Raw genomic sequence first — 223993 nt, 5'->3', positions numbered from 1 at the left:
CGGTCGGTCAGCGTGAGGAAGCCGTCGGGGCTGATCTTGCCCACGTCGCCGGTGCGCAGCCAGCCGTCGTGGAACTTCTCCGGGTCGACCTCGGCGCCGCCGTGGTAGGCGGCCGCGATCCACGGGCCCTGGACCTCCAGCTCGCCGACCGCCTCGTTGTCCCAGGGCAGTACCTCGCCGTCGTCCCCGATCAGCCGCGCGCTGACCGAGGCGGGGAACCGGCCCTGCGTGTAGCGGTAGGCCCAGTGCTCCTCGCCGGTCGCCGACGCGGGCGGGCGCGCGACGCTGCCCAGCGGCGACGTCTCGGTCATGCCCCACGCGTGCAGGATCGGCACGTTGTAGCGGTCCTCGAAGGCGTGCATCAACGAGGGCGGCGCCGCCGACCCGCCGACGACGACCTCGCGCAGGTGGGAGATGTCCTGCGGGTTCGCGTCGAGATGGGCGAGCAGGCCCTGCCAGATCGTCGGCACCGCGCCCGCGAACGTCGGCTTCTCGGCGGCGAGCAGCGCGGCGAGCGGGGCGGGCTGGAGGAAGCGGTCCGGCATGAGCAGCGAGGCACCGACCATCAGCGCGGCGTAGGGCATGCCCCAGGCCATCGCGTGGAACATCGGCACGATCGTGAGGGCCTTGTCGTGCTGGGCCAGCCGCATGCTGTCGCTCATGCAGACCTGCATCGAGTGCAGCCAGATCGAGCGGTGCGAGTACACGACGCCCTTGGGGTCACCGGTCGTGCCCGAGGTGTAACACATCGCGGCGGCCGACCGCTCGTCCACCAGCGGCCAGTCGAACTCGTCGGGCTGGGCGGCCAGCAGTGCGTCGTAGGAGTGCACCTGGACGCCCGCCGGCGCTTCCAGTGCGGAGGCGTCGCCGTTCGCGACGATCACGTGCTTGACCGTCTCGAAGCCGGGTAGCTGCTTGGCCAGCAGCGGGACCAGCGTGCCGTCGACGATGACGACGTGGTCCTCGGCGTGGTTGGCCACGAAGGTCAGCTGCTCGGGGAACAGGCGGATGTTCAGCGTGTGGAGCACGGCGCCCATCGCGGGGACGGCCAGGTAGGCGGCCAGATGCTCGGCGTTGTTCCACATGAATGTGCCGACGCGCTGGTCGCCGGTCACCCCGAGGCTCCGGAGCGCGTTCGCGAGCCGGGCGGCGTGCCTGCCGAGGTCCGCGTAGCTCTCGCGACGGGCTTCTGAACCGGTCCAGGTGGTGACTTCGCTCGCCGCGTGCACCGAGGTGCCGTGGCGCAGCAGCGTGGCCAGCGACAGTGGCCCGTCCTGCATCGTGCTCAACATGGGGGACTCCCGTGGACTCGTACGCCGGTGGACTGGGTGCCGACTCTAATGCGGAACGGGCGTTCCGGGCATGGTCAACTCAGGCAACTCTTCGGTTACGGCGTCGCGCTAACGGGTGGCCGCGCAATCCCGTACAAGATCATCAAATTTCAACATTTTCCTTATGTGGGGCCGAAAATACTCACCCATGCCGAGTGAAATATACGTCACTTTCGAGTGAGCCGACGGTGGCTCGACGGGGGTCGCGCGGACGTTTCCGCAGGCCGGAGGGGCGGGGCGACGGCTTGCCCACCGGGTGGTCGAGGGGTAATAAGTGCGTGTCGGTTGTACGTCCGTGAACGTCGTGGCGTTTACTGGGGCGGTGGTAAGAGACGGCTGGCCAGCGCTTGCACCTGCAAGCACGTGGATAAGGCCGTCGGCCGCGAAAGCGGAGACCTGATGAGGAAAGGACTACTACGTTGGCTCTGCCCACGTTGACTCCGGAGCAGCGCGCCGAGGCCCTCGCGAAGGCGGCCGAAGCTCGTAAGGCGCGTTCCGAGCTGCTTGCGTCGATCAAGTCCGGCAAGGAGAGCATCGAGAAGGTGCTCAAGCAGGCCAAGGAGAACAAGACCATCGGGAAGACGAAGGTCACCCAGCTGCTGAAGGCCGTCCCCGGCCTGGGCGCGGTCAAGGTCGCCGCCCTGCTGGAGCAGGCGGGCATCGACCCCGACCGGCGTGCGGCCGGCCTCGGCGAGCGCCAGCGAGAGGCGCTCATCGACGCGCTCAAGTAGCCGTCGGGGAGGTCGTCGCGGGGAAGGTGTGCGCCGGGCGGTCCTGCCTGCGGCAGGGCACCGGAAACGGTGTTGCCCCGGCAACACTTTCCCCGCGGACCTCCCGGATCCTGGGACGCTGGAGGCGTGACGACCAGTACCGCGCCGGCGACCCCGGTCGATCTCACCGCCCGCTACCAGCGGGGTGACTTCCTGCTCGCGACGGCCCGTCGCGCCCTGCTCGCACAGGGCGTCCAGGGGGTCGTCACCGATACCGACCCCGGTCGGCTCGCCGCCGAGGTGACCCGCCGGCTGGCCGCGTCCCGCGCGCCGCTCGCCGTCGGTGTCCTGCCCTTCGACACCGGCTCCGGCACGCGTGTTCCCGGGCATCTCGTCCTGCCGCGCACGGTGCTTCGCGCCGATGCCGATAACGCCTCGGCCGCGAGTGTCCTGCCGCGCGAGGTGCTCCCGCGGCCTTCGGACGTCCGCGCCGTTCCCTCACCCGAGGCGCACGAGGCGAACGTGGCCGCCACGGTCGCCGCGCTGGCCGAACGGGGCCTCGGCAAGGCGGTACTGGCCCGCGCGCTCGACCTCGAGTTCCCCGAACCGCTGCGTGTCGAGCACGTCGTGCGCAACCTGGCCAAGGGAAATCCGCGCCACTTCACCTACGCCGCCGAACTGCCGAGCGGCCGGACCCTCGTCGGCGCCACGCCGGAGCTGCTGCTTTCCCGCGCCGGACGGTCCGTTTTCACCCTCCCGCACGCCGGGTCGATGCCGCGTTCGGCCGATCCGGAGATCGACCGGGCCAACGGCGAAGAGCTGCGTACCTCGCGCAAGAACCAGATCGAGCACGCGGTCGTCGTGGACTACGTCGTCGAGACCCTGCGGCCGTTCTGCCGTTCGCTGGACGTGCCCGAGGGCCCCGAGCTGGTGAGCACCCCGGCGATCTGGCACCTGCGGACCGCGATCACCGGTGAGCTGGCCGATCCCGGCGTCACCGCGCTGGACCTCGCCGCCGCGCTGCACCCGACCCCGGCGATCTGCGGTACCCCGACCGAGGGAGCCCGTTCGCTGGTGAGCGAGCTGGAACCGTTCGACCGGGACTACTACGCCGGCGCCGTGGGCTGGGTCGACGCGGCGGGGGACGGCGAGTGGGCCGTCGCGATCCGCTGCGCCGAGATCGCCGACACCTCGATACGGCTCTACGCCGGCGGCGGCATCGTGGCCGACTCGGACCCTCGGGTGGAGCTGGACGAGACGAGCGCGAAGTTCCGGACGCTACTGGGCGCGATGGGCCTGGCCGACGGGAACCTCCCGTACGTCTGAGCGCGGGTGCCTTCGAGGCGTTCGAGGACCAGATCAAGTAGCACCGCGGCGGACCCTTCGACTCCTCGGGTGAGCCCTCCTGCTACAGCTATCAGATGAACGGTCGCCGAAGGAGCTGGCGGAGTTAGACCTCCCGCCAGGTGACGCCTCCGGGCCGTGCGCCACTCGATGCCACGTAGTCGTGGACCGCCTGGCGCACAGCCGGCCACGTGATCTCCGCGTTGGTCGGCACCTCGCGTTCATGGCTTTGGTAGTCGTAGGCCACCGGTTCCGGCGACGTACCACCGTTGTCGCTGATCACGCTCGCCGAGTCCTTGGCGACGTGGCCGACGAACCCGCACAGCGACCCGGTCGCGCGGACCCCGAACTGGAGAATCGACCAGCCGTCGTCATCGCCCTTGCCGTCGAGCTGGGCCACCAAGCCCACCTCGACCTCCGGCGACCCGGCTTCGGCTTCCATCTGGTTCAGCAGCTCGTCCACCTGAGCCGGTGTGCTCAACGCGACCGGCTCCCGATGCTCCGGGTCGAAGTACGCATCGAACCTCACCACCGCTTGCCTCCCTTGTAGACCTTCTTGAAACCGCCGGGCCCATGGACCGTCAGCGTGCTGCCCGCCGGCAGCACCACGCCCAGCAGGCTGTCACAACTCGTCAGACCCGTGCACGGCGCGTTGTTGAGGACCACCGTGGCGTCCGTGATCCCGGTATCGCGCATCTCGGCCGCGATCTTCAGCTCCACATCGGCGGAGGCGGTCAGCGGCACGTACGGACACCCCGCCTCCCGCACCACCTCGTTCACCCGGTCCGTCCAGGCGTCCCGGCCGCTGGTCACGGCCGACGTAGTTTTACCAGGCGCAAACCACCGGCCCGTGGTCTTCACCCCACGGCCGGTCCCGCGCTCCGGCAGCTCCCGCCGCGCCTTCTCCACCGGGTCATCCGGCTCGGGCTTCTTGCCGCCGGACGGCGCGGACTGGCCCGACAACCGGCCTCCGCTCTCGTCCTCGCCCTGGTCGCCGGTCACGGACTTCATGTACGCCGACAGCTCGCTGGATACCTTGGCCACCAGCTGGCCGACGTCGGCCACGTCCTGGACGGCCTGCGCCAGGAGGCCCATGGCCTGGCCCAGCTCCTGGTCCGTGCTGCCCTGCGTCGCCTGCGCCAGAGCCTCGCTGGCGTCCTCGGCCGACTGCATCGCCGTCTGCAAGTGCTCGCCCGCGGCCGTGGCCTTCTCCACGGCCGCGTTGATCGCTGCCGCGAGTTCCTGGGCCGACACCGCCGCCTAGCCCCTCATCCCGTGACTGCCGATGTTCAGACCGTACAGCGGCAGGCCGACAGAATGACGAATGCGCAGTGCGCGAGGCTGGCCGTCTGCTGCTCGGTTCGAGCGGGCGTATTTCGGCGAGCCGAAATGCCGGACGGTTCGGAAGACTTGTCCGCATGAGCCTGATCGAGCGGGGTGCGTCGAGGTTGGCGCGGTGGTGGCGTGGGCGTCGGGGCACCTGGTGGTGGGCGATCGTCGTGATCGTCGTCCCGGTCGCGGTCGTCGCGGGCACGGCGGTGACGCTGTTGCTGAGTCTCGTCGACGCGGGTGATCCGAGGAACCAGATCGAGTTGATCCGGACCGGGCTGACCGTCGGCGCCGGGACCGGTGGCGTGGTGGCGCTGGTGCTGGCCGGGCGGCGGCAGTGGTCCACCGAGCACGACGCCACCGAACGTCGGATGACCGAGCTGTATGTGAAGGCGGTCGAGCAGCTCGGGTCGGACAAGGCCGCGGTCCGGCACGGCGGGTTGTATGCGCTGGAACGGGTGGCGCAGGACAATCCCGACCACCGGCAAACCGTCGTCAACGTGCTCTGCGGCTACCTCCGTGGCCCTTTCATCCCGCCCGGTGAACAACGCCCGCACCAGCGACGCGGGCTACGCCGCCCTCTCGCCCCGGTATCACGCTCTGTGGTATCGAAGCGGCAGGCCGGTCAGCCTGAATCGCGAACTGTGGCCGGGTTGTACGACGAAGCCGGGCAGGAACGCGAAGTCCGGCTAACCGCGCAACGCATCCTTGCTGCTCACCTCATCCCCGGCGAAGACCGTAACCATCCGGTGGACACGTTCTGGGTGGACATTGCCCTCGACCTCACCGGCGCCACCCTCATCGACTTCGACCTTCGTCACGCCCAGCTCCAAACAGCGACCTTCACCAACGCCACCTTCATCGGAGACGCCCGGTTCACCAACACGAGCTTCGCTGGGGACGCCTGGTTCAACGAAGCGAGCTTCACCAGGGCTGCCCGGTTCGGCGAGGCGAGCTTCACCAAGTCCGTCGAGTTCACCGAGACCACCTTCAACGGACCCGCCGAATTCAGCAGAGCCACCTTCACCGGGCCTGGCAGCTGCAGCAGGACCACCTTCGCCGGGCCTGCCCGGTTCGTCGAGGCCACCTTCATCGGGTCCGTCGAGTTCGCCGAGGCCACCTTCGCCGGGCCCGCCGAGTTCACCGAGACCAGCTTCTGCGGGCGCGCCGAATTCAGCAGAGCCGCCTTCGCTAGGAACGCGGAGTTCACCGAGGCCAGCTTCACAGAGAACGCCAGGTTCGGTGGAGCCACCTTCAGCGGGGACGCGGAGTTCACCGAGACCACCTTCACCAGGAATGGCGGGTTCATCAAGGCCACCTTCATCGGGCGCGCCGAGTTCGGCGGGGCCAGCTTCACGGAGAACGCCCGGTTCAGCGGGGCCAGTTTCACCAGGTACGCCCAGTTCACCAGGGCCAGGTTCCATCGGAAACCGGACTTCAGGGACGTAGTGTTCGAGCGTGGCGTCCCCGAGTCACTACGGGCCCACGTGACAACGGAAAATGACCAGCCCGGAGCCGACGAAGCACCCGACGAGACCGAGCACGGCTGAGCAGGAAGCGCCGTCGTATCCGAGAAGCCTCACCAACTACGAATAGGGCTGCCCACGTGGGAACAAGCCGCAGGTTCACGCGCAGCATCGCCGGTTGACGCGCGGCGATGCGCGTGGTTAACACCGAAACATGCAGTTGAGAAGGTGTCCACCTCGAAACACCAGGTCAGCACGCCAGGTACTCGAGCAAGGGACCTTTGCTAGCGTTGTATGCGCGTGCATGGAACGATAGCAAGGGTCCCTTGCTTCCACTTTTCAGGGTTCTGGGGTCCAGAAGTGTTCGCTGACCTGGAGATCCTCGGTGGTCAGTACCGCGACGGCGGCGCGGTAGCCCTCGGCGGCGGTCAGGTCGGCCAGGCGGGTTCGCGCGGGGTCGAGTGCCGGGTGCGCCGAGGACACCAGCCGCGCCGGTTCGTCGTGGCCGGAGAACGTGATGCTCTGCAGCGGGATCTTCAGGCCCTTGCCGGTCGCCTTCATGACGGCTTCCTTGCGGGTCCAGTAGACGAAGAACGCCGCCGACCGTTCTTCGGCGGTCAGTTCGCTCACCGCCTTCTGCTCGGCCGGGGTCAGCGCGTAGTCGATCAGTGATTCGTCCGCGCGGCGGCCGGCGGTTTCCACGTCGAGGCCGATCGGGACGCCATCGGTCGCCGCGACGCCGATCAGGTCGCCCGAGTGCGAGATGGTCAGCGTCAGGTCGGAGCCCGGCACCCGGGGCCGTCCGTGCGGCTTCCCGCAGTCCTCGCAGGTCGCGTCGAACCGCACCGCTTCGACGTCGAGGCCGAGCCGTTCCGCGGCGAGCGTCTTCGCGAGCATCCGTCCGGTGAGAAAGCGCTGCTTGTCCGCTTCCTGCCGGTACGCCGCGTGCCGCCCCAGTTCGACGTCGTCGAGCAGCCGGAGGAAGCGCTCTTCGTTCGGCAGCGGCCGCGACCAGCGGACTGCGATCTCCATCACCCTGACCCCCAAGTCCTGTCTCCTTCGTTCGATCTTTCCGCGCCCGATCCCGCTTGTCACGCGTACGGGGTGGACGTGGCGGTGAGTCCGGGTACCCTGAACTAAGCAAGCGCTTAGCCAGTGCCGTGGCGCCTCCTGCCGCGGCCGTGTCGGCGCGCACGTGTCGGGCAGAGGACTCCGCAGAAGAGGTAGCCATGGATTTCACCCTGAGCGTCGAGGAACGGGAAGTGCGCGACTGGGTCCGCACCTTCGTCCAGCGGGAGCTGGTGCCGCTCGAACAGGAAGTGCTCCGCCGTGAGCGCGCCGGGCAGCCGGGGATCACCTCCGACGAACTGCGCGGGCTTCAGCTCAAGGCCAAGGAATCCGGTTTCTGGGGTGTGCTGACGCCGGAGGAGTACGGCGGCATGGGGCTGTCCGCGGTGATGGCGGCGCTGCTCGAAGCCGAGCTCGGCCGCACCTTCGTGCAGTTCCGTTTCGGCGGTTCGGCGGACAACATTCTGTTCCACGCCAACGAAGAACAGAAGCAGCGGTACCTGCTCCCGACGATCTCGGGCGAGCGGAAGTCCTGTTTCGCGATCACCGAACCGGGCGCCGGGTCGGACGCGAAGGCGATCCGGACCTCGGCCCGCAAGGACGGCGGCGACTGGATCATCAACGGCGAGAAGACGTTCATCACCGGTGGCAACGAGGCCGACTTCACCATGGTGTTCGCCATCACCGACCCGGAGAAGGGCGCCAACGGCGGGGTGACGTGCTTCCTCGTCGACCGGGAGATGGGCTGGAAGTCCGAGTACATCGACACGATGGGCGAGTGGGGCCCGGCTGCGCTGGTGTTCGAGGACGTCCGGGTGCCCGAGACGCAGATCCTCGGCGAGGAGGGCCGCGGGTTCGAGCTCGCGATGCAGTGGATCGGCCAGGGCCGTTACCTGCTCCCGGCGCGCGCGATCGGGTCGTGCGAGCGGCTGCTGTCGATGGCCATCGAGCACGCCAACACGCGGGAGACGTTCGGGCAGAAGATCGCCGAGCGACAGGCCATCCAGTGGATGATCGCGGACTCCGGCGTCGAGCTGGAGGCGCTGCGCTGGCTGGTGCTGCACGCCGCGTGGCAGGTCGACCAGAAGATGGATTCGCGGCACGCGCAGTCGATGGCGAAGCTGTACGGCGGGGTGAAGGCGAACGAGATCGTCGACCGCGTCCTGCAGATCCACGGCGGGATGGGCTACACGCGGGAGCTGCCGATCGAACGCTGGTACCGCGAGCTGCGGCTGCTGCGCATCTACGAGGGCACCGACGAGATCCAGCGCCGCACCATCGCGCGCAACCTGCTCAAGGGCCACGTCAAGCTCGGCGGCGTGCTGGGCTGAGGCCGCAAAGCCGTGGGGGCCTCCCCGAGGGACCTGGAGTCCCTCAAGGAGGCCCCCACGGACCTTCGGGTTCCTACTTCTGGTTCCGGAGCGCGATGGGGACGCCGGCCAGGTCCTCCTCGTTGCACAGCAGCTTCACGTCGTAATAGGGCGAACCCTGACGATCGTCGTAGTCGAGGTGGATGGCCAGCACGTCCAGCGGCTCACCGAGCCACTCCTGGGCCTGACGTAGCCAGCCCGCACACCGTTCCAGCGCTGTGGGGAGGTCGTCGTCACGGAACTCCACGGGGCGGTAAGGCACGTCCTGCACCTGATCGCGGGGGTTTGCCGGGGTCGGCAGACCAGGCGCGAGACCCGAGTCGTCCAGTTCCAGTTGGATCGTTTGCTCAGTCACCCTTCGAGCGTCCCCCAGACAAGCGCCCGGGGCAAGGCGTACCGTGCTAAAAGCGCCGCTAAACGGGCACGCCCCACACTTTCGCGACTATTTCGCGCTCCCGTCGCGACCCCGAAACACCGGCCGGGCAAGCACAGCCCAGCGCGCGGAGCGCGAGTTCGGTGTAGTGCCCGGCCAGCTGGTCCAGCGGCAGCGGGCCCCGTGGCGAATACCACCGGGCGACCCCGTTGCACATCTCCAGTAACGCCAACCGGGTGACCGCGGGATGTGTGGTGTGGAAGACACCGGCCGCGACACCCTCCTCGATGGCGTCGGACCAGAGCTTTTCGTAGTCGTCCCGTAACCGGACCACTCGATCGCGCGGTTCGTCGGAGAGCGCGTCCACTTCGTTGTCCACCACGCGGGTTTCCGCCGGCCGGAGCGCGTGCGCGAGGACGTGCAGCGCGACCAGCGCGCGGACCCGGTCGGCCGGGCCGGTGGCCTCGTCCACGGCCTGCCGCGCCGCGTCGACCAGCCGGCGCAGCGCGGTGGTCATGATCTCGACGAGCAGATCCTCCTTGGTGCCCATGTAGTGGTACAGGCTCGCCGAGGACAGTTCCGCCTCCTGCGCGAGATCCCGGATCCCGGTGCCGTGGAAACCCTTGGCGGCGAAGAGTTTGACGGCCGCGGCGCGGACGCGCTCGCGACTGGTCACAGCCATCGGTCCGCCGTCCGGTCCCAGCTGCCCGCCCTCGGGTCGGCGACCTTCCGCAGCTCGCCCTTCGCCACCCGCTCGGACGGTGTCAGCGGCAGCTCGTCCGGGAACGCCCAGAACCGCGGGACCTTGAAGTAGGCGAGTTTCTCCGCGCAGAACGCGGCCAGCTCGGCGGGCCCGGGGCGATCGCCGTCACACACGACGTACGCCTTGATCTCCTCGCCGCGCAGCTCGTCGGGCACTGCGACGACCGCCGCCAGCTTCACCGAGGGATGCAGCAGCAGCGCGCGTTCCACCTCGTCGGCCGACACGTTTTCGCCGCTGCGGCGGATCATGTCCTTGGTCCGCCCGACGTAGTGGATCCGGCCCCGGTCGTCCATTGTGGCCAGATCACCGGTGTGGAACCAGCCGCCGTCGAAGGCGCGCGCGGTCGCTTCGGGGTCGTCGTGGTAGCCGTGCATCAGCCCGACACCGCGGATGAGCAGCTCGCCGGTTTCCCCGCGCGGCAACGGTTTCCCGTCCGCTCCGGCGATGATCACCTCACGGGCGGAGTTGGGTAGTCCGAGGCAGCCGGTGCCGACGGTCTCGTCGTGGTCGGCGACGGTCATCCGGATGTCCCCGCCGGTTTCGGTCATCCCGAAGGCCTCGTACCACGGCACGCCCCAGCGTGCCTCCAGCTCGGCGTGCAGCTCGCGCGGGATCGCCGACGCGCTGACGGCGCGCACCCGGTGGTTCCGGTCGTCCTCGTGCGGCGGCTGGCGCAGCAGCAGCGCCGGCATCATCCCGAGGCAGTAGAACCAGGTGACGCCGTACTCGCGGACCTTCGCCCAGAACGTCGTGGGGTGGAAGCGGTCCAGCACCACCAGCGTCGCGCCGCCCGCCAGCCCCAGCGCGACGTTCCACTGTGGATCGATGTAGTGGAACGGCTGCGCGGTCAGGAAGACGTCGTCCTCGCCGACCGCGGGGAACTCGGTGGCCAGGTCGATCGCGAGCGTCGTCCAGTAGCGGTTGGGCAGCACGCAGCCCTTGGGCGCGCCGGTGGTGCCCGAGGTGTACTGGATGTTGACCGGGCGCTCCGCGGTGGTGGTGAACCGGGCGGCGTCGATGCTCGGGGTGAGCGCGACGAGCTCGTCGATCGTCAACGTCCGTTCGACGGCGGTTTCCGGGGCGATGCGGCGCACCAGCTCGGCGAACTCCCCGGCGACGACGGCGAACCGCGCGCCGGAATGCCGCAGGACGTGGGCGCCGTCGAACTCGCGGTAGTTCGTGTTCACCGGCACCAGCACCGCGCCGAGCTTCGCCAGCGCGAGCCACAACAGCGGGAACTCCGGCTGGTTGCGCAGCATCACCGCGACCCGGTCGCCCGCCTCGACACCGAGGTCGAGCAGGGTGAGCGCCAGGCGTGAGCTGCGCCGGTCGACCTCGGCGAAGGTCACCCGCTCGCCGGTCTCGTCGAAGATCCACGCCGTCCGCTCCGGCCACAGCTCGGCCGCGCGGTCGAGCAGCTCGACCAGCGTGGTGCTCGCGCGCAGCGGCTTCACGCCCGGCTCCGGAACGCTTCGGTAGAGGCCAGGACCGCGGCCGAGTGCTCGGTGATCAGCGCGTGGCTGACCTCCAGTTCCAGCGCGGCCTCCAGCGCGTTGTCGACGCCCGAGTCGAGCACCCGCTTGGCCATCGTCGCCGCCTCCGCGGGGTGGGCCGCGATCTTCGCCGCCCATTCGAGCGCGTGGTCCGCGAGCTCGTCCGCCGGGAAGACCGCGTTGACCAGGCCCAGCGCGTGTGCCTCCGTCCCGGAGACCCGCTCGCCGAGCAGCAGGAGTTCCTTCGCCTTGAGCGGTCCGACCAGCAGCGGCAGCAACCGCGACGCCGCGCCGGTGACGCTCAGCCCGAGCGAGACCTCGGGGAAGCGGAACACCGCGTCCTCGGCGGCCAGGATCAGGTCGCAGCCGAGCGCGAACTCCGCGCCCGCGCCGATCGCGTAGCCGTGCACCGCGGCGAGCACCGGCTGCCGCAGCGCGCGCAGCCGCCGCGTCACGTCCTGCAACCGATCGAGGCGGGCCCGGGAATCCCCTTCCGGGGCGGGCTCCTTCAGGTCGTGCCCCGCGCAGAACGCCCGGCCGTTCCCGGACAGCACGACGACGCGGGCATCGCCGCGCGCGACGTCGTCGAGCGTGGTCAGCAGGTCGTCGACCAGTGCCGGGGCGACGGCGTTCAGCCGCTCGGGCCGGTTCAGCCGGATCTGGGCGATGCCGTCGGTGACGGTGAGGTCCACGGTGCTCATGACTGCCGAGCCTAGACGTTCGATCGATCGATCGATAGGGTCAGCGGCATGCGGGTCGACGCGGTCTACGAGAACGCCCTGGTACTGACCGGGGAAGCCACGACCAGCGCGCTGGCCGTGCTGCACGGGCGGATCGTGGCGCTCGGCGAGGACGCCGAGTCGCTCGGCGCGCGCCGGCGGATCGACCTCGGCGGGTCGGTGGTCGTGCCCGGCTTCCACGACGCGCACAACCACATGGCCTGGTTCGGGATGTCGCTCGACCACGTCCCGCTCGGCGACTGCCGCAGCGTCGAGGAGGTCTACGCCGCGATCGCGCGGCGGGCCGCCGAACTGCCCGAGGGCAGCTGGGTCGTCGGCAGCGGCTACGACCAGAACAAGCTCGCCGGTGGCCATCCCGACCGCCACGGCCTCGACCGCGCGGCGAAGGGGAAGCTCGTGCGGCTCAAGCACACCTCCGGGCACATGTGCGTGGTCAACTCCGCCGTTCTCGACCGGCTGGACCTCGCGAACGTGCCGGTGGGCGGGGACGTCGTGCTCGACGGCGAGGGTGCGCCCACCGGGCTGCTGCGCGAACAGGCCCAGCGGCTGCTGGACCCGCTGACCTACCCGACGCCCGCCGAAACGCTGGTCCGCGGCCTCGGCCGGGCGAGCGAGGTGTACCTGTCGGAGGGCATCACCAGCGTCCAGGAGGCCGGGATCGGCGGCGGGCTGGTCGGCGAGTCCCCGGCGGAGCTGGCGGCCTACCAGCTGGCGCGCGAACGCGGGCTGCTGCGCGTGCGGGCCACGGTCATGGTCGGCGCGCCGGTGCTGCACGAGCTGAGCGACGGCGCGGGTTTCGGTCTCGACCTCGGCCTGCGCACCGGCCTCGGCGACGAATGGCTGCGCGTCGGCCCGATGAAGCTGTTCGCCGACGGCTCGCTGGTCGGGAAGACCTGCGCCATGCACGAGCCGTTCGCGGGCGAGCCGGACAACGTCGGCTACTTCCAGCTGCCCGAGGAGGACATCGCCGCCACGATCGCGAAGGCGCACGAGGCGGGCTGGCAGATCGCGACGCACGCGATCGGGGACCGGGCGATCACCGTCGTCCTCGACGCCTACGAGGCCGCGCTGGCCGCGCACCCGCGGGCCGATCACCGGCACCGGATCGAGCACTGCGCGGTGCTGCGCCCGGACGATCTGACGCGGATGGCCCGGCTCGGGCTGATCCCGTCCCCGCAGGGCCGGTTCGTCAACGAACTCGGCGACGGGATGCGCGCCGCGCTCGGCGAAGACCGGGTCGCGTGGTGCTACCGGCTGAAGAGCCTGCTCGACGCGGGCTGTGTGCTGCCCGCGAGTTCCGATCGCCCGGTCGTGAACGGCGCCCCGCTGCTCGCGCTCGCCGACATGGTGCGGCGCCGGACCTCCTCGGGCGCGCCGTTCGGCCCGCAGGAAGCGCTCACTCCGCGCGAGGCGTTGCGCGCGTACACCCACGGCTCGGCGTACGCGACCTTCGCCGAGAACGACCTCGGGACGCTGACGCCGGGCAAACTCGCGGACTTCGCCGTACTCTCGGCGGATCCGACCGATGAGTCCACTATGGACGATGTCGGGGTGCTGGCCACCGCCGTCGGTGGCGAGCTGCGCTACGAGGCCCCGAACTGACAGCACCGAACTGACTGAGAGGAGTTCCGTCCGATGCCGGTCCGGGAAGCGGTGTTCGAAGACGCCGAGGAGATCTGCGCGCTCATCGAGGAACACGCGGAGTACGAGGGAAACACCGAGCTGAAGCTCGACCGCGCCGAGATGAGCGGGCACCTGTTCGGGCCCGATCCCAAGGCGTGGGTACTGATCGCCACCGTGCCGGGTGACCCGGACAAGGTCGCGGGTTTCGCGTTCTGCAGCTGGAACTTCTCGACCTGGGAGGCCCGGCCGGGGATCTGGCTGGACGATCTGTTCATCCGTCCGGAGTACCGGCGGCACGGGCTCGGCCGCGAGCTGCTCGACGCGCTGCGCGCGCGGACGACCGGGCGGGTCGAATGGGACATGCAGGCGGGGAACGAAAAGGGCGAAGCGTTCTACGCCGATCTCGGCGCCGAACCGGTGCCAGGGTGGATCCGCTACCGCTGGCGGCCATGAGGACGCCGTATCGTATTAGGCATGGGTGATGGTTCGGTCCGGAGGTCCTCGTCGGTCGAGGACTACGTCCGGGTGATCTACGGGCTGGTCGAGCGGGGGGAGGCGGTCACCAACGCCTCGCTCGCCGGCAGGCTCGAAGTGAGCCCGTCGTCGGCTTCGGGCATGGTCACGAAGCTCGCGCAGCTGGGCCTGGTCGCCCACGTGCCCTACCGCGGCATCGAGCTGACCGCGGAGGGCAGGCAGCTGGCCCGGTCGGTGCTGCGGCGGCACCGGCTGATCGAGACGTACCTGGTGTCCGAGCTCGGCTACACCTGGGACGAGGTGCACGCCGAGGCCGACGCGCTGGAGCACGCGGTGTCCGACCGGCTGGTCGAACGCATCGCGGCGAAGCTCGGGAACCCGGTGCGCGATCCGCACGGCGATCCCATCCCGGCGCCCGACGGCAGTGTCGAGGAGCTGCCGATGCGCATCCTGGACGATCTGCCGCCCGGCGCGGTCGGCGAGATCGTCCGGGTCTGGGACACCGACCCGGAGCTGCTGCGGTACCTGACCGAGCACGCCATCGGGCTCGGCAAACGCATCGAGGTCGTGGAACGGCAGCCCTTCGGCGGCCCGATGGTGGTCAAGGTGGGCTCGCCGCCGGACGCCGCCACGCACGCCATCGGCAAGGAGATCGCGCAGGCGCTGTCGGTCGCCCTGCGCTGAACGACGTACCCGCGGGTGACGTCCTGGAACGGATGTGGCGCCCGCGCCGGCGGACCACGATGACCGCATGACATCGAAACCCTTCCGCTTCGGGATCGTCGCCGGGTTCTCGCCGGACCTGACGGCGTGGACCGCGCAGGCCAGGCAGATCGAAGAACTCGGCCTGGACACGATGCTCGCGACCGATCCGGTCGCCGGTTCCGACCCGCTCACCCTCGTCCCGGCCGCCGCCGCGGTCACCGGCACCCTGCGGGTGGGCACGTTCGTGCTCGCCGACCCGTTCCGTGACCCGCGTCAGCTCGACTGGCAGGTCCAGAGCCTGCACCGGCAGACCGGCGGCCGGTTCGAACTCGGTCTCGGCGCGGGCCGCCCCGGCGCCGACGACCACGCGCGCTCGCTCGGCAGGGAGTACCCCGCCATGGGGCGGCGCATCGAGCGGCTGGAGGCCACGATCGAGCTGCTCAAGGGCACCGCCGACCGCCCGAAGCTGCTCATGGCCGCGCGGGGGCCGAAGATGCTCGCGCTGGCCGCGCGGGAAGCCGACATCGTCACGTTCTCCTGGCTTCCGCGCACCACCCCCGACGAGGCGCAGTCCATTGTGGACAGGTTCAGGGAACTCGCGGGCTCCCGGCTCGACGAGATCGAGCTGGCGGTGAACCTGATGGCGGTCGGGGACCAGCCGGCACCGCACGTCGCGCGGTTCGCCGGGGTGGACGTTCCGGAGCTCGCCGCCTCCGGCGCGGTGACGGTGATCCCGGAGGACCCCTCGCACGCCGCCGACACCCTTCTCGGCTGGCGAGAAAACTGGGGGATCTCTTACGTCACCGTGAATTCCGGGTGCGTTCGTCCGTTCGCGGCAATCGCCCGTTCGCTGCGCGCGACGGACCCCGCACCCGGGTGAGCACTCTTTCGCTCCCGCCTCTCGGCGCCTACGCTCCTGTGTTCTCACCAGCCGTATCTCGGAGCTGAAACCATGACCGGTCCACGACCAAGAACCATCGACCGGGGGGAACGCGCGGCGAGTGAAGTGGAGCGATTGCTCGAGACGGGTCCGTTCGCCGAGGCGCTGCGCGCGGCGATCCGGGCCAGGGGACTCGGTCTCGAACGCATCCGCTATCGCTTGCGCGGCAAGGGAACTTCGCTCAGCCTGGCCACGCTGAGCCACTGGCAGTCGGGGCGGTGCCGACCCGAGCGGTCGGAGTCGTTGCGGGCACTGCGAAATCTCGAAGAGATCCTCGGCGTGCCCGCGGGCTCGCTGATCCGGCTGCTCGGCCCGCCGCGCGGCCGGGACGCCTCGTGCGGCCGTCCTCGTGAGCACGCCCGGTAGCCGGGCGGGCGACCGTGGGTCGCGTGACCGCCTTGTTGCTGATTCAGTGTGCCGTGGATCACATATCCGTGGCAGTCTTGGATGGATGGTGACGCAGAGCAGAGGGAGCGTGGGCGGGATTGCGCCGTTCGAGCGAGGAATGCGTGTCCTGATGCGGGCGAACACTACTTTCCGGAGTCATCGGATCGTGCTCGGCTGGCGTGCCGAGGTGCCCGCGAAGGTGCGCGTACCACGCGGCGGATAGGGGCGGCGGTGGCAGAATCGCGGGGGTGGACGCGCTGCTTCCCCGCCCGCGGGCCGAGATCGCGCCCGGCGCGGTGCACGTACCGGACTGGCTTGGCTTCGACGCGCAACGCGAGCTGGTCGAGGCCTGCCGGGGCTGGCGCGGCTACCGCTCGGCGCGGTTGCCGAGCGGGGGCGTGATGTCCGTGCGCACGGTGTGTCTCGGCTGGCACTGGGTCCCCTACCGCTACTCGCGCACGATCGACGACGGGGACGGCTCGCCGGTGCTGCCGTTCCCGGACTGGCTCGGTGACCTCGGGCGCCGTGGCCTGGCGGACGCCTACGGTGTGCCCGCCGAGGACTACCGGCCGGACGTCGCGCTCGTGAACTTCTACGATGCCGCCGCGAAGATGGGGATGCACCAGGACAAGGACGAGCGGAGCCTGGCGCCGGTGGTGTCGCTCAGTCTCGGCGACACCTGTGTGTTCCGCTTCGGGAACACCGAGAACCGCGGACAGCCCTACACCGACGTGGAACTGGGGTCGGGTGACCTGTTCGTCTTCGGCGGCGCGTCGCGGCTGGCGTACCACGGGGTGCCGAAAACCCTGCCGGGCACGGCGGATCCGGCGCTGGGCCTGACCGGCAGGCTCAACCTGACGCTGCGGGTGTCCGGCCTTTAGCCGTCCTCGTCGTCCAGCCTGGGCGGCGTCGGATGTGGGCCCTCGTCGGGCAGCATGTACAGCCGCACGGCCATCTGCCGGGAGCCGGGCGGTTTCTCGCCGGGCTCGTTCACGTACTTCCAGATCAGGTTCTGGTACTCCTCGACGAACGACGCGATCTGCTCTTCGGTCATCCGCAGCCCGCTGCGGTAGATCTGGTTCCAGCCGCCGGCGGTGTCGTAGCCGCTGTACGCGCTGACGACGAGCCCGAGGTCGTGGCTCATCTTGAGCGCGCCGAGCCGGGTCGCCGCCTCGCGCTCGTCCGGGGTCATTTCCAGGCCGGGCGGGGTGTAGATGTCCTTCGTCAGTGACCGCCACCAGCGCTCGCGCCCGTTCGAGCGGTCTTCGATCTCGGCGATGAGCTTCAGCTCGGCGAGCTTGCGCAGGTGGTAGCTGGTCGTCCCGGTGCTCTCGCCGAGCGCCTTCGCGACACTCGTCGAGTTCGCCTCGCCGTGGTCGCCGAGGTAACTCAGGATGTCGCGGCGCACCGGATTGGACAGCGCCTTGTAGAGCGCCTTGATGTCCGCGCCGGTGAGCACGCGCCGTTCGGGACGTTCCGCCATGGCGTCACCGTATTGCAGAGAAGTACTGCAAAGCAAGTTTGCAAAAAGTCTCTGCAATCGGTTAGCGTGGTCGGCGAGGCGCCAGGGGGTGCCGCGACGTATCGGGGGCTGGCATGCGGAAAGACCTGGCCGGAAGGCTGTTGTTGCTCGCGGGCGCGGGCCTGCTGCCGTGGATCGGCGTGCTCTGGGCGACGCTGCCCGACGCCTATCCCGCGCAGCACTGGCGTCTCGCGTGGGTGGGGCTGGACCTGCTGGAGGCCGTCGGCCTGCTCGCCACGGCGTGGCTGGTCCGCCGGGGCGATCACCGGGCGCCGCTCGCCTCGATCGGGACGGCGGTGCTGCTGGTGGTGGACGCCTGGTTCGACGTGCTGACCGCGGGGCCCGGTGACCTCGTGGTGTCGCTGGTGCTGGCGGTCGCGCTCGAACTGCCGCTGGCCGCGGTGTGCGTCGTCGTCGCGCTCCGCGGGACGGCCCCGGTGCCGGTACGGACGACGCGGCCGCTGGTGGTGGCTCATGCCTGAGCGACTCGACCCCGCGCTGCGCGACGAGATCGACGACCGCGTGGCCGAGGCCTTCGACGCCTACCTCGCCGAGCGGCTGGCCGAACCGGGCCCGCTGCGCAGCGCGCTGGACGCCGGCCGCGGCGCCGGGGTCGTGCTGGGCACGGTGGCGCTGGGCGCCTTCGCGACCGTCGTCGCGCAGTTCGAGCCGGTGGTGCTGTGCTGGCTCTGGGGTTCGCTCGGGGTCGTGAACCTGGCCTGGCTGCTGACCCGGCCTAGGCGGTGAGCCGGGACAGCGCGAACCGGACCGGGATCCCTGGCCGGAGCTGGGCGGCGAGGTCCAGATCCTCTTCGCCGACAACCCCGATCACCGGATAGCCACCGGTCACCGGGTGATCGGCGAGGAACAGGATCGGCGTGCCCGAGGGCGGGACCTGGAGCGCGCCCGGCACGCACGCCTCGGGTGGCAGTTCGCCTTCGCGGGCGCGCGCCAGCGGCGGGCCGGTGAGCCGCACGCCGACTCTGTCCACATCGGACGTCACGGTGTAGGGCCGCGACACCAGCGTGGCCAGCGCGTCCGCGGTGAACCAGTCCAGCCGGGGGCCCGGGGTGATCCGCAGGCACGGCTCGGCGGGCAGACCGGGGCGCGGGGCGAGATCCACCGTGGGCGGGCCGAGCGTGACCTGTCCGACCGGCAGCGTCGTCCCGGCCACGAGCGGCGGCGGGCCGAGTTTGCCGAGGGTGTCCGTCGCGCGGGCGCCGAGGACCGGCGCGACGTCGAGGCCGCCCCGGACCGCGACGTAGCACCGCAGACCTCGTTCCGGCGTACCGATTTCCAGCCCGTCGCCGGGACGCAGGACGATCGGCGCGTTCGGCCCGGCCGCGCGGCCACCGGCGGTGATCGGGCACGGTGCCCCGGTGACGGCGACGGTCACCGTCTCCGAGGCGCGCAGCGCCAACCCGCCGAGCGTGCTCTCCAGCGCGGCGTGCCCTTCGGGATTGCCCACCAGCCGGTTCGCCAGGCGCAGCGCGCCGCGGTCCGCGGCGCCGGAACGGCCGACGCCGATCGCCGCCAGCCCGGGACGGCCCAGATCCTGCACGGTGGTGAACGGGCCCGGCTTGAGCACTTCGAGCTTCGCGGTCATCGGCGTGCCCTGGTGAAGCGGACCCGGGTGCCCGGGGTGAGCAGGTTCGGTCGGGCCCGTTCGACGTCCCACACCGGATGCCCGGTGTGGCCGAGCAGGCGCCAGCCGCCGGGAGAGGAGTTCGGGTACACCGCCGTGTACTCCCCGGCGATCGCGACCGCCCCGGCGGGCACCCGGGTACGGGGCGTGGCCCGCCGTGGCACGTGCAGTGCCGGATCGAGCCCGGTCAGGTAGGCGAATCCCGGTGCGAAACCGCAGAACGCCGCCACGTACCCGCCCTGTTCGTGCCGGGTCACCACCTCGGCGACCGACAGCCCGGTGCACTCGGCGACCTCGGCGAGGTCCTCGCCGTCGTAGCGGACTTCGATGACGACTTCGCGGCCCGCCCGCGCGGAAACGTCCACTGTGGAATGCCGGAGCAGGTCGTCGGCGAGCCGCTCGTGGCTGGTGCGCTCCGGATCGAACCGCACCAGCAGCGTGCGGGCCGCCGGGACGAGTTCGACCACGCCCTCGGGTGGCTCGTGATCGAGCGCGCCGTGCAGGCCGAGCACGTCCTCCTGCCCGTCGAGGTCGACGAGCACCGCCCGCCTGCCGTACGGCGCGACCCGCCACCGTCCGTTGTGGACTCCCATGGCCCGCCCGGTCATCCGGCCGGGACGAACGGCGCGGGCCTGATCCCGGCCGCGGTCAGTCCGTCCCGGATCCGCCTGGCCAGCTCCACCGCGCCCGGCGTGTCCCCGTGCACACACAGTGAATTCGGGTTCAGCGTGAGCACCTGTCCGTCCACAGCGGACACCGTGCCGGTGGCGGCCATGCCGACCGCGCGCTCGGCCACCGCCTCGGCCTCGTGCAGCACGGCGCCGGGCTCCCGGCGGGAGACGAGACGGCCTTCCGGGGTGTAGGCCCGGTCGGCGAACGCCTCGGCGTAGCTGGTGATCCCCGCCTTTTCCGCCTGTCGCCGCATTTCCGAGCCCGGCGGGCAGAGCAGCGCGAGGCCGGGCTCGTAGCGGCGCAGCGCCTCGACCACCGCGGCGGCCTGGTCCGGATCGACCGCCGCGGTGTTGTACAGCGCGCCGTGCGGTTTGACGTACCGGACGCGGCCACCGGCGGCGCGCGCGAACGCGCCGAGCGCGCCGATCTGGTACAGCACGTCGTCGGCGAGATCCTCGGGCGTGATGTCCAGCGCCCGCCTGCCGAACCCGGCCAGATCGCGGTAGCCGACGTGCGCGCCGATGGTCACGCCGCGCTCGACCGCGAGCGCGCACACGCGCCGCATCACCCCGGGATCCCCGGCGTGGAAACCACACGCGATGTTCGCGCTGGTGACGATGTCGAGCATCGCCTCGTCGTCGCCCATCCGCCAGGCGCCGAAACCCTCTCCGAGATCGCTGTTGAGATCCATCAGTCCACCCGATATTCGCTGTCGAGCCGGTCGGAAACGAACATGTGCCCCGGGGCGTGCGTGATCGCGAACGGTGGCCGCGACGCCATCAACGCCGCCTGCGGGGTCACCCCGCAGGCCCAGAACACGGGGACGTCGCCGGGTTCGGCGTCGACGGCGTCACCGAAGTCCGGCCGGTCGAGGTCCCCGATGCCGAGCGTACGCGGATCGCCGACGTGCACCGGCGCGCCGTGCACCGACGGCATCGCGCGGGTGATCCGGATCGCGTCGCCCACCCGCTCCTCCGGGATCCACCGCAGCGAAACCACCATCGGCCCGTGCAGCCGCCCGGCCGGTTCGCACTCGACGTCGGTGACGTACATGGCCACGTTGCGGCCCTGGTCGATGTGCCGCAGCGGAACGCCTTCCGCGGCCAGCATCGACTCGAAGGTGAAGCTGCAGCCGATCGAGAACGCCACCATGTCGCTGCGCCACATCCCGCAGGCGTCGGAAACCTCCCCGGACAGCACGCCGTTCTGCCAGATCCGGTAGCGCGGCAGATCGGTGCGCAGGTCGGCGCCCTCGGCGAGGCGGGTGCCCGGATCGCCGGGATCGCTCACGTCCAGCACCGGGCAGGCCTGCGGATTGCGCTGGCAGAACAGCAGGACGTCGTAGGCCCATTCCTCGGGGACGGCGATGAGGTTCGTCTGCGTGTAGCCGTGTGCCCAGCCCGCTGTCGTCCGTTCCGTGCCGGCGCGGAACACCGCGCGCGCCTCGGCCGCGGTCAACGTCGCGGGGTCGTCGTAGGTCGTCATCTCCGTGCACCTCCTAGGCGAGCAGTTCCCGGCCCCGGGTTTCGGGAAGGCCGAGCAGGGCGAGCGCGGCGACGACGTATCCCGCCGCGCCGAGCACGATGCCACCGCCCGCGCCCATGAGCCCGACGAGTCCGGGGAACACCGCGCCGACCGCGCGTCCGAAGTTGTAGGTGAAGCCCTGTCCGGTGCCGCGCAGCGCCGTCGGGTACAGCTCGGCGAGGAACGCGCCGAACCCGCTGAAGATCGCGGACATCGAGAACCCGAGCGGGAAACCGAGCACCAGCACGAGCCCGTTCGAGCCCGCCGGGATCTGGACGTAGGCGATGATCAGCGCCGCGGACAGCACCGAGAAGAGCAGGAAGGTTTTCTTGCGCCCCAACAGGTCCGTCAGGTATCCGCCGCAGACGTACCCGGCGAACGCGCCGCAGATGAGGAAGGCCAGGTAGCCGCCGGTGTTGACCACGCTGAGCCCGCGGGTGGTCTTGAGGTAGGCGGGCAACCAGGTGTTGAGCGTGTAGTAGCCGCCCTGGACGCCGGTGGCCAGCAGCGAGGCGAAGAGCGTGGTGCGCGCCAGGTCGCCCCGGAAGATCTTGAGCAGCGCGCCGCGTTCGCGGGTCCTGCTCCGGCGCTCGGCGGCCTGGGGCGCGTCCTCCACGCTCCGGCGCAGCCACAGCACCAGCAGCGCCGGGAGGACACCGGCCCAGAACATGACGCGCCAGGCCAGATCGGGCCCCGCGATGCTGAACACGACGGTGTAGACGATCACCGACAGACCCCAGCCGACCGCCCACGCGCTCTGCACGAACGCGACGGTCCGGCCGCGGTAGCGGGCCTGCGCGTACTCCGCGACCAGCGCGGCGCCCGCCGCCCACTCGCCGCCGAAACCGAGCCCCTGCAGGGCGCGGAACACCAGCAGCGTCTCGAAGTTCGGCGCGAACCCGCAGAGCACGGTGAAGATCGTGTACATCGCGATCGTGAGCTGGAGGGTGCGGACGCGGCCGATGCGGTCGGCCAGGATGCCCGCGCCGATGCCGCCGATCGCCGAGACGACCAGCGTCGTGGTGCTGAGCAGCCCGGCCTGGCCCGACGAGATGCCGAAGTAGGCGATGATCCCGGCGAGGCCCAGCGGCAGGGTCTGGTAGTCGAACGAGTCGAGCCCGTAGCCGCCGAACGCGCCGAAAAAAGCGCGCCTGCCCTTCGGGCCCAGCTCGCGTAACCAGGCGAAAGGTCGATCCTTCGTGGTGGGGTTGTCGGCGATCGCGTTCATCGGGACCTCGCAGGGTGAGTGCTCATCGTGGCATGGCTCACACTTTTCCGGGTGGCTTAGTCACTGTAAGGATCGTTCAACGATTCCACAAGACCCTGGTTCACATGTCCTCGTGTTTCATCGTTCTCGCGACTGAGCGTAGAATCGGTGCGTGACGATCGAGGACGGCGGCAGCCGGGATCTTGCGGCGGACCGGAGCCTGCTCGACCGCACGAGCACGGCCGAACGGGTCGCCGACGTGCTGCGCACCCGGATCGCCGAGGGGTACTTCCTGCCCGGCGCTCGCCTGTCCGAGCCGGACATCGGGACAGCGCTGGGGGTTTCCCGCAACACGCTGCGTGAGGCGTTCCGGCTGCTCACCCACGAGCGGCTGCTGAGTCACGAGCTCAACCGAGGCGTGTTCGTCCGGGAGCTGACCGAGGCCGACGTCATCGATCTCTACCGGGTCCGCAAGCTCATCGAGTGCTCGGCCGTCCGGCGGATCACCGAGAAGCCGCCGACGTTCGCCAGGCTGGCGCGGACGGTCGCCGACGGTGACGTGGCACGGGACAACGGCCGCTGGCAGGACCTTGGCACCGCGAACATCCGCTTCCACGCCGAACTGGCCGAGATCAGTGGCAGCGAGCGGATCAAGGAGCTGATGGAGGGGGTCTGCGCCGAGCTGCGGCTGGCCTTCCACATGATGGCCGACCCGCGCCGGTTCTACGAGCCCTACCTCAAGCGCAACCACCAGATCCTCGACCGCGTCGAGGCCGGCGACGGCGCCGGCGCGGAGGCGCTGCTCGAGGAGTACCTCGACGACGCCGAACAGCAACTCGTCGGCGCCTTCCGGGAGCGGGCCGCGCGGGCGGCGGCCGAAGCGGAGCGGACGAAGCAGTGAATGCGCTTTCCGGGACGTAGCCGGGGAAACCTCGGCGTGTCACGCGGGAAGTGCCCGAAGAGGCACGAAGTACGGAACGAGCGGGACGAACCCGGTCCGGAAGGGTGGCCGCGGCTCCGCGGCTGGTTAGCGTGACTATGGATCTGCCAAGAGGTCCGACCCACCGGCCGCCCTGCGTTTCGGACGCCCCCAGCGGAAACGCAGGGCCCCGGCCGGTGTGGCAGTCGCTTTCCGCGCCTGAACCACCCCACGAACTGTCCGAAGTGGACACCGGGGTGTCGGTCGTCCCGATGTCACCCCGATGTCCGTTCCGGGCTAGTTGTTCGCGGTGACGTGCACGTAGTCGACGACCAGTTGCTGCGGGAACTGGGTGCTGCCGTTCGGGTCACCCGGCCAGTAGCCGCCGACCGCGAGGTTCAGCAGCAGGTAGAAGGGGTGGTCGAAGACCCACTTGTTGCCGTGCACGTCGGCCGGGGTGCGGGTCTGGTAGACCTTCCCGTCCACCGACCAGCGGATCGAGCCGGGTGCCCAGTCGACGGCGTAGGTGTGGAAGTCGTCGGAGAAGTTGGGCCCGTTGTAGGGCGCGCCGACGCCCGCGGACCCCGAGTACCCCGGGCCGTGGATGGTGCCGTGCACGGTGTTCGGCTCGAACCCGACGTTCTCCATGATGTCGATCTCGCCGCAGTTCGGCCAGCCCGCGCTGCCGATGTCGCTGCCCAGCATCCAGAACGCGGGCCACATGCCCTGCCCGCGCGGTAGCTTCATCCGCGCCTCGAAGTGTCCGTAGGTCTGGGTGAATTTGCCTTGGGTGGCCAGCCGGGCCGAGGTGTACTCGCAGCGGCCGTACCAGCAGTTGTAGTTGCCGGGGTTCTCCTTGCGCGCGGTGATCACCAGGTGGCCCTGGCCGTCCAGCGCCGCGTTGTTCGTGCCGGAGGTGTACCACTGCCGCTCGTGGTTGTTGACGTTGTCGCCGGTCTCGAAATTCCACTTCGAGCCGTCGACACCGCCGCCCGCGGGACCGTTGAAATCGTCGGTGAACCCGGCCGCGGGCGCCCCTGACGCACTGGCCGGGAGCGCGGCCTGGCCGAGGGTGAGCAGGAGGCCCGCGGCCAGCGCGGCTGCCCAGCGCGGACGCGGGAGGGAGCGTGAGATGGACATCTTCGTCACCTCTCTGGGAGCAAAACCGAGGGTTTGTTGTGCTCGACAACAAAGTATGCATGCGAGCAACGGAGCGGGCAAGCACTTCGTTGCTCTTTCGCGAACAGGGCTGGACCGAGACACGCGGACGTCATCCGGGGTGACTCGGGAGGTTTCGTGATCACGGCGAACGCTACGGCGGGGGTACGACGATTTCGGTCTCGGTGGGGGCAGCCCTACCCGGAACCGGTGGCTCACCGCATGGCCCTGCCCTGGGCGCGCTCCCTAATCTCGGAAGGCAAACTCCTTGGCGGACAAGGGAAAGGTCTTGGGGGATGACGACCGGAACCGATTTCGACACCTCACCTGAACGCGTGATTCCAGAAGGACCGGTACCACGGCCGAAACGGTGGTGGCGACGGCCGTGGGTCGGTCCGCTCGCCGTGCTCGTCGCGGTGTTCCTCGCCTACTCGCTGCCGCCGTACCTGGCGATGGATCCGGCCCGGTCACGTGTCCCGGCACCGGCGGGATTCGCCGCGCACTACTGGTTTCTCGTCGCGCACGTCCTCTTCGGCACGGTCGCGATCGTCGGCGTCCTGCTCCAGATCTGGCCGTGGTTCCGCCGCACCCATCCGGTGGGGCATCGCCGTGTCGGCCGGGCCTACGTGTTCGCCGGGGCGATCCCGTCCGCGCTGATGGCGGGCACGATCGGCGCGATGAGCCCGTTCGGCCCGGTGACCGCGACGCTCGACGTCATCGCGGCGCTGCTGTGGTTCGGCTGCACCGTCGCCGGATGGAAGGCGGCGCGGGAACGTCGGTTCGGCGAGCACCGGAAGTGGATGATCCGCAGTTTCGCGCTGGCCATGAACACGCTGCTGACCAGGATCTACGGGCCGTTCGTGTTCATGGCGCTCGGCCCGTTGAAGGACACCAGGTTCGGCGGCAACGACCAGTGGTTCACCGACGTTTCGTCCGCGACCTCGGCCGCGCTGAGCTTCACCACGCTGCTGCTGGTCAGTCAGTGGTGGCTGGAGCGCCGACCCGCCCGGCGGCGAGCTCTCGCGCGATGATCGTCCGCTGGATTTCCGAGGCGCCCTCGTAGATCCTCGGCGCGCGGACGTCGCGGTAGAGGTGCTCCAGCAGGTGCCCCCGCCGCAGCGCCCGCGCGCCGTGCAGTTGGACGGCGGCATCGACGACGTACTGGGCGGCTTCGGTCGCGAAGAGCTTCGCCATCGCCGCGCGGCCGGCGAGGTTTCGTTCCCCGGCGTCGTAGGCGGCGGCCGCGGCGTGGACGAGCAGCCGCGCGGCCTCGGTGCGGGTGGCCATCTCGGCGAGCGTGTGCGCGACGGTTTGCTGCTGGATCAGGGGACCGCCGAAGGCGACCCGTTGCCCGGTGTGGTCGACGGCGGCCTCCAGCGCGGCCTGTGCCATCCCGACGGCGAACGCGCCGACACTGGGGCGGAACAGGTCCAGGGTCCGCATGGCGACGGCGAAACCGCGGTTCTCCTCGCCGAGCAGCTCGTCGCGATACACCGGGACGCCGTCGAAGCGCAGCGTTCCGATCGGATGCGGGCTGAGCAGTTCGAGGTGCTCGCCGGAGAGGCCGGGGCGGTCGGCGGGCACCAGGAACGCGCTCACCCCGCGTGCGCCGACATCCGGTGTGGTGCGGGCGAAAACGGTGTAGAAGTCGGCCTCCGGCGCGTTCGAGATCCACATCTTCTCGCCGGTCAGCCGCCAGCCGTCGCCGTCGGGTTCGGCCGCGAGCGACAGCGCGGCGGCGTCCGACCCGGCGTCCGGCTCGGTGAGCGCGAACGCCGCGACGGCGCGCCCGGCGGCGACCTCGGGCAGCCACTTCCGCACCTGCTCGTCACTGCCCGACTGCAACACCGGGTAGCTGCCGAGCCCCTGCAACGCCAGCGCGGTCTCGGCCTCGGTGCACTGCGTCGCCAGCGCCTCGCGCAGGATGCACAGGTCGGTCGCGGCGGCCTGGCGCGTCGGGTTCCCTTCGGACACACCGGGAAACAGCCGCGCGAGCAGGCCGAGTTTGCCCATGGCTTCGAGCAGCGGCCGGTTGACCGCACCGGCCGAACCATCCACACCGGACTCGGCGAGCGGGCGGAGGCGTTCCGCGCCGAGAACGCGGACTTCGGCGGCGAAGGCGCGTTGCGTGGCGTCGAGTGCGAAGGCGCTCATCGTGTCTCCTGCGTCATGCCGCGAACGGTCCGTGGTGCGGAGTCGGCGGCCACGGCGAAAGCGCCATGACTACGGCTGCGCGACGGGGAAATCATTGGTTCTCCTCCGGCCGCCAGCGGGCGTGTGCCGTGCCCGGTACCCCCGAGCGGACGAGTTCGAGCCGGGGTGGCGGCCCGTCCGTCCGGCCGCCCTGCGGTTTCCTGCTGCCCGCGGCGAACGGCTTCGGCCACGGGACACGGTAACCCTGCTCGGCCGCGGCGTGCAGTGTCCACTGTGGATCGTAGAGGTGGGTCCGGCCGAGTGCGCACAGGTCGGCGCGTCCGGCGAGAATCAGGGAATTCACGTCGTCGTAAGAGGAAATCGCGCCGACGGCGATGACGGCGATCGGATACCGGCCCCCGATTTCGTTGCGGATCCGATCGGCGTATGGTGTCTGGTAGCTCCTCCCGAACTTCGGCTTCTCCTCGCTGACCACCTGCCCGGTGGACACGTCGATCCCGTTGGCCCCACGTGCCGCGAAGGCACGGGCGATCTCGACCGCGTCCCCGGAGTTGTTGCCTCCTTCACACCAGTCCGTCGCCGAGATGCGTACGGTCATCGGCCGCTCCGCCGGCCAGACCGCGCGCACCGCGTCGAAGATCTCCAGTGGAAAGCGAAGCCGGTTCTCGAGCGAGCCGCCGTACTCGTCGGTGCGGTGATTGGTCAGTGGTGACAGGAAGGAGGACAGGAGGTAGCCATGAGCACAGTGCAGTTCGAGCAGGTCGAATCCGGCCTGCGCGGCGTGCCGGGCGGCGGTGACGAACTGGCCGCGGATCTCTGCGAGGTCGGCCGCCGTCAGTTCGCGAGGCGTCTGGTTCGTTGCGGTGTAAGGGATCGGGGAGGGCGCGCAGATCTCCCAGTTGCCTTCGGGCAGCGGCTGGTCGATGCCGTCCCACATGAGCCTCGTCGATCCCTTGCGCCCGGAGTGTCCCAGCTGGACGCCGATCTTCGCCGGGGTGTTCTCGTGCACGAAGCCGGTGACGCGGGCCCACGCGCGCTCCTGCTCCGCGGTGTAGAGCCCGGCGCAGCCGGGGGTGATCCGCCCCTCCGGGGAGACGCACACCATCTCGGTCATCACCAGTCCGGCGCCACCGAGTGCCTTGCCGCCGAGGTGGACGAGGTGGAAGTCGCCGGGGACACCGTCCTCGGCGGAGTACATGTCCATCGGCGAGACGACGACGCGGTTGGCCAGCTCCAGTTCGCCGATCCGGTAGGGCTGGAACATCGGCGGCGCGACGGGGGTGCCGAGCCGCCCGGCGAACCAGGTGTCGAGCTCCGCGGCGAACTCGGGATCGCGCAGCCGCAGGTTGTCGTAGGTGACCCGGCGGCTGCGGGTGAGCAGGTTGAACGCGAACTGCGGTGGTTCCTGATGGGTGTACTGGCCGAGGTTCTCGAACCATTCGAGGCTCGCCTGCGCGGCGCGCTGGGTGGAGGTGACCACCGGGCGCCGCTCGGCTTCGTACGCGGCGAGTGCTTCCTCCACAGTGGACTGTTCGTGCAGGCAGGCGGCGAGCGCGAGCGCGTCCTCCATGGCCAGCTTCGTGCCGGAGCCGATGGAGAAGTGCGCGGTGTGCGCGGCGTCGCCGAGCAGGACGACGTTGCCGTGCACCCAGCGCGCGCACCGGACCGTGCCGAACGTTCCCCACTTCGAGTTGTTGGCCAGCACCCGGTGGCCGTCGAGGACCTCCGCGCACAGCTCGCGGATCAGCTCGATCGACTTCTCGTCGCTCTCGCCCGGCGCGAGCGAGGTGGCGGCGATCGGGCCGAACGCGCGGCGCCAGACGTCGGAGTGCGTCTCGAGGATGAAGGTGCTCCCGTCGCGGCCGTACGGGTAGCCGTGGATCTGCATGATCCCGTGCGGGGTGTCGAGCACGTGGAACTTGAACGCGTCGAACACCAGGTCCGTGCCGAGCCAGATGTAGTGGCACTGCCGGGTTTCCACCTCGGGGCCGAAGGCGTCGGCGAACCGGCCGCGGACCGCGGAGTTGACGCCGTCCGCGGCCACGACGAGGTCGTAGTCCGTCCTCAGGGTGGCGGGATCCGGTGCGGGGATGCGGAAGAGCAGGTCGACGCCGAGCGCCGCACACCGTTCGCGCAGGATGCCCAGCAACCGTTTGCGGCTCATCGCGGCGAAGCCGTGCCCGCCCGAGGTGGTGACGGTGCCGCGGTAGTGGATGTCGATGTCGTCCCAGCGGGCGAACTCGGCACGCATGGCCTCGTGGATCACCGGGTCGGCGTGCTCGATCCCACCCAGTGTCTCGTCGGAGAAGACCACCCCGAAGCCGAAGGTGTCGTCGGGCGCGTTGCGTTCCCAGACGGTGATTTCGTGGCCGGGGTCGAGCTGCTTCGCCAGCGCGGCGAGGTAGAGCCCCGCCGGGCCGCCGCCGAGAACCGCGATACGCACGTCGACGAGGGTATGTCGCTGTGGATACGACCGTCAAGGAGGCGGAATATGTCGTAGGCTGGCCGTCATGGTCATCGAGCGCGTCAATCCGGCCGGACTCGGCCGTCCATCGGGGTTCTCGCACGCCGTCGTCGCGGAGGGCCGGTTCGTGTTCCTCGCCGGTCAGACGGCGCTGGACAAGGAGAACAAGATCGTCGGCGACACCGTCGTGGCGCAGTTCGAGCAGGCCCTGTCGAACCTGCTGACCGCGCTGCGCGAGGCCGGTGGCGAGCCCGAGCAGCTCTGCGCCGTCACGGTCTACATCGTCGACATGGACGACTACCGGGCAAACGCGCGCGAGATCGGCAAGGTCTGGCGCAGGCTGGCCGGGACGGAGTACCCGGCGATGGCGGGGATTGGTGTCGCGCGGCTGTGGGATGTCGAGGCCCTGGTGGAAGTGCAGGGTTACGCGGTCATTCCGGCCCGCTGACCGTGCGCGTGACGAACGCGCGCGCGGCGGTTTCCAGCCGGGCGCGCAGGGTGAAGAACAGGTCGCTCGCGCGCAGGCCCGGCCAGTCCGGGGGCAGGAGCTCGGCGGGGAGCCCGGGGTCGAGATAGGGCATCCGGCGCCAGCCGGTGAGCACGCGGACGTAGTCGGGGAAGGCCTCGTCCCCGGACACCGTGCGGCGGCGCTGCCAGCGGCGCAGCGTGGGCCCGTATTCGTCGAGGAAGGCGGTGTAGAGCTCGTCGAGCTGGGCGAGGTCCCACCATTCGCGGACCTTCGCGGTGAGCTCGCCGAAGGCGACGTGGTCGGCGTGGAACAGCTCGGCGTAGCCGGAAAGGCCCAGCTCGCCGAGGGTACGCGCGGTGACCTCGCGCAGCTGGGCCGGCGCGATCCAGACCCCGGAGGACACGGTGCCGAAGCCGAGGCGGGCCAGCTGGGTGCGCAGCAGGTGCCGTCGGTGGCGTTCGGCCTCGGGCACGGAGAACACCGCGAGTACCCAGCCGTCGTCGATCCTGGCGCGCTCACGGCGGAAGATGCGCTGGTCGCCCTCGCGCAGGATCGCGCGTCCGGTGCCGGACAGCTCGTAGCCGGCGGTCGACCCGTGGCGGACCGCCTCGAGGATGCCGCGCCGCTTGAGCCGGGAGATGGACGAGCGCACCGCGGGCTCGTCGACACCGAGCGCGGCGAGCAGTTCGATCAGCGAGGCGACCGAAAGCCAGTCGCCCTCGGTCTGCGAGTAGAGGCCGTACACCGTGACGATGAGCTGCCGGGGCTGCGCCGCGCGGCCCGCCCCGTCCAGCTCGGTTGCTTCCGGTACGACCGTCATCAGGTCACAATAACAATCGGGGCGCCGGGTTCGTTACCATTCCGGGGACGTGCTGCTAGGGGGAAGTCGTGTTCTTCGACCGGTTCACCCGCCGCGGGCGCCTGATGGCGAAGCGGACGTGTGACCCGAGCGGTCACGCCTTCGAGGTCGCCGGATTCCTGTTCCGGACACCGACGGCGTGGGAGTACGCCGCGGCCGTCGCCTGCGGCAGTGATCCGGACGCGCAGCGCTGGCTAGGCTGGCTGGACGAGTCGATCGTGGCCGAGCCGTTGCGTGCCGAGGCGTTGCGCGTGGTGCCGGGGACGGGGCCGGAGTGGGCCTCGCCGGATCCGCTGTCGGTCGACCTCGTCGCGATCGATCTCTCCGCCCGCCGGTGTGCCGGGCTGGTGAGCGTGCACAGCGGTGAGGACGGCGGTCCGGAGACCGGCGGCTATCTCGCGCCGGACTACCGCGGTCGCGGGGTCGGCCGGGTGCTGTTCACCGCCGGGATCCGGTTGGCGCACGAGCATCTCGGGGTGCGCCGGGTACGCGCGGGGGCCGAGATCGGCAACGTCGCGAGCGGTCGTTCGCTCGAAGCGGCGGGTCTCATCCGGGTAGCGGGCCCACCTTCGTACCGGCTTCCGAACGGCAGGGTGACCGAAGCGTGGTGGTACGAACACACCGGCCGGACGGCGCGGGCCTGTGCGGGACCGCCGGCCGGATGGCTGCGCGCGCGGCACGATTCGGCGGAGGCCGAAGCGTTCCCGGCCTAGCGTTCCCGGTATGCGAACTGTGACGACGCGGGCCGGGGTGTACGCGGTGCTGACCGATTCCGCGGCGGTGGTGCCGCCGGTGCCGGACGGCGATTCCGGTGGTGTGCGGTGGTTGCGGGCGGCCGTCGCCCGGTTCAGCAATGGTGACGCGCATGCCCGCCGACGGGCGCTCGTGTTGTCCGAACTCGTCGATATCGACGAGAAGTCTTTGTGTGACAAGGCTTTTGCCTGGACGCGGCGGATCGTGGCCGACGCGGGCCCGGTGCTGGACGTGATGACGGTGATCGCCAGGCGGGTGCCGGTCGGGGTGCTCGCCGAAGCGCTGGGGCTACCGGACGTTTCCGCGGACATCGCCGTGGTCGCGCGGGCCTATCATCCGCATGTCGAGCCGGGGCCGGCGGCGGAGGCCGCGCTCGCGCGGCTGGTCGAGGTCTGCGGCGGGGTCGCGGACGAGCACGCGGCGGCGCGGATCGGCCTGCTGATCCAGGCCTGCGACGCGACGGCGGGACTGGTCGCTTCGGCTCTGTTGAGCGGAAGTATCGCCGACGCGGAACCGCCGGTGCGGAGCACGCGCCGGGTGGTCGGTGGCGAGATCGTCGCGCTGGATCTGGCGGCCGCGAAACTCACCTTCGGCGCGGGCGCCAAGGAGTGTCCCGGTCGTGGGCACGCGGTCGCGCTGGTCATGGGAATTCTCGCGGCGTTACGCGGGTTCCGTGTCGTGCCAGGGGAAATCGGCTACGAGCCGAGTGTGAACATCCGCGTTCCGTTGTCACTTCCGATAAGCCGGGAAAGTTCTGTCGGTGGCCTGTGCTAAGACTTACCGCGGCGCCGGCGGAGGGTCCGGCGCGCTGGGAGGGTCTGTGCCGTGTGGTACTTCAATGGCTTGCTCGGATTCGTCACGCTGGGGCTGTGGATTTTCTGCGTGGTCGACGTCGTGGTGACCGACGAGTCGTCCTGCCGGAACCTGCCGAAGGGCCTGTGGCTGCTGTTGGTGCTGCTGGTTCCGCTGGTCGGTTCGATCATCTGGCTGGTGGCCGGGCGGCCGCAGCACGCCGGTCGGGCACGCGCGTCGCGTGGGCTTTTCGAACGGGAAGCACCCGCGTATCCCGAATACGATCGTCCGGGGCGGTTCGCGGCGACGGATCCGGCCGCGGACGAGGAATTCCTCCGGAAGTGCCGGGAACGAGCCGAGGCACAGCGCCGGGCGGCGCGGGAAAAGGGCGGGGACGCCTGAGCCTCACTCCGGCGGGCAACAGCCGGAGACGTCCTGTTCGTACGCGAGCAGGGTGTCGATCACGAGCTTGCGCTCGGCGGGGGACAGCGGCTCCAGCGCGCGTGTCCACGCGTGCGCGCCGCGCGCCAGCCAGGCGTCGACGGCGCAGCGCTTGTCCTCGGCGATGCTGACGATCGTGCGCCTGCGGTCGGCGGGGTCCTCGGTGCGGTCGAGCACGCCCTGACGGCTGAGGTCGCCGACCATGAGGCTGGCCGTGGTCGGTGCCAGTTCGAGTTTCCCGGCGAGTTCGGTGACCGTCGTCGGCCCGTCGAACAGGAGGTGACACAGCAGTGACAGGTGGCGCGGCGCGAGGGAGAGGTCGCTGAGCTCCTCCGGCACGGGCGTCCGCTTGGCACGGCCGATCAGGCGCGGCATGAGCAGCAGCAGCTGACGCACCCCGTCCTCGACGCTCGGTCCGGCCTCCGTAGACATGATCCCCTGGTCTCCTCGTTCGCATCCTTGACGTGCACTGAGCTTACCTGGGTGTACCGCGGCTCTCGGCATGATCAGAGTGGTCCCCGTCATGGCCCGCGTGTGACGTGCCGGGTTCGCGGAGTGACCTTCCGGGTGACACGACGTTGACAGGGATGGCGTGGCTCAGTAGTTTTGCTGGCAAAGCAAAATCATCTGTGCGGCGGCGTCCGCTGGGAGGCTTTGATGTCGGAGGAGATCCAGAACTTCAACCGGGGGATCGTCGAGGAGTTCCGGGCCAACGGCGGCAAGGTCGGCGGGATGTTCGAGGGTAAGGACCTGCTGCTGCTCACCACGACCGGGGCGAAGAGCGGCCAGGAGCGCGTCTCGCCGCTGGTCTACCACCGCGACGGCGAGCGGCTGGTCATCATCGCCTCCTACGGCGGAGCCGACAAGCATCCGGCCTGGTACCACAACATCGTGGCGAACCCGAAGGTCAGGATCGACCTCGGTGACGGTGCCTCCACCGAGGCCACCGCGGTCGTACACGCCGAGGGGGCGGAGCACGACCGGTTGTACGCCGAGGTGGCCGAGCGGATGCCGCAGTTCGCCGAGTACCAGCGGAAGACCAAGCGGATCATCCCGGTCGTCGTCCTGGAGAGGTGAGGGGGGCGGCCTCCGGCTTCCTGGGGGCGCCGGAGGCCGCCTTGTCACTTCTCAGCGGGGAAGGATGTTGTGGCTCAGCCGGAACGTGTTGGCCGGGTCGTACTTCGCCTTGAGCCCGGCGAGTTCGCGCAGGCCGGTCTCCCCGAACACCGCCGGTGCCTGCTCGTGCGGGTCGTGCTCGCCGTAGACGAAGGTGAGCAGTTTGCCGGTGCTCCACGGGCGCAGCGCGGTGAACAGCTTCCGGTGCGCCGCCCGGACCTCGTCCGCCGTCTCATCGTCCACGATGGACAGTGCGCGCACGGTGAACCGGGCGGCGTCGTTCCACCGGGTGTAGCCGCCGCCGAGCAGATCGACCAGCAGGACCGTCTCCACCGGCGCGTCCGGTCCGGCCAGTTCCAGGATGGTGTCGATCATCGGGTCGGTCAGCTCGCCGGTGGTCGTGTTGTCGCCGCGGTAGGCGTGCGGGTGCGGCGGTTCGCTGGCGATCGAGCCGGACTCGGTGAACGGCATCTCGGCGAGTGAGTCGATGAGCCGGGGGCCGATCGCGCGCAGCGGCTCGACGAGGCGTTCGCCCGCCGCCGCGTCCCCGAGGTAGGCGACCCGGATCTGCGCGATGTGCTTGCCGCGCAACGGTTCGGGCACCATCGGCAGGTCCGGCATGGGCACCATCGCGACCGAGGTGGTCACCTCGTCGGGCGCCGTGGCTGCCCAGTCGCGCCACCCGCGCAGGACGTCGCCGAGCTGGTCCGGCCCGAAGTAGAGGCCACCGCCGTAGAGCGTGGTCACCGGCACCAGGCCGAACTCCAGCGCGGTCACGATCCCGAAGTTGTCCCGGCCGCCGAGCAGTGCCCCGAACAGGTCCGGTTCGGTCTCCGCGGTGACGTGCCGGAGTTCGCCGTCGGCGGTCACCACGTCGAGTGCGCGGACCTGCTCGGCGGCCCGGCCGTACTTGCGGCCCAGCAGGCTGAAACCGCCGCCGAGGGTGTAGCCCACGACGCCGACGTCCGGGGCGGAACCGCTCAGCGGCGCCAGCCCGTGTTCGGCCGCCGCCGCGATGACCGCGCCCCAGTGCACACCGGCCTCGGCGCGGGCGGTCGAGCTCGCCGGGTCGATCTCGACGGCGGTCATCCGCCGGGTGCTGACGAGCACCCCGCCGTCGGCGCCGGTGACCAGCCCGTGCCCGGTGGACTGCACCACGACCGGCAGGCCGTGGGCCGCCGCGTACCGGACCGCAGCGGCGACGTCGTCGGCCTCGGTGGCGCCGACGACCACCGCCGGGCTGCTCGGCACGCCGGTCTGGAAGCCCGCGACCTCCTCGGCGTAGCCGTCCTGGCCTGGCTGGAATACCGGGCCGCGTACCTGCCCGGCCAGCGTCGTGATTTCCGAAACCCGCGTCATGACCCGCTCCTGTCGTTCCTCGTTCCCCTTCAGTTTCACGGCCGCAGGAGCAGAAGTCCAAGATCTGGTAAGTCTACGAACTATAATGAACGCTTATGGAACTCCATCAGCTCGAGTACTTCGTCGCGGTCGCCGAGGAGGAGAACTTCACCCGCGCCGCCGCGCGGATGCACGTCGCGCAGCCGGGGGTGAGCGCGCAGATCCGCAGGCTCGAACGGGAGCTCGGGCAACCGCTGCTCGACCGGTCCGGCCGGTCGGTACGGCTCACCGACGTCGGGCTGGCGGCGCTGCCGCACGCGCGGGCGGCGCTGGCCGCCGTCGCCGGGGTCCGCCAGGCCGTCGACGAACTCGCCGGGCTGGTCCGCGGTCAGGTCGCGCTCGGCATGGTGACCTCGCCGGGGCCGGTCCGGGTGCCGGAGCTGCTCGCGCTGTTCCACGAACGGCACCCGGCGGTCGAGATCACGCTGCGGGAAGGGAACTCGGATCTGCTGATCGAGTCGTTGCGGGACGGACGGCTCGACGTCGCGGTGGTCGGGATGGCCGGCGATCCGCCGGAGGGGATCGCGACGAAGGTAGTGCGGGAGGAGGACTTCGTGGCGGTCACCGGGCCGCGGGATCCGTTCGCCGGGCGGGCGCGGGTGACGGTCGACCAGCTGGCCGAGCGGTCGCTGATGAGCCTGCCGAAGGGCACCGGGCTGCGCACGGCGCTGGACACCGCGTTCGCCGCGCGGGGGCTCCGGCCGAAGATCACCTTCGAGGCGGGCGATCCGAATCTGCTGGCGCAGCTGGCCGCGCAGAACCTCGGGGTGGCGATCGTGCCGGAGTCGCTCGCCGCCTACTACGCGCCCCAGGTGCGCGCGCTGCGGATCACCGGTCCGGGCGTGCGGGGCTGCCTCGCGCTCGCGTGGCGCGCCGAGGGTCCGATCGCGCCGGCCGGCCGGGCGCTGATCGACTTCGCCAGGGAGACCCTGCCGCTGTAGCTACTCTTGACAGGGCGTCAACAAGGGCGTTAGCTGAGTCGTGTCCCGTAGTCCGTCAGGGAGGCGCATCGATGCGCACGACGACACGAACCGACGTACTCGACGACGCCGTAATCGGCGCCGCGGCGTTCCTCGCGGGCGGCGCCAACGTGATCATGCAGCTGTCCTGGCCCGAGGTCGGATACGGCGTGGTGGAAAGCCGGGTGGACAGCGGGAACCTGTTCAAGCGCCCGATGAAACGGACCCGGACGACCCTGAGCTATCTGGCGGTCGCGGCGCTCGGCAGCGAGGCGGACAAGGCGGCCTTCCGGCGGGGGGTCAACAAGGCGCACGCGCAGGTGCGCTCGACCGACGCGAGCCCGGTCCGGTACAACGCGTTCGACAAGGACCTGCAACTCTGGGTCGCCGCGTGTATCTACAAAGGATTCGAGGACAGCTACCGACTGCTCGTCGGCGTGCCGGACCGGGCGCTCGCGGAGGAGTTTTACCGCGCTTCGGCGACGTTCGGCACGACGCTGCAGGTGCCGGCCGAGCAGTGGCCGTCCGATTTGGACGCGTTCGAAAAGTACTGGCGGGACGGGCTGAAACGGGTGTCGATCGACGACACCGTGCGTGAACACCTGACCGCGATCGCGGAGCTGAGGTTCCAGCCGAAGCCGTTGAGTGTCCTCTTCGGACCGTTCGTTCGGTTCGTGACGATCGGTTTCCTGCCGCCCGAGTTCCGGGAGCAGATGCGGTTCTCGTGGTCGTCGCGTCAGCAGCGGCGGTTCGACCGGTTGATGGCGGTGATCGGCGCGGTGGTGCGGCAGTCGCCGAGGCCGGTACGGCAGTTCCCGTTCAACTTCTACCTCTGGGACGTCCGGATGCGGATCCGCACCGGGCGCCCGATCGTCTAGCCGAAGGGAAGGCCATGGCGTCGCGGTTGACCGAGGCACAGCAGGACTTCGTCTCCGCGATCGGCACGTTCTGCCGACGCGAAGTAGGGGATCGCGAGCGGCGCGCGAAACTCACCGAGCACGGTCCGCACAGCCGCGAGCTGTACCGCAGGCTCGCCGAACTCGGCTGGCTCGGCATCTCGCTGCCGGAGGAGTACGGCGGTTCCGGGCAGGGCATGGTCGATCTCGTGCTGTTCCTGGAGGAGACCGGGTACTGGCGGGCGCCGATCACCGGCTTCACCACGACGATCATCGTCGCCGCGGCGATCGAGAAATTCGGCTCCGCGGAACAGAAACGCGCGCTTCTCCCTGCGGTGGCGAACGGTTCGGTGCTCGCGATCTCGATGTCCGAACCGGGCGCCGGGTCCGACGTCGGCGCGCTGACCTGCCGGGCCGAGAAGCGGGACGGCTGCTGGGTCGTCAACGGACAGAAGACCTGGTGTTCCAACGCGCACATCGCTGAGCACATCCTGCTCGTCGCCCGGACCGATACCGGCGGTGGCAAGCACGACGGGCTCACCATGTTCGTCGTTCCTGCCGACGTCGCCGGGCTCACCATGCACAGCATCGACACCATGGGCGGCAAGGAGGTCAACGACCTCTACTTCACCGACTGCGCGCTGCCCGCCGACGCCGTCGTCGGAACCGAGGGCCAGGCGTGGGGCCAGCTCATGGCCGGGCTCAACCTGGAACGGATGATCCTCGCCGCGGTGATGCTCGGCACCGCGCGCCGCGCCTTCGACGACACGCTCGCCTACGTCAAGGAACGTAGGCAGTTCGACCGTCCTATCGGGACCTTCCAGGCGCTGCGGCACCGGCTCGCCGACCACGCCGTCGAGCTGGAGTGCACCCGGTTGCTGGTGCACGACGTCGCGGAGAAGATCGATGAGAAACCCGGGAAACTGTTCCCGCGCGAGGCGTCGATGGCGAAGCTGAAGGCGACCGAGTTCGCCAAGGCCATGGCGCTGGACGGGATGCAGATGCACGGCGGCTACGGGTACGCGACGGAGTACGGCATGGAAGCACTGCTGCGCGCGACCGTGGTGTCCACTGTGTACGGTGGGACGAGCGAGATCCAGCGGGACATCATCGGCAAGACCTACGGTCTCTAGGGCAGTGGTCCGGTGTAGCGGGCCGCCGGGCGGATGATCTTGCCCTCCCCGGCCTGCTCCAGCACGTTCGCGCACCAGCCGAGCACCCTGCTGACGGCGAAGGTCGGGGTGAACATGCTGCGCGGCACCCCGCACAGCTCCATCACCACCCCGGCGTAGAACTCCACATTGGTGTAGAGCTCGCGGCCCGGTTTCAGTTCGGCGAGGATCTGCACCACGCGTCGCTCCACCGTGGTCGCGAAGTCCACCAGCGGCCCGCCGAGACCGACGGCGATTTCGCGCAGCAGCAGGGATCGCGGGTCGTCGGTGCGGTAGACGGCGTGCCCGAAGCCCATGATCCGGTCGCCGGAGGCCACCTTCGCGCGCGCCCATTCGTCGATCCGGTCCGGCGTGCCGATCTCGTCGAGGCTGGCCAGCGCCCGGTCGGGTGCCCCGCCGTGCAGCGGTCCGGAGAACGCGCCGATCGCCGCGGTCACCGCCGAAACCAGGTCAGCCCCGGAGGAGGCGACGACACGCGCGGTGAACGTGGAGTTGTTGAAGCCGTGGTCGATCGTGGCGATCAGGTACCGCTCGATCGCCTCGACGTGCGCGGGAGCGGGGACCTCGCCGGTGAGCTGGTACAGCCAGTTCGCCGCGGTGGACAGCTCGGCGCGCGGGCGCACCGGCTCCCGGCCGGAGCGCAACCGGTGCAGTGCCGCGAGGATCGTCGGCGTCACCGCGCACACCAGCAGCGCGTCGGCCTTGCGTCGCACCGGATCGACGTCCCACAGCGCCGGGAGTTCCCGGACGGCGCCGAGCAGCGACAGCGCCGTGCGCAGGCCCGCCATGGGCTGGAACCGCCCGCCCGCGCGCGCGATCGCGGGCAGCACGGCCCGCAGTTCGTCGGGAATTTCCCGCAGTGACGCGACTTCCTCGGTGAAGCGGGCGCGTTCGTCGGCGTCCGGGAGCCGTCCTTCGTGGAACAGGAACCACACGTCCTCGAACGAGCGGGCCCGCGCCAGTTCGATCGCCGAGTGCTCGCGGTAGTGGTAGAAGCCCTCGTCGCCGCGGACGTCCCCGATCCCGGTCGAGGTCACGACGACACCCCGAAGGCCGGGCGGCACGGCCCCGGCATCACTGGTCACTGCCATGACTCCCACTTTCGGCGCGGGAATCAAGTATTGTCAATATTGATCCAGTCAATATGCATGGGGAGATCGCAGGCCATGAGCGGTGCGCGTGACGAGCGTTACCTGAGTACCGACGAGGTCGCGCGCATGCTCGACGTCAAACCGGAAACCGTCTACGCCTACGTCAGCCGGGGCCTGCTCACCAGCGTCCGGGGGAAGGGGCGGCGCGGCAGCGTGTTCGCGCGGGACGAGGTCGAGGGGCTGGCCCGGCGCGGGGCGCGGGCGCGTCGGCAGAGCGGGGCGGTCGAGCGTGTCGGCACCGCGCTGACCCTCATCGAGGACGACGAGCTCTACTACCGGGGCCGCGTGGTCACGGAACTCGCCGTGACCCGCTCCGCCGAGGAGATCGCCCGCCTGCTTTGGGCGATGGAGGACGGGCCGGAGCTGTCCGCACCCCCGGCGCTGCTTGACCGAGCTCGATCGGCACTCACCGCGTTGCCGGAGCCCGCCCGGCTCACCGATCGGCTCCGGGTGATCGTCGCGGTCCTCGGCGCCGCCGACCCGCTGCGGTTCGACCTGTCGCCCGCCGCGGTGGTCCGGGCCGGCGGGACGTTGCTCGGCGCGCTCGTGGACGCGCTGCCGCCGGGGCAGGTGGAGGGCACGCTCGCGGAACGCATGTGGCCCAAGCTGACCGGCGAACCGGGGGGCCCGGCGCTGCTGAACTCGGCCCTGGTCCTGCTGGCCGATCACGATCTCGCAGTGTCCACAGTGGCCGCTCGCGTCGCGGCCAGCGCCCGCGCGAACCCGTACGCCGTGGTGTCGGCCGGGCTCGGCGCGATGGACGGGCCCTATCACGGCGCGGCCAGCACGCTGGCCCATCGGTTCCTCACCGACGCGCTGGCCGACCCGGTCGGGGCACTGTCCGAGCGGCTGCGCACCGGGCAGGGCGTGCCGGGTTTCGGGCATCGGCTGTACCGGCGCAGGGACCCGCGGGCCGATCTGCTGTTCCAGCTGCTGGCCGACCACAACGCGGCGGGACCGGTGCTGGCGGTGACCGGCCGGATCGGCGCGGAACTGGCGCCAGGCGGGCTGTTCCCGAACGTGGACCTCGCGCTCGCCGCGCTGGCGCACGCCTTCGGGATGCGGGCGGACGCGGGCGAGGCGATCTTCGCCGTTGCCCGCACGATCGGCTGGATCGCGCACGCGCTGGAGGAGTACCGCGAGCCGGGCCTGCGTTTCCGGCCGACCGGGGTGTACACGGGTGAACGTCCAGAGCATGCACCGAGTTGACCTGCGCTGGATCGGTGGGCAGGGTGAGCCCATGAGCGATGCTTGCGAGCGAATCATGGACATCGTGCGCCAAAAAGGATTCGACGCTGCCTCGCGGAGCGAGTCGATCGCATGAGCGGCGAAGAGGAACGGCAGGGCGTCAAGCTGACCAATCTCGACCAGCCGCTGTTCGACGGCGCCGAGGCGACCAAGCGCGTGCTGGTCGACTACCTCGAAGCCGTCGGTGACCGGTTCGTCCGGCAGCTGCGGGGCAGGCCGTTGTCGGTGGTCCGCGTCCGGCCGGGGCAGGAACCGTTCATGCAGAAGAACCTGCCGAAGTACACCCCGGACTGGGTCGAGCGGGTCTCGCTGTGGGCGGAGACCTCGCAGCGCCAGGTGTCCTACGCGTTGTGCGACGACGTGCGGACGTTGCTGTGGTTCGGCAACCAGCGCGCGGTCGAGTACCACCCGACGCTGCTGCTCGCCGATCATTCCCAGGGCCCGACGCACCTCGTCCTCGATCTCGACCCGCCGCCCGGCGACACCTTCGGCAAGGCGGTCGAGGCCGCCAAGCTGATCCGCGAGGCACTGGCGAACGACGGGCTGGCCGGCGCGGTCAAGACCAGTGGTGCCAAGGGCGTCCACGTGTTCGTGCCGATCGTGGCGGGTCTCGCGATCGACGACGTCGCCGCGGCCACCCGCGCCGTCGCCGCCAGGGCCGAGCGGATCGACCCCGTCCTCGCCACGACCGCGTTCATCCGGGAGGACCGGGGCGGCAAGGTCTTCCTCGACTCGACCCGCGCGGGCGGCGCGACCGTCGTCGCGGCCTACAGCCCGCGGATCCGGCCCGGCGCGCCCGTCTCGTTCCCGCTCGCTTGGGCCGAACTCGGCGACGTCACCCCGGCCGACTTCACCCTGCGGACCGCCGTCGAGCGGCTCGGCGACCGCGATCCGTGGGCCGAGGAGATGCCCGAGCCGCAGGAACTGCCCGCGGATCTCGTCGAGGAGGGACACACCATCCCGATCGCCAGGGTGCAGGCGATGCACGAGGGCAAGCGCCGCGCGCGGGCCCGCCGCGCGGACTAGCCGGATTCGCGGGTCTTCCTGCCCGAAGGACTTCGCCTTTTTGACCGAACGTCGCGGCGAATGAACCTTGCTCGGAATAGCGAAAGCGCCCTGGGGGAATTGCTTTCCCCGGGCGCGTTCGCTGTTCGTACTGTTTTTACTTCGCGGGGCGGACCGGGTCGATGTAGGTACCCGGGTGGGTCGCGCCGTCCTGCTTGAGGATGTGCATGATGCCGGGGGTCCACTCCACCGGCTGCGTGTTGTAGGTGTTGGGCGGGGTCACCTTCATGCTCGCGACCTCCCAGCCGGTCTCCTGGTTGGTGCCGAGGTAGGTCAGGTTCGAGACGGCGTGCTCGCCGGGGCGCAGGACCACCGCGCCGAGTGCGCCGTTGGTGCGGGCCAGGTCCCAGGTGGTGCCGTCGACGCCGGTCAGCTGGACGCCGGGGAAGCCGTTCACGCTGCAGGTGGCGTCGCTGTTGTTGGTCAACGTGAGCGGGACGCGGTACTGCTCGCCACTGATCAGCTGTGGTGTGGACGCGGCGACCCGCAGCGCCGTGCACGGGATCTTGTTGCCCGCGTTCGCGACACCGCCGCCGATGGCGGCCTCGTTCGCGGCCGCGCCGCCGCCGTTCGGGGCCGCGCCGATCCCGCCGCCCACGGCGCCGGAACCCTGCGGCGCGGGGGAGGCGCTGCCCGCCTGGCCGGTCGAGCACGCCCCCAGCGCGCCCACCGCCGCCACCGCGGCGATCGCCAGTACGCCCCGCTTGATGACCTTCGCGTTGATGCCCATTTTCATCCCCTTGAATAGTGCCTGCGTATTTGCGGTGTGTTTTTCGAACTCGCAAACAAAGATGTCCGGGAAACGAATAGGTGGCGCCGCTGTGATCTGGATCACCGAGGGGCAACGTTGTTATCGGCAGGCACTCGTGGATTGCTTTTCGCAGGTCATAGTCGTTCGCGAGTGGCTCGTTTGCCCGTTTGTGCGGCCGGAAAAGTGCGGAAGGGGCAGCGGGTGGTGGACGCGGCGGCTACCGTGAGACGCGATGAACGACTACGCGCAGTTCCTGCCGATCGCCCGCGCGGCGATGTCCACCGCCCGGGAGATCGTGCTCTCCCGAGGCACGTTTTCGGTGGCCGCCAAGGGTGACCGGGACATGGTCACCGACGTCGACCTCGCCGTCGAGGACGCGGTCCGCGACCTGCTCGGCAGGGAAACCCCGGGGATCCCGGTCGTGGGTGAGGAACGTGGCGGCCGGGCCGCCGACGGGCTGTGGTGGACGCTCGACCCGGTCGACGGCACCGCCAACTTCGCCCGCGGCATCCCGCTCTGCGCCGTGTCGCTCGCCCTCGTCGACGGTTCCCGCAGCGTGGTCGCCACGATCTCGGCGCCCTTTCTCGACGTCGAGTACTCCGCTGTGGACGGTCACGGTGCCTGGGCCGGGGAGCAGCGGTTGCGCTGCTCGGCGGTCTCGGAGATCGGCGACGCGGTGATCTCGCTCGGGGACTTCGCGGTCGGGGACGACGTCGACCGCAACCGGGTCCGGCTCGGCCTGCTGCGTGAGTTCGGCGCCCGCGCGCAACGGGTCCGGATGATCGGCACCTCGGCGATCGACCTGGCCTGGGTGGCGCACGGCAGGCTCGACGCCACGCTCAACCTGTCCAATCATCCGTGGGACACGATGGCAGGCGTGCTGCTGGTCCGGGAGGCCGGCGGCCTCGTACTCGACGAGGACGACACCGGGCACTCGGCGGATTCGACGGCGACCATCGCGTTGTCCCCCGGCCTGCGCGACGAGGTCATGGCCACGCTGCGCCGCACCGCTCGAGCCGCCCGCCTGAGCCGGAACGCCTGAGTCGCCCGCCTTCCGAGGTGGCCCATGCGCCCCAATGTGGCGTTCGGTGCGTTGAGCGCACCCAATGCCACATTGGGGCGCTCGACCGGTCGGCTACCGCTCGGCGACGCGCGCGTCGAACTCGGCGAGCCAGGCCCGGAAGTCCTCCGGCCCGTACAGAGGCCCCTGATCAGGACGGGCGGAGTCGGCCGCGCTCAACGCGTCGATGGTGTCCCACACCACCTCGTCCTGCACGTCTCCGGCTTCCTCGGTGAGCCAGGGCCGGGCCCAGCCGGCGGCTTCGCCGGGGGTGACGGTTCCTTCGGCCAGACCGGTGAGGAGCTTGCGCACCTCGTCACGAATGGGTTCGGACACGTGTGCGATCCTAGGGGAGAACGGACGCCACTGTCTTCCGGGTCACAGACAGGTCCTGAGCGCCGCGAGCAGCGTGGCCGCGCGATCGTCGACGTCCTCGGCCCGCAGTTCGTTGGTGGTGAAGGAAAACCCGAGGCCGTCCGCGGGCCACGCGCCGTGCCGTCCGCCGCCAGCGCCGGAGTGCCCGAACGCGACCTCGACGGGGCCGTACGTGCCGATCGGATCGGCCAGCTCGTAGCCGAGCCCGAAGCGCACCGGCCGGTCGTTGACCGCGTCCAGCCCGGCCGACCACTCCCGCGTCGCCTCGGCGAGCACCGGGGCGGGCACCAGCCCGGAGCCGATCCGGTCGTACAGCCGCGCCATCGCGGCCGCGGTCCCGGTCGCGCCGCCCGCGGCCAGTTCCGCGCGCCGGTATTCCGGGGTGTTGAAGGCCTCGCCGGAATCGAGCAGGCCCCGGTACATCCGCTCGACGATCGCGCGGCGTTCCGGGTCGGACAGGAACGTGCTGATCCGGTAGCCGGGTGCCCGCGTGACCGGGGCCAGCCGGTAGTCCTCGGCCGCCGGGGTGCCCAGGTGGATGTCGAGGTCGCCGAGCAGTCCGGGCAGGAGCGCGCCGACGTTCCGGCCGGTGACCCGGCGGATCAGCTCGGTGGCGAGGTAGCCGTAGGTCAGCGCGTGGTACGCGACCCGGGTGCCCGGCGTCCACAAAGGACGCTGTGTGGCGAGCGCGGCGGCGTTGCCCGCGTTGTCGAGCGTCGGCAGGTCCGCCTCGACGTAGGGGAGCCCGACGGTGTGGGAGAGCACCTGCGAGACGCGGACGTCCTCCTTGCCGTTCCGCGCGAACTCCGGCCAGTACGTCGCGACGCGTTCGCCGGGGTCGAGCAGCCCACGGGCGGTGAGCAGCGCGAGCACGGTGGCCACGACGCCCTTGGTGCCGGAGAACAGGACCACCAGCGTGTCCCGCGTCCACGCCACACCGGGGCGGGCCGAGCCGCCCCACAGCTCGGCGAGCACCTCGCCGTCGCGGACGACGCTGAACGCCGCGCCGCCGGACGTCCCGGCCAGGACGTCGTCGAACGCCTCACGCACCGCCTCGAATCCTGGGCGGACTTCGGGGTTCACAGGCGCGGGGTGTTGGTCAGGAGTTCACGGGTGTAGGGGTGCGACGGTCTGGTCAGCACCGTGTCGACGTCGCCGAGTTCGACGATCTCGCCGCCGCGCAGTACCGCGATCCGGTCGGCGACCTCGCGGGCCAGCGCGATGTTGTGGGTCACGAACAGCATCGCCATCCCGAGTTCCCTCCGCAGCTCGCCCAGCAGGTCGACGATCGTCGCCTGCACGGACACGTCGAGCGCCGAGGTCACCTCGTCGCACACCAGCACGTCCGGGGTGGTCACCAGCGCCCGCGCGATGGCCGCGCGCTGCCGTTCGCCGCCGCTGAGCTGCTCGGGCAGCCGGTTCGCCACCTCGCGGCCGAGCCGGACCCGGTCGAGCATCTCGGCGACACGTTCGCGGCGCTGCGCGCGGGACAGCGTGGTCAGCCGGGTGAGCGGCACTTCGATCGACTTCGCGATGCTTCGCCGTGGATTGAGCGACGAGAACGGGCTCTGGAACACGTACTGGACGCGGCGTCGCTCGTCGTCGCTGCGCTGCCGCGTCGACCCGGCGAGGGTGACGCCGTCGAGCGCCACGGTGCCGGTGAAGCCGGGGGAGAGTCCGGCGAGGCACTGCGACAGCGTGGTCTTCCCCGAACCCGATTCGCCGAGCAGCATCAGGCATTCGCCGCGCGACACCGAGACGTCGACGCCGCGGAGCACCCGGTTCTGTCCATAAGAGACGGTCAGGTTCTTCGCGGCGAGAACGGTTTTCCCGGCAGGAGTGACGTCGCCGCCGGGCGCGTCGAGATCCGGGACGGCGTCGAGCAGGCGACGGGTGTAGGCGTGTTCCGGACGGCGCAGGACCTGCTCGGCCGGGCCGGTTTCGACGAGGTCGCCGCGGTACATCACCGCGACCCGGTCGGCGATCTCGGCGACCACGGCGAGGTCGTGGGTGATGTAGAGCGCCGCGACGCCGTGTTCGGCGGTGAGTTCACGGACGGTCGAGAGCACCAGCGTCTGCGTCATCACGTCGAGCCCGGTGGTCGGCTCGTCCAGGACGACGACGCTGGGACGGCAGGCGAACGCCATCGCGATGCCGACCCGCTGCTGCTGCCCGCCGGAGAGCTGGTGCGGGTACCGGCGGCGGTAGCGCGTGTCCGAGGGCAGCCCGACCTCGGCGAGCACCTCGCCGACCCGGTCGTCGATCGACCCGGCGAATCCGTGGGTTTCCAGTACCTCGGCGATCTGCTTGCCGACGCGCAACGCGGGGTTGAGCGACAGCGCGGGATCCTGCGGGATGTAGGCGGCCGCGCTGCCGCGGAGTTTCCGCTGCTCCTGGGGCGTCAAGGTGAGGACGTCGACGGGCTCGCCATCACGCGGCCGGAGCAGGACCCGCCCGCCCGCGGCCGCAAGCCCGCGCCGGAAGTGGCCCAGCGCTGCCAGCCCCGCCGTCGTCTTGCCCGAACCGGACTCACCGACCAGCGCCAGCACCTCGCCGGGGGCGATCGCGTACGAGACGTCGTGGAGAATTCCTTGCCCGGACCGGGTTTTCACCGACAGCCCGGACACTTCCAGCGCGTGGGTCATGAGCGGGTCTCCCGGGTCCGCCCGGCCGCGGCCGAGGCGAGTGAGTCGGCGAGGAGGTTGGTGCCGACGGCGAGCAACGCGATCGCCAGCACCGGCAGGAGCACGCCCCAGGGCTGGACGACCAGCGCGATGCGGTTCTCGTTGATCATCAGGCCCCAGTCCGCCGTCGGCGGCTGGATCCCGAGGCCGAGGAAGGACAGCGAGGCGATGTATCCGATCGAATACGTCAGCCGGAGTCCGATCTCCACCATCAGCGGCCCGGTGATGTTCGGCAGGATCTCCTGCACCAGGATCTGCCCGCGTGGCACCGCGTACATCTCGGCCGCGCGGATGTAGTCGTGATCCCGCACGGCGACGGTGGCCTGGCGGGCGACCAGCGCGGTGCGGGGCGCGTGGGTCAGGCCGATGATCAGCACCAGGAGCCAGCCCTTCGGCCCGATCACCGCGATCGCGAGCAGCGCGATGACCAGCTGCGGGAACGACAGCAGGACGTCGTTGGCCCGCATGAGCAGGCTGTCGAGCAGCCCGCCGCGATAGCCCGCGATCATGCCGAGCAGCGCGCCCAGCACGATCCCGAGCGCGGTCGCCAGCACGGCGTAGAGCAGCAGGGTGGTGCCACCGGCGAGGAACCGGCTGAGTACGTCGCGGCCGAGCCCGTCCGTGCCGGCGATCCCGACCGGCTTGAACGGTTTACCCGCGAACTCGGTCGGTTCGTGTCCGGCGACGAGCGGGCCGAGCCAGGGGCCGAGCACGGCGACGAGGACCACCAGCGCGGTGAGCGCGGTGCCGATCTTGGCCTGCGGGAACGCCCACGCCGTCCGGAACAGTCCACTGTGGTGTGTCGGCGGTTCCCCTTCGGCGTCGGCGCGGGGGATCTCGACGGCGGTCATCGGCCTGCCTCCGTGCGCAGCCTGGGGTTCGCGAGGATGCCGACGACGTCGGCGAGCAGGTTCACCACGATGTACACCGCGGCGATGAGCAGCGTGACCGCCTGCACGACGGCGACGTCCCGCTTGGCCACCGCGTCGATCAGTGCCTGGCCGATTCCCGGATAGCGGAAGAGGAATTCGACCACGACGACGCCGCCGGTGAGCCAGGCCAGCTGGATCGCGACGACCTGGGCGACCGGGCCGACCGCGTGCGGCAGCGCGTGTCGCCGCAACACGACCCGCTCCGGGACGCCCTTGAGCCTGGCCATCTCGACGTAGCCGCTGTCGAGTACTTCGTTCATCGTCGCGCGCATCATGCGGGCGATGTACGGCGTCACGACGAGTACCAGTGTCACGACCGGCAGCACGAGCTGGGCGGGTTGCCGCCAGACGGGCTCGCCCGGTGTCGTGAGCGTGACGGACGGGAAGAGCTTGAACACCGTGGTGGAGAACAGCACGATGAGCGCGACCCCGATGACGAACTCGGGCAGCGCCGCGATCACCAGGCTGACCCCGGAGATCGTCTGGTCGGTGGCGCGGCCGCGGCGGACCGAGCTCCAGGTGCCGAGCGCGAGCCCGATCGGGACGGCCAGCACCGCCGCGAGCACCAGCAGCACCAGTGACGCGGAGATCCGGTCGCCGAGCAGCGCGGTCACCGGGCCCTGTGTCGACGTCGAGGTGCCGAGGTCGCCGGTGAACAGGCCGCCGAGCCAGTCGAGATAGCGCTTCCAGACCGGATCGTCGAGGTGCAACTGGTGACGCAGGGCGGAAATCCGCTCGGGCGTGGCCTGCTGGCCGAGGATCGCGCGGGCGGGATCGCCGGGCAGCAGCAGCGTCGCGACGAACACCAGCAGCGAGACCAGCCACAGCACGACGAGACTCACCAGGAGCCTGCGGAGAATCATCCTGCTCACGCCGCCTCCTTGTTTTGCGGGACACCCGCACCCGGTCGGCGGCGCGAGCTGGGGCTTCGCCATTGTGTGCTCACGCCGCCTCCTTCCCGATCCAGGCCTGCCGAAACTGGTATCCACCCAGGGAAATCCCGGTCCGGTCGGGGACGATCCCGGCGACGTAGAACTGGTGTGCGTCGACGCGGTTCTCGAAGGCCCACACGATCAGCCCGCCGCGTTCGTACTCGATCTTCTGCGCCTGTTTGAGCAGGCTCGTGCGTTCCGCGGTGTCCATGGTCCGGCTCGCCCGGTCGATCAGCGCGGCGAATTCCGGGTCGTGCCAATGGGTTTCGTTGTACGGCGACTTCGGCAGCGCGCCGTTCGCGACCTGGGGCAGATAGTTGCGCGTGTACCAGAAGTCCTGCGCGAAGTCCCACGACAGGTAGTTGTCACCGTAGAACGTGGTGGTGTCGAGCTTGCGGATCCGGACGGTCACCCCGGCCTGTTTCGCCTGCTGCTGGAACACCTGCGCGGCCTCGACCGCGCCCGCCTGGATCGGCGCCGTGACGAGCTCGATGTCCAGATTCGGATGCCCCGCCTCGGCGAGCAGTTTTCTCGCCGCGTCGAGATCCTGTTTACGCTGGGGGAGTTCGCTCGCATACGCCGGGTCGAACGGGGCGTACAGGTCGTTGCCGAGCTTGCCCTGTCCACTGAGGACCTGGTTGATCAGCTGTTCCCGGTCGACCACCAGCCGCAGCGCCTGCCGGACCCGGACGTCGTCGAACGGCGGCCGGTCCACGCGCATGGTGAACGGCAGCCAGCTCCCGGTCTCGGCGGTGAGCACGCGGACACGCGGATCGCTGCGCAGGACGTCCACGAGCGCCACCGGTACCTGGTCGATCGCGTCCACCTGGGACGAAAGCAGGGCGTTGATCCGCGCGTCGTCCTCGGTGAAGTTGATCAGGACCAGTTCGTCCACATAGGGCTCACCGGGCCGCCAGTAGTGCTCGTTGCGGGTGAAGGTGCTTTGCAGGCCCGGCGTGAACTGGGACAGCTTGAACGGGCCGGTGCCGATGGGCTTCTTCGGGTCGAAATCCGCCGGAACGATGCCGAGCGAGTACTGGCCGAGCAGGTCGTCGAAACCCGCGTTCGGGGCGCTGAGCCGGAATTCGACGGCCCGGTCACCGGCCGGGACCACCTCGGCGAGCATCGACAACGACGTCGCGCCGCTCTTGGGTGCCTTGGGGTCGGTGATCCGTTTGAACGTCGCGACGACGTCCGCCGGGGTGACCGGGCGGCCGTCGTGGAAACGGACGCCGTCGCGCAGCACCGCCGTCCACGTCCGGCCGTCCGCCGACGCGGTGAGGGACTGGGCGATCACCGGCTGGAGCCGGTAGTCGTGGTCGCGGATCAGCAGCGGTTCGTACAGGTTGATGACCCGCGCGATGTCCGGGTTGGTCGCCGGGCTGTGCGGATCGAGGGTGTCGGCCGCGCCACCGCCGGTGACGCCGACGCGGAGGGTGCCGCCGCGCCGGGGCGGCCCGGTGGGTGCCGGCGCGGCGAAGGTGGTGCCGCATCCGGCCAGCAGCAGGGCGGCGCCGGCGAGACTCGCGGACAGGAACCGGCGCCGGGACAGGGAATTCGGCCTACATCGCTCTTCCATGGTGGGGACTTCCGGGTGGCGGGGCGGGGTTCGGGGTTCGGGATCAGGCGATGGCACGCCCCGCGTAGTCCGGGACCTTCCTGGTGCGGTAGTTCCTGAGCTGCTCGGCGATCGGGCCGGGGAACGGCGCGGCCCCGCCCTCGGCGACGTGCACGGCGAGGATCTCTTCGGTGGCGACGAGTTCGCCGCCGACCCGCATCTCGTGACAGATCCGCGCCTTGCGGGCACCGAGGTCCAGCACGACGGTTGTCACGTCCAATGTGGACTCGGGGCCGACCTCCCTGAGATAGCGGATGTGTGCTTCCACGGTGTACAGCGAGGCACCGGTCTCGTCGCGGTACCGCGCGTCGAGGCCGACGACGTCCATCAGGTTCGTGGTCGCGTCGCCGAACACCAGCACGTAGAACGCCTCGGACAGATGTCCGTTGTAGTCGATCCACTCCGGACGGACAGTGTCGCGATAGGACAGTTCAGCCATCGCGACTCTCCCGGACCGCGCGCTGGACGGCGATGATCGCGCGGTCGCGTTCGGCGACGAGATCGGCGATCGACCGGCCGTCCGCCTCGTCAAGGCAGCCCTCGACCATGGCGTCACGCAGCTCCGGGGTCAGCTCGGGCGCGTCGAGCCGGGTCCACGGCGATTTGAGCGACGGGCCGAAGTGATCGAGCATGTGGGCCATCCCGCCCTCGCCGCCGGCGAGGTGGAAGGTGAGGCACGGGCCCTGCGCGGGCCAGCGCAGTCCGGGGCCGTCGGTGATCGCGGTGTCGATCTGCTCGACCGTCGCCTCACCGTTCGCGACCATGTGCAGCGCCTCCCGCCACAGCGCCTCCTGGAGGCGGTTGGCGATGAACCCCGGCACCTCGCGGTCCATGGTGATCACGGTTTTCCCGACGTGGCGGTAGAAATCGGCCGCCCACTCCACGGCCCATGGCGCGGTGAGCGTGCCGCCGACAACCTCGACCAGCGGGATCAGGTAGGGCGGGTTGAACGGGTGCCCGACCGCCAGGCGCTCCGGAGTCGTGGCGGAGATCTGCATCTCGGACATGCCGTAGCCCGAGGTCGAGGACGCGATGACGACTCCGGCCGGGGTCACGGCGTCGATGTCGGTGAGGAGTTTCTGTTTGAGCGCAAGATCTTCCGGCGCGCTCTCCTGGACGAAACCCGCGCCCTCGACCGCTTCCGCGAGGGTCGGCGTCACCGTGAGATTGTCCTTGCTCGCGCCGTCGGCGAGGCCCAGTTCGGTGAGCGCGGGCCAGGCGGCGTCGACCAGCCGGGTGAGCTTGGCCGCGGCGTCCGGCGCCGGATCCCAGGCGCGGACCCGAAATCCCCGCGCGAGGAAGTGCGCGACCCAGCCACCGCCGATGACCCCGGCGCCGACACACGCCACGGTGTCCACTGTGGATACTGTGGAGTGGTCAGACACGGGCACGCTCCTTGAGTCCGAGGATTTCCCTTGCCCGCGAAGGGCTCGCGATGTTCGCGCCGAGGTCCTGGACGATCCCGACGGCGCGTTCGACGAGCTGACCGTTGGTCGCCTTGACGCCCTTGGCGAGGTAGAGGTTGTCCTCCAGCCCGACGCGGACGTGCCCGCCGAGCAGCACCGACTGCGCCACCCACGGCATCTGGTCGCGTCCGATCGCGAACGACGCCCACTGCGCGCCGCTCGGCAACAACCGCACCATCGCCTGCAACAGACCGGGATCGGCTGGGGCACCGTAGGGAATTCCCATGCACAGCTGGAACAGCGGCGGCGCGTCGATCAGGCCCTCTTCGACCATTTTGGACGCGAACCACAGGTGCCCGGTGTCGAAGATCTCCAGTTCCGGCTTCACACCGAGTTCCTGGATGCGTTTCGCTCCGGTGCGGAGCATGTCCGGAGTGGACACGTACAGCTGGCTGCCCTCGCCGAAGTTGAGGGATCCGCAGTCGAGCGTGCAGATGTCCGGCAGCAGCTCTTCGACGTGCGGGAGCCGATCCATGGCGTTGACCAGATCGGTGCCGTCGACCGGCTTGAGCGGGTCTTCCTGGTCGATTACCAGGTCGCCGCCCATGCCCGCGGTCAGGTTGACCACGACGTCCACATCGGACTCTTTGATCAGCCGGACCGCTTCCCGGTACAGGGCGACGTCGCGGGAGGGGGCGCCGGTGTCGATCTCGCGGACGTGGATGTGCACCACCGCGGCGCCGGCGTTGGCGGCCTCGACGGCGTCGGCGGCGATCTGCGCGGGCGTGACCGGGACGTGCGGGCTCCGGCCGACGGTGTCCCCGGCGCCGGTCAGTGCGCAGGTGACGATCACCTCGTGGTTCACGGGCAGGCTCCTAGCTCACGATTGTGGCGGCGATGAAGTCGGTGAGATGGCGGCGCATGGTCTCCACGGAGCTGCCGGGGCGTCCGGTCAGCACCTGGATGCCGAGGCCGTCGATCAGGGCGGTGAGCCGGGTCGTCGCGTCGTCCGGGTCGACATCGCGGAACACGCCCTGCTCCTGGCCGGTCCGGATGGTCATGGCGATCGTCCGGAGCCAGCGGTCGTAGGAATCGGTGTAGAGGGAACTGAGCGCGGGGTCGAGCGAGACCTCGTTCCACACCTGCAGCCACACCGACCACTCGGCGCGCAGGACACCGTCGGTCGGTAGCTGGAGCTCGACGAGCCGCACGAGCCGCTCGCGGGCGTCGTCGATGGTGTGCAGCTCGGCGACCTGGCGGTCGAAGGCGAGCTTGACGTTGCGCCGCAGCGCCTCGTTGAGGACCTCGGTCTTGCTGGGGAAGTGGTAGTGGATGGTGGCCGCGCTGGTGCCGCAGGCCTTGGCGATGTCGGCGATCCGGACGCGGTGGTAGCCGCGTTCGGCGATCAGCTGCCAGGCCGTCTCGAGGATGCGGCGGCGCGGCTCGGACCGGGTGAGGTGCTCGGGGTCGCTCGCGGAACCGGCGGCGGGCGAGGGGACCGCGGTGACGGTCTTCGCGTCGTCGCTGCCGTTGAGCAGCCAGTTGACCGTGACGCCGCAGTACTCGGCGACGCGGACCAGTTCGTGCGGTGAGAACCGGCGGGTGCCGGTCAGCGCCTTCGAGAGCTTCGTCTCGTCGAGCCCGATCGCGGCGGCGAACTCCCGCTGGGCTCCCGGCATGGACCGGACCAGTTCACGAACCCTCGCCCGCAACTCGTCCGTCTCGCCCATGCCGGAAGACGGTAACCTCGTGTTGCGATAATCGCAAGAAATTGGCCAGCTCGACACCGGTGAGCTGCGACGTTGCTGGTAGTTGCCCGGCTTGCGATCACCGACTGACTGGCAGATCAGTCAGCTCGCAAGGCGGCGCCCGTCGCGGGACCTCGCGGTCCGTCACACGCGTCGTCGCCGTCCGTGTCCTGGCATGCTGGATCAGTCGCGCTCGATCTTTGCCCAGGATGGGGGATGTTCGTGGAAGCTCGCCGGATCGGTGATCGGTACCGGTTGCTCGAACCGATCGGTGGCGGAGCCATGGGCACCGTCTGGCGCGCGAAGGACGAGACACTCGGCCGGACGGTCGCGATCAAGGAGCTGGTGCTCCCGGACGACCACGACGAGAAGCGCACCGACGAGGCGAAGCAGCGGGCCATGCGGGAGGCGCGGATCGCCGCGCGCCTGACGCATCCGCACGCCATCGCCGTGTTCGCGGTCCTCGAAGAGGAAGATCGGCCCTGGCTGATCATGGAGCACCTGACCTCGACCAGCCTCGCGCAGAAGCTCGAGGAGGGGCCGCTGACCGTCGACGAGGTCGTGCACCTCGGCGCGCAGGTCAGCTCGGCGCTGGCCGCGGCGCACCGGGTCGGGATCGTGCACCGCGACGTCAAGCCGGGCAACATCCTGGTCGGCTCGGACGGCACCGCGAAGATCAGCGACTTCGGCATCTCCCGCGCCGTCGGCGACGTCAAACTCACCGCCACCGGGGACATCCTCGGCACGCCCGCGTTCCTCTCGCCCGAGGTCGCGCGGGGCGAGGACGCGAGCTCCGCCTCCGACGTCTTCTCCTTCGGCGCCACGCTCTACGCCGCCGTCGAGGGCAACCCGCCCTACGGCGAGTCGGACAACCAGATCGCGCTGCTCTATCGCGCGTCCAGCGGCGACATCGTGCCGCCCACCAAGGCGGAGCGGCTCACCCCGCTGCTGGTCCGCATGCTCGCGACCGACCCCGCCGAGCGGCCGTCGATGAGCGACGTCGAACGCGAGCTGAAGTCGCTGGTCGCAGTGCCCGCGGCGACGTTGCCCGCGGCCGCTCCCGCCTCCGCCGAGCCCGCTGTTGGGTCGGCCCCAGCTGCCGCGCCCGCCCCGTCACGGAACAGACGCGGCCTGATCTTCGTCGGCCTCGGCGCGCTGTTGCTGTGTGCCGCCGTCATCACCGTGATCCTCCTGACGCGTCACGACCAGACGCAGCAGAACGCCGCCTCACCCTCCAACACGCCGTCGACCAGCGCGGTCTCGTCGCCGTCGGAGACCTCGCCGCCGCCCTCGACCACGCCGTCGTCCACCCCTCCGTCGACGCCGTCCTCCTCGTCGACCCCGCCGCCCGCGGAGACCCCGGCCAAGGCGGTCGAGTCCTACTACGGCCTCCTGCCCGGGAACCTCGACGCGGCTTACGCGCGGCTGACCCCGAAGTTCAAGGCCGCACGATCGCCGTCGTTCGCCGGTTACTCACAGTGGTGGAATGGCTGGAAGGCAGTCGCCGTCTCCAACGTCACCGAAAGCGGCTCCAGCGTGTCGCTCCAGGTCACCTACACCTACCAGAGCGGCAACACGACGCGGGAAAACCTCACGCTCAACCTCGTCCAGCAGAACGGAACGTGGATGATCGACTCCCAGAGCTGATCCCGGTCGGCACGGTCGTTTCGGGCCTTGGCACCATCGGTGCCCATGGCGGCGATCGTGCTTGAGGAAGAATCGATTCGCAGAACGGCCGATCCACGTTCTTTCGCGCGGGGCAAGGCCTACTTCGCGTCCGGTCAGGTGCGCAAGCTGGTGATCGACGGGGCCACCGCCACGGCGACCGTCGACGGCACCGGTGTCTACCGGGTGCGGCTGCGCCTCGCGGCGTCCGGGCTCAGTGGGTCGTGCAGCTGTCCCTACGGCGCCGACGGGGTGTTCTGCAAGCACTGTGTCGCGGCGAGCCTGAAGTGGCTGGATGCCGGAGGCAAGCCCACCGCCGCGGCCCAGAAGAAGCCGATGAGCGACGCGCGGCTGAAGAAGTTCCTGCGCTCGCAGGACGTCGCGTGGCTGGCCGGGTTGTTGCTGGAAATCGCCGGGGCCGATCCGCTCGTCCGTGCGCGGCTCGAAGTCGCGGCGGGAGCCGACGCGCAGGACGCCTATGACGATCGTGCCCTGCGCCAGCGTCTTGAACAGGCGATCGACGTCCGCGACTACGTCGACTACGGCCAGGCGTATTCGTACTTCCAGCATGTTCACGACGCGATCGGCGGCGTCGCCGAACTGGCAGGCAAGGGTTTCGCGAACGACGCGATCGACCTCGCCGAATACACCCTCGAACTGCTGGAGGACGCCGGCGAACGGATCGACGACTCCGACGGTGGCCTGATGGACGCCTTCGCCCGTGTCGAGGAAATCCATTTCGACGCCTGCTCGGCGGCGCGGCCCGACCAGGTGCCTTTGGCCGAGCGGCTGGCGGAACGCGCGCTCACCAGCCCGTACGCGGTGTTCCACACGGCTTTGCCGGACTACGCGCCGGTGCTGGGCCCGAACGGCATGGCCCGCTACCGGGAACTGGTCGAAGCCGAGTTGGCGGACAACCCCTACACGGCGAGGAACCTGCTGGAACGGCTCGCCGAGTGCGAAGGCGGCGCCGACGCCCTGATCGAGCTGCTGGCCCGGACCGCTTCCAGCGCCGGTGACGTCCTCCGCCTCGCGGAACGTCTACGCCAGGAGGGCCGCGACGACGAAGCTCTCGACTGGCTCCAGCGCGGTATGAAGCAATACCCGCCGGATCCCCGCCTGCGCTCGATGGCGGCGTCCTGCCATCTCCTCGCCGGACGGCGCGCCGAGGCGTGCGAACTGCTGTGGAAGAACTTCGCCAGTTGGCCCAGTCTCACGAACTACCAGGAACTGCACCGAGCCGCGGGCGGCAAGTTCGCCGCCTGGCGTAAACGGGCGGTGGAGAAACTCCGCGCCCGCCCGGTGTCGACCGAGTGGTTCGCCCCCATGCCCCACGGCTCGGCCGGGCATTCGGTCCTGGTCGAGGTCCTGCTGTGGGAAGGCGACGTCCCCGCCGCGTGGAAGGCCGCCACGTCCGGCGGCTGCCGGGACGACCTGTGGCTGCGACTCGCCCGCGAACGCGCCAAGACCCGGCCCGGCGACGCCATCCCGGTCCTGCTGGCCGCCGTCGACCAGGCGATCAGGCTGATGGGCCGTGATCACTACCAGCGCGCGGCTCAACTCCTCGTCGAGGCCCGCGAGTTGTTCAAACGCTGTGGCCAGACCGCGGAGTTCAAAGCTCATATGACCGACTTGCGCGCCGCCCATAAGCCCAAACGCGCACTCCGCGAAGAACTGAACCGCGTCGGTCTTCCGTAGCCATGCGAGGATGTGAACGAGTCCTTGTCGAAAGCAATAGGTGAGGTGTAGATGGCTGTCCCGGAGTTCCAGGCGTTCTGGGTTCCCGTGCTGAATGCACTGTCGGATGGTCAAACACGCCATTGGCGGGAGGTTCGGGAACCGGTTGCGCGAGAACTCGGACTGACGGACGAGGATCACGACGACCAGCTTCCCAGCGGTCAAACGCGGTTCGACAGTCGAGTTCAGTGGTCGATTACTCACCTGTTTCAGGCGGGACTCCTGGCGCGTCCGAAACGTGGGCATGTGGTTATCACCGCGCGTGGCCGGGAGGTACTCGCCGAGCATCCCGACCGGGTCGACATCAAGCTGCTCGGCAGGTTCGAGGAGTACCGGGATTTCCGGACTCGCACGCGGGCGGCGGGCAGGGATGCCGAGGATGACGCGGCCGAGCTGGACGACCCGGTCGGCACGCCGCCGGAGGCCATCGAAAAGGCAGTGCGGGAGAGCAATGCGGCTCTGGCTTCGGAGGTGCTCGAGCGGGTCTTCGGCCAGGAGCCGGTATTCCTGGAACGTCTGGTGCTGACGCTGCTCACCGCGATGGGATACGGCGGACGTGCCGGCGCCGCGGAGCACTGGGGTGGTTCTGGTGACGGCGGCATCGACGGAGTGGTCCGGCAGGATGTGCTCGGGCTTGATCGCGTTTATGTATAGGCCAAGCGATACGCGCCCGAACACGCGGTTGGGCGCCCGGACATCCAGGCTTTTGTCGGCGCGCTGCACGGTCAGCAGGCGGATCGGGGTGTCTTCATCACGACGAGCCGGTTCAGTACGGAGGCGCGATCGTATGTCGAGCGCATTCCCAACCGGATCGTGCTGATCGACGGGCGCAGGCTGGCCGAGCTGATGATCCTGCACAACGTGGGAGTGCAGGACGAAAGCACGTTCGTGCTCAAACGAGTGGACGAAGACTTCTTCGAGCAGTCGTGACCCGGTGGTGTGCGCTGTGCTCACACCTCAATCCGGTTCGGCGGGCAGGAGATCGTGGCCGTCCCAGGTGAAACGGGCCGTGGTCACGGCGTCGTCGCCGTCGCCGCCGGTGATGAGCTGGTGGATGCCGATCCCGCTCAGCTCCGAGTAGACGCACCACTCGTGGTCGGAGGTGAGCATCAGGTCGAGGTCGAGCGCGGAGAGCAAGGCGAACACCTGCCCTCGGTTCGTGCTGTCCACGCCGACGAACACCTCGTCGAGCAGGATGATCCGGGGCGCTTCCGGTGCGGCCTGGTAGTGGGCCGCGACCGCGGCGAAGAGTGGTAGGTGCAGCGCGATGGCCTTCTCACCGCCGGAGAGCGCGCCGTGCAGCTTGCGGGTCAGCAACTGCCAGCCGTCGCCGTTCGCCCGGTCGACCTTGACCACGAAACGGTGCCACGCCGTGTAGTCGAAGACCTGGGCGAGTTGTTGTTCCCAGCTCGTCGCGGTGTCGTCGGCTTTGGCCTGCTCGATCCGGTCACGGAAGAACCGGTGCAGGGACTCGCGATCGGCGTCGGTGAGCCGTACCGGGTCCTTGAGCAGCAGATCCCGTGCGGCCTTCGTGCCCGGCGGCAGGTCGGGCGCGACCTGCCAGACCAGTCGCACGGCGACCTTCGAGGCGGTGCGGACCCGCTCCAGCCGCGAGTTCATGCCGTCGACCAGCTCGTTGGCCTGGCGGATCCGCGCGGCGAGATGCCGGCGGGTGTCCCCGGTCAGTGTCTGATCGAACAGCTCCCGTTCCCGCTCGGTGATCTCGTCGCGGCTTTGATCGGCTTCGGTGCGGAGGATACGCAGCAGTTCCGCGGCGCCGACCCGGAGACCGTCCACCACCGCGGTGAAGACCTGGACATCCTCGTCGGTTTCGAGGTCGAGGTCGGCACGGGAACTGAGCGCGTCGCGGCAGGTGTGCACGGACTCGGACAGCCGGTGCAGCGCGTCCCCGATGTTGCTCGTGGTGTGGGGTATCGACGGCCAAGCCGCCGCGACCAGCCGCGCCGCGTCCAGGGCGGCGCGTACACCGTCGCCAGAACCGAGCATGGCCTCGAACTTCGCGAGGTCGTCGATTCCACTGTCTGCAGGGAAAGTCCCCGCAGCCAGGCGGCGGAACCGCTGGGCGGCGGTGTCCCGTTGGACCGACGCCTCTTCGTGCACCTTCGCGTCGTTAGCCCGCTGAGTTTCCAGCCTGCCGAGTTGCGTCGCGAGTTCGGTCACCTTGTTCGTGGTTCGTTTTCGCTCGTCGTCGAGTTCCGTGAGCTTGGTGCGGAGTCCTTCGATTTCGACGAGAACTTCCCGGTAGTCCACGCCGAACGTGCTGTCGATCGCTTCGAGCATGGCGACCAGTTTCTGGTGCTCTTCTTCGGCTTCCTGTGCTTCTTCCTCGCGTTGTGCCGCGTGGTCCACCGACCGCTCTGCCTGAGCTGTCAACGAAGCCAGCGTTTGCCGGACCGTCAGTAGTTTGTCGTGCTGCTCCAGCCAATTCTCGGCCTGGTTGGAGAAGGCTCCGACCGACGTCGACAGTGTCGACAAGGCAGCCCGCTCGGTGGGCACACCGTGTTCGGCCGCTAAACCGATCAGGGCGTGCAGTGTCCGTGCCACGTCCTTTTCCCGCGCCGACACGGTTTCGGCGCGCTGACGCACGATCCGGTCGGCCGTTGCCAGTTCGAGTTCCGCCCTGGTCAGCTGCTGTGTGGCCGCGTCGAGTGCCGCGTAGCCGGGCCTGGCCGCCCGCTCGTTCTTGATCACTTGCCGACGGGTGGCGAGGGCGGCGAGTTCGGTTTCGAGCCGGGCGACGTCCACCTCGTGCTCGGAAATCTGGGCCCGCAGTTCGTGGATACGGCGTTCCCGGGCGCGGTGACGCGCGAGCGCGCCGATGTAGGCCGGATGATCCTTCTGCCAGCTCCCGAGGAGATTGCCGAGACGCCACGTGCCGTCGGCACCGATGGCCGCCGCACCCTCGGACGGCAACCTTTCGTCGAAGGCCACCGCTTCCAACAGTCTGCGCACGACCGGCGCCGGCGTTTCCGCGCCAGCTTCGGGCACGAGGACGTCGGCGAGCGAACGACCGGCCACCGAGGCCAGCGCCTCGGGTTCGGCGAAGATGTCGTGGCCCGGGATGTCGCCGAGTGGCCCGACCCAGGCGTCGAGCAGACCGGAGGCTTCGAGTGCGGCTTCGATCCCCGCGTACGCGCTCTCGGGCGTTGTCGCCGCGAAGTCGACCAAACGCCACAACGGTGCGCCCGTCATCGCTTCCCGGTCAGCCGTCCGGGTCGGTGGTGCGGCAGGCGGGAGATCCTCCTCGGTGCGCAGCCGGGCCACCTCGGCGGCGAGCTGATCCCGCTGTTCGCGACTCGTGGCCAGTGCCGTCGTCCGGGTCGTTTCCCGGCGGGTGATCTCGTCCAGGAACGGCGAGGCGACCGCGTCCACCGCGGTGAGCAGCGCGGTCTCGGATTCGAGGTGGTCGAGCAGGGCCCTGGGTTCGGGGAACACCAGCTCAGCGCAGGCCTCGGCCCACTCCATCAGCCGGACGCTCAGGTCGTGCAACGCCGTGTCCCGGTCGCGTGCCGCGGTGTCGAGCTGGTCCTGCGCCGTGGAGTACACCGACCTCGCGCCATCGAGGTCCTCCTCCGCTTCCTGGCGCCGCTCGATCGCGCGCTCGTGGCTGTCGAGGGCCTGACCGACCACGCGCAGCTGCTCCTCCTTGCTACGCACTGCCGCGCGTAGCAACGGCCGCGCGGATTCCGCCGCGGTGTCAAGCTGTGCCGTGATTTCGCCGTGCACGCTCGTCAGACCGGCGCGGGCGGCAGCCTGACGCGTCTCGATCTCCTGCGTCTGGACGATCTCGGCTTGCCGGCGCGCGGTGCGTTCGGCGTCCTGTCGAGCCTGCTCGTCACGATCGGCGAAGGCCCGCTTCTTGCCCGCGTCATCCCGGATCTTCCCGGCCTGCGTTCGCGCTTCGGCTGTGCGCTGACGCAGCCGATCCAGCTCCTGACCTTGTTTGTAGGCCTCGCTTTCGGTCAGACCGGCCTTCCGGGCCTCGGCCGTGCCGATTTCCGAAGCCAGTGTCTCGATGCGGTGCTCGGCGTCTTCCTTTTGCTGGGCAACGGTTTCGTACTGCTCGGCGGACTGTCGCGCGGCCTTGGCCAGTTTCTCCAGCTCGCTGGTCGCCGAGATCACCGACGCGGCACCGGCTCGCAGTACTCGCTGCGCGTAGGTTCGTTGCCGCGTGGCCAACGTCCGCGTCGCGGTGACCTCTGCTTCCAGCGTGGCGAGCCGTTCGCGTTGCTTGTCCAGCCGTTCGAAGCCCTCGGCGAGTTCGGATATTTCCTGCTGCCCCAAAGGAGGAAGCGCGCGTGAGAGCAGCGTCGACAACAACGCGGGGTCGAGCCGCTGCGACAGCTTGGGAGTACGAAGCTGGAGCAACGCGGTGATCAGGGCGTCGAACCGTTGCTCGGTCAAGGTGGGGAAGAGCGTCGACCGGATCTCCGCGCGGTAGTCGCTCGCGCTCGCATGCACTGTCCCGTGTGAGCCGAGCCGTTCCTCCAGTGCCTTCTTCGTCAGCGGCTGCCCGGCGTCGTTGACCAGACTGAGCCCCTCGGGCGTGCCGATGCGCTGTTCGGTCGTGAAGTAGTCCGGATGCACGGTCGTGGTGTGCGAACTCGCCTGCAGCCGTGCCCCGCAGCTGAACCAGCGTCCGGGAAACCGGAACTCCAGCCAGACGTAGCCGACGCGTGTCGTGCCGGAAGCGCCTTCACCCATGAGGTTCCAGTGCATGGTGCGTTCCCCGGTGCCGAACGTCGACAGGCGGTTCGCCCGCAGGTTCGCGTCGAAGAGGAACGGCAACAGCAGTTCGAGTGCTTTCGATTTGCCACTTCCGTTGGGGCCTCGGAGCAGCAGGCGCCCTTCGTGGAATTCGAAGACTTCGTCGTAGTAGCGCCACACATTGAGAATTCCGGCGCGAGTGGGCACCCAACGAGGCGCCGATGCGCCCGTCTCGTCGTCGTGCGTGGCGCGAGGAAGTTCGGTCACTGTCATGCCGGATTCTCCTCGGCGTCGGAGGTCCTGGTGCCACGCACGGCGTAGCGCGCGGCGGCTGGGAGAGGACGAACAAGGCCGGAGTTCAGCTGCGCCAGACCGAACGCGGTCAGCACTGCCAGCGCGTCGGCGGTCAGCTGACGGACACCGTCCTCGCCGCGGTAGCTCTTGGCCCAGCGGGGAAAGCGTTCGAGCAACTCCGCCGCCGCTGCCCGCAGCTGTTCGATCGTCATCGGCCCGGTCAACGAATCGAGCAACAGCAGGGCGGCGACCTTGGCGTTGCTCGCGTCGTCGGGGAACCGGGTGTCGGTCGCGATGCCGTCGACATCGACGAAAAGTACGCCCTCCGCCCGCTCTTCCAGCGCGAAACCACCTTGTTCGGCGGCGCGGCGAAGCAGTTGTCGGCCAGTGGGGGAAGCGAGATAGGCGCGCTCGTCGGTGGAAAGGTCATCGAAGTAGAGCACCGGATCGTCGACAAGGCGCCGGAACACAGAGTGCCTTAGCCACAGATTCCGCTGGACCTCGGAGCTTTTCGCCGAGTCGTCGTGCAGACCCGCGGCGAGGCCGTAACGACGCTCCCGGGAGACCGCGGCGACGAGTTCTTCGAACCGCAGAGCCACTTCGTCGACCGGCACCGCCAGGCGCGACGGGCCGACCGGGGCGGCGAGGAGACGCAGCAGCAGGGTCGCGTCGATCTGGTACAGCACCTTGGCGTCCGCCGATTCCACGAACGCCTCGGTCGTGCCGTCGACGACCTCAAGCACGCCGTAGGACTCCAGCAGCCGAAGGACATCGACGAACGCCATCCGTTCACCGCGGCTCGCCGTGTCGAAGGCCGCGACGACCTCATCGGCGCCGGTGGCCAGGCTGACCCGCTTTGCCAGCAGGCCGATGGTGGTCACCGGCGTCGCGAGCAGTTCGGCCGCGATCACACACAGCAGGACGTACCGGCGTCGGTCGAACGGTGCCCTGCCCGAGCGAAGCCGTCGGGCGGGACGGCTGGGATCGGTGGCGACGCGGACCTTGACCAGCCGGGCGTAGCCGAGACGTGGTTCGACGGTCAACGTCCAGCCGCAGTAGTAGTCGAACCACTGCCGGATCGGTTCGCGACGGCGGCGGACCAGGTCGAACGACTCCGGCTGGCTCCGCTCCGTGATCAACGGTGTGGCGAGCAACTGCCGGATGCCGCGGGCGACCTCTTCCTTCTCGGCGATCACCAGCTGGTTGGCGAGGTAGCTCATGCTCGACCTCCGCTCGCCCGCGGCACTTGCCGCCCGCCATCGGCCCTGATCTCGATTTCGTAGTCAGGGCCGTGGAACCGTCCACGCGGCGTGGTCAGCCGGGCGACCGCGCCGTCTTGGGGCGGCCACAACAGGATCTCGATCCGCCCGTCGGACGTCGTACTCCGCCGCGCACCACCGCGGTTAGGTGCGGTGCCGAGCGCCCTGCCCAGCAGATCGAGCAACCGCTCGAAGACGGCGTGATCGAGCCGGGCGAACGCGGACAGCCGGACCGCGCCACCGGTGTCGAGCATGTCCCAAGCGGCTTCGAGCTCCGCCCGCTCGGCGCGGGCCTGCTCGGCCCTGGCCGCGCGGACCGCGGCGACGTCGCGAACTCGGCCGGTCCGGGCGAATCGCTCGGTTTTTCCGGCTGTCCGCAGCAAAGGCGACACTTCGACCGGCGGTGCGTCCTGCCACGACGACGTCGAACTGACCAGTTCGGGATCGGGATGGGCGAGATGCGCGTGCCGCGCCGAACTCAGCCCGAACATGGTCGACCACAACCGATGCAGATCGTCCTGGGCCGGCACGACGGTGAACCACTGTGCCAGTCCCCGGAAATCCGCGACCGCGCTGCTGGCCCGCCGACGGGATTCGGTGATCCGGTCGAGCACCTGGAGCAGGGTGATGATCGCCCGCCGCGCCACGAGATGCAGCTGCTCGGCGCGCGGTGGCGACCCGTCCGTTGGCAGAAACCAGGCACGGAGCCCTTCCCAGCGAGCCCGGCGATGCCCCAGCCACTCCGGACCAGGATCGACACCGGACAGCTGGGGGAGATCGGCGCCGAGCAGCGCGCGTTGGTGCATCAGCCCGACCCCGTACTCTTCGACCTGCCGGATCCGGACGGCGATTCCGTGGGTGCGATGTTCGAGGTTGGTCAGGAACTCCTGGAGATACGTGACCGTCGAGGCCTTGACCTCGTGGAAGGTGGCCAGATTCGCGCCGTCCGCGCGCAGCAGCCGCTGGAGCTCGCCGTTGAACTGCTTGGTATTCCCACGTAGTGCTTCGAGGTGGCCCTCCAACTCGGTCAGCGTGCTGAAGACCCGTCGATCCGACCCTCCGTCGAGCTCCCGTACGAGGTCGCCGAGCCGGTCGGAAATCGCGTCGAGAACCGCGGTCTGCAACGCACCGGTCGAGGCCAGCACGCCCATCGCGTGCACCACCCCGGCGAACGCGGCTTCCCCTTGCCGCGTAAGGGAATACTGGAGGTTACGCCGCTCGTACTCGGTCGCCGTACGGTAGTTCTCGGAGTGATTCTGGATGACGTCGACGAGGTTCCAGTCACGGAGCTGGTCGAGTGCCCTGGCGAGATCCTCGTCCTCCAACGCGTCGAGCCAGCCGACCGACCGCAGCCGCGCGCGGACATCGTCGAGTCCCAGCGCCGTCTCGAGCCGTTCGTTGGCCTCACCGAAGGCATGCAGCACCGACACGTACAGCTCGGCCCGGTCGCCGCTGGTGAAGCGGAACATCTCGGGCGGAACACGAATCGGGTCCATCCTGCCTCCCACAGTCTGGTCGCCGACCACGGTACGGGGCGGCACCGACAGTTACTAATTCGGCCAAAAGTAGGCCGACCCCTACGTGGCACGTAACCGTTGCTGCGAAGTCATTCGGCCGTGGCTGTGGTCGGATCAGTAATGATCAGCACAGTAGGCTTGGCCCATTTCGTCGAGCAACGCCGACGCGACCCGCTCCTCAGGAACCGTCTTACCCACCCTCACCAGGTGCCCAGCCAACTCCGCGTCCCACGGCGCCGCCGTGACCCGCCCGACCGGCGGACCGTCCCCGGCCGCGGCGAGGTAGTCGGCGCTGGTCATCCGCCACGGTACCGCCCCGGTCCTGGCCGCGACGTTGGCGGCGATCCGCAGCCCTTCCCCGTCGAAGTCGCCGTGGTAACGGAGCTGGGCGCCAGCCTCGCCGAGGCGCCTGAGCAGCAGAATCCCCGCGCTGCTGGGCCACCCGGAGATACACACGATCGGCGGGCAGGCCGTGCCGAACCTGTCCAGCGCGAGCGTCAGCACACTCGGATTCTCGAACACCCAAACCTGTTCGGGCGCTTCTCTGCTTTCGGCAGCCCTGAGCTGCTGCAACGTCAGGACGGCAGCCGTTCCCGCCTCCGCACATGCGTGGAGGATCCGGCTCACGACGTCGTCACCGCGCAGACGGAGTCCGGCAGCAAGCACCGTCGAGGACAACTCGTCGTCCGCGATCCCGGCCCGCTCCCACAGCGCCCGTCGCTCCGGCGCGTCCACCGGCGGCGCGACGTCGTAGATGGCCGCCAACGCCCTGGTGACCAGGCCCGCACACCTCGTGCCCTCGTCCAGCGCGTGCGTCTCGCCCAGCACGACGTCCGCGAACACCGGCAGCGGCACCCCGGCCGCGGGCAACTCGCCCAATACCCGCAACGCCCGCTGGAGTTCCTCGCGCGTACGTACTGCGGACTTTTCGATGAGCCCGGCACGACGCACTCCAGCGACCCAATCCGCCAGCGCCGGTTGCGCAGCCACCACGGGATGACCCGCCAGCCAGCCCCACAACTCTTCCCGCTCCGCCACGGCCCGCCGCCGCTCGTCGGCGCGGTCACCCACCGGCCCGACGAGCTTCGCCACGACGTCCCGTGTGCCGAGCCCGGTCACCTCACGAAGCGCCTGGTCAAGCTTGTCCAGCGTGATGGTGGCGTACTCGCCGGGTAGCCGCTCGGATCCGAGCAGATCCGCGATCGCCGCCCGCTGCTCAGCGTCAAGCGGCCCGACCTTCACCCTGCTCACCGGTTGGCCGGAGGACAACCTGACATGGAGCGCCTGCCACAACGGCATCAGGTCACGTGAGAGTCGATCGACGGGTTCCACGATGTTTCACATCATAAGCCTGCGGCTAGGACCGAACGCGGACGTCACGCCTCAGACGGCAACCACCGGTCGAGTTCGGCGACCCTGCCGAGCAGGCTGGCTCCGAGATCGACGAATGCCTGCCCGAGGACGCGACGATTCTCGGCGAACTGCTCGGCGTACTGGTTCGAGATCTACGCCAGTATCGCCAAGCCTATGTTGTCCGTTATATGGCTTCAGCGGTGGCTGCGAAGTGAAGCCACACAAGCAAGTCAAGTCGCAGCCTTCCTGTTACTTAGAGTGCGCATGATGGGCTGGTGCCTGTCAGCCTCGGCGACGAGGCTCGAACAGGAGACGGACGAGGCGGTTGTCCAGGAAGAGAGCGATCGAGGACAGCAGCGTTGTCTTGACGTCGCGGGCGCGCAGTCCGGCGGCGCCGCCTTCGCTGAGTAGCCAGTCCTCCAGCAGGGTGGGCAGGGCGAACCGGAGCTGGAAGCCACGGCTACCGTCGGTGGGCACGATCACCCAGTCGCCGGTAGCCACCCGGCGCTCCGCGAACTCGATTCGCACGCGGATATCGGCTCCGTTGTCGTCGACGTAGGCGCGGAAGCGCTGCGGGTCGTCAGGACGTAGGACCAGTACGAACGGTGCTGCGGGGAAGCCGAGGGCGAGGCTGTCATCCCGGTAGCGGGCGAGATCGCCAGCGACGTCGCCGAGCGCGTCCATCGGAAGCTCCATCGGTTCTCTTGATGCTTGATTGAGCATCTGCGCTCGCCAGGTAGCGTCATCGGGATCTTCATAGACGGCTTGCCCCCGAATCGACTCGTCGGCTGTCCACGTGTCGAAGGCGAGTCGCAAGGCGGTGCGGAGCTGGCCGCGAGGAAACGGCGAAACGCGGGCTTCCCTGGCAAGGTCATGAACTTCGCGTGCGGCCCGGTCAACAGCGGCGAGCAATCTGGTGAACGCGGGGCCGGACAGGTCGACCAGGGAGATTTGCTGGGCGAGAGCGTACTGCTGCGCAGGCCGGGTGAACCCGGACGCGGAAAACAGAGCGTAGCGGTAGTGGTGGCGCCGCATGGGAAAGCGACGCGCTCCGGCGGTGGCCGTCGCGTATTGCTCGTTGACGTCGTGCACGACACCGTGCGCATTGCGGACGTCGCGAAGATTTGCCTTGACGCCTCGGTACTTTGCCTCGACGAACACCCGTAAGGGCAGTGAAAATGGTGTTGGAAGCGCCAGTTCGCCGAGCACGTCGGCTTGGTGATCAGCGCCTCTCCCGCGGACGAGCAGTCCGTGTGCTCCAGGCTTCAACGCATCCGGATCCTGCTCGGCGCTTACCAGGAGGTTATAGCCGCTAGCGCGCAGAAACCGGGCGAGCATTTCTTCGAGGATATAGCCACGCAAGGCCTCCACAGTGATCACGGTCGTCCCCTCCTGACTTCGGCCGCTGTGGTCATGATCCCGTACCGTCCGTCGGTGAGTGCAGAGGTAGCCCCTTCGGGTGGCGTCAACCGAACGGTGTCCGAAGTGGGGGTGGACCTAGATATAGTGTCGAGGATACTTAGAGTAAGTGCTCGATCGCGACGTTGTCCCAGTGCTGCGCAAGGTATTCTGCGACCAGTCGGCGGTGGCAGTTGTGCGGCTTGTCCTCACTGCACAGCAGGACCGCATTGTCGAGCAGTTCCTGCGGGACTGCGTCCTCAATGCCGCGATGCCTCATCAGCTCCAGAAACCGGTCCTCGTACGTCGACCAGCCAGTGCCCTGCTTCTTGTAATCGTCGAGCATCGGCTGCGTAGGTGCCAGATCGGGCCGGTGAGTGTACGCCATACCGCAGATCTCATCGAGGAAGTACTTCAAGTCGTCGCGCTTGGCGAAACCCGCCAGTTGTGAGACGTTGTTGAGGCGGACATCGACCAGTGTAGTCGCTCCTGAAGCGCGCAACAGACCGAAGAACTTCTCGGCGGACTTCTTGGTGAATCCGATAGTGTGGATTTTCATGCTTCTGCTGTCCCGTCGGTGCGGAGTTCCTCGTTGACGTAGGCGATCCGGAGTTCCTGGCGGCGCAGTGCCTCGCCGAGCCGCTCGGTCCGCGTGTGGAACAGGTCGGCCTCCGCGAGCCCGAACTTGGTCATGAGACGCTCCATCGCCGAGGCATGGCTCTCGATCTGCCCGTCGCCGTGGATATGCTCGATCGTAACCCCGTGCTCGGTGAGTACTCGGGCGACGAGCACCGTGCGATGGCAGTCCAGCGGCTCACCTTCGGTGCACAGGATCGCGATCCGCTCAGCCTGCGCACCTTTCAGCAGGCGGTCAATTCCGCTGACGAAGTCAGAGTTCTGCGCAAGGCGGCTGTATTGCACTCGCCCATCGACATAGCAACTGAGATCCTCCGTGCGTGCGCCGAGTTCCTTGCCTAGGAAAACATACTTGATGTCAACCTTACGTAGACCGCGTTCCATCGAGTCCCGGTTGAACTGCGGAGTGAATCGGCTGGCGGGGACGGAGCGCACATCGGCGACCGCCGTGACCCCGTGCTGGCAAAGCAACCCGACCAATGTTGGGAAGTCGTGCGTGGAGTGGCCGATGGTGAGTATCGTGCCGGACGTCATGGCCTGCTGGCTGATTCAAATTTGGTGCGCTCAACAATTGCCGCCACCAATTTATAAGCATACTCCTTGAATCCCAAAGTGAGACTCACTGTGAGAAAACAATCTCCTAATACGTGATTTCTGACGTTCTGCGCTAAGCATTTCGATTCATACATCGCATCTTTTACATGTAACCTATACGTTAGGCCGTTGTGGTTGAACTTTCCCCACAGTCTTTTCTTGCCGTCGCGATCGAGCTCCACGTCTAGTTTCAAATGGTCGACCCGGATGAGCTTGAGTGAGTCTCTCAGAATGTGCCTACGTCGGACTGGAACACGATTGTTGACGCCGCCGACCGAGCTGTCACCGTAACTCTGGCCCCACAGAGTCGAGGGCCGTTGCTCCAGTTCGCGGAGTTTGTCCCATCCGACTCGGCCGACCTTCTGCCAGCGAGCACTGGGAGCGATGCGCCAGTTCTCCCACTGGAAGCCCATCGGCCTACTGCTGTCCAGTGGCACCGAGATAACGTCGAGGACCTGCGGTTCCACACCGCCTGGATATTGGCGTTGACTCGCGGAAAGCGCGTGGTCTGCGCGTTCGCTGATGGGGCGTATCCAATTCGCATAGCCGTAGCGGATCTGGATGCCCGCGACGCACCGCCTGCCGCGCATGTGGGAATTCGCCATGCATATCAGTTCCTTGGTCACTACCACGCGTACCCTCCCGGACGCTGGATTGACTTCGCGTGGGATAGTAACCTACGTCACCTCTTAGGGTGGCAGCGGTTCTGGAGAAGCGGCGTCTCGTGACGATCGTGCCTGTTCAGGTGTGCTTCTGGACTTTGGTGCCACCGGTGTGCTTGCCTCCGCGCGGTCTGTGTCCAGGTGTGTTTCACTACGCAAATCGGGCAATGAGTGCGTTGAACTCATTCGGTAGCTCGCTCTAGGGGCGAATCGTTTGCAGGGCCGCGCCGTTTTCGGCGATGAACCAGAACGACCAACCGTTGCGGTTGGCGTGCACGTTGGGGTTGTGTGCCTGGACCACTGCCATGGCGGCTCCGCTTGGGCTCTTGTACGAGCCTCCGCTGAGCACGCCGCTGGTGATGTCGACGCGCTTGGTGGCCTTGTGGTAAACCCCCTCGATGTGGTTCCCCTCATAGTCAGCGTAGATGGGAACACCATCGCTGGGGGGGCGCGAGGGCCCGCTCGTGGTACCGGAACCTTGGGCGAAGTCGTCGAGTAGTCGCCGCACGACCTCTCCGCCGGAAATCTGCCAGGCGCGCGCAAGAAGCATGACGCGTTCGTGGTCGCCGTCGGCAAGTTCAAGGGTTCTCATGGGTCTCCGTTTCACGAACATGAGGATATAGTAGGGTGCCCACCTGGTGTCGCAACGGCGGCCGCCCGAGGTCGTCATCGTGAGTGAAGGGGCTCATAGAGATGGTTAAGTCTCGTGCCACCGCAAGCAGGGAGCGGGTACTTCTTGTCTTGCTCGCAGTGCTGCTGGCGGCGATCGGTGCCCTGGTGTCCGGTTTTGTGACGTTCCTTGCTGGCGCTCATCCGGTGGTGGCATTGGTGATCGGTGGTGCCGCCTTCGGTGCGGTTAACAGGCTGGTTCGTCGCATGTTGAAAGACCTCGGGTTGCTGTAGGGCGCTGCGGCGGCGAACGCATCGAACGCTACGTGCGGCGGTGAGTGTAGAGCATCGACGCGAGTTGAGTCTGAGGAGGTCTTTTGAGCAAAAGTGAGAACTGGGGTCTGATGTGACATGACCGAGTTTCGCCCTGTCGCGACTCGTCGAGGTGGCGGCAACCATCCCGACCACTGCGCCGCGTCACCGCCTGGGGTCGTACGGTGATGAGCATGACGAGTGCGTCGGCGGCTGAGGCGCGTGCGCTTGAGGGACTGGCCGAGCGGATGCCGGACGAGCGGGCGCAGCTGTTGGCCAGTGCGGCAGAGCAGTGGTCGCTGGTCGGCGAGGTCGAACGTGCCGAGCGGTTGTACGAGATGGCGATCTCGGATGGTGGCCCTGTGCACGGCGACGCGCGTACGCACTATGCCCGGTTCCTGTTCGAGCATGACGAGCCCGATCGGGCGCGCGAGGTTCTGGCCGAGTTGTGGGCCGCTCACCCGAAGGACCTGGACGTGTACCAGTGCGTCGGTGATCTGCTGGTGGACCAGGACGACTCGCTGGCCGCCCTCCGTTGGTTCACCGCCGGGGTGACCCGCTGCCGCGGTCTGCTCGTGGATTCCAGGCAGCTGGAGGATGATCAGCAACTCGAGCAGCTGCTCGAGGCGCGTGCCCAAGCGCGGAAGCTCGGTGGCGAATCGCCGGACGACTGGGATCGGGCGTGGTTCGAGTGGTATGAGCGGAGCAACCCCGGCAAGAAGGCCGGCCAGCTGTGGACCCGTGAGTACCTCGCGGAGATGCGGCAGGAAGTCGCGCGGCTGCAAGACGAGAACGCCATCCTGAAAGCATTTCGGCCCGGCTTCTTCCCGGTGACCTTTCCCTATTGGCCGCGCGACGAGTTCGACCGGGCGGTGACCGCGTTCCCCGAGGTGTTCACCGAGCTGAGTGACTCCGACGAGCCGCACGTCGTTCATCGCCGGATGGTCGAGACCGAGCTGCGAGCCGCGGATGTCCGCTTCGATCTCGCAGTCGTTTCACTCGACGTCGACTTCGTTTACGCCACGCCGAGCGGACGGGAATGGATCCGGCCAGCGCCGAGACGCATCAGCACATCGCGATGCTGTCCCACGTCGAAGGTGACGGCGTCGGCTGGCCGCCGGGGAGAAATGACGTGTGCTGGTGCGGCTCGGCGTGCAAGTACAAGAAGTGCTGTGGCGCTCCCGGTTTCACTGCGGCCCCGGCATGACGTAGCCGAGTTTCAGCAAGGCCTTGCGGAACTTCGCCTCGTGGGCGGGCTGTACGGCGAGGTGTCGGCCGCCGATCGGGCGGCACAGTGTGCGGAGGCTTCGATCGCGGGCGATGAGCGCGGCGGTCGCGAGGTCGGCGCATTCGATCACGCGGCAGTGGCCGAGGTCGGTGAGCTGCCCGGCCCGGCGGCCGACGTCGGAGAGCAGTGTGGTCAGGGTACCGGGCAGCTCGTGGTCGGTTCGCTCGGTCAGGAACGACGCGAATTCCGCGAGGTCACGGCCCGATTCGAGGGCAGTGAGCAGGCTAATGGCGGAGACGGTCCAGACGTGGTCCGCGGTGTGCTCGGCGAACGCGGTCAACAGCAGCTGATCATGTGCCGGGACCTTTCCGGTCGCGACGACGTCGAGGTTGGGCAGGACCTTCAGCGACTGGACAGCGGTCGCCACGGCCGACGGCTGGTAGGTGTCCGCAACACCCAGTACATAGGCACCCAATGCGGTCAGCCGGATTGCCACGAGGCCGTCGTAGCGGCTCAGCGTGTCGAGGCTGTCGCCGCCCCAGGTGTGTTGGAAATCGTCACGCGCGCCGACGGGGTCGACGTAGTCGAGATCGACGAGTCCGAGCGTGCCCGCGTACTCGAAGAGCACGGCCAAGGTGTAGCGGCCTTCGAGAAGTGACCACTGGTAGTACCCGTCGTAGCCGAGGCTGCCGTACTCCCGATCTTCGAGGTACAGCTTCCACAGCGCCATCTCGCTGCGCGCGATGGTGGGGCTCATGTTGCCCCGGCGCATGGTCGTGAACAGCGTGTCCACCGCTATCCACTCGCCCACCGGGCAGTGGGCCAGGGCCTTCGAGACCAGCTGCCGCCGGGGCTTGGCGGCGGTCAGGACGTTGGCGGCGCGCTGGCCCTTGATCTGCTCGATTCGGCTGAACTCGTCGATGACCGCATGTGACAGCCAGCGTTGCCACAGCAGGCGAACGGTCTCCGCCGCCGGCTTGTTGAGCGCGTCGTGGCCCTTCGAGGTCAGCTGGAGCCGGCCTTTCTCCGGTTTGGCCAGGCCGCCGGCCTGGAGCAGCAGCGGCCAGGCGAACGCCGCCATCGCCTCGTCGGGGTAGAAGTCCCCATTCACCAGGTGCTCGGTGATGGTGCGAATCGTGGCCGCGGACGGCCGGAGGGTCTTGTCGCTGACCTTGACCTCACCCGCCGCGCACAGTTCCAGCATCACGCGCAGGTTCAGCTGGGCCTCCTGCTCGGTGAACTGTAGCCAGCGTTCTTCGTCGTCATCCGGGTGGCTCATCACGCCGATCGTATCCGGGGCGCTCGCCATGCGAAGACGGCGACAAGGTGGATGAGAGCGACGCGTTGGGTATCGACGTGTACGCGCTCGACGACCGTTTTGGCGGGTCCTCGACCGCAGTTACGATGGCGCCCGCGCGGCGACGTTGGCCGAGTACCGAAACCGGCACTACGTCTACCCGTACCCATGCCCGCGCTGCGGTCGATGTCGTTTCGGACCGGCTGGCGGCCGTCGATCAGGCGCGCGGCGAGCTGTCCGCAGCCGAGGAACTTCGTGAAGCCGAGAAACTGCGGCGCGGCGACGCCGAGGCCCAGCCGGTTCGAGCGGGATCTGCGGGCTCAGCACGCGCACCTGGAGTCGTTCCGGCGCAGTAAGGCTTGCCCGATGACCGCGCCAGGCTGGACCAGTTGGCCGAACTGGTGGACGGGCTGGTCTCCTCGGCTCGCACAGCGCGGACCCAAGCCAGGGCGAGCGGCCGATGCGGAGCGGACGTGGGCAAGGTCGAGAGACTGTTCGTCGCTGCGAGGGCTGCGGTCGCCCGGAACGCCGCGAACCTCGCCGAGGCCGCGGTTGACGCGTCCATCACATGGACTCCCGAGGACACTGCGGGTGACGACGGGTTCTATGTCTGGGTGAGCGCCCGGATCGAGCAGCGTCAGGACGACGTCCGCGCGGTCCGTGACGTGCTGGCGAACTCGGTATGGCACAGGAACGACGCGCCACCGTCCAGCATGTCTACGAGACGGCGGAGGGGAAAGACCGATGCCGCCGGGGCGCGGGCCGCCGAAGAGGTCACCCGGTCTCGCGCGAAGGCTACGGACCGGCTGAGTGCCTGGTGGTCGCATTATGCGTCCGAGCTGCCCGACATCCACAGTGGTCTTCAGGCTGTGCTCGATGGGGTGGGAGAGCCGGATACGCTCGCGTTGCCCGCGCGGTTCGACGAGCTGGTTCGTGACCAGTTCGAAGAACGTCGCGGCAATCTGCATCGCCTTGCGGGACAACGAGATCAGGCCGAAGGTGAGTTGGCCGAGTTACGGGATTCGCGTGCCGACATCGCGGCCGAGCGAGACGACGCGCCAACACACTTCGCCGCGCGTACCGCGTCCCGTATGGACAGACAGAGCACGCGGCTATGGTGGCTTGTCCCGGCTCGCAGCCGGTGTCGCGCCCGATCGAGCGGTGGCGGTCGAAGCTGCGTTGGAGGCGCCGAAAGCCCGTGGGAGCCCGCTCGCCGCGGCGACAGCGAAAGCGGGCCGCGCGATCATGGAAGAACGCCTGATCCCACCCTCCTCGAGGGCCTGGGCACGCCGTGAAAACGCTTGACCCCGTGCTCGGCGGGACACCAACCAGACGGCCCCAACCACGACTGGGGGGCCGGAGGCTTGCCCCGGCGGGGTCTGGGGGCTCGGCCCCAGAAAACACAACGGGCGATCCCGGCTCGCGCACTCCGCGAACAGACATCGCCCAATCGTCCGTGCCCCCGGCAGGATTCGAACCTGCGACACCCGCTTTAGGAGAGCGGTGCTCTATCCCCTGAGCTACGAGGGCATGTACTGCCGACCACACTCTAGCGGGCCCGGGGTGGACGTGGTGCGGGGGGCGGGTGAAGGGTGGGCATACGTCGGTCGTCACCCGGGCGGGTGGTGGGGGCGTCTGAGCTGGTTGGCCCAGTCTGTCACTCGGTCGTGTCTGGTGTCGGGTTGCTGAACAACAGTAGGTAACCTTCGTTAACGGGATGCGGGGAACCCGCTCCACCGGCTGCCGGAGGGCTTCGTTGATCAAGCTCATGTTCGCCGACGACGAGGAACTGGTCCGCTCGGGCCTGCGCGCCATGATGTCCGGTGCGCAGGACATCGAGATCGTGGGCGAAGCGAGCGACGGCAGATCGGCGGTCGAGGTCGCGCGGCGGTATCACCCGGACGTGGCACTGCTGGACATCAAGATGCGGGCGCCTGACGACGGCATTCGCGCGTTGCGGGCGATCCTGGCGCTGCCGGATCCGCCGACCGTGGCGATGCTGACCACGTTCGACATCGACGAGTACGTGAGCCTCGCGCTGCGGCTCGGCGCCAACGGCTTCCTGCTCAAGGACATCGACCCGGCGGCGTTGCTGCGCGCGGTGCGTGACCTGGCCAAAGGCGGCGCGGTGCTCGATCCGGGGGTCGCGGCGCGGATGGTCCAGTCGCACCGCGACGAGCAGCGGGCCGCTCAGCCGGCGCGTAAGCTGCTGGCCTCGTTGTCCGAACGGGAGCGTGAGGTGGTCGCGTTGATCGGGCAAGGGCTTTCCAACGCCGAGATCGGCGGCAGGCTGCATCTGTCCGAGGCGACGGTGAAGGGGTACGTCTCGGCCGTGTTGTCCAAGATCGGCGCGGCCAACCGGGTCCAGGCCGCGTTGCTGGCCTACCGGGGCGGCCTGCTCGACCAGTAAGTAGATGCTGCTCACCGCGCTCGAGCTGCTGGGGCTCGTCGCGTTCGCGGCGTCCGGCGCGCTCGCCGCGGTGCGGGCGCGGCTGGACGTCTTCGGCGTGGTCGTGGTGGGCCTGACCACCGCGCTGGGCGGCGGGATCATCCGGGACGTCCTGCTCGGCATCCATCCGCCGACGACGTTGCGCAACTGGCCTTATCTCGCGGTGTGCGCGGCGACGGCGCTGGTCGTGTTCGCGTTCCACCCGCAGGTCGCGAAGCTGCGCCGCGCGGTGCTGCTGGCCGACGCGATCGGGCTCGGGGTGTTCGCCACGGCCGGGACGACGATCGCGCTGGCGTCCGGGGCGACCGTGTACGCGGCGTGTCTGATCGGGATGACGACGGGGATCGGCGGGGGCGTCGCGCGGGATCTGCTGCTCCGGGAAATACCGCTCGTGCTGCGCAAGGAGATCTACGCGATGGCGGCGCTGGCCGGAGCGGCGCTCGTGGGAGTCGGTCACGCTTTGTTACTGCCGCCTGGTCCGGTGACGGTCGTGGCGGCCGCGGTCGTGGTCGCGATCCGGATGCTGGCGCTGTGGCGTCGGTGGAACGCGCCGGTCGCCCGGGGTTCCGGTGACGGGTGAGGTGGGGCGGCGATCCGGAGCGGGAAAATCCTTTGTGGGTTCTGTGTGTGTTCTTAGGCGAGTCTCAGCACGCTGAGTAAGACTGTCGCCATGCGCATCCTTGTGGTGGACGACGACCGCGCCGTCCGTGAATCCCTCCGGCGGTCCTTGGAGTTCAACGGATACCAGGTCGAACTCGCCAGTGACGGTGCGCAGGCCCTGGAGACGATCGTCGCGAACCGGCCGGACGCGATGGTGCTGGACGTGATGATGCCCCGGCTCGACGGGCTCGAGGTGGCGCGCCGGCTGCGCAGCACCGGCGACGACCTGCCGATCCTGGTGCTGACCGCGCGCGACACGGTGTCGGACCGGGTGTCCGGGCTCGACGCCGGCGCCGACGACTACCTGCCCAAGCCCTTCGCCCTCGAGGAACTGCTCGCCCGGCTGCGCGCACTGCTGCGCCGCGCCCTCCCGGAAGGCCAGGACGCCCAGGCCTCCGAGGTGCTCTCGTTCGCCGACCTCACGCTCGATCCGGGCACCCGCGAGGTCCGCCGGGGCACCCGCGAGATCAGCCTCACCCGCACCGAGTTCGCGCTGCTGGAGCTCTTCCTCTCCTATCCGAAGCACGTTCTCACCCGCGGCCGGATCCTGGAGGAAGTATGGGGATACGACTTCCCGACCTCGGGCAACGCCCTGGAGGTCTACGTCGGCTACTTGCGCCGCAAGACGGAGGCGGAGAACGAGCCGCGGCTGATCCACACGGTCCGCGGGGTGGGCTACGTGCTGCGGGAAACCCCGCCGTGACCGGTGCTGTCCCCACCGTCGACGTGACGGAGGACGACCCGCGCGGCACGCGCTGGGGCACCCGCCGGTTTTCGCTGCGCGGACGCGTGACGCTACTGGCCGCCGCCTGCGTGGCGGGCGCCGTGGCGCTGGTGTCGCTCGGCGCCTACCTGGTCGTGCAGAGCAACCTCTACCAGCAGCTCGACGACAACCTGATCGCCCGCGCGCAGGCGGCGGTCCAGTCGCCGCAGGTGCAGACGCAGCTCAAGCAGGTCCCCGGCGCGTTCCTGGCCAGTGCCGACCTGCAGATCGGGCAGCTGAACATCGGCAAGGAGGTCACCCTGACCTACCCGCAGGCGGGTGTGGCGCCGCCGTACGGGGGCCAGGAGATCGCCGTCGCGGCCGGGGAAGCGGCCAGCTCGATCCGCACGGACCTCGCCACCGACAGCAGGGTGGTCGCGCTGTCCTCCGGTCACGGCCAGGCGATGGTGCTGGCGCAGTCGATGGCACCGACGAAGCGCGCCCTCAACGAGCTCGCCGTCGTCCTGTTCCTCATCGGGGGCGCCGGGATCCTGGTGGCCGCGGCCGCGGGCACCGCGGTGGCGCGTGCCGGGCTCCGGCCGGTGGACCGGTTGACCACGGCCACCGAGCGCGTCGCCCGTACCGGTGACCTGCGGCCGATCCCGGTCAGCGGTGACGACGAGCTGGCCCGCCTCACGCAGAGCTTCAACACCATGCTCGGCACCGTCGCGGAGTCGCAGGAACGCCAGCGCCAGCTGGTCGCCGACGCCGGCCACGAGCTGCGGACACCGCTGACCTCCCTGCGCACCAACCTGGAACTGCTGCTCGCCGCGAGCAGGCCCGGCGCGCGGACGCTGTCCGACGAGGACCGCGCCGACATCGAGGCCGACATCCGCGGCCAGATCGACGAGCTGACGCAGCTCATCGGCGACCTGGTCGAGCTCGCCCGACAGGACGTCCCGCAGGAGCAGTTCGAGCGGGTCGAGATGATGGACGTCATCGAGCGTGCGCTCGACCGGGCGCGGCGCCGTGCGGGCGAGATCGAGTTCGACGTCGCGTTGCAGCCGTGGGTGCTCACCGGCGACAACAGCGCCCTCGAACGCGCGGTGCTCAACCTGCTGGACAACGCGGTCAAGTTCTCGCCGTCCGGGTCCACCGTGCGGGTCCGGCTCTACCCGCTCGGCGACGGCACCGCGGTCGTCGAGGTGGCCGACTCCGGGCCCGGCATCGCGGACGAGGACCTGCCCAAGGTGTTCGACCGGTTCTACCGTTCCTCGGAAGCACGGACCCTGCCCGGTTCGGGCCTTGGCCTGGCGATCGTCAAGCACGCCGCCGAGCGGCACGGTGGTGCCGTCTACGCCGCGCGCGCCCCGGAGGGCGGTGCCCTGCTGACGATTCGCCTGCCCGGCGCCCCGGAATGATTCCGTCCGGTTACGCACGGCAGTGAACTGTGGCTGAACGCAGTCGCGGCCGCTGCGAATCCTATGTTGAATCGTGTAGGATTTTGTGTGGTTGGGGCGTTCATGCGGGGAACGCGAGTCGGTTCAGGACAGTGCGTTGAGGACGGAGTTGCGGTGCTGGCGCGGCAGCGACAGGCGGTGATCCTCGAGGAGGCTCGCCGGACCGGCGCGGTCCGGGTGAGTGATCTCGTGACGAGGCTGGGCGTATCGGACATGACGGTGCGCCGCGACCTCGACGTGCTCGCCGGGCGTGGCCTGGTCGAGAAGGTGTACGGCGGCGCGACGTCGGTGATGGGCAAGAGCACGGACGAACCCGGGTTCGAGGCCAAATCCGTGCGGCAGCGATCGCAGAAGGAGGCGATCGCCGAACTCGCGGCGAGCCTCGTCCGGCCGGGGACCGCGATCGGGATCTCGGCGGGTACCACCACGTGGACGCTGGCGCGGGCGCTCGATCACGTACCGGGCCTCACCGTCGTGACCAACTCCATCCAGGTCGGGGACGTGCTGCGCGGAGCGAACCAGCAGGACCGCACGGTGGTGCTCACCGGCGGCGTGCGGACGCCCTCGGACGCGCTGGTCGGCCCGGTGGCGGTGCAGAGCCTGCGGTCCCTGCACCTCGACGTCGTCTTCCTCGGCGTCCACGGGATGGCCGACGGTCCCGGCTTCACCACGCCCAACCTCACCGAGAGCGAGACCGATCGGGCGCTCGTCGAGGCGGGGCGCAGGCTGGTGGTGCTCGCCGACCACACCAAGTGGGGCATCGTCGGGATCTCCACCATCGCCGGGCTCGACGAGGCCGACGTCGTCGTCAGCGACGACGAACTTCCCGAGCAGGCAAGGGAAATTCTCGCCGAACGGGCGGGAGAGCTCATGATCGCCGAAACGGCGGGGACGGCCGAGGCAGAAGAAGCGTGAAACGCACCGTAAGGCACCTGGCCGACGGCCGGGAGATCATCTACTTCGACCAGCCGGGCGCGCCCGAACGGCTCGCCGAGGACACCCGCGACCTCGACCCGGTGGCGGCGGCGTCGGAGATCCGGCGCGACCCGCTGACCGGCGAATGGGTCGCCATGGCCGCGCACCGGCAGACCCGGACCTACAAGCCGCCCGCCGACCTGTGCCCGCTGTGCCCGAGCAAGCCGGGGAAGCCGAGCGAGATCCCCGAAGCCGACTACGACGTCGTGGTGTTCGAGAACCGCTTCCCGTCGTTCGCGCAGAACGTGCTCGGCGCGGCCGAAGGCTCCACTGTGGACGGTGCGGGGCTGGTGCCGGTCGCGCCGGGCCGCGGCCGGTGCGAGGTCGTCTGCTTCACCAGCGACCACGACGGCTCGTTCGCGAGTCTGACCACCAGGCAGGTCCGCGCGGTCGTCGACACCTGGGCGGACCGCACCACCGCGCTGTCCGGGCTCCCCGGCGTCGAACAGGTCTTCCCGTTCGAGAACCGCGGCGAGGAAATCGGCGTCACGCTGCACCATCCGCACGGACAGATCTACGGCTACCCGTTCGTCACGCCGCGCACCGCGCGGATGATCGAGGTCGCCCGCGCCTACCAGGCCGAACACGGCCGCCCGGTGCTCGGCGACGTGCTCGCCGCGGAGCGGGACTCCGGTGCGCGGATCGTCACGGCGGGTGAGCACTGGACGGCGTTCGTGCCCCCGGCCGCGCGCTGGCCGGTGCAGGTCCAGCTCGTGCCGCACCGGCAGGTACCGGACATCCCGGCACTCACCGAGGCCGAGCGGGACGACTTCGCGGTGGTGTACCTGGACGTGCTGCGGCGCTGTGACGCGCTCTTCGGCAGGCCGCTGCCCTACATCGCCGCCTGGCACCAGGCCCCGGTGCGCCGGGACCGCGAGCTGAGCTGGCTGCACCTGGAGGTGTTCTCGGTACTGCGGGCCAAGGACAAGCTGAAGTACCTCGCCGGCTCGGAGTCCGGGATGGCCGTGTGGGTGAACGACTCGACTCCGGAACAGATCGCCCAGAGGCTTCGCGACGCCGGGTAGGCCACGCCATACTCATCAAGGATGCACAGGTTCGACTCAGGAACCTCTCAGGACCGTCGCGCAAGGTGAGGACATGACCGAGAAAGACCCCAGTGCGCACGACCCCGCTGCTCAGAGTCATGTCGCTGGTGGTCAGCCGCAGCCGGACCCCGGGCAGACCGGCCAGCCGGAGGCCGCGCCGCACTCGGACGCCACGCCGCCGTCGGGAGTCCCGGCCCAGCCCGCCGCGGCGGCCGAACCCGCTCCCGCCGCGCAGTATCCGGTCCTGCCCGAGTACGCCCAGCCCAGTGAGCCGCAGTACCACCCGGTGAGCGGCACACAGCCCGCCTACGGCGCGCCCAACCCGTGGTCGGCCCAGGGAGCGCAGCAAGCCCAAGGAACACAGCAGGCCCCGTACGCGCAGTCGGGAGCCACCGCCCAGCCCACGAACCCCTACGCCCGGCCGGGCGACACGTCGATCTACTCCGTTCCGGCGGCGCCGCGCCCCGCGAAGTCCGGGCCGGGCAAGCTGCTGGCCGGGGTCGCGATCGTCGCGCTGCTGGTCGGCGGCGTCGCGGGTGGCACCGTGGGCTACCTGACCTCGGGCACCAGCAAGGGGCCGGCCGTCAACGCGCTCGACGCGCCCAAGCCCGCGCAGCAGACCGGGGCCGCACCCGCCGGCTCGGTGGAGTCCGTCGCGAAGAAGCTTTCGCCGAGCGTGGTGGAACTCCAGGTCGCCGGGCGCACCGCCCAGGGCGAGGGCTCCGGGTTCGTCCTCAGCACCGACGGCTACATCCTGACCAACAACCACGTCGTCGAGGTCGCCGCGAACGGCGGCCAGATCCAGGCCGTCTTCCCGGACGGCAAGAAGGCCCCCGCGAAGATCATCGGACGGGACCCGACGACCGACATCGCCGTCGTGCAGACCAGTAACGTGAGCGGGCTGACCCCGGTGGAGCTCGGCCGCTCCGATGATCTGCGCGTCGGTCAGTCGGTCGTGGCCATCGGCTCGCCGTTCGAGCTGACCGGCACCGTGACCTCCGGCATCGTCAGCTCGCTGCACCGGCCGGTGCGCGCGGGCGGCAACAACGGCGACCAGGCCACGGTGATGGACGCGGTGCAGACCGACGCGGCCATCAACCCCGGCAACTCCGGTGGCCCGCTGGCGAACATGGCGGGCCAGGTCATCGGGATCAACTCGGCGATCTACAGCCCGCAGTCCTCCTCCGGCGGCCGGGGCGGCAGCTCCGAGGGCGCGAACGTGGGGATCGGGTTCGCCATCCCGATCGACCAGGCCCGGCGCACCGCCGACGACATCATCAAGACCGGGAAGGCCACGCAGACCTACATCGGCGCCAAGGTGCAGGACGCGCCCGGTGGCGGCGCCCAGCTCGGCGACATCACGCAGGGCAGCCCGGCGGAGAAGGCGGGGCTCAAGCCCGGCGACGTGGTCACCAAGATCGGCGACCGGACCATCGACTCGGCGGACACGCTGATCGCCGCGATCCGGACCAGGGCGCCGGACGAGAAGGTCCCCTTCACGTTGAACAACTCCCGCACGGTCGAGGTCACCCTCGGCGGCCAGCCCGTGCCCAACTGACCCCAGACGCTCGGCCGCCGGAAGGCGGCCGAGACCAGCTCCGGCTCTGGGTGGGCCGGAACCTCGAAGCCACGCGCGACCCGGCGTTCAAGCCGGTCGCGCGTGGCTCTTGTCTGTACGGTGCCGGGCGAGCACGGCCCGGACGGCACCGGTCAGCACGACCAGCGTCCAGACCACGGCGAGGGTGAGCGCCAGGCCGACGCCGGGACGCCCGTCGTGGAGGCCGGGCATCGGTGGCGTGCCGTAGGCCCGCCACAGCAGCGGGAACGCCAGCACCCCCAGCACTCCGCTGATGACCGTGCCGGCCAGCATGGGCGCGCGCCACGGCGATGGGACGAGGCGGCTCAGCCCGAGCCCGGCGAGCCCGACCACGGGCGCGACCACCGCGTCGTGCACCAGCGGGCCGCCGACGAGCCAGCCGAGTGTGCCGAGCACGTCGGCGCGGAGCGGGAAAAGGTACTCGCCGAACAGGAGCGCGCCCCAGGTCAGCGCGGCGAGGCCCGGCAGGATCAGCAGTACACGCGCCGTTCTCACAGGACCTCCAGCTTCGAGACCCACTTCGTCTGCAGGACGCCGGGGCGGTTCGGCGCGATGACGCGGCAGGGGAAGCCGTGGTCCAGATCGAGCACCTCACCGTTGAGTTCGAGCGCGAGCAGCGTCAGCGCGTCCGCCGTGTGCTCGCCGGGAAGCACGCTCACGCCATACGGCCCGTAGCGCTCCAAAGAGGACACTCGAATGCTGGATCCCGGTGGTGCGCCGACGATCCGCAGCAGATCCGGAACGGCGACACCGCGCCAGCTCGCCGACTGGCTCCAGCCCTCGACACAGGCGATCGGCAGCTCGGCGGTGGTCTGCGGAAGCGCGCGCAGTTCGGCGAGGGAGAACGTCCGCGCCCCGGCCGGGGTCACGACGGACAACCGCCAGGCTGAGTCCTGTGCCGCCTGGCGCACGCCCGCGGCGCTCGCGGTGCGGTTCACCGGCAGGCCCTGGGTGCCGTGATCCGTCCGCCAAGACAGGCCGGAGACGTTACGCAGCAACGGAACCGTCGCACCGGCGGTCGCCACCACGGACACCCCGGCGGTCAGCCAGGTGGTGCGCAGGAACCCGCGCCGGGACAACCCGGCCGGTGGCGGGACGGGGGCCTCGGCTGGTTCGCGGGTCAGCGCCCGGCGGAGGACGGGGAGCTTCACCGCGACGTGCACGAGGATCGAACCGATCGCCACCCAGGCGACCGCGTAGTGCACCTGCGGGAAGTAGAACGTCCACGGGTAGTTCTGCGCGACGTTAAACAGGCCCGTGGTCAGCTCGAAGAACGTGGCCGCGGACAACACCAGGATCGACAGCCGCTCCAGGGCGTGCGGGACCGAACGCACGAGCGGCCTGCCGAACAGCTTCGGGTAGACGCTCCACAGTTTCGCCAGCAACAGCGGAATCGAGGCGATACCCGAGACGACGTGCAGGCCCTGGGTGACGCGGTAGAGCCAGATCGGCCTGCTGGGCCAGAAAAACCACGTGGGCGGGTGCTGGATGAGATGGCTGACGAGGCCGGTCAGGAAGCACACGGTGAACGTGATCGCCAGCCCCAGCCCGATCCGCGACGTCACCCGCGCCGAGTGCGAGGCCGCCGCGAAACGCTCTTCTTCGGGGATCGGTAACCGTTTCATGGCTTCTCCAGCTGTGCGAACCAGCGGTGCCCTCGGCGGGCGACCCAGCCGACGCGGAGTCCGGCGGTGGACGCGACCTCGGTGATCCGGTCCGCGCCGACCCAGGCCCAGGTGAACCACCGGCCGCCGGGACGACCGGGCAGCAGGCGCACGCGTTCGTGGCGCAGGCCGTGGCCGGGCGGGTCGAGCTCGACCAGGATGTCCCCGTCCTCGGCGACGAGCGTCGCGGCCCGCCGCAGGAGCGCCGAGGGTTCGCCGCCGATGCCGATGTTGCCGTCCGCGAGCAGCGCGTGCCGCCAGCGACCTTCGCCGGGCAGACGATCGAAAACGTCGCGGCACAAGGCCACGCCGCCGCGCTGGTGGGTCAGCCGGACCGCGGTGGGTGAACTGTCGACGCCGAGCGAGGCGACGCCCCGCCAGGTCAGCGCCGCGGTGAGCCGACCAGGTCCGCAACCGATGTCGAGCGTCGGACCGGCACAGGCGTCGAGCAGCACCTCGTCGCCAGGACACGGACGGCCGGTCCAGCGCGCCACCGGCAGCTCGACCCGCTCGCCGTTCGCGAGTTCCAGCCAACATCGATGGCCGAGCAGACCCTGGTCGAACTCGGTGCCCGCGTTCATCGGACCAGCGCCGGCAGCCCGGCGACCTCGGCCACGGCGCGGGCGAACCGGCCGTTCACGCATCGCGCGGCAACCCGGCGAGCATCCGCGATCGTGTCCACATCGGACAGTGTGGCGACCCCGGTGACGGACAGCCCGGACGCGGTGAGCGCCCGCCGGGTCCGAGCGCCGGTGTCCGGCCGCGACATCGGGACCTCGGCCAGGACGCGGGCGTCGAGCGGATCGCGCAGCCCGAGTGCCCACCAGCCGCCATCCTCCGCCGCGCCCAGCGTCGCGCCGGAATCCCCGCGCAGCACGGGATTCACCGCGCTCGTCAGGAGATCGGGCGTGACCTGCGGGGTGTCCATACCGATCTGCAGCACGGGGAGCGCGGGATACGCGGCGGCGGTGTCCGCGTGGGCGTTGGCGAGGCGTGCGCCGAAATCGTCACCGCGCTGGGCGAGGACCGTGACCTGCCCCAGCACCTCGGCGATCTCCGTGCCTCGCGCGGCCTCGCCCAGCTCGCCGGTCATCGCGACGACCGGCACGGCGTCGCGGGTCGCGAGCACCGCGGCGAGGGTGTCGAGCAACGCGGTCGCCGCGATCTCGGCCGCCTGGACCGCGGTGGCCGGGGGACACAACCGCGTCTTCGCGAAACCCGGCACAGGCGCCTTCGCCACGACGAGGAGACAGAACCGGACGCTCATCGGGCCAGCACCCGCCCGAAGTCCCGGACCGCGCGCAGGGTACCGCGCACCGACCCGGACACCTTCGACTTCGTCCCGGCGGCCCGTTCGCCGTAGCTGACGTCGAACTCGCGCACACACCAGCCCGCGCGCTGCGCCTTGACCAGCAGTTCGAGCGGATATCCGAAGGCACGATCGACGACGTCGAGCGCAAGCAGCGGTTCCCGCCGCGCCGCGCGCAACGGCGCGATGTCGTGCACCGGCAGGCCCCGGCCGCGCAGCAGCGACGACAGCGCCGCGTTGCCCGCCCGCGCGTGCCACGGCCAGGCTCGGGAGCTGACCGGAACCCGCCTGCCCACCGCGAGATCGGTGCCCGAGCGCACCGCGCCGACCAGCCGGGGCAGGTCCGCCAGGTCGAGCGAGCCGTCCGCGTCGGCGAAGCACACGATGTCCGCGGTGGCGTGGGTCAGGCCGGTGTGCACGGCGGCGCCATACCCTCGCCGCGGTTCGTGCACCACCTTCGCGCCGTGCGCCGCGGCGATCTCGGGCGACCCGTCGGCCGAACCGTTGTCGATGACGATGGCCCGGTAACCCGGCGGCAGCGCGCGCAGGACGCCGGGGAGCGCCCCGGCCTCGTCCAGACAGGGGAGCACGACATCCACCTCGAATTCCGTCACGACTTGTACGGTAGGTCCAGGGTGGACAGTCGGAAATCCTTACGCTGCTTACCAAAATGTGACGGATGGCGAATTCTTACCGACCGGTGACGGATCGCCGCGAGACTCGGCCGACGGGGTTCCGCCGGGCTATGGTGCGGGAGATGAGCGAGTCGACTCCGGCCGCCCAGGTCGCCGACGCGCCGGGCCCGCCCGCACCCGTACGGACCCGCCGGCCGCTCCGCGCCGACCTGATCGCGGTCGGCGTGGCCCTCGTGGTGCTCGCCGCGGCCACCGCGGTCGGGCTCTACTACAACCGGCCCGGCTCCGGGGTGGTCATCTACGCCCAGGCGCCACCCCTGTTCGCGGTGTGGCTGCCGCACGTCGGTCCGGGCTCGGTCTTCGCCGTGGTGATCGCCTTCGCCGTCGTGGCATGGGGGCCGACGCTCGTCGCGCGCCTGTCCTGGCGACGTGCCCTCGCCGCCGGATACCTCGCCTCGGTGGCGTGGACGTTCTCGCTGGCCATGGTCGACGGCTGGGCCCGCGGCTTCACCGGCAGGCTCACGACGCGGGACGAGTACCTGCACGAGGTCCCCGGGATCACCGACATCCCGCGCATGCTCCGGGAGTTCTCCGCGCGGATTCTCGACTTCCAGCCACATTCGTGGACGACCCATGTTTCGGGTCACCCACCTGGTGCCACCCTCGTCTTCGTCTGGCTCGACCGGCTCGGCCTGCACGGCGGTGCGTGGGCCTCGACGCTGGTCGTGCTCGTCGGCGGCCTCGTCGCCGTCGCGGTCCCGGCCACCGTCTCGCTGCTCGGCCGTCCGGACGCCGCCCGCGTGGTGCTGCCGTTCGCCGTGCTGAGCCCGGCGGCGGTGTGGATGGGTGTCTCCGCCGACGGCCTGTTCGCCGGGGTGACCGCGACCGGCGTCGCGCTGCTGGCCCTCGCGGCGGCCGGGTTCGCCGCGGGACGCCGCTACGCCGCGCCCGCGGCGCTGGCGGCGGGCGCGCTCCTGGGCTTCGGGATCTTCCTCTCCTACGGCCTGGTGCTGCTGGGGTTGATCGTCCTCGCGGTGGCCGTGCTGGGCAGGCAGTGGATCGCGGCCGCGCTCGCGCTGGCGGCCGCGATGGGCGTCGTCGCGGCGTTCGCCGTCGCCGGGTTCTGGTGGCTGGACGGGTACCACCTAGTCGTCGAGCGGTACTACCAGGGCATCGCCACGCTGCGGCCGTACCCGTACTGGGTGTGGGCCGACCTGGCGGCGGTCGCCGTCGCCGCAGGACCCGCCCTGATCGCCGCGACGCGGCGCGGTGCCACCGAGGTCTTTCTGCCGAAACCGCGCTGGGCCTCGCTGCGTGACCCGGTGGTGCTGATCGGGCTCACCGCGGTGCTCACGATCGTGGCGGCGGACGTCTCCGGCCTGTCGAAGGCCGAGGTCGAACGGATCTGGCTACCGTTCGTGGCGTGGCTGCTGCCGATGACCGCGTTGCTGCCGTTCCCGGCCCGCCGCTGGTGGCTGGCCGGACAGGCGGCGACGGCACTGGCGGTCAACCACCTGCTGCTGACGAGCTGGTGAGGGGACACCGATGACCGAACAGCCCGGCCGGGTGCTCGTCGTGGACGACGACGAGACGGTCCGCGACGTCGTGCGGCGCTACCTCGAGGTCGCCGGATTCACCGTCGACATGGCCGGTGACGGCGCCGAAGGACTGGCGAAGTTCGCCAGCCGGGAACCGGACCTGGTCGTGCTCGACGTGATGATGCCCGGCGTCAACGGGCTGGAGGTGTGCCGCAGGCTCCGGCAGACCAGCCAGGTGCCGATCGTCCTGCTCACCGCGCTCGGGGAGGAGGAGAACCGGATCGCCGGTCTCCAGCTCGGCGCCGACGACTACGTCACGAAACCCTTCAGCCCCAAGGAACTCGCGCTGCGCGTGGCGTCCGTGCTGCGCCGCGCCCGGATGCCGAGGCCCCGGCCCGCCGCCGCGGAACTCGCCGACGGGAACCTCCGGCTGCGGATGTCCGCCCGGCACGCCACCCTCGACGGCGCCGAGCTGCCGCTGACTGTCCGCGAGTTCGACCTGCTCGCCTTCTTCCTCACCCACCCCGGCGTCGCCTTCTCGCGATCCGACCTGCTGGAGAAGGTGTGGGGCTGGGACTTCGGCGATCAGTCCACAGTGACCGTCCACGTGCGACGGTTGCGGGAGAAGATCGAACGGGACCCGGCGAAACCCGTACGCGTGGCGACCGTGTGGGGCGTCGGCTACCGCTACGACCGGGAACAGCCGTGATCGAGTCCGGCGAGTCCTTCCGTGCCATGCTGGAGCACGTCTGGCACATCCTGCCGGTCGCGCTGCTGTTCTCGCTGCCGGTCGCGGTGCTCGGCGGTCTGGCCCTCTACCTCCTGCGCCGCGGCTCGCTCGCCAGCAACCTCACCGTGCTCGTGCTGATCCCGGTGCTCGCCACCCTCGTCGGGGTGCTCGGCGTCAGCGGCTTCATGTTCACCCCGGCGCTGACCACGATGGCGCTGGTCTGCCTGCTGGTCGCGGTGATCACCGTGCCCGCCGCGATCGTGCTCGGCCGGACGATCGCACGGCGCAGCGTGTGGGAACGAGAGGCCCGCGAACGCGAACGCGCCGCCGAGGCCTCGCGCCGCGAGCTCGTCGCCTGGATCAGCCACGACCTGCGCAGCCCGCTGGCCGGGATCCAGGCGATGGCCGAGGCGCTCGCGGACGGCGTGGTGTCCGAACGCGCCGAGGTCACCGGGTACGCCCAGCGCATCGCGGGCGAGACCACCCGGCTGTCCGGGATGGTGGGCGACCTGTTCGAGCTGTCCCGGATCACCGCGGGCGCCCTGCGGCTGACCATGTCCGCGGTGCCGCTGCGCGACGTCGTGAGCGACGCGGTGGCCGCGCAGGCGCCGGTGGCCGAGCGCAAACGCGTGCGGGTGCTGGAAAACGCCGACGCCTGGCCGGTGGTCTCCGGCAGCGACCCGGAACTGGCGCGGATCGTGCGGAACCTGGTGTCCAACGCCATCCGGCACACCCCGCCGGACGGCACCGTCGCGGTCCAGCTCGGCGTGGACGGCGCGGACGCCCTGCTCGCCGTCGACGACTCCTGCGGCGGCATTCCCGACGACGAGATCGGCCGCGTCTTCGACGTCGCCTTCCGGGGCACCAGGGCGCGGACACCGGAACGTGGTGGCGAGGCGGGGGGCGGGCTGGGGCTCGCGATCGCCAAGGGCCTCGTCGAGGCGCACCACGGCCGGATCGGGGTGCTCAACCACGGGCCCGGCTGCCGGTTCGAGGTCCGGCTCCCGCTCGCCGCGCCCTGAGGCCCCGGATCCACCGACGACGGTGTACTGCCGTGACCGGGCTTGCCGCCGGGCGCCCGACCCGGTCGATCACCGGAAGCCGGTGAGGTTTTCGGCGGCCCACTGGCGGAACGTGCGGCCGGGGCGGCCGGTGATCCGCTCGGCGCTGCGCGTCGCCTCGGATTCGCCAGGCAACCGCGCCCAGTAGTCCAGCACCGCCTCGACCAGCGGTGCCGGGACGTGACCGCCCAGCTGCCGGGCCGCCTGAGCCCGGGTCGCTGCGCGCAGCTCGATCCCACGGCCGAGCAGCTCCGCCAGCGTCCGCAGCTGGTCACGGAAACTGAGCACCGCCGGCCCTCCCAGGCTGATCGTCTCACCGTCCAGCGTGTCGGTGGACAACGCCAGCTCGGCGACGTCGGCGATGTCCTCGGGATGGATGACGTCGAGCCGGGCGTCCGGGTACGCCTGCTCGACCGGACGTCCGGCGCGGACGGCTTCGGCCCAGCCCAGCGTCATGGTGGCGAATCCGCCGGGCCGCAGCCGGGTCGAGACGAACGGCGCGGCGAGCACCGCCCGTTCCACCAGCAGATGATGGCGGGCCAGCGCGTTGTGCTCGGCGTCGGGCAGGGTCACCGAGTCCGACGAAAGCAGCACTACTTTTCGCACTCCGGCCGACACCGCGGCGTCCACCAGTTCTTCGATGCCGGTCGGCTCGGCGTAGAGGAACACCTCACTGACGCCGGCCAGCGCGGGGGCAAACGTCGCCGGATCGGTGAGGTCGAGCTCGACGGCCGGGACGCCGGTGGGCGGGGTGAGCTTTTCCGGGGCACGGCTGGCCGCTCGCACGTCGTGGCCGGCCGCGTGCAATCGGCACAGCAGGCTGGCGCCGATACCGCCGCGAGCACCAGTGATCAGGATCGTCACGCGCTACCTCCGTGAGCGGATTCGACACTGTGACCACCCTCCACCGGCCCGTCGATCGAGTCCAACGAAGATCGCCGATCACACTGATCGGCCGGTGCGATCAACGCGGGAGGAGGAGCGGACCGCGTCGATCACCTCGGGGCGCCGGGAATCCCCTCAACCGCCGACCGGGTCGCGGAGCTCGGCGGTGGCGAAGTCCGCGATGCCTTCCGCGAAGCCGGTTTTCGCGGTGAACCCGAGCAGCTCCCTGGCGCGGGCGGGGTCGGCGACGACGTGCCGGACGTCGGCCGGACGCGCGCCGCCGACGATGCGAGGCGCCGGGCCGCCGCAGGCACGGGCGAGTTCCCCGGCCAGTTCGCCCACGGTGTGTGGCTCGCCCGAGCACACGTTCAGCGGGACGAGGTCGCCGGAGGGACCGTCGGCACGCAGGGCGAGCGCGTTCGCCCTGGCGACGTCGTGGACGTGCACGAAGTCCCGTCGTTGTCCGCCGTCTTCGAGCACCGTCGGCGCTTCGCCGCGCAGCAGTGCCGAGCGGAACAACGAGGCCACCCCGGCGTACGGCGTGTTCTGCGGCATCCGCGGGCCGTACACGTTGTGGTACCGCATCGCCCACACCGTGCCGCCGGTCTGCCGTGCCCACGCGGCGGCGAGGTGCTCCTGCGCCAGTTTCGTGGCCGCGTACGTACTGCGCGGCGCGAGTGGCGCGTCCTCGGGCACGAGCCGCCAGCCCAGCTCGCTCCCGCACCGGGGGCACCCCGGCTCGAACCGTCCACTGTCCACATCGGACTGACGGCGTGGCGCGGGCGGGACGATGCCGTGTTCCGGGCACGCGTACCGGCCTTCGCCGTAGACCACCATCGACGAGGCCAGCACCAGCCGCCGCACCCCGGCGGCGTACATCCCGGCCAGCAGCACCGCGGTGCCGTAGTCGTTGTGCAGCGCGTACGACGGCGCGTCCGAAGGATCGACGCCGTGCCCGACCACGGCCGCCTGATGGCACACCGCGTCGACGCCGTCCAGCAGCTCGGCGACGATCTCGGTGTCGGTCACGTCACCCCGCAGGAACCGGTGCCGCCGGGTGTAGGCGGGCGGGCCCGAGGAGCCGTGGGCCGTGGACAGCAGCTTGTCCAGCACCACGACCTCGTCGCCCGAATCGGCCAGCAGGTCAGCGATGTGGGAGCCGATGAACCCGGCCCCGCCGGTAACGAGAACACGCACACCCCGACGCTAGGGGCGCCGGGCGGCACCTACCCGGCGGAATCCGGCGATGTCACGGAATCGTCAGAAACAGCGGGCACCGGCACGAGCCGGAGCGTCCGAAACCGACTACGGTGGGTGCCATGGAACGGAGTGCACAACGGCTTGGCCGCGCCCTCGTGGTCATCGTGGACGACCGCGTCGCGCACGGCGAACACGAGGACAACACCGGCCCGCTGGTCACCGAGCTGCTCGAAGAAGCGGGCTTCATCGTCGACGGTGTCGTGGTGGTCGAGGCCGAGACCGCGGGCATCCGCAACGCGCTCAATACCGCCGTGATCGGTGGCGCCGACCTCGTGATCACCGTCGGCGGCACCGGGGTCTCGCCCCGCGACCGCACCCCCGACGCCACCGCCGGCGTGCTCGACCGCCCCATCCCGGGCATCGGGGAGGCACTGCGGGCCTCCGGGCTCGCCGCGGGCGCCGTCGACGCCGGGATCTCCCGCGGGCTCGCCGGGGTCTCCGGCAGCACCCTGGTCGTCAACCTCGCCGGTTCCCGCGCCGCCGTCCGTGACGGCATGGCGACCCTCTCCTCGCTCGTGCCGCACGTCATCGACGAACTGTCCGGCTTGGACTGACCGGCGCCGCGGGGAGGATCATCTCTCTGGAGTTTTCAAGCTGCGGATGGGCCCTGGTGCCCGAAGTGGGACACTGGGGCCATGCCGGACCCAGAACGCGGACGCCAGCACGCCCGTGAACGACGGCGGGTGGACGAGATCTTCGGGGACGTACTGCCCGAGACGACCTCCGACGAGCGGGGTCCCGAGCCGAGTGGCCCGGACCCCGACTCGTGGTACCTGGAGAACCGCCCGCCCCACCACGACCGCTGACGCGGTCACCGCGATCAGTTCCGGCCGTTCTGCTGCGCGCGCAGCAGGTCCCGGATCTCCGTCAGCAACTCGACGTCGGTCGGCTCGGACGGCCCGGCCTCCTGGCCGCGCTTGCGCCGCTCCTGCAGGTGCTTCACCGGCAGCACGATCGCGAAGTACACGACCGCGGCGACGATCACGAAGTTGATCGCCGCGTTGATCACGCCGCCGAAGTCCATGAACGTCGACTCGTTCGCGCTCAGGACCCGGAAACCGAGCCCCTGTGCGGCGTCGCTGCCGCCCACCGCGTTGATCAGCGGCTTGATCAGGCCGTTGGTGAAGGCGGTGACGATCGAGGTGAAGGCCGCGCCGATGACCACCGCGACGGCGAGGTCCACGACATTGCCGCGCATCAGGAAATCCTTGAAACCTTTGAGCACGCTGAACTCCTCATGACCGGGGACGGTGGCTCGACCGCCCCGCTTCCTCGGGGGACGCCGACACGCCGCGAGAGGGCGCGGGCTAGCGGAGAGTAACTGTTACCGGTCGTTCCAGCGAAGCAGCCGCGACCTGTGTCGCGACCGTCGCCGGGAGGGTCAGCAGCACCAGCGGGCCCTTCTCCGGCGGGCCGATCGAGCGTGCCCCGCCCGCCTCGGCCCGGCCGACGGTCACCACCACCGCCTGGCTGGCCAGCACCGATGCCGGGTGGCCCGCCTCGGTAGCGGCCACGACGTCGACGCGCTGGCCCGGCCGGAGCAGTTCGGCGACACCGGCGTCGGCCAGCCGGACCGGCACAGTGGACATCGACGGATCACCCGATCCGGGGATGCTCTCGCCCACCAAACGGACATCGGTGAGGGGCTCGCCCGCCCGTGCCGGACCGGCGAGCAGTCGCCCTTCGAGGACCCGGGGATCCCCGAGAGCGCCCGTGGGACGGAGCGGATCGGGCACCTCGGCCACCTTGACGTCGGCGGCGCGCAGCACCGTGCCCGCGGGAAGGTCACGGGCGGTGACGACGGTCGGTGTGGCGGGCGCCCCTCTCGCGGACGCCGGGAGCAACAGCGTCAACGAGCCGGTGAGCAGCAGACCGGCGGCGAGCCAGCGGCGGAGCGACCGGGCCCGGCGCCCGCGCAGCCACCCCGGTACGGGCAGCCTGGCAAGGGCAGGCAGATGAGTGCGAAGCAGTGCGTGCACGAAGTCCCCCTCGTCGGATCGGTGCGGCGTGGTGCCGCCTGAAACCGACGGTAGGGACGTCCCGGGGTCCGGCGAAAGGGCCGGATCCGCGAGCTGTGGACAACCGGGGTGTTGTGGATAACCCCGGTCGTCAGGAGGCGGCCGCGGCCGTTTTCGTCGTACCCGAGGAGGAGGATGTCGAGCTTGTGCTCGACGTGCTGGAGCTGGTGGAGCCGCTCGAGTCGGACTTGGATTCCGACTTCGACTCGGACTTGGCGCCCTCGCTCTTGGCCGAGGAGGCGGCCGTGCTCGACTTCGCCGAGTCACGCGAGTCGGTGCGGTAGAAGCCGCTGCCCTTGAAGACCACGCCGACCGAGCTGAAGACCTTGCGAAGCTGGCCGGAGCACTGCGGGCACTCGGTCAGGCTGGCGTCGGAGAACGACTGCACGGCTTCGAAGCGGTGGTCGCATTCCTTGCAGGCGTACTGGTAGGTGGGCACGGCTTGCTCCTTCACTGGCACTCGCTCTACAAGAGTGCTAACGCGATTGTGCTTCAGAGCATTCCTCCAGCGCAATTCCCCCGCTGCTCCGCGCCGATGCCCGGGGCGACGCGCCGTAGGCGGCGCTGCGACTTTCAGACTTCTGTGAACCGGACCACACCTCGCCCCGGCGTCAGCGCGCCGCGCATGCGGACGTCGTGCTCCTGGCCGGGCAGCAGCTCGACCAGTTCGTCGTCGCGGACGACCGCGAGCAGGTCCGCGTCGGGCGCGAAGACCAGCGAACGGTCGTAGAAGCCCGCGCCCCTGCCCAGCCGCACACCCCGGCGATCGACGCCGAGCGCGGGCACCAGCACCAGCTCGGCCTCGCCGACCGCCCGCGGCCCCAGCCGTGGCCCCGACGGCTCCCTGACCCCGCGAAAACGGCCGTCGACCAGCGTGTCCTCACCGGCATAAGCGGCCCACTCCAGCGGCCCCGGCACCGGGGGGACGATCGGGAGCAGCACCTTGGCACCGGCCGTGAGCAGCGCGTCGAGCAGCGCCACCGACCCCGGTTCGGTACCGAACGGCAGGTACGCGCACACCGTCCCGCGTGCCAGCGTGGCGGCCGTTCCGGCGAGCGCGGCGGCGTCGGCGGCACGCCGCTCCGGGGAGATCTCGGCGCGTGCCCGGGTGAGCCGGGTACGCCACTCCGCCTTGCTCGGGTGCTCATTGCCCAGCCCCTGCATGGGACCAGGTTAGGCTTTGCGCCCATGACGGGCGCTACGACCTCGCAGACGTTCCATACCGCCATCGTGCCTGCCGCCGGACTCGGCACGCGCTTCCTGCCGACCACGAAGGCGGTGCCGAAAGAGCTGCTCCCGGTGGTCGACACACCGGGCATCGAGCTCGTCGCGAGCGAAGCCGCCGCCGCGGGCGCGAAGCGCCTGGTGATCGTGACCTCGCCGGGCAAGGAATCGGTGGTCAAGTACTTCGAAGCGCGGCCGGAGCTGGAGAAGACCCTCGAGGCCAAGGGCAAGACCGCCCTGCTGGAGAAGGTCCGCCGCGGACCCGGCCTGATCGAGGTCGAGGTCGCGATCCAGGAGCAGGCACTCGGGCTCGGGCACGCCGTCGCGCAGGCCGAACCGAACCTCACCCCGGAGGACGAGGCGGTCGCCGTTCTGCTGCCGGACGACCTCGTCCTGCCCACCGGCGTCCTCGACCGGATGGCGGCGGTCCGCGCCGAACACGGCGGCAGCGTGCTGTGCGCGTTCGACATCCCCAAGGAACAGATCTCCCCGTACGGCGTTTTCGACGTCACCGACACCGGCGACGCCGACGTCAAACGGGTGCACGGGATGGTCGAGAAGCCGAAGCCCGAGGACGCACCCTCGACGTTCGCCGCGGCCGGCCGCTACCTGCTGGACCGGGCGATCTTCGACGCGCTCAAGCGGATCACCCCCGGCTCCGGCGGTGAGCTGCAGCTCACCGACGCGGTCGCGTTGCTCATCGCCGAGGGACACCCGGTGCACATCGTCGTCCACCGCGGCGGCAGGCACGATCTGGGGAATCCGGGTGGTTTTCTGCGTGCCGCCGTCGATTTCGCGCTCGAAGACCCCGAGTACGGGCCATCGTTACGTGCGTGGCTGAGCGAACGGATCGGGGAAGATCGGGCATGACGGACTCCCTCGACGCACCGACCGAAGAGCCCGGCATGGCCGAGGTGGCGGAGATTCCGGCCGAGCCGGGGGAGTTCCGCTCCGTCGACGCCCAGGTCGCACTGACACTGGACGCCGCCGTGCGCCCTCGGCCGGTGCGGGTGGCGATCTCCGAGGCGCAGGGCCTGCTGTGCGCGGAGGAAGTGATCGCCGAGCACGCCCTGCCCGGATTCGACCAGGCCGCCGTCGACGGCTACGCGGTGCGCAGCGTCGACGTCAGCTCGGCCGGTCAGGAACCGGTTCAGCTGCCCGTGGTCGGGGAGATCGCCGCCGGGTCCCGGCAGCCGCGCCGGCTCCAGCCGGGGCAGGCGGTGCGGGTGGACACCGGCGCGCCGCTGCCGACGCTGGCCGACGCTGTCGTGCCCACCGCCTACACCGACGGCCACCAGGCGAAGGTCACCGTGCACCGCCCGGTGCCGTCGGCGGGATACGTGCGACGCGCCGGCGAGGACGTCCAGATCGGCGATGTCGCGGTCCGCAACGGGGACACGATCGGCTCGGCGCAGGTGGGCCTGCTCGCCGCGGTCGGCCGGGCGAAGGTGTTGGTCTACCCGCGGCCCCGGGTGTCGATCGTGTCCGTCGGCGACGAGCTGGTCGACGTCGACCGCACCCCGTCGGTTGGGCAGGTCTACGACGTCAACTCCTACGCGCTCGCCGCGGCGGCACGCGACGCGGGAGCCGAGGTCAGCCGGGTCGGGATCGTGTCCAGCGATCCGAAACGGCTGCGCGAGATCGTCGAGGGCAGGCTCCTGATGTCCGAGATCGTCGTCGTTGCCGGGGGCGCGGGCGGCACGATCGGCGACGAGGTGCACGCCGCGCTGTCGGACCTCGGGCGGATCGACACGACGCGGGTGGCGATGCATCCGGGCTCGGTGCAGGGTTTCGGGCGGCTCGGCCCGGACTCGGTCCCGACCTTCCTCATTCCCGGCAACCCGATGAGCGCGCTCGTGGTGTTCGAGGTGCTGGTGCGGCCGCTGATCCGCGCGGCGCGGGGTACCCGCAACCCGCACCGGCGCGTCGTCAGCGCGAAACTGCTCTCGCCGGTCACCTCGACGAAGGGCAGGCGTGGTTTCCTGCGTGGCCAGCTGCTGCGGGACGAGGCCAACGGCGAGTACCTGGTGCAGCCGCTCGGCACGTCCGGCGCGCATCTGCTCGCCTCGCTCGCGGAGGCGAACTGCCTGATCAACGTGGACGAGGATCTCACCGAGGTACCGGCGGGCGAGCAGGTCAAGGTCACCTTCCTGGCGCAGCGGGGGTAGCGCGGCGGATGACCTCGCCCGTGTCCGGCGTGTCCTACCCGGTGGAAAGCAGACATCCCGGCTGGCCCGCCCGGCTCGGTCCGTTGCGCGTCGGCGCCGGCGTCCTCGCGGTGCGTCCGGTCCGGCTGCGGGACGCGGGCGAGTGGAGCCGGATCCGGCTGCGCGACCGCGAGCACCTGGAGCAGTGGGAGCCCACCGGGATCGGGCCATGGCCCGACCGCAACGCGTTCTGGTCGTGGCCCTCCCAGTGGGGCGCGCTGCGCTCGCTGGCCCGGCGCGGGCAGTGCCTGCCGTTCACCGTCACCGTCGACGGCCGGTTCGCCGGGCAGATCACTGTGGGTAACGTCATCCGGGCGTCGCTGCGGTCCGCGTGGATCGGGTACTGGGTGGCTTCGGACTTCGTCGGCGGCGGTGTCGCGACGGCCGCCGTGGCACTGGTGACGGATCACTCTTTCGGGCAAGCCGGGCTGCATCGGCTGGAGGCCACCGTGCGCCCCGAGAACGCCCCCAGCCTGCGCGTTCTGACCAAGGCGGGGTACCGGCGGGAAGGCCTTTTCGAGCGCTATCTCGACGTCGCGGGCGGGTGGCGTGACCACTACTGCTACGCCATCACGCAGGAGGAAACCGGCCACGGCCTGGTACCCCGGCTCATCGCCGCGGGACGTGCCGAGTACGCCTGACCGCGACTACGCCTCCGGTTCCGCGACGGCGTTACCACATTCTGTGAGATTCACCTAATCCGGTGAGGCCTTTCCGTGACCGAACCCGGCGAGCCTCCGCCCGTTCTGTTACTCCTGTGGCTAGCGTGACTTCAGGACAGGAAATTCGGGGGAGGTGACGGGAGATGCCCAGCTCCGTGATCATCGTCGCGCTCGCCGCGGCATGGCTCGTCGTACTCGTGCCCATGGTCGCCCGCAAGCGCCAGCAGGTCGCGCGGACGGCCGACTCCGCGCTCGCCGCACGGGTGGTGCGCAGCGGGGATGCACGCAACGAAGGACAGGAGGAGTTCGCCATGTCCGACAGCGCGAAGCCGACGGTGGAGGACGACCTCGCCGAGCTCGAAGCGGAACTCGACGCGGACCTCGAGGAAGAGGAACCCGAGTCCGATCCGCTGCCCCAGCCCACACGTGCCCAGCGCGCCGAAGCCGAGCGGCACGGCTACCGCCCCGGCCGGGGCGGCTTCGACCCCGAAGCCGCGGAGATCGCCGCCCGCGCGAAATACGCCTTCCGGCAGCGCGTCGTCGTCATTCTGCTCGTCGTCGCCGTGGCCACCGCCGCGGTCGCCGGGTTCCTCATCCCGCTCGTCTGGTGGGGCCACGCCGCCGCCGACGTCGCCCTCGTCGGCTACCTCGGCTACCTCCGCAGGCAGGTTCGCATCGAGAACGAGATCCGGCAGCGTCGCATGGCGCGCTTCAACAACACGCGCGCACCCCGCCGCCCCGCGGTCCACGAGGCCGACGAGGAGCCTGTAGTAGAGGACGTCGAGGTCGTCGCTCCCGTCCGGCGGGAGATCGTCGAACGCAAGCCGTCCCCGATGCTGCGTGCCCGCAGGCAGGCCGTCGTCGTGGACCTCGAAGACGAGGACCCCGCCTTCGTCGACCTCGCCGACCCCGGGACCAGGACTTTCCGTCGTGCCGCCGGGGAGTGACCCCCGGTGAACGGGGCTCCATGAGGCGCTGATACGCTCATGGAGCTTCAAACAAGGGGCTGTAGCGCAGTTGGTAGCGCGTCTCGTTCGCATCGAGAAGGTCAGGGGTTCGATTCCCCTCAGCTCCACACCACGGGTACCACTAGAACAGTGGTCCAATTCGATGCCCTGGAGCAGGGCTTCAACATCGTTTACGGCACGAGGGCCGTCTCCCGATCGGGAGACGGCCCTCGTGCCGTTTGCGGTGGTTGTCCGCGGTGCTTCGCCGCCAGGATCGGGTTTGTCACCCGCTCGGGGGCGCTGGTCGGCCTGAACGGCGTGGAGCGTGGCGAACGGCTCGCGGAGGTCGTGGTCGGTGACGTCTTCCTCTTCGACGAAAAGATGCTCGAAGAGCGCTTGGTTCAGTAGACGTCGCTGTTCGTCGTCGCACCGTAGGTACAGCTCCTGCGGGTTCTCGAGCAGGGTGAGGCAGAGTTCAATCAGGCGGGCGGCCTCGGCGAGGTTCTCGGTAGTGCCGTTGAGGCGGGCTGTCAGCCGCTCGCGCTGGTGGCCGATCGCGTAGAGCCGCTCCTTGATCTTCGCTTGTGGCATCCCGTCGTCGCCCTTGGCTGCCAGATCGATCAGGTTCTCCTCCTGAGCGTCGAGGTCGCGCAGTTCGGCGGTGAGCTGCTGGTGGAGGAGACGGCTGGCAGCCTGCTCGTCCTCGAGCGCCGTCGCGACGTGCGTCCTGACACCGGCGATGAAGTCGAGGCTGAACCGGACGGTGGCGTAGTGAGCCTCGATGGCTTCCTCGACGTGCAGGATGTTGAGGTGCGGAGCGCGACAGGTGCCGCTCTGCTTGTTTCGGCAGAAGAAGTACATGTACTCGGTGCCACGGGAGTTGACCGTGCGTTGGATGATCATCCGGCTTAGGCGGCCGGTCCGCTTGCAGCGGCCGCAGAACAGGGATCCCTTGAGGTAGTGGTGATGCACGCGACGGCGCTCCTTTGCGGCGGTTCGTGATTCGGCAATCTCTTGGACCTGCTCGAACAGGACCGGGTCGATGAGCGGCTTGTGCCGCCCGCGTACCTCCTCCCCCTCGTGCGTCACGTAGCCGATGTAGTAGCGGTCACGCAGCATCAGGGACAGCTTGTTAATCGAAACCCTCTTGGCCGGCCGTCGCGGCGTCGGGCGAGTACGCAGGCCTCGGTCGTACAGCTCCTCATCGAGGTCGGCGAGCGTGTACTCGCCGGTTGCGTACAGCTCAAAGGCCAGCTGGATAAGCGGGGCACGTTCGGGGTCGACGGCGATCGTGCGGATTTCGCCGCCCTCAGGCTTGGGTTCACGGACATTGAGGTAGCCGAGCCTGGCGACACCGACGCTACCGCCGTTTCGGACTTTCTGGCCCATCTTGTAGCTGATGTCCGCGCCGCTGGCTTCGGATTGGTACTGATCAACCGCGTGAATGATCGACTCGACCATGGTGGCCTCGGCGTTCTCGCCCATGTCGAGGACCGTTGATACGACGCGTGTGTTGACCTTCTTCAGATCCCGCTTCGTCATGCCAGCGTCCACGCTATTTCTAAAGACGCGATTGAAATGATAGACGATGACATAGTCGATGTCCTTCTGGGCCTTGACCCAGGCGACCATCTCCTGGAACGTCGGCCGCTTGTCGATGCTGGTGGCTGTACGACCCGGCTCCACGAACTCGCGCACGATATCCGCGTCCAGCGAGTCCGCCTTGCGCTTGCCCGCCTGGCGCTGCGCCGGAATCGAGATGCCTTCGGGGTTGTAGTCAGTATTGACCTGGCCTGGCGTTGACACGCGGAGGTAGAGGACTGCGCGTTTTCGACGCTCACCAACGGCCTGCTTTGCAACGCGGCGGTTGAGCGCTTGTTCGGTCATGGGACCTCCCTTCTTTAGGTTCGTTGAGTCCTAGTAGCTGATCAAGCGTCGGACGGCTGAGTGTCCGAGCTTGAGTTGGTGGCGCCTGCGAACAACGTGCCGTTTGACCGTCGTTCGGTGTATGTGGAACTGGCTGGCAAGTTGCGACTGCGGTGCGCCAGCATCGTGCGCGCGTATAAGTACTTCGGTATTATGGGAGGATAGGCGGTGATTTGGTCTTACAAGTGATCGCTTCATACCGGAGTCTTTGTCGCTCTCTGGCGACATAGTCACCTTGCTTGAGTTGGACCTGAGTCGTTGCGCTATACTCCCCTCGTTTTCGTAGAAATCAAGTAAACGTAGTAGCTGTGGTCGCGGGTTCGAAAGCTGTTCAATTAGGGTGCAAGGTTGGCATGAGAAACCCCCAGAACTATTCCGATCTGGGGGACTCCCTACGGGTAACCTTGGCTTCTCCATAGATGTCAGGGGTTTGAAAGAAGCGTTTTTGGCAGCCCTTCGCAGGTCGCTCTGAAACAAGAAGTCGTTGGCGGGTCCGTTCGAGTCTGCGACTTGATAGCGTTGGAGGATCTCGGCCATCGAGACTTGAGATGCGCCCTCGTCTGGCTGGTTGCCCTTTGGCTCGGCCGTTCCCATCGAACCAAGGAGCGTGTCGAATGGTTTGGCGTACACGGGGCGAACCTGTTCTTCTTCGATGTAGAGGCACGTAAACATTGCCTGGTTTAGGAGACGGCGCTCTAGTGGCCCTGCAGCGACGTAAACGTTGTGACAGTCCGGAAGAAATTCAAGAACGGTCGCCAGGTGGCGTTCGGCGCGTGCATCGTCTGCGTGAGCCGAGGCGAGGCGTTGTTCGACATCGGCCAACTGCCGGCCTACCTCTGTCTGCTCACGGCCAATGCGGTCCATCGGGAAGGCTCCACTGTAGACAGCCTCGATGAGCCTGTCCTGCTTCGCCACAAGTGCCCTGCGTGTCTCTTCGAGAAGCTTGCGCTCCAGCGTCAACTCTTGCCGTTGTTCTGACAAGATCTCGCGGAGATTCACCTCGAGCTGATCTCGTGTGGTCCTATCAAGTTGAATGGTTGCCCAGTGGTCTTCGACGATCTTCTCCACCAGGCTGATCAGCATAGCCTTCCGAGTGCAGCGGGTTCTCTTCTCATGTCGCCCTAGGCACGAGAAGTAGGGGTACACCGTGCCGTACCGGTTCTTGGCCATGGAGACGATCAGACGGCTTCCGCAGTCGCCGCAAAGGATGCTGGACTTCAGGTAGTGCCGATGGCTGCGCTGCTTCTCGCCCACGGCATGGGCGGAGAGCACGTCTTGGACTTGTTGCCACGTCGAGACGTCGGCTAGTGGTGTGTGGCGTCCGGGGTGGGTGACACCGCGATACACAACCATCCCCTTGTAGTAGGGGTTGGTCAGGATTGACTGCAGGACGTTCGGCCTTACTGGGCGAGACGCCACCTTCGGCGTCTGACGGCTCCTTAGGCCGCGACGCTCAAGTTCATCTGCTAAGAGCCGGATAGTCCACTCACCAGTTGCAAAAGCTGTGAAAGCCCACGAGATGAGAGGTGCGCGGTCGGGGTCGACAACAACCGTGCGCTCCTCGCGGCCCTCCGGCGTCATCCGGCCGACGTTGAAGTAACCGATAGGAACTTTGCCTGGCGTGCCACCGGTCTTGGCCTTCTGGCTCATGCCTTTGTGGACTTCGGTGGCAAGGTTGTGCGAGTAGAACTCGGCGATCGACGACATGATGCCATGGAGAAGCATGCCGGACGGCGTCTCGTCGATATTCTCGGTGGCTGACACCAGTTGGGCACCGGACTTCTTGATCGCCATCGTGATCGCGATGTCATCCACCCTGTTGCGTGCCAGGCGATCCACCTTGTGGACCAGCACGTAGTCAACGCGATGTTCGATCAGATAGACCAGCATCCGCTGCAGATCCGGCCGATCGGCGGACTTCGCCGACTCTCCCGCGTCGACGAACTCGGCGGCGATGCCAGCGCCCAGATTCTGCGCCTTGCGTTGAAGTGCTTCCCGCTGCGCAGGAATCGAGAAACCCTCAGCCTGGCCGCCCTTCTCGGCCTGGTCCTTTGTGGACACCCGCAGGTACGCGACCGCTAGCTTCATGGTCGTCGTACGCCTGACCGTTGGTCTTCGTTGAACGTGGTGCGCTCCGCCGCGCGCTGGCGACAGTAAGCGGCCATGTCATCGCGCGCATCTTCGGGCAAGTAGCCGTACTTGGCGGCCAGATATGGGGCGATGCTTGGAAGTTCCTGCGTCGTGACATACCCAGCCATAGCGAACAAGTCAGCCAGCGGCACCTCAAGAGCGTCGGCCAGGTGCTTCAGACGCCCAGGATTCGGTGCGTGGATGCCACCCTGCTCCAAGCGAGTCACTGTGCCGCTGTCGATGCTGGCAAGCGCAGCGAGCTTCCGGGCGCTATAGCCTCGCTTCGTACGTAGTTCTCGAATATATTTGCCAAACCGGCGTGCAGCATTGTCGTTCATGTTCGCGTATTTCTCCGTTATCTGTTTTCCTATTTTACCTCCGTTTCCGCTAAAAATCGTCCCTTGTTGCAAATTGTGCAACAGTATCCAATATCCTGAAGTGGCCGCATATTTCGACGCTGCGCGGGCGACGCCCGCGCTAGCGCATGAAGACATGGAACTTTCCGTTGAGTTCCACGACATCCCATGTCGCGCGCACCGTCGCTTCGAGCTTCTCTTGGTCGTAGGACACGAAGTCCTCGAAGCCCCATCGCTGCTCGGCTTCCGTGACCGCGGCTCGGAAGTTGGGGAACTCAGTCAGCTCGTTGAGCAGCTCATCCATGCTATCGAAGCTGCCCATGCGCAGGTCCAGGAAGTTCTGGATCAGGGTGTCGCTCGACGGGTCTACATCGGACAGTCGCAGGAAGGCGCGGAAGGCGTCGCCGTGCTCGCGGATCCCTTGAGCAACCTGCGGGTTGTCCGCGGACTCGACCGGTTCCTCACCAGGCGGCTCGGTAGGTCCGGTGGCACGCTCCGTCTCAGTCAAGTACTGCTCGAAGCGCGTGATCCACAAATCCATGTCCGGTGCCCGCCATGCTTGCTTTCTCAGCGACTCGCACTCTTCGTGGAGCCGGCCCCGGTAGGCCTGGCCAGTCCGAAGGAGCCGTTCAAACTCAGAGTCCGGCGGCAGCAGCGGTACGAGGATCACCGCGATGACCTCGGCGACGTGCTGCGGGATGGCACCGCCCTCGGCATCGGCTGCCGCGAACGAGATGCGCAGGTAGGCGCTGATCTTCTCCAGCGGCGTGCTGTCGGGGTGAACCTCCAACGCCTCGAGTTGTTCCTTAGCGCCAGGCGTACCTGACTGGTCGGGCGTATCTGTCGCCTTGACAAGGTATTTGCCGAGGTGGTTGGCCCACTCGCGTATCTCGGAGTCGTCGGTGGTGGCGTAGATGACGACCAGTTCGCTGACCATCGCGTCTCGGTCGGCGCGGCCGGTCACCGCGTAGTGATGGAGGGCGCCAGGACCGTTCAGACGGTTCGCGAGAGCGCGGGCGATGGTCCGGGCGCCCCACTCGGGGAGTTCGCCCTGTGAGTACCGCACCTCGGCGATGGCGTCCCAGATGACGTCTCGCAGCGCGTCCGGCTGGTCGATGCTGCCGGTCAGATCGATCTCGCTCGGATTGAGCTTTTCACGCTCAGGGCCATGGTTGTCGCGGTCGTGTGGTTCGTGTGGATGTTGTTCCAATATGTACCTCCTTTCGATGTGAGTGGTTGTGAGATGAGCGGCTGGCCGTGCTAACGGACAAAGACGTGCACGGTGCCGTCGTCGTCCTTGGCGAGGTACCAGCTGGCACTGGCGTCGTGGGCGACCGCCTGGTAGTCGATGACGACGTACGGCCGCAGCAGCTGGTCGGTGATAGCTTTGTCGAGTTGGCGGTCCCAGCCCAGGCTTTCGGTGAGGGACCGTGCCCAGGCCTCTTCTGATGGATAGCTGCCGACGTAGCGGTCGGAGAATTCACTGAGCTGTTTGTCGCTGCTGGCGACGTGCCGTACCCATGCGACGTAGGCGTCGCCGTGCTCCGCGATGCCAGAAGCGACGCGCGAGAGGAGCGCAGTGTCGGTGACATCGGTGAGGTCCAAGCCTGCGAAGTCCTTGGTGGCGCGAATCGCCCAGGTATCGGCCCCCGGGACGGGCGAGCTTGCCAACATGGCCGCGATGTCGGCGTCGAGGTCAGAAGCAGGTTGGTTCGCGTCGATCCAGAGGCCGTGCTGGATGCCGCGGGCGGCGCTGGCCACATCCGCTGCGTAGATGCGTGGCCGGTAGCGGCGTTCGTGCTCGGCTTCGGGCTTCGGCTGCTCCGCGGCGGAGCGCCCGGCGCGGTCGTCTTCTCGTTCGTGTGGTTGGTGTTCCATTAAGTAGTTCCTCCTTTCAAGATGAGTGGTTGCTGTTTGGGTCGGCGGCCGGCGGCGGGTCCGGCACGCCGCTGGTGATGAGCTGGCCGAACTCGTCGGCGGGTACTACCCGGAAGAGACCAGGCTGGATGGCCTTGTCGGTGTCGAGTGCGGCCTGAAGGGCGCGTAGGCGGGCCTGGTCGGGCACGACCCACACCACCGCCGGGAAAATGCCGTGGCGGGCCTGGTGGGCGCCAGTGGCGGCATATCGTTGGTAGCTCTTGGCTTTACGCACCACGACCGTCGGGTGCTCGGTCGCGAGGTCGGCCTCGAGATACCAGTGGTCCTCGTAATCGCCGCTGGCCGTGATGGCAAACAGGTCGGGCTTGAGCCACTCGGGTGTGCCGTGCGGGCCAGCGAAGGACCGCCAGCAGGACGGCTCGGTCTCGACGCTAACCAGTTCGATCGCGTCCGTCCGGTGGAGTTCGTGGAGAACCACGGCGAGTTCGGCCGTAGCCAGCGTGTGGGTTGCAAACGTCACTCCCGGCTCGACGAAGCGGCGGCGGTACTTCTTGCCTTGCCTGGTGCGGACCAGCCGTTCGCCGGTGGCGCCGAGCTGCCAGGTGATGCCTGACGAGCCCGCCCGGACACCGCCGATACGCCGGTTCAAGCGGACCGCCAGGTTCTTTGCCTCGAGCCGGCCGAGCACCCGCATGACCGCGCCCGACGCGGCTCCAAGGCTGGCGTGACCTTCGGCGAAATGCAGTCGGCGAATCTGAGCGGTGCTGAGCAGCCGATGGGCGCTCAGCGACTGCAAGATTGACAGGTCGCGTTCCGACAGCTCGGCGAGCAGGTTGGTGACGTCCGTCGGGCTCATCTGCCACCCCCTTGGCCGCGCCAGTGACCCCCGCATCGGGGGTCAGTCCCATCCCGATGCGGAAGAGGTAGCGGGGGTGAGCTGGGCGGATGCGTCGATGTGGTCGTCACGAAGAGACGGGCGAAGATAGGGGCGAAGACAGGACGTCGGTTGTCTTGTTGTCGTTTCATGACTTCCTCCGCTTCCGTCCGATTCGTTCGATCGGTCGAGGTGCTTCTTTGAGCGGGGAGTCGGCTTCCGACTCAGATGCGGACGCGGCGCTGGGTTGTGGGATCGGGGCGTAGTTGGCTTGGGAGGCGGCGCGGACCACAGCCGGGTCGGTCGTGGCGGGAGGCGGTGGCAGCGTCTTCACGAGCGCCCAGCCGGAGGGGTGGCCGTCGGCGACAAGGTTGGCGTAGGCGTGGTAGCGCGGCAGGGACATGAAGTCCTCAGGCGTGAGGTCCCGGGTGAGTTTGGCGGTGTCCCGAGCGTCCTCGTACTCTGTCGCGAACTGGATCTTTGAACGGGCGTTCATGTCGACTGCGCGAGCAAGCGGCGGCGGGAACTGGGACCGGAACTGTGCGGCGAGAAACCATCCCACGCCGAGCGAGCGGGACACGGCGAGCGCGTCGGCCATCGAGACCGGGAGGTTCAGAAAACGGGGAGCCTCGTCGATGAAGATCGTGGCCGGGTTCTGGCCGGTAGTTGGATCGCTGGCGCGTTCCTGGGTGGCCTGCCAGATGTCGGCGACGATCAGGCTGCCGAGTAGTCCCGCCGTGCCAACCCCGACCAGACCTTCGTTGAGCGGTATCAGCACAATCTTGTTCTCACGGAACATGTCTCGCAGACGGAAGCGCCCCTGCTTCTGATCCAACATCCGAACGAGCGCCGGGCGCAGCAAGAATTGTCTGAGCTTATTGAGTGGCGCTGCGACGGCCGCAGCCTGCGCTTGGGGCGTCTGTTCGTTGTACCAAGCCCAGAACCCGGCGAGTGCCAGGTCGTTTTGGATGCGGCCGACCTGGGTTCGCCGGAACTTCGGATCAGTCAGCAGCCGAGTCAGGTCGACGAGGGTGGCCGGTTCTGAGGGCGTGCTGGCTCTGGCCAGCGTCCGGAGACAGGCCGAGAAGATGTCCTGGGTTCTGGGACCCCAGCCGTCGCTGAAAACGGCCGCGAAGACGGCCAGGATGCCGTCGACCACCACGTCGGGGTCGCGCTGGCCGACGTCGAGCGGGTTGAAGCCGACCGGTGTGGCGTCGCCGGCATTGAGTTCGACGACGTCATTGATGCGCTCTTCCGGGATCCGGGCCATGAGGTCGTCGATCAGCTGCCGTTTCGGGTCGAGTACGGCGACGGCGCGTCCGGCAGCGATGTCGGCCAAGATCAGGTGCTGCAAGGCGATGGTCTTGCCGGAGCCGCTGGGACCATAGGCGATCCCGTGGTAGGTCTGGTCTTTCGCTGAGATGCCGAGCAGCCGGTCATCACCCGGCGCGGCGCTTCTGGCAAACACCCGCGGACCGGTGTGTACACCCTGGGCGGCCCGGAGTGCTTTCGGATGCAGCGGCGGCAGGCCGGGCAGTTCCCCTTCGCCGATGGGCCAGGCCAACAGCCCCACCAACTCGTGTGCCGCCAGGTGCAGCGGCCATCGCCACGGTAGGTGGGCATGGTTGAGGGCGTGTGCCTTCTCCGGCACCAGCCGTACCTGGACGCCGGGGCTCCGTGCCGTCGAGATTGCGCTGAGTACACCGGTGATGAAGCGTCGGCGCCGATCCACATCGGGACTGGCGGCACCGAGCCGGATGGTGGCACCGAAGCCGCTGCGGGAGAGTCGCTCCTTTATGCGCTGCCGTGTTTCCGGACCTGCCGGTTGTTCGCCGGCGGTAAGCGCTTCCAGCAGACTGCTCCCAGGCGCTGGTGCGTTCTTTGGGAGTGTCTTTGGTGCGTGGCGTGGTCCGAGCACCAGCTGGAGGACCAGGCCTTCGCTGGCGTGAAATCGCACTGCCAGGGCCGAGAGCAGCGCGCGGGTGGTCGCCTCAGCCGTATCGGCCAGAAGTGGCAGGCGTGGGGGTTCTAGCCGGAGCTGTCGAGCGACGGCGACCGCGGGACGAAGGTTCGGTGCTGAGGCAGACGCGCCGGTAAACACGGTGCCAGGCAGCAGATCACCGAACAGGCGCCTGAGGGGATGGATGTCGCTGGCCCGGCAGCCGAGCAGATGCCAGGTTCCGGAGTCGTCGGCGCGGGCCTCGAAGATGACCCGCGCCTCATCACGGTCCGAGGCCAGCCGTTCCAGCAACCGGACGACAGCGGCAAGTTCAAGCGGGCGAGGAAGATGCAGCTGGGAGAAGACGAGAGACGTGGGGTCAGCCATCCTGATCACCGCCTTCTGGTGTGGCTGGCGGCGTATCGGATGTGGTGGGTGGGTGGATCGCGGTGGACTGGGCCTCGGCTTCGCGGGCGGCCTCGGCCATGGCAAGACCAAGCAGCGCTCTGGAGAGCTTGCGTACGTCCGGGGTTTCCCGGCGAACGCTACGGACAGTTAATCGGCGTTCTCGACGCTCCTTTCGGTTGGACTTGTTCCTGTGGGCTGGGGTCATAGATCACCTCGCTTTCTTGGCGTCGTGCGCGTGCTGCATAAATTCAGCGCTCCGCAACGATTTAACTTATTACCTATTTTGGACGAAACGTCAACAATGTTTGTTAATTTAACAACGCGTACGCCTGAGGTGCGTCGGTCTTCTACATCGGTCACCACCGGGAGCGTCGCCACTGAATGAACTTGACGACGCACCAAACCAGGGCGACGAGTCCAAAGCCGCCAACCAGCCAGGGCACGACAGGCTCAAGGAACGTGATTGCCAGGTTCAGCGCGATACTTGCGCCGAGCAAGACGAGACTGGCATGCAGCAGCCACGAAATGGGGTTCTTCATGCCGCCCTTGTCGTTCACCTGACACCTCGCTCACTGCTCCGGTCGCTGGGAACGGGGTAGCCGGGGATGGAGATGTCCGGCGTTACCTCGTTGCCCCACACTGACCAGTCCGCATTGGACGGAGGCCGGCGGCGCGCGAACAGCTCCAGGTAAGGGCCGGGAGACACCCGCTCGATGAGGGCGTACTGCTCTTCGGGCTTGTGCGAGTGATCCTGAACCGGAGCGTTGAGCCAGGTGGGCTGGGAGCGGAACCGTACTGGCGCTTTGCCGCGGGTGCAAAACAGCAGGTGCTCGGTGGAGTTACGCAGATAGTGGCCGAGCCCGAGGGAGAACTTTACCCAGGTCAAGGGCGAACGCACCGTGAATCCCCAGCTTTCGGCGACGTCGTAGCCGTCCCGCAGTGTGGCGTTGGTGGTCCAGATCCACAAATGGCTTTCGCCTGTGGCGAGCTCAGTGACGGGCATACCCTTGATCCGTTCCAGGGTCATGAGCGGGTAGTGGCGGATGGCACCGCGACTGCCGGTCTGGTGGGTATTCCATGGCGGGTCGGCCAGGATCGTCCGGAACCGCTTCGTAGTGGAGGTGGCCTCCTTCATAGTTGTCACGCATGACGCTCCTTCCTTATTTACCCTTGTTGTTCGGTGCTTTGGTTGGTGCCGCGATCGACCTGTCGGGCACGTGCCTAGTTATGCGCGAACTCGGCGAGAAGAGAAACCATCGGTTCGGTCGAAGCTTCGGGCGAATATTCGACCGAACCGATGGGCATCTTTGGGGGTCAGACTGCGTACCTGGGACAGGCCTGGTGCACGGCTAAACTTGTTGTGGAATTGACTACGGGTTGGCAGAGGAAGCGGTCGGGCTACTCCCATCGCGGAAGGCGGTCAGGCTGGCGAAGACCGCCTGCGCTACCGCTCCGGGAGGGCTATCCCAGCTGATCGGCGTCACCGTGATGTTGCCCGGGAGGACGCCATCGGGCAGATGGCTTCCCAGAACGACGGCATGCACCGCGCCGGGGAACGCCGCCAGTTCGGAGAGCACCTGCCCGGGTTCGGCGTCGAGAAGCAGGAAGTCGGACAGGATGATCAACGTCGTCGCGTGCTGCGGATACCGCCGGGCAAGGGCGACGGCACGTTGGAGACTCGGCTCCAGGACGCTTGTACCCGCGCTGTCTCGAGGTTCGCGAAGACCCGCTCGCAAGCGGCGCATGCCACGCCGCGTCAGCGAAACTGGCGGTACGTCGCCGCGGCAGGGCGAGTCGAAATGCAGCACGGCACCCCGTTCGCGTCGCGAACCTCGTCTCGCCACCACGCGAAACGCGTGCTCCGCTTCGGCGTACCGGCCGGACAGTGGATCATTGCCGCCGCGCCCGGTCACTGAGCCGGAGTCGTCGAACAGGGCAATGAGGAGCGTCGGCGTCGGGGACGGGTTCCCGGGGTCGCCGAGTTCGTAGGGGACAGCATCGGGCTCAGCGGCGCGCTCTTGCTCGATGAGCGACGCTGGCGCGGCGCCGGCGAGCTGGCAGGAAAGGAGAGCCCCGGGAAGCAGGCGGGAGGGCAGGATCATGCCGCGCCTCCCCGCCGCGGCCGCCGTCCGATCACCCCGCCTTGCTCACCGGCCGGAAAGCCATGTCCGAGGACCGCAGGATTCCTTACCTGGATGCGCCAGGACAGCGAGTCCATGTGGTGCGCGGCAGCCTGGCCACGCAGTGCGTGTTCATCCGAGAGCGAGTTGGCGGTGACCAGTGCCCTCGCCCGCTGCTGCATGGCCTCGGAACTGGCCAGTTCGAGGTGCCGGGCTTCGGCGTAGCGAACCCGCTTAGCGAGCGTGTCCAGCAGATCGGCGACGTCATCGGTGGCCGAATAGCCGAGGAGACCGGACGCGAGAGCCGTTGCTGCCGCGAGCAAGCCGAAGGTTGTTCCGGCCGCGCTGCCGTCGGTGGAGGCCCGGAGCGTGCCGACGCCGATGGCGATGAAGCCGACGACGGCTATGGAGACCAGGCCGGTCAGGGCGACAATGCCCATACCGCCACCTGGACCGGCGAAGAGTTGCTGGTAGCGACGTTCGTCGTCGGTCAGATGTTCCGGCTCGCGCTGCCGCGCCCGAGCCAGTCGAATGCTTCGTAGCTCCGCGCCGACAAGACCGGAGCAGATGCCGGCAACGCCGGAAGCCAGCGCAAGAAGCAGGGCAATGTAGACGATGTCGCCGTTGATGACCGCTGCTGACCACACTCCGCCGGTGTCGCCCAGCCAGAGAACAGGAAGCCCCACCCAGTACCGCAGTTTGGCGCCGGACGACCGCTTGACGTGCTGCAGCAGGGTGCGGACAGCATGCTGGTGATCGGCATGTGCTTGCCGCACCTGGTTCTCGCTCTCTTGGAGCAGGAACTCGGTCGCCGCGGCGGCCGGCGTATGGGCCGCAGCCTGTGCCTGATGCGGCCGTGCATTGCGCTCGCCCTCGGCTGCCCACAACGCGTCCTGTTCATCCGCGAGGGCCTGGTACTGGTGCTGCGTGTAGGTCGTCCCGACATGTCCTGGCCGCGGGCATGCGGCCGCGTTGTCGAGCCGTGGCAGCGTGACGGCGTCGGCTTCCCGCTGCCAGGCAGCAGTCTGGTCGGTTCGCCTGCGCGACGTGAGTAAAGGGGTCATCGGCCAGCCACCGCGTAATCGGTGACCGACACGCACTGCGCCGCCGCGGTGCGTTGGCACAGCGCGTCGTAGAACGCCACCAGCCCGTCGACCACGTCCGACCGGGGCGGATCGCTGGCCACCCGGCCGAGCCCGGCAACCACGACCGATGCACCCGGCAACTGCGGCACCGCGACTTTTCCGGCCAGGTGGGCCGCCTGCTCCTTCGTGACGGCGCCCTGGTCTAGCGTGATGTTGATGTTCTCAAAGCCGTCCGTGAGCAAGTGGAGGTGCAGTTTGTACGGTGCGCCGACCTGGGCGATCCACTCACTGGCCAGCCGGTACTCCGCGCTGATGTCCGTCCCATTGGTCGGCAGCGCCTTCACGGCCTTGCCGTAATTCCCGCGGACCGTCGCCATGACGTCCGTGACCAGCGCAGGGAGTTTCTTCAGTCGGGCGTTGTCGGTGGCACCGTCGAGGCGAAGCGGCTTGTCGATGAGGATGACGGTCGCGGCGCTCGTCGCCGAGAAGACACTGACCCGCAGACGGCCGCCGCAGACTGCGGTGGTCCGCACGATCTGCTCGGTGGCGCGTAGCCGTTCCTCGGCGATGGTGTCTGAGGCACTCGAGCCGCTGCCATCCAACTGGACATCGGCGGCCGGCGGGGCGGCCGCGTCGCACGTGGCGAGGACTTGCTGGTCGGCAGCCAAGGCACCGGACGAGGTCGTCGGGCCGCTGCAGGCTGACAACGTGGTCGCCGCGGCGGCAATGATGACGGCAGTGGCGGAGCAGACGGCAATCTGCCTGATGGACGGTCGGTACGACATACGGGGATCCCTTCTGTTTGGTGTCGTGGTGGAACTTGGCGGTCGCCGAGGGGCTGTCCAGCAAGGCCGAACAGCCCCTCGGCGAGATAGCTACTGGGTCGGGTTGACGTTCGGACCCCGCTCCGGCTTGTGTCGTCGCTTGTGCGCGAGGCGGGTTCCGCGCTTCTCCTTGACCTCGTTCCGCACTGGTAGCGGAGCGGCAGGCTTGCTTGTGCCGTGCAGTTCCTTCTCGAGCGCGGCCAACTCGGCTACCTGCTTGGCCAGTTGGGCGCGTTCGCTTTTGCGAATCAGCTTGGTATAGCGGTTTCGGGGCACGACTGACTCCTTCACTGGTTGTGGGCGGCGAGCGAGTGCTCGGAGGCGGCGGTCCGGGGCGGAGCCGGTGACCGCCGTCGGTGGCGCACAACCAACGTGACACGAGCCAAGTGAAGGGGAAAGTGTTTGCCGCCTTGTCCCCGCGAAGTCCCCGGCGCACGCCAAACCGCCTGGTCAGAGCCTTGTGTCGCGTGGGGACAAATCGGGGACATTGCCGGGGACGAGCAGCCAAAGAGACGTGAAAAGCCCGCTCCTTCGGGAGCGGGCGTGGGTCGGCCAGGGATGGTCGCGATGCTTGGTTGCGCGAGGTCAGTCAGCGCGACAGCGGACTGCAGTCCCGGTTGCCGTACAACTCCCGGAACGTCGCCTCTGCGAAAGTGGTCGGATCCAAGATCGTGTACGTGTACGGATTGCCGAAGATCGTCGTCACGCGACGCTCGATGACCTCGGCGTCATCGTTCTGGGGGTCTTCGCTGAGGTACCTCACGTGATCGAGAATGCCGGGATCACGGGTCCACTCATCGATGATGGCGACGACGGCGAGCGTGAATTGCTGGAAGTCGCCGTTGCATGCTCGAACGCCGTAGCCAGACATCACCCAAGAGCGGATGTAGTCGGCCAGGCACTCGTGGTCACCTTTGAAGGCAAGATCCTCTGATGAGGTGCCGAGCATGTACTCGTTGAAGTACACGACAACTTCTTTAAGTGAACTAATTAGAATGGACATGCTGGCCTCCAAGATATGAAGGCCGACCCACATATAGTTATAACACATATAGCAAGTAATTGCAATAGCAAATATCGAAGACGTGTTTAGGTTGTGACGTTGCTCTGTTCGGTGGCGTTGGCGACGGCGATTGGCGTCATTGCGAGTCGGCCGAAGCGGCAGGCTAGGCTGCGAAGCTCGGGACCTTGGTCGAGATGGAGCTGTTCGCCCGTGGACAAACGGCCTGTCAGCGTATCGGATCGGACAGTAAGTGGCGATCTGAAGCACCTTGTCACAGTGGGGTTGTCGTCAACTAGCCTGGCGGCGTGCCACGGTTTGGCTGGGCTGGTCCTGGGGGAGCTGGGCATTTTCTGGGAAGTTGACGCTGATACACGCGCTGCGCTTCTGGATGAAGTTCTGCGTCGGGTGGTGACTCAGGGGCGGGGACAGGCCCTCGAACTTGTGGCGGAAAGCGTCGATGCCCCTGGTAAGAAGCACTTCTTTTTTGTGGCGGCTGCAGGGGAGCTTCTGCGGCTGGGTGACAAGGCAGATTTTGTGACCATTTGGGAGGCTCGACGTAATGGTCCTAACGCGATTAAAGAGGATTGGAAGACACTCCTGAAAAAGGCTGGCAAGGGCGGGGTTATGGTTGAGCGTCGTCTCCGAGCCGGCATTTGGCTGGGTTATAAGGCTGCGATCAGTGGTCTACGTAACCAAGGTGACTCGTTCGCTGCCCTCGAAGTAGCCATCAAGGCGTACCTGGTTTCTGGCGAAGTAGCGAAGGACCTCCGGGAGCGGTTCAGCTCGGAAGAGGCCACTGCGGATGGTGAAGGTGCATCGTCGACCCCTCAGCCTGAACAGGAGGCAGACGCTCACCAGGTTGATGAGCCATCCTGGGGGCAGCGCTTCTCGGACGCGATCGATGACAAGGTTCTCCTGTGGCTAAAAGGCATTGAGTGCTGGGTGCGGGAGAATCGGTACCGAGTAGGGCCTGTCCATGACGAGGCCCGCAGGAAATGCAGGATAGCCCTGCTGGCGGTCGGTGTTATGTCGGCGGTGATCGTCGCGACTCACTACGCGAAGGAGATCTTCGTGCATAGGGAGGATGTGCCGCTGCTTAGCGTTGGCCACGTGCCACCTCAAGCTGATGCCTCTCCTGCCCCGCCGCCCAGCCAGCAACGCGTCACGAAGCCTCCGCAGCCCGCCTTCGACAACACCCACGGGTGGGGCCCTGAGCGGCAGACCTTCACGTCGGCCCACCCAGCGCCGTACGCGGTGTTCAACTCCATAACGGATCGAGTTCCTCATGGAGACGAGCGGAACTTCATGCAATGCCACGACAAGGAGGATCGGCATTGGGACACTAGCCTGGTCGCCCGCGACGGCCACGCGTACGAGTGTTTCCTCTTATTTAGCAACGATGTGGCAGAAAACCTTGGCCAGGGCAACACCGCCGCCCAGATGCATAACGCGAGGGTGCGCGCCATCTTGCCTGGCCCATCGACCTACAATCCTGGCATCGTTGGCCACTTGTCTGCCGACAACGCCATGGCAGTATGGGCGAGCTGCAACTTCCTGGCCGCGCGCCCGATCACGATCACCTACCTGCCGAAGACGGCAAGGATGTTCACGAACAGAACACCCGTAGACGGACTCCGGCTCGCGGAGACCTATGCGGACGGCGGTGACGTGGTGGACGGTCTGGTCGGCCAGAAGGGCGCGCTACTGGGAACCAGCTCGCAAGACGGAGTCTTGCGCCAGGATGCAGGCTACGTTCTCTTCGACGTCAAGGTGGCTCTCGATCCTAAGTAGTCCTTCGCACCAGGAGCGGAGGCAGGGCGGGAGCGTTCAAGGGCAGCTGGACTGCTGCCTCTCGACCGACTCCCGCCCTTGGCGTCACCGAGATGCACGCTCGATGAGATCTGGAGCTACTCGCTCGCGGCCTTCCCGCGGCGCGTCCCCGGCTGAGGAGCGTTCGCGGCTGGCTTCTCGCCGGCCTTCTTCTCCTCATCCCCGCCGAAGATGGCAGCGATGGCTGCTCGCTCGGTCTGGGCCTTACGCTCGATCTCGGCGCGGACGGCTTCGGCCTTCTTGAGGATGACCGGGTCGGCCTTGGTCTTCTCGATCCAGTGCTCCAGGGCCAGGCGGATCTCCTCAGTTGCGCTGCGGCCGGTGAGCTGCGCAACGATGTCCAGCTGTGCACGAAGATCCTCGGTGATGCGGACAGCCAGCGTCCTCAGCTGACCCGAGCCCGCGGTGGTAGTTGGCTCGCTCATCGCGAGCACCTCCTCGATGGGGTGCGGCCGACGAACCTGGTGGTTCGTCTGCTGAGCCGCAGGACACCGACGAGCAGCTGGCACGCGTTGCGCCACAACGCACTCCTATTGATCACTCACGTTGCTAATTTTCGCAACCGTATATTCGCTTGCGATGTAAGAATCACACCGCCTATCGCTGAACACTGCGGAGGTGACTGCGGTGGTCGGCAGGTCGAACGCTCATCATTTCGACGGAAGCCCGGAACACCACGCCTCTGTGCAGGAGACGTTGAGAGTGATCGAAGTGCTTGACCAAACAATCAAACTGGCGCACAGTAGAAAGCAGTATGACAAACGAACAGCTATTTGAAGATTTAAAACAGTACGTCTCGGCGACAGTGTCGCAGGCAACGGGCGACTTGGTGACTGAGATCAGCTCAGTCAGGGCGGAGGTGACTTCGCTTAAAGATGAGGTTAACAAACGCTTCGATGATGTCGATGAGCGCCTGAATGAAATTCAGAACGCGGTCGGACGCGATGTTGCCGAGCATGACACGGAAATCCGCGACCTCGATAAACGCGTACGTCGCCTTGAAGCACGGGCGGCCTAAAAGACTGAGCTGTCCTATGATACGTCGCAGAACCACCCTTCACACACTTCTCGCTGGAGTCGGCGAGTGGGATGATATGCTTCTTTCCGCGGCCGAGGCCTGGCTTATGACCCGCTGCACCAGGGATCAATTGATCAAGATCGCTGATCGGAGCGGGCGCCATGAAATCGCACCAGCGTACTCAGCTGATCCCGTTAAAGCGGTGCTGGCAAGCGACTTAGTCGAGCGACTAACGCCCTCTGAACTCCTCAACGCCTGGCAACAGGTCATGCACGAAGAAACCGAAAGCGAAGCCGCCTTCGATCGGGTGCTTGAACGTGCGCCTCGACGGCACGACCGCACGTCCTGAAGTCGCCGACCTTAACCAGCTCGGCGGCGGTCCGAGGGCCCAAGCCGTAGGCGGATCGCGTCAAGGTTCGGCCCCTCGGCCTGAGACTCAGTGATCTCTCGGAGACGCCGAGCGTTCCGTCGTCCCGCGGCAAGGCTGATTGTTCGGCGGATCCCTGCGCTGGCTGGCGACCGCCCACGGGCCTGCTCCATTGAGAGAAGGCGTCAAGTTTGAGTCTCGCCTCTGGTTTGTCTTCGCGCACGGCCGACTGCGAAGTGAACCGCGCGCAGCAGTACGCACCCGCCGCTGTGGTGAGCTTGGTACACCGTTGGGCACAAGTGACCTGAGTAAGTTTTGCTCACTACCGAACAGTTCCTGGTGTAGATATCGTTGTCGCCGTCACGCGGCGACTCGGCCGCTGATCAGCCGTGGTGATCACTTCTCTTTGCCTTCGTCGGTGGCCGACGTCTGACCAGCGCCAATCGGCGCCCGGCTCGTTCGCGCTAGTCGTGCGCGAGCGCTTTCGGCTGCACCTTCACGGGCGTCTGCACCCCCTGGTTACGATCAGCCGTCGCCGGACTCGATCTTCTACTCCCATTCACTCGAAAGGGTAGTTTGATCTAGGTATCTGTTGTTCTCTTTCCAAATATCTGTAGTGCTATCACTCGATAGAGTGACATAAAGGGTGTCTATCCGGTGGTAGACAAAGGGTCCGTTACGCACGATCACCCCAGCAACCGTTTACCGTTCCGGAGATACCGGTCGTCGCATTTCGGCCAGATTCTTGTCAGATACCGACCCGTAACTTGGCGGAGTTCGCCAAGATGGCGTCTGCAACCCGAGGTGACCCCCTCGGGATGTAGACGCGGCTCCCAGTGACAGCTGGGAGCCGCGTGGAGTTGTCCGCAACACTGCTCGAACCTGCTAAGAACGAGGAAGGCGACGAACTTGTCGACCGTACCGCCGCATGGCGACAAAGCACCACAGCGACAATCCCCCGATCGGACCACACGCCATAACGATGCGACCTACGTCAGCTTGGACGAACTCTTCGACGTGGCTGCTGAACCGGCCTTGGCATCCCTGCCTGTGGGCGTGGTTCTCGAGCCGGCATGCCGGAGGTTGCGGCAGGGGTACCGTCACGGCCGGTCCGAGCATCCGGGGTGGGACCTGCTTCGCCAGGTCTTCCTCGGTGGTTGGGCGCACGCTGGACCCTCTGCGCTTCTGCTGGGAGTGATCGGCGTCGCCGTGTGCGGCATTCTCCTGGCCAGCTCGGTTGCCTTGACCGCGGCCGGTGCTGCGTTGGCTGCTTTGCTGGGACTCCTCCAGTGGAAGCGCTGGCACGCTGACAAGATCCGCTGCAGCTGACCTCTGGGGGATCTATAAGGAGGTGGGCGGGTCCGGGGCTGCATGACTCAGCCCCGGACCCGCCCGGCTCTTCGTTCCCGGCGTGCTTTGCGCTTGCTGCCATTGAATCGGCAGCGTGGCGCCGGGGACACCGCTGTCAGAGTCGTCTGCGGTCCTAGATGAGACCACTCTTGTGCCGCTGCGTGACGGCGTCCGGCCGAGCACAGCCAGATTCAGTCGGCCGAGCTGATTCGAGCGAACGCATGAACGATGTCGCCATGGAGCTGTCGGTGGGGCGGTGAAGCAGGAGTCCGCCGGCACTTGAGTACACGACGTCGCAGACCAAGAGCTGCTGGTTTCCGCCAGCCCCCATGGCCCCGCGCAGGGTGGCACCTGGACATCGCGCCCGACGGCCTGGCCAAAAGTCACCGTCGTCCCGAGGTCCGAAGGCAGGCGATGTGTGAGATGGCTGTCGACGAAGCGAGGAAATGATAGCCGCGGCGGAGCCGATCAGTCGGACGTGTCGTTGACGGTGAAGTGGTTGCTGTAGGGATCGGTAGGTTCCTCGTGCACGATGATCCGCCACGCGGCCGCGCACAGAGTTTCTGACCAGCGTCGGCCGATGCCACCGGGTACCTGTGACTCCCAGGTGCCTTGCACCGCGTCGAGATGTCGGTGTAGGCGGGGGTTATCGAAGAACATCAGGATGTACTTGGCCCGCTCGGTCCACATTGTCCGATGCCGTTTCGGGTTCGGCTCGCTGATGATGAACTTGAGCTTCTCCTGGAGGTATTCCTGCGAAAATCCCTCATTGTTGCCGGAGCTAGTTAGCCTGGAGAATTCGAGCCACCACTGGTTGTCCGGTGTCCAGGGAGGCAGCATCCGTGCGGAATTTTGAACGATCATGATGTCTTCGTCCAAGCTCATAACTCGCTATACTAGCGGGCTTTACAAGCCTCGCTCAAGCTACGCTGTGGCGCGGCTTGAGCGGACGAGGTCGCGGCGATCGCCGCTCAATGGCGGTTCGTCGAATGGATCCACGCCGACGTCCGCATCCAGCCTCCCGCCGGGGCGGTGCCCGAACAGGGGCTGGTCTGTCGCACCGCCACCCGTGACGGGCACGATGACCGGGCGCGTGAAACTCCGCCTCGGCGTCCCTGTCGAACGTCTTCTCAAACGGACCTCCACGCGGTGCCACGGCTCGTCTAGGAGACACTGCGACAGGTATCGGAGTGTAGCCACTGACGAACCCGCGCCCCACCGGTCGCAGGGTCAGCTGGTGGGTACCCCCGAACCGGTCAAGACTGCTGATCCGGCTTGCGCTCACAATGGCGGCAGCGCCGATTTCGGGCGGTGAGTGTGAGGGGGTATTGGGGAAACAGCCGTCGAGGAGGTGTTCTGCTGTGGTGGGCAGAGACCGAACAAACGATCGTGCCACGGAATGATCGACTCAAAACGTGAGGTGAGCCTCTTCTAAAATGTTTCGACCAAGCTCCTGCTGGTATAGCTCGTCGACAGCCCCAAAAGTCGCCTGGGCGAAGTCCAGGCCGAGTTCCGCGGCGACGCGACGAACCGCGTCCTCGTCGGGGCCTTCTACCTCGAGGAACGTGGGGAGGCCGGGCCAGGTGTCGAAGTCGAAGGTGATCTCGTGTAGCCGCCACTCCTCGCGGTAGTTCTCTTGGTAGCGCACCGGCTGCAGGCCAACGGCCTCAAGCAGCTGCTGTGTGGCCTCGAAATCGCCGACGGCTGTCTGGACTTCGAGCACGCTGTCGACGGTTGAGCTGGCACCGGTGGCCTGCTTGTACGTCAGCATGATGACCTCAGCCTCCTGGCGGAGGCGCAGCCAGCCGCGCTTGCCCTCGATCTCGTCGTTCTGGAAAATGACCCGCTTCATCAGGGTTCGCTCAAAGGCCCGTACGGCGCCACGGGCAGCGAGCTTGGCGGTCAACCCCGCCACGTCGACGTGGGTGAAGCGGGCTTCATACTCCGGCTGAAGACTCATCTGTTCCTTGCTCTACTAGGGGCTCGGGGAAGTACTCCTCGGCGACGGCGATGTCTTTGACCGTGATCGTCACGCGTCGCTCGCCGATCGTGCCGCTGATGCTGTCGCCGACTTTGGCACCGAGGAGGAGTTGGCCGAGTGGGGACTGGGCCGACACCTCATCCTCATCGCCATCGATGAGGAAGTAGCTGCCAATGACGACTTCGTCGTCGTCGCGCAGGTCGCTGCGGGCGTATCGGACTCGGCAGCCAATCTCGGCCCTGTCACCAGCCGGCCGCTCGGTGACTATCGTGGCCTGGTCGCGAATCGCTTGCAGCTCTTTAAGCTTGGCGTAAGCGGCGCGGGCCTGCTGCTGCGCCTCGTCGAAGGCTGGGTTGTCATGCCAGGTTTCGCTCGAGACGTCGACGGCTTCGCCAATGTCACCGAGGTTCGCCTTGTACCGACGTTCGTGTCGTGCCATCTCGGCTTCGAGTCGTTCGATGTCGCGAGGCATGAACAGGAACTTGGCTGGCATGTCGGTCTCCTCGGCGCTGTCCTCGCGCCGCCCTCGGCCCGAGCGAGAGGGAGGTCACCGTATCATGTCGTCGCTCTCGCGCCCCCGACGTCGAGCGACCACGAACCCCATCCGGTGAATGTGTGGCCTGGGCTGAGCTAGGTGAGGTTGCTCAACGAATGCCGGGGTGTACGCATCCCATGTTGGACTCCAGCCTGCCAAATAGCTCCAGATCGCTCCCTGCTCGAGGTAGTGCTCGGATGCAACGTGCGCGGCCGACACCGGCATGAAGTACTCGGCGCCGAGGATGCCGCTGTGCTTCACACACCGTGTCAACGCATCGATGAAGACGTCGAGCGGCTGGTCATGGTTCAAGGAGTAGTGCCATGAGCAACTTGTCCACACGGCGTCGCACGGTGGTACTTCGAGCTCGCGCACATCCCCCTCAATGATCGTGACCCTGTCTTCGAGTCGCGCTTGTCGTACCAGGCCAGCCAGCCCGCCGCTGTCATACGCTTCCTCCGGCTGACCGGAAGACGCTCCATCCGTGCCAAAGAGAGCCGAGCCGTTGACATCGACTGCCGTCACCTCGTAGCCGGCCTTGGCGAGAGGTGCGACGAACTTGCCGTCCGCGGCGCCGACGACCGCCACGGAGCTGATCGTGGGTTCACGCTGCACTGTCTCGAAGAAGAGCGGAAAGAAGGTGCGGGTCGCCGCCCACAGCGAGGTGCTCATCTGTACTGCCCTTCTTCTAGCTTCGCGGTCACGAGCTGGACAATCCGGTCGGCGGTGACTTCCGGCGAGTTCTCGTCGTTCGGTACTTCGACATCGGCAAAGGGGCGGTAAGCACCGCGGATGGGCTCGGTGGAATCCTCCGCGCGCTGGTGCCAATGCGGTGGGACACCGCGCTGCCGGATTCGCTCGCGCCTGATCGGATCGTCGCAGGTGACCATGACTGAGAGCACCGGTTTCGGCACCAGTGTCCAGGGAGAGACCCAGAGCGTCGAGCCCATGCCGATGTGGAAGGCCATGGCGCGCCCGATGTAGCTTTCAGCGACCCACAGCGAATCGGTCGGGGCCGCCGCAGCCCGCTGGCAAGCGGTCGCGATGGCCCACACGTAGAACAGGTGCCGGAACGTCGGGTCGTCGCCGTCGTCGGCCTGTTTGCGGTAGACGCCGAGGTCACGGGGGATGGTTGGCAGAAGCTGGGCGTCAAGGCGTTCGGCCACCAGCGGTGCCAGCGTCGATTTGCCGACCCCAGACAGCCCTTCGATCGCCACGATGCGCACTCGTCTCTCCTAGGCTTTGGCGACGTAGTTGACCTGCGGGATGCCGAGCAGTACTTCGTCATGGTCGGTCGGCCGATGCGCTACCTGCCCCTTCGTGAAGTCCCAGACGAAGGCGTGCGCATCCTTCCCCACCGCCTTACAGGACATCGTCAACCCGCCGGCAGGGGTCATCTCTATGCGATCGAGGTGCTGTCCCTGCTCCGCGGCGCCGCAAGCCACTGCGGAGGAAGCCGCCAGAAGGTCATCGTCGAGCTGGAGTGGCAGCTGGTCGCTGCACGCGTTCAGGCTGGCCTTGACCGCCTCAGCGTCGAGCAGTTCCAGGTGCGCGTTGCGCCGGGCGTTGCCGACGAGGCGCAGCTGATGCAGTTTCAAGGAGGCGACGCCACGATCGGCAAGCAGATCGACAAGTTCCGGAAGATCGTCGACGTTGAGGCTGGTGATCGTCATGGTGACGCCAACGCGGAAACCGAGGTCAACGGCATACTCGATGGTTTCGATCGCGTCGTAGAAGCTGCCCGTTGTCCGAATTTCGTCATGAGCTGGCTGCAGGCCGTCCAGTGACACGCGCAGGTGATCGAGCCTGCCGACGAGTGCTGGAAGCTTGCGCCTGAAGATGCCGTGGCCGTTGGTGCAGATCTCCGTGCGCAGGTCGAGGTTGTGGGCGTCCGCGGTGATATCGGCGATGTCGCTGTGCAGGAACGGCTCGCCACCAAGCAGCACGACCTGGCTGGTGCGGTGGTTGTGGACGAAATACTGCATGATCTCGGCGGCGTCTTGGCGTGAGATCCGTTCCTTGCGCTTGAGATTCTCTCCGTGAAAGCAGTGCGCACACGAGAAGTTGCAGCGAAAGAGTAGCTGCAAATACAGCGTCTCGATCTCGCGAATTCCCGTGACCTCGGTGATGCTCATGACGGTAAACAGCGCTCCTTACTGGGGGTTGGAATGGTCGCCTGGGTCTGGGCTTGGCGACCGGCGGTAGGGCGGGCGAAGCCGAACGAGCGCAGCGCGGTGAAGAACGATGGTCGCTTCGGGATCGAGCGCCAGGCGACGGACGTTGACGTCGCCGAGTTGCTCCTCGTCGAGCCGGTTCTGTGGCTTCGTCTGCTCGAACTGGAGGTACTGCCGGCCGCCGCGGCCACGGGCAATCTGCACAGCCAACGTGCTGACGGCGCAGATAACGACGACGAGCACTACGCCAGTCGATGTCAGGAGCCAGAGCATGGAGGAGTGGGCGAAAGCCGGTTCAAGCCGCCGACCGTTTGACGTTGTTCGGGCTTCTGTGAGAGCTGTGGCGTCTCGACCACGACCGCCATAGCGTCAGAAGCCTTCGCGCAGCCGGTAGGCCTGCCGTACAAGCTGGCACGGCCAGGTCGCCATGCAGCAGGCGCAGTCACCCGTGGCTGGATCCGGCTCGTGCAGCACGAACGTCAAGGTGATCAGGCTGTAGAGCTGCGTCGGCTCCGGGATCCGCTCACAGATCGTTGCCGACAGCCGGTTCAGCCGTCGCTGCCAAGCGCAGGACACTCGTGGGCCGGTGCGCAGGTCGATCGTTCGTACGGCCATGATGACCGCTCCGTCCGTCTTGTCGTCGATCTTGGACGGCATCCGGCGCCGAGGGCTTCGCCCGGCCGTCGGGGATGAACGGCCAGTGACGCCACTCGGGTATGGCGTCCTCCCCGGCGCCGGATACCGCTTCTGACCTTGGTCGGCGGCGTCAAAGGTGCCCAGGGAAAAGATCGGGAAAATTGCGGGAAAAGACCGGCAACCACAGGACCTGACCTGCGGTAATGTGGCCAGGCGGCGCGGGCCGTATACGGAGGGGTGCGTATGGTCGCCAAGCGCGACGGACTGGCACGGGCACGGCGAGCAGCTGGCTACACGCAGGAGACGCTCGCCGAGGCACTGACGGTCGATGTCAAGACGATCGGTAACTGGGAATCGGGGAAGACCGAGCCGCTGCCATACAAGCGCCCCAAGTTGGCCACTGTTCTGAACATCAGCGCGGACCGCCTTGAGGTGCTGCTGCGCGAGGACTTGCCGTACGCGACGGCCGATTCGCGCGGCGAGCACCAGGTCGGCGAAGGAGTGGTCGCGAGCGTTGAGGAACAGGGACGTACGCCTCGGGCGGTGCCAGGCGTGTGTCCCGACCGACCGACACAGCCAGATCGGCAGGCCGACCTCGCCACCATCCAGGCTAAGGCGACCGCATTCCAGGTAGCGGACCGAAAGGTCGGTGGCGGCCGGATCTATTCGACCGTGGTCGAGTACCTGCAGACCGAGATTAGCCCGCGCCTCTTCGACCCAACCAGTGACATCCTGGGCGAGCGCTTGTTCGAGGCGGCCGCCTCACTGACGGAGATCGCCGGATGGATGGCCCACGATAGTGGCCGTGATCAGCACGCCAAGCGTCACTTCAGCCAGTCATATCGGCTCGCGAAGGCGGTGGATCACCCTGCGCTCCTTGCCAACGTCTGCGCCAGCATGAGCCACCTCGCTGGTCAGCTCCACCAGGCGAAGGACGCCGTCCGGATCGCCCAAATCGGCTTGACGCATGCTGAGCGGGGCCCGGCTCGGCAGCGGCTGTCAGCGCGGTTGCACGCCATGAGCGCCCGCGGTTTCGCCATGCAAGGCGATACTGAAGCGAGCCGCCGATCCCTGATGGACGCAGAACGCGTGCTGGAGCGCCTGCACGAGGACACGCCTGCGGAATGGATCAGTCAGTTCGACGAAGCGTCGTTGGCTGGTGAGGCAGCCCTCTGCTTCGACGCACTCGGCGACCGCAGACAAGCCGAGCGTCAGGCCCGCCGCGTGCTTGAGCTGCGGGTCGGCGACCGGGTGCGTAGCCGCGCCTTCGGGCAGCTGACGCTTGCCGAGGTGCTCATCGGCGGCGGCGAGATTGATGAGGCGGCTTCGCTCGGCCGCGAGGTATGCACGGCCCTCGGGGCGCTCACCTCAAGTCGTGTGAGCAGTCGACTTACCGATCTCAAGACAGCCTTGAAGCCACACCGCGCAGTGCCCGAAGTGCAGCTGTTCCTGGCAGACTGCAGTCATGTTCTGCAACCCGCGACTGCGCCGAAATCCGACACATCGTGGCCGGTGTGACTGAGGACGATGCGGCCCGCTTCGCGTACCTGGCCGAAGGCAACGCCAAGCAGGCGCGTAAGCGTGTCGCCGCCGACGTACTGATTACCGACCGGGCAGGCCGCGTGCTGTTGGTGGACCCCACCTACAAGGAGGGATGGGACCTCCCAGGTGGGATGGCCGAGGCCAACGAGCCGCCGCGGGCCGCCGCCGAGCGGGAACTACGCGAGGAACTCGGCCTGGCGCTGACCGTCGGCAGGCTGCTGCTTGTCGAGTGGTTACCACCGCATGGGCCGTGGGACGACCAGCTGATGTTCGTCTTCGATGGCGGTGTGCTTGACGACGCGATGGCGGCGAACCTACGTCTGACCGACGAGGAACTGGCGGGGCTGCGGTTCGTGACGCTGACCGAGGCGAAGCCGCTGCTCAAGCCGCGACTGTGGTCGCAGCTCGACAAGTCGCTCGCGGCGCGGACGTCGGGCGACGTGGCGTACGCGGAACTTGCGCCAGACACTGCGGGTAAGCAGAAAGACTAGCTTTCGGGCCAGAGGCGCTGGACGATTGCCACGACGGTGGTTCTCAGTGCGGTTGCTACCTGGTGCAGCTCGATGACGTCGAGTCGCCGCTCGCCGGCCTCGTACTTGCTCACGAACGACTGCGGCTCGTCGAGCTGCTCGGCGACCCGCACCTGCGTCAGCCCGGCTTCCTGGCGAAGTTCACGAAGAACTGTGCAGAGCCGCTGGTACTCCGCCGAATAAATCGACTTGTCCACCGAGGTAGAGCACAGTAACCCTTGCCGATATCCCAAAATAGGATATCGTCGGTGCGTGTCGAGGAAGTGGCCTTGACCAGCGGATTCTCCGAGGAGGTGACCACATGCGCATCGTTACGAGCGGTGGTGGCGGCGGAACTGGCGGCTGAGCCGCGTTCATGCTGCCGTGGACAACGAACCCCCTGGACGCTGTACTCGTCCAGGGGGTTCGGTTCGCTATTCAACATCAAAACAAAGCTTGATACAATTAAGAGTAGATGGATCACCTGCTCGACCAGCTCTACAAGACCAAACTCCGCCTCGCCGGGCTGGTTACTGCCCTCTTCGGCGTTGGCTTCCTCTTCCTGTCGCACACTGCGGCCACCGTGCCGACGTTGAGGTGGCTCGTCGCCTGGCCGACAAGCGAACTCGGCACCACACTCCTTAGCGCTGGTGTCGTCGCGGTCATCTTCGAGTACTACGCCAGGCGGGAAGCTGATGAACGAGCGACGGCGCACTTCCGCCGCGCCATACGGCAGGAAGCGCCGGCGATTCGTGACGCGGTGCTCCACAGCTTCGCCTTCAACCCGGACACGTTGAAGAACATCGCCTCGAACGAGACCCTCGACCGGATTGCTGCCAACGCCATCGGGCTTCGGCTCGGCGACCAGGCGTTGGCGCTCGAGGCGTATGCCGATCTTCGTGAGCAGGTCATCCGGTCGCCGGAGCGCTGGCGCGACGTCGAAGCGAACGTCTCCTTGAGTCCATGGGACGGTGGCCCGGCTGCAGGGAGTGGCTCCATGTTCGTAGCGACGATCCGCTGGGAATACAGGGTCAAGCCGGCCAGTACTGTCATGCGGTTCGCCTGCGTCTCCGACCAAACCGAGTATCGCGACCTGCTGCGCGACCCAACGACGAACTCCGTGTGGTACTTCGAACCACACGGTCGCATTGGCGCCCAGAGCCGCGATGCCTTCGAGCTGGTCCAGTTTACCGTCAACGGAGTCGAGCGAGCCATCCGTCGTACAGAGCGCCGCGGGGCGCAGCACTACACCGTGGTACTTGGTAAAGAGGCGGCTGGCAGCGACGAGCTGGTGATCGCACATACCTACCGGGTGCTCATTCAACGCCACAGCCACCTGCTGTACCTCGACCTGCCACGTCCCGCGAAGGACTTCCATGTCCAGTTCGGCTACGGCCACGCAGGGATCAAGTACGTCAACGTGCTGGACTACTTCGCTAGTCCCGAGGCTGCGCGCATCCAACGTTCACCAGCGTCTACGCCAGCCAAGATGATCGACGTCAGCTTCGACGGCCAGATCTTCCCGCGGGCAGGCGTCGCGTTCGTGTGGGTGCTGGAAGCCGAACTCAGTTAAATTTCAGTCCCTTCTTGCGAAATCTCCGGCCGAGGCACGGGCGATGGCGTCGAAGGAGTTCCTGCCCTCAACAGGCGGGACATCTGTCGGTGGCGCAGAGCGAATCGTGAGTTCGGCCGAACGGTGGCAGCGCTCACTACGTTCATACCAATAGGTACTCGAGAGTTGCATCCTTCAGGTAAACCTGGTGCTGCATGCGGCGAGATGCGTGTAGTGGGAACTTAGACTAAGCCTGGCCCTGCTGCGAAGAAGACGGGATTGTTGATGGAACAACAGGTCGAACCTGTAGCGATAGAAGCGAAGTCGCCACCGTTGACGCTGGAAGAGGTCGAGCAAGTCGAACTCGTCAGAAAGTTCCTGACCCCGATGATGACCGGTGAGGCTTGTGGCCCCGGCTAGTCCGGTTTCTACAGGCTTGGCTGATGCCCTCGCGGCGAACTTCGGTTCAAACCTAGCCGCGAGGGCTTGGCAGGTCTGTTGTCGAAATCGTACTCGGCCAATTGGACAAGGGCACGTTCAAGCCTTGTCGAAGGCCTTAGAGGCCGACTTAGACCAGGATATGCAATCCAAACTTGCCCTGGGGTACGAGTTGGCTTTGGGGCAAGCGTTCTTGATTGACGACCTAAATGATGGTCAAACCTCTACCGCCGACGTCAAGTTGATTTCTGCACTCAAAGAGATCGAAGTGGCTAGTGTCGTAGATGCAATAGGATGGCCCCGTGGGAGAGTGGCATTCTCCTGGAGTGGAACGCAAGCAGCGGCCTTATGTGCAGAAGAAGAAAGTTACCTACAAAAGCGCAGACCGCTGCCTTCGGGGAATATTCTAGGGCGATCTGCCCCTGTACTAAGCTACTACCAGGCGATCGCGTACGGGAGTTCTCAGGAGCGAGTGCAAACGTTAAAAAAGCTAATCACGCAGTACCTCTTAGTCGCTCAGTGGTGTGACGACCTCTACGATTGGGAGGACGATCTGCTTGCGGGAAGGTTCACGCCTGTTGTGCATGAATTTGTAACTTCTGCCGGCTTCGAATCGTGCGTTGACTACGAGGAGAGTCATTACCCGAGCTTGCTGCGCGCGGTTTACCTCGGTGGCCTCCTGCTTCGAGAACTTCGACGTTGTCATGCGAGACTAAGTGATGTTGTCGCCGGTCTATGCGACATTGGCTCCGCAGCAGAAGATCTCGTTGTTATAGTGCTAAACCTGAAATCTATTGTAGAGAGTAACATTGCGAAACTCGGCTCAATGATATGAGCGGAGAGGAACGGCAGCCGCGCGTAGTCGTTAGAGTAGCCAAAATCTGCGATGTAGTCGTTCTAATACGTGAGTTTTTGTCCAGTGCCCCGGTGCGGGGGAAGTTTTCGACAGCACCTTGGGTAGTCATACTTGTGCTTGCCTCGTTGGAAGGTGCGATTTCAGTTATCCGCAGGAGGGGTCCGTACTGCTTAGTCGTGCGATCGTCTGCAAAGGTGGTTGGTGGACTGCTGGTAGGTCGGAAAGGGGCAGTCTTCAATGCAAGTCTGCAACCACATTTTCGAACTATCACCGTCGTGCGGGAGATTACCGCGGTCTTCGAGGATTCTTTCAGTCGTGATAATTGGCCGCGAATGACTCTTTGGACGGGAACCCCTGCGGTGAAGAGGCAGGCAGCTCGGATGGGATTCATCGTTACCGGCGAAAGGCGTCATGTTCACGCGATCCGAGTTACAGGTTTTCGGTTTCCTGTAATAAGGCGCGGGGAGGCTAACTTCAATGAAGATATGACACTGGAGGAGATGGTGAGAGATGAAAAAGGTCAACGTCGGAAGTCCTCCCGGTAAGACGCTGGGGACAGCCATGTTTTGGGGCGCGGCGTGCGCCCTGATGGCTGCTCCCTTATTGCCGTGGTGGATATGCCTCATGCTTGCCCTGTGTGCGTTTGAAGTGGTTATTTATGCAACCCATGAGGCTCTTCATATAGAAACGAATGGAGACTCGTCTCCGGGGCTTTACGCTCCCAGGGTAATCGCGACTGTCGGCATGTCGTTCCAGCTTCAGAACATCGAGATCCTGCGCTTGGCGCATCTGTTTCACCATCGAATGGGAAGATACGGTGATGGTTGGGCGCCTGACGTATCGATTGGAAAAGCTACTTTCGCGCAAAGAGCTCGCTACTATGCGAGCCTGACGTTCTTGCCGGCGGTAGCCTGGCAGGTAGCATGCCTCATACGTCCTGTGTTGCCCCTGAGCGCCCAGCCATATCTGACACATATTGGCTACAAGATGCGAGTCTCATTGCGGTTCATGCTAGCCTGGTGTTTAGTGGTATCGTATGTGGTGTATTTTACGTACTTTGGCGGTGTATGGACGTTCTTGGCCTATTGGGTCTGCCTTTGCTTTATGTGGAGCATCCAGCAGAACATCGCTCACTATGGTTTAACAGGGGTGGATCCCGTGACGGATCGCGTCTGCGCTCATACCTACTATCTTCCTCGCCCGTTTTCGTGGATAACCTACGGATCAACTGCACATTTTCTTCATCATGCCAATATGCAGATCGGTGCAATCGACCTATACTCGACAGATGAGTTGAAGAAGGTTGAAGACCACTTAGGTCTCACCGTAGTTCCAAAGTATGGGTTGTGGCCTTACCTTGGCGACATACTCAGGCAGTTCCGAGGCCCGGTCGAAGTCTCAAAGCTTACCCTTGACTGGGTATCGCGGGTTGACCGTCAGTCAAAGGAATCTGTAGTCGGTGTCTATGACTACCGTCGAGGGCGTACCTATGTAAGGAAAGAATCTTAGTGGTATAATAGCTCCAAATGGATTTTAACGTTAAGATTCTAATGAGGCGAACCGCGGCTCTGTTTAGACGAGAGTTGCGGTCACCAGCGTTTGTGTCGGTCCTCGTCGTGATTGGACTTTACAACGTACTCATCGCGCAGCCAGGTTTTGCGGTAAGGCTATTCTCTAGCGGGTGGATATTTGCTGAGGCCCCTTCGGTGGCTTCCGCCTACCTGTTGAATTGGGTGGCGCTGACGTTGATTCTGGTTGGTTGGGCAAGTCGCGTCGTGTTGACGTTGATAGTCACCCAACAGATGTATCGCATCTACCAGGGGCAGTCAATTCAAACGAAGAGCTTATTTCGAGGATTGAAAACGCGTTTTGTCGTATGGTATGCGCTTTGTAGCGCCGGGCTGTTCGTTGTCGCGGCTTTGGGGGGTCTCCTTGTCTGGGCATTTGGTTGGGCAATTTGGAGCCTCTGGCACGTTGACTTGACGCTGCTCGTGCTACTTATTCTTGCTCTCGGATACCCGCTCTATGTGTCCTGGCTGGCTACCACCTCACTCTTGGCGATATTGCCTGTTTCTCGGAATGATCGCCTACGTGGACTGCGACAGGCGTTGAGTTGGCAGTTTGCGCGCCAACTCTATGTATATTACTTCTTGCGAGTCGGACTTGAGTACGGACTTGGTGCAATAGTGTTGTACGTTGGCTCCTCTGTGGCGCCAGGGTCGATTTGGGTCCACTTGGCGGGTTCGGTCGTGCTTGTTACCCCTCTACTCTTCTTGCGAACTGCAACGTACACGAAAACAGTCGATGTTATGGGCGCGGCGAAAGAGTTGGAAGATGTATTGGAGCGGCCTCGTGTGGACTAGGGTTTGGCATGATCTGCTGCTCTCTGCTATCCCCGCGATGTCGGCTGATTCAGTAGTGCTAGAGATCGGGAGCGGGCGCGTACCACTTGAAATTTCGGGATGCAACTATATCTCTGTTGACCTGAAGAGGGTAGTTCGTTTCCCTGGGGTTATTGGATCCGCTGAAGCGTTGCCAGTGCGATCTGATATCGCAGACATGGTCGTTGGCTCGCGTATTCTATGTAGCGTTCAGTCGATATCTGCTACACTGCTTGAAATAGCTCGGGTTATGAAGCCGGGTGGCATCTACGTCGGCTTAGAACATTGCAAAGACCCTTGGCTAGTCTTCGTTGGATATCAGAATGTGCGCAACCTTTTTCGCGCACGCCGCGGGCTGTGTCGTCTAGGCGTCGACGTGTGCTCCGAACTATCCCTTGCTGGCTTCGATTTTTCAATACGGCGAACTCCTCTGCCGCTGAATCCCGTTATTGCATTCCAGGCGGCTCCGCGCTTGGGAGATTGACGGATCCTCTACAGGGCCTTAAGCGCTTGATAGTACTTTATTGTCGGCCTCGGATACCTTAAAGTTGATGCGACAAGGTTTTTGAGAGCTAGGTATAGCAGGGTAACCTTCGCTCGTCGGGTTGGGACGAGTGTTAGTAAGCCTGCTCTAAAATCATCCTCCATGTCAATGGCTGCATCGTAGTAGAGACCTGCAGTGAAAAGCGTCGTGGCGAAGCGGCTGAACTTAACTTGTAGTGATTGTGTGCGAAATGCAAAAGGTAGGCTAAACCAATCTGCCGCCGCTACGGCTTCCCGTTGCAAGATGTCAGCGTACTCGACCACTTCGGCTGCGGTCCGCTTCTGACTAGCAATCGCCACTATTTCTTCGATAATCTGAGCCATTTTCCCCCTGAGCGGTCGACCGTGTGGGTCTTGCGTTATTAGGTTGAGCGCGTCGCGAAGCTCTGGCGGTGCCGCGTGGGGCGGGTAGAAGGAATCTGGAATCGGCGTCCCCTCTTTGAATTTCATGGTTAATCTTCTCATTAGGCGAGTGCTTGCTTCGATGTCCGAGTATTCATCGAGGGTTTTATCGATCCAAGCGGCGAGAGCATATATGTTCTCACCTAGTCGTAGCGGCACGCTGGCGAGGTCGCTCGGTGAATTGACAGCCTGCGCTGCAGCCAAGACGCAGTAGAAGAGCGGAACATACCAGGTATCTTGAACTCTTGCTTGGTCGTCTGCTCGCATCTAACTCGACTCCAACCGTGAGTTGTCGGTGTAGTCAAGCCTCCTCGTGATCAGTAAGGCGCGCTAGAGTCCAGCGTGCTGGCGAGGTTGCCGCTTACGTCGACGGCCGCGTCACATCCAACGGCAGCGGATCACTCTCCTCGAGCACTTTGACCAGCGCATCAAGGCCTGCTGCTTCACCCCCGTCGGGCCGCGGTCGATTTCGAGGATCATCTCGAACATCGTCTTCACCAGGCGCGCCGCAGCACCGTCTTGGCGGGGTAGGACCGAGTACACCAGCCCCTGTGGTTTGAGCGTGGCGACGTCCAAGTCGGACTAGCTTCGGGTGGTGAAGGTGACGAATTCCGGCCATTCAGGCCGCCACAGCTCAACGCTACGGGCCAGTTGTTCGGCACGGGCGCCGGGCCGAGGAAGCGGGCGAAGTGATCGGGTACTCAGGCGTCGGCCAGGAGATGAGCAGCTCCCACAGGCCGTTGAGATCTTGGCTGGTTAAGCGTGGCCGTGCCCGTGTCCCTACGGCCGGGTGACGTCCAGCAACGGCGGGTCGGCGCTTTCGAGGTGGTCGATGAGTGAGTCGACGCCGGCGGTGTTGGCCTGGGTGACTTCGTGGTCGGTGAGGGGGATCAGGGTCATGATTTCGGCGACGACGCGGCGGTCGGTGTCGAAGACCGCCTCGAAGGTGTCCTCGAGGTAGGGGTGGCTGCTGACGAGGATGCCGGTGATGCTGGTTCGCGCGAGCAGCGGTTCCCCGTTCGGGATGACCTGGTTGTTGACCAGGCCGCGGTTGCCGCGCAAGATGAGTTCGAGCGTCGTGCGCAAGAGGAAAAGGGCCGCGCCATCCTGCCCTGGTTGGACCGAGCACACCAGCTCTTGTGGGTAGATGGCGGTGATCGGCTTGTCGGCGAGGCCGTGGGTGGCGAAGCTGACGAATTCCGGCCGTTCGTGCCGCCAGATCGCCACCCCGCCGAGCTGTTCGGCTACGGTGCCGTCGCCGAGGTGGCGGGTGAAGTGGTCGTCGATGCGGGGGTCGGTCATGGGTGCAGTAGCTCCGCCAGTTCGTCGGGGAACCCGTATTGTCCCTTGGTGATGTCGGCTGGGGTGTGGCCGTTGGTCTCGGTCGCGGTCTTGTCCGCACCGTGCTTGAGCAGCAGTTTGATCATGGCGCCATCGGGTGACTTCCGCCATCGGATCACCGCAAGGTGCAGCGGTGTCGCTCCGGGGGCGTACACGGCCTGCACGTTCGCGCCCGCCTCGAGCAGCGCCCGTGCGGCGTTCAGCGCGCCGTCCTGCACGGCGAAGTGCAGCGGTGTGTACTGGCTGCGGCTCTCGGCGAGGTTGACGTCGACGCCCGCGGCCAGGCGTTGGCGTACTCCGTCGGCGTCGTCGTTCTTTGCCGCGTAGTGCAGTTCGTCGCGGCCTTCACGGTCTAGTTCGGCCATGTCACCTCCTCATGTCGCTGCTGGTCGTTTTCACCGTACCCCGGCGGTTCGGGATCACGGGGGTAACTCGTGCTGGTGACTTTGGTTGGCGTTGGGGGTCTCCAGCCGGTACTTGTCCGGGTTGTTCTGGTCCTCGATCACTCTCTCGCGGGAGTAGCCGCCTGCCTCAGCTTCCTGCTTGTAGCGCCACCACTCGTCACCTGGCACGTGGCCGAAGTGGGACTTGCCGGGTTCGGGCACGGTCATGCCGTTCGGGTCGGGCTTGCCGGTGTCGGGGTTGACCTTGACCAGGCTGCCATCCGGGTTGTGCTTTGCGGGGATCCGTTCCCGGGTCGCCTGGCACACGAAGTCACCCGAGCCGTCCGGCTCCCGCTCAGCGTCGCGGATGACCGCGCGTTTGGTGCCTTGGCGGAGTTTGACCCGGTTGCGGGTCGGTTCGTAGACCTTCCGCGGTGCGGGTGCCGGTGGTCCGTCCGGGTGTTCACCCGGATGCGGCTCGTGCTCCTTATCGCCGTGGCGTTTCATGCCGTCCTTGACGAACTTGCCCGCGCCGAAGGTCGCTGCGGCCAGGACGAGGTCGCCGACGTTCTTGCCCAGGCCGCGGGCTTGGTGGCCGTTAGCCCAGTCGTCCCAGGCGATGATGTTCTTGAAGGTCTCGATCGGGTGGGTGATGTTGTGTGCCATCTGCGCGACAGTGCCGGCGGGGTCGGAGATCGCACCCCAGACCGCTTCGCCCGCGCCTTTGAAGCTCTCCCAGATCCCGCCGAAGAAGTCCGCGTCGGACTGCTTGATCGAATCCTGCGGCGCACCCGCCGCCTCAGCCCGCAACGCCTCGGCGCACCGGTCACCCTCGGCCGTGAGCTGCCGCCGCGCCCGAGACAGCATGTCCCGGGCGGCTTGCCGTTTCGCCTCGCCCGGGTCGGTGAACGCAGGCGGCTGCACCACCGTCGGATCACCGTGCTCGGCGTTCGCCCGGGTCCGGGCCTCAGCATCAGCGACCGCGCGGCCGTGGTCAGCCTTGGCCTTCTGCGTAGCCGCGTCGCCCTCCTGCCATAGTGCGATCGCCTCGGTGGCCTGGCCTTGGGCCCAGGACAGGCAGTTCGAGAAGTCCGTCAGCGCCTGGGCGGCGTTGTCGAGCGAGTCGCCGGCCTGGCCCCAGCGGGGGACGTCAGTCTGGTGATGTTCGTGGAACTTGTCCGACGCCGCACCCCGCCAGCCGCCGGTGTCGATACGCTTGAGCGCTTCCTCGGCAGCCAGCGCGGCGCGGGCCCGTTCGTGCAGCACGCGGGCGTTCTCGAACACTGCATCGTGATCACCCGGGACCAACGCTTTGGGGTCGGTCGTTTGACCGAGTTCGGCGGCCATCAGCGCGAATGCGCCGGAACGCCAGGCGTGACCGCGTCCAGCCCGGGATCCTTGGTCAGGCTGCCGGCGGCGTTGTGCTCGACCTCCCGGTAGGCCTTGGCGGCCTTGCCGAGTAGATCACCCATGCTGCGGGCGCGGTCGGACAGCGCATCGAGGCCGACGCTCCAGCGGCCGCAGAACTCGGCCAGGGCGTCGTGGACGCCGTTATGCCCGTACATCGGCGGCTCACCGCACAGCCCGCGCAGCGCGAAGCCGTCCTGGTCAGCCGCGACCTGGCCCATGCTCTTCGACGCGCTCTCCAGCACCTCGATCTCGACATGGAATCCCGGACCATCCACCCCTCATCAACCCCTCCGTCGAACGTTCCGGTCGCGCCCTACCTGCTTCGGGCCAGTCGTGACCAGGCCTGCGCGACCACTTCAGGCGGTGCGAGCCGCGAGAGCACCGGGAACCGGTGCTCGTCGTCGGGATCCACCATCACGCCCACGCCTGGCGGCACCAGCTCCAGCAGGTCGGCGCCGGTGGTGAAGAAGTACGGGCACTCCCCGGCATGCGCGTACAGCCGCTGTGGTGTAGAGAACACCCGCATCCACTGACCGTGCTCGCCGAGTTCGGTGACCAGTAACCCTGGCTGCTCCGAGCGCTCGGCGTACACCACCGCGGTGGCGAACGCCTCGGCGAAGTCCGCAGGCCCACGCTCGCCCGCCCATACCTGCTGCGCGACCAGCGCCAGGCGTGACTCAGCCTCCCTCTGGTCACAATCCACACCCGGCACCGTACAAGGCGTGACAATCTGACTCAAGCATCAAACGCCGTGACGAGGTGTCACCTTCTCAAGGGTGTTGTGCGTCGCGTGGTTCAGAGCTGTGGTTGTGACGGTGTGAGCCAACCGCAGATGTTCGTCCGTTTCGGCAGCGACTCACGATCGTTTTCATGATCAACCTCGCTGAGGAGTGATCACATTCGGCAGCTGGGCTGACGAGACGCTGCCGCCCTGTTGCCTTGCAGGGCCGATGTTGCTATGGGCGTCATGACCTTGGCCTGTGAGGTTAGGATGATCGGCATGACGTCGTGCTCGGCTGGGACAGGAAAGGTCTGGTGGTCGGGTCGAATCCCGACCTGCCCACGATGTCTAGCCGCGATCGCTAGGGACGAAGACCACTGGTCGTGCGTGTGGTGCGGCTACCTTCAGGAGATCGTCGAGCAGCTGTCAGCGGAGGTGCCGCTGCTGGTTGCCGGGGAAGAAGCCGGTTCCGACGGCTGACCTTGCCATCGCTATGTGACATCTCCGCCGGATCCGATTCACGTCCCGGCGGCTCGACAGTGATCCACTGCTTCGTACGTAACCGATACTTCACGCCGTTGCCTCTACGAAGATCTCAGATCAGCGAAGCAGGAACGGCGCAATTCGAAAGGGTCCCAACCAATCGGCGTCTGTCCACAGTGGTCATTTATTGATGATCGAGACGAGTAGGTTGTGTTGATCACGGGAGCTGTGGGAGTGTCGGGATTGCGTGAGCTCGATAGGGAGAATCGAGCGCGTGCAGGGGAATTCTTTCACTTCACCATTCGAAGACGCGTGACGTCGGTGTGACGACCTGTGCGTGGGTCGTGGGGCTGGCTGCCGTCTTCGTGCCTGCTCGTTCGTGCTCGATTCCTTAAGCAACAGGGAGGAACAGCGTGATCAGACGGCTTACTTGGCGAAGAGCCACCGTGGCGCTTCTGGCCACAGCGGCACTCGTGATGTCGCTGGCGCAGGGAACCGCGTCCGCGCAGGAACTACGCGGCTGGCACCAGAAGGGCCTCGTCCCGACGTCGGCTTTCCATTGGGACGGCCAGAATCTACGGATCGATGAACAGCCCGCCGCGCCGACAGTACCCACCAACCCGACCCCCGACCAGATGCGCCGCCGCGTACTGGAGGGCGGGCAGATCGCTGGGGTCGACGCGGCCGAGGCCGCTCGCTCGGCGACAGCGGGTGCCCAGCCGATGGCGAACACCCCACCGACAGTGCCGGATGCGGCGTTCGTCAGCGAGTGTCGCGCCAATCCGGCGTCGACCGGCCGATACGGGTGGATCAAAGACCGGTTCCACTGGTGTTCCCGATGGACGGCCTACGACGTGACCTTCGACCCGAGGACTGGGTTCAGCGCGATGGTCATCAAGATGACCGTCATCGGCTATGGCCGCGACGACGGCCAGCGTGAGAACGTGCTGTTCATGACACCGGAGCAGGCGGCCGTCACCGGCAAGTTCACCCCCGCCTACCGCTTCGGTTTCGAGACCGCGTGCACAGGCCCGACCCCCGGTTGCGGCGTTCAGGGTGGCACGGTGACCAAGACGATCGCCGAGTGGCTCGTCGACGCGGCTTCGGGGACGTGGACCTCGTGGAAAGTTACCTCCGACGAGAACGCCAGTACCCGGCAGGACAAGGTGCTCTATCACTTCTTCCACTTCGTCGCGCACCTTGCTGGCGGCCAGGCCCGCCCCGGTAACTACACCTATGCGACCAAGTGCGACTCGGCCGACTACATTCCCGGCCGCCCCAAGGGATGCGTCTTCCACGATGTCGTCCCCCACCTGCAGTACCGCGTCCACAACCCGGACGGCAGCAACTCGATCGTGCACGACGTGGCCGAGCACATCCAGTTCGCCTTCGACCACCCGGACAGCACCTGGCCGCCGGAGAACCATCCGAAGAAGATCCCCGGCAAGTACACCGGCGTCCTCGACAAGGACTGGGTCGACCACCTCGAACGCGTGCCCTACGGCAGCCCGGACCACACCGCGAACGGCAAGGAAAAAGACCGCGCCTGCACCAACCCCGCCTGGCCCGATAAGCCCCAGGCTGGCCAGCAGTGCGACGAGTTCCCGTTCGCGACCACCGTGCAAGGCGCGGCGCATCCGTACTACGACTTCTCGGTGAGGGCTGTCAGTGCCGACAACAACCGTGACGCAGGCCTCGCGCTGCAGGCGTACTACCGGGAAGACCGGATCCTCTACTACGATCTCGACTTCTTCTACGTTCAGATCCTCGACCGCTAACGAGGGAAGCCAACATTCACGATGACAGTCATGGCATACCGGATCGGCAGCGTTCAGGCTGAGGTCATCCCTGACCACACGATGATCATCATTCTGGGAACCGGGTTCGACACTGTCATCCGCCCCGACTTCGGCGGAAGCCGGTTGTGCCATGGCGTCACCGACATGCTCTACCTGCTCAGCGCCTCGAGCAGCATGCACTACGCCACCGTCACCCTCGAAGCCTGGACCGCCGAACCGGACCAGCCCACTTCGAGCGAACCGTGGGAGGAACACGACGAGACCCGGCTGCGGCTCACCCGCGGCCGGGCCTACGTCTCCGCCATGCTCGAAGGCCCCCTCAGCCCCGAACTCGACCTCGGCAACCCCGGCGACTACCACGTCCGCGTCCACGCCACCGGCCGCGAACGACTCCTACACCTCGAGCGAGACGAACACACTGACCCCGACGACATGCACAGCGGCGTCGAACGCTTCCTCGTCCAGCTTTGGCCAGTCCCTCCCGGTTGATCTGACGACCTGGTGACGCAGTGCACGCCAAACCGGCAGCGTTTCGTGATGTCCGAGCGTAACGATTCCCTCATGAAGCCCGACCATTCAGGACTACGCGTGTGTAGGTGACCAGCGATCTCGTTGATGGCTGTCGCTCCCGAGGGAGGTCCTATGACGAACGTACAGTGGCCGGCAAAGCCTGTCTCGACGAGCGGAGAAGACCTCGCCGAGCCTGCGAAGAATTTGCTGATCGGACTCGGCCTCTTGGGAAGCGAGTCACCGGGCGCTGATGCGACGACACCCCAAAGCCTCCAGGTGATACAAGCTGGTTCCTTAGCTGTTTCACGGAACTCGGCGCGGATCATCGCAGGGGTGTCAGCCTTCGCCGCCAGCGGCGGCTTGCTGTCCCAGCTTGGCAATATGGATCTTGCCGTCCGGCTGGTGATCATCGGTAGTGTGGCGCTGGTGCTGGCAGCTGGCGCTGTAGCCGTAGCTTTGATCATCGCTGCCGACGTTCGTTGCCGCGCAGCTGCCAGTGTCGCGCGCACTGAATCGCTCGCTGCCGTCGCCGCGGCATTCGTCAACGGCGGCGCGAGCTTGTCCAGGTCTGGTTCCAGCGCCAGCCCAGCGAACAGCCTGGGAAGCACGCCCGCCGTGAACGTCCAATGCCTGATGTCGGCGTTGACTCGTTCCGCGACCACAGCGAGCGGAAGCTAGAGGTATCCTTGCTGCCTGTCGAAGGCTGCCTCGTCCAGCTCCTGCCGACACTGCCGGGGGTGGCCCTAGAGCCCGGCGACGTGTCTACTCGCTTTCTTGCTCGAACTCCTCGATAGCGGGTATGAGCTGGTTCACAATCTCCGAGTAGTCTTCCGCGACTATGAACTGGACGTTCGATTCTTGAAGGGCGGGAATTTTACTCCAGAAGTCCTTTGCGGTCGTTCCGAGAGGGACGTTGGCGACAAGTACGAAGTGGTTCAACTCATCTTTCGCTCCATAGACCATGTCTGCGAACCGTTCAACGTCTACTGGCGAAAGTGTGGTGTTTGGTGACTTTGCCACCGCTTCGACACCAGTCTTTGAATTCCCCGTGACGGTTACGTCGAACGGTCGTTGATCAACCTGCAGTTGAACATGCTTGTTGTTCCACGCCCATCCTTGGAGGGTTGTATAAACGAGACGGTGGTAGTTCTCGCCAAGAGACTGAAGCCGTGCGAGACGCCGCGCGACCGCACGCTGGCGAGCTTCCAAGTCCTCGTCAGCTAGAGGAGAGGCGGCGCTGGCGGCGACGCTGGAAATGATTTCGCCGGCCTCCTCTGGAGAGGCCTTGTCGATCTTCTTCGTGGCAGCGTTCAGAAAGCGCGCCTGGGCGAGCTTGATCTCGTTGTCGCCGATCTTGATGCTTGTCGGCAGTCGGCCGCCCAGGGCAATGATTCCGCCAAAGACGCCGCCAGCGAACAGAACAGCCGTTCCAGCTTGGTTATTGCTGGTGAATACCGCCACTGAACCAGCCGCTAGGCACGCCAGGGAGACAACCGAGGTCGCTGCTCGTGCCCACACTCCCAGTTCGACAGCAGCGTGGGGAACGTCAACGTCCTCATCGCCGGGATCTCGGTGCGTGGTGTCGTTGGCCTTGTTGTCGTCTGCCGTCATCGTGACCTTTCAGCGGTGAGGAATCTTGTCGGGAGTACCGCATCGTACGGCCAACGGCAGTTGCCAGACATACCGCACGCCCACGGTCCTCCACCTTGGAGGTTAGGGTGGCCTGGTTCCTGCTGTGGCCTGGCATGTGGCTCTGATGGGTGTAACAGGTTCTACGTCACAACGACTCCTGAGTACTGCGGCGGTAGCGAAGGCGCGCCCGGAGGACGCGGCGTGAGAGACAGTGAAGTCGCTGGCACACACGTTGCTACCGTGGCGGCGCAGTTCCGCCTGAATGGGATCGAGTACGAGTTCGACTTGGACGCGGTGAACGTCGCCGCGGCCCGGATGACTCCGGAACGCGTCGTAGAGCACTGGGTTGAACTTCCCGGACGACGTTGGCCGCCGAACAGCTGCTCGAGCTGGTGATAGGTATCCGCGGAACGAGTACACCTCTCACATCGCCTTGCGGGCGCTCCGGAGACTGGGACTCGCAACCAGTCCGATCCCCGGCGAGCCTGCCAGTACCGCGGGGACGCCTGGTTCGCCTGATCGGTCATCTGCACCTTCAGTGCAGCACCAACTGACTGCTCAACCGGCCCCGCCGACCTCGCCACGGTCGGCCAGGCCTTCGCGTCGCTGGTCGGGTTCCTCGCTGCGGAGAACTTCACGACTCGTATCGGTGCGGTCGAACATGCACTGGCAGATGTCGATCTCGCGAGCGTCGACCGCGTGGTCGCCGATGCCGGTTTGACCGAGGAACTGCTGAGTGCTGCGTTGCTCGTACGTCAGCACGCGGGGCGTATCAACGACTTGATCCATGCGACGGTCATCCTGCGCGCGCTGCCACTGATCCTTGAGCCAGGGGAGCGCGTTCTTAAACGGCCGTCGCTGGCGGCTGGCAACGACCCAGGCCGGAAATTCGACCTCGAGACGACGCACCGCATCGCCGAGTTCAAGGTCGCCTTCTGGAAGGGAGCCGACACGATGCGCCAGCGATCTCTCGTCGCCGACCTCGTCGGACTGGCCCTTGACACGAGCGGCAAGCGGGCTGAGCTGTACGTCGTTGGCGACAAGCCGATTCGCTATCTCCGTACATGCAGCACTAGCGTCCAGCATGCTCTAGCGCGCTCGTCGCCCACGCTTCGGGCTGCGTTCACGGCGCAATACGGCGAGGTCGCCATCAGTATCCGGGACTTCGCCGCTCAGATCTCGGGCCGAGTCGTGGTGAAGGACCTCCGGAAGGTCTTGCCGCCGCTTGCCAGTATGTCCGAGGGCGGCTGGGATGTTGGGTGAGGCGGTTACCGCTGCGGCCTTGGACAATCCCGATCTGCACAACGCAGTCAACGAGATCCCCGGACACAGCTACCAAGACGGCCGCTATCGCCGAGCCTAGCAAGCTTCCCTCGGCGCTGTCCTGCCCGAATTCGCCACCAGCCTACCGATCGATCGCCCCTGATCGACTTCCTCCAGCGAGAGTGCAGCACTGACCTGGCCTGAGGTTCGGTGTCAATCGCCGTGCCGCGTAGCTGGCTGGCGTGGCATCCCCGGCGGTGCCTTGGTGACGAGCAGACTCGGGCGACAGGCAGTGAGGCGTATCCCGACCGCCGCTCGAAAGTGAACACGTGTCGCGACATCTGTCAGCTAGCTGTCACGACACGCGTTTGGTGCGCCTTCGTTGCACATACCTTCTGTATTCTGGCTGCGCTCAGCGGTGGTCCGAGCTTCCACTCAGACCACCGCCAAAGTGATCAAGAAAGAAAGGAAGAGTGAATGTTATTCATGTACGCGATGTTTCTGGCGAAGGTGAGGGCTCGTGCCAGAGCTGTCACCTCCTTGCTGGCCAGGCTCACGGCCTTCGCCCCGGGGGCGTCTGCCTCCATGGGGCGCCCGCGTGATCGCGCCTTTACTAGTTTTCGTGGTTTCGAAAGTGCGGTTTCGAGGCCAAGGGCTGGTTGGTGGCCGGATCACCGTCTTGATCTTGCAAGATTTCGTCTCGCTATTGGTAGCCGTTGGGCCTTGTCGCACTGAGTGCGAGCTATGGCATATCAAAGAAAAGGAGGTAGCAACAAAACTGCCACGCTATAGCGCCTGACGGCACCCGGCGAGACGGCCGAATCTGATCGGTTCTGTTGCGCATAGCATGGTCAATACCGGACACGTCCTCGACGCGACCACGTTCCTTGCGGCGGCGGACGGCGGCGCCGACCCCAACCTGGTCTTCGTGCTGGAGCACGGGCCACATCTTGTTGGCGGCTCCCTAGCGATCGCCGTCGCGCTCCTCCTTATACGCAGGATGCAGCCCTACGACTTCACGCCTATCGTTCAGGCGCTCGCAAGTATCTTGAGCGCGATCGCTGTGATCATTCGCCTGCCCAACGACTATGTCCGGGCTGGCATGCAGGAGCGACGGGATTCGAGAACCCTTTTGAGACTGACTAGAGCGCTCATGCGAGCAGACAAGAAACTTGAGCTCACGAAAGCGCGCAAGGAAGCTGAATCTATTTATTATAGCCGCAGGCGTGAAGAATTCATGCTCCCGATCCTCGAGCAGCCACCGCCTGATTCCGACGATGACTCTCAACCGCCGCTGAAGACAGTGTCATGAGACGTGGCTGGCTGGTAGTCGCTACGCAGGTAGGACGCGGGCCTGTGAACTTCTCACTAAGCTCGCGTCGGCGGTGCCCGGCATGCTACGTCTTGGCCATGGGCATCGACGCGCTCGGCCTCGGCCGGCTGGAACGGCTCGCCAACCCCCGCGACATCTGGCAACACGAGGCTGTCGACTTCACGCCGTGGTTGGCGGCGAACATCGAGGTGCTCAGCGACGCGATCGGCCTGCCGCTCACCGTCGTCGCCCAGGAAGTCCACGTCGGCGAGTTCCGGCTCGACATCCAGGCCACCGACCCCGACGGCCGACCCGTGATCATCGAGAACCAGCTCGAGCCCAGTGACCACATGCACCTCGGTCAGCTGCTCGTCTATGCCAGCGGCTTAGAGGCGTCAACGGTCATCTGGATCACGACGCGGCTCCGCGACGAGCATCGCAGCGCGCTGACCTGGCTCAACGAGCGTACTGACTCCGATGTCCGAGTCTTCGGCATCGAGCTAAGCGTGGTGCGCATCGGCGACTCGGCGAAGGCGCCAGTTCTGGACGTAGTCCTCGAGCCGAATGACTGGAGCAAAGCCGCCAAAGAGACCTCGAAGGCCGTGGCCTCGTCGAGGAACCAGCCGCGGATGGCGTTCTTCGAGGAAGTGTTCGATCTGTTGACACAGGAGTATCCGGCGATCCGTACACCGCGGATCCAACCGGCGAACTGGTGCTCATTCGCCGGCGGGCCGTTTGGCTACTACGCGCTGACCTTTAGCAAGCAGGGCTACCGCATCGAGCTGTACCTCGACATGCAGGAGTCAGCTGGACAGCAGGCGACCAAGCACCTGTTCGACTTCCTCTACCAGCAGCACGAGGCCATCCACCGAGAACTCGGTTTCGAGCTTGTCTGGGAGCGGCTTGAAGACAAGAGAGCAAGTCGCATCTCGGTCTACAACTCCGGGTTCGTGCTCGAGGACGCCGACGAAGCCCAACGGGAACAGGCTGTCCGATGGACCGTTGACCAGGTGGTGCGCCTTCACGGCGTACTCGACTCGAAGCTTCGCGGCGCGGCCGCGCAGCTGAAGAACGATCCTACGGTGATCCTGGATTTCAACCGACTCAAGCTGCTGCCACTGGACTCGCCAGTGCACGAGTGAAGGTTGCGACTAACCATAAGCAGTGGTCAGGCCGGTCTAGCTGGCGTCTGTCGTCTTCTTCCGCGATGCCCGCTTGCTTGACGTCTTGGGAATCCCAGGCGAGTGGGGGTCGCCCGCGCGCTACGAGATCAGGACATCGACGTATGGCGTGTGGCAGGACTGTTGCACCTTACTGATCCAACATGCCGACGACGATCTCTTCAAGTTCGTCGGCATGCGGAGAAGCTGCGAGATGCTCTCGGATCCTCCTTCGGAGGGTCACAAAGTTAGCTGACATGTCAATGTCAAGGTTTGCGACGCGCTCCGCTGAGGCAGCCCCCAACTCTGCTAGGCGGCGATGAGTCGGGTTAGCTGCGTCATAAAGCGGAATGGGAAGCTTCCAAAGATGCTTATCAATGTGGCGTTCATCTTTGCCGTACGACATTAGCGGTCGAACTAAATCTGTGAGCGTAGGGGTATTGAGGATGGCGCAGAGGTACCAGCCTTCCTCTCGAGTTGTAACCGTAGCCCAGTAGAGAGTGTTCTCGATTATGACATTGGGTGAATCGACGAGACAAGCTGCAACGTGCATGCCGGATTTACTGTATACGACACGCAATGGTGTTCCAGGAAGCTGCTTTATTAGTTCGTTGCGAAAGTTGAGTCTGTCGAGCAACGAGAGTCGATCGGTGGACCGATTAGACGCCCATACTTCTTCTGCCTGACTCCACCACTCGGTAAGCCTAGGGTATGGTTCTATCGTCGATGTTTCGGCGCTGAGTAGTTTCGATCCTTCGATAGGAAGGACCGCGTGCCTCGGCGGAAGCGATCGGTAGGCGAGTATGCTCTCGCCTAGCAAAACAGGGCGTACGAACTCAGTCTCGACGACGCCTTCAAGGCGCGGCAATTCCTTCCATGGCGAGTTCTCGTTACTGCTCGTCGTGGAGCGCACGGAAGTGCGCCCGCGGCCAAGTCCTAGTGGTCCGGCTTGCTGTATGTCGACGAAGAATAGTATCCGAGGATAGATGGTCGCCCCGTTTTCGAAGCGTGTCTTGTATGGTGAGTCAATTAGAGTTTCGTCAACTAGGGATAATCTCGCTTCGGCTTTTGAGAGATGCTGTCGGACTGTCTGCCAGCTCTGGGTTCCTCGCGGAAGCTTGCCTATAAAACGTATGGTTTCGCGAGGTAGTTCCTTTGCACCACGTGAGCTTGCTCGTTTACCGAACAAGACGGCGGCGCCTCGCGGAAAGAAGTGTGGTCGGATTCTCCGCAAGTCCCAAGAAGTAGCAAAGTCAACTTCAACTGGACCAAAGGGGTCAAGGTATTTTCCGGTACGAAAATTCCTCCAGTAGGCCCGATCTAGTACTGCATTGGGCATGACGAAACCAAACGAACCTCCGCTGGCAAGGTACTGCTGCACCGTGCGGGCGATAAAGAGGCCCGACAGGTCCTGATGGCTGGCGACCTCTTGCCCCTGCCAAATACCGAGATTGGTTGCCAGTTCACGAAAGTTCTGCTGCATGTCTGCGGGCATGTGTCGATAGGAAAGCCATGGCGGGTTCCCTACCATGACATCAGCTCGGTTCTCTGGCCTGGACATCCACATAGGACGTGCGAGATTCCGCACGTAGTAGCTCCAGATGTGATTCCTTCCCTCGTCGACAAGCTCGCATAGTACTCGGAAATTGTGATCTAAGCCCGGCCGATCCTCGGGGCCGATGGCGAGGCGATTTGCAAGTGCGTTGATAGAAGGAGTGGTTCCTCGTTGGCGTGGCCGTGCTGCTAAGTCAGCAAGCTCGGTTACAAGGCGGTCAAAGCGGCCAGCGTCTTCTAAAAGGTGATCGGGGAAGCGTAGTTCATTTTCGAACAGTTGATTGCCGGTCCCGGTTCGAATAACTAATTGTTCTTGATCGAATAGGTCCTGGCGTTGCGTCCATTGGACGCTGTCGCCCAGATATACGGGTATTCCAATGGCGCCTCGTTCTTCTGAAACTAGACGATCGCGTCCGATTGCGAGCACGTAGGTTACGCGGGCGAGGGCAACTGCTACGGGATGCAGGTCTATTCCTACTACGTGCCTGGTGAGTCCTTCGAGTGCCTGCTTCAGTGGTATTGACGCCGCATCGGCGGCTTCCAGATAGCGTCGAGCGGCATGAAAGAGAAAAGTACCAGAACCGCACGCTGGGTCAAGTACTCGCGACGCCAGTGGTTGACGTACTGTCTCTGTTACGACCTGTTCTGCCAGCCAATCTGGCGTGTAGTACTCGCCAAGACGTTTCCGTGTCTCGGTTTCGATAACGGATTCATAGAGGACCTTAAGGACATCATGCTCTACTTCGCCCCATGCAAATCGCGATAGGCGGCGCGCTAGTGTGCGCACAAGATCTGCGCCGCCTGGCACTTCAAGTACCCAGTCAAAGAAGTCCTGCTCGACGACTCCGTAAATCTGCGCCTGGTCAAATCGCTGACCCCGCAAGATGGATGCGGGTTGCATGTCTGTTACTGAGATTCCCAGTACCAGGTGGGCAATGATTTCCGCCGAGTTGACCAGCAGGGTGTGTTCGATGAACAAGGCATCGTTATCTTCGAACTGAGTTCCCAAAGCGGTACGAAGGAGCCTTGCCCAAAGTTGCCGTTTTAGTTGTACGGTTGGCAAGTTGGCGTTTTGCGAGTAGAGGTTGGCTAGCTCAGTACGGTCCAGATAGTAGGATGTGCTCGTTGCGCCAAGTCGTCGTGCGATCTCAACAGGTGTCGGTGGGATGTCACGCTGAGTGCACAGCACACCTTCGAGCCATAGCAGGAGCGCAGTGCCATCAGGTCGGGTCGCCTTCAGCGTGTGTTCAGAAGCAAGCGCTAACTCAGCTCCCTGGACGCGGTACGCCCGCCAGGTTGCCCCGTCAGTCAAGATTCCGACGTAGGGTTGGTCGACCTGGCCACTGCGGGTAGTGACGTAGCCGTGGAGCTGCCGCTCGGCGTCTCGGAGGACAGCAGCGCTACGTAGGGACTTCTTGATCTCGATCGCAGTGAACCCGATCTCGATGTCGATCCGTCGTCGGTCTCCAACTTGTGTCTCGAGATCGACTTCCAGGTCGTGCTCGGCCAGGTTCAAGCCGCCGCTGAGCAGCAGCTGGCGCACGTCGGCTTGAAGTGTGGCCTCGCTTTGGACCCGGTCACGGTTAGCTAGGCGGCGCAGGAGCGCCTGCATGTCGTCGGCACGGAGATCAGGAGACACTGCATAGAGGTACCACAGCCTGCCGCTGCAAGCTGGTAAGTAGCCGCGTGCGCCAGGCTACGCCGCACGCCAGGTGTAGGTGCTCGTCTCTGGTAGACCATCTTGTGACGTACGCACCGGTTGGCCGTGATCTATGGTCGTTGGATGGCATCCGCGCAGCTCACAGCGTCACTGCAGCCACCGAATGCTGCGAGTATCCTGCGGCCAAACGGACAGAAGGCCCGCTACGGGGTGTCGTACCTCCGCAATGTCTGCGCCCAGGCAGGAGTCGGGCTGAACGAGACGTCGCCGGATGAAGATGTCCTCGCTACGGACTGTGACGTACGATTCCCCGAGGGGACAGTAGGCGTGCAGGTGAAATGCACCAGCCGCCTGACGCTCGGTGGCAAGACGAAGACGTGGCGCCTGAAGGAGGAGTGGATTCGCAAATGGGAACAGTGCCTGCTGCCTGTGTACTTCGTTCTCGTGGTCGTTCCGGCGAGACACCCGTCCTGGCTTGAACACCTGGCAGAGGGCACGATGCACCACACTGCGGCGTTCTGGCAGAGGATTGATACCGACCGACTCGGGCGGTCGCTCGTGATCCCGAAAGCTCAGAGATTGACCGCGGAAACGTTCTCGATATGGCACCGTGACTTGCTCGCAGTATTTCGGCCTGGTGGCTCGCAGTGAAGGGAGATGCGGCACTCCTTGGCAACGTTCGGGGCTATCTCCGGCGGAACCAGTGGGTCGAACTGGCTCCCGGCGTAGCGGGTTCGCTGTGGCAGCATGCTCGAGAAGCCGACGAAATGACCACCATCGTAGTACCAGCTTCGATGCAACCTGGCAGCATTGAGTGGCGAAGCGTCGTTGAGCGCCTTGCGGCCTTCGAACGACGTTCGGTCGATGAGGTCGCAGGTCGTATCCAACACCTGCTAACCGACGTAACCCGCCTCCGGGCAGCAGACGACCTGGTCATCAGGGGGTCCATCCCGCTCGCGGCGGGAGTGGGTCTCGTCAGTGCCGCCCACAAGATGTTGCGTGCGATCGCGACGACCGCGCTGCGGCCTCGGGCGCACATCGCTGGTAACTTCTCGCGACTCGGTGATCAGATCGTCGAACGAGCACGGCTTGGCCATACCGAAGAGGGCTCCTATGTGCTGCCGGTCCTAGTGCCGCTCACCGAGGAGACCTCTGAGGGGCCGGCTCACTTCTGGACAGAGGAAGGCGAAGTCACCCGTGTCGCCCCGGAGCCGCCCGAACGTCGAGTGACGCGTACCCTGGCACAAGCACTCACCGCGGTCGAGACCCGGATCGTGCAACCAGCTCGAGATCCCCGGCCCTCCGACATGCACGACCTTATCGCGGCCGGGGTGTCGCGTGAGTTCGTACTCGCAGTCAGGGAAGTACTCGACGATCCGTCTGTTACAACATTCGAGGCGCGGTTCGGTTGGGCATCGGGTCTCACATCTCCGGCAGCGGTTCCCGACACGGTCCCTGTGCCGGCAACCGCGACTGATCTGCTTACTCGTACGGCACGGCTCCTCTCAACTGCAAAGCGAGATTCGCGAGGTACTTTCACCGGACCGATCGTTGAAGTCCGACATCTGCCAAACGACCCCTACGGCGAGGTGGCTTTGCAGACGATCAGGCGCGGTCGGCAAGTTGAGATTCGCGTGCGCCTAACTGAACAGCAGCTTGATCCTGCGCATGAGTGGATGCGTACAGCGCGGACGATCGTCGTCGAGGGACCGATCCTACGGACTCCGGGACGCCCGCTGCGAGTTGATCAGCCGGAAAGCATCTATCCGCTCGACGAAAGCTACCTGTCACCTGCGAAGGGGCTGGCAGAGTAGCGCAGTCTCTTGGCTTGCAATTCCGTGCAATACTTAGATATAATCTAAGATGGGGAGGTGTCAGGTTGTCAGCCGCACCTTAAACGACTTGGAGCGATCCCAAGCATCCCTCTTTTGGAATGAAAATTATGCGAAGTCTTAATCATATATACCAGAATGTAGTTGCTGCGCAGCGAGCTGGACGAAATTTTTCAGTCTCTGAGGTGGCTGAGGTTGAGACTGCTGTTGCCAGATGCTGGCCCCAGAGTTCTATAGCCGAAGCTCGACAGATGATAAGTATTATGCAGGTCATACACTCTGCCAGCTGGTTTGAATTAATGCGTCGAGCCGAGTTGCATCAGGTTCCTCATTGGCAGCTTCTTCTCCAAGCTAGCGATGAGGTCTACGCGAGCGCAGCTGAAGCGGTCGCTGATTCAGACGGTCTAGTTTGCTCAGCGTAAGACCGGCCTCTCCGGCTGTGCCGAAGAGGCCGGTTGGTGACCGTGGGACTATTCCGACGAGTCAAAAATCTGATCGCCAGATTCATCGAACCCGATGTGGATGTGGTCGGGCGGGTTCTTGCCCTGGATGATGAACTCCGAGGCCACGGGGGTACCCGTGTCTTGGTGAACGCCATCCGAAGACACGCCTACCCAGGCGTCCGGGTTGTTGTCCTGCGTCTCGAATCGACCATTGCTCATCGTCGTCACCTCCCTTCTGCCTCGATCCAGTACCGTCGTAGCTGGACGGTACGGATGGCTTGTCGCGCAGATGTCGCTCGCAACCAAGGAGAGCAGCCGGGGATGCCGAGACCAGGGAAGACTGAGCAACAGCGTCGAGCTGAACAGGCTGCTGGCCTGCACATCTGTGACTTGCTGCGCCAGCCGGGCCTGTATCGTGATCTCTGGGAAGCGGCGGCCGACGAGATCAAGCCGGACTCCGTCAACCAAGCGGCCGTCTGCCAGGTCTTGGCGCGATACCTGTGGGATGCGAGCCTGGAGCCAGAGACAAGGACGGACCTGCCGCGGAGTCTGAAGGATCCGGTGAGCAAAGCGTTGCGTGGCGTCAGCCTGAGTCCGAACCTGCTGCGTACGTTCATCGCGGCGTTCAACTTCTCTGTGAGTGACGCCGACCGTACGCGCCTGCTGTACCGCGGAGAAGAACGTCCAAGCGTTATCGTGGGCGTCCTGCCACCCCCAAGCGAGGTGCCCGGCTATCGGTCACCTGAATTTGACACCCTCAAGCTTCAGGAGCACCACTGGCTCGGACCAGACGGCCTCCCCGCTCGTCACCGCACGGAGATCATGATTCGTTCACGGGTGGATGGGCTGGCGAGCTACCAGTACCGCATCGACACCCCGCATGCTCGAGTACGCGCGGTTCGCGGAGGCAAGCCGGGCGCAATGTACAACGCCGGCGGAGGCATATGGGCAGTCGAGTTGATGTTTCCTCGCCCGTTACTTCGCGGAGAGGAGCGATATATCGAGTTCTGGACCTTGCTTAAGTACGATACGGCACCGCCGCGAGAAATGCGTCGCGGAACTCATGAACGCATAGACCATCTGGACATCAGGGTCGAGTTCCACCCGAACAGGCTGCCGAGCCGTGTCTTCTGGGCTGAGTGGGAGCACTACGTCGGGCCTGAAAACAGAGTCATTGGCCGCGAGGAATTCAGGCTTGATAACAACCTGGTCGTTCATCGCTACGTTGATGCTGTTGAGCGAACAGTGGTCGGTTTCTACTGGGACTGGTGATCTACGAGGAGATCATCGATCCGTTGATCGTCGATGCTAGAGCACCTCAGCTACCTCAACCAGCAGTGCGTTGATCCACGCTTTTTGAGGGACGTCGTGCATGTCAATGACAGTGACTGATTTACGGATCTGCCGGTGCATGACGTCGTCGGCCTGGTTCCTGAACTCGACGAGCAACTTCATGTACCTTTTGTCGGTCTGAGACCAGTTGTGGTTGCTCGCTACAGCTTGAAAGTGAGGTTGGCTAAAGACTGGGGGAATATGATCAAGTATGGCACGCAGGAGAGCATGGCAAGCGTACGGGTTGCCGAGTGCGTAGTTAGTGTTCAGCTCGTTGATCAGTTGAAGGAGCTTGTCTAGGCTGAACGAGCTCGTCGTCTCCTTCTGCTCGAGAGCGTCGATCACCTTCTGGTTGACGTACTGCTTGCCAGCCAAGACGCGCTCATTCGCCGCGGGTGACGCCGTCTCAGTCGCGCTTGGGATGCTGGCTTCGGTGATGTCTACGCCCGAGGGTGTCTTATCCTCCAAGCTGCCGACCAGCGTGACTGCGCGGTGCACGTATTGCTCGACAGTAGTGACGTCTTCGTACTCTGCAAGGATAGGGCCGAGTGTGAGTGTCCACCGTAGGTCGTCCACGATATCGGCTTGGTATGAAGTGGTGAGGTTGAACGGCTCATTCTGAAGTATGCCGGGAAGTGCTCGAATAAAAGAGTAGTCAAGCCCGGTGTCCCTGCGAAGATCCTCCGATGTCACGTCGATCAGTGTCACTTCAAAGGGATCGGGTTCGTGCTCGGCAATTTTCTTGATCATGTAGCGCAAGGCCTTGATGAAGTTCCAGCCGATCTGCTTGTACTCGGGAAGATGAACTGAGGCCGCGACCGTCAGACGGATCTCGCTGTCCGGCTGCAGGTTGCGCCAGTCGTACCAAACCAGGCCGTATGCGGGGAGTACAGCTCGAGCAGCCATCCGTTGCGGCAGGGACTGAAGGACCTCTCGGCCGTTGTACCCACGCTTGCGCATGGCCGCTTCCGCAAACTGCCACTTGGGCCACCTGCCATGTTCAAGCATCGGTTCGGCGATGGTTTGTAGAAGCGCCAGTTGTGCAGAGGTGAGCGGAGCGAGTAGATCGTTCACAGAGCTTGACCTTCGTTAGCGGGCAAGGTAAGAGGCTGTGGCGAGTTTACCTCGCGCCCGCGACGCAGACGGGCTCGTGGCCTGCGCCCTGACGACAGCGTTGCCCGCTATCGGCTACTCAGCGCCCCGCCCTGCGTGCGCCTCCTCGTACTCCCTCACCACTTTGGCTGGCAGGAGGCCTCGGCTCTTCACGGAGTAGCCGTTCTCGAGCGCCCAGGCCCGTATCTCGGTGGTGGTGGGTGGCGGGGTAGCTGGTGGGTTCACTTCGTTCCAGAGGGTCAGAAGCTCTGGAAGGGATCCCCGTTCAGCCAAAGCCTCCGTGAGCTGGTACACGCCTTCAATCGGGTCGCCATAGGAGGACGCGTCCGTGCCGGCGTACTCGTCACCCCGTGCGAGCAGTTCCTTGAGTAGTTTGTCGGGAACGCGGCGGGCGAGCCAGCTGGCGGCGTCTGCCCAAGCATCCTTGTGCAAGTCTGTCTCAAGGTAGGTCATGAGCTGGGCAAAAGTTGGTACGTAGATGACCGCCGCGTTATGGATTTCGAATGCAATTTCCCACGGTGCATGCTGCGCCAGGATGTACTCTACTTGTTCTTCCCGTGAGCTGCCGGGTGCGCCGCGGCCGATCCCCTCTGCGAACTCGGCGTAGAATTCATCTGGTACTTCTTTAAGGAGATAGTGCCGGACAGTAACTCTTAGATTTTCTGTCCAGTTCATGCGGTCGTAGACATTCCCGAACCCGCGAGAATGCAGGTAATACGCAAGGGGGTCTATTTTATCTATTGGTTCTTTGGAGTGCAACGTCATAGCTGGTTTCTATTTTAGAATGACACGATGAGTTTTGCAAGAGCACCTCCTTGTAGTCGACGAAGGGCATGTGTCATATGCGGCCATATTCGAGGGTAAAGGCCGGTTTTCCACAGCTTCAGGATGCGACGAAGACAAGCGGTCTTGACATTTGTTTAATATAGACCTACTCTAAAGTAGAGGCTGCACACCGTGCTGGTTTAGATTGAGGTCCTTCAGTTCTCTTTTATTCTAAACCAGCGCGGTGCGCGCCAACATAGTATTGTGCTGGTTTAGATTTGACTTACCTTTCAATTGTTTTAATCTAAACCAGCGCGGTGCGCACTATCATAGTATTGTACCAATTCGTCCAAGCAAGGTTCTGATGGTTTCCAAGGCCATTCCTTGCTTGGGCGAATAGGCGCAATGCTGGCCACTGTCTGGCCTGTGCTGCCCCTGCCGTCGCGACCCGAGCCGGTTCCAGCCAGCTCATCCTCGGCTCCTTCACCTTGCTTCCCGGGCGCTACGACCGGACGTCCTGCCCGAGCCGGCCTTGGCGCTTCCTCAATAGGCGAAGGATCCACCCAAGAGGAAGGTCAGTCATCATGTCCATCCCGGAAGGTCTGCGCGTCACCGCGGCCGTGTTCTCCCTGGTCGCCGCCACCCTGATGTACATCAGTCTTCGCCGGCGCGGCCGCGAAGCCGTGCTGCCGACGTCATACGGGGACGTCGTGAACATGCGGGCGCGTCTGGCAGTTACCGCCGTGGAGTGGCTCGCGCTGCTTTTCACAGTGGCGAGCGCCGTCTCCGTCATCGCCTCGCTCGTCTGGGCGCACTACCAGCAGTAGGTGCCCAAGCAGAGGCGGACACGGTCGGCTGCCACCCGAAGCAACTCTTCGCACACCTGTTCGCTATCAGTGACCGAAGCGCTACATGTGGGGGTCAATGCGACACGGCGGACAACATGCTGTGTCGTGGATGCGAATACTGTCGGAGTCGCCGAGTACACTTCTAGCCAGCGAGTAGAAAGACCCCGACCGGGGTCAGCACCTCGGCCGGGGTCCAGTGCATTGGCGTGCTCTGCGACGGTACAAGGCAGTGGCAGTAGGCAACAAGGCTGCGCCGCCACTTGGTGTTCAAGCTCGCACCGACAGAAAGTCGCAGTCATGTCCAAGAAGACGATCCCTCCGGGGACGCCCGCGCCCTCTTCGGGCCAGTACAAGGTTCCGGGCAGCAAGGTCGAGGTGACCGCGGTCAAGGGCAAGCCCTTGCCTCCGACACCCAAGTCCGGACAGGGATACATCGAAGTCGACAAGACGAAGCACAAGAACAACTAGCTGGTAGCCCCGCGGGCGAGGTGTCGGCGCCTCGCCCACGGGGTCAGGTTCTGCTCACGTGTAGCGACTCCGCTAGCGCTCCCGTCCCTGTGTATCTCGCATCTGCACGTCACGCTCAAGCAGTCGAGCCCGCACCGTGTCCGCCGTCGTGCTGAACCTCTGACCGATCCGCGCAAGTGACCAGCCGGTCGCGTACAGCTGTACCGCTTCGTCGACCTGCTCCTTCGTCAATCGTCCGCGGATCTGCACGCCAGCTCGATGTAGGAGGTTACTGACCGTCTTCCGATTGATCTTGAACCGTTCGGCGAGGTCATAGATCGTCGCGCCCCCCTCGTAGTCCTTGATCAGCTCGCCAATCTGTCGGTCGGTCAGCTGCCTGGCTCGCCCCGACTTGCGCCGTTCGGGTGAACTTCGCGTCGGTCCGCTCGGATCCTGTAGCTTCCGGATGAGCGCCTCGAGCTTCCTGACCTGCACAGTTGTGTTGTAGTACCGTCCCCCAGGGTCCACTCGTTCGCGGGAGAGCCCTATTTGCCGAAAGCGCAAATGGGGCTCTCTTCGTTGTGTCTTTGGGGGTCGAACCCCCAAACCCCCGCCAGGGGGCTCCGCCCCCTGGACCCCCGGGCGGTGGTCACCTTGTTCGAGTGGGCCCCCAGTTCCACGTCACTCGGGGCGAATTCGGTGACGAACTAAGTTCGTGTCTGGCTATAGTGGTCGCCATGTCTGCTGATCCCAGCCGGCGCCGTGCGGCTCGTCATGCGCGGGCTGCCACCTCGACCACGACCGGGGCGCCGAGGAAGCCGCCCATCACGGCCGAGCGGATCACCGACGCCGCGCTCCAGGTCATCGCCGCCGAGGGCTACGACGCGCTGACGATCCGCCGGGTCGCCGCCGTGCTCGGCACCGGGCCGTCCTCGCTGTACGCGCACATCCTCAACAAGGAGGATCTCGACGATCTGCTCGTCGCCAGGCTCTGCGCCGGGATTCGGCTCCCCGCACCGGATCCGGTCGGCTGGCGGGAGCAGATCCGCGACGTCTACGCCCAGATCCGCGATCTCTACCTGGAGTACCCCGGTGTCTCCCGCGCCGCGCTGGCGATGGTCCCCACCCACCTCGAAACGTTGCGGGTCGGCGAAGGAATCCTGGCGATCCTGCTCGCCGGCGGCATCGAACCACAGACCGCCGCGTGGGTCCTCGACGCGCTCACCCTCTACGTCAGCGCCTACGCGTTGGAGCGCTCCATCGTCGAGCAACGGCGGCGGCACCACGGCGACGACTGGGTCCTCAGCCGGGAAGAACTGATCGACCGGTTCACCGCGCTCCCCGCCGACAGCTTCCCGAACACCCGGCGCCACGCGGCCGAACTGACCGCCGGCACCGGACACGACCGCTTCGACTTCACCCTCTCCCTGATCATCGACAACCTCGCGCCGCGCTGACCCGGCGGCCGGCGCGCGGTGTCAGCGCGCGTGTCAGGTCAGGGTCAGGACGGTGTCAGGGCGGCCGGTGAAAGTGGCCGCATGACAGAGACAGCGATTGCGGCTTCCGGGCTCCGGAAGACCTACGGGGACAAGGTCGTGCTGGACGGCATCGACCTGACGGTCCCCTCGGGGACGGTCTTCTCCCTGCTCGGCCCGAACGGGGCGGGCAAGACCACGACGGTGAACGTGCTGACCACGTTGCTGCGGGCCGACGGCGGGACGGCCCGCGTCGCCGGGCACGACATCGAGTCCGAGGCCAAGGCGGTGCGCGCGGCGATCGGGGTCACCGGTCAGTTCTCGGCGGTGGACGAACTGCTGACGGGGCAGGAAAACCTGCAGCTGATGATGGATCTGAGCCGGGCCCCGGTGCGCGGCGGCAAGCGGATCGTCGCCGAGCTGCTGGAACGCTTCGAGCTGGCCGACGCGGCACACCGGCCCGCCGCGACCTACTCCGGCGGGATGCGCCGGAAGCTCGACCTGGCGATGACCCTCGTCGGCAACCCGCGGATCATCTTCCTCGACGAGCCCACGACGGGCCTGGATCCACGTAGCCGCCGCACGATGTGGTCGATCATCCGTGACCTGGTGGCCGAGGGCGTGACGATCTTCCTCACCACCCAGTACCTCGAAGAGGCCGATCAGCTCGCCGACCGGGTCGCGGTGCTCGACCAGGCCCGCCTGGTCGCCGAGGGCACCCCCGACGAGCTCAAGCGCCGGATCCCCGGCACCCACGTCCGGCTGGTGTTCACCACCGCCGCGGAACTCGACGCGGCCGCGCGGATCCTCACCGACTCCACCCGGGACGAGGAGGCGCTGGCCCTGCGGGTGCCCAGCGACGGCGGCACGAGGTCGGTGCGGACACTGCTGGACCGGCTCGACGAGTACTCGCTCGGCGCCGAGGAGTTCTCCGTCCACACGCCCGATCTCGACGACGTCTTCCTCGCCCTCACGGGCCACACGGTGTCCGGCTCGGAGGTGGCGGCGTGATGAAGTCCCAGACGATGGTGATGTTGCGGCGCAACTTCCTTCACACCCGCCGGAATCGCGTCACGCTGTTCAACGCGGTCCTGATGCCGATCATCATGATGCTGATCTTCGTCTACGTGTTCGGCGGCGCCTTCAACGTCCAGGGAAACTACGTCGACTACGCGACGCCCGGAATGCTGATGATGGCCGTCAGCTACGGGCTCAGCCCGACCGCGATGGCCGTCAGCGCGGACATGACCAACGGCATCATCAACCGGTTCAAGGTCATGGACGTCTCCCGGAGCGCGGTGCTGACCGGCCAGGTCGTGTCCACTGTGGTGCGTACCATGCTGGCGCTGGTGGCCATGACCGGTGTGGCACTCCTGATGGGATTCCGGCCCGTCGCGTCCTTCCCACAGTGGCTCGCCGCGATCGGCGTCGTCGTGCTGATGGTGTTCGCGGTCAGCTGGCTCACCATCGCGCTCGGGCTGGCCGCGAAGAACTCGGAATCCGCCGGGTTCGTCACCGTGCCGCTGATCATGCTGCCGTTCCTGAGCAGCGCGATCGTGCCCGCCGGGAAAATGGGGCCCGGTATCCGGGAATTCGCGGAGTACCAGCCCTTCACGCCGATCATCGAAACCCTGCGCGGGTTGTTCAACGGCACGCCGTCCACCGGCCAGACGATCGCCGCGATCGCCTGGAGCCTCGGGATCGGCATCGTCGGTTACCTGTGGGCCCGCGCCAAGTTCAGCAAGCGAGCGTGACCGCGACGAGTTCGCGCCAACTCGCTTTCGCCCCTTCGTCAGCCGCCTCGGTGAACTTCCGGTCACCGAGGCGGCTTCGCGCGGCCTGCTCGATCCGGGCCTCGTCCGGGCCTGCCCGATCCGGCGTCCCGCGCACGCTCACGCTCGCCGCGAGCAGCCGCGCGGCCTGCTCGAACCGTTCCTGCCGCAGCGCCAGGTCCGCGACCCCGACGAGCGCCCCCGCGATCATCGGCGCGTGCCCTACCTCGGACGCCGCCTCGACGGCCGCGGCCCGGTGCTCGCGGGCCTCGCCGAGATCCTCGGCGAGGTAGCCGAGCAGATCGTGGGTCACCGCCCGGACCTGCGCCCGCTCGGCCGCGTCACCCAACATGGCCGTCGCGACGTCGAGGTGGCGACGCGCCTGTTCGGTGTCGCCACGCCATCGCGCGAGTTCCGCCTTCGCCAGCGCCAGCTCGGTCAGCGCCTCCGGCCAGGCGACGCGGTCCGCGTGCCGCTGCGCCTCCGCCATGGCGGCTTCGCTCGCCTCCTCGTCGCCCGCCAGCCAGCGCAGCTGGGCCTGCCGCGGCCGCATCCGCACGACGTCCTCCAGCGCGCCGATCTCGGTGGCGACGGTGATCGCCTGCTCGTAGTACCCGGCCGCGCCGGCGAACTCGCCGCGGGCGGCGATGCGTTCCGCGAGCTCGGTCAGCGCGAACGAGATTCCCCACCGGTCGCCGATGGCGCGGAACCCGGCGAGCGCCTTTTCGAGCAGCGCGTCCGCGTCGTGGCCGAGCGCGATCCGCGCCTTGCCGTGCTGGATCAACGCGAGCGCGCGTACCCAGGGTTCTTCGTCGGTGAGCAACGGTTCCCACGCGGACAGGAGCGCGTCCGGGCCGTGCAGCATGCGTTCCTGCGAGGCCGCGAGCCGCAGCGCGGGGTGCCAGTGCGGGACCCGCCTGCTGAGTTCGTACGCCTTGCGGATCCACTCGGCCGCGTCGTGCTGGTCGTTCCGCCCGGAGACGCCGAGCATCGTGGCGAATCCGTACACCACGGCCCGGATCTCGTCGGCCACCTCGCCGGGCACGGCGATCGCCGCCATGATCAGCTCGCTGCCCTCCACCTTGTGCCCGGCGAACCACCAGTACCAGCCGGACACCGCCGCGAGCCGCATCGCCTCCTGCGCCTCGCCCGCCGCGAGCGCACCGCGCATGGCGGCGGCGATGTTGTCGTGCTCGGTTTCCAGCGTGGCAACCCATTCCAGTTGCTCGGCTCGCCGGAGATGCGGTTCCGCGGTGGCGGCGAGCTCGGTGAAGTACGCCAGATGCGCTCGGCGCGCGGTGCCGGTTTCCCCCGCCTCCGCGAGACGCTGCTCGGCGTACTCCTTGATCGTGCCGAGCATCCGGTAGCGCGGTGCCCCCTCGTCCTTGGTGACCACCAGCGACTTCTCGGTCAGCGCGGTCAGCAGTTCGAGGACCTGCCCCGGCTCGACCCCCGATTCCCTGTCCGCGCAGACCTGCTCGGCGGCCTCCAGGCTCGCCCCGCCGGAGAACACCGAGAGCCTGCGCAGGACCGTCCGTTCGGCGTCGGTGAGTGGCTCCCAGCTCCAGTCGATCACCGCGCGCAGCGTCCGGTGCCGGGGCAGCGCGGTGCGGCTGCCACCGGTCAGCAGGCGGAACCGGTCGTCGAGGCGGGTGGCGAGCTGGTCGAGCGACATCGTGCGCAACCGGGCCGCGGCGAGTTCGATGGCCAGCGGCATCCCGTCCAGCGCCCGGCAGACGCGGGCCATGGTCGACAACGTGCCCGCGTCGGCCGTGGTTGTCCCGTCCCCCAAAAAGTCCTTACGCACCGCGACGGCCCGGTCGCGCAGCAGCCGGACGGCCGGGGCGGACTCGATCTCGGCGGGAGTGGCGTCCGCCGAGGGCAGGGCCAGCGGCGCGACGGGCCACAGCGTCTCGCCGGTGATGCCGAGAGGTTCCCTGCTCGTCGCGAGGATCCGCAGCCGGGGACACTCGCCGAGCACCTGATGGGCGAACGCGGCCGCGGACTCGATGACGTGCTCGCAGTTGTCCAGGATCAGCAGCATCGCCCGGTCCCGGACCGCGGCGACCACCCGATCCGCGGGCTCGGCGTCCGGTGCGTCCCCGAGCAGCGCGTCCCGCAGTTTCAGGGCGGCGAGCGTCGCCTGCGCGACATTCTTCCCGTCCCCTGTGTTGTTCCCGCCCCCCGTGCCGCCGTCGGCGCCGATGGCGGCGAGCTCGACGAGCCAGGCACCGTCCGGCAGATCGCCGACCAGGGTGCGCGCGGTTTCCGTGGCCAGCCTGGTCTTCCCCGCGCCGCCCGGCCCGATCAACGTGGTGAGCCGGTGCCCGGCGACGAGCTCGCGGACCGTGGTGACGTCGGTGTCCTTGCCGACGAAACTGGTCAGTTCGGCACGCAGGTTGGTCTTCCGGTGCTCCTCCCGGCGGCTCACCTCGCCCCGCAGCAGCGCGACGTGTAGTTCGGACAGCTCCGGCGAGGGATCGACGCCCAGCGCGTCGGCCAGCGCCTCCTTCACGCGCTGGTACACGAGCAGTGCCTCACTGTCACGACCGGACGCGACGAGGGCACGCATCAACGCGGCGGCGAGCCGTTCCCGTACCGGGTGCGCGGTGACCAGGTCGGTGAGTTCCGCGACGAGTTCGGCGCCGTGACCGAGTGCGATCTCCGCGTCGAACCGGTCCTCCAGCGCGGCGAGGCGGATCGCTTCGAGCCGGGTGACCGCCGCGTCGAACGCCGCGCTCTCCGACAGGCCGACGTCCTGCATGGCCGCGCCACGCCACAGCGCGAGCGCGTCGCGCAGCAGCTGGACGCGCCGGGGATCCGCGTCGTCACGGGCCTGGGTGACCAGGCGCTCGAACCGCACGGCGTCGACGGCGTCGGGGTCCACCTTCAGCCGGTAGCCGTCCGGCTGGCCATCGACCGAGCCGTCCGGCAGCGCCTTCCGCAGCCGGGAAACCAGGCGCTGCAAGGCATTCGCCGCCTCGGCCGGGGGCTGCTCGCCCCAGATCCAGTCCACGAGCGTCGCCTTCGGGACCACCCTGCCCGCTTCGAGCGCGAGGGCGGCCAGCAGCCCGCGCAACCGGGCGCCCGGCACGTCGGCGGGAACGCCCTCGTCCGCGCGAACCTCGAATGGTCCCAGTAGCCCGATCTGCACCCGGCCGATTTTGCCATGCGGGAGCGACGGGTTTCCCCGGTGTCAGACCTGTGTCAGGGGCGTGTCAGGCCCGATGGCGATCGTGATCACCACACCGCCACGGAGAGGAAATTCGATGAGCCAGACGGACGCCATCCCGCACGGTCTTCCCATGGAACGCGACGCGGGCCCCTTCGACCCGCCCCGCGCCGTCACCCGGCTGCGCGAGACCCGCCCGGTCAGCCCGCTGGTGTTCCCGGACGGGCACGAGGGCTGGCTCGTCACCGGGTACGACGAGGTCCGTCAGCTGATGGCCGACACCCGGTTCAGCTCCCGTCAGGACCTCGGCGTCGTCCACGTGCCGTACGAGACGCCCGGGATGCCGGTGCAGACCGAGCCGTCCCCGCAGACGCCGGGCCTGTTCATCGCCATGGACCCGCCGGACCACACGCGGCTACGGCGCAAGCTGACCGGCGCTTTCACCGTCCGGCGGATGAAGCAGCTGGAAGAGCACATCGCCGAGATCACCGAGCGTCAGCTGGACGCGCTGGAGAAGCTGACCCCGCCGGTGGACCTGGTCAAGGAGTTCGCGCTGCCGGTGCCCTCGCTGGTGATCTGCGAACTGCTCGGGGTCCCGTACGAGGAGCGGGAGGGCTTCCAGGCGAACTCCGCGAAGTTCATGGTCAAGGACGTGACGCTCGAGGAGAAGATGGCCGCCTTCGGTGGGATGACCACCTACATCGCCGGACTCGTCACGCGTAAACGTGCCGAGCCGGGCGAGGACATCCTGTCGGATCTGGCCCGTGACGAGGACCTGAGCATCGAGGAACTGGTCGGGATCGGGTTCCTGCTGCTGCTCGCCGGGCACGAAACCACCGCGAACATGCTGGCGCTGGGCACTTTCGCGCTGCTGGAACACCCCGAGCAGATGGCCGAGCTGCGTGCCGACCTTGAACTGCTGCCCGCCGCCGTCGAGGAGCTGATGCGGTATCTCTCGGTCGCCGACATCTTCTACCGCTACGCCACCGAGGATCTCGAACTCGGCGGGGAAACCATTCGCGCGGGCTCGACGGTCGTGGTGTCGCTGCTGGCCGCCAACCACGACCCGGGGCGTTTCGAAAACGCCGGCGAACTGGACATCCACCGCAAGGCGCGCGGCCATCTGTCCTTCGGGCACGGCGTGCACCAGTGCCTCGGCCAGCAGCTGGCGCGTGTCGAGATGCGTGCCGGTTTCGCCGGGCTGCTGCGTCGTTTCCCGACGTTGAAGCTCGCGATTCCGGCGCGCGAGGTGAAGCTCAAGACCGACATGAACATCTACGGCGTCCACGAGCTCCCGGTCACCTGGACGGACACGGCCGAGTAGGCCGGGACTGACGAAAGTAAGGGGTGCGACCCCGCCGAAGACAGCACGGATCGGTGCCGATCGGGCGCAGCGCCGGAGTCTTCTCCCTTCCTAACTTGGTGATCAAACCGAGAACGAGGGGGAGGGGATGACGATGCCGACGCGGTTGTTGTCGGATGCGGGATCCGGAAGTGGTCTGTACGACGAGGTCGTCGAGTTCGCCGCCGGCACACCAACGTGGTTCCAGAGCCTGGGCGCGTTGTACACCAAGGTGGGCCTGCTGATCTTCGGCGTGCTTCTCGTGGTGTCGTGGTGGCGCGCGCGGGCGAAGAACGACGCACGTGGGATAGCGCTTTCTCTGCTGGCGCCCGCGGCGACGGCCGGTGCCTACGTACTGAGTGAGCTGCTCAAGCTCGTCATCCACGAGGACCGACCGTGCCGGGGGCTGCCCAGCGGGGCGACCGTCGCCGCATGCCCGGAGGCGGGAGACTGGTCGTTCCCCAGCAACCACGCCACGATCGCGGCCGCCGCGGCGGTGGGGCTGAGCATCGCGTGGCGGCGGATCGCCCCCTGGATTGCCGGGCTGGCGGTGCTGATGGCCCTTTCCCGCGTGTTCGTCGGCGTGCACTATCCGCACGACGTACTGGCCGGGCTGCTGCTCGGCGCGGTGGTGGCGTGGATCGTGAGCCGGTCGCTGGAGAAGCGCGTCACCGGGCTGGTGCTGAGGTATGCGGGACGGCCGGGGATCGGGGTGCTGTTGTTCGCGCGCCCGCCCGCGAGCGAGGCACCCACCCGGGTGCTGCCCCGGCAGCCGGGACCTACCGGTCCTCCGCCACCAGATCGGCCTCGTAGGCGATGATCGCGGCCTGGACGCGGTTGCGGACGCCGAGGCGGGTGAGGATGGTGCTGACATAGCTTTTGACGGTGCCCTCGACGAGGAACAGTTCGCGGCCGATCTCCCGGTTCGACCTTCCCGCGCCGAGCAGGGCGAGTACCTGTCGCTCGCGCGGGCTCAGCCCGTCCACCAGCGCCCGCGCCTCCTCGGCGCGGGCCATCCGGTCACCACTGAGGGTGGTGAGCACCCTGGACGCGGTACTGGGGGACAGGTACGCGGCGCCTTCCGAGACGGCGCGGACCCCGGTGATCAGCTCGCGGGGATCGCCGGACTTGAGCAGGAAGCCGTTGGCCCCGGCACGCAGCGCCTTGGCGATGTAGGCGTCCTCGGAGAAGGTGGTGAGCATGATGACGGCGGTGCCTTCGTTCGCTCGGCGAATCGCCTCGGTCGCGGCGAAACCGTCGAGGCCGGGCATCCGGATGTCGACGACCGCGACATCCGGCCGGTGCTCGGCGACGAGATCGATCGCCTCGCGCCCGTTGCCCGCTTCGGCGACGACGTCGATTTCCGGGTCCTTGTCCAGGATTCCCTTCACCCCGGCGCGCACCATCGCTTCGTCGTCGGCCAGCACCACACGGATCATCGAATCTCCCCCGGGAATCGTCCTCGATGCTAGCGGAGACACAAGGTGATCGAGTGAAGTCCTTCTTCGCCGCGCTGGCGCGTGCCCAGTCCACCGGCAACACGATGTTGTGGGCCGCTTTCGTCGTGTTCGCGCTCGCGGAACGGCTGCTGCGCGGTGCCCACGGTGCCGCGTGGTGGGTCGTCGGGATGAACCTGGTCCTGCTCGTCGTGGCGGGCGCGCTGATCAGGATCCGTCCGCTGGTTTCGTGGCTCATCGCCGGAGCGCTGACGGTCGGCCAGCTCGACGGCGCTGCGCTGAGCCCGTCGTTCCAGCTCACCTACCCGCTGGTGCTCGCGACCGTGAGCTACCTGGTCGGCCGATCGGTGCGGGAGGCGCGATGGCCGCTGGCCGCGTTCGCGGTGGTGGTGTCCGGCAGCTTGTTCGCGGTGATCGGCGTCGGCTACCTGTCCGGCGACCCGCTGCCCCGGGTCGCACGCGATCTGGTGTCCACGGCCTACCTGCTGCTCGCGCTGACGCTGCTGGGGGTGCTGCCGTGGCTGGTGGGCCGCTACCGGAGGGTGAACGCCGAGCTGGCCACGGCGGGCTGGGAACGGGCACGGCAGCTGGAGCGCGAACAGGAGATCACGGCCGAGCAGGAACGGCTGCGTGAGCGTGCCCGGATCGCGCAGGACATGCACGACTCGCTCGGGCACGCGCTGAGCCTCCTCGTGCTGCGGGCGGGTGCGTTCGAGATCGATCCCGCCGCCGACGAGCGGCTGCGCGGGTTCGCGGCGGACACGCGCCGCTCGGTGACCGGCGCCACGGAAGAGCTGAGCACGATCATCGGCGTGCTGCGCGAGGAGCCGGCGCCGGCCGGGCCCGTGCACGAGAGCATCGCCGAACTCGTCGATCGCACCGCGGCGTCCGGAGCGGACGTCACGCTCGAGCACACCGGCGAACCGGTCGCGCTCCGGCCGATCGCGGACCGTGCCGCGTACCGGGTGGTGCAGGAGTCGCTGACCAACGCGACCAAGCACGCGCCGGGCGCCCCGGTCAGGGTGCGCCTCGGCTATGGCTCCGGCGAGACGGTCGTCGACGTCGTCAACGCGCCGCCCGTTGCGAAGAGGATGCCCGTCCCCCAAGGAAAACGGGGGCTCATCGGTCTGGAAGAGCGGGTGCGCGTCGCGGGCGGCGTGCTGACCGCGGGCCCGTACGAGGGTGGCTTCCGGGTGACCGCGACGCTTCCGCACGCCGAACCCGTTGTCCTGCCCGGAAACCACCCACACACGGAGGGGGCCCGTCGCGGGTTCGAGGCCGAACAGCGCCGGACGAAGCTGCGGCTGACGCGCGGGCTGGTGGTGGCCTTCGGGCTGAGCGCGGGTGTGGTGGTGCTCGTGGCCGGGCTCTTCGCGCTCTGGGTCTTCAACTCGGTGCTGTCGCGGGCCGACTACGACCGGCTCGCGGTCGGCGCGCCGCGTACCACCGTGGAATCCGTACTGCCCGCGCTGGATCTGCGGTCGTTCGAGGTCGCCGAACCACCGCGCCCGGCCGGTGCGTCGTGTGAGTACTACCTGACGAGCGTGGCGGTCGTGCCGGTACCTCGGTCGGTGTACCGCCTGTGCTTCGACGGGAGTCGCCTGGTCGGCAAGGACGTCATCGCCGTACCGGGCTGACGGCACGGGCAGCCCGCCGGGACCGTTTCGGGCCGGTCGCGACTTTTGGCGGGTTTTGCCGGACTGGCACGGGTTCTAGCATCACGCTGTGAGGTGGGCGGGCTACGTACGGTTCGATGTCCGCCGCCGCATGAGTCTCTGAGGTCGACAAGGGGGATGTGCCCGAAGGGCGGGGGGAGAAACACAGGCTCCGCACCGACGCGAGGAGTAGATAGTGCTTCGACGTACATTGGCCGGCGTGGTCGCCGGTACCGCTCTCCTGCTGCCGGTCACCGCGCTCACGGCCGTGCCCAGTGCCGCGGCCGCCGAGATCCAGGCGACCACCCTCACCTACGACGACAGCCAGGCGGCCGAGTTCAAGGACGTGGTCGCCCAGGGCGTCAACGTCTGGAACACCAGCGTGACCAACGTGCGCATCGTGAAGGCGTCACCGGGGCAGCGGGCGAACATCCGCGTCGTCGCGGATCCCGGCTGGCCGCGGGCCACCCTCGGTCCCGTCCGGCCCGGGGGCCAGGTCACCGTCTGGTACGGCCGCGTCGCCGTCCAGCAGGGCTACAACAAGGTCCGGATCGCCTCCCACGAACTGGGCCACAGTCTCGGGTTGCCCGACGTGAAGCCGGGGCCGTGCTCGTCGCTGATGTCCGGTTCGACCGGCGGCGTGAGCTGCGCCAACACGAAGCCCAACAGCGCGGAGATCGCGCAGGTGCAGCGGAACTACGCGGGTCGGACCGCGCAGCAGGTGGCCACGCCGGAGATCGTGCTCACCGACGCCGCCTGAACCCACGTCACGGCAGGGGACGTCGCCCGGCGTCCCCTGCCGTGGTGAAACTCCGGCGATAGGCCGAGGGCGAGACGCGCATCGTCCGGACGAAGTGATGCCGGTAGGTCACCGCCGTGTCGAAGCCGACGGACGTGGCGACGCGCTCGATCGGGAGCGCGGTCTTCTCCAGCAGCGGCAGGCTCGCGTGCACGCGCTGGGTGACGAGCCAGCGGATCGGGCTGGTGCCGGTGCTGCGCGTGAAGTGCCGCAGGTAGCTGCGCGGCGACATGTTCGCGGTGCGCGCGAGCGTTTCGACGGTGATGGCCTCGGTGAGATGCGCGAGCGCCCAGGACATGCTGGCGGTGACGCGGTCGTCGTCCGCGTCGGCGAGCACCGGGGATTCGATGAACTGTGCCTGGCCGCCGTCGCGGTGCGCGGGCACGACCAGCCGGCGCGCGACGGCGTTGGCGATCGTGGGGCCGTGGTCCTTCCGCACCAGGTGCAGGCACAGGTCCAGCCCGGCGGCGCTGCCCGCGCTCGTCAGGATCGGGTCGTCGTCGAGGTAGAGGACGTCCGGATCGACCTCGACACGCGGGAAGCGGCGCGCCAGGACCGGGGCGTACTGCCAGTGCGTCGCGGCGCGACGGCCGTCGAGCAGTCCGGCCTCGGCCAGCGCGAAGGCACCCGAACAGATCGACACGATCCGCGCGCCGCGCCGGAAAGCCAGGCGCAGCGCGGAAATCACCGCCGGTGGGCACTCGCCGGTGATGTCGGAGACCCCGGGCACGATGACCGTGCCCGCCGCGGCGAAGGCGTCGAGATCACCGTCGGCGTGCAGTGCGGCGCCGCCGACGACGCGTACCGGGCCGGGGCGCGCGGCGCAGATCGCCAGCCGGTACCAGTCGACGTCGAACTCCGGCCGGGGCAGGCCGAAGACCTCGGTGACGATGCCCAGCTCGAACGCGGACATGCCGTCGTAGAGCAGCACGGACACGGTCGACATGGCGGGATCTTAGCGAACAGCGGCGTTCGCGCCACTGTTCGGTGGTGACCGGGACCAGCACGATGAACGTCATGAGCGCAGTTCTCACCACCACACCGGCCGACCCCGGCCACGCCGCCGCCCACTTCGCCGGACGCCTCGCGTTCGAAGCCGACGTCAGTGACGTCCACGCCGACCTGGAAGCCCGCGTCACGGACCTGGTCGTCGTCGACTCCCGCAGCGTCGAATCCTGGGACCAGGGCCACCTTCCCGGCGCGATCCACCTGCCCACCGCGGAAATCGCCGGCCGCGCCCGCGACCTCGTCCCGTCCGGCGCCGTCGTGGTCACCTACTGCTGGGGCCCCGGCTGCAACGGCGCGACGCGGGCCGCGCTGGCCTTCGCCCGGCTCGGCTACCGGGTCAAGGAGATGATCGGCGGCTACGAGTACTGGGTCCGCGAAGGCTTTCCGGTCGACTCTGCGGGCGGGCGGCGGCAGGTCGACGCGGATCCGCTGACCTCGCCGGTGTCCGCCATCGCCTGCGGTTGTTGACCGGACCGGAGTCTTGCCGAGGGCCGGACGCGGTGATCAGATGACCGGGTGGCCGAAACCGACATCTGCTTCCTGACCGCGCGTGAACTCGCCGACCGGCTCCGGACACGGGAGGTGTCGGCACGCGAGGTCGTGCAGGCGCACCTGACGCGCGTCGAGCAGGTCAACAACCGGGTCAATGCCGTCGTCACACACACCGCGGAAAGCGCTCTCAAGGCGGCCGCCGCCGCGGACGAACGCCTCGCCGCGGGCAAGGAGGTGGGGCCGCTGCACGGGATTCCCATGGCGCACAAGGACACGCACGAGACCGCGGGCGTCCGCACGACCTACGGTTCACCGCTGCTGGCCGACTACGTGCCCGAGGCCGACGAACTCCTCGTCGAGCGGCTGCGCGCGGCGGGCGTCATCACCATCGGCAAGACGAACGTGCCCGAGTTCGCCGCCGGATCCCACACCTTCAACCCGGTTTTCGGCCATACCCACAACCCGTACGACCTCACCCGGTCCGCGGGCGGCAGCAGCGGGGGCGCGGCCGCCGCGCTCGCCTGCGGGATGCATCCGCTCGCCGACGGCAGCGACATGGGCGGCTCGCTGCGCAACCCGGCGTCGTTCTGCAACGTCGTCGGCTTCCGCCCGTCGCCGGGGCGGGTGCCGGACTGGCCGCGCCCGATGGGGTGGGCGACGATGGGGGTGAAGGGCCCGATGGCCCGCACGGTCGCCGACGCGGCGCTGCTGCTGTCGGTACTGGCCGGCCCCGACCCGCGCGACCCGACGTCGCTGGAAACGCCGGGATCCGTGTTCGCGCAACCACTAGACGCCGATCCGCGTGGTCTGCGCGTCGCCTGGTCACCCGATCTCGGCGGTGGTCTCCCGGTCGACCCGGCGGTGGCCGCGGTCGTCGAGCGGGCGGCACACACCTTCGAGGACGACCTCGGCTGCCGCGTCGAACGCGACTGCGTCGACTTCTCCGGCGCCGACGAGGTGTTCCGGACCCTGCGCGCGTGGAGCTTCGCGCAGACCCACGCCCAGCACCGCGACCAGCTCAAGGACACGCTGAGGCAGAACGTCGAGGAGGGTCTTCGACTGTCCGGTGTGGACATAGCACGCGCGGAAGTGCTGCACACCACGCTGTTCCACCGCGTCCGGGAGTTCTTCGAACGGTACGACATCCTGCTGCTGCCGGTCAGCCAGGTACCGCCGTTCGCCGCCGAACTCGAGTACCCGGACTCGGTCGACGGCGTGCCGATGGAGGACTACCTCGGCTGGATGCGCTCGGCGTACTTCGTGAGCGCCACGGGGAGCCCGGCGCTTTCGGTGCCCGGCGGATTCACCGCGGCCGGGCTCCCCGTGGGCGTGCAGCTCGTCGGAGCGCACCGCGCGGAACTCAGCGTGCTGCGGGCCGGACACGCTTTCGAGCAGGCGACGCGGTTCGCCCGGCGGCGTCCGGGGATCCTGGCCTGACCGGTTTCCCCAGCCGCCGCCCGAACAGGGTGAGTGCCGCGGGCAGCAGCACCCCGCGGATCAGCGTCGCGTCGAGCAGGATCGCGAACGCCATCCCGAGCCCCATCATCTTGTACTCGATCGCGCTCAGCGAAAGGAAAACGCTGAAGACACCGGTCATGATCACCGCCGCGCCGGTCACCACACCGGCGCCCGAGGCGGTGCCGCCGACGATCGCGTCCCGGAGCGGGGCACCGGCGGACGCGCGTTCGCGGATCCGGCTGAGGATGAAGATGTGATAGTCCATGCTCAGCCCGAACAACAGCACGAACAGGAACAGCGGGAGCCAGTCGAGCACCCCGCCGTAGGGCGTGAAACCCAGCAGTGACGCGAAGTTGCCGTCCTGGAAGACCCAGGTCAACACCCCGTACGCGGCGCCGACCGAGAGCAGGTTGAGCACGATCGACAGGATCGCGACCCCGGCCGAGCGGAACGCCGCCCACAACAGCGCGAGCGCGAGCAGCAGGATGAACCCGAACACGTACGGCGTGCGGTCGGCCGCCTTCGCCGCGAGATCGTGCGCGTTGGCGGCCTTCCCGGCCACGGCGAACCCGATCCCGGGCACCTTGCCCAACGTCTCCGGGAGAGCGCTTTCCCGCAGTGTCCTCAGTGACCGGTCGGACTCCAGAGAACCGTTACCCGCCAACGGAACCCGGACGACCAGTGCCCGGTCGACCGGCACCGTCACGACCGGGCCCGCGGTCTTCGCCGCCAGCTGGCTGACGGCGTCGCGCACCGCCGGGGTGTCGACCGGGCCGCCCCGCTCGTCCCACACCACGACGTGCGCGGGAATGGCGGCGCCGGGGAACGCTTCCTGCAGGCGGACCGCGGCGTCGATCGCGGGGACGTCGCGCGGCAGGCTGTCGGTGGCCAGCGGCGCCTGCAACCGGATGTGGCCGGCGGGCAGGGCCAGGACGGCGAGGACCACGACGGCGAGCCCGCCCCACAGCGCGGGGCGCCGCGTGACGACGCCGGCGACCCTGGCCCAGAACCGTGAGTGGTCGGCGGCGGTCCGGCGTCGGCCGATCCAGGGCAGCCTGCCGCGGTCGACCCACGGACCGAGCAGGGACAGCAGCGCGGGCAGTGCCGTCACCGCCGCCGCGACGGTCAGCCCGACCACCAGGATCGTGCTGATCGCGAACCCGCGGAGCTGGTCGATCCCGACGAAGGCCAGGCCGGTCACGCACAGCGCGACGGTGAGCCCGGAGACCACCACGACCCGCCCCGACGTTCCGGCGGCGGCCAGGATCGCCTGGTCGACCGGTAGCCCGGCGGCGCGTTCTTCGCGCTCGCGGCGCAGGAAGAACAGCGTGTAGTCGATCCCGACCGCGGTCCCGATGAGCAGCGTGATCACCGTGGTGGCGCTGTTGATCGGGACCAGTTTGTCTATAGCGGACAAGAAGCCGAACGTCGCGGCCACCGTGGTCGCGGTGAGCAGCAGCGGGATCGACGCGGCGATCAGCGCCCCGAACACCAGCAGCAGGATCACCACGGTCAGCGGGAGCGAGGTCAGCTCGGCGCGTTTGATGTCCTGCTTGATGCTCTTGTCCACCACTGTGCTCAGGCTCAGATCGCCCGCCTGCGCGATCCGGAGCGCGGGATGTCGCGCGGCGACCGCGTCCACCGCCGCGGTCGCCGCGGTGAAGTGCGCGCGCACGTCGTCGTCGGGACCGGCGATCCGGAAGGTCACCAGCGCGGACCGGCCGTCGGGGGAGAACCGGCCGGGCTCGCTGCCGGGCAGGCGGAGATCGTCGACCGCGCCGGATGCCCGGAGTGTGCGCGCGAGGTCGTCGGCCGCCGACCGCAGTTCGGCGTCCGATCCGGATTCACGACGTTGGACGAGTACGTTCTCCAACAGTGGCTCGTAGACCTGCTGGGTGCGGAGAACCCCTTGTGCGGTACCGGATTCTCCGGGATCGGAGCTGGGGAGGCTGGTGCCGGGGACGAGCGAGCCGACGGCCAGCGCGAGCACGACCAGCGCGAGCCAGCCGGACAGGACCGCGGCGCGGTGCCGGACCGACCAGCCCGCGATCCGCTCGATCACCGGCCCCCGCCGGTCCGGGGTGCCTGTGGGCAGCATGAACTAAAGTCCTTCCGTGAAGGAGTGATCTGCGTAAGGACTCGCCCTCGGGCGAGGTGGAGCTTCTTCCTCCTGGGCCGCCGAGTTGCCGCTCGGCGGCCCAGGGCCGTTCCGCTATTCGACCTCCTTGAGGACGCGTTCGATGGCGCGCAACCGGTCCTGGACGTCGGCGAGGCGCCGTTCGGTTTCCTCCTGCGACCGCGTCGCCCGGTCGGCGAGCGTCCGGTACTCGTGCTCGCGGGCCAGCGCCGCCTTCGCCCGCCAGGTCGAGGCGAGTTGCACGATGGCCACGGTGAGCACGACGGTGATCAGCACGAAAACCCCGGTCAGGCCGATGATTTCCTGCCACTGGTGCCAGTTCATGACCGTGCTCCCTCGTCCAAGCCGTCCCCCTGGACGGAATCCGGTGTGCTCAGCGTCGGTACCGCCGCCGCGACGGCCTGCGGGGTGAGCTGGATCGAAAACGGTGTGACCTCGTAGAACTTCATCGCCTTGCCCTCGGCCGAGACCTCGAGGCTGGCCGTCACCAGCCCCGCGGCTTCCAGCTTGCGCAGGTGCACCTGGAGGAGCGCGCGGCTGATCCGCAGCTCGCGCGCCAGCTCGCTGACGTAGGCGCGTTCGGCGAGCAGGGCGGCGACGATGCGCAGCCGGTGCGGATTCGCGAGCGTCCCGAGCAGCCGGACGAGCTCGTCGCCGGTCGGCGAAGAGCCGCTCACCACGACGTCCCCCACATGCAAATAGAAGTTAGCAGGTGCCTACTGGAGTTGTCACCTGGCGGGAATCCGCGGCGGTTGACAGTTCTCCCGTGGGCGATCCAGGATGGTGTCACATTCAGATGATAGGAACATGTGATGACGGCATCCGAAAACCTGGTGGACCTCACCGACGCCGAACTCGTGCGCGACCCGTTCACCGCGTACTCGCGGATCCGCGAGCGCGACGGGCTGGCCAAGGCCCTCATTCCCGGCGTCGAGCCGATGTGGCTGGTCACCCGCTACGACGAGGTCAAGCTCGTCATGGGCGACCCGCGGTTCGTCAGCGCCGCCTCGGCCGTACCGGGCGCGCCGGACCTGCGGGAACAGCTGTGGCACGCGGTGGGCATCCCCGAGGAGCTGTTCGGCTACCTGAAGGGCGGGATCAGCGAGGTCGACGGTGCCGGGCACGCCCGGCTGCGCGGGCTGGTCACCCGGGCGTTCACCGTGCGGCGGGTCCGCGAGCTGCGGCCGCGGATCGCCGAGCTCACCGAACGGCTGCTGGACGAACTGGCAGGCCACGCCACCGACGGCGTCGTCGATCTGTTGCGGCACTTCGCCTATCCGCTGCCGATCGCGGTCATCTGCGAGCTGGTCGGCATTCCCGAGGAGGATCGGCCGCGCTGGCGGGAATGGAGCGCCGCGATGGCCGTGGGAGCCGGGCCGGGCATGGCCGGCGCGCTGACCTCGATGGTGGACCACCTCCGCGTCCTCATCGAGTTCCGGCGGCACCGGCCCGGCGACGACCTGCTGTCCGGGCTGATCCGCGCGCAGGCCGAGGACGGGGATCGGCTCAGTGACACCGAAATGATCGCGCTGGTGCAGAACCTCGTGGTCGCCGGGCACGAGACCACCGCGCACCTGATCGCCAACGGCACCGCCGCGCTGCTGACCCACCCCGATCAGCTCGCGCTGCTCCGCGCCGAGCCAGCCCGGTGGCCGAAGGCCGTGCACGAGCTGATGCGCTGGTGCGGTCCCGGCCTGGGCACCCGGATGCGCTACGCCGCCGAGGACGTCGAGATCGGTGGCACGCTCGTCCGCCGAGGTGAGGGCGTGCTGCCGGTGCTCGCGGGCGCGAACTACGACCCGCGGATGTTCGCCGACCCGGAACGCCTCGACGTCACCCGCGATCCGGGCCGCGCGGAAACCCACGTCGGCTTCGGCGCCGGCCCGCACTACTGCCTCGGCGCCGCGCTGGCCCGGCAGGAAGCCGAAATCGCCTTCGAGGCGTTGTTCCGGCGCTACCCCGGGCTCAGGCTCGCGGTCGAGCCGGGCGAACTCCGGCACGGGCCGAACCCCGGCACCTGGCAGCTCGACGCGTTGCCCGTCCGGTGGTGACGCCGCGGGGTCAGAGCGGGTGCTCCAGCCACACGTTCGGCTCCACGTAGACACCGAGGTCGCGTGCCACCGAGGCGAGCACGGGCGCGATGCCGCCGGGGATCGGGTTGAGCCCGTCGACGAGTTCGACGCCGGTCCATTCTCGCCACTGCGCTAGCGTGCCGGTGACCTGCATGGCGAAGGGTGCGACGCCGATCATCCGTGCGCCAAGCCTTTCGTGCGTGCGTAGCCAAGGGTCGGCGAACAACCCGTCCGGTCGCTTCCGGGCCAGGTAGTCCACAATGGACTCGGCGGGGTGCTGCTCCAGGCCGGTCGGCCGGACCGGGATGACGAGCCGGGAAAGCCCGGCGGTACGTGTCCGGGCCTTCAGTCCGGTGAGCATGACCGTGGCGAGGCCCCGGCCCCGCGCGTGTTCGGCCACCGTGACCTCGATGGCGACCAGCGTGGTCGGGGCCCGCCCGTCCATGACGTCTTCGGCCATCCACAGTGCCGCTGCCTCCAGGCCGTGTTCGGGCAGCTCCGGCCGTTCGGCGGTCGGGAACGCCACCGGCATCGCTGCCGCGCGTGCCACCGGGACATCGCCGTCGAGCAGGACCAGGAAGAACTCGGGCCAGTACGCGGCCAGCCGCCTCGATTTCGTCAGCAGGCCCACCACGTCGTGACACAGGAACTCCCCGCCGACGACACCGATGTCGAGCGCGGCCTGCCGCAGATCCGGACGGGTGGCCAGGTCTTCCATGCGCATCGGGCCAGTAGAGCGGATCTTGCCGGTCGAGGCCACGGGAATTCCGTACCGGAGCGGCGAACTCGTGTGCTTGAACGGCGAACTCGCGTGTCTGAAGGCAGAACTCGCGTGTCTGGATGGAGAACTCGCGTGCTTACAGGGGGTGGTCCATCCAGACGTTGGGTTCGACGTAGATGCCGACGTCGTGGGACACCGAGGCGTGGACGGGGGCGATGCCGCCGGGGATCCGGTTCGGGCCGTCGGTGAGTTTGACGCCGGTCCAGTCCCGCCACTGCCCGAGAGTGCCGGTGACGGTCAGCGCGAAGGGCGCGATCTTCACCAGTTTCGCGCCCAGCCGTTCGTGGGTGCGCAGCCAGCGGTCGGCGAACAGCCCGTCCTCGCGGCGCCGCGCCGCGTACTCCGGCATCGGCACCTCGGGCTCGGCTTCCTTGCCGATCGGGCGTACCGGCGCCACCAGCCTGCTCAGCCCGGTTTCGACGGCCCGCGCCTTGAACGCCTTCAGCGCGTGCGTCGAGAGACCGGTGCCCAGCAGGTGCGGCGCCACGACGATTTCGAGCGCCACGAGGGTGGTCGGCGCGCGGCCGTCGACGAGGTCTTCGACGGCCCAGCGCAGTGCCGCGTCCCAGCCCTCGTCGGGCAGCTCGGGACGATCCTCGGTCGGGAACGCGACCGGGATCGACAGCGCCCGCGCCAGCAGCGTGTCGTCGGTATCAAGCAGGACAAGGGAATACCGGCCCCAGTGCTTCAGCAATCGCTCGGGCGCGATCACCTTGCCGCCGGGGCCGCGATAGAGGAATTCGCCGCCGACGTCACCGAGCCGCAGTGCGGGATCGACCAGATCCGGCCTGCCGAGGAGATCCACAACGCGCACCGGCACAGTAAACCGGGATGATCATGGCCGGGATACCTGCTTACGGGCGAAGCGCCCGACCTTGCCGCGTGCGGGGAATCAGCGCATGGGCAGCACCTGCCGCCGCTTGGTCAGCGCCGTCGGGCTCAGGTTCGCGTTGGTGCCGGCGTGGTGACCGTCGAGGTAGCCGCTGCCGGACAGCCGCCGGGGCGGCGCCGTACGCAGCTGGCTGAACTGCTCGTCGAAGGCGTGCTGCACCATGGCCGTGCGATCGGCCACGACCAGCTCGGCCGACCGGCCGCCCGGCGCCGTCGCGGTGTGGGTTCGGACCGCCCGCTCCTCCGCCTGGCGCAACCTTTCGTACACCGCCCTGGCGAAACCGTGCAGCCACGTCCGCCGGTAGGCGGCCAGCGATTCGCCGCGGAACACACGGTTCTCCGGCCGGACCCTGGTCAGTTGCGTGGTCGCCTGCAACAGCAGGCTGGTGAACAGCAGCTCGACGCGTTCGAGGTCGGAGCGGAACCCGAAGATGGTCACCGCCTCGACGCCCTTGGCCGCGCGGTGCAGCAGGGTGCGGCAGCGCAGTGGGAACGCGATGTTGGTCAGCAGCGTGGCCTTGTCCCTGCTGTAGGGATTGTCGACCGGGATCCTGCGCAGGCCGATTTCGTCGGCGGTGGCGCCCGCTTCGGCCACCATCGCGCGGTCGATCCCGTACCGGGCGATCAGCTCGGCGGCCTTGGTGTTGTACAGCTCCGCTTCCGCCTCGGTGACCGCCGGGTCTTCGGCCTTGGCGAGCAGTTTCCGGACGCGGGCGAGCAGCATGTCGTGGTCGGGCAATGATCCCCCTTCCTGTTCGGACGAGGCCCACTCTGCTTGGGTGGGCACCGGGACTTCGGTGGGTGCGGGGTCAGCCTAGAACGCGGGTACGACCATATTCGATCAGATGTTCGGGGTGGGGAGGTGGTCGGTGTGTCCGCCGAAGTCGCCGTCGTCGGCTCCGGGCCCAACGGGCTCGCCGCCGCGGTGCTGCTGGCCAGGGCCGGTCTCGACGTCGAAGTGCACGAGGCCGCGCCCGGGATCGGCGGCGGCGCCCGCACGCTCCCGCTGTTCGACTCCGAGGTCCGGCACGACGTCTGTTCCGCGGTGCACCCGATGGCCGCCGCCTCGCCGTTCTTCCGCGGCTTCGATCTCGCCGCGCACGGCGTCGAGCTGCTCCACCCGGAGATCTCCTACGCCCACCCGCTCGACGAGCGGCGCACCGCGCTGGCGTATCCGGAGCTGGACCGCACCCGCGCCGCGCTCGGCGCCGACGGCGAGCGGTGGCGATGGCTGATGGGGCCGCTTGCCGCGCGCGGGCCCGGCGTGGTCGAGACGCTGCTCGGCGACCTCCGGCACCTGCCGCGCGACCCACGAGCGGCCGCGCTGCTGCCGTCGCGGATGCTCGCGCAGGTTTCCGGCGCCGGATTCCGCGGCCGGGAGGCACCCGCGCTGCTGGCCGGGGTCGCCGCGCACACGATGTCCCGGCAGCCCGCGCTCCCCGCGGCGGGCGCGGCACTGCTGCTCGGGCACCTCGCGCATACGACGGGCTGGCCGATCCCGCGCGGCGGCAGCCAGTCGATCGTCGACGCGCTCGCCGCGGACCTGCGCGCGCACGGCGGCCGGATCCACGTCGGCAGCCGGGTCACCGACCTGCGGCAGCTGCGGCACGCCCGCGCCGTCCTGCTCGACCTCGTGCCGCGCGGCGTGCTCGACATCGCGGGCCCGCTGCTGCCGGCCGGTTACCGCCGGGCACTGGAGCGGTATCGGCACGGTGCCGGAGCGGCCAAGGTCGACTTCCTCGTGTCCGAGCCGGTTCCCTGGCGGGACAAGCGGATCGGCGCGGCCGGGACCGTCCACATCGGAGGGACGAGTGCGGAGGTGTACACGGCCGAGAACGCGGTCGCGGCGGGAAGGCGCGCGGCGGAACCGTTCGTGCTGCTGGCCGAGCCGATGGCCACCGACCCCTCGCGCGGGCTGCCCGGCAAGCGTCCGGTGTGGACGTACGCACACGTCCCGCACGGCGACCCGATCGACGCCACCGACGTCGTCCGGCGCCGGATCGAGCGGTTCGCGCCCGGCTTTTCGGACACGATCCTCGCCTCGCGGGCGCGATCCGCGCTGGAGATGGAGACGCACAACGCCAACTACGTCGGCGGGGACATCGCCGGGGGCCTGGTGAGCCTCCGGCAGGTGCTCGCCCGCCCGGCGCCGCGCTGGAACCCCTACCGTACGCCGCTGACCGGCGTCTATCTGTGTTCGGCCGCGACGCCGCCGGGCGCGGGCGTGCACGGGATGGCGGGGATGCACGCGGCGAAGGCGGTGCTGCGCCGCGAGTTCGGCGTCCCGGACCGTCCCATCGGATGGGCGACAACAACGTAAGGGGGTTGCGCGCGAGCACCGCGAGGGCCACTGTCACATCCAGAACTGGGTGGCTCTGGAGGGACAATGCGAAGAATGCGTGTGCTCGCCGCGATCACGCTGGCGGGTGTCTCCCTGCTTTCCACCGCCGTGCCGGCGTCGGCGGCCGACGATCCGGCGCGTCAGGTGGTGGTCCGTGACGGCGAGACGAAACCCGTCTACGACTACGCCAAGGCGGTGCGTGAGCAGGTCTACGTCGAAACACCGGTCGACAGCGACCGGGACGGCAAACGGGACCGGGTCGCGGTGTACGTCACCCGTCCGAAGGAAACCGACGGCGGGCTGAAGGTCGCCAGCATCATCGAGCCGAGCCCGTACTTCGGCGGCACGATCGACGCGCCCTATCACCCCGCCGACGTCACCGACGTGCCACGGATCTCGCCGTGGTCGCCGCCGACCGGCCCGCAGCCCCCGGTGAACTACAACCGGGTCTACTACGACAACTACTTCGTCTCGCGGGGCTACGCCGTGCTGTCGGCGAACACGCTCGGTACCGGCGACTCCGACGGCTGCCCGAGCGCGATCGGCCCGGAAGAGAAGACCGGCATGAAGACGGTCGTGGAGTGGCTGACCGGTAAGGCGAAGGCGTTCACCAAGGACGGCAAGGAGGTCAAGGCCTCCTGGTCCACCGGCAACGTCGCGATGGCGGGCAAGAGCTACGACGGCACGCTGCCGGTCGCGGTCGCGAGCACCGGGGTCAAGGGACTGAAGACGATCGTCTCGATCTCCGGCATCGCGAGCTGGTACGACTACTACCGCGCGGAGGGCGGGGTCGTGTCGCCCGGCGGCTACGTCGGCGAGGACGCCGACCTGCACGCGAAGGTGGTGCTGACCCGCAAGAATCCCGAGGTGTGCGCGGGGCCGATCCACGAGATGGAAAAGGCGATGGACCGGGTTTCCGGGGACTACAACGCCTTCTGGGACCAGCGGAACTTCGCCAAGGACCTCGGCAACTACCACGGCAGCGTGTTCCAGGTGGCCGGGATCAACGACTGGAACGTCAAGCCCAAGAACTTCACCGACCTGTGGGAAGCCTTGGGACGCAACGACATCACCCGCAAGCTGTGGCTGCACCAGGCCGCGCACGACGACCCGCTCTACGTCGCGCAGCAGTCCTGGCTCGACGCCGTGCACCAGTGGTTCGACCACGAGCTCTACGGCGTGCGCAACAACGTCCTGCGGCAGCCGAAGGTGCACTTCGAGACGGCGCCGGGGAAGTGGACGGACTACCGCGACTACCCGGAGCCCGGCGCGCGCGACATCACGCTGCGCTTCGGCGCGTCGCACGGGGACCAGCCGGGCGTGCTCGGCCCGTGGTGGGTGCCCGGCTCCGGACGTAGGCAGGGATTCGTCGACGATCCGGCGAGGACCGCGGACAGCCTGGTCGCCGCGCAGGACAAGGCGGATCCGAACCGGCTGCTGTACGTGTCCGATCCGCTGCCGAAGGACGTCCGCATCTCCGGGACGCCCGAGATCAGCGTGCGGGCGTCGGTGGACGGGAAGTCGCCGTACCTGAGCGCGTTGCTCGTCGACTACGGCACCGACCAGCGGATCACCGGGTTCGGCCCGACGAAGGACACCTGGTGCTTCGGGGACACGCTCGGCGCCGACTCCGGGTGCCGGCCGAAGTACGCCTACACCACCGCGCAGACGCCGTACGACGTGATCAGCCGGGGCTGGCTGGACGTGCGCAACCGGCACTCCGACAGCCGGACCGAGCCGGTCCAGGCCGGGCGGACGTACTCCTTCGACTGGGAGCTGCAACCGCGCCAGTACCAGCTGAAGGCCGGGCACCGCCTCGGCGTCGTGCTCCTGGTGACCGACCGGGACTACACGCTGCACTACCCGGCGGGGACGAAGGTTTCGGTGACACTGGGCGAGAGCTCGATCCGTCTCCCCGTGGTCGGCTGAGTTTCGCAGCGGTCCGTGGGGGCCTCCTTGAGGGACTCTAGGTCCCTCAAGGAGGCCCCCACGGACCTTCAGCCCAGATACGCGTCGAGGGTGACGGCGAGGGCGACTTCGGCCGACGGCGCGAAGCTCGCCCCGGCCAGCCCGCCCCACAGCCACAGCTGCGCCAGCCCGTGCAGCGCGGCCCACAACGACGTCGCCAGCAGTCGCGGATCCGTGCCGGGGTGCCAGTCCGGGGTCTGGACCGCGGCGACGAGCTCGGCGAAGAAGTCGAACACCGCGCTGCTCACCGCGACGAGTTCCGGATCGCCGGGGTCGATCAGATCGCGGCGGAACATCAGCTCGAACATCGCCGGATTCCCCAGCGCGAAGTCGAGATAGCCGTGACACGCGGCGGTGAGCCGTTCCCTGGCGGTGCCGTCCGGCAACTGCTCGCGGCGTTCGAGCAGGCGCCGGTAGCCGAGCACGGCGACGGCCGAGAGCAGCTCGGCGCGGCCGGAGAAGTGCCGCAGTGGAGCGCCGTGGGACACGCCCGCGGCCTTCGCGATCCCACGCAGCGTCACCGCGCCGACGCCCTCCTCGACGAGCAGGGCGTTCGCGGTGCTGATCAGATGGCTTCGGGTGCCCATGCGCCCACAGTGTCCATTTCGGACGGTGCGACCGGCCGGAGTTCCGGGCGCTTCGGCAGGAAACCGTCGCCCGAGGAGCGGCCGGTCAGACGGTTGCGGACGCGGGTGACCATCGCGGGCGCGACGTGCTCGCGGAACCAGCGCAGGTCGCCGCGCAGCCCCGGCCGGACGTCGGTGCCCGGCAACGGCCGCAGCCAGTCGTGTTCGAGCCCGAGCCGACCCAAGACATGCCCGGCGACGCGCCGGTGTCCCGCCTCGGACAGGTGCAGCCGGTCCGGGCCGAAGTAGCGGGAGTCGTGCGCGGCCTGGTCCGGCCACAGGTCGACGAGCACCGTGCCGTAGCTGACCGACGCCTCGCGGATCGCGTCGTTGAGCGCGGTCACCCTCGGCCGCATCCGGCGGACGAACGGCACCCGGTCGGAGATGTCGCTGAGCGTGAAGGTGACGACGGTCGGGGCGAGCCGGGCGCAGGCGCGGATCGCGGCGTCGACCCGGCGGGCGACCGTGCGTGCGTCCCAGTCGCGGTGCAGTACGTCGTTGCCGCCGCCGAACAACGCGATCAGGTCGGGCGCCAGCCCCCGCGCGGTCGGCAGCTGTTCCGCGGTGATCTGGTCGAGCCGCCTGCCGCGGACGGCCAGGTTGGCGTACCGGAAGCCGGGACGGTCGTGCGCGAGCCGCCCGGCGACGAAGTCCGCCCACCCGCGGTACTGGTCGCTGCCGGGGTAGGGGTCGTCGAGCCCCTCGGCGCAGCTGTCGCCGAGGACGACGAAACGGTCGTAATGCATCAACGTCTCCGTAACCCGGGGTTCATCTGGTAGACACTGTCTATCAAAGATTTGTAGACGCTGTCTACCTATGGGCCGGTGACGTCTGTCCTGTCCGGGTGAGTCCTGGCCGGAGCGGGACCGGCTAGCCCCGAGCGACCTCGGCGGTGTGCGCGGGGGTGTAGCGCTCGCCCGTCACCTGGTCGCTCAGCGGGTCCAGCGCGGCGAGTGCCTCGGCGTCCAGGGTGAGCTCCAGCGCGGCCGCGTTCTGCGCCAGCCGGGCCGGGCTGCGGGTGCCCGGGATGGCCGCCACCGCCACCCCGAGCCGCTCGGCCTGGGCGTACACCCAGGCCAGCGCCACCTGGGCCGGGGTGGCATCCAGTCGGTCGGCCACCTCGCGCACGGTCCGCGCGATCTTCTCGTTGGCCTCACCCGCTTCCCCGGCGAAGCGGGGATTGGTGCGCCGGAAGTCCTTCTCTCCCAACGTGGAGCGGTCCAGGGCGCCGGTCAGGAACCCCCGCCCCAGCGGCGAGTACGGCACCAGCCCGACCCCCAGCTCGGCCATCACCGGGGTGACCGTCTCGACGTCGCGGGTCCACAGCGAGTACTCGCTCTGCACCGCGGCGATCGGGTGCACCGCGTGCGCCCGGCGCAGCAGCTCGCCGTCGACCTCGGACAGGCCCAGATGGCGGACCTTGCCCGCCTCGACCAGCTCGGCCATCGCCCCGACGGTCTCCTCGATCTCCACGTCCTGGGGCGGGCGGTGGGCGTAGTACAGGTCGATCACCTCGACGCCCAGCCGCAGCAGCGAGGCGTCGCAGGAGCGCAGCACGTAGTCACGGGCGCCGCGGATGCGGCGTGCCCGGTCGCCGGCGCTGCGGTCGATGCCGAACTTGGTGGCCACCTGCACCCGGTCTCGACGGCCGTGGACGGCCCGGCCTGTGCCCGGTGCCGTAGGCGTCGGCGGTGTCCAGGAACGTGACGCCCAGCTCCAGCGCCCGGTCGATGGTGGCGAGGCCGCCGTCCCAGTCGGCGGCGCCGTAGCTCTCGCTCATCCCCATGCACCCCAGGCCCATCGCGCTGACGATGAGACCGGACGAGCCGAGCGTGGTTCGGGTGATCATGCGCGGACACTCCTCCTGCCCGGCGGTCCGGGCGGTACCTCGAGGGCTGACGAACGCCGCCGACACTAGGAACTGGAGCGCACTCCAGGTCAAGCCATGACCAACGCTCGGCGTCCGCGAGGTTCGTCCGAAAAGGACAACGCCGGGGTGATCCCGTCCGCCCGGTCAGGCGGGCCGGGACGCCAGCAGGGCCGCCGCGACCGCCTTCGCGCGCCGCGCCGGTGCCGGGCTGTGCTCGCGGAGCGCGCTGACCAGCGCGCCGTCGAACAGCAGCAGGAGCTGCTCGGGAAGGTCGTCGTCCGGCGCGGTGCCGAGCAGGTCGCGCAGCTCCCGGATCATCGCTTCCTTGTGCTCGACCGCGATCCGCCGTGTGGGGTCGTCCGGGTCGGCGAGTTCGACCATCGTGTTGATCGAGGCGCAGCCGCGGAAGTTGGTCGCCGACAGCCGGGTGGCCAGCCCGTCGAACATCGCCAGCGGATCGCCGTCCGCCCGGGTGATCACCTCGCGCAGCCAGGCGCGGAGCTGGGTGTCGTACCCGCGCAGCATGGTCGCGACCAGATCGTCCTTGCTCGCGAAGTGGCGGTAGAACGACGCCCGCCCGACGCCGGAGGCGCGCAGGAGCCGTTCCACGCCGACGGCGCGGATGCCCTCCGCGAAGAAGAGGTCCTCGGCCGCCTTGACCAGCCGTTCCCGGGCGTGCGTTGGCATGGCGCCACGATACCCGGATTGACGCCAGGCGGAACCGGTCGGTACCGTCTCGGCAAACGGAACCGATCGGTACCAAGTTGAGGAGCTGCCCGTGTCCGCACCACCCGCACGGACCCTGCCCGGCGAGGCGGCGCCCCACTGGCGTTCGCACGCGGCGATGCTCGCGCTCGGCGCGTTCGCGGTCGGCACGGACGCCTTCGTCATCGCCGGGGTGCTGCCGTCCATCGCGGACTCGCTCGGGGTCGGCATCGCCGCGGCGGGTCAGCTGGTGACGGTGTTCTCGCTGGCCTACGCGATCGCGGCGCCGGTGCTCGGGGTGCTCACCGCGGGCTGGTCCCGGCGTTCGGCGCTGCTGACGGCGTTGCTCGTGCTGTCGGCGGGGAACGCGCTCACCGCGCTCGCGCCGGACTATCCGCTCGTCCTCGCCTCGCGGGTGCTCGCCGCCGCGGGCGCGGCGCTGTACACCGCGAGCGCGAGCGCCACCGCGGCGACGCTGGCCGGGGAACGCAACCACGGCAAGGCGATCTCCGTGGTGCTGCTGGGGGTGACCTCGTCGCTGGTGCTCGGCACGCCGATCGGCACCGTCATCGGCGGCGCGCTCGGCTGGCGCGCGACCCTGTGGTTCGTCGTCCTGCTCGGCGGCCTCGCCTGCGCGCTGATCGCCGTCCGGCTGCCGCCGCTCGCCGGGTCGGCGGGCACCGGCCTGCGCGAGCGGCTCGCGCCGCTCACCGATCGCCGGGTGCTCACCGCGCTCGCGGCCACGCTGGTCGTGTTCACCGGGATCTACCTGCCCTACACCTATTTCAGCGCGGTGTACGAGCCCGCGACCGGCGGCGACAGCGCGATGCTCGCGATCCTGCTGCTCGTGTTCGGCGTCGCGGGGACCGCGGGCAACCTGGTCGCGGGCACGCTCGCCGACCGGTTCGGCGCGAGCCGGGTGGTCCTCGCCGCGACGGCCCTGCTGACGGTCGCCCTGCTCCTGGTCCCGGTGCTGCGCGTGTCGGTGGCCACTGCGGTGCCCGCGATCGCGGTGGTCGGGTTCCTTTCGTTCTCCGTCACCTCGCCGCAGCAACAGGCGATCATCGCGCTGGCCCCGGCGGCGAGGTCGGTGGTGACCGCGCTGTACCAGTCGGCGCTCTACCTGGCGATCTCGCTCTCCGGTGTGGTCGGCGGCGTCGCGCTGGACGGTCTCGGCGCGGGCACGCTGGCTCCGCTGGCCGCGGTGCTGGTGGCGTTCACCGCGGCCACGACCTGGCTTTCCCTGCGCCGCGCGCGATGACCCGGTGTCAGCAGCGCGGCAGGTCGGCGGTGTCGCCCGCGTAGAGGAACAGCGAGTTGACGTAGACGTCGTGGGTCTTCACCCAGGTACTGCTGTGGTAGCCGTCGTGCGTGAGCGGGGCGCCCACCGTCCAGCAGGAGAAGTCGTGCTGACCGGCGGGCAGGGTGCCCTCGTGTGTCTCGTCCCGCGCGTCCGGTGACCGGTGGGTCCAGGTGGCGGCCGTGGTGGTCATCCGGTACTCGGTGACGGCCGGGCGGTCCAGCAGTCCGGTGGCCCACACGACCGCCAGGGTCGCCGCGATGCTCGCGACGGCCACGACCGCGGCGGCGAGGAGTTTCCGGCTCCGTCGTTCGCGGGCGGTGGGCGGCGGAGCGTGGTCGTTCGTGACGCGAGCACGGTCCCAGGCGGCCAGCCAGCGCGGGAACTCGTCGGGATGCACCCGGCAGGAGGCGAGAAACGTGAGCAACCGGTCCTTCGACGGGAGCCGTTTCCCGGCGAGCATGTCGCTCACCGTGCTGCGGGGCAGCGTCCGGCACTCGCCGTTCTTCCTCGGCAGTGCTTCGGCCGCCTTTTCCAGCGCGCTGTAGGTGAGGCCGCGCCGATCGCGCAGGGTGCGCAGACAGGCGGCCAGTTCGGCGGTGGTGCCGGCGTCGGCCGGATCGGCCGTCGGTGCTGATGTCATGGGATCCCCTCCCCGAGACCCAGGATGCCCAGGAGGGTGCCTCCGCTACACCGGGTTTAGCCCGTTCGGCGGACTCCGTGAACGGGTGCCGAACGGCGAGGCCGGGGCCCGGTTCGCGTTCGGGCTCGTCCGTGAACGGCCGAAGCGCTGGTCTCGGGCCGTCGCCCGCTGCTGGGCTGATGGCGGTCCGCGACCTTCGCGGACGGACCTTGTGTTCACGGTTTGGGAGGACACTGAACATGAATCGGATTGCGAAAACGGCCGTGGTGACCCTGCTGGCGGGACTGCCGATCGCCGCGTCCGTGGGAACGGCGAGTGCGGCACCGGCGGAGGTTTCCTGCCCCGATTCGGGCGCCGCGTGCTTCTACGCGAGCACCGGATTCAACGACATCATCACCGTGTTGCCCGCCTCGGTGGGGTCGGGCAACGTGCCCAGGCCCGCCTCGGTGCGCAACCGGACGCCGTACACGCTGTGCTTCGTCAACCCGGACACCGGCGCGAGCACCTCGCAGGCCCCGAGCACCGAGGGGCCGGACCTCACCGGTGGCGGGTGGAACCAGGTCACCGCGCATGTCTACTTCGTGGATCCCGGCGCCTCCTGCTGATCCACCGCCGGTCCGGTCACCGGGGAGGGAGCGGTGGCCGGACCGCTCGGTCAGAGCCGGGCGCGGTGCGTCAGCACGACGGCGCGGCGCGGGTCCCCGGCGGGCAGCGCCGCGCACAGCGCGTCCACGATCGCCAGGTCGTCGACGCCGCACGAGGTTTCCCAGAACGCCCACAGCACTTCGGCGTCGGCGCTGTTCAGCGCCACCTGCCGGACCTGCGCCGTCAGCGACTCGCGTTCCTGCCGGATCGCCGGGGACTCCGACTCCGGCAGCAGCGGACCTCGAAACGCCCGCACGGCCTCGTCCGCCGCGCCGCGCCGCAGGGCCGCGCGGCAGCGCAGGAAGTCCGCGTCGACGTCGGCGGCCAGCCGGTACGGCCGCGTCCGCACCACCGAGGTGCCGAGCTGGGTCCGAAGCCGGTGGATCTCGGCGCGCACGGTCACCGGGTTGCCGCTCTCGCCGTAGAGCCGGCAGGCGAGCCGGTCCGCGGTCATCCCGTCCGGGGCCAGCGCGAGCAGGGTGAGGATTTCCGCGTGCCGCAAGGTGAACGGCACCTCGCGACCGTCCACAGTGGCCGATCCGGGCCCGTCGGTGAGGAAGTCCAGCGCCAGCCGCGCGCGGTGCGGGCGAGCGGGGGACGGGCCGGGCGAGGACAGGTACAGCAGATACCCCTCGGGCAGCGGCTCCACGGTGGCGAGCCGGCCGTCCGGCAGCGCGACCGTCCCGCCGCCCCTCCGTACGTCCACTGTGGAGGGAAGGACGCAGGATTCTGCGGCCAGTACCCGGCCGCTCGCCGACAGCAGCGCGCCGGGCCGTCCGCGCAGCGCCGCGAGGTGCCTCATGTTCGCCTGGCGCAGCCGCTCGTCGCGGACCGCGAGGTGGGCCCGCAGCTGCCCCTCGGCGAGCTGGGCGGTGGCCGTGACCAGCGCCAGCATCGCCGGGTGCACGGTGCGCAGCGGGCCGCTGACGTCGATCGAGCCGAGCAGCGCCCCGGTGTCCGGATCGCGCACCGGCGCCGCCGCGCAGGTCCACGCGTGATACCGGCGGACCAGGTGCTCGGCGGAGTGGATCCGGACCGGCTCGCCGGTGGCGAGCGCCGTGCCCATCGCGTTGGTCCCGGCGGCGGCCTCGCTCCAGCGCGTGCCCTCGGTGAGCGCGACGCGGTCCGCGCGCAGCAGCACCCCGGTCTCGCCCTCGCGCCACAGGATCAGCCCGTCCGCGTCGGTCACGATCATCATGTGCTCGGCGTCGTCGGCGATGCTCACCAGGTTCTGGCGCAGCAGTGGCAGCACGGGCGAGAGCGGGTGTTCCCCGCGCAGGCCGGGCAGTTCGCCGGGCTCGTAGACGACCGGCGCCTCGCCCGCGTCGGGGTCCACCCGCGCGGCGAGCGAGCGGTCCCAGGACGCGGAGACCACGGAGCGTGGCGAGCGGGGCGCGGGCGTCCCGGCCAGCACCGCCGCCCGGACATGTTCGAGCAGCCGCGCGTACGACTCCGGGTCGCGCAGCAGGTCGGCTTCGGGCGCCTCTGCCACGGTCATGAGGCTAGTGACCGGGCTCACGCGCCTGCAACGTCGATGCAACGTTGCCCTACTTACCGTCGCCGCGGACTCCGTCCCTTCAAACACCGTCACTCCGAGCAACGAGGCAGGAACGATGGCCCTCTACGCCGCACCGAACAGCGAAGGCAGCGTCGTCAGCTACGAGCCGCGCTACGACCACTACATCGGCGGCGAGTACGTCCCGCCCGCCGGTGGCCAGTACTTCGAGAACCCGACGCCCATCACCGGGAAGACCTTCACCGAGATCGCCCGCGGCACCGCGCCGGACGTCGAAAAGGCGCTCGACGCCGCGCACGGCGCCGCCCCGGCGTGGGGCAGGACGTCGGCGGAGGAGCGCGCGGGCATCCTGCTCAGGATCGCCGACCGGATGGAACAGAACCTCGAGAAGATCGCCGTCGCCGAGAGCTGGGAGAACGGCAAACCGGTCCGCGAGACCCTCGCCGCGGACATCCCCCTCGCGATCGACCACTTCCGCTACTTCGCCGGCGCGCTGCGCGCGCAGGAGGGCGGGATCTCGCAGATCGACGAGAACACCGTCGCCTACCACTTCCACGAACCGCTCGGCGTCGTCGGCCAGATCATCCCGTGGAACTTCCCGATCCTGATGGCCGTCTGGAAGCTCGCCCCGGCACTCGCCGCGGGCAACGCCGTCGTGCTCAAGCCCGCCGAACAGACCCCGGCCTCGATCCACCTGCTGCTCTCGATCATCGGCGATCTCGTTCCGCCGGGTGTGCTCAACGTCGTCAACGGGTTCGGTGTCGAGGCGGGCAAGCCGCTCGCGTCGAGCAGCCGGGTGCGCAAGGTCGCCTTCACCGGCGAGACCACGACCGGGCGGCTGATCCTGCAGTACGCCAGCGAAAACATCATCCCGGTCACCGTCGAGCTCGGCGGCAAGAGCCCGAACATCTTCTTCGACGACGTCGCCTCGGCCAACGACGCCTTCTACGACAAGGCGCAGGAGGGTTTCGCGCTGTTCGCGCTGAACCAGGGCGAGGTCTGCACCTGCCCGTCGCGGGCGCTGATCCAGTCCGGGATCTACGACCGGTTCCTCGGCGACGCCGTCGAGCGCGTGAAGAGGATCAAGCAGGGCAACCCGCTCGACACCGAGACGCAGATCGGCGCGCAGGCATCGAACGACCAGCTCGAAAAGATCCTGTCCTACATCGACATCGGCAAGCAGGAGGGCGCCCGCGTGCTGACCGGCGGCGCGCGCACCGACCTCGGCGGCGAGTTGTCGGGCGGCTACTACGTCGAGCCGACGGTGTTCGAGGGTGACAACAAGATGCGGATCTTCCAGGAGGAGATCTTCGGCCCGGTCGTGTCGGTGGCGAAGTTCGCCGACTACGACGACGCGCTCAAGATCGCCAACGACACCCTCTACGGCCTCGGCGCCGGGGTCTGGTCGCGGGACGGGAACACCGCCTACCGCGCCGGTCGCGACATCCAGGCGGGCCGCGTGTGGGTGAACAACTACCACGCCTACCCGGCGCACGCGGCCTTCGGCGGCTACAAGGCGTCCGGCATCGGGCGCGAGACGCACAAGATGATGCTGGATCACTACCAGCAGACGAAGAACATGCTCGTGTCCTATTCGGACAGTGCGCTGGGCTTTTTCTGATGGCACAGCGTGTTGACCTGGCACCGGCCGCCGCGGATCTGCTGCGGCGGCTGGTGTCGCGCCACGGCCCGGTGATGTTCCATCAGTCCGGCGGATGCTGCGACGGGAGCGCGCCGATGTGCTACCCGGCGGGCGAGTTCCGCACCGGGGCCTCCGACGTCCACCTCGGCTCGCTGGCGGTCGAGGGTGCCGGGGACGTCCCGGTGTGGATGTCCGGCCCGCAGTTCGAGTACTGGAAGCACACCCACCTGACCATCGACGTGGTTCCCGGCCGGGGAAGCGGGTTCTCGCTCGAAGCGCCCGAAGGCGTGCGCTTCCTGATCCGCTCCCGCCTGCTCACCGACGAGGAGGTGGCCGAACTCGGCTGAAAACGCGTGCTAACTATACGAACGGTCGTGCTATATTCGGCGACATGACCGAGTATGGGGTGGCCGGGGTGTACGTGGGCAAGCCGAGCGTGCTCGGGCACCGGCGGGAGCAGCCGGTGCTGAGCGCGATCGCGAAGGCCAGGGTCGAGGCGCCGGAGCTGGCCTTGTCCGAGATCAATCTCGACGGGGACGACCAGGCCGACCGCACCGTGCACGGCGGTGTCGACAAAGCGGTTTACGTCTATCCCGCCGAGCACTACCGTGCCTGGGCCGAGGACTCCTTCGACGCCGTGCCCGGCGACTTCGGCGAGAACGTGTCGGTGACCGGCGCGTCCGAGGACGAGGTCCGCGTCGGCGACGTCTGGGAATGGGGCGAGGCGCTGCTTCAGGTCTCGCAGCCGCGGACGCCGTGCTTCAAGCTGGCGATGAAGACCGGGCGCAAGGACGTCGTCCCGGCGATGATCGACTCCGGGCGCAGTGGCTGGTACTTCCGCGTGCTGCGCCCCGGTACGGTGCCGACCGGCGGCGTGATGAAGCTCGTCGAGCGGGCCGACGGGCCCAGCATCACCGAGGTGTACCTGGTGTCCTACGCCAACCTCGCCCAGCTGGACCCGTCGCGGCACGACGCGTTGTTCGCGCTGGCCGACCGGGTGGCGAACGCGCCCGCGCTTTCGGCCCAGTACCGCGCCGGTGTCCAGTCCACTGTGGAACGGTGGCGGGCGCGCCGTGCCGGTTGACGGCCGTCTCGCCCGCGGCGACGCGACCCGGCGGGCGGTGCTGCGGCACGCCGTCGACGTCGCGTCCGTACACGGCCTCGACGGGCTTTCGCTCGGCGGGATCGCCACCGAGCTTTCGCTGAGCAAGAGCGGGGTGTTCGCGCTCTTCGGATCCAAAGAGGACCTTCAACTGGCGACGATCAAGGTCGCCGACGAGATCTTCGCCGAGCACGTGCTGCGGCCGACGGCCGAGGTGACGCCCGGTATCGCGCGGCTGCGGGCGCTGTGCGACAACTGGCTGTCCTACTGCGAACGGCGGATCTTCCCCGGCGGATGCTTCTTCTTCAACGTCGGCGCGGAGTTCGACGCGCGCCCCGGCCGCGTGCACGACGCGATCGCGGTGGCGGGCAAGGCGTTCACCCGGTTCATCACCCGCACCGTCACCGACGCGGTGCGGCTCGGCGAACTCGCGCCCGGCACCGACGTCGCGCGGCTGGCGTTCACCCTGCACGCGCTGGGCCGGGCCGCGAACGCCGACGCGGTGCTGCACGGCGGCACCGACGCCTACCGCCTCGCGCGGGAGTGCATGCACGCCCAGCTCGACGCGGCGCGCGGTCCGCGCCCGGCGAACTAGCCTGGTCCGATGGGTGAGGAGATCTTCGACGGGCTGGCCGACCGATTCGCCGACGACGCGTACGCCTCGGTGAAGGGATACGTACGCACGTACGTGCTGCATCAGCAGCTCCTCGAACAGCTGCCGCCACCCCCGGCGACGGTGCTCGACGTCGGCGGCGGCGCGGGCCATCAGTCGTTCCCGCTGGCCGAGGCCGGCTACGACGTGACGCTGCTGGACCCGTCCGAAGCGATGCTGGACAAGGCCGGGGAGCGGCTCCGGCGGCTGCCCGAGGAGGCGCGTCGCCGGGTGAACCTCGTGCGCGGAGACGGCGAGAAGGCCGAGGCAGCGGTCGAGGGCAGGCGTTTCGACGCCGTGCTGTGCCACGGCGTGCTCGGCTACCTGGAGCGGCCGGAGCCGATGGTGGGCCAGTTGTGCCGGTGCGTCGCGCCGGGAGGCGTCGTGTCGATCATGACGGGCAACGCGAAGGCGATGGCGGTGCGCCCGGCCATGGAACGCCGCTGGGCCGACGCGCTGGCCGCGTTCGACGCCAGGACCGAGATCGGGGTGCTCGGCGTGCCCGGCCGGGCCGACACGGTGGAGGAACTCGGTGAACTCCTGCGCGGCGAGGGCGTGGAACCCGTGCGCTGGTACGGGGTCTGGCTGTTCGTCGACTGGCTCGAATTCGGCGGGACCGCGCTGGATCCCGGCGACACGGAACAGGTGGCCGCGACCGCCGCGGTCGAACTCGAAGCGAGCCGCCGGGACCCCTACCGCGGCCTCAGCCGCGTCTTCCACCTCGTCGGCCGCAAAACCTCGTAACGCGCCCGGAAAGTTCCGTGGGGGCCTCCTTGAGGGACTCTAGGTCCCTCAAGGAGGCCCCCACGGACCATCGGGGGATGGGGCTTATTTCCAGTCGACCTGCGGGGATCGGTAGAAGTCGATGCCCTGCGCGGTCCATCGCGGGCCCTGCTTGGCCAGCCGGACGCGGTAGGTGTCCCAGTTGTGCGTGGCCTTCGGCGACCACGCGATCTCCGCGTGCCCGGCGAGCCGAGGGAACGCCATGTACTCGATGTTGTCGTTGGTCACCAGCGTTTCCGACCACAGCGGCGCCTCGACACCGGCGACCTGGCTCTCCGACACGCCCTGCAGGAACGTCGAGGGATCCCAGTCGTAGGCGTCCTTGACCTCGACGTACCCGGCCCAGTGCAGGCCGAGCGGGCTGTCCTTGTTGTACTGCATGTCGAGGTAGGCCTTGTTCGCCGGCGACATGAGGATCTTGTTGCCCCGCGCGGCGGCCGCGGCGACGTCGGCGTTGACGCCGTCGGTGCCCCAGAACTGCGGAATCGCCGAGGCAGGCGGCTGCGACTTGGCGATGTCGTGCCAGCCGGTGATCAGCTTGCCGTACTTGGCGACGATCGGCTGCACCTTCTTCTCGAAGGTCAGGTAGTCCTCCGGCTTGGTGGCGTGTGCCTCGTCGCCGCCGATGTTGACGTACTTGCCCGGCGTCAGCGCCGAGACCTCGCGGAGCACGTCGTCCAGGAACTTGTAGGTGATGTCCTTGTTGATGCACAGCGAGCTGTAGCCGACCTCGATGTCGGTACGCAGCGGCGGCGCGACACCGTCGCAGTTCAGCTCGGCGTAGGAGGCCTGCGCCGCGTTGGTGTGGCCGGGCATGTCGATCTCCGGCACCACCGTGATGTGCCGAGAGGCCGCGTAGGCCACCAGGTCCTTGTACTGCTCCTGGGTGTAGTAGCCGCCCTTGCCGCCGCCGACCTGGGTCTGGCCGCCGTAGGTCGCCAGCCGCGGCCAGCTCTTGATCTCGATGCGCCAGCCCTGGTCGTCGGCCAGGTGCAGGTGCAGGGTGTTGATCTTGTACTGGGCGATCTGGTCGATGTAGGCCTTGACCTGGTCCGGGGCGAAGAAGTGCCGCGCGACGTCGAGCATGGCGCCGCGGTAGCCGAAGCGCGGGTAGTCGAGGATCGAGCCGCCCGCCACGGTCCAGGCGCGGTGCTGCACGGTCTTCGCGTCGATCGCCGAGGGCAGGAGCTGGCGCAGCGTCTGCACGCCGGAGAACAGACCGTCAGTGGTGTTGGCCCGCAACGACACACCGTCGCGGGTGACCTTGAGCTGGTAGCCCTCGGTGCCGACGCGCTGGTCGGCGTGCCCGAGCTCCAGCGAGATCGCCGGTCCGCCCCAGCTCTTCGACACGACCGGCAGCCGGTACCCGGTGGCCGGTCGGAGAAGGCCGCGGAGGTACTCCGCGACCTGGTCCGCGCCCTTTCCGGCGCGGATGACGGTGTGGGGTGAGAGCGAGAAGTTCGCCCTGGCGTCGGCCTTCGCCTGGACGGGCGCGGGCACGACGTCGGTCACGCCGCGTTCGGTTTTTCCCTGGTGTCGATCGGCTTCGGCGGCCGTCGCCGGGCCGGCCATGGCGGGCAGGCCGAGAGTCGCGAGACTCACGACGGCCGCGCCCAGCACGGCTCTGGACAAGCGCTTCCTCACGGAGCACCTCCGGTCGGGGATCGGGAGCGTCGCTAAAGAGGTATAGACCAATGTGGCGTGGAACACAACACTGGGTGAGGGGCACTGGTCCGGACCGGTGACCGGCCAGGACGGCCTGTGACCCGGGTGTTCGGCGTCGTTTCCGTGAAGGCCTGTCGAGGTGCCGGGCCCCTTGGCGCGTCCACTGTGGATGCCCCGGGCAGGCGGTGCGCGGGTCGGCGGGGCAGTGGATCACCCGGCGTCGTGGTGACTTTCCGTGTTCGCTCGGTGGCGGCATGGGGTGCCGGGGTCGCCGGTCGGGGAATCACCGACATCGGGTGAAAAGCCGGGACGCGGCCGAGGTTGCGGTATTCAGGTGAACCTCGGGACGCTGGAGAGGCGCTATCAGCGGAGTCACAGGACGGCTACGGAGGATGGGCTGTGCCACAGACCCGGCAACCTCGCGGGAGCGGTACGCGTCCTAAGCTGGACCACGGGGGAGTAGGCCCGTGGCGTCACGCGGACGTCACGGCACAACACAGACGGTGAGGGGAGCCAGGCAGTGGGCGGACTCGGGAGCGCACTGCTCTCGCTCGCGCATTCCCTGTTCGGGCCGGGAATCTGGCCCGGTGACTGGGTATGGGCGACGAGCACCGCCGGCGCGCTCGTCGCACTGGTACCCGCCATCGGCGCGCTCACCGTCGCGATCATGCGCAAGGGGACCGGCAACCGCTACGACTCGGTGACGCTGTCGGTGTTCGGCGGGATCGCCGTGGTCAGCGTGCTGGTGCTGCCGTGGCTGCTGGCCAACGGCGTCTCGGCGACCTTCCGCGCGGTGAACGCCGGTCAGAAGAGCGGCCTGTCCGCGAGCGAGCTGTCGACCATGGACAAGTCCTACGCGGACTTCATCGGCCCGCAGAAGACCTACCTCGGCGACGGGCAGAACGTCTACGAGACGCTGTTCTACCCGCACGGCCTGCAGATCTCCTACGTCTACTACCTGGTCGCGCTCATCGCGCTGCCCGCCGGCTCGCTGCTGTTCGTGATGCTCCAGGCGCGGACCGCGTTCCGGCGCGGCCCGAAGTGGCCGTCCCGGTTCTTCTGGATCTCGTTCGTGATCCTGGTGCTGGTCAGTGTCTCGATGGAGGCCAACACCGCGATCCACTTCTGGCTCGGGTTCCTGCCCTTCAGCGTGCTGGGCCTGATCCCGGTCGCGCTGGTCGGGCCGCCGCCGTGGTCGGTCATCCACCGCTCGGTGCAGGAAAAGCGCGACCCGGAGCCGCAGCGCCCGCCGCAGCAGCCCTCGCAGGCCCAGCCCACGCCGCCGCCACCGCCCCCGCAGCGGCAGTACCCGGCCACCGCGCTCGCGCAGGCCCCGGAACCACCGGCGCTGGCCGCCGTGCCGGGGCCGGTCCCGCTGCCGCCCGGTTCGCGTGGCGCGGGCGGCAGCCGTTACCGGCGGGTCCGGCAGCTCGGCGCGGGCGGGTTCGGCACCGTGTGGCAGGCCGTGGACACCCAGCTCAACCGGACCGTCGCGCTGAAGATCGCGCACGCCCCGGACCGCGACACCGAGGAGCGGATGCAGCGGGAGGCCCGCGCGCTGGCCGTGGTGAACCACCCGAACTGCGTCAAGGTGTACGACCTCGTCGAGGAGCCCGACGGCCTCGCGCTGGTGATGGAGTACCTGGAGGGCCGCTCGCTCGCCGACGTCGTGGACAGCCAGGGGCCGCTCGACGACATCGCCGCCGGGCGGCTGTGGTCGACCATGGCCGGGGCGCTGGCCGCCGCGCACGAGAAGGGCGTGCTGCACCGCGACCTCAAGCCGTCGAACATCATCGTCGACCCGGCGGGCCTTGCCCACCTGATCGACTTCGGGATCGCCCGCAGCCAGGGCGATTCGAAGCTCACCGCGACCGGGATGATGATCGGCACGCCCGACTTCGTCGCCCCGGAGACCGCGATGGGCGCGCCCGCGAGCCCCGCGTCGGACGCCTGGCAGCTGGCCGCGACGGTCAGCTACGCGCTGTCCGGGCAGCCGCCGCGTGGTACCCGCGAGACGCCGATGGCCGCGTTGATGGCCGCCGCCCGCGCCGAACCGGTGTCCCGGCTGCCCCGCAACAGCGCGCACACCCGGATCCTGGGCGCCTCGCTCGACCAGGAGCCCCGGCGCCGCCCCACCCTGACCGCGGTGCGCCGCGAGGTCGAGGGCTGGCTGGCGCGCGCGGGCAAGTCGCCGGACGGGCCGGTCACCCAGCTGGTGCCCCGCCAGCCGCCGCAGCCGCAGCGGACCAGGCAGGTGCAGCCGCCGCCACCGCGCCGCTGAGGGAAGCCGGGGTCAGGCCGCGGGCTTCACCGCGCAGAACTCGACGTACTCCTTGGGCACGTGCCGGACCTGTTCCTCGGCGAATCCGGCGGCGCGCAACCGGCCGGGCAGCGTGCCGGCGTCGACGACGTTCATCGTGTCGCCGAGGTGCAGCAGCCGGAACGGGAGGCTGAGCTGGCTGTCGGTGCCGCGGAACAGCCCGCCCGGCCGCAGCACCCGCGCCGCCTCGGCGAAGATCGCGTCCTGGAGTTCCACCGTCGGCACGTGGTGCAGCATCGTGAAGCACACGACCGCGGAGAACCGCCCGTCCTCGAACGGCATTTCGGCGCCGCTGCCGTGCACGACCTCCGCGCGGTCGCCGTACCTGTTCCGCAGCAGGCGGGCCGAGGCGTCGTCGATCTCGACCACGGTCAGCGACGGGACCCGCTTCAGCAGGACGTTCGTGGTGGCGCCGAAACCGGGGCCGATCTCGAGGACCTCGTCGCCGAGGTCGAATCCGTCCAGGAACTCCGGCAGGACCTCGCCGATCTTCCTGGCCCAGAATTCCGAGCTGCAGAGCTTGCGGTGCACGTAGTTCATCGGCATGACTTCGACGGTAGGCAGCCGCGATACTGACCGGAAGGCGATAGCCTGACAAGTGATGTCGCAGGACGGTCAGACCGCCGCCGCCCGGGTACACGGACAGCCCGGCGCGATGCTGCTCGGCGCGTTCGACTTCCCGGCCGGGACCTGGACCCCGTGGCACCGGCACGAGGAACACCACCAGCTCGTCTGGGCGGCCCGCGGCGTGCTCGCGGTGAACGTCGGCGAAGCGCATTGGGTGCTGCCCCCGACCCGCGCGCTTTGGCTGCCCGCGGGCCTTTCACACCGCAGCGGGTCGGTGGGCAACGCGGTGATGCTCGGGATCTACGCCGATCCACCGCGCTGCCCGGTGACCTGGCCGGGACCCCGCCTGCTCACCGTCCGGCCGTTGCTGCGCGAACTGCTGGCCCACCTGACCGATCCCGGCCTGGCCGCCGAGCCGCGCCGCCGCGCCGAGGCGGTGGTGTTCGACCTGCTGGAACCCCTCGACGTCATCCCGATCGTGGTGCCCTCGCCGGTGGACCCGAGGGCCCGCGACGTCGAGGCCGCGCTGGCCGCCGACCCCGCCGACCCGCGCGGGCTCGCCGAGTTCGGCCACGCGGTGGGCGCGAGCGAACGAACACTGGCCCGGATCTTCGCCCGTGACTGCCGGATGACGTTCGGGACCTGGCGGACCCAGGTGCGCCTGCGGGCCGCGCTGCCGCTGCTCGCAGCCGGGCTGCCCCTCGCGGCGGTGGCGGACCGGATCGGCTACGGATCGGCGAGCGCGTTCGTCGCCGCCTTCCGGCGCGCCGTCGGCATCACGCCGGGCGCCTACTTCGCGGGCTGACCGTCCACTGTGGAGGCGACAGGCAGCTTGTGCGACAAGGAAAAGTGCGTTCGCTGCCCGTCGGGCGCGCCGAACCAGCGGGTCAGCGCCGCGTCGAGTCCGTCCGTGTCCCCGGCGAAGCAGACGTAGCCGTCCGGGCGGACGAGGCGGACTTCGGCGTCGTCACCCGGCGTGTGATCCACCCGGCCTCGCCATCCGGCGGCGATCCCGGCTCGCCCGCCGAGCAGCAGCCCGCGCCCGGAACGCAGCTCGACGTCCGGCAGCCGGGCGCCCAGCAGCGGATGCGCCGGGCCGTCCGGCATCGCGTAGCGGATGTCCAGCCCGGAGATCATGCCCGCCAGCAGCCGGTTCCCGTCCGGGGTCGCGGCCAGCTCGGCGGTGATCGCCCGCAGCGCCTGAACGTCCGGGTCGGGCACCGTCAGCACGCCCTGCGCGCGGGTGTTCTGGAGCACCCGCGCGGCCACCGGGTGCCGTTCGGAGTGGTAGCTGTCCAGCAGCCCGTCCGGTGCCCAGCCGGAAACCGCCGCGCCGAGCTTCCAGCCCAGGTTGACCGCGTCCTGCACGCCCAGATTCAGCCCCTGCCCGCCCGCCGGGAGGTGGATGTGCGCGGCGTCCCCGGCGAGGAAGACGCGGCCGCTCCGGTACCGCTCGGCCTGCCGGGAGGCGTCGGTGAACCGTGAGGCGTGCTTGACCCGCACCAGCCGCACCCCGCCCCCGCGCGCCTGCCGCAGGGCCCGCAGGATCTCGTCCTCGGTGATCGGCAGGTCGCGGCCCGGCTCCCGCTGGTCCTCGCTCGCGAACAGGAAGCGGAACACGTTGTCCGCCAACGGAGTCAGGAAGGTCGTGGTGTTTTCCGCCGGTTCGTAGCTCGGCAGCCGCCATTCCGTGGGCAGGGCCGGATCGTCCGCCAGCTCGACGTCGGCGACGACCAGGGAGATCCGGCCGTCCCGCCCGGGAAAGGCGACGCCGAGTTCCTTGCGCACCCGGCTGCGCCCGCCGTCGGCGCCGACGGCGTACGCCGCGCGCAGCGTTCGCTCGCCCCCGGTGCCGGTGACCGTGAGGTCGACGCCGTCGGCGTCCTGGCTCAGCCCGAGCAACTCGGTGCCCCGCAGGACCGGGACACCGGCCCCGGTGAGCCGCGTTTCCAGCGTCTCCTCCACCAGACCCTGCGGAATGCCGACCTGGTAAGGAAAACGGGTGTCGAAGACGGAGTAGTCCAGTGGCAGTCCGGCGAAGTGCCCGCCGGGGAGATTGGTCAGCGCGCGGTCGGCGATCGGGGCCAGCCAGCCTCGCGCGTCGAACAGCTCGGCGGTGCGCGGCTGGAGGTTCAGCGCCTTCGACTGCGGGTTCCGTTCGGTCAGCCGGTCGAGCACGACGACACGTGCCCCGGCCAGGAGCAGTTCGTTGGCCAGCGTCAGCCCGGTCGGCCCGGCCCCCACGATGATGACATCGGCGTCCATGTGAGGTTCAGACCTTCAGTCCGTGCTTGGTGACGTACCGGACGTGGAAGGCGATCAGCCCGGCCAGGACCACCAGCCACTGCACCGTGCTCACCAGCGGGACGGAGTCGATCGGCAGCGTGTAGGCGAGGATCACGCGGACGACCGCGTCGAGCGTGAAACCCAGTCCCCACACCAAGGTCACCAGTCGCAGGTGCTTGCGGAACGCGGGTTCGGTGTCCCAGCGGGCGTCCCACTGCCGGTGCCCTTCGGCGCCGATCTTCACCGTGACGATCGTGCGCGCCATCGAGCGCATGAACGGCTGCCGGGTCAGCAGCGTGCCGAGCACCCACAGCCCGAGCGCGCCGAAGATCCAGCTGTCGCGGACCAGCAGCAACCGGGGATCCCCGGTCAGTGTCGAGGTGAGCGTGCCGAGCGCCACCATGCTCAGCGTGAACACCGCGAAAGCGTCGACCCGGCGCTGCTTGACCAGCGTGTACCCGATCATCGGCAGCGTGAGCAGCGCGCTCGCCGCCAGCGCCAGCCACTGGTTCACCCCGGCCGCGCGCAGCGCGTAGAAGCCGCCGAGCGGCAGTACCAGATCCAGAAGTACCTGGAGTATCAGGTGTTTGCGCAACGCCGCGGTCTTCTCGCGCTGGGTGCGCGTCGCCGGTACGGCCTGGGTGGATGCGTCCACGGTCATGGTTTCGTCCTTGTCGTCTGGGGTGGGCACGGCGCCGGTCACTGTTTCCGGGCGGCCCGGTCGAAGAGGTCGGCCAGCTCGCGCGCGCACGCCGCGGTGTCGAAGTCCGGGTCGAAGGCGGCCCGGCTGGTGGCTTCGTTGAGGGCGCCGTTCACCGCGAGTACCAGCACTCGCGGGTCCAGCTGCCGGATCTCGCCCTGCTCCTGCCCCACCCGGATCCGCCGCTCCTGCTCGGTGGCGAGCGCGGTCATGGCGGGGGTGAGGCCGCGCAGTTCCGGGTCCTCGTTGTGGACCGCGTTCACGATCGTCTGCAGGGCACGCTGGTGCTTCGGGTACTCGTCGAGCAGCGCGAGCCGGGCGGTGATGTAGAGCCGCAGCCGGCCGAGGACGCTGGCCTCCGTGTCCATTTTGGACAGCAGGAACTCGCCGTTGACCCGCATCACCTCGGCGACGACCTCGCGGATGAGGTCGTCCTTCCCCTTGAAGTGGTACGAGATCATCCCGGTGCTGCTCAGCCCGGCCTGCTTGGCGATCTTGGCGAAGCTGGCCCCCGCGTACCCCTGCTCGGCGATGACCACGATCGCCGCGTCCACGATCTGCGCCCGGCGGGCCGATTCGATGAACGTCCGGCCGCCTTGCTTGTCCGAACTGCTTTTTGCTGGCATGAGCAAACCATAGCGCGTCTTGCTCACTCAAGCAAGAGTTGGTCCAGCTGAGCAAGTCACCTGGCCGCCAGCCTCTGAAGGCCACCTTGAGGGCGTATAAGTCCCTCAAGGTGGCCTTCAGAGGCTGGGGGTCAGCGCCAGGAGGGCAGCCACATTTCGGCCTGCCAGTGCGCGTTGGTGATCGGCACGCCGTTCAGGATCGGCCACAGCCAGGCGAAGTTCGCCACCACCAGCCCGACGTAGAGCGCGACAACGAGCAGACCGGTGCCCCGGCGCTCGAACCCGCGTTTCGCGCCGCCGAGGATCTGGCCGAGCACCAGTGTCAGGCCCAGTACCAGGAACGGGGCCATCGGCGTGGCGTAGAAGAAGTACATCTGCCGGTCGACGTTGAGGAACCAGGGCAGCAGACCGGCGAAGTAGCCGACGAGCACCGCGGCGTAGCGCCAGTCCGCGCGGAAGAACCAGCGCCAGATGCCCCAGCCGAGCATCGGCAGCGCCAGCCACCACATCGCCGGGGTACCGATGAGCATCGTGACCGAGGTGCAGCGCGACTCGCCGCAACCGCTCAGGTTGCCGTTGGTGTAGTAGAGCATCGGCCGCAGGCCCATCGGCCAGGTCCACGGCTTGGACTCCCACGGGTGCGGGTTGTCCTTCGGGGTCAGCAGCGTCTCGTGGAAGTGCAGGACGTTCATCGCGTAGTCGCCGAGCGAGCGCAGCGCCGGCGGCACCCAGCCCCAGAGACCGGGAGCGACGTCCTTGATCTCGGTGTAGTGCCGGTCGGTGCCGGTCTCGCTGGCGAACCAGGCCCAGTACGCGGCCAGGTACATCAGGAACGGGACGAGCAGGATCGCCCACAACGCGGGCAGCACGTCCCGGCGGAGCGTGCCGAGCCACGGCCGCTCGACACCGGCCGCGCGCCGCGCGGCGACGTCGAACGCGACGCACAGCAGCCCGAACGCGGCGATGTAGTAGAGCGCCGACCACTTCACGCCGAAGGTCAGGCCGATCATGATCCCGGTCGCGAACCGCCACCAGCGGAATCCGAGCTTCGGGCCCCACGGGGACTCGCCGATCCAGCCCTCACGGACCGCGACCGCGAGCCGTTCCCTGACCTGGTCGCGGTCGCACAACAGGCAGGAGAACGCGGCGAGCACGAACAGCGCGATGAAGATGTCGAGCATGCCCATCCGCGACTGCAGGTGCAGCACGCCGTCGCAGATCACCAGCACCCCGGCGATCCCGCCGAGCAGCGTCGAGCGGGTGAGCCGCCGCGCGACACGGATGGTGAGCAGCACGAGCAGCGTCCCGGCCAGCGCGGGCACGATCCGCCAGCCCCAGCCGTTGTAGCCGAACAGCCATTCGCCGATCGCGATGAGCTGCTTGGACAGCGGCGGATGGACGACCAGTTCGTAACCCGCGTTGTCCTCGTAGCCGCCGTTGCGCAGCATCTGCCACGCCTGCGGGACGTAGTGCTTCTCGTCGAAGACCGGGGTCCCGACGTCGGTGGCCCCGGCGAGATCCTGGATCCGGACGATGCCGCCGATCACGGTGAGCACGAGCGTGACGATCCAGCCGCGCAGGCGGTCGGTCGGCATCCCTCGGCCGAGCAGGGTGGCTTCCCGGTCGGCGGGGGGCCGGAGCGCTTCGGCCGGATCCGGCCGCACGCCCTCGTCGTCGGGACGGGTCAGCAGTGCGGTCACGGGGCCTGATACTACGGCCGGGCCTGTTCGCTCGTCGTGCGGATCGGTGAGATTCGCCGGGGTTGTCACGGGGCTTATAGAGTGCGGCCATGAGTTCCTCCCCGACGGCAGGGCGTCTCGTGCTGGCGGCCACCCCGCTCGGGGACGTGCGCGACGCGTCGCCCCGGCTGGCCGAGGCGCTGACCGAAGCGGACGTCATCGCCGCCGAAGACACCCGCCGCCTGCGCTCGCTGGCCACCGCGCTCGGCGTCACCCCGAATGGGCGTGTCGTGAGCTTCTACGAGGACGTCGAGACCTCTCGGCTGCCGAAGCTCGTCGAAGCCCTGCGGTCGGGGGAGACCGTGGTGCTGGTGACCGACGCCGGGATGCCGAGCGTGTCCGACCCCGGGTTCCGCCTCGTGGCCGCGTGCGTCGCGGAGGACCTGCCGGTGACCTGCCTGCCGGGCCCGTCCGCGGTGACGACCGCGCTCGCTTTGTCCGGTTTGCCCTGTGACCGCTTCTGTTTCGAGGGCTTCGCGCCGCGCAAGCCGGGTGAACGCGCGAAGTGGCTTTCGACGCTGGTGTCCGAGCCGCGGACGGTGGTGTTCTTCGAATCGCCGCACCGCCTGGCGAGCACGCTGGCCGATGCCGCTTCGGTGTTGGGTGGGGAGCGGCAGGCGGCGGTATGCCGGGAGCTGACCAAGACGTACGAGGAGATCAAGCGCGGGACGCTGTCGTCGCTGGCTTCATGGGCCGCCGACGGGGTGCGCGGCGAGATCACCGTGGTGCTGGCCGGGGCGGCGCCGCGGTCAGTGTCGGTCGCGGACCTCGTGGGGGAGGTCAGCGCGCGGGTCGCGGGCGGGGAGCGGCTGAAGGCGGTGGCGGCCGAGGTCGCGGAGGCGGCCGGAGTGTCCAAAAAGGAGCTGTACGACGCGGTCCTGACGTCCCGGAAGTGACGGTCGTCGAGCGCCCCAATGTGGCATTGGGTGCTCCGCTCCTTGCCCCCGCCGCCACCCTCAACGGAGACGCTCCGCGTCCGGCCCTGATTCCACGCAGCGAATGTGGCGTTCGGTGCGTTGGACGCACCGAACGCCACATTGGGGCGCATGACCGCCGCAGGATCCGCGCGTGTTCGTCGTGGCGCGGTTGTGCGGGGCTAGGCTCGGCGCGAAAGTGAAGTAAAACGGGCGATCTTCGCGGTAAAGCCGCAGGTGAACGAGTGTGCTCCCCGCGCCTGCAGGGCTGATCCCAACTGCGGCGGCGCCTGCGTACGCGCCGGACAGGTGCTCCCCGCGCGAGCGGGGCTGATCCGTTCCCGACGCTGGCGAGCCCTTGCAGGACCGCGTGCTCCCCGCGTCTGCGGGGCTGATCCCGCTAGCGTGCGCGGGATAGCGTCGTAGTGACCGTGCTCCCCGCGCAGGCGGGGATGGTCCCGCGTCACACGCGGTCTTCATGACGCACGACTCGTGTTCCCCGCGTCAGCGGGGCTGTTCCTTAATGGAACTCGTCGACCAGCAGGTGATCGACACGCTCCCCGCGTCCGCGGGGCTGATCCTCCCATTCGGGTCAACATCCCCGGCGGATCACGGTGCTCCCCGCGTTGGCGGGGCCGGACAGGTTCAGGCCAGCAGGGCCTTGGCGGCGGCTCGGGCCTTCTCCGCGTCCGGTGTCCCGCCGGTGATGATGTCGGTGTAGATGAACGACTCGCCGATGCGCACCAGCAGATAGGCCAGGTCGGGCACCGGCAGCGGCGCGTCGAGGCGGCCGCCGGCGATCTCGGATTCCAGCAGCGAGGACACCCGCGCGATGGTCCGGCTCTGCACGAGGCTGGCCTTCGTGGTGAGGATCCGCAGTGCGCGCTCGGGTTCACGGCGGAGGAAGTCGTGGAAGGGCGCGGAGTCGTTCACCGTGCGGGCGAAGGCACCGACGACGTCGGCGATCCCCTCGGCGCCCCGGCCGTGCGCGTGCCGGGACCGGGCGTCGAGGACGGCTTCGGTGAGTGACCAGAGGATCTCGCCGAGCAGCTGGTCGCGGCTGCCGACCCAGCGGTGCAGGGTGGCGCGGCTGATGTCCAGCGCACCGGCCAGATCGCGCATGTCGATGCGGCGTCCGTGCAGGAACCAGTCGCGCGCGACGGCGAACGCGCGGGCGGCGTCGGGCCGCTGGGGACGGGAGACGGCTGCGGTTTCGATGTGGTCAACCTATCACGTACCGTCACGGCATGAGACATATGTCAGAATGTCTCATCTCGACCGCGAGGAGGATGCAGATGCGCGCAGTGCAGGTCACCGAGTTCGGCGGCCCCGAGGTGCTCACCCCCGTCGAACTGCCGGACCCGGAACCCGGCCCCGGCCAGACCCTGATCGAGGTCGACCGCGTCGGGGTCAACTACGCGGACACCCACCAGGCGGAGAACTCCTACCTCGCGCCGACCAGGCTCCCGTTCGTGCCCGGCGGCGAGGTCGTCGGCCGCACGGCCGACGGCAGGCGGGTCGTGGCGCTGCTCAACGGCGGGGGCGGGTACGCCGAGCGCGCGGTCGCCGACGACGCGATGACGTTCGCGGTGCCGGACGGTGTCGACGATCTGACCGCGCTGGCCATGCTGGTCCAGGGTGCCACCGCCTGGGTGCTGCTGCGGAAGAACGCCCACCTCGAGCCGGGCGAGTCGGTGGTCGTGCACGCCGCGGCGGGCGGGGTCGGGACGATCGCGGTCCAGCTGGCCAAGGCGTGGGGCGCCGGCCGGGTCATCGCCGGCGCGAGCAGCGACGAGAAGCGCGCGCTGGCGCTGGAGCTGGGCGCGGACGTGGTCGTCGACTCCCGTGCCGCCGACCTGACCGAGGCGCTGCTCACCGCGAACGGCCGCCGGATCGACGTCGTGCTCGACATGGTCGGCGGTGTCACCACCGACCAGAGCATCGCCGCGCTCGCGCCGTTCGGGCGCCTCGCGTTCTACGGCATGGCCGGGCGCGAGCAGCCGAAGCCGGTCGAGCTGCGCAACCTGCTCGGCCACAGCACGACCGTCACCGGGATGTGGCTGCCGCACGTGTTCCGCCTGCCGGGCAACGTCTTCGGCACCGCGCTGGCCGAATTGTTCGACCTCGCGCTGGCCGGGAAGATCCGGGCCGTGCCCGGCGGCGAATACGCGCTTTCGGACGCCCGCAAGGCACACGAGGCGCTCCGGTCGCGGAGCACCGTCGGCAAACTCCTGCTCGACCCCACGAAGTAAACCCGCACCGAAGCCTCTGAAGGCCACCTTGAGGGACTTGGAGTCCCTGAAGGTGGCCTTCAGAGGCCGGCGGTGCTCAGCGGGGCGGGGTGGCCAGCAGTTTCGTGAGCGGGGCCGACTTGTGCAGGCATTCCTGCCATTCGGCCTCGGCGTCGGAGTCGGCGGTGATCCCGCCGCCGACCCCGAGCGCGATCGTGTCCCGGTGGATCTCGAACGTCCGGATCGCGACGTTCAGCTCCAGCCCGGCGATCGGTGACGCGCAGCCGATAGCGCCGGTGTACACGCCGCGAGCGTCCGGCTCCAGCCCGGCGATGAGATCCAGCGCGCGGATCTTCGGCGCGCCGGTGACCGAGCCGGGCGGGAACGTCGCCGCCAGCAGCCCGGCGTCGTCCAGCCCCCGCGCCAGCTCACCCTCCACTGTGGACTCCAGATGCCAGACGCCGGGTGCTGGGCGGACGGTGAGCAGGTCCGGCACCGTCACGCTCCCGACCGCGCACACCCGGCCGAGGTCGTTGCGGACGAGGTCGGTGATCATCACGTTCTCCGCGACGTCCTTTGTGGACTCGCGAAGCCGCTGCGCGTTCCCGTCGTCGGCCGGGCCGCGCCGGGGCAGGGTCCCCTTGATCGGCGTCGACCGCACCGACCGGCCATGGCGGGCGAGGAACAGTTCGGGCGAGAACGACACGACGGCACCCCAGTCGCCGGCCAGGTGCGCGGCCCGGCGCGGGGCGAGCCGACGGACACCCTCGGCGAACAGGGCCGTGGCGCTCCCGGCGAACGTGCCGGTGAACCGGCAGCAGATGTTGGCCTGGAACAGTTCCCCGGCCTCGATCTCGTGCACGCACGACTTCACCGCCTGGTGGTGGGCGGACGGGAGCGGACGGTTCATCGGCCCGGCCGACCAGGTCTCCCCTGCTCCGGGCGTGGCGAGCGCGGACTCCACAGTGGACAGCAGGCCGAGCGGATCCGGCGCGTCGACGGGAACCAGTGCCTCGAACCAGCACCGTCCGTCGGTGTCCCAGCGCAGTACGTGATCGGCCCAGCCCCACACTGCGGGCGGCAGCGCGCCGGACCGCTTCGCCGGATCGGCGAGGTCGTAGGAGAGATAGCCGAACCAACCGCCGCCGACGGCACCCGGCACGGCGTCGGCGACCTCGGGCTGGCGGGCCGGGATCGCGAAGGCCGCCGCGGCGTCCGAAACCGGTGTCAGTTCCAGGCTGGGCGCGATGACCGCGCGGGCGCCGAACCACTCGCCGCACAACGCGGCCGGGGGCGCGGCCCCGCGTGCCGTGGCGGACGTGGCCAGCCGGGAGAGCGCGCGTTCGGGTGTGAGGTCCGTGTCGAGCACCCGTCGCACCAGCCGCATGTCGACATTGTGGCCATAGCGGGCGGGAAAGGACAGCGAGAGTGAGGTCACTGACGATCCACAGAATCGGCCGCTACCCTCGGCTGCCATGTCGACCTGCGTAACCGACGAAGTCTCGGCCGGTCCGCGATCGACGTCGGGGGAGCCGGTGGACCGCCACGAGCGGAACCGGCAGCGGTACGTGGTCGTGCTGCTCTCGGCGGTGATCGGGATGGCGATGGTGCTCCGGATCTCGTTGTTCCGGTACGAGACGACGGACTACCTCTACTACTACCGCCAGTGGTACGAGTTCGTCGTCGAGCACGGCCGGTTCGCGGCGCTGAGCTACGAGTTCTCGGACCAGAACGCGCCCTATCGCTACGTCATGGTGCTCGTGACACTGTTGCCCGGCTCGCCGCTGATCGGGATCAAAGCCGTCTCGGTCGGCTTCGAACTGCTCATCGCGTTCTTCGCCTACCGGATCACCGCGCTGCGGTTCGGGCCGCGGTCGTGGGTGTCCGGTGTCGCCGCGCTGATCGTCTTCCTGCTGCCCACCGTCGTGCTCAACGGCTCGATGTGGGCACAGGGCGACGCGATCTACGCGTCGTTCGCGCTCGGCGGCGTCTACTACCTGTTGCGCAGAAAGCCTTACTGGGCTTGTGTCTTCTTCGGACTCGCGCTGGCGTTCAAGCTCCAGGCGATCTTCGTCTTCCCGCTGCTGCTGATCATGGTGCTGCTCGGCCGGGTGCCGTGGCGGGCGCTGCTCGCGATCCCGGCGGTGTACCTGCTGCTCGACGTCCCGGCGCTGCTGCTGGGCGCGGACCCGGGCAAGCTGCTGACGATCTACGTCCGGCAGACCGACATCTGGCCGAAGCTGACCATGAACGCGCCGTCGATCTGGCAGTTCTTCCGCGGCAACGAGGGCATGGACAGCATGCGCGTGCCCGCGGTGCTCTTCGCCGGGCTGCTGGTGCTCGTGCTGTGCCTGCTCGTGCTGTTGTCCAGGGCGGAACCGACCGACACCCGGATCCTGCTGCTCGGCACGGTTTCGGTGCTGCTGGTCCCGTTCGTGCTGCCCTCGATGCACGAGCGGTACTTCTACCTCGCCGATCTGCTGACCGTGCTGCTCGCCTTCCACCTGCCCAGACGGCTCTGGTTCGTCCCGGTCGTGGTGCAGTTCGTCTCGCTGCTCAGCTATCTCCCGTTCCTGTTCCGCGCGGGGGACGGGGGCGAGCCGGTGGACTTCCGGATTCTGGCGGCGCTGGAGCTGGCGGTGCTGGTGGTCGTCGTGCGGGAAACCGTCCGGCAGCTGCGCCCCGGCGTCACAACAGCATGTCCGCCAGGGTGAACGGGTAGACGAGCGCGTCCTGCGCGACCGGGCAGCCGATCCCGGGCACGTCGGTGCCGAAGGCGTGCTCGTGCATGCCGAGCCTGCTGTGGAACCAGCCGGGACGGCCGGGGATCCCGTTGTGCCGCGCCAGCCACAGCACGACGTCGCTGTCGGCCCAGCGATCCGGGTGCAGCCGGTGTGCCCAGTGGTCGTGGTCGGCGTACACCAGCACCGTGGTGATCTTCGCGGCGTGCCGGACGTGCTTGATCCAGGTCTTGACGAACCGGTCGTCGACGCTTTCGGCGGAGACCTCCAGCGCCGGGGCGAGCGAGCCGGGGGCGAACGCGCCGAGCCTGCTCGCCGTCCGCACGAAGTGCTCGGCCTGGTCGTGCACCGCGCCGGGCCGCGCGAAGTGCCGTCCGCCGGTGTGCAGTCCGGCGTGTTGCGCGCCGGCCAGATTGCGTTCGGCGGACGAGTTGCTCCAGTTGGTGTTCTCGCTGATCGTCACCGAGGCGAAGCGGACTCTCCCGCCGCGGACGGCCGTCCAGTCGGCCACCGCTTCGCGGTGGGAGAGAGTGATGCCCTGTTCGCCTACCGGTTCCGTCACGCGCAGTCCCCGCAATCCCCAAGCTGGGTGAAAGCCCACTCTAGCTCGCGGATCGGCGGAATGTGACACTTCGGCACGACACGTGTCAGCGCGTGATCGCCGGGGACGTGCTCTGAAGGCCACCTTGAGGGACTTGAGTTCCCTCAAGGTGGCCTTCAGAGGCCTTGGCGGCTCGCGGGACTCAGGCGTTTTCGCGCTGGAAGGTGCGGGCGCCCCACCACACGGCGAGCACGGCCATCACCACCACGACGACACTGCCGGTGAACAGCGCGTCCATCGTGAAGTCGCCCTTGAAGCTGTTCCGTTCGACGTCGACCACGTGCCGGAACGGGTTGATCCGCGAAACCGTGTACAGCCAGTCGGGCGCCTTGCCCGACACGATCGGCAGCAGGATCCCGGACAGCAGCAGCAACGGCATCAGCACCGCGTTGAGCAGCGCGGGGAAGGTCTCCTCGCTCTTGAGCGTCAACGCCAGCGCGTACGAGCACGAAGCGAGCGCGATCGCCAGCAGGAACACGATCAGCAGGCTGAGCACGACCCCGCCGAACGGCGCGTTCAGGTCGAAGACCAGGTACGCGATGATGATGATCAGCACGGCCTGCACCACCGCCTGCAGCGCGTTGGCCAGCACCTTGCCCAGCAGCAGCGCCACCCGGCTGACCGGGGTGACCCGCAGCCGCTCGATCACGCCGGAGCGGAACTCGGCCAGCAGCGCGAACCCGACGAACGAGCTGCCGAACAACGCCAGCTGCGCGACGAGCCCCGGGGTCAGCACCATCCAGCCGTCGGTTTCGGTGAGCCCCTGCGCCTTGAGCGCGTCGACCATCAGCGGTCCGAACAGGAACAGGTACAGCAACGGCTGCATGATCCCGATCATCACCCAGGTCGGGTTCCGCAGGCCCGCGAGCACGTCGCGGCGGAAGATCAGCCAGGTGTCACGCAACATGGCTCGCCTCCTCGGTCTCGGCCTCGGCGGGCCGGGTGCCCTCTTCGGCGTCGCGCAGGCTCCGGCCGGTGAGGGTCAGGAACACGTCGTCGAGCGTCGGCCGGTGGACCTGCATCGCGGCCATCGTGATGCCGCGCGAGTCCAGCGCGCGCAGCAGCTCCGGCATCGCGGTGTCGCCGCGCGGCACCCGGAAGCGGATCGTGCCGCCGGTGACCGCGAACTCGTGTGCCCCGGTGAGCTTCCCGGCGATCTCCGCGGCCTCGGCCGCCGACGCCTCCTCGACCTCGATCGTGACGCCGTCGCCGGAGACCCGGGCCTTGAGCGAGTCCGGGGTGCCCTCGGCGACGATCCGGCCGTCGTCGATCACGATCAGCCGGTCGGACAGGGCGTCGGCCTCGTCCAGGTAGTGCGTGGTGAGGAAGACGGTGACGCCGTGGTCGTCGCGCAGGCGCCGGATGTGCTCCCACAGGTTCGCCCTGCTCTGCGGGTCGAGCCCGGTCGAGGGCTCGTCGAGGAAGACGAGCCCCGGCGAGTGGATGAGCCCGAGCGCGATGTCGAGCCTGCGGCGCTGACCCCCGGACAGCGTCTTGGTGAGCCGGTGTTCGAGGCCCGCCAGGTCGAGCTGACCGGCCAGCGTGGCGCCGCGGCTGAGCGCGTCCGCCTTGCTCAGGCCGTACAGCCTGCCCTGCAGCTCGATCTCCTCGGCGACCTTCACCTCGGGCGCGGTCCCGCCGCCCTGTGCCACGTACCCGATTTTCCGGCGTACCCCCAGTGGATCGGTCAGCAGATCGCAGCCGCCGACCGTCGCCGTGCCCGCGGAGGGCTTGAGCAGCGTGGTCAGCATGCGCAGTGTCGTGGTTTTCCCGGCCCCGTTCGGGCCGAGGAAGCCGACCAGCTCCCCGGCCTCGACATCGAGGTCGACCCCCTTGACGGCGTGCACTTCGCCGCCGTTGCGGCCCTTGCGGCGGAACCGCCGCTCGAGGCCGCGTGCCTTGATCATGAGAACCCCTCTCGTGCTAGTCAAACTTGACTACCCGGATGGCGCAGTCTGCCCGGGGTATCGTTCGCTAGTCAAATTTGATTACGAGGCGGGTTCGCCGAACGCGCGCTCGCCCTCCCCCGCCATGACGTACTCCCCGGCCTCCAGCCGGGCGATCAGGTTCCGGATCCACTCCAGGCTCGCGCTCGTGATCCCGCCCCACAGCCGGAACAGCTCGGTGATGTGCGCGGGCTGCCCCCACCCGGTGCCGTCCTCGATGAGCAGGTGCGCGCGCCGCTCCTCGGCCTCCAGATGCACCAGCCGCTGCCGGAGCATGGCGATCACGTGCTGACGCGGCAGGGTGGTCATCAGCGAGATCGCCGCGGACATCTCCGGGTGAGCGAGGTCGGGATCGGACAGCGCAGTCGTCAGCAGCAGGTGGTACTCCCGCTCGCCGTCGGCGGTCAGCCGGTAGGCGACGCGGTCGGGGCCGGGGCCGCCCGCGTTCCCCGGCACCTGTTCGAGCAGGTCCTCGGCGGTCATCTTCTTGAGCGCGTGGTAGATCGACCCCGGCTGCACGTTGGCCCACTTGTCGGCCGACCAGGTCAGCAGCTCGCGGCGCACCTGGTAACCGTGGGCCGTGCCGTACATGCGCACGACTCCGAGCACCAGCAAACGCGTCGCGGACACCCATCCTCCTGCTCAAGTACCTGCCAATAACAATGCCTTAGCGCCCATCCGTAGGCTAAACAGGTATGAGCACCCCTGTGTTGACCGCGGTGGCCTGGCCCTACGCCAACGGCCCCCGCCACATCGGCCACGTGTCCGGATTCGGCGTCCCGTCCGACGTCTTCTCCCGCTACCAGCGAATGGCCGGCAACCGGGTGCTCATGGTGTCCGGTACCGACGAGCACGGCACGCCGATCACCGTCCAGGCCGACAAGGAAGGGCTCACCTCCCAGCAGACGGCGGACAAGTACACCCGCCAGATCGGGTCCGACCTGCAGGGCCTCGGCCTCACCTACGACCTGTTCACCCGCACCACCACCGGCAACCACGCCGAGGTGACGCAGCAGATCTTCCTGGCGCTGCACCGCAACGGCTACGTCGTCCCGAAGACCACCCGCGGCGCGATCAGCCCGTCCACCGGGCGCACCCTGCCCGACCGCTACGTCGAGGGCACCTGCCCGATCTGCGGCTACGACGGCGCGCGCGGTGACCAGTGCGACAACTGCGGCAACCAGCTCGACGCGTCGGAGCTGATCAACCCGAAGTCGCGGATCAACGGCGAGACGCCGAAGTTCGTCGAGACCGAGCACTACTTCCTCGATCTCCCCGCGTTCACCGAATCGCTCGGGAAATGGCTGTCCACCAAGACGGACTGGCGGCCGAACGTCCTCAACTTCACCAAGAACCTGATCGACGACATGCGCCCCCGGCCGATCACCCGCGACCTCGACTGGGGCGTGAAGATCCCGCTCGACGGCTGGCGCGACCAGCCGATGAAGCGCTTCTACGTCTGGTTCGACGCGGTGATCGGCTACTTCTCCGCCAGCGTCGAATGGGCACGCCGGTCCGGGAACCCGGACGCCTGGCAGGAGTGGTGGAACAACCCGGACGCGCGTTCGTACTACTTCATGGGCAAGGACAACATCACCTTCCACGCCCAGATCTGGCCCGCGCTGCTGTTCGGCCACAACGGCGAAGGCGACCGTGGCGGCGAGCCCGGCCCCTACGGCAGGCTGCACCTGCCCGACGAGATCGTGTCGAGCGAGTTCCTCACCATGAGCGGCTCGAAGTTCTCCACCTCGCGCGGCACCGTCATCTACGTCAACGACTTCCTGCGCGAGTTCGGCCCGGACACGCTGCGGTACTTCATCTCCGTGGCCGGCCCGGAGACCCAGGACACCGACTTCACCTGGGACGAGTTCGTCCGGCGCACCAACTTCGAGCTGGCCAACGAGTGGGGCAACCTGGTCAACCGGTCCATCTCGATGGCGCACAAGAACGTCGGCGCGATCCCCCGTCCGGAGGCGCCCACCGCCGCCGACGAGGAGCTCAAGGCGTTGTCCCGCAAGGCTTTCGACGTCGCGGGCGGGCACCTGCAGCGGTCGCGGTTCAAGCAGGCGGCGAGCGAGGCCATGCGGGTGGTCACCGCGGCCAACCGGTACCTGTCCGATCAGGAACCGTGGAAGCTCAAGGACGACCCGGCCCGCCGCGACAGCGTGCTGCACACCGCGTTGCAGGTCGTGTCCGACGCCAACACGCTGCTGACGCCGTTCCTGCCGCACTCCGCGCAGAAGGTGCACGAGGCGCTCGGTGGCATCGGCGTCTGGGCCGCCCAGCCGGAGCTGCAGGAGGTCGAGGACCTCGACATCCCGGACCGCGTCAACCCGATCCTCACCGGTGACTACGCGGCCGAGCAGGCGCGCTGGGAGTCGGTCCCGATCGAGGTCGGCAAGCCGCTGAACAAGCCGACCCCGTTGTTCGCCAAGCTCGACCCGGAACTCGGCGAGACCGGTCCGGAGTGGGCGCCGATCCAGAAGTAAGGAACAGCATGGGTGACGACAAGCGCGAGCTGCCCCCGATCCCGGACCGGCTGCCCGTGTCGGTGGTGGACGCGCACACCCATCTCGACGCGTGCGGCGCGGTCACCGCGGCCGATGTCTCGGCCATGGTCGACCGCGCCGAGCGCGCCGGAGTGTCCCGTGTGGTCACCGTCGCGGACGACCTCGCGGCCGCGCGGTGGGCCGCCGAGGCGTCCACCTGGGACCGCCGGGTGTTCGCCGCGGTGGCGATCCATCCCACCCGTACCAAGGAGTTCGGCGACGCCGAGAAGTCCGAAGTGGAGCGTCTGGCGCGGCAGGACCGCGTCGTGGCCGTCGGCGAGACCGGGCTCGACTACTACTGGGACTACTCGCCGCACGACGCGCAGCAGGACGCTTTCCGGTGGCACATCGACCTCGCCAAGCGCGTCGGCAAGCCGCTGATGATCCACGACCGCGAGGCCCACGAGGACGTCCTGCGCATCCTCGACGAGGAAGGCGCGCCGGACGATGTCGTCTTCCACTGCTTCTCCGGCGACGAGCACATCGCGCGCCGGTGTGTCGACGCGGGTTACGTGCTGTCGTTCGCGGGGACGGTGACCTTCCGGAACGCGCGCGGACTGCACGAGGCGGCGCGAATCGTGCCGCCGGGGCAGTACCTCGCCGAGACGGACGCGCCGTTCCTGACCCCCCATCCGTTCCGTGGGCGGCCGAACGAACCGTTCTGCACCGCTTATACCGTGCGGCATCTCGCGGGGCTGCGGGGCGAGGCGGTGCACGAGGTCGCGGACGCGGTCCGGACCACCGCCGAACGAGTCTTCCGGCTGCCGAGTGTCACATCGTGTTGAACGGACTGCGACATTCGAGGTGTCACATTCGTCCACCTGATGAGTGACGCAGATCACGACACTCCGGGGGGTGTTTGCGCAACCCGCTCACCTCCGTTACTGTCCCGTGATCGTGCCGGTCGGACACTGCGAAAGCAGTTGGCGGCTGTTACGCCCACAGTCACGTCAGTGCACGTCGGGGAAGCGGAACCGGGGTTGGTACGACTCGGAACCGTGACGATGGCGCTGGCTGCGGGTGTCGGACTTCATCAGGCACGCCGGAAGGATCGGCGAGCCGAGGCGAAGGACGTCGTAGCGAATGCGATGTCCTGGGAAAGGGAACGACCCGGTGACTGGTAGCAGGACGGCCGTACTCGACCGTGAGCTGGAAGACACCGCCTACGGGCAGCTCGACTTCTCCGACGACCCGCGCATCACCCAGCAGGACATCCTGGCTGCGCTCGGCCCCGACGCCGACGCGCTCATGGCCGAGGTGGACGTCGATGTCGACGAGCTGATCCAGCTCATCAACGCCGAGACCACGATGCTCCCGCCCATCGTCCTGCCGGACGAGGTGGCCGAGGACCGGGTCGGCAAGGACACCGGGAAGCCCGCCGCGATCGAGGTCAAGGCCGACGACGGCCTGCGCGAGGCGACCCGCACCTGGAAGAAGCGATTCCTCAAGGGCGCCGCGCTCGGCGTCCTGCTCAGCATCGCCGGTGGCGGTGCCGCCGCCCTCGCGGCGAACAAGAGCGTCACCGTCGACGTCGACGGCCAGCAGCGCACCGTGCACAGCTTCGGCGACACCGTCGGCGAGGTGCTCAAGGACGCGGGCCTCGCGGTCGGCGACCACGACTCGCTCTCGCCCTCCCCGCAGGCCGCGGTCGGCGACGGCGGTGTCATCAAGCTGGAGCGTGGCCGTCAGCTCAAGCTCGTCGTGGACGGCGCGGAGCGGTCCTCCTGGGTCCGCGCGACCACCCTCGGCGAGGCGCTCACCCAGCTCGGCATGACCGACGTCGTCAAGCCCGGCGCCTGGACCTCGATGCCGTCGAACGGCGAGCTGCCCCTCGAGGGCGCCACCGTCCAGGTCAAGACACTCAAGAACATCACGCTCTACGACGGCGCGAACGAGCCGAAGAAGCTCACCAGCAACGCCGTCACCACCAAGGAACTCCTTGGCGAGCTGAAGATGCCGCTCGGCCCGGACGACGCGGTCGAGGGCGGCCTCGACGTCAAGCTGACCGACGGGGCCGAGGTTCACGTCAGCCGCACCGGCGTCTCGATGGTCAACCAGAAGGAGACCATCGACCCGCCCGAGCAGAAGATCGACGACCCGACGCTGGAGAAGGGCAAGACCAAGGTCGAGGACCCTGGCACCCCCGGCGAGAAGATGGTGACCTACAAGGTCACCAAGAAGAACGGCGCCGAGGTCTCCCGGGAGCACGTCTCCGAGGAGGTCCTCACCCAGCCGAAGCCGAAGGTCACCCGCGTCGGCACCAAGAAGCCCGCGCAGCCCGCCATCGGCGACACCTCGGTGTGGGACCGCATCGCCCAGTGCGAGTCGACCGGTAACTGGTCCATCAACACCGGCAACGGTTACTACGGCGGCCTCCAGTTCGACAAGCAGACCTGGGACGCCTACGGCGGTGGCCAGTACGCGGCCTACCCGCACCAGGCCTCGCGCGAGCAGCAGATCGCGGTGGCCGAGAAGGTCCGCGACGCGCGCGGCGGCTACAGCGCCTGGGGCTGCAAGCCCTGATCATCTGTCTTCCGTGAGGGCCCCTGGCGCGCTGCGCCGGGGGCCTTCGCTTTGCCAGTGCTCGGGCCCTTTGCCGCTGTCTCGGTGGCCGGATGCGCTGAAGGCGTCCTTCACTGCGGTCAACGCACTGAAAGCGTCCTTCAGCACCCCGGAAGCCGGTGACATCTCAGCGGCTTCTGTCACGCTCGCTGTGACGAATCGACCTTCAGTGCACCTTGTGGTCCGTGAATGCCACATTGAGGGACTCAGAGTCCCTCAATGTGGCATTCACGGACCCTCGCCACCTCCGGGTTCGTGCCGAAGGCGTCCCTCGGCACGTCCCGGCCACCGGACGCTGGGTACGATCTGCCGGTGGTGGAACTGCTTGGCCCTGCCGAGATCAGGGGGCTCGCGGCCGAGCTGGACGTCCGGCCGACGAAGAAGCTCGGCCAGAACTTCGTGCACGATCCGAACACCGTCCGGCGCATCGTCGAGCTCGCCGGCGTCGGGGCGGGTGACGTCGTCCTCGAGGTCGGGCCGGGGCTCGGCTCGCTGACCCTCGGGCTGCTCGGCACCGGTGCCGAGGTGATCGCCGTCGAGATCGATCCCGTACTCGCTGAGCGGCTGCCCGTGACGGTCGCCGAGCGCGGCGCGGAGGCCGCCGGGAGGCTGACGGTGGTCGGTGCCGACGCGCTCCGCGTCCGGGCCGCCGAACTGCCCGCCGAGCCGGTGGCACTGGTCGCGAACCTGCCCTACAACGTCGCGGTGCCCGTCGTGCTGCACCTGCTCGCCGAGCTGCCCTCGCTCGCGCGCGGTCTCGTCATGGTGCAGACCGAGGTCGCCGACCGGATGGCCGCCGGGCCGGGCGGCCGGATCTACGGCGTGCCCAGCGTCAAGCTCGCCTGGTACGGCAGGGCCCGCAAGGTCGCCGCCGTGCCACGGTCGGTGTTCTGGCCGGTACCCAACGTCGATTCCGCGCTGGTTTCCTTCGAGCGCACGGATTTCGAGTCCACAGTGGACGAAGTGAACGCGTCGGGCGGGGTGGACAGGGAGGCCCTGTTCGCCGTCGTGGACGCGGCCTTCGCGCAGCGGCGGAAAACCCTGCGCGCGGCGCTCGCCGGGTGGGCGGGTTCTGCGGAGCGCGCGGGCGCGCTGCTCACCGCGGCGGGGATCGATCCGAAGACCAGGGGCGAACAGCTCGGTGTCGGCGACTTCGCGCGCATCGTGGCGGCGTCGCGCGCATCCGGTGCGTGACCGCTTTCCCGTGAAGGGCCGCGTGGCCGCCTGATCCCGGTTTCCGGACACGGCCAGTCGTGTGATCTGCGCCTATGGGCTTGCGTTCAATCCATGGGATCGGTTTTACTCAATGCGTCCATCCCGAGCGACTGAGAGACCTGGCTCGCCGAAGTCGCAGCAACCACCCCACCGGGCAGGTGCTACCGCCAGGACCGATGGAGGCCACTTCCATGAAGAGGGTTGCCCGCCCGCTCCTGCTCACCAGGCGGCGCGTAGTCGATGAAGGTCGCCGCACGGTCTGTGCGTGTCGACGCTCCACCGTTCTCGCCTGAGTTCTTCCGCCTGCATTCCACTTCGTGAGCACCGTCCAATTTGGACGGTCAATTGGTGAACGGTCGGCGCGCCCGCGGGGTGCTGCGCCCAGCTTCTGGAGCCTTTCGTGATCACTGTCGAAAACCTGACCAAATCCTTTCCCCACAACGGAAATCCGGTCGTCGCGCTGCGGGACGTGAGCGTCGACGTGCAGGCCGGTTCCCTCTTCGGCGTGGTCGGCCCGGCCGGCTCGGGCAAGTCCACCCTCGCCCGGTGCATCGCGCTGCAGGAGCGCCCCGACCGCGGCGTGGTCCGGCTCGACGGCCTCAACACCGGCACGCTCGACGGCAGGCGCCTTCGCGAGATCCGCCGTCAGCTCGGCGTGGTCGGCACCAAGCCGGAGCTGATCGCCGAGCGGACCATCGCGGGCAACATCGCCACCCCGCTGGAACAGCTGGGGGTGGACGGGCCGCAGCGCCGCAGCCGGGTGGGCACGCTGCTCGACCTCGTCGGGCTCACCCCGCGCGCCGCCCAGCGCCCTGCCGAGCTGACCGAGGGCCAGCTGCGCCGGGTCGCCGTCGCGAAGGCCCTTGCCGCGGGCCCGTCGGTGCTGCTGGCCGACGACCCGACCTCCGGTGTCAGCGCCGACGAGGCGGGCGCCGTGCTGACCGTGCTCGACCGCGCCAGGGCCGAGCTGGGCGTCACGATCGTGGTCACCACCCCGGACACGACCGTGGTGCGGCGCGTGTGCGACGACGTCGCGGTGCTGGAGGACGGCGCCGTCCTCGAACGCGGCACCGTGCTGGACCTGATCTCCGACCCGGCCAGCCGCACCGCGCAGGCCCTGCTGCCCGCGATCGAGACCACCCGCGCGCAGTCCGCGCGCTACGACCGCGCGGTGGACGTCGTGCTGATCGGCTTCGCGTCGGTCGGTGCCCTGCTCCCCGAGGCGGCGGGCCGCTTCGACGTCGAGCTCGCCACCATCGGCGGCGGCATCACCCGCGTCGGGGACACCCCGGTGGGCCGGTTCCGGCTCGGTGTCCGCGGTGAGCGGTCGGACGCGGCGCTGGCGTGGATCGCCGAGCGCGGCGGCCGCGTCACGCACGCGGTGCGGGGCCCGCAGGGCGTCGCCGCCTGACCCGTCGGCATAGGAAGGTCCGTGGGGGCCTCCTTGAGGGACCTGGAGTCCCTCGGGGAGGCCCCCACGGACCTTTTCGTTACGGGGCCGGGAGCGTGTCGCGTGTTCTCCTTCCGCGAGCGGTCCGGACGGGGCCACGTAGGCTTGACGTGTGCTCGCTGTCGTCCCGCCCCCAGTGACCGTTCGCGTTCCCGCCAAGGTCAACCTGCACCTCGCGGTCTCCGACCTGCGCGAGGACGGCTACCACGAGCTGGTGACCGTCTTCCAGGCGCTTTCGCTGACCGACGAGGTGACCGTCATGGCCACCGAGGAGCCGGGTATCGAGGTCTACGGCGAGGGCGAGGGTTCGGTGCCCACCGGCGCGAACAACCTCGCCTGGCGCGCGGCGCAGGCGCTGGCCGCGCACGTCGGGAAGCCGGGGGCCGAGGCGAAGGTCCGCATCGTGCTCCGCAAGGGCATCCCGGTGGCGGGCGGGATGGCCGGGGGCAGCGCGGACGCGGCGGCCACGCTGGTCGGGCTGGCCTCGTTGTGGAAGCTGGACGTCACCCGCGACGAACTCGCCGAGCTCGCGGCCGGGCTCGGCAGCGACGTCCCGTTCGCGCTCTACGGCGGCACGGCGCTGGGCACCGGCCGCGGTGAGCAGCTCGTGCCGGTGCTGGCGCGGCACACGTTCCACTGGGTGCTGGCCTTCGACCAGCGTGGCCTGTCGACGCCGCGCGTGTTCGGCGAGCTGGACCGGCTCCGTGCCGAGGGCAAGCCGCCGCGGATCGGCTCGCACACCCCCGTGGTCGAGGCGCTGGCCTCGGGTGATCCCCGGCAGCTCGCGCTGCTGCTGGGCAACGATCTGCAGGCGGCCGCGGTGTCGCTGCGGCCGGGGCTGCGCCGGACGCTGCGGGCCGGGGTCAACGCCGGCGCGCTCGCGGGCACGGTCTCGGGGTCGGGGCCGACGTGTGCGTTCCTGTGCGCCGACGCGCAGTCCGCGGTCGAGGTCGCGGCCGAGCTGTCCGGTGCCGGGGTGTGCCGCACCGTGCGGGTCGCGCACGGCCCGGTCCCCGGCGCGCGGCTGGTCGGCGGGGACGACGCGCCCCGCTCGGCGCCGCCGAGGGTGCACGCATGAGACATACCTGGGTGTCTGGAGTGGACGTCCTTTGTGGATAGTGGCGGCGCCTGCCGTCGCACGTGGTTTTCGAGTACTGGAAAGGATCGGCTGAGCGGATGGCCAACCTGGTCAACCTGGAGTCGGTGAGCAAGTCCTACGGGGTGCGCCCGCTGCTGGACGGGGTTTCCCTCGGTGTGGCCGAAGGGCAGCGCATCGGCGTCGTCGGTCTCAACGGGGGCGGCAAGACGACGCTGCTGGAGGTGCTCGCCGGGATCAGCGAACCGGATTCCGGGCGGGTGAGCCAGGTGCGCGGTCTGCGGATGGCCGTGGTCACCCAGCGGACCGAGCTGCCGGAGGGCAGTACCGTCGGCGACGTCGTGCTCGCCCGTTACGGCGCCGAGCACGAATGGGCCGCCGACCCGCGCGTGCGTTCCATTGTGGACGGTCTGGGGATCACCGCGATCGGGCTGGACACCCCGACGGCCACCCTCTCCGGCGGCGAACGGCGCCGCGTCTCGCTCGCGGCGGCGCTGACCGGCGAACTGGACCTCGTCGTGCTCGACGAGCCGACCAACCACCTCGACATCGAGGGCGTGCACTGGCTTGCCGAGCACCTGCTGTCACGCCGGATCGCCGTGGTGGTGGTGACCCACGACCGGTGGTTCCTCGACACCGTCGCGACGCTCACCTGGGAGGTCGCGGGTGGCCGGGTCGAGCAGTACGAGGGCGGGTACGCGGACTGGGTGTTCGCCCGTGCCGAGCGTGCGCGGCTGGCGGCGACGCTGGAGGAGAAGCGGAAGAACCTGGCACGCAAGGAACTCGCCTGGCTCCAGCGCGGGGCGAAGGCGCGGACGTCGAAGCCGCGGTATCGCATCGAGGCGGCCGAGGCGTTGATCTCCGACGTCCCGGAGCCGCGGGATTCGGTGGAGCTGCTGGCCTTCGCCAGGCGCAGGCTCGGGAAAACCGTGCTGGAACTGGAAGACGTCTCGCTCAGTGCCGGGGATCGCGTGCTGCTGGATCACCTCACCTGGCGCGTCGGGCCCGGCGACCGCGTCGGCCTGGTCGGGGTCAACGGCTCCGGGAAGACGACGTTGCTGAAGCTGCTCGGCGGCGACGTCGAATCCACGACCGGCCGCCGGGTCGAGGGAAAGACCGTGCGGCTGGCGCATCTGCGGCAGGAACTCGACGACCTGCCCGGCGAGCTGCGGGTGCTCGAGGCGATCGAGCAGGTCGCGGGCCGCGTCGTGTTCGGCAAGCAGGAGATGTCGGCCTCGCAACTGGGGGAGAAGCTCGGCTTCCCGGCGGCGCGGCAGTGGACGCCGGTCGCGGACCTCTCCGGCGGGGAGCGGCGGCGGTTGCAGCTGTGCCGCCTGCTGATGGCCGAGCCCAACGTGCTGCTGCTGGACGAGCCGACCAACGACCTGGACATCGACACGCTCCAGCAGCTGGAGGATCTGCTCGACTCGTGGCCGGGCACGATGGTGGTGGTCTCGCACGACCGGTACCTGGTCGAGCGCGTCTGCGACAGCACCTTCGCGTTGTTCGGCGACGGCAAGGTCACGCACCTGCCCGGCGGCATCGACGAGTACCTCGCGCGGCGGGAAGCCGCCGGGGAAGGCCGCACCTCGGTACGGGGTGGCGCGACGGCGTCGCCGGACGCGGCGGCGGAGAAGGCCGCCGCCAAGCGGAGCGCGGCGGAGGTGCGGGCGGCGCAGAAGGAGCTGGGGCGGCTGGAGCGGAAGCTGGACCAGTTGCACGCCAAGGAGGAGAAGCTGCACGCCGCGCTGCTGGAGGCGGCGACCGACCCGGCGAAACTGATCGAGCTGAACACCGAGCTCAAGGCCGTTCAGGCGGAGGTCGCCGACGTCGAGGCACGCTGGCTGGAGACGTCCGAAACGCTTGAATAGCCGGTTACCGCGTTGGTGGCCGAGTCGCCGCGGGCAGACAGTAATCTGCTCGCATGAGTCGGTTCGTGGAAACGCTCGTCGCCACCGCGGCGGGGCGAGGGCAGCAGCGCGGGATGGTCACCGGGGAGCCGAAGGAGCCCGTCCGGCGCACCTGGGCGGAGGTGCACCAGCGGGCCCTGCGGGTCGCCGGCGGCCTGGTCGAGGGCGGGATGACGCCGGGGAGCGCGGTCGCCGTGCTCGCCGCCGCGCCCGCGCTGATCGCGCCCACCGTGCAGGGGGTGTGGCTGGCCGGCGGCAGCGTCACGATGCTGCACCAGCCGACACCGAGGACCGACCTCGCGGAATGGGCCGCCGACACCGTCCGCGTGCTGCGCATGATCGGCTCCGACCTGGTGCTGCTGGGCGAGCCGTTCGACCAGCTGGCGCCGGTGCTCACCGAGCACGGCATCGGGTTCCGGCTGATCACCGAGCTCGTGGACGCGGAACCGCTGGCCTCGGTGGTGACCACCCAGGAGTCCGACACCGCGCTGTTGCAGCTGACCAGCGGGTCGACCGCCGATCCCAAGGCCGTCCGCATCACCTACGGCAACCTGTACTCCAACGTGAAGGCCATGGTCGACCGCGCGGAGTTCGACTTCGACACCGACGTGATGGTCTCGTGGCTGCCGACCTTCCACGACATGGGCATGGTCGGGTTCCTGACGGTGCCGATGACCTTCGGCGTCGAGCTGGTCAAGGTCACCCCGGTCGAGTTCCTGAGCGGGCCGTTGATCTGGCCCGAGCTGATCAGCAAGTACGGCGGGACCACGACCGCCGCGCCGAACTTCGCCTACGCCATCGTCGGGCGACGGCTGGCGCGGGTGGACGACGACAACGCCTACGACCTGTCCAAGCTGCGGATCGCGCTCAACGGCGCCGAACCGATCGACGAGACCGCGGTGCGGACCTTCGTGGACGCCGGGGCGCGGTTCAAGATGCCCGCGGAATGCGTTTTCCCCGCCTACGGCATGGCCGAGGCGACGCTGGCGGTGTCCTTCGCGCCGCTGTTCACCGGGCTGACGCTCGACGTCGTCGAAGCCGACGCGCTGGAGGTGGACAACCGCGCGGTGCCGGTGCCCGAGGGCGACCCGCGGCGCGGTACCGACGTGGTGCGTTCGTTCGCGCTGCTGGGCCGTCCGCTCGACGGCCTCGAAGCGGAGATCGTGGACGACAAGGGTGTCCGGCTCGGCGAGCGCGAGGTGGGGGAGATCCGGCTGCGCGGCGAGGCGGTGACACCGGGTTACCTGACCATGGACGGTCCACTCGCGACACAGGACGCCGACGGCTGGCTCGCCACCGGCGACCTCGGGTACCTGGTGGGCGGGCAGATCGTGATCTGCGGGCGCCGCAAGGACGTCATCATCATGGGCGGCCGGAACCTGTACCCGACCGACATCGAGCGGGCGGCGTCGTCGGTGGAGGGGGTGCGGGCCGGGAACGCGGTCGCGGTGCGGCTCGACGCGGGCAGCCGCCGTGAGCGGTTCGCGGTCGTCGTCGAGTCGAAGCTCGCCGGAGACGCCGAGACGGAGAAGGCGCTTTCCAAGCAGATCGTCGCGGCCGTGCGCGACGCCGTCGACATGCGCCCGTTCGCGGTCGTGGTGCTGCCGGCCGGGAGCCTGCCGAAGACGCCGTCCGGCAAGGTCCGGCGCGCCGCCACCGCCACCCAGTACGCCGACAGGATCGCCAAGAACGCCGAGTGACGTTCCGTGGGGGCCTCCTTGAGGGACTCTAGGTCCCTCAAGGAGGCCCCCACGGACCATCGATCAGCGGCGCCAGAAACCTCGGCGGTTGTGCGTGTGTTCCAGCGGCGGCGCGAGATGGCAGGTGCCGCTTCCGCCGGTGTCGGCGAGGGTGGTTTCGCAGAGCCGCAGGAAGGCGTCGACGGCGGCGTGGTCGTAGCCGCGTTTGGACAGTGGTGCCCTGCTGAACGCGACGTCGTGGACGTCGGCGGCGGTGAGGTCGTCTTCGCCGTCCAGCGTCGCGGCGACCCGTTCCAGGAAGGCGTCGACCTGGGGTTCGTAGTAGCCGCGGGTGCCGATCGGGGCGCGGTCGAACTGGATCGTCCGCGCCTCGATCGCCGTCACGGCCATTACCGCTTCTTGGCGTGCTCGGAGGACTCCTCGATGGCTTCGGGGGTGGCTCGCTCCTCGGTCGCCTCGTCCTCGGCGCGGGCGCTGGGGACGCCGGGGATGTGCCGCCCGGACTCGGTGACCAGCTGGTGTTCGACCTCGTCGAGGAACTCGTCGACCTCGCGCTCGTCGTAGCCGCGTTTGCCGATCAGCGGCCGTGAGAACAGCACGTGGTGGATCTCGGCCGCGGTCAGGTCGTCCTCCTCGGCGAATGTCTTCGCGATACGCCGGATGAACGCGTCGACCTCGTGCTTGGCGTAGCCGCGGCGGCCGATCGGGGCGTTACCGAAGGTGACCTCGGCGAGGTCTTCGGCGGTGAACGACATGGGACTCTCTCTCCGATTGAGGGGTGGGGTTACGGATCCCGTAATCCGTCCTAAACCCTCGAAGAGTTCGCCGAAAGGCCTGGTCCGGGACCTCACCCCGATCAGGCGGCCAACAGCCGCCCATCGAGTGAGCAGGCGCTACCGAGCGCGCTGTGTCCTGACTCACAGGGTGATTCCCGGGAGCGCTGTCCCGCCGGGTCGCGGGTCAGCCCGCGTGGAAGGTGTTCTGCGCGGCGGTGAGACCGGTCGAGACGAGTGCCTCCACCGCGTCGGCGCAGCGGTCGACCTCGAACGGGAGCTCCTTGCGCTCGACCGTCGAAAAGTCCTTGAGCACGAAGTCGGCCGGGTCCTGGCGGCCGGGCGGGCGGCCGATGCCGAAGCGGACCCGGTAGTAGTCACGGGTGCCCAGCGACTTGGTGATGGACCGGAGTCCGTTGTGCCCGTTGTCCCCGCCGCCGAGCTTGAGCTTCAACGCGCCGAAGTCGACGTCCAGTTCGTCGTGCACGACGACGACGCCGGAGGCTGGGACCTTGTAGAACCGGGCGGCACCGACGACGGGACCGCCCGAGAGGTTCATGTACGAGCGGGGTTTGACCAGCACGACCCGGCAGCCCGCGAGCCTGCCCTCGACCACCTCGGCGCCACTCTTGTGGGCCTTGAACCTGCCGCCGACGCGGGCGGCGAGCTCGTCGAGCACCATGAAGCCGACGTTGTGCCGGTTTCCGGCGTACTGCGGCCCGGGATTGCCGAGCCCGGCGAGCACGACCAGCTCACCGCTCCCCGGCACGTCTTCACTCACGGGAAAATCTTAGGCGAGCGGATGCGAACACCGGACCACGGGTCGGGGGTCCGGGGACGCCCCCGGAAAACACAACGGGGCGAGATGGTTCGCGTTTTCCGCGAACACACCTCGCCCCGAAGCGAACTCTCGAAGGGTCTTATTCCGCGGCTTCTTCGGCGGCGGCCTCTTCGCCGGCCTCGTCGGTCTCGGTGGCGCGGGCCTCGTTCACCGCGACGACGAGCGCCTCGGCGTCGGTGACCAGGCTGGCACCCGCCGGCAGGGTGACCTGCGAGGCGAGAATCTGGGAGCCGGCTTCGACACCCTCGACCGAGACCTCGATCTGCTCGGGGATGTGCAGGGCCTCGACCTCGACCTGCAGGGTGTCGAGGTCCTGGGTGACCAGGGTGCCGGGGCTGGAAGTGCCGGTGACGACGACGGGGACGTCGACGGTGATCTTCTCGCCGCGCTTGACGACCAGCAGGTCGACGTGCTCGATGTAGTTCTTCAGCGGGTGGACCACGATGGTCTTGGTCAGCGCGAGCTCGGTGGAGCCCTCCAGGTCCAGCGTGATGACGGCGTTGCTGCCGTTCTCACGGACGACGCGGGCGAACTCGATCGCCGGCAGCGCGAAGTGCCGCGGGTCCGAGCCGTGGCCGTAGAGGACCGCGGGGATCTTGCCGGCGCGACGCGTACGACGCGCGGCGCCCTTGCCGAACTCGGTGCGCGGCTCGACGGAAAGACGTACCTCGGACACGGTTGAGCACTCCTTCTTTCACCAACATGTTCGGTGGAAACATGCTGCGCGGGGATGGGTTGTACGGGGCGGCTGCGTTCGGCGGCGAGTCCAGGCGTGCACAAACACGGGGGGCTCAAAGCCGCCGCGTCGATCACGCCGGGCACCAGGGCAGGAACCCGCCTCGCCGAGACAACCTGGAAAGTGTAGACCAGGCGGGTACCGGTAGGTTGCGGTGGGTGCCACGGGCCGGGCGGACGGCCGGGGGATCCGTGCGTGAGGACGAAGGTTCCGCCTGCGTGGCGCGCATCGCCGCGCTGGGGTTCGGTGCGGCGGAGGAACGGTATGCGAGCTGGATGGGGCACGGCCGCGGTCGCGACGCTGGCGTTGCTGCTGAGCGGATGTCAGGTGGCCGTGCAGGGCAGCGCCGGGCTCTCGGCGGGCGATCGGCAGCTGGCCGACAAGCGCGCCCAGCAGCGCGCGGCCGTCGACACCGCTCTCACCGCGCTCGAACAGGCACCCGCGCTGGCCTACGGCAGCACCCTGCCCGGCGGCGACCAGCAGTGGCGTGTCACCCGGGGCGGCAGCGCGGTGGGCGTGCTGCCCATCGAGGGGCAGCCGGTGCAGGTCGCGATGGCGGCGGGCCAGCTCTACCTGGCCGCCACTCCCGAGTACTGGAAGGCGCGCGGGGCCGACGACGGTGTGCAGTTCGGCACGGGCTGGGTGCGCTCGGCGCCGTCGGAACTGCCGCTGGACCCGGCGGGGCGGCTGGTGCCCGCGAAGGTCGCCGCCGGGCTGCGCACCGCGGTGGCCACGATGGACCAGGTGCGCGAGCCGGTGCGGGCCAAGCTGCCCGACGGTACCGAGGTTTACGAGGTGGGCACCGGCCTCGGCAAGCTCCGGGTCACCACGGCCCAGCCGAACCGCGTGGTCAGCTTCGCCCCGGCGCTGCTCGATCAGCGGGCGGGCGCGAAGTTCGGGACGGAGCTGCGGGTCGAGCCGATCACCGGCGAGGCGCTGAAGAAGTTCCACGGCGATCTGGACGCCGCGATCGGCGCGATCGGCCGTCCGCTGGACGCGCTCGCGCGGGCCAGCGTCACGGTGGTCGGTGACAAGCTCGACTGCAAGGACTACGACGGCACCTGCAAGACCACGGTCGACCTGACCAGCTCCGTCGTCGGTGGTGGTCAGGGGACCTCGGTGCATGTCCTGCTCACGGTCGAGGTCAGCGCGGATTCGCTCGGCGCGCAGACCTGCAAGGCGGAGGGGGACGCGGCGCCGGACGCCCCGCTCACGCTGGCGTGCGACGTCCGGTTCCAGCTGCCGAACCGGACCGCCAGCTACCGGGTACTGGCGAAGCCGACGGCGGTCGGCGAGGTGCGGGTACCGGTCGACGCCGAGAAAACCAAGCAGGCGGTGCAGGCGGACTTCGCCACGATCGGCGGCTGACCTTCCCATGGCTGTTCCCGGCATGTGGACGTCGTCCCCGCGCTGACCTGTACGCCTACCCCCAGGTGTGTTGCTTCCGTTGAAGTAGCCGAACCCGCGTTCCTAGCATCGGTGCCATCGCTGGATCGAACAAGAACAAGGAGCAGACGATGGCCAAGCTGGTGGTTTTCGGCGCGACCGGGTACGCCGGGGGCAGGATCGGTGCCGAGGCGCGGCGGCGCGGGCACGAGGTCGTCGGGGTCGCGCGCAACGTCGACGGGATCTCCGGTGACTTCACCGCGCGGGCGGGGTCGCTGCACGACGCGGCGTTCGTCGCCGAGGTGGCCAAGGGCGCGGACGTGCTGGTCGTCGCCACCCCGGCGCGTCCGGACGCCGAGGGCAAGAAGCTGCTGGACGCCGTCGGATCGCTGGCGAAGGCCGCCGCGGACCAGGGCGCGCGGCTGGCGTTCGTCGGTGGCGCGGGCAGCCTGCACGTGGCCGAGGGCGGGCCGCGGCTCATCGACACCCCGGAGTTCCCGGACGAGTACAAGCCGGAGGCGGGCAACCACGCCGACGTGCTGACCGCGCTGCGCGCGCTTCCGTCCGATGTGGACTGGTTCTACGTCAGCCCGGCCGCCGAGTTCGGGGCGTGGGCCGCGGGCGAGCGGACCGGGAAGTTCCGGCTCGGCGGCGACGTCCTGCTGAGCGACGAGAACGGTGCGTCGAAGATCGGCGGCGACGACTACGCGATCGCGTTCGTGGACGAGATCGAGCGGCCGGCGCACTCGCGTCAGCGCTTCACCGTCGCTTACTGAGCTGGCGGCCGGTCCCATGAAGGACGCCTTCAGCGCACTCGATGCACTGAAGGATGCTCCTATAGATGTCAAGTGGTGGTTGTGAGGTTGGCTATGTCTGTGGTGAGGGCGTGGTAGATCTCTCGGGTGACGTAGCGTTTGAGGCAGCGGATGATGTGGCGTTTGGGTA

Annotated in this window: 220 protein-coding genes, 2 tRNA genes, 3 pseudogenes and 1 riboswitch (1 of these 226 cut by a window edge); of the genes and pseudogenes, 103 read left to right on the top strand and 122 right to left on the bottom strand. The window is 68.1% G+C overall.

Annotation, left to right across the window (positions count from 1 at the left end; all coding sequences use genetic code 11):
• Nucleotides 1-1292, bottom strand: partial view of a long-chain fatty acid--CoA ligase gene (locus tag ABD987_RS17700; RefSeq protein WP_345394081.1) — the 5' portion only. 337 nt of this gene lie to the left of the window's left edge; the window shows 1292 of its 1629 coding nt (coding positions 1-1292); the start codon lies at nucleotides 1290-1292; its stop codon lies off the left edge, out of view.
• A gap of 458 nt (nucleotides 1293-1750) precedes the next feature.
• Between ABD987_RS17700 and mihF the strand changes: the two genes are divergently transcribed.
• Nucleotides 1751-2062, top strand: coding sequence for an integration host factor, actinobacterial type (mihF, locus tag ABD987_RS17695; RefSeq protein ID WP_051767699.1), 312 nt, complete (start codon nucleotides 1751-1753; stop codon nucleotides 2060-2062).
• Nucleotides 2063-2188: 126 nt separating this feature from the next.
• Complete coding sequence (locus tag ABD987_RS17690) at nucleotides 2189-3367, top strand: isochorismate synthase (protein ID WP_345394071.1); 1179 nt, start codon at nucleotides 2189-2191, stop codon at nucleotides 3365-3367.
• A gap of 124 nt (nucleotides 3368-3491) precedes the next feature.
• On the opposite strand, the gene ABD987_RS17685 is transcribed toward ABD987_RS17690, so the two are convergent.
• Nucleotides 3492-3917: an Imm1 family immunity protein gene (locus tag ABD987_RS17685; protein WP_345394068.1), complete on the bottom strand. Its 426-nt coding sequence runs from the start codon at nucleotides 3915-3917 to the stop codon at nucleotides 3492-3494.
• Complete coding sequence (locus ABD987_RS17680; protein WP_345394065.1) at nucleotides 3911-4639, bottom strand: DddA-like double-stranded DNA deaminase toxin; 729 nt, start codon at nucleotides 4637-4639, stop codon at nucleotides 3911-3913. Before ABD987_RS17680 ends, ABD987_RS17685 begins: the two co-directional genes overlap by 7 nt.
• 164 nt (nucleotides 4640-4803) lie before the next feature.
• On the opposite strand from ABD987_RS17680, the gene ABD987_RS17675 reads away from it, so the two are divergent.
• Complete coding sequence (locus ABD987_RS17675) at nucleotides 4804-6264, top strand: pentapeptide repeat-containing protein (RefSeq protein ID WP_345394062.1); 1461 nt, start codon at nucleotides 4804-4806, stop codon at nucleotides 6262-6264.
• 255 nt (nucleotides 6265-6519) lie between these two features.
• Here the strand turns inward: ABD987_RS17675 and ABD987_RS17670 are convergent, their stop codons facing one another.
• Nucleotides 6520-7215 (bottom strand): 4'-phosphopantetheinyl transferase family protein, encoded by a 696-nt coding sequence (locus tag ABD987_RS17670; RefSeq protein ID WP_345394771.1) that lies wholly within the window; start codon nucleotides 7213-7215, stop codon nucleotides 6520-6522.
• A 194-nt stretch (nucleotides 7216-7409) separates the two neighbouring features.
• Here ABD987_RS17670 and ABD987_RS17665 point away from each other — a divergent pair, with 194 nt between their 5' ends.
• A complete protein-coding gene (locus tag ABD987_RS17665; protein ID WP_345394059.1) occupies nucleotides 7410-8579 on the top strand; it encodes an acyl-CoA dehydrogenase family protein in 1170 nt (389 codons plus the stop codon).
• Between the two features lie 73 nt (nucleotides 8580-8652).
• Here the strand turns inward: ABD987_RS17665 and ABD987_RS17660 are convergent, their stop codons facing one another.
• The 4 genes from ABD987_RS17660 to ABD987_RS17645 are packed head-to-tail and all read right to left on the bottom strand — an operon-like array spanning nucleotide 8653 to nucleotide 11948.
• Complete coding sequence (locus ABD987_RS17660; RefSeq protein WP_345394056.1) at nucleotides 8653-8973, bottom strand: hypothetical protein; 321 nt, start codon at nucleotides 8971-8973, stop codon at nucleotides 8653-8655.
• A gap of 58 nt (nucleotides 8974-9031) precedes the next feature.
• A complete protein-coding gene (locus ABD987_RS17655) occupies nucleotides 9032-9673 on the bottom strand; it encodes a TetR/AcrR family transcriptional regulator (protein ID WP_345394053.1) in 642 nt (213 codons plus the stop codon).
• Nucleotides 9664-11208, bottom strand: coding sequence for an ATP-dependent acyl-CoA ligase (locus tag ABD987_RS17650; protein WP_345394050.1), 1545 nt, complete (start codon nucleotides 11206-11208; stop codon nucleotides 9664-9666). Before ABD987_RS17650 ends, ABD987_RS17655 begins: the two co-directional genes overlap by 10 nt.
• Complete coding sequence (locus ABD987_RS17645; protein WP_345394047.1) at nucleotides 11205-11948, bottom strand: enoyl-CoA hydratase/isomerase family protein; 744 nt, start codon at nucleotides 11946-11948, stop codon at nucleotides 11205-11207. Before ABD987_RS17645 ends, ABD987_RS17650 begins: the two co-directional genes overlap by 4 nt.
• 48 nt (nucleotides 11949-11996) lie before the next feature.
• Here ABD987_RS17645 and ABD987_RS17640 point away from each other — a divergent pair, with 48 nt between their 5' ends.
• From ABD987_RS17640 to ABD987_RS17615, 6 genes are all read left to right on the top strand, one after another.
• Nucleotides 11997-13589 carry an amidohydrolase gene (locus ABD987_RS17640; protein WP_345394044.1) on the top strand — a complete coding sequence of 531 codons (1593 nt, stop codon included), beginning with the start codon at nucleotides 11997-11999 and terminating at the stop codon, nucleotides 13587-13589.
• A gap of 33 nt (nucleotides 13590-13622) precedes the next feature.
• A complete protein-coding gene (locus ABD987_RS17635) occupies nucleotides 13623-14063 on the top strand; it encodes a GNAT family N-acetyltransferase (protein WP_345394041.1) in 441 nt (146 codons plus the stop codon).
• A 21-nt stretch (nucleotides 14064-14084) separates the two neighbouring features.
• Nucleotides 14085-14768 (top strand): metal-dependent transcriptional regulator, encoded by a 684-nt coding sequence (locus ABD987_RS17630; RefSeq protein WP_345394038.1) that lies wholly within the window; start codon nucleotides 14085-14087, stop codon nucleotides 14766-14768.
• A 67-nt stretch (nucleotides 14769-14835) separates the two neighbouring features.
• A complete protein-coding gene (locus ABD987_RS17625; RefSeq protein WP_345394035.1) occupies nucleotides 14836-15669 on the top strand; it encodes an LLM class flavin-dependent oxidoreductase in 834 nt (277 codons plus the stop codon).
• Between the two features lie 72 nt (nucleotides 15670-15741).
• Nucleotides 15742-16095 carry a transcriptional regulator gene (locus ABD987_RS17620; protein WP_345394032.1) on the top strand — a complete coding sequence of 118 codons (354 nt, stop codon included), beginning with the start codon at nucleotides 15742-15744 and terminating at the stop codon, nucleotides 16093-16095.
• 269 nt (nucleotides 16096-16364) lie between these two features.
• Nucleotides 16365-16997: an alpha-ketoglutarate-dependent dioxygenase AlkB family protein gene (locus ABD987_RS17615; protein WP_345394029.1), complete on the top strand. Its 633-nt coding sequence runs from the start codon at nucleotides 16365-16367 to the stop codon at nucleotides 16995-16997.
• On the opposite strand, the gene ABD987_RS17610 is transcribed toward ABD987_RS17615, so the two are convergent.
• A complete protein-coding gene (locus tag ABD987_RS17610) occupies nucleotides 16994-17599 on the bottom strand; it encodes an ArsR/SmtB family transcription factor (RefSeq protein WP_345394026.1) in 606 nt (201 codons plus the stop codon). The two genes, ABD987_RS17615 and ABD987_RS17610, sit on opposite strands and share 4 nt — an antisense overlap.
• Nucleotides 17600-17712: 113 nt before the next feature.
• Here ABD987_RS17610 and ABD987_RS17605 point away from each other — a divergent pair, with 113 nt between their 5' ends.
• Together ABD987_RS17605 and ABD987_RS17600 are read left to right on the top strand one after the other, a co-directional pair.
• On the top strand, nucleotides 17713-18120 hold the full coding sequence (locus ABD987_RS17605; protein WP_345394023.1) for a hypothetical protein: 408 nt from the start codon (nucleotides 17713-17715) through the stop codon (nucleotides 18118-18120).
• Nucleotides 18113-18385, top strand: a complete 273-nt coding sequence (locus tag ABD987_RS17600) for a hypothetical protein (RefSeq protein WP_345394020.1) — start codon at nucleotides 18113-18115, stop codon at nucleotides 18383-18385. The genes ABD987_RS17605 and ABD987_RS17600 overlap by 8 nt, the downstream gene beginning before the upstream one ends.
• Here ABD987_RS17600 and ABD987_RS17595 read toward each other — a convergent pair.
• The 5 genes from ABD987_RS17595 to ABD987_RS17575 are packed head-to-tail and all read right to left on the bottom strand — an operon-like array spanning nucleotide 18375 to nucleotide 22707.
• Entirely contained in the window at nucleotides 18375-19244 is an 870-nt protein-coding gene (locus ABD987_RS17595; protein WP_345394017.1) for a 5-oxoprolinase subunit C family protein, read from the bottom strand. The two genes, ABD987_RS17600 and ABD987_RS17595, sit on opposite strands and share 11 nt — an antisense overlap.
• Entirely contained in the window at nucleotides 19241-19876 is a 636-nt protein-coding gene (locus tag ABD987_RS17590; protein ID WP_345394013.1) for a 5-oxoprolinase subunit B family protein, read from the bottom strand. Before ABD987_RS17590 ends, ABD987_RS17595 begins: the two co-directional genes overlap by 4 nt.
• An 11-nt stretch (nucleotides 19877-19887) precedes the next feature.
• Nucleotides 19888-20646, bottom strand: a complete 759-nt coding sequence (locus ABD987_RS17585) for a LamB/YcsF family protein (protein WP_345394010.1) — start codon at nucleotides 20644-20646, stop codon at nucleotides 19888-19890.
• Entirely contained in the window at nucleotides 20646-21440 is a 795-nt protein-coding gene (locus ABD987_RS17580; RefSeq protein ID WP_345394007.1) for a putative hydro-lyase, read from the bottom strand. Before ABD987_RS17580 ends, ABD987_RS17585 begins: the two co-directional genes overlap by 1 nt.
• Nucleotides 21441-21453: 13 nt before the next feature.
• Nucleotides 21454-22707 (bottom strand): MFS transporter, encoded by a 1254-nt coding sequence (locus tag ABD987_RS17575; protein WP_345394004.1) that lies wholly within the window; start codon nucleotides 22705-22707, stop codon nucleotides 21454-21456.
• Nucleotides 22708-22858: 151 nt separating this feature from the next.
• Between ABD987_RS17575 and ABD987_RS17570 the strand changes: the two genes are divergently transcribed.
• The gene (locus ABD987_RS17570) at nucleotides 22859-23587 is read left to right on the top strand and encodes a GntR family transcriptional regulator (RefSeq protein WP_345394001.1); all 729 of its coding nucleotides are present in this window, start codon (nucleotides 22859-22861) and stop codon (nucleotides 23585-23587) included.
• Nucleotides 23588-23902: 315 nt separating this feature from the next.
• Here ABD987_RS17570 and ABD987_RS17565 read toward each other — a convergent pair whose 3' ends face one another.
• Complete coding sequence (locus ABD987_RS17565) at nucleotides 23903-24745, bottom strand: glycoside hydrolase family 16 protein (RefSeq protein WP_378214085.1); 843 nt, start codon at nucleotides 24743-24745, stop codon at nucleotides 23903-23905.
• A 314-nt stretch (nucleotides 24746-25059) separates the two neighbouring features.
• Between ABD987_RS17565 and ABD987_RS17560 the strand changes: the two genes are divergently transcribed.
• Nucleotides 25060-25794: a DUF2306 domain-containing protein gene (locus ABD987_RS17560; protein ID WP_345393998.1), complete on the top strand. Its 735-nt coding sequence runs from the start codon at nucleotides 25060-25062 to the stop codon at nucleotides 25792-25794.
• Here ABD987_RS17560 and ABD987_RS17555 read toward each other — a convergent pair.
• Entirely contained in the window at nucleotides 25739-26917 is a 1179-nt protein-coding gene (locus tag ABD987_RS17555; RefSeq protein WP_345393995.1) for an acyl-CoA dehydrogenase family protein, read from the bottom strand. The two genes, ABD987_RS17560 and ABD987_RS17555, sit on opposite strands and share 56 nt — an antisense overlap.
• Before the next feature lie 91 nt (nucleotides 26918-27008).
• Nucleotides 27009-29360: a bifunctional salicylyl-CoA 5-hydroxylase/oxidoreductase gene (locus ABD987_RS17550; RefSeq protein ID WP_345393992.1), complete on the bottom strand. Its 2352-nt coding sequence runs from the start codon at nucleotides 29358-29360 to the stop codon at nucleotides 27009-27011.
• A gap of 67 nt (nucleotides 29361-29427) precedes the next feature.
• On the opposite strand from ABD987_RS17550, the gene ABD987_RS17545 reads away from it, so the two are divergent.
• Nucleotides 29428-29829 (top strand): RidA family protein, encoded by a 402-nt coding sequence (locus tag ABD987_RS17545; protein WP_345393989.1) that lies wholly within the window; start codon nucleotides 29428-29430, stop codon nucleotides 29827-29829.
• Here the strand turns inward: ABD987_RS17545 and ABD987_RS17540 are convergent.
• A complete protein-coding gene (locus ABD987_RS17540) occupies nucleotides 29813-30670 on the bottom strand; it encodes a PaaX family transcriptional regulator (RefSeq protein ID WP_345393986.1) in 858 nt (285 codons plus the stop codon). The two genes, ABD987_RS17545 and ABD987_RS17540, sit on opposite strands and share 17 nt — an antisense overlap.
• A gap of 68 nt (nucleotides 30671-30738) precedes the next feature.
• Between ABD987_RS17540 and ABD987_RS17535 the strand changes: the two genes are divergently transcribed.
• From ABD987_RS17535 to ABD987_RS17525, 3 genes are read left to right on the top strand one after another with little or no spacing between them, the layout of a single operon-like run.
• On the top strand, nucleotides 30739-31422 hold the full coding sequence (locus ABD987_RS17535; RefSeq protein ID WP_345393983.1) for a GNAT family N-acetyltransferase: 684 nt from the start codon (nucleotides 30739-30741) through the stop codon (nucleotides 31420-31422).
• Nucleotides 31423-31432: 10 nt separating this feature from the next.
• The gene (locus tag ABD987_RS17530) at nucleotides 31433-32236 is read left to right on the top strand and encodes a hypothetical protein (protein WP_345393980.1); all 804 of its coding nucleotides are present in this window, start codon (nucleotides 31433-31435) and stop codon (nucleotides 32234-32236) included.
• Nucleotides 32237-32287: 51 nt separating this feature from the next.
• Entirely contained in the window at nucleotides 32288-32656 is a 369-nt protein-coding gene (locus ABD987_RS17525; protein WP_345393977.1) for a PLDc N-terminal domain-containing protein, read from the top strand.
• A 3-nt stretch (nucleotides 32657-32659) separates the two neighbouring features.
• Here ABD987_RS17525 and ABD987_RS17520 read toward each other — a convergent pair whose 3' ends face one another.
• Nucleotides 32660-33127, bottom strand: a complete 468-nt coding sequence (locus tag ABD987_RS17520) for a MarR family winged helix-turn-helix transcriptional regulator (RefSeq protein WP_345393974.1) — start codon at nucleotides 33125-33127, stop codon at nucleotides 32660-32662.
• 225 nt (nucleotides 33128-33352) lie between these two features.
• Between ABD987_RS17520 and ABD987_RS17515 the strand changes: the two genes are divergently transcribed.
• On the top strand, nucleotides 33353-33772 hold the full coding sequence (locus ABD987_RS17515; protein WP_345393971.1) for a nitroreductase family deazaflavin-dependent oxidoreductase: 420 nt from the start codon (nucleotides 33353-33355) through the stop codon (nucleotides 33770-33772).
• A 51-nt stretch (nucleotides 33773-33823) separates the two neighbouring features.
• On the opposite strand, the gene ABD987_RS17510 is transcribed toward ABD987_RS17515, so the two are convergent.
• Nucleotides 33824-35170, bottom strand: coding sequence for an FAD-binding oxidoreductase (locus ABD987_RS17510; RefSeq protein WP_345393968.1), 1347 nt, complete (start codon nucleotides 35168-35170; stop codon nucleotides 33824-33826).
• Between the two features lie 95 nt (nucleotides 35171-35265).
• Here ABD987_RS17510 and ABD987_RS17505 point away from each other — a divergent pair, with 95 nt between their 5' ends.
• The 3 genes from ABD987_RS17505 (at nucleotide 35266) to ABD987_RS17495 (ending at nucleotide 38197) form a co-directional block, all read left to right on the top strand.
• Nucleotides 35266-36150: a LysR family transcriptional regulator gene (locus ABD987_RS17505; protein ID WP_345393965.1), complete on the top strand. Its 885-nt coding sequence runs from the start codon at nucleotides 35266-35268 to the stop codon at nucleotides 36148-36150.
• A gap of 71 nt (nucleotides 36151-36221) precedes the next feature.
• Nucleotides 36222-37046 carry an oxygenase MpaB family protein gene (locus tag ABD987_RS17500; RefSeq protein WP_345393962.1) on the top strand — a complete coding sequence of 275 codons (825 nt, stop codon included), beginning with the start codon at nucleotides 36222-36224 and terminating at the stop codon, nucleotides 37044-37046.
• A gap of 14 nt (nucleotides 37047-37060) precedes the next feature.
• On the top strand, nucleotides 37061-38197 hold the full coding sequence (locus ABD987_RS17495) for an acyl-CoA dehydrogenase family protein (protein ID WP_345393959.1): 1137 nt from the start codon (nucleotides 37061-37063) through the stop codon (nucleotides 38195-38197).
• On the opposite strand, the gene ABD987_RS17490 is transcribed toward ABD987_RS17495, so the two are convergent.
• Nucleotides 38194-39327 carry a citrate/2-methylcitrate synthase gene (locus ABD987_RS17490; protein WP_345393956.1) on the bottom strand — a complete coding sequence of 378 codons (1134 nt, stop codon included), beginning with the start codon at nucleotides 39325-39327 and terminating at the stop codon, nucleotides 38194-38196. The two genes, ABD987_RS17495 and ABD987_RS17490, sit on opposite strands and share 4 nt — an antisense overlap.
• A gap of 75 nt (nucleotides 39328-39402) precedes the next feature.
• Here ABD987_RS17490 and ABD987_RS17485 point away from each other — a divergent pair, with 75 nt between their 5' ends.
• Together ABD987_RS17485 and ABD987_RS17480 are read left to right on the top strand one after the other, a co-directional pair.
• Nucleotides 39403-40596 (top strand): citrate synthase, encoded by a 1194-nt coding sequence (locus ABD987_RS17485; RefSeq protein WP_345393953.1) that lies wholly within the window; start codon nucleotides 39403-39405, stop codon nucleotides 40594-40596.
• A gap of 111 nt (nucleotides 40597-40707) precedes the next feature.
• Nucleotides 40708-41661, top strand: a complete 954-nt coding sequence (locus tag ABD987_RS17480) for a DNA polymerase domain-containing protein (RefSeq protein WP_345393950.1) — start codon at nucleotides 40708-40710, stop codon at nucleotides 41659-41661.
• 136 nt (nucleotides 41662-41797) lie between these two features.
• On the opposite strand, the gene ABD987_RS17475 is transcribed toward ABD987_RS17480, so the two are convergent.
• Nucleotides 41798-42430, bottom strand: a complete 633-nt coding sequence (locus ABD987_RS17475; protein WP_345393947.1) for a DUF4232 domain-containing protein — start codon at nucleotides 42428-42430, stop codon at nucleotides 41798-41800.
• Between the two features lie 253 nt (nucleotides 42431-42683).
• On the opposite strand from ABD987_RS17475, the gene ABD987_RS17470 reads away from it, so the two are divergent.
• The gene (locus ABD987_RS17470; protein ID WP_345393944.1) at nucleotides 42684-43493 is read left to right on the top strand and encodes an inositol monophosphatase family protein; all 810 of its coding nucleotides are present in this window, start codon (nucleotides 42684-42686) and stop codon (nucleotides 43491-43493) included.
• Between the two features lie 93 nt (nucleotides 43494-43586).
• Here ABD987_RS17470 and ABD987_RS17465 read toward each other — a convergent pair whose 3' ends face one another.
• The 10 genes from ABD987_RS17465 to ABD987_RS17420 all read right to left on the bottom strand — a co-directional run bounded on the left by ABD987_RS17465 (nucleotide 43587) and on the right by ABD987_RS17420 (nucleotide 53188).
• A complete protein-coding gene (locus ABD987_RS17465) occupies nucleotides 43587-43847 on the bottom strand; it encodes a hypothetical protein (RefSeq protein ID WP_345393941.1) in 261 nt (86 codons plus the stop codon).
• Nucleotides 43848-43889: 42 nt separating this feature from the next.
• Nucleotides 43890-44936 carry a serine hydrolase domain-containing protein gene (locus ABD987_RS17460; RefSeq protein WP_345393938.1) on the bottom strand — a complete coding sequence of 349 codons (1047 nt, stop codon included), beginning with the start codon at nucleotides 44934-44936 and terminating at the stop codon, nucleotides 43890-43892.
• Between the two features lie 29 nt (nucleotides 44937-44965).
• A complete protein-coding gene (locus ABD987_RS17455) occupies nucleotides 44966-46531 on the bottom strand; it encodes an ABC transporter ATP-binding protein (RefSeq protein ID WP_345393935.1) in 1566 nt (521 codons plus the stop codon).
• Nucleotides 46528-47421 carry an ABC transporter permease gene (locus ABD987_RS17450; protein WP_345393932.1) on the bottom strand — a complete coding sequence of 298 codons (894 nt, stop codon included), beginning with the start codon at nucleotides 47419-47421 and terminating at the stop codon, nucleotides 46528-46530. Before ABD987_RS17450 ends, ABD987_RS17455 begins: the two co-directional genes overlap by 4 nt.
• Nucleotides 47418-48374, bottom strand: coding sequence for an ABC transporter permease (locus tag ABD987_RS17445; RefSeq protein ID WP_345393929.1), 957 nt, complete (start codon nucleotides 48372-48374; stop codon nucleotides 47418-47420). The genes ABD987_RS17450 and ABD987_RS17445 overlap by 4 nt, the downstream gene beginning before the upstream one ends.
• 70 nt (nucleotides 48375-48444) lie before the next feature.
• On the bottom strand, nucleotides 48445-50013 hold the full coding sequence (locus ABD987_RS17440; protein ID WP_345393926.1) for an ABC transporter substrate-binding protein: 1569 nt from the start codon (nucleotides 50011-50013) through the stop codon (nucleotides 48445-48447).
• 43 nt (nucleotides 50014-50056) lie between these two features.
• Nucleotides 50057-50491: a thioesterase family protein gene (locus ABD987_RS17435; RefSeq protein WP_345393923.1), complete on the bottom strand. Its 435-nt coding sequence runs from the start codon at nucleotides 50489-50491 to the stop codon at nucleotides 50057-50059.
• The gene (locus ABD987_RS17430) at nucleotides 50484-51437 is read right to left on the bottom strand and encodes a 3-hydroxyacyl-CoA dehydrogenase NAD-binding domain-containing protein (RefSeq protein ID WP_345393920.1); all 954 of its coding nucleotides are present in this window, start codon (nucleotides 51435-51437) and stop codon (nucleotides 50484-50486) included. The genes ABD987_RS17435 and ABD987_RS17430 overlap by 8 nt, the downstream gene beginning before the upstream one ends.
• Nucleotides 51430-52323, bottom strand: coding sequence for a beta-keto acid cleavage family enzyme (locus tag ABD987_RS17425; protein WP_345393917.1), 894 nt, complete (start codon nucleotides 52321-52323; stop codon nucleotides 51430-51432). Before ABD987_RS17425 ends, ABD987_RS17430 begins: the two co-directional genes overlap by 8 nt.
• A 10-nt stretch (nucleotides 52324-52333) precedes the next feature.
• A complete protein-coding gene (locus ABD987_RS17420; protein WP_345393914.1) occupies nucleotides 52334-53188 on the bottom strand; it encodes a TetR/AcrR family transcriptional regulator in 855 nt (284 codons plus the stop codon).
• Nucleotides 53189-53422: 234 nt separating this feature from the next.
• Here ABD987_RS17420 and ABD987_RS17415 point away from each other — a divergent pair, with 234 nt between their 5' ends.
• The 3 genes and pseudogenes from ABD987_RS17415 to ABD987_RS17405 all read left to right on the top strand — a co-directional run bounded on the left by ABD987_RS17415 (nucleotide 53423) and on the right by ABD987_RS17405 (nucleotide 57538).
• Nucleotides 53423-54853, top strand: a complete 1431-nt coding sequence (locus ABD987_RS17415) for a serine/threonine-protein kinase (protein ID WP_345393911.1) — start codon at nucleotides 53423-53425, stop codon at nucleotides 54851-54853.
• 45 nt (nucleotides 54854-54898) lie between these two features.
• The gene (locus ABD987_RS17410) at nucleotides 54899-56569 is read left to right on the top strand and encodes an SWIM zinc finger family protein (protein WP_345393908.1); all 1671 of its coding nucleotides are present in this window, start codon (nucleotides 54899-54901) and stop codon (nucleotides 56567-56569) included.
• Nucleotides 56570-56620: 51 nt separating this feature from the next.
• Nucleotides 56621-57538: pseudogene (locus tag ABD987_RS17405) on the top strand (restriction endonuclease).
• A 27-nt stretch (nucleotides 57539-57565) separates the two neighbouring features.
• Here the strand turns inward: ABD987_RS17405 and ABD987_RS17400 are convergent.
• The 10 genes from ABD987_RS17400 to ABD987_RS44720 all read right to left on the bottom strand — a co-directional run bounded on the left by ABD987_RS17400 (nucleotide 57566) and on the right by ABD987_RS44720 (nucleotide 70905).
• Nucleotides 57566-61609: a TIGR02680 family protein gene (locus tag ABD987_RS17400; RefSeq protein ID WP_345393905.1), complete on the bottom strand. Its 4044-nt coding sequence runs from the start codon at nucleotides 61607-61609 to the stop codon at nucleotides 57566-57568.
• Nucleotides 61606-62850 carry a TIGR02678 family protein gene (locus tag ABD987_RS17395; protein WP_345393902.1) on the bottom strand — a complete coding sequence of 415 codons (1245 nt, stop codon included), beginning with the start codon at nucleotides 62848-62850 and terminating at the stop codon, nucleotides 61606-61608. Before ABD987_RS17395 ends, ABD987_RS17400 begins: the two co-directional genes overlap by 4 nt.
• On the bottom strand, nucleotides 62847-64385 hold the full coding sequence (locus ABD987_RS17390; RefSeq protein ID WP_345393899.1) for a TIGR02677 family protein: 1539 nt from the start codon (nucleotides 64383-64385) through the stop codon (nucleotides 62847-62849). The genes ABD987_RS17395 and ABD987_RS17390 overlap by 4 nt, the downstream gene beginning before the upstream one ends.
• A 135-nt stretch (nucleotides 64386-64520) precedes the next feature.
• Nucleotides 64521-65705 carry a TIGR02679 family protein gene (locus ABD987_RS17385; protein ID WP_345393896.1) on the bottom strand — a complete coding sequence of 395 codons (1185 nt, stop codon included), beginning with the start codon at nucleotides 65703-65705 and terminating at the stop codon, nucleotides 64521-64523.
• Between the two features lie 336 nt (nucleotides 65706-66041).
• Nucleotides 66042-67139 (bottom strand): hypothetical protein, encoded by a 1098-nt coding sequence (locus tag ABD987_RS17380; RefSeq protein ID WP_345393893.1) that lies wholly within the window; start codon nucleotides 67137-67139, stop codon nucleotides 66042-66044.
• Nucleotides 67140-67278: 139 nt separating this feature from the next.
• The gene (locus tag ABD987_RS17375) at nucleotides 67279-67716 is read right to left on the bottom strand and encodes a DUF488 domain-containing protein (protein WP_345393890.1); all 438 of its coding nucleotides are present in this window, start codon (nucleotides 67714-67716) and stop codon (nucleotides 67279-67281) included.
• Nucleotides 67713-68327, bottom strand: coding sequence for a DUF488 domain-containing protein (locus ABD987_RS17370; protein WP_345393887.1), 615 nt, complete (start codon nucleotides 68325-68327; stop codon nucleotides 67713-67715). The genes ABD987_RS17375 and ABD987_RS17370 overlap by 4 nt, the downstream gene beginning before the upstream one ends.
• Nucleotides 68324-69013, bottom strand: coding sequence for a dual OB domain-containing protein (locus tag ABD987_RS17365; RefSeq protein WP_345393884.1), 690 nt, complete (start codon nucleotides 69011-69013; stop codon nucleotides 68324-68326). Before ABD987_RS17365 ends, ABD987_RS17370 begins: the two co-directional genes overlap by 4 nt.
• Before the next feature lie 235 nt (nucleotides 69014-69248).
• On the bottom strand, nucleotides 69249-69641 hold the full coding sequence (locus tag ABD987_RS17360) for a hypothetical protein (protein ID WP_345393881.1): 393 nt from the start codon (nucleotides 69639-69641) through the stop codon (nucleotides 69249-69251).
• Between the two features lie 217 nt (nucleotides 69642-69858).
• Nucleotides 69859-70905, bottom strand: a complete 1047-nt coding sequence (locus ABD987_RS44720) for a hypothetical protein (protein WP_345393878.1) — start codon at nucleotides 70903-70905, stop codon at nucleotides 69859-69861.
• A 104-nt stretch (nucleotides 70906-71009) separates the two neighbouring features.
• Between ABD987_RS44720 and ABD987_RS44590 the strand changes: the two genes are divergently transcribed.
• Entirely contained in the window at nucleotides 71010-71177 is a 168-nt protein-coding gene (locus ABD987_RS44590; protein WP_378273091.1) for an SEC-C metal-binding domain-containing protein, read from the top strand.
• Here the strand turns inward: ABD987_RS44590 and ABD987_RS17350 are convergent.
• Nucleotides 71158-72477: a helicase-associated domain-containing protein gene (locus ABD987_RS17350; RefSeq protein ID WP_345393875.1), complete on the bottom strand. Its 1320-nt coding sequence runs from the start codon at nucleotides 72475-72477 to the stop codon at nucleotides 71158-71160. The genes ABD987_RS44590 and ABD987_RS17350 overlap by 20 nt on opposite strands.
• A gap of 47 nt (nucleotides 72478-72524) precedes the next feature.
• On the opposite strand from ABD987_RS17350, the gene ABD987_RS17345 reads away from it, so the two are divergent.
• Entirely contained in the window at nucleotides 72525-72851 is a 327-nt protein-coding gene (locus tag ABD987_RS17345) for a hypothetical protein (RefSeq protein ID WP_345393873.1), read from the top strand.
• A 117-nt stretch (nucleotides 72852-72968) separates the two neighbouring features.
• Nucleotides 72969-73790, top strand: coding sequence for a hypothetical protein (locus ABD987_RS17340; RefSeq protein WP_345393870.1), 822 nt, complete (start codon nucleotides 72969-72971; stop codon nucleotides 73788-73790).
• A 162-nt stretch (nucleotides 73791-73952) separates the two neighbouring features.
• Here the strand turns inward: ABD987_RS17340 and ABD987_RS17335 are convergent.
• Nucleotides 73953-74025 (bottom strand) — tRNA-Arg (locus tag ABD987_RS17335).
• A gap of 226 nt (nucleotides 74026-74251) precedes the next feature.
• Between ABD987_RS17335 and ABD987_RS17330 the strand changes: the two genes are divergently transcribed.
• From ABD987_RS17330 to ABD987_RS17300, 7 genes are all read left to right on the top strand, one after another.
• Nucleotides 74252-74905: a response regulator gene (locus tag ABD987_RS17330; RefSeq protein ID WP_247058120.1), complete on the top strand. Its 654-nt coding sequence runs from the start codon at nucleotides 74252-74254 to the stop codon at nucleotides 74903-74905.
• Nucleotides 74906-74909: 4 nt separating this feature from the next.
• The gene (locus ABD987_RS17325) at nucleotides 74910-75524 is read left to right on the top strand and encodes a trimeric intracellular cation channel family protein (protein ID WP_345393855.1); all 615 of its coding nucleotides are present in this window, start codon (nucleotides 74910-74912) and stop codon (nucleotides 75522-75524) included.
• A 90-nt stretch (nucleotides 75525-75614) separates the two neighbouring features.
• Complete coding sequence (locus tag ABD987_RS17320; RefSeq protein WP_345393852.1) at nucleotides 75615-76307, top strand: response regulator transcription factor; 693 nt, start codon at nucleotides 75615-75617, stop codon at nucleotides 76305-76307.
• Entirely contained in the window at nucleotides 76304-77728 is a 1425-nt protein-coding gene (locus ABD987_RS17315) for a sensor histidine kinase (RefSeq protein ID WP_345393849.1), read from the top strand. Before ABD987_RS17320 ends, ABD987_RS17315 begins: the two co-directional genes overlap by 4 nt.
• A gap of 153 nt (nucleotides 77729-77881) precedes the next feature.
• Nucleotides 77882-78682: a DeoR/GlpR family DNA-binding transcription regulator gene (locus ABD987_RS17310; RefSeq protein WP_345393846.1), complete on the top strand. Its 801-nt coding sequence runs from the start codon at nucleotides 77882-77884 to the stop codon at nucleotides 78680-78682.
• Complete coding sequence (gene galT, locus ABD987_RS17305) at nucleotides 78679-79767, top strand: galactose-1-phosphate uridylyltransferase (RefSeq protein ID WP_345393843.1); 1089 nt, start codon at nucleotides 78679-78681, stop codon at nucleotides 79765-79767. Before ABD987_RS17310 ends, galT begins: the two co-directional genes overlap by 4 nt.
• A 73-nt stretch (nucleotides 79768-79840) precedes the next feature.
• A complete protein-coding gene (locus ABD987_RS17300) occupies nucleotides 79841-81346 on the top strand; it encodes a S1C family serine protease (RefSeq protein WP_345393840.1) in 1506 nt (501 codons plus the stop codon).
• An 87-nt stretch (nucleotides 81347-81433) separates the two neighbouring features.
• Here ABD987_RS17300 and ABD987_RS17295 read toward each other — a convergent pair whose 3' ends face one another.
• Genes ABD987_RS17295 through ABD987_RS17275 form a run of 5 tightly spaced genes read right to left on the bottom strand, consistent with a single transcriptional unit; the run spans nucleotide 81434 to nucleotide 84957 of the window.
• Nucleotides 81434-81880, bottom strand: a complete 447-nt coding sequence (locus ABD987_RS17295; protein WP_345393837.1) for a hypothetical protein — start codon at nucleotides 81878-81880, stop codon at nucleotides 81434-81436.
• The gene (locus tag ABD987_RS17290; protein ID WP_345393834.1) at nucleotides 81877-83010 is read right to left on the bottom strand and encodes a molybdopterin-dependent oxidoreductase; all 1134 of its coding nucleotides are present in this window, start codon (nucleotides 83008-83010) and stop codon (nucleotides 81877-81879) included. Before ABD987_RS17290 ends, ABD987_RS17295 begins: the two co-directional genes overlap by 4 nt.
• Complete coding sequence (locus tag ABD987_RS17285) at nucleotides 83007-83630, bottom strand: class I SAM-dependent methyltransferase (RefSeq protein ID WP_345393831.1); 624 nt, start codon at nucleotides 83628-83630, stop codon at nucleotides 83007-83009. Before ABD987_RS17285 ends, ABD987_RS17290 begins: the two co-directional genes overlap by 4 nt.
• A complete protein-coding gene (locus ABD987_RS17280) occupies nucleotides 83627-84316 on the bottom strand; it encodes a TIGR04282 family arsenosugar biosynthesis glycosyltransferase (protein ID WP_345393828.1) in 690 nt (229 codons plus the stop codon). Before ABD987_RS17280 ends, ABD987_RS17285 begins: the two co-directional genes overlap by 4 nt.
• On the bottom strand, nucleotides 84313-84957 hold the full coding sequence (locus tag ABD987_RS17275; RefSeq protein ID WP_345394767.1) for a glycosyltransferase family 2 protein: 645 nt from the start codon (nucleotides 84955-84957) through the stop codon (nucleotides 84313-84315). Before ABD987_RS17275 ends, ABD987_RS17280 begins: the two co-directional genes overlap by 4 nt.
• Before the next feature lie 158 nt (nucleotides 84958-85115).
• Here ABD987_RS17275 and ABD987_RS17270 point away from each other — a divergent pair, with 158 nt between their 5' ends.
• Genes ABD987_RS17270 through ABD987_RS17260 form a run of 3 tightly spaced genes read left to right on the top strand, consistent with a single transcriptional unit; the run spans nucleotide 85116 to nucleotide 88283 of the window.
• Nucleotides 85116-86528 (top strand): hypothetical protein, encoded by a 1413-nt coding sequence (locus ABD987_RS17270; protein WP_345393825.1) that lies wholly within the window; start codon nucleotides 85116-85118, stop codon nucleotides 86526-86528.
• A 10-nt stretch (nucleotides 86529-86538) separates the two neighbouring features.
• Nucleotides 86539-87240, top strand: coding sequence for a response regulator transcription factor (locus tag ABD987_RS17265; protein WP_345393822.1), 702 nt, complete (start codon nucleotides 86539-86541; stop codon nucleotides 87238-87240).
• A complete protein-coding gene (locus ABD987_RS17260) occupies nucleotides 87237-88283 on the top strand; it encodes a sensor histidine kinase (RefSeq protein ID WP_345393819.1) in 1047 nt (348 codons plus the stop codon). Before ABD987_RS17265 ends, ABD987_RS17260 begins: the two co-directional genes overlap by 4 nt.
• Before the next feature lie 69 nt (nucleotides 88284-88352).
• On the opposite strand, the gene ABD987_RS17255 is transcribed toward ABD987_RS17260, so the two are convergent.
• Together ABD987_RS17255 and ABD987_RS17250 are read right to left on the bottom strand one after the other, a co-directional pair.
• A complete protein-coding gene (locus tag ABD987_RS17255) occupies nucleotides 88353-89186 on the bottom strand; it encodes an SDR family oxidoreductase (RefSeq protein WP_345393816.1) in 834 nt (277 codons plus the stop codon).
• A 156-nt stretch (nucleotides 89187-89342) separates the two neighbouring features.
• Nucleotides 89343-90404 (bottom strand): NAD-dependent epimerase/dehydratase family protein, encoded by a 1062-nt coding sequence (locus ABD987_RS17250; protein WP_345393813.1) that lies wholly within the window; start codon nucleotides 90402-90404, stop codon nucleotides 89343-89345.
• 122 nt (nucleotides 90405-90526) lie between these two features.
• Here ABD987_RS17250 and ABD987_RS17245 point away from each other — a divergent pair, with 122 nt between their 5' ends.
• The gene (locus tag ABD987_RS17245; protein ID WP_345393810.1) at nucleotides 90527-91021 is read left to right on the top strand and encodes a MogA/MoaB family molybdenum cofactor biosynthesis protein; all 495 of its coding nucleotides are present in this window, start codon (nucleotides 90527-90529) and stop codon (nucleotides 91019-91021) included.
• An 81-nt stretch (nucleotides 91022-91102) separates the two neighbouring features.
• Nucleotides 91103-91273 carry a hypothetical protein gene (locus ABD987_RS17240; protein ID WP_345393807.1) on the top strand — a complete coding sequence of 57 codons (171 nt, stop codon included), beginning with the start codon at nucleotides 91103-91105 and terminating at the stop codon, nucleotides 91271-91273.
• Nucleotides 91274-91287: 14 nt separating this feature from the next.
• Here the strand turns inward: ABD987_RS17240 and mscL are convergent, their stop codons facing one another.
• From mscL to ABD987_RS17220, 4 genes are all read right to left on the bottom strand, one after another.
• On the bottom strand, nucleotides 91288-91692 hold the full coding sequence (gene mscL / locus ABD987_RS17235) for a large-conductance mechanosensitive channel protein MscL (protein WP_345393804.1): 405 nt from the start codon (nucleotides 91690-91692) through the stop codon (nucleotides 91288-91290).
• Between the two features lie 82 nt (nucleotides 91693-91774).
• Nucleotides 91775-92446 (bottom strand): SAF domain-containing protein, encoded by a 672-nt coding sequence (locus ABD987_RS17230; protein ID WP_378214087.1) that lies wholly within the window; start codon nucleotides 92444-92446, stop codon nucleotides 91775-91777.
• Between the two features lie 130 nt (nucleotides 92447-92576).
• Entirely contained in the window at nucleotides 92577-92924 is a 348-nt protein-coding gene (locus tag ABD987_RS17225) for an FmdB family zinc ribbon protein (protein WP_345393801.1), read from the bottom strand.
• A gap of 134 nt (nucleotides 92925-93058) precedes the next feature.
• On the bottom strand, nucleotides 93059-93649 hold the full coding sequence (locus tag ABD987_RS17220) for a 5-formyltetrahydrofolate cyclo-ligase (protein WP_345393798.1): 591 nt from the start codon (nucleotides 93647-93649) through the stop codon (nucleotides 93059-93061).
• Between the two features lie 24 nt (nucleotides 93650-93673).
• Here ABD987_RS17220 and ABD987_RS17215 point away from each other — a divergent pair, with 24 nt between their 5' ends.
• The 7 genes from ABD987_RS17215 to ABD987_RS17185 all read left to right on the top strand — a co-directional run bounded on the left by ABD987_RS17215 (nucleotide 93674) and on the right by ABD987_RS17185 (nucleotide 98437).
• A complete protein-coding gene (locus ABD987_RS17215; RefSeq protein WP_345393795.1) occupies nucleotides 93674-94579 on the top strand; it encodes a UTP--glucose-1-phosphate uridylyltransferase in 906 nt (301 codons plus the stop codon).
• Nucleotides 94576-95877: a molybdotransferase-like divisome protein Glp gene (glp, locus tag ABD987_RS17210; RefSeq protein ID WP_378214088.1), complete on the top strand. Its 1302-nt coding sequence runs from the start codon at nucleotides 94576-94578 to the stop codon at nucleotides 95875-95877. Before ABD987_RS17215 ends, glp begins: the two co-directional genes overlap by 4 nt.
• Before the next feature lie 8 nt (nucleotides 95878-95885).
• Nucleotides 95886-96557 carry a GNAT family N-acetyltransferase gene (locus tag ABD987_RS17205; RefSeq protein ID WP_345393792.1) on the top strand — a complete coding sequence of 224 codons (672 nt, stop codon included), beginning with the start codon at nucleotides 95886-95888 and terminating at the stop codon, nucleotides 96555-96557.
• A gap of 164 nt (nucleotides 96558-96721) precedes the next feature.
• Complete coding sequence (sepX, locus tag ABD987_RS17200) at nucleotides 96722-97525, top strand: divisome protein SepX/GlpR (protein ID WP_345393789.1); 804 nt, start codon at nucleotides 96722-96724, stop codon at nucleotides 97523-97525.
• A gap of 55 nt (nucleotides 97526-97580) precedes the next feature.
• Nucleotides 97581-97653 (top strand) — tRNA-Ala (locus ABD987_RS17195).
• Nucleotides 97654-97675: 22 nt separating this feature from the next.
• Nucleotides 97676-97933: a hypothetical protein gene (locus tag ABD987_RS17190; protein WP_345393786.1), complete on the top strand. Its 258-nt coding sequence runs from the start codon at nucleotides 97676-97678 to the stop codon at nucleotides 97931-97933.
• A 138-nt stretch (nucleotides 97934-98071) separates the two neighbouring features.
• Complete coding sequence (locus ABD987_RS17185; protein ID WP_345393783.1) at nucleotides 98072-98437, top strand: hypothetical protein; 366 nt, start codon at nucleotides 98072-98074, stop codon at nucleotides 98435-98437.
• Here ABD987_RS17185 and ABD987_RS44585 read toward each other — a convergent pair.
• From ABD987_RS44585 to ABD987_RS17115, 14 genes and pseudogenes are all read right to left on the bottom strand, one after another.
• A pseudogene (locus ABD987_RS44585) lies at nucleotides 98354-99412 on the bottom strand (recombinase family protein); the annotation flags it as partial. The gene ABD987_RS17185 and the pseudogene ABD987_RS44585 overlap by 84 nt on opposite strands.
• 30 nt (nucleotides 99413-99442) lie before the next feature.
• Nucleotides 99443-101539, bottom strand: a complete 2097-nt coding sequence (locus ABD987_RS17175; RefSeq protein ID WP_345393777.1) for a recombinase family protein — start codon at nucleotides 101537-101539, stop codon at nucleotides 99443-99445.
• The gene (locus ABD987_RS17170) at nucleotides 101536-102075 is read right to left on the bottom strand and encodes a helix-turn-helix domain-containing protein (protein ID WP_345393774.1); all 540 of its coding nucleotides are present in this window, start codon (nucleotides 102073-102075) and stop codon (nucleotides 101536-101538) included. Before ABD987_RS17170 ends, ABD987_RS17175 begins: the two co-directional genes overlap by 4 nt.
• On the bottom strand, nucleotides 102059-103147 hold the full coding sequence (locus ABD987_RS17165) for a hypothetical protein (RefSeq protein WP_345393771.1): 1089 nt from the start codon (nucleotides 103145-103147) through the stop codon (nucleotides 102059-102061). The genes ABD987_RS17170 and ABD987_RS17165 overlap by 17 nt, the downstream gene beginning before the upstream one ends.
• A 50-nt stretch (nucleotides 103148-103197) precedes the next feature.
• Nucleotides 103198-103815, bottom strand: coding sequence for an antirestriction protein ArdA (locus ABD987_RS17160; protein WP_345393768.1), 618 nt, complete (start codon nucleotides 103813-103815; stop codon nucleotides 103198-103200).
• 16 nt (nucleotides 103816-103831) lie between these two features.
• A complete protein-coding gene (locus ABD987_RS17155; RefSeq protein WP_345393765.1) occupies nucleotides 103832-104671 on the bottom strand; it encodes a replication-relaxation family protein in 840 nt (279 codons plus the stop codon).
• A 166-nt stretch (nucleotides 104672-104837) separates the two neighbouring features.
• Nucleotides 104838-107015, bottom strand: a complete 2178-nt coding sequence (locus tag ABD987_RS17150; RefSeq protein ID WP_345393762.1) for a type IV secretory system conjugative DNA transfer family protein — start codon at nucleotides 107013-107015, stop codon at nucleotides 104838-104840.
• Between the two features lie 377 nt (nucleotides 107016-107392).
• On the bottom strand, nucleotides 107393-107593 hold the full coding sequence (locus tag ABD987_RS17145; protein WP_345393759.1) for a hypothetical protein: 201 nt from the start codon (nucleotides 107591-107593) through the stop codon (nucleotides 107393-107395).
• A complete protein-coding gene (locus ABD987_RS17140; RefSeq protein ID WP_345394758.1) occupies nucleotides 107590-108171 on the bottom strand; it encodes an MT-A70 family methyltransferase in 582 nt (193 codons plus the stop codon). Before ABD987_RS17140 ends, ABD987_RS17145 begins: the two co-directional genes overlap by 4 nt.
• A 235-nt stretch (nucleotides 108172-108406) precedes the next feature.
• Nucleotides 108407-109138 carry a hypothetical protein gene (locus tag ABD987_RS17135; RefSeq protein WP_345393756.1) on the bottom strand — a complete coding sequence of 244 codons (732 nt, stop codon included), beginning with the start codon at nucleotides 109136-109138 and terminating at the stop codon, nucleotides 108407-108409.
• Nucleotides 109135-110220 carry a hypothetical protein gene (locus ABD987_RS17130; protein WP_345393753.1) on the bottom strand — a complete coding sequence of 362 codons (1086 nt, stop codon included), beginning with the start codon at nucleotides 110218-110220 and terminating at the stop codon, nucleotides 109135-109137. The genes ABD987_RS17135 and ABD987_RS17130 overlap by 4 nt, the downstream gene beginning before the upstream one ends.
• Nucleotides 110217-111026, bottom strand: a complete 810-nt coding sequence (locus ABD987_RS17125; protein WP_345393750.1) for a hypothetical protein — start codon at nucleotides 111024-111026, stop codon at nucleotides 110217-110219. The genes ABD987_RS17130 and ABD987_RS17125 overlap by 4 nt, the downstream gene beginning before the upstream one ends.
• A gap of 90 nt (nucleotides 111027-111116) precedes the next feature.
• Nucleotides 111117-111341 (bottom strand): hypothetical protein, encoded by a 225-nt coding sequence (locus ABD987_RS17120; protein WP_345393747.1) that lies wholly within the window; start codon nucleotides 111339-111341, stop codon nucleotides 111117-111119.
• Between the two features lie 313 nt (nucleotides 111342-111654).
• Nucleotides 111655-112032, bottom strand: coding sequence for a hypothetical protein (locus ABD987_RS17115; RefSeq protein ID WP_345393744.1), 378 nt, complete (start codon nucleotides 112030-112032; stop codon nucleotides 111655-111657).
• Nucleotides 112033-112278: 246 nt separating this feature from the next.
• Between ABD987_RS17115 and ABD987_RS17110 the strand changes: the two genes are divergently transcribed.
• On the top strand, nucleotides 112279-113859 hold the full coding sequence (locus ABD987_RS17110) for a hypothetical protein (RefSeq protein WP_345393741.1): 1581 nt from the start codon (nucleotides 112279-112281) through the stop codon (nucleotides 113857-113859).
• A 116-nt stretch (nucleotides 113860-113975) separates the two neighbouring features.
• Here ABD987_RS17110 and ABD987_RS17105 read toward each other — a convergent pair whose 3' ends face one another.
• Nucleotides 113976-114323, bottom strand: a complete 348-nt coding sequence (locus ABD987_RS17105) for a hypothetical protein (protein WP_345393738.1) — start codon at nucleotides 114321-114323, stop codon at nucleotides 113976-113978.
• 329 nt (nucleotides 114324-114652) lie between these two features.
• Here ABD987_RS17105 and ABD987_RS17100 point away from each other — a divergent pair, with 329 nt between their 5' ends.
• Nucleotides 114653-114916: a hypothetical protein gene (locus tag ABD987_RS17100; protein ID WP_345393735.1), complete on the top strand. Its 264-nt coding sequence runs from the start codon at nucleotides 114653-114655 to the stop codon at nucleotides 114914-114916.
• Nucleotides 114917-117101: 2185 nt separating this feature from the next.
• On the opposite strand, the gene ABD987_RS17095 is transcribed toward ABD987_RS17100, so the two are convergent.
• The 6 genes from ABD987_RS17095 to ABD987_RS17070 form a co-directional block, all read right to left on the bottom strand.
• Nucleotides 117102-117518, bottom strand: coding sequence for a hypothetical protein (locus ABD987_RS17095; RefSeq protein ID WP_345393732.1), 417 nt, complete (start codon nucleotides 117516-117518; stop codon nucleotides 117102-117104).
• Between the two features lie 523 nt (nucleotides 117519-118041).
• On the bottom strand, nucleotides 118042-118593 hold the full coding sequence (locus tag ABD987_RS17090; protein WP_345393729.1) for a class IV adenylate cyclase: 552 nt from the start codon (nucleotides 118591-118593) through the stop codon (nucleotides 118042-118044).
• On the bottom strand, nucleotides 118571-119107 hold the full coding sequence (locus tag ABD987_RS17085; RefSeq protein WP_345393726.1) for a GreA/GreB family elongation factor: 537 nt from the start codon (nucleotides 119105-119107) through the stop codon (nucleotides 118571-118573). Before ABD987_RS17085 ends, ABD987_RS17090 begins: the two co-directional genes overlap by 23 nt.
• Nucleotides 119108-119161: 54 nt before the next feature.
• Nucleotides 119162-119821, bottom strand: a complete 660-nt coding sequence (locus ABD987_RS17080) for a class I SAM-dependent methyltransferase (protein WP_345393723.1) — start codon at nucleotides 119819-119821, stop codon at nucleotides 119162-119164.
• Complete coding sequence (locus ABD987_RS17075; protein WP_345393720.1) at nucleotides 119818-120375, bottom strand: hypothetical protein; 558 nt, start codon at nucleotides 120373-120375, stop codon at nucleotides 119818-119820. The genes ABD987_RS17080 and ABD987_RS17075 overlap by 4 nt, the downstream gene beginning before the upstream one ends.
• Nucleotides 120376-120384: 9 nt before the next feature.
• Nucleotides 120385-121284, bottom strand: coding sequence for a radical SAM protein (locus ABD987_RS17070; protein ID WP_345393717.1), 900 nt, complete (start codon nucleotides 121282-121284; stop codon nucleotides 120385-120387).
• A gap of 33 nt (nucleotides 121285-121317) precedes the next feature.
• Between ABD987_RS17070 and ABD987_RS17065 the strand changes: the two genes are divergently transcribed.
• On the top strand, nucleotides 121318-121638 hold the full coding sequence (locus ABD987_RS17065; RefSeq protein ID WP_345393714.1) for a hypothetical protein: 321 nt from the start codon (nucleotides 121318-121320) through the stop codon (nucleotides 121636-121638).
• A 54-nt stretch (nucleotides 121639-121692) separates the two neighbouring features.
• Here ABD987_RS17065 and ABD987_RS17060 read toward each other — a convergent pair whose 3' ends face one another.
• Nucleotides 121693-121938: a hypothetical protein gene (locus tag ABD987_RS17060; protein WP_345393710.1), complete on the bottom strand. Its 246-nt coding sequence runs from the start codon at nucleotides 121936-121938 to the stop codon at nucleotides 121693-121695.
• Nucleotides 121939-122202: 264 nt separating this feature from the next.
• On the opposite strand from ABD987_RS17060, the gene ABD987_RS17055 reads away from it, so the two are divergent.
• Together ABD987_RS17055 and ABD987_RS17050 are read left to right on the top strand one after the other, a co-directional pair.
• On the top strand, nucleotides 122203-123477 hold the full coding sequence (locus ABD987_RS17055) for a helix-turn-helix domain-containing protein (protein ID WP_345393707.1): 1275 nt from the start codon (nucleotides 122203-122205) through the stop codon (nucleotides 123475-123477).
• The gene (locus ABD987_RS17050) at nucleotides 123474-123992 is read left to right on the top strand and encodes an NUDIX domain-containing protein (protein ID WP_345393704.1); all 519 of its coding nucleotides are present in this window, start codon (nucleotides 123474-123476) and stop codon (nucleotides 123990-123992) included. The genes ABD987_RS17055 and ABD987_RS17050 overlap by 4 nt, the downstream gene beginning before the upstream one ends.
• Here the strand turns inward: ABD987_RS17050 and ABD987_RS17045 are convergent.
• A complete protein-coding gene (locus tag ABD987_RS17045; RefSeq protein WP_345393701.1) occupies nucleotides 123989-124228 on the bottom strand; it encodes a helix-turn-helix domain-containing protein in 240 nt (79 codons plus the stop codon). The two genes, ABD987_RS17050 and ABD987_RS17045, sit on opposite strands and share 4 nt — an antisense overlap.
• A gap of 257 nt (nucleotides 124229-124485) precedes the next feature.
• Here ABD987_RS17045 and ABD987_RS17040 point away from each other — a divergent pair, with 257 nt between their 5' ends.
• From ABD987_RS17040 to ABD987_RS44580, 4 genes are all read left to right on the top strand, one after another.
• Nucleotides 124486-125583, top strand: coding sequence for a hypothetical protein (locus ABD987_RS17040; RefSeq protein ID WP_345393698.1), 1098 nt, complete (start codon nucleotides 124486-124488; stop codon nucleotides 125581-125583).
• A gap of 264 nt (nucleotides 125584-125847) precedes the next feature.
• Nucleotides 125848-125982: a hypothetical protein gene (locus tag ABD987_RS17035; RefSeq protein ID WP_345393695.1), complete on the top strand. Its 135-nt coding sequence runs from the start codon at nucleotides 125848-125850 to the stop codon at nucleotides 125980-125982.
• A 1384-nt stretch (nucleotides 125983-127366) separates the two neighbouring features.
• The gene (locus tag ABD987_RS17030) at nucleotides 127367-128365 is read left to right on the top strand and encodes a fatty acid desaturase (protein WP_345393692.1); all 999 of its coding nucleotides are present in this window, start codon (nucleotides 127367-127369) and stop codon (nucleotides 128363-128365) included.
• A 795-nt stretch (nucleotides 128366-129160) separates the two neighbouring features.
• Nucleotides 129161-129721: a class I SAM-dependent methyltransferase gene (locus ABD987_RS44580; RefSeq protein ID WP_378273089.1), complete on the top strand. Its 561-nt coding sequence runs from the start codon at nucleotides 129161-129163 to the stop codon at nucleotides 129719-129721.
• Between the two features lie 8 nt (nucleotides 129722-129729).
• Here the strand turns inward: ABD987_RS44580 and ABD987_RS17025 are convergent, their stop codons facing one another.
• The 6 genes from ABD987_RS17025 to ABD987_RS17000 all read right to left on the bottom strand — a co-directional run bounded on the left by ABD987_RS17025 (nucleotide 129730) and on the right by ABD987_RS17000 (nucleotide 134019).
• Nucleotides 129730-130449, bottom strand: a complete 720-nt coding sequence (locus ABD987_RS17025) for a hypothetical protein (protein ID WP_345393689.1) — start codon at nucleotides 130447-130449, stop codon at nucleotides 129730-129732.
• A 513-nt stretch (nucleotides 130450-130962) separates the two neighbouring features.
• A complete protein-coding gene (locus tag ABD987_RS17020) occupies nucleotides 130963-131484 on the bottom strand; it encodes a suppressor of fused domain protein (RefSeq protein WP_345393686.1) in 522 nt (173 codons plus the stop codon).
• A complete protein-coding gene (locus ABD987_RS17015; RefSeq protein WP_345393683.1) occupies nucleotides 131481-131888 on the bottom strand; it encodes an ankyrin repeat domain-containing protein in 408 nt (135 codons plus the stop codon). The genes ABD987_RS17020 and ABD987_RS17015 overlap by 4 nt, the downstream gene beginning before the upstream one ends.
• Nucleotides 131889-131942: 54 nt before the next feature.
• Nucleotides 131943-133253 (bottom strand): putative T7SS-secreted protein, encoded by a 1311-nt coding sequence (locus tag ABD987_RS17010; RefSeq protein WP_345393680.1) that lies wholly within the window; start codon nucleotides 133251-133253, stop codon nucleotides 131943-131945.
• Nucleotides 133253-133591, bottom strand: a complete 339-nt coding sequence (locus ABD987_RS17005) for a hypothetical protein (protein WP_345393677.1) — start codon at nucleotides 133589-133591, stop codon at nucleotides 133253-133255. The genes ABD987_RS17010 and ABD987_RS17005 overlap by 1 nt, the downstream gene beginning before the upstream one ends.
• A 38-nt stretch (nucleotides 133592-133629) precedes the next feature.
• Entirely contained in the window at nucleotides 133630-134019 is a 390-nt protein-coding gene (locus ABD987_RS17000; protein ID WP_345393674.1) for a hypothetical protein, read from the bottom strand.
• Nucleotides 134020-134966: 947 nt separating this feature from the next.
• Between ABD987_RS17000 and ABD987_RS16995 the strand changes: the two genes are divergently transcribed.
• The 3 genes from ABD987_RS16995 (at nucleotide 134967) to ABD987_RS16985 (ending at nucleotide 137507) form a co-directional block, all read left to right on the top strand.
• Nucleotides 134967-136298 (top strand): NucA/NucB deoxyribonuclease domain-containing protein, encoded by a 1332-nt coding sequence (locus tag ABD987_RS16995; RefSeq protein WP_345393671.1) that lies wholly within the window; start codon nucleotides 134967-134969, stop codon nucleotides 136296-136298.
• A 30-nt stretch (nucleotides 136299-136328) separates the two neighbouring features.
• Entirely contained in the window at nucleotides 136329-136808 is a 480-nt protein-coding gene (locus tag ABD987_RS16990; protein WP_345393668.1) for a hypothetical protein, read from the top strand.
• 153 nt (nucleotides 136809-136961) lie between these two features.
• Complete coding sequence (locus ABD987_RS16985) at nucleotides 136962-137507, top strand: hypothetical protein (RefSeq protein ID WP_345393665.1); 546 nt, start codon at nucleotides 136962-136964, stop codon at nucleotides 137505-137507.
• A gap of 84 nt (nucleotides 137508-137591) precedes the next feature.
• Here the strand turns inward: ABD987_RS16985 and ABD987_RS16980 are convergent, their stop codons facing one another.
• A complete protein-coding gene (locus tag ABD987_RS16980; protein WP_345393662.1) occupies nucleotides 137592-138440 on the bottom strand; it encodes a hypothetical protein in 849 nt (282 codons plus the stop codon).
• 579 nt (nucleotides 138441-139019) lie between these two features.
• A complete protein-coding gene (locus ABD987_RS16975) occupies nucleotides 139020-139547 on the bottom strand; it encodes a hypothetical protein (RefSeq protein WP_345393659.1) in 528 nt (175 codons plus the stop codon).
• 1024 nt (nucleotides 139548-140571) lie between these two features.
• Between ABD987_RS16975 and ABD987_RS16970 the strand changes: the two genes are divergently transcribed.
• Nucleotides 140572-141036, top strand: coding sequence for a hypothetical protein (locus tag ABD987_RS16970; RefSeq protein ID WP_345393656.1), 465 nt, complete (start codon nucleotides 140572-140574; stop codon nucleotides 141034-141036).
• A gap of 98 nt (nucleotides 141037-141134) precedes the next feature.
• Complete coding sequence (locus ABD987_RS16965) at nucleotides 141135-142178, top strand: DUF4268 domain-containing protein (protein ID WP_345393653.1); 1044 nt, start codon at nucleotides 141135-141137, stop codon at nucleotides 142176-142178.
• A 169-nt stretch (nucleotides 142179-142347) separates the two neighbouring features.
• On the opposite strand, the gene ABD987_RS16960 is transcribed toward ABD987_RS16965, so the two are convergent.
• On the bottom strand, nucleotides 142348-145293 hold the full coding sequence (locus ABD987_RS16960; RefSeq protein ID WP_345393650.1) for an N-6 DNA methylase: 2946 nt from the start codon (nucleotides 145291-145293) through the stop codon (nucleotides 142348-142350).
• A gap of 240 nt (nucleotides 145294-145533) precedes the next feature.
• On the opposite strand from ABD987_RS16960, the gene ABD987_RS16955 reads away from it, so the two are divergent.
• Entirely contained in the window at nucleotides 145534-146061 is a 528-nt protein-coding gene (locus ABD987_RS16955; RefSeq protein WP_345393647.1) for a DUF4365 domain-containing protein, read from the top strand.
• 116 nt (nucleotides 146062-146177) lie between these two features.
• Nucleotides 146178-147224: a hypothetical protein gene (locus tag ABD987_RS16950; protein ID WP_345393644.1), complete on the top strand. Its 1047-nt coding sequence runs from the start codon at nucleotides 146178-146180 to the stop codon at nucleotides 147222-147224.
• A 488-nt stretch (nucleotides 147225-147712) separates the two neighbouring features.
• On the opposite strand, the gene ABD987_RS16945 is transcribed toward ABD987_RS16950, so the two are convergent.
• A complete protein-coding gene (locus ABD987_RS16945; protein WP_345393641.1) occupies nucleotides 147713-147904 on the bottom strand; it encodes a hypothetical protein in 192 nt (63 codons plus the stop codon).
• A 102-nt stretch (nucleotides 147905-148006) separates the two neighbouring features.
• Between ABD987_RS16945 and ABD987_RS16940 the strand changes: the two genes are divergently transcribed.
• A complete protein-coding gene (locus tag ABD987_RS16940; protein WP_345393638.1) occupies nucleotides 148007-148957 on the top strand; it encodes a hypothetical protein in 951 nt (316 codons plus the stop codon).
• Nucleotides 148958-148993: 36 nt separating this feature from the next.
• On the opposite strand, the gene ABD987_RS16935 is transcribed toward ABD987_RS16940, so the two are convergent.
• Together ABD987_RS16935 and ABD987_RS16930 are read right to left on the bottom strand one after the other, a co-directional pair.
• Nucleotides 148994-150091 (bottom strand): hypothetical protein, encoded by a 1098-nt coding sequence (locus tag ABD987_RS16935; RefSeq protein WP_345393635.1) that lies wholly within the window; start codon nucleotides 150089-150091, stop codon nucleotides 148994-148996.
• Nucleotides 150092-150205: 114 nt separating this feature from the next.
• On the bottom strand, nucleotides 150206-150895 hold the full coding sequence (locus ABD987_RS16930; protein ID WP_345393632.1) for an Lsr2 family DNA-binding protein: 690 nt from the start codon (nucleotides 150893-150895) through the stop codon (nucleotides 150206-150208).
• 584 nt (nucleotides 150896-151479) lie between these two features.
• On the opposite strand from ABD987_RS16930, the gene ABD987_RS16925 reads away from it, so the two are divergent.
• Both ABD987_RS16925 and ABD987_RS16920 read left to right on the top strand, forming a co-directional pair.
• Entirely contained in the window at nucleotides 151480-151722 is a 243-nt protein-coding gene (locus tag ABD987_RS16925) for a hypothetical protein (protein WP_345393629.1), read from the top strand.
• Nucleotides 151723-152040: 318 nt separating this feature from the next.
• Nucleotides 152041-152211: a hypothetical protein gene (locus ABD987_RS16920; protein ID WP_345393626.1), complete on the top strand. Its 171-nt coding sequence runs from the start codon at nucleotides 152041-152043 to the stop codon at nucleotides 152209-152211.
• Nucleotides 152212-152283: 72 nt separating this feature from the next.
• Here ABD987_RS16920 and ABD987_RS16915 read toward each other — a convergent pair whose 3' ends face one another.
• A complete protein-coding gene (locus tag ABD987_RS16915; protein WP_345393622.1) occupies nucleotides 152284-152685 on the bottom strand; it encodes a helix-turn-helix domain containing protein in 402 nt (133 codons plus the stop codon).
• A gap of 242 nt (nucleotides 152686-152927) precedes the next feature.
• Here ABD987_RS16915 and ABD987_RS16910 point away from each other — a divergent pair, with 242 nt between their 5' ends.
• The 3 genes from ABD987_RS16910 (at nucleotide 152928) to ABD987_RS16900 (ending at nucleotide 155419) form a co-directional block, all read left to right on the top strand.
• The gene (locus ABD987_RS16910; RefSeq protein WP_378214090.1) at nucleotides 152928-153647 is read left to right on the top strand and encodes a TetR/AcrR family transcriptional regulator; all 720 of its coding nucleotides are present in this window, start codon (nucleotides 152928-152930) and stop codon (nucleotides 153645-153647) included.
• 81 nt (nucleotides 153648-153728) lie between these two features.
• Nucleotides 153729-154676 carry an ATP-binding cassette domain-containing protein gene (locus ABD987_RS16905; protein WP_345393616.1) on the top strand — a complete coding sequence of 316 codons (948 nt, stop codon included), beginning with the start codon at nucleotides 153729-153731 and terminating at the stop codon, nucleotides 154674-154676.
• Nucleotides 154676-155419, top strand: coding sequence for an ABC transporter permease (locus tag ABD987_RS16900; RefSeq protein ID WP_345393613.1), 744 nt, complete (start codon nucleotides 154676-154678; stop codon nucleotides 155417-155419). The genes ABD987_RS16905 and ABD987_RS16900 overlap by 1 nt, the downstream gene beginning before the upstream one ends.
• On the opposite strand, the gene ABD987_RS16895 is transcribed toward ABD987_RS16900, so the two are convergent.
• Entirely contained in the window at nucleotides 155403-158591 is a 3189-nt protein-coding gene (locus ABD987_RS16895; RefSeq protein ID WP_345393610.1) for an ATP-binding protein, read from the bottom strand. The genes ABD987_RS16900 and ABD987_RS16895 overlap by 17 nt on opposite strands.
• A 115-nt stretch (nucleotides 158592-158706) precedes the next feature.
• Here ABD987_RS16895 and ABD987_RS16890 point away from each other — a divergent pair, with 115 nt between their 5' ends.
• On the top strand, nucleotides 158707-159933 hold the full coding sequence (locus ABD987_RS16890) for a cytochrome P450 (RefSeq protein ID WP_345393607.1): 1227 nt from the start codon (nucleotides 158707-158709) through the stop codon (nucleotides 159931-159933).
• Between the two features lie 127 nt (nucleotides 159934-160060).
• Nucleotides 160061-160771, top strand: a complete 711-nt coding sequence (locus ABD987_RS16885; RefSeq protein WP_345393604.1) for a phosphatase PAP2 family protein — start codon at nucleotides 160061-160063, stop codon at nucleotides 160769-160771.
• Here the strand turns inward: ABD987_RS16885 and ABD987_RS16880 are convergent.
• Nucleotides 160731-161390, bottom strand: a complete 660-nt coding sequence (locus ABD987_RS16880) for a response regulator (RefSeq protein ID WP_345393601.1) — start codon at nucleotides 161388-161390, stop codon at nucleotides 160731-160733. The two genes, ABD987_RS16885 and ABD987_RS16880, sit on opposite strands and share 41 nt — an antisense overlap.
• A gap of 53 nt (nucleotides 161391-161443) precedes the next feature.
• On the opposite strand from ABD987_RS16880, the gene ABD987_RS16875 reads away from it, so the two are divergent.
• On the top strand, nucleotides 161444-163045 hold the full coding sequence (locus ABD987_RS16875; protein ID WP_345393598.1) for a sensor histidine kinase: 1602 nt from the start codon (nucleotides 161444-161446) through the stop codon (nucleotides 163043-163045).
• Nucleotides 163046-163283: 238 nt separating this feature from the next.
• Nucleotides 163284-163823 (top strand): snapalysin family zinc-dependent metalloprotease, encoded by a 540-nt coding sequence (locus tag ABD987_RS16870; RefSeq protein ID WP_345393595.1) that lies wholly within the window; start codon nucleotides 163284-163286, stop codon nucleotides 163821-163823.
• A 7-nt stretch (nucleotides 163824-163830) separates the two neighbouring features.
• On the opposite strand, the gene ABD987_RS16865 is transcribed toward ABD987_RS16870, so the two are convergent.
• Entirely contained in the window at nucleotides 163831-164808 is a 978-nt protein-coding gene (locus ABD987_RS16865; protein WP_345393592.1) for a helix-turn-helix domain-containing protein, read from the bottom strand.
• Nucleotides 164809-164879: 71 nt separating this feature from the next.
• On the opposite strand from ABD987_RS16865, the gene ABD987_RS16860 reads away from it, so the two are divergent.
• Both ABD987_RS16860 and ABD987_RS16855 read left to right on the top strand, forming a co-directional pair.
• The gene (locus ABD987_RS16860) at nucleotides 164880-165338 is read left to right on the top strand and encodes a rhodanese-like domain-containing protein (RefSeq protein WP_345393589.1); all 459 of its coding nucleotides are present in this window, start codon (nucleotides 164880-164882) and stop codon (nucleotides 165336-165338) included.
• Between the two features lie 48 nt (nucleotides 165339-165386).
• Nucleotides 165387-166799, top strand: a complete 1413-nt coding sequence (locus ABD987_RS16855; protein ID WP_345393586.1) for an amidase — start codon at nucleotides 165387-165389, stop codon at nucleotides 166797-166799.
• Here the strand turns inward: ABD987_RS16855 and ABD987_RS16850 are convergent.
• The 3 genes from ABD987_RS16850 to ABD987_RS16840 all read right to left on the bottom strand — a co-directional run bounded on the left by ABD987_RS16850 (nucleotide 166723) and on the right by ABD987_RS16840 (nucleotide 169634).
• Entirely contained in the window at nucleotides 166723-168918 is a 2196-nt protein-coding gene (locus ABD987_RS16850) for an MMPL family transporter (protein ID WP_345393583.1), read from the bottom strand. The two genes, ABD987_RS16855 and ABD987_RS16850, sit on opposite strands and share 77 nt — an antisense overlap.
• A 114-nt stretch (nucleotides 168919-169032) precedes the next feature.
• Nucleotides 169033-169281, bottom strand: a complete 249-nt coding sequence (locus ABD987_RS16845; RefSeq protein ID WP_345393580.1) for a hypothetical protein — start codon at nucleotides 169279-169281, stop codon at nucleotides 169033-169035.
• Complete coding sequence (locus ABD987_RS16840) at nucleotides 169278-169634, bottom strand: ArsR/SmtB family transcription factor (protein WP_345393577.1); 357 nt, start codon at nucleotides 169632-169634, stop codon at nucleotides 169278-169280. The genes ABD987_RS16845 and ABD987_RS16840 overlap by 4 nt, the downstream gene beginning before the upstream one ends.
• A 135-nt stretch (nucleotides 169635-169769) precedes the next feature.
• Here ABD987_RS16840 and ABD987_RS16835 point away from each other — a divergent pair, with 135 nt between their 5' ends.
• Nucleotides 169770-171008 (top strand): cytochrome P450 family protein, encoded by a 1239-nt coding sequence (locus tag ABD987_RS16835; protein WP_345393574.1) that lies wholly within the window; start codon nucleotides 169770-169772, stop codon nucleotides 171006-171008.
• Nucleotides 171009-171018: 10 nt separating this feature from the next.
• Here ABD987_RS16835 and ABD987_RS16830 read toward each other — a convergent pair whose 3' ends face one another.
• From ABD987_RS16830 to ABD987_RS16820, 3 genes are all read right to left on the bottom strand, one after another.
• The gene (locus ABD987_RS16830) at nucleotides 171019-171753 is read right to left on the bottom strand and encodes a Long-chain-fatty-acid--CoA ligase (protein ID WP_345393571.1); all 735 of its coding nucleotides are present in this window, start codon (nucleotides 171751-171753) and stop codon (nucleotides 171019-171021) included.
• A 133-nt stretch (nucleotides 171754-171886) separates the two neighbouring features.
• The gene (locus ABD987_RS16825) at nucleotides 171887-172624 is read right to left on the bottom strand and encodes a Long-chain-fatty-acid--CoA ligase (protein ID WP_345393568.1); all 738 of its coding nucleotides are present in this window, start codon (nucleotides 172622-172624) and stop codon (nucleotides 171887-171889) included.
• Nucleotides 172625-172702: 78 nt separating this feature from the next.
• On the bottom strand, nucleotides 172703-173440 hold the full coding sequence (locus tag ABD987_RS16820; RefSeq protein WP_345393565.1) for a DUF2786 domain-containing protein: 738 nt from the start codon (nucleotides 173438-173440) through the stop codon (nucleotides 172703-172705).
• 132 nt (nucleotides 173441-173572) lie between these two features.
• Between ABD987_RS16820 and ABD987_RS16815 the strand changes: the two genes are divergently transcribed.
• On the top strand, nucleotides 173573-175021 hold the full coding sequence (locus ABD987_RS16815) for a phytoene desaturase family protein (protein WP_345393562.1): 1449 nt from the start codon (nucleotides 173573-173575) through the stop codon (nucleotides 175019-175021).
• A 75-nt stretch (nucleotides 175022-175096) separates the two neighbouring features.
• Nucleotides 175097-176971 carry a Xaa-Pro dipeptidyl-peptidase gene (locus tag ABD987_RS16810; protein WP_345393559.1) on the top strand — a complete coding sequence of 625 codons (1875 nt, stop codon included), beginning with the start codon at nucleotides 175097-175099 and terminating at the stop codon, nucleotides 176969-176971.
• 68 nt (nucleotides 176972-177039) lie between these two features.
• Here the strand turns inward: ABD987_RS16810 and ABD987_RS16805 are convergent, their stop codons facing one another.
• From ABD987_RS16805 to ABD987_RS16790, 4 genes and pseudogenes are all read right to left on the bottom strand, one after another.
• A complete protein-coding gene (locus ABD987_RS16805) occupies nucleotides 177040-177597 on the bottom strand; it encodes a TetR/AcrR family transcriptional regulator (protein WP_345393557.1) in 558 nt (185 codons plus the stop codon).
• Nucleotides 177576-178382 (bottom strand): SGNH/GDSL hydrolase family protein, encoded by an 807-nt coding sequence (locus ABD987_RS16800; protein WP_345393554.1) that lies wholly within the window; start codon nucleotides 178380-178382, stop codon nucleotides 177576-177578. The genes ABD987_RS16805 and ABD987_RS16800 overlap by 22 nt, the downstream gene beginning before the upstream one ends.
• Before the next feature lie 124 nt (nucleotides 178383-178506).
• Nucleotides 178507-179437 (bottom strand): annotated as a pseudogene (locus tag ABD987_RS16795) (aldo/keto reductase).
• Between the two features lie 213 nt (nucleotides 179438-179650).
• Complete coding sequence (locus tag ABD987_RS16790) at nucleotides 179651-180193, bottom strand: TetR/AcrR family transcriptional regulator (RefSeq protein ID WP_345393551.1); 543 nt, start codon at nucleotides 180191-180193, stop codon at nucleotides 179651-179653.
• A gap of 91 nt (nucleotides 180194-180284) precedes the next feature.
• Between ABD987_RS16790 and ABD987_RS16785 the strand changes: the two genes are divergently transcribed.
• Nucleotides 180285-181472, top strand: a complete 1188-nt coding sequence (locus tag ABD987_RS16785; RefSeq protein WP_345393548.1) for an MFS transporter — start codon at nucleotides 180285-180287, stop codon at nucleotides 181470-181472.
• 7 nt (nucleotides 181473-181479) lie between these two features.
• On the opposite strand, the gene ABD987_RS16780 is transcribed toward ABD987_RS16785, so the two are convergent.
• A complete protein-coding gene (locus ABD987_RS16780; protein WP_345393545.1) occupies nucleotides 181480-182154 on the bottom strand; it encodes a helix-turn-helix domain-containing protein in 675 nt (224 codons plus the stop codon).
• A gap of 239 nt (nucleotides 182155-182393) precedes the next feature.
• On the opposite strand from ABD987_RS16780, the gene ABD987_RS16775 reads away from it, so the two are divergent.
• Nucleotides 182394-182759, top strand: a complete 366-nt coding sequence (locus ABD987_RS16775) for a hypothetical protein (protein WP_345393542.1) — start codon at nucleotides 182394-182396, stop codon at nucleotides 182757-182759.
• 50 nt (nucleotides 182760-182809) lie between these two features.
• Here ABD987_RS16775 and ABD987_RS16770 read toward each other — a convergent pair whose 3' ends face one another.
• A complete protein-coding gene (locus ABD987_RS16770) occupies nucleotides 182810-184297 on the bottom strand; it encodes a helix-turn-helix domain-containing protein (RefSeq protein ID WP_345393539.1) in 1488 nt (495 codons plus the stop codon).
• 115 nt (nucleotides 184298-184412) lie between these two features.
• On the opposite strand from ABD987_RS16770, the gene exaC reads away from it, so the two are divergent.
• From exaC to ABD987_RS16745, 5 genes are read left to right on the top strand one after another with little or no spacing between them, the layout of a single operon-like run.
• Nucleotides 184413-185936 (top strand): acetaldehyde dehydrogenase ExaC, encoded by a 1524-nt coding sequence (gene exaC, locus ABD987_RS16765; RefSeq protein WP_345393536.1) that lies wholly within the window; start codon nucleotides 184413-184415, stop codon nucleotides 185934-185936.
• Nucleotides 185936-186304, top strand: a complete 369-nt coding sequence (locus ABD987_RS16760; protein ID WP_345393533.1) for a DUF779 domain-containing protein — start codon at nucleotides 185936-185938, stop codon at nucleotides 186302-186304. The genes exaC and ABD987_RS16760 overlap by 1 nt, the downstream gene beginning before the upstream one ends.
• A gap of 44 nt (nucleotides 186305-186348) precedes the next feature.
• Entirely contained in the window at nucleotides 186349-187041 is a 693-nt protein-coding gene (locus ABD987_RS16755) for an MOSC domain-containing protein (protein ID WP_345393530.1), read from the top strand.
• A complete protein-coding gene (locus ABD987_RS16750; RefSeq protein WP_345393527.1) occupies nucleotides 187031-187654 on the top strand; it encodes a TetR/AcrR family transcriptional regulator in 624 nt (207 codons plus the stop codon). The genes ABD987_RS16755 and ABD987_RS16750 overlap by 11 nt, the downstream gene beginning before the upstream one ends.
• 9 nt (nucleotides 187655-187663) lie before the next feature.
• Nucleotides 187664-188455 (top strand): class I SAM-dependent methyltransferase, encoded by a 792-nt coding sequence (locus ABD987_RS16745; RefSeq protein ID WP_345393524.1) that lies wholly within the window; start codon nucleotides 187664-187666, stop codon nucleotides 188453-188455.
• Nucleotides 188456-188539: 84 nt separating this feature from the next.
• Here ABD987_RS16745 and ABD987_RS16740 read toward each other — a convergent pair whose 3' ends face one another.
• Entirely contained in the window at nucleotides 188540-190138 is a 1599-nt protein-coding gene (locus tag ABD987_RS16740) for a beta-N-acetylhexosaminidase (protein WP_345393521.1), read from the bottom strand.
• 541 nt (nucleotides 190139-190679) lie between these two features.
• Here ABD987_RS16740 and ABD987_RS16735 point away from each other — a divergent pair.
• The gene (locus ABD987_RS16735; protein ID WP_345393518.1) at nucleotides 190680-192440 is read left to right on the top strand and encodes a serine/threonine-protein kinase; all 1761 of its coding nucleotides are present in this window, start codon (nucleotides 190680-190682) and stop codon (nucleotides 192438-192440) included.
• A gap of 12 nt (nucleotides 192441-192452) precedes the next feature.
• Here the strand turns inward: ABD987_RS16735 and ABD987_RS16730 are convergent, their stop codons facing one another.
• Entirely contained in the window at nucleotides 192453-193025 is a 573-nt protein-coding gene (locus tag ABD987_RS16730) for a class I SAM-dependent methyltransferase (protein WP_345393515.1), read from the bottom strand.
• 109 nt (nucleotides 193026-193134) lie between these two features.
• Between ABD987_RS16730 and ABD987_RS16725 the strand changes: the two genes are divergently transcribed.
• The gene (locus ABD987_RS16725; RefSeq protein ID WP_345394755.1) at nucleotides 193135-193851 is read left to right on the top strand and encodes an AraC family transcriptional regulator; all 717 of its coding nucleotides are present in this window, start codon (nucleotides 193135-193137) and stop codon (nucleotides 193849-193851) included.
• Here the strand turns inward: ABD987_RS16725 and ABD987_RS16720 are convergent.
• From ABD987_RS16720 to ABD987_RS16705, 4 genes are all read right to left on the bottom strand, one after another.
• The gene (locus ABD987_RS16720; protein WP_345393512.1) at nucleotides 193836-195311 is read right to left on the bottom strand and encodes an FAD-dependent monooxygenase; all 1476 of its coding nucleotides are present in this window, start codon (nucleotides 195309-195311) and stop codon (nucleotides 193836-193838) included. The two genes, ABD987_RS16725 and ABD987_RS16720, sit on opposite strands and share 16 nt — an antisense overlap.
• A 7-nt stretch (nucleotides 195312-195318) precedes the next feature.
• Complete coding sequence (locus tag ABD987_RS16715; RefSeq protein WP_345393509.1) at nucleotides 195319-195993, bottom strand: VC0807 family protein; 675 nt, start codon at nucleotides 195991-195993, stop codon at nucleotides 195319-195321.
• 38 nt (nucleotides 195994-196031) lie between these two features.
• Complete coding sequence (locus ABD987_RS16710) at nucleotides 196032-196658, bottom strand: TetR/AcrR family transcriptional regulator (protein ID WP_345393506.1); 627 nt, start codon at nucleotides 196656-196658, stop codon at nucleotides 196032-196034.
• Nucleotides 196659-196789: 131 nt separating this feature from the next.
• Entirely contained in the window at nucleotides 196790-198358 is a 1569-nt protein-coding gene (locus ABD987_RS16705) for a dolichyl-phosphate-mannose--protein mannosyltransferase (protein WP_345393503.1), read from the bottom strand.
• An 89-nt stretch (nucleotides 198359-198447) separates the two neighbouring features.
• Between ABD987_RS16705 and rsmI the strand changes: the two genes are divergently transcribed.
• Complete coding sequence (gene rsmI / locus ABD987_RS16700) at nucleotides 198448-199293, top strand: 16S rRNA (cytidine(1402)-2'-O)-methyltransferase (RefSeq protein ID WP_345393500.1); 846 nt, start codon at nucleotides 198448-198450, stop codon at nucleotides 199291-199293.
• 663 nt (nucleotides 199294-199956) lie between these two features.
• On the opposite strand, the gene ABD987_RS16695 is transcribed toward rsmI, so the two are convergent.
• Nucleotides 199957-200433: a QsdR family transcriptional regulator gene (locus tag ABD987_RS16695; protein ID WP_345393497.1), complete on the bottom strand. Its 477-nt coding sequence runs from the start codon at nucleotides 200431-200433 to the stop codon at nucleotides 199957-199959.
• A 173-nt stretch (nucleotides 200434-200606) separates the two neighbouring features.
• Here ABD987_RS16695 and ABD987_RS16690 point away from each other — a divergent pair, with 173 nt between their 5' ends.
• Nucleotides 200607-201563, top strand: coding sequence for a quinone oxidoreductase family protein (locus ABD987_RS16690; RefSeq protein ID WP_345393494.1), 957 nt, complete (start codon nucleotides 200607-200609; stop codon nucleotides 201561-201563).
• Nucleotides 201564-201639: 76 nt separating this feature from the next.
• On the opposite strand, the gene ABD987_RS16685 is transcribed toward ABD987_RS16690, so the two are convergent.
• A complete protein-coding gene (locus tag ABD987_RS16685) occupies nucleotides 201640-202929 on the bottom strand; it encodes an aminodeoxychorismate synthase component I (protein ID WP_345394752.1) in 1290 nt (429 codons plus the stop codon).
• 88 nt (nucleotides 202930-203017) lie between these two features.
• Here ABD987_RS16685 and ABD987_RS16680 point away from each other — a divergent pair, with 88 nt between their 5' ends.
• Nucleotides 203018-204256, top strand: a complete 1239-nt coding sequence (locus tag ABD987_RS16680) for a hypothetical protein (protein WP_345393491.1) — start codon at nucleotides 203018-203020, stop codon at nucleotides 204254-204256.
• Here the strand turns inward: ABD987_RS16680 and ABD987_RS16675 are convergent.
• From ABD987_RS16675 to ABD987_RS16660, 4 genes are all read right to left on the bottom strand, one after another.
• Entirely contained in the window at nucleotides 204231-204845 is a 615-nt protein-coding gene (locus tag ABD987_RS16675; protein ID WP_345393488.1) for a GH25 family lysozyme, read from the bottom strand. The genes ABD987_RS16680 and ABD987_RS16675 overlap by 26 nt on opposite strands.
• A 181-nt stretch (nucleotides 204846-205026) precedes the next feature.
• The gene (locus tag ABD987_RS16670) at nucleotides 205027-205791 is read right to left on the bottom strand and encodes an ABC transporter permease (RefSeq protein ID WP_345393485.1); all 765 of its coding nucleotides are present in this window, start codon (nucleotides 205789-205791) and stop codon (nucleotides 205027-205029) included.
• Nucleotides 205781-206791: an ATP-binding cassette domain-containing protein gene (locus tag ABD987_RS16665; RefSeq protein WP_345393483.1), complete on the bottom strand. Its 1011-nt coding sequence runs from the start codon at nucleotides 206789-206791 to the stop codon at nucleotides 205781-205783. Before ABD987_RS16665 ends, ABD987_RS16670 begins: the two co-directional genes overlap by 11 nt.
• Nucleotides 206792-206872: 81 nt before the next feature.
• Nucleotides 206873-207460, bottom strand: a complete 588-nt coding sequence (locus ABD987_RS16660; RefSeq protein ID WP_345393480.1) for a PadR family transcriptional regulator — start codon at nucleotides 207458-207460, stop codon at nucleotides 206873-206875.
• A 65-nt stretch (nucleotides 207461-207525) separates the two neighbouring features.
• Between ABD987_RS16660 and metG the strand changes: the two genes are divergently transcribed.
• The 8 genes from metG to ABD987_RS16620 all read left to right on the top strand — a co-directional run bounded on the left by metG (nucleotide 207526) and on the right by ABD987_RS16620 (nucleotide 219312).
• Nucleotides 207526-209319, top strand: coding sequence for a methionine--tRNA ligase (gene metG / locus ABD987_RS16655; protein WP_345393477.1), 1794 nt, complete (start codon nucleotides 207526-207528; stop codon nucleotides 209317-209319).
• Between the two features lie 8 nt (nucleotides 209320-209327).
• The gene (locus ABD987_RS16650) at nucleotides 209328-210164 is read left to right on the top strand and encodes a TatD family hydrolase (RefSeq protein ID WP_345393474.1); all 837 of its coding nucleotides are present in this window, start codon (nucleotides 209328-209330) and stop codon (nucleotides 210162-210164) included.
• Between the two features lie 298 nt (nucleotides 210165-210462).
• Nucleotides 210463-211902 (top strand): resuscitation-promoting factor, encoded by a 1440-nt coding sequence (locus tag ABD987_RS16645; RefSeq protein WP_378214092.1) that lies wholly within the window; start codon nucleotides 210463-210465, stop codon nucleotides 211900-211902.
• Nucleotides 211903-212253: 351 nt separating this feature from the next.
• Entirely contained in the window at nucleotides 212254-213135 is an 882-nt protein-coding gene (gene rsmA / locus ABD987_RS16640; RefSeq protein WP_345394749.1) for a 16S rRNA (adenine(1518)-N(6)/adenine(1519)-N(6))-dimethyltransferase RsmA, read from the top strand.
• 115 nt (nucleotides 213136-213250) lie between these two features.
• Nucleotides 213251-213339, top strand: a riboswitch (SAM riboswitch).
• A gap of 217 nt (nucleotides 213340-213556) precedes the next feature.
• Nucleotides 213557-214567 (top strand): methionine ABC transporter ATP-binding protein, encoded by a 1011-nt coding sequence (locus ABD987_RS16635; RefSeq protein WP_345393468.1) that lies wholly within the window; start codon nucleotides 213557-213559, stop codon nucleotides 214565-214567.
• A 151-nt stretch (nucleotides 214568-214718) separates the two neighbouring features.
• A complete protein-coding gene (locus ABD987_RS16630) occupies nucleotides 214719-215684 on the top strand; it encodes a 4-(cytidine 5'-diphospho)-2-C-methyl-D-erythritol kinase (protein WP_345393465.1) in 966 nt (321 codons plus the stop codon).
• Between the two features lie 98 nt (nucleotides 215685-215782).
• Nucleotides 215783-217573, top strand: a complete 1791-nt coding sequence (locus ABD987_RS16625) for an ABC-F family ATP-binding cassette domain-containing protein (protein WP_345393462.1) — start codon at nucleotides 215783-215785, stop codon at nucleotides 217571-217573.
• A gap of 53 nt (nucleotides 217574-217626) precedes the next feature.
• Nucleotides 217627-219312, top strand: coding sequence for a fatty acyl-AMP ligase (locus ABD987_RS16620; RefSeq protein WP_345393459.1), 1686 nt, complete (start codon nucleotides 217627-217629; stop codon nucleotides 219310-219312).
• Between the two features lie 63 nt (nucleotides 219313-219375).
• Here ABD987_RS16620 and ABD987_RS16615 read toward each other — a convergent pair whose 3' ends face one another.
• The 4 genes from ABD987_RS16615 to ABD987_RS16600 all read right to left on the bottom strand — a co-directional run bounded on the left by ABD987_RS16615 (nucleotide 219376) and on the right by ABD987_RS16600 (nucleotide 221602).
• Nucleotides 219376-219702, bottom strand: coding sequence for a DivIVA domain-containing protein (locus tag ABD987_RS16615; protein WP_345393456.1), 327 nt, complete (start codon nucleotides 219700-219702; stop codon nucleotides 219376-219378).
• On the bottom strand, nucleotides 219702-220067 hold the full coding sequence (locus ABD987_RS16610; RefSeq protein WP_345393453.1) for a DivIVA domain-containing protein: 366 nt from the start codon (nucleotides 220065-220067) through the stop codon (nucleotides 219702-219704). The genes ABD987_RS16615 and ABD987_RS16610 overlap by 1 nt, the downstream gene beginning before the upstream one ends.
• A gap of 205 nt (nucleotides 220068-220272) precedes the next feature.
• The gene (gene pth, locus ABD987_RS16605) at nucleotides 220273-220866 is read right to left on the bottom strand and encodes an aminoacyl-tRNA hydrolase (protein ID WP_345393450.1); all 594 of its coding nucleotides are present in this window, start codon (nucleotides 220864-220866) and stop codon (nucleotides 220273-220275) included.
• A 139-nt stretch (nucleotides 220867-221005) separates the two neighbouring features.
• Nucleotides 221006-221602: a 50S ribosomal protein L25/general stress protein Ctc gene (locus ABD987_RS16600; RefSeq protein ID WP_345393447.1), complete on the bottom strand. Its 597-nt coding sequence runs from the start codon at nucleotides 221600-221602 to the stop codon at nucleotides 221006-221008.
• Nucleotides 221603-221926: 324 nt separating this feature from the next.
• Between ABD987_RS16600 and ABD987_RS16595 the strand changes: the two genes are divergently transcribed.
• Nucleotides 221927-223030, top strand: coding sequence for a hypothetical protein (locus ABD987_RS16595; RefSeq protein ID WP_345393444.1), 1104 nt, complete (start codon nucleotides 221927-221929; stop codon nucleotides 223028-223030).
• 149 nt (nucleotides 223031-223179) lie between these two features.
• Nucleotides 223180-223824, top strand: a complete 645-nt coding sequence (locus ABD987_RS16590; RefSeq protein ID WP_345393441.1) for an NAD(P)-dependent oxidoreductase — start codon at nucleotides 223180-223182, stop codon at nucleotides 223822-223824.
• The last annotated feature ends 169 nt before the right edge of the window (nucleotides 223825-223993 follow it).

This window comes from Amycolatopsis samaneae, from assembly GCF_039541975.1.
Lineage (GTDB): Bacteria > Actinomycetota > Actinomycetes > Mycobacteriales > Pseudonocardiaceae > Amycolatopsis > Amycolatopsis samaneae.
The sequence above is the reverse complement of the archived record's forward strand: the minus strand, read 5'-3'. Positions and strand labels throughout refer to the sequence as shown.

Excerpts from the sequence above, each read along its gene's own strand:
- ABD987_RS17025 (WP_345393689.1), bottom strand. The coding sequence starts at position 130,449 with ATGCGAGCAGACGACCAAGCAAGAGTTCAAGATACCTGGTATGTTCCG.
- ABD987_RS16990 (WP_345393668.1), top strand. The coding sequence starts at position 136,329 with ATGGCATACCGGATCGGCAGCGTTCAGGCTGAGGTCATCCCTGACCAC.
- ABD987_RS17415 (WP_345393911.1), top strand. The coding sequence starts at position 53,423 with ATGTTCGTGGAAGCTCGCCGGATCGGTGATCGGTACCGGTTGCTCGAA.
- ABD987_RS17560 (WP_345393998.1), top strand. The coding sequence starts at position 25,060 with ATGACGACCGGAACCGATTTCGACACCTCACCTGAACGCGTGATTCCA.
- ABD987_RS17280 (WP_345393828.1), bottom strand. The coding sequence starts at position 84,316 with ATGAGCGTCCGGTTCTGTCTCCTCGTCGTGGCGAAGGCGCCTGTGCCG.
- ABD987_RS17035 (WP_345393695.1), top strand. The coding sequence starts at position 125,848 with ATGGAACAACAGGTCGAACCTGTAGCGATAGAAGCGAAGTCGCCACCG.
- ABD987_RS16590 (WP_345393441.1), top strand. The coding sequence starts at position 223,180 with ATGGCCAAGCTGGTGGTTTTCGGCGCGACCGGGTACGCCGGGGGCAGG.
- ABD987_RS16835 (WP_345393574.1), top strand. The coding sequence starts at position 169,770 with ATGACGGCATCCGAAAACCTGGTGGACCTCACCGACGCCGAACTCGTG.
- ABD987_RS17240 (WP_345393807.1), top strand. The coding sequence starts at position 91,103 with ATGCCGGACCCAGAACGCGGACGCCAGCACGCCCGTGAACGACGGCGG.
- ABD987_RS17610 (WP_345394026.1), bottom strand. The coding sequence starts at position 17,599 with ATGGCGGAACGTCCCGAACGGCGCGTGCTCACCGGCGCGGACATCAAG.
- ABD987_RS16790 (WP_345393551.1), bottom strand. The coding sequence starts at position 180,193 with ATGCCAACGCACGCCCGGGAACGGCTGGTCAAGGCGGCCGAGGACCTC.
- ABD987_RS17070 (WP_345393717.1), bottom strand. The coding sequence starts at position 121,284 with ATGAGCATCACCGAGGTCACGGGAATTCGCGAGATCGAGACGCTGTAT.
- ABD987_RS16950 (WP_345393644.1), top strand. The coding sequence starts at position 146,178 with ATGACCACCATCGTAGTACCAGCTTCGATGCAACCTGGCAGCATTGAG.
- ABD987_RS16880 (WP_345393601.1), bottom strand. The coding sequence starts at position 161,390 with ATGATCCGTGTGGTGCTGGCCGACGACGAAGCGATGGTGCGCGCCGGG.
- ABD987_RS17485 (WP_345393953.1), top strand. The coding sequence starts at position 39,403 with ATGAGCGGTGCGCGTGACGAGCGTTACCTGAGTACCGACGAGGTCGCG.
- ABD987_RS17395 (WP_345393902.1), bottom strand. The coding sequence starts at position 62,850 with ATGAGCTACCTCGCCAACCAGCTGGTGATCGCCGAGAAGGAAGAGGTC.
- ABD987_RS16850 (WP_345393583.1), bottom strand. The coding sequence starts at position 168,918 with ATGCTGCCCACAGGCACCCCGGACCGGCGGGGGCCGGTGATCGAGCGG.
- ABD987_RS44720 (WP_345393878.1), bottom strand. The coding sequence starts at position 70,905 with ATGAACGACGTGCGGCTCGTCGGAGTCACTCAGCTCGGTGAACACCTC.
- ABD987_RS16615 (WP_345393456.1), bottom strand. The coding sequence starts at position 219,702 with ATGGCCGTGACGGCGATCGAGGCGCGGACGATCCAGTTCGACCGCGCC.
- ABD987_RS16650 (WP_345393474.1), top strand. The coding sequence starts at position 209,328 with ATGGGTGACGACAAGCGCGAGCTGCCCCCGATCCCGGACCGGCTGCCC.
- ABD987_RS16805 (WP_345393557.1), bottom strand. The coding sequence starts at position 177,597 with ATGGGCACCCGAAGCCATCTGATCAGCACCGCGAACGCCCTGCTCGTC.
- sepX (WP_345393789.1), top strand. The coding sequence starts at position 96,722 with ATGCCCAGCTCCGTGATCATCGTCGCGCTCGCCGCGGCATGGCTCGTC.
- ABD987_RS17350 (WP_345393875.1), bottom strand. The coding sequence starts at position 72,477 with ATGAGCCACCCGGATGACGACGAAGAACGCTGGCTACAGTTCACCGAG.
- ABD987_RS17090 (WP_345393729.1), bottom strand. The coding sequence starts at position 118,593 with ATGAGTCTTCAGCCGGAGTATGAAGCCCGCTTCACCCACGTCGACGTG.
- ABD987_RS17125 (WP_345393750.1), bottom strand. The coding sequence starts at position 111,026 with ATGTCGTACCGACCGTCCATCAGGCAGATTGCCGTCTGCTCCGCCACT.
- ABD987_RS44590 (WP_378273091.1), top strand. The coding sequence starts at position 71,010 with ATGGATCCGGCCAGCGCCGAGACGCATCAGCACATCGCGATGCTGTCC.
- ABD987_RS17170 (WP_345393774.1), bottom strand. The coding sequence starts at position 102,075 with ATGTCTTCATGCGCTAGCGCGGGCGTCGCCCGCGCAGCGTCGAAATAT.
- ABD987_RS17325 (WP_345393855.1), top strand. The coding sequence starts at position 74,910 with ATGCTGCTCACCGCGCTCGAGCTGCTGGGGCTCGTCGCGTTCGCGGCG.
- ABD987_RS17085 (WP_345393726.1), bottom strand. The coding sequence starts at position 119,107 with ATGCCAGCCAAGTTCCTGTTCATGCCTCGCGACATCGAACGACTCGAA.
- ABD987_RS16730 (WP_345393515.1), bottom strand. The coding sequence starts at position 193,025 with ATGCCGATGAACTACGTGCACCGCAAGCTCTGCAGCTCGGAATTCTGG.
- ABD987_RS17625 (WP_345394035.1), top strand. The coding sequence starts at position 14,836 with ATGACATCGAAACCCTTCCGCTTCGGGATCGTCGCCGGGTTCTCGCCG.
- ABD987_RS17140 (WP_345394758.1), bottom strand. The coding sequence starts at position 108,171 with ATGAAGGAGGCCACCTCCACTACGAAGCGGTTCCGGACGATCCTGGCC.
- ABD987_RS16810 (WP_345393559.1), top strand. The coding sequence starts at position 175,097 with ATGCGTGTGCTCGCCGCGATCACGCTGGCGGGTGTCTCCCTGCTTTCC.
- ABD987_RS16770 (WP_345393539.1), bottom strand. The coding sequence starts at position 184,297 with ATGACCGTGGCAGAGGCGCCCGAAGCCGACCTGCTGCGCGACCCGGAG.
- ABD987_RS17450 (WP_345393932.1), bottom strand. The coding sequence starts at position 47,421 with ATGACCGCCGTCGAGATCCCCCGCGCCGACGCCGAAGGGGAACCGCCG.
- ABD987_RS17400 (WP_345393905.1), bottom strand. The coding sequence starts at position 61,609 with ATGACAGTGACCGAACTTCCTCGCGCCACGCACGACGACGAGACGGGC.
- ABD987_RS16980 (WP_345393662.1), bottom strand. The coding sequence starts at position 138,440 with ATGACGGCAGACGACAACAAGGCCAACGACACCACGCACCGAGATCCC.
- ABD987_RS16760 (WP_345393533.1), top strand. The coding sequence starts at position 185,936 with ATGGCACAGCGTGTTGACCTGGCACCGGCCGCCGCGGATCTGCTGCGG.
- ABD987_RS16890 (WP_345393607.1), top strand. The coding sequence starts at position 158,707 with ATGAGCCAGACGGACGCCATCCCGCACGGTCTTCCCATGGAACGCGAC.
- ABD987_RS16620 (WP_345393459.1), top strand. The coding sequence starts at position 217,627 with ATGAGTCGGTTCGTGGAAACGCTCGTCGCCACCGCGGCGGGGCGAGGG.
- ABD987_RS17100 (WP_345393735.1), top strand. The coding sequence starts at position 114,653 with ATGACAAACGAACAGCTATTTGAAGATTTAAAACAGTACGTCTCGGCG.
- ABD987_RS16920 (WP_345393626.1), top strand. The coding sequence starts at position 152,041 with ATGTCCAAGAAGACGATCCCTCCGGGGACGCCCGCGCCCTCTTCGGGC.
- ABD987_RS17635 (WP_345394041.1), top strand. The coding sequence starts at position 13,623 with ATGCCGGTCCGGGAAGCGGTGTTCGAAGACGCCGAGGAGATCTGCGCG.
- ABD987_RS16725 (WP_345394755.1), top strand. The coding sequence starts at position 193,135 with ATGCTGCTCGGCGCGTTCGACTTCCCGGCCGGGACCTGGACCCCGTGG.
- ABD987_RS16800 (WP_345393554.1), bottom strand. The coding sequence starts at position 178,382 with ATGCATTACGACCGTTTCGTCGTCCTCGGCGACAGCTGCGCCGAGGGG.
- ABD987_RS16755 (WP_345393530.1), top strand. The coding sequence starts at position 186,349 with ATGACCGAGTATGGGGTGGCCGGGGTGTACGTGGGCAAGCCGAGCGTG.
- ABD987_RS17575 (WP_345394004.1), bottom strand. The coding sequence starts at position 22,707 with ATGAACGCGATCGCCGACAACCCCACCACGAAGGATCGACCTTTCGCC.
- ABD987_RS17440 (WP_345393926.1), bottom strand. The coding sequence starts at position 50,013 with ATGGAAGAGCGATGTAGGCCGAATTCCCTGTCCCGGCGCCGGTTCCTG.
- ABD987_RS16975 (WP_345393659.1), bottom strand. The coding sequence starts at position 139,547 with ATGCTGGACGCTAGTGCTGCATGTACGGAGATAGCGAATCGGCTTGTC.
- ABD987_RS17580 (WP_345394007.1), bottom strand. The coding sequence starts at position 21,440 with ATGACGACCTACGACGACCCCGCGACGTTGACCGCGGCCGAGGCGCGC.
- ABD987_RS16910 (WP_378214090.1), top strand. The coding sequence starts at position 152,928 with ATGTCTGCTGATCCCAGCCGGCGCCGTGCGGCTCGTCATGCGCGGGCT.
- ABD987_RS17220 (WP_345393798.1), bottom strand. The coding sequence starts at position 93,649 with ATGCAGGGGCTGGGCAATGAGCACCCGAGCAAGGCGGAGTGGCGTACC.
- ABD987_RS17360 (WP_345393881.1), bottom strand. The coding sequence starts at position 69,641 with ATGAGAACCCTTGAACTTGCCGACGGCGACCACGAACGCGTCATGCTT.
- ABD987_RS17620 (WP_345394032.1), top strand. The coding sequence starts at position 15,742 with ATGACCGGTCCACGACCAAGAACCATCGACCGGGGGGAACGCGCGGCG.
- ABD987_RS17470 (WP_345393944.1), top strand. The coding sequence starts at position 42,684 with ATGAACGACTACGCGCAGTTCCTGCCGATCGCCCGCGCGGCGATGTCC.
- ABD987_RS17375 (WP_345393890.1), bottom strand. The coding sequence starts at position 67,716 with ATGAAAATCCACACTATCGGATTCACCAAGAAGTCCGCCGAGAAGTTC.
- ABD987_RS17320 (WP_345393852.1), top strand. The coding sequence starts at position 75,615 with ATGCGCATCCTTGTGGTGGACGACGACCGCGCCGTCCGTGAATCCCTC.
- ABD987_RS17010 (WP_345393680.1), bottom strand. The coding sequence starts at position 133,253 with ATGGCCGCCGAACTCGGTCAAACGACCGACCCCAAAGCGTTGGTCCCG.
- ABD987_RS16625 (WP_345393462.1), top strand. The coding sequence starts at position 215,783 with ATGGCCAACCTGGTCAACCTGGAGTCGGTGAGCAAGTCCTACGGGGTG.
- ABD987_RS16645 (WP_378214092.1), top strand. The coding sequence starts at position 210,463 with ATGCGATGTCCTGGGAAAGGGAACGACCCGGTGACTGGTAGCAGGACG.
- ABD987_RS17605 (WP_345394023.1), top strand. The coding sequence starts at position 17,713 with ATGCGGAAAGACCTGGCCGGAAGGCTGTTGTTGCTCGCGGGCGCGGGC.
- ABD987_RS17215 (WP_345393795.1), top strand. The coding sequence starts at position 93,674 with ATGACGGGCGCTACGACCTCGCAGACGTTCCATACCGCCATCGTGCCT.
- ABD987_RS16830 (WP_345393571.1), bottom strand. The coding sequence starts at position 171,753 with ATGCGCATGGAAGACCTGGCCACCCGTCCGGATCTGCGGCAGGCCGCG.
- glp (WP_378214088.1), top strand. The coding sequence starts at position 94,576 with ATGACGGACTCCCTCGACGCACCGACCGAAGAGCCCGGCATGGCCGAG.
- ABD987_RS16665 (WP_345393483.1), bottom strand. The coding sequence starts at position 206,791 with ATGATCAAGGCACGCGGCCTCGAGCGGCGGTTCCGCCGCAAGGGCCGC.
- ABD987_RS16925 (WP_345393629.1), top strand. The coding sequence starts at position 151,480 with ATGTCCATCCCGGAAGGTCTGCGCGTCACCGCGGCCGTGTTCTCCCTG.
- metG (WP_345393477.1), top strand. The coding sequence starts at position 207,526 with ATGAGCACCCCTGTGTTGACCGCGGTGGCCTGGCCCTACGCCAACGGC.
- ABD987_RS16860 (WP_345393589.1), top strand. The coding sequence starts at position 164,880 with ATGAGCGCAGTTCTCACCACCACACCGGCCGACCCCGGCCACGCCGCC.
- ABD987_RS17480 (WP_345393950.1), top strand. The coding sequence starts at position 40,708 with ATGAGCGGCGAAGAGGAACGGCAGGGCGTCAAGCTGACCAATCTCGAC.
- ABD987_RS17130 (WP_345393753.1), bottom strand. The coding sequence starts at position 110,220 with ATGACCCCTTTACTCACGTCGCGCAGGCGAACCGACCAGACTGCTGCC.
- ABD987_RS16685 (WP_345394752.1), bottom strand. The coding sequence starts at position 202,929 with ATGCGGCTGGTGCGACGGGTGCTCGACACGGACCTCACACCCGAACGC.
- ABD987_RS17655 (WP_345394053.1), bottom strand. The coding sequence starts at position 9,673 with ATGGCTGTGACCAGTCGCGAGCGCGTCCGCGCCGCGGCCGTCAAACTC.
- ABD987_RS16710 (WP_345393506.1), bottom strand. The coding sequence starts at position 196,658 with ATGCCAGCAAAAAGCAGTTCGGACAAGCAAGGCGGCCGGACGTTCATC.
- ABD987_RS16680 (WP_345393491.1), top strand. The coding sequence starts at position 203,018 with ATGTCGACCTGCGTAACCGACGAAGTCTCGGCCGGTCCGCGATCGACG.
- ABD987_RS16670 (WP_345393485.1), bottom strand. The coding sequence starts at position 205,791 with ATGTTGCGTGACACCTGGCTGATCTTCCGCCGCGACGTGCTCGCGGGC.
- ABD987_RS17675 (WP_345394062.1), top strand. The coding sequence starts at position 4,804 with ATGAGCCTGATCGAGCGGGGTGCGTCGAGGTTGGCGCGGTGGTGGCGT.
- ABD987_RS16945 (WP_345393641.1), bottom strand. The coding sequence starts at position 147,904 with ATGAGCAATGGTCGATTCGAGACGCAGGACAACAACCCGGACGCCTGG.
- ABD987_RS17385 (WP_345393896.1), bottom strand. The coding sequence starts at position 65,705 with ATGCCGTTGTGGCAGGCGCTCCATGTCAGGTTGTCCTCCGGCCAACCG.
- ABD987_RS44580 (WP_378273089.1), top strand. The coding sequence starts at position 129,161 with ATGTTATGGGCGCGGCGAAAGAGTTGGAAGATGTATTGGAGCGGCCTC.
- ABD987_RS16940 (WP_345393638.1), top strand. The coding sequence starts at position 148,007 with ATGCCGAGACCAGGGAAGACTGAGCAACAGCGTCGAGCTGAACAGGCT.
- ABD987_RS17495 (WP_345393959.1), top strand. The coding sequence starts at position 37,061 with ATGGCGTCGCGGTTGACCGAGGCACAGCAGGACTTCGTCTCCGCGATC.
- ABD987_RS17265 (WP_345393822.1), top strand. The coding sequence starts at position 86,539 with ATGACCGAACAGCCCGGCCGGGTGCTCGTCGTGGACGACGACGAGACG.
- ABD987_RS17015 (WP_345393683.1), bottom strand. The coding sequence starts at position 131,888 with ATGGCCGAACTAGACCGTGAAGGCCGCGACGAACTGCACTACGCGGCA.
- ABD987_RS16745 (WP_345393524.1), top strand. The coding sequence starts at position 187,664 with ATGGGTGAGGAGATCTTCGACGGGCTGGCCGACCGATTCGCCGACGAC.
- ABD987_RS17175 (WP_345393777.1), bottom strand. The coding sequence starts at position 101,539 with ATGAAGCTAGCGGTCGCGTACCTGCGGGTGTCCACAAAGGACCAGGCC.
- ABD987_RS17665 (WP_345394059.1), top strand. The coding sequence starts at position 7,410 with ATGGATTTCACCCTGAGCGTCGAGGAACGGGAAGTGCGCGACTGGGTC.
- ABD987_RS17490 (WP_345393956.1), bottom strand. The coding sequence starts at position 39,327 with ATGGCAGTGACCAGTGATGCCGGGGCCGTGCCGCCCGGCCTTCGGGGT.
- ABD987_RS17630 (WP_345394038.1), top strand. The coding sequence starts at position 14,085 with ATGGGTGATGGTTCGGTCCGGAGGTCCTCGTCGGTCGAGGACTACGTC.
- ABD987_RS16780 (WP_345393545.1), bottom strand. The coding sequence starts at position 182,154 with ATGACATCAGCACCGACGGCCGATCCGGCCGACGCCGGCACCACCGCC.
- ABD987_RS17595 (WP_345394017.1), bottom strand. The coding sequence starts at position 19,244 with ATGACCGCGAAGCTCGAAGTGCTCAAGCCGGGCCCGTTCACCACCGTG.
- ABD987_RS17065 (WP_345393714.1), top strand. The coding sequence starts at position 121,318 with ATGGTCGCCTGGGTCTGGGCTTGGCGACCGGCGGTAGGGCGGGCGAAG.
- ABD987_RS17285 (WP_345393831.1), bottom strand. The coding sequence starts at position 83,630 with ATGAACGCGGGCACCGAGTTCGACCAGGGTCTGCTCGGCCATCGATGT.
- ABD987_RS17370 (WP_345393887.1), bottom strand. The coding sequence starts at position 68,327 with ATGACGTCCGGCACGATACTCACCATCGGCCACTCCACGCACGACTTC.
- ABD987_RS16775 (WP_345393542.1), top strand. The coding sequence starts at position 182,394 with ATGAATCGGATTGCGAAAACGGCCGTGGTGACCCTGCTGGCGGGACTG.
- ABD987_RS17565 (WP_378214085.1), bottom strand. The coding sequence starts at position 24,745 with ATGTCCATCTCACGCTCCCTCCCGCGTCCGCGCTGGGCAGCCGCGCTG.
- ABD987_RS16595 (WP_345393444.1), top strand. The coding sequence starts at position 221,927 with ATGCGAGCTGGATGGGGCACGGCCGCGGTCGCGACGCTGGCGTTGCTG.
- ABD987_RS17080 (WP_345393723.1), bottom strand. The coding sequence starts at position 119,821 with ATGAGCACCTCGCTGTGGGCGGCGACCCGCACCTTCTTTCCGCTCTTC.
- ABD987_RS16955 (WP_345393647.1), top strand. The coding sequence starts at position 145,534 with ATGGCATCCGCGCAGCTCACAGCGTCACTGCAGCCACCGAATGCTGCG.
- ABD987_RS17270 (WP_345393825.1), top strand. The coding sequence starts at position 85,116 with ATGAGCGAGTCGACTCCGGCCGCCCAGGTCGCCGACGCGCCGGGCCCG.
- ABD987_RS17585 (WP_345394010.1), bottom strand. The coding sequence starts at position 20,646 with ATGGATCTCAACAGCGATCTCGGAGAGGGTTTCGGCGCCTGGCGGATG.
- ABD987_RS16845 (WP_345393580.1), bottom strand. The coding sequence starts at position 169,281 with ATGAACTGGCACCAGTGGCAGGAAATCATCGGCCTGACCGGGGTTTTC.
- ABD987_RS16900 (WP_345393613.1), top strand. The coding sequence starts at position 154,676 with ATGAAGTCCCAGACGATGGTGATGTTGCGGCGCAACTTCCTTCACACC.
- ABD987_RS17155 (WP_345393765.1), bottom strand. The coding sequence starts at position 104,671 with ATGAGCCCGACGGACGTCACCAACCTGCTCGCCGAGCTGTCGGAACGC.
- ABD987_RS17160 (WP_345393768.1), bottom strand. The coding sequence starts at position 103,815 with ATGGAACACCAACCACACGAACGAGAAGACGACCGCGCCGGGCGCTCC.
- ABD987_RS17390 (WP_345393899.1), bottom strand. The coding sequence starts at position 64,385 with ATGGACCCGATTCGTGTTCCGCCCGAGATGTTCCGCTTCACCAGCGGC.
- ABD987_RS17060 (WP_345393710.1), bottom strand. The coding sequence starts at position 121,938 with ATGGCCGTACGAACGATCGACCTGCGCACCGGCCCACGAGTGTCCTGC.
- rsmI (WP_345393500.1), top strand. The coding sequence starts at position 198,448 with ATGAGTTCCTCCCCGACGGCAGGGCGTCTCGTGCTGGCGGCCACCCCG.
- ABD987_RS16885 (WP_345393604.1), top strand. The coding sequence starts at position 160,061 with ATGACGATGCCGACGCGGTTGTTGTCGGATGCGGGATCCGGAAGTGGT.
- ABD987_RS17030 (WP_345393692.1), top strand. The coding sequence starts at position 127,367 with ATGAAAAAGGTCAACGTCGGAAGTCCTCCCGGTAAGACGCTGGGGACA.
- ABD987_RS17505 (WP_345393965.1), top strand. The coding sequence starts at position 35,266 with ATGGAACTCCATCAGCTCGAGTACTTCGTCGCGGTCGCCGAGGAGGAG.
- ABD987_RS17645 (WP_345394047.1), bottom strand. The coding sequence starts at position 11,948 with ATGAGCACCGTGGACCTCACCGTCACCGACGGCATCGCCCAGATCCGG.
- ABD987_RS16905 (WP_345393616.1), top strand. The coding sequence starts at position 153,729 with ATGACAGAGACAGCGATTGCGGCTTCCGGGCTCCGGAAGACCTACGGG.
- ABD987_RS16715 (WP_345393509.1), bottom strand. The coding sequence starts at position 195,993 with ATGACCGTGGACGCATCCACCCAGGCCGTACCGGCGACGCGCACCCAG.
- ABD987_RS17290 (WP_345393834.1), bottom strand. The coding sequence starts at position 83,010 with ATGAAACGGTTACCGATCCCCGAAGAAGAGCGTTTCGCGGCGGCCTCG.
- ABD987_RS16720 (WP_345393512.1), bottom strand. The coding sequence starts at position 195,311 with ATGGACGCCGATGTCATCATCGTGGGGGCCGGGCCGACCGGGCTGACG.
- ABD987_RS17135 (WP_345393756.1), bottom strand. The coding sequence starts at position 109,138 with ATGATCCTGCCCTCCCGCCTGCTTCCCGGGGCTCTCCTTTCCTGCCAG.
- ABD987_RS17540 (WP_345393986.1), bottom strand. The coding sequence starts at position 30,670 with ATGACGGTCGTACCGGAAGCAACCGAGCTGGACGGGGCGGGCCGCGCG.
- ABD987_RS16690 (WP_345393494.1), top strand. The coding sequence starts at position 200,607 with ATGCGCGCAGTGCAGGTCACCGAGTTCGGCGGCCCCGAGGTGCTCACC.
- ABD987_RS17245 (WP_345393810.1), top strand. The coding sequence starts at position 90,527 with ATGGAACGGAGTGCACAACGGCTTGGCCGCGCCCTCGTGGTCATCGTG.
- ABD987_RS17475 (WP_345393947.1), bottom strand. The coding sequence starts at position 42,430 with ATGGGCATCAACGCGAAGGTCATCAAGCGGGGCGTACTGGCGATCGCC.
- ABD987_RS17545 (WP_345393989.1), top strand. The coding sequence starts at position 29,428 with ATGGTCATCGAGCGCGTCAATCCGGCCGGACTCGGCCGTCCATCGGGG.
- ABD987_RS16610 (WP_345393453.1), bottom strand. The coding sequence starts at position 220,067 with ATGTCGTTCACCGCCGAAGACCTCGCCGAGGTCACCTTCGGTAACGCC.
- ABD987_RS17410 (WP_345393908.1), top strand. The coding sequence starts at position 54,899 with ATGGCGGCGATCGTGCTTGAGGAAGAATCGATTCGCAGAACGGCCGAT.
- ABD987_RS17530 (WP_345393980.1), top strand. The coding sequence starts at position 31,433 with ATGCGAACTGTGACGACGCGGGCCGGGGTGTACGCGGTGCTGACCGAT.
- ABD987_RS17520 (WP_345393974.1), bottom strand. The coding sequence starts at position 33,127 with ATGTCTACGGAGGCCGGACCGAGCGTCGAGGACGGGGTGCGTCAGCTG.
- ABD987_RS17040 (WP_345393698.1), top strand. The coding sequence starts at position 124,486 with ATGGATCACCTGCTCGACCAGCTCTACAAGACCAAACTCCGCCTCGCC.
- exaC (WP_345393536.1), top strand. The coding sequence starts at position 184,413 with ATGGCCCTCTACGCCGCACCGAACAGCGAAGGCAGCGTCGTCAGCTAC.
- ABD987_RS17020 (WP_345393686.1), bottom strand. The coding sequence starts at position 131,484 with ATGACCGACCCCCGCATCGACGACCACTTCACCCGCCACCTCGGCGAC.
- ABD987_RS16965 (WP_345393653.1), top strand. The coding sequence starts at position 141,135 with ATGGGCATCGACGCGCTCGGCCTCGGCCGGCTGGAACGGCTCGCCAAC.
- ABD987_RS17205 (WP_345393792.1), top strand. The coding sequence starts at position 95,886 with ATGACCTCGCCCGTGTCCGGCGTGTCCTACCCGGTGGAAAGCAGACAT.
- ABD987_RS17555 (WP_345393995.1), bottom strand. The coding sequence starts at position 26,917 with ATGAGCGCCTTCGCACTCGACGCCACGCAACGCGCCTTCGCCGCCGAA.
- ABD987_RS17455 (WP_345393935.1), bottom strand. The coding sequence starts at position 46,531 with ATGACCCACGCGCTGGAAGTGTCCGGGCTGTCGGTGAAAACCCGGTCC.
- ABD987_RS17640 (WP_345394044.1), top strand. The coding sequence starts at position 11,997 with ATGCGGGTCGACGCGGTCTACGAGAACGCCCTGGTACTGACCGGGGAA.
- ABD987_RS17150 (WP_345393762.1), bottom strand. The coding sequence starts at position 107,015 with ATGGCTGACCCCACGTCTCTCGTCTTCTCCCAGCTGCATCTTCCTCGC.
- ABD987_RS17300 (WP_345393840.1), top strand. The coding sequence starts at position 79,841 with ATGACCGAGAAAGACCCCAGTGCGCACGACCCCGCTGCTCAGAGTCAT.
- ABD987_RS17500 (WP_345393962.1), top strand. The coding sequence starts at position 36,222 with ATGCGCACGACGACACGAACCGACGTACTCGACGACGCCGTAATCGGC.
- ABD987_RS17590 (WP_345394013.1), bottom strand. The coding sequence starts at position 19,876 with ATGGGAGTCCACAACGGACGGTGGCGGGTCGCGCCGTACGGCAGGCGG.
- ABD987_RS17515 (WP_345393971.1), top strand. The coding sequence starts at position 33,353 with ATGTCGGAGGAGATCCAGAACTTCAACCGGGGGATCGTCGAGGAGTTC.
- ABD987_RS17105 (WP_345393738.1), bottom strand. The coding sequence starts at position 114,323 with ATGAGCGAGCCAACTACCACCGCGGGCTCGGGTCAGCTGAGGACGCTG.
- ABD987_RS16865 (WP_345393592.1), bottom strand. The coding sequence starts at position 164,808 with ATGTCGACCGTGTCCGTGCTGCTCTACGACGGCATGTCCGCGTTCGAG.
- ABD987_RS17600 (WP_345394020.1), top strand. The coding sequence starts at position 18,113 with ATGCCTGAGCGACTCGACCCCGCGCTGCGCGACGAGATCGACGACCGC.
- ABD987_RS17435 (WP_345393923.1), bottom strand. The coding sequence starts at position 50,491 with ATGGCTGAACTGTCCTATCGCGACACTGTCCGTCCGGAGTGGATCGAC.
- ABD987_RS17420 (WP_345393914.1), bottom strand. The coding sequence starts at position 53,188 with ATGGGCGAGACGGACGAGTTGCGGGCGAGGGTTCGTGAACTGGTCCGG.
- ABD987_RS16985 (WP_345393665.1), top strand. The coding sequence starts at position 136,962 with ATGACGAACGTACAGTGGCCGGCAAAGCCTGTCTCGACGAGCGGAGAA.
- ABD987_RS16930 (WP_345393632.1), bottom strand. The coding sequence starts at position 150,895 with ATGACGTTGCACTCCAAAGAACCAATAGATAAAATAGACCCCCTTGCG.
- ABD987_RS16695 (WP_345393497.1), bottom strand. The coding sequence starts at position 200,433 with ATGCGCGATCTGGCCGGTGCGCTGGACATCAGCCGCGCCACCCTGCAC.
- ABD987_RS17055 (WP_345393707.1), top strand. The coding sequence starts at position 122,203 with ATGGTCGCCAAGCGCGACGGACTGGCACGGGCACGGCGAGCAGCTGGC.
- ABD987_RS16970 (WP_345393656.1), top strand. The coding sequence starts at position 140,572 with ATGGTCAATACCGGACACGTCCTCGACGCGACCACGTTCCTTGCGGCG.
- ABD987_RS17095 (WP_345393732.1), bottom strand. The coding sequence starts at position 117,518 with ATGAGCTTGGACGAAGACATCATGATCGTTCAAAATTCCGCACGGATG.
- ABD987_RS17510 (WP_345393968.1), bottom strand. The coding sequence starts at position 35,170 with ATGACGCGGGTTTCGGAAATCACGACGCTGGCCGGGCAGGTACGCGGC.